This is a genomic window from Rhodococcus sp. BP-160 (genome assembly GCF_019836205.1).
GTDB lineage: Bacteria > Actinomycetota > Actinomycetes > Mycobacteriales > Mycobacteriaceae > Rhodococcoides.
Genome location: NZ_JABUEK010000003.1, coordinates 560,279 through 789,620, shown reverse-complemented (window position 1 = coordinate 789,620; position 229,342 = coordinate 560,279). Strand labels below are relative to the sequence as shown.

General features: G+C 68.5%; 216 protein-coding genes and 1 pseudogene (2 of these 217 cut by a window edge). 95 read left to right on the top strand and 122 right to left on the bottom strand.

The window, feature by feature from the left end:
• The 3 genes in view from HQ306_RS15620 to HQ306_RS15610 are tightly spaced (at most 45 nt apart) and all read left to right on the top strand, a layout consistent with a single transcriptional unit that may run on beyond the window.
• Window positions 1-398: the 3' portion of a VOC family protein gene (locus HQ306_RS15620; protein WP_027505987.1), read on the top strand. The gene continues 109 nt to the left of window position 1, outside the view; 398 of the gene's 507 nt are visible here — the last part of the coding sequence; its start codon lies off the left edge, out of view; its stop codon occupies window positions 396-398.
• 45 nt (window positions 399-443) lie between these two features.
• Complete coding sequence (gene wrbA, locus HQ306_RS15615) at window positions 444-1,043, top strand: NAD(P)H:quinone oxidoreductase (protein WP_027505988.1); 600 nt, start codon at window positions 444-446, stop codon at window positions 1,041-1,043.
• A gap of 30 nt (window positions 1,044-1,073) precedes the next feature.
• On the top strand, window positions 1,074-1,856 hold the full coding sequence (locus tag HQ306_RS15610) for a pirin-like bicupin family protein (protein ID WP_027505989.1): 783 nt from the start codon (window positions 1,074-1,076) through the stop codon (window positions 1,854-1,856).
• A gap of 14 nt (window positions 1,857-1,870) precedes the next feature.
• Here HQ306_RS15610 and HQ306_RS15605 read toward each other — a convergent pair whose 3' ends face one another.
• Together HQ306_RS15605 and HQ306_RS15600 are read right to left on the bottom strand one after the other, a co-directional pair.
• Entirely contained in the window at window positions 1,871-3,301 is a 1,431-nt protein-coding gene (locus tag HQ306_RS15605; RefSeq protein WP_222632441.1) for an amino acid permease, read from the bottom strand.
• A 23-nt stretch (window positions 3,302-3,324) separates the two neighbouring features.
• Window positions 3,325-4,266 carry a universal stress protein gene (locus HQ306_RS15600; RefSeq protein WP_222632439.1) on the bottom strand — a complete coding sequence of 314 codons (942 nt, stop codon included), beginning with the start codon at window positions 4,264-4,266 and terminating at the stop codon, window positions 3,325-3,327.
• Between the two features lie 133 nt (window positions 4,267-4,399).
• On the opposite strand from HQ306_RS15600, the gene HQ306_RS15595 reads away from it, so the two are divergent.
• Complete coding sequence (locus HQ306_RS15595) at window positions 4,400-5,737, top strand: amylo-alpha-1,6-glucosidase (RefSeq protein ID WP_056442140.1); 1,338 nt, start codon at window positions 4,400-4,402, stop codon at window positions 5,735-5,737.
• Window positions 5,738-5,764: 27 nt separating this feature from the next.
• On the opposite strand, the gene HQ306_RS15590 is transcribed toward HQ306_RS15595, so the two are convergent.
• Complete coding sequence (locus HQ306_RS15590; RefSeq protein WP_222632436.1) at window positions 5,765-7,819, bottom strand: PhoX family phosphatase; 2,055 nt, start codon at window positions 7,817-7,819, stop codon at window positions 5,765-5,767.
• Window positions 7,820-7,972: 153 nt separating this feature from the next.
• Here HQ306_RS15590 and HQ306_RS15585 point away from each other — a divergent pair, with 153 nt between their 5' ends.
• Window positions 7,973-8,803: an alpha/beta fold hydrolase gene (locus HQ306_RS15585; protein WP_222632434.1), complete on the top strand. Its 831-nt coding sequence runs from the start codon at window positions 7,973-7,975 to the stop codon at window positions 8,801-8,803.
• Between the two features lie 46 nt (window positions 8,804-8,849).
• Here HQ306_RS15585 and fdhA read toward each other — a convergent pair whose 3' ends face one another.
• The 3 genes from fdhA to HQ306_RS15570 form a co-directional block, all read right to left on the bottom strand.
• Window positions 8,850-10,070, bottom strand: a complete 1,221-nt coding sequence (gene fdhA, locus HQ306_RS15580; RefSeq protein WP_056440903.1) for a formaldehyde dehydrogenase, glutathione-independent — start codon at window positions 10,068-10,070, stop codon at window positions 8,850-8,852.
• Window positions 10,071-10,182: 112 nt separating this feature from the next.
• Window positions 10,183-10,938, bottom strand: coding sequence for an amino acid ABC transporter ATP-binding protein (locus tag HQ306_RS15575; RefSeq protein ID WP_056440906.1), 756 nt, complete (start codon window positions 10,936-10,938; stop codon window positions 10,183-10,185).
• Window positions 10,939-10,941: 3 nt separating this feature from the next.
• Complete coding sequence (locus tag HQ306_RS15570; RefSeq protein WP_222632432.1) at window positions 10,942-12,765, bottom strand: ABC transporter substrate-binding protein/permease; 1,824 nt, start codon at window positions 12,763-12,765, stop codon at window positions 10,942-10,944.
• Between the two features lie 190 nt (window positions 12,766-12,955).
• Between HQ306_RS15570 and HQ306_RS15565 the strand changes: the two are divergent.
• Window positions 12,956-14,319 (top strand): annotated as a pseudogene (locus HQ306_RS15565) (ammonium transporter).
• A gap of 3 nt (window positions 14,320-14,322) precedes the next feature.
• On the opposite strand, the gene HQ306_RS15560 reads toward HQ306_RS15565, so the two are convergent.
• The 4 genes from HQ306_RS15560 to HQ306_RS15545 form a co-directional block, all read right to left on the bottom strand.
• Window positions 14,323-15,090, bottom strand: coding sequence for an LLM class F420-dependent oxidoreductase (locus tag HQ306_RS15560; RefSeq protein WP_027505998.1), 768 nt, complete (start codon window positions 15,088-15,090; stop codon window positions 14,323-14,325).
• Window positions 15,091-15,142: 52 nt separating this feature from the next.
• Window positions 15,143-15,661 carry a TIGR04338 family metallohydrolase gene (locus tag HQ306_RS15555; RefSeq protein WP_222632430.1) on the bottom strand — a complete coding sequence of 173 codons (519 nt, stop codon included), beginning with the start codon at window positions 15,659-15,661 and terminating at the stop codon, window positions 15,143-15,145.
• Window positions 15,658-16,473, bottom strand: a complete 816-nt coding sequence (locus HQ306_RS15550) for a DUF2786 domain-containing protein (protein WP_056440912.1) — start codon at window positions 16,471-16,473, stop codon at window positions 15,658-15,660. The genes HQ306_RS15555 and HQ306_RS15550 overlap by 4 nt, the downstream gene beginning before the upstream one ends.
• A 113-nt stretch (window positions 16,474-16,586) precedes the next feature.
• Window positions 16,587-20,036 (bottom strand): BREX system ATP-binding domain-containing protein, encoded by a 3,450-nt coding sequence (locus HQ306_RS15545; RefSeq protein WP_222632428.1) that lies wholly within the window; start codon window positions 20,034-20,036, stop codon window positions 16,587-16,589.
• Between the two features lie 134 nt (window positions 20,037-20,170).
• Here HQ306_RS15545 and HQ306_RS15540 point away from each other — a divergent pair, with 134 nt between their 5' ends.
• A complete protein-coding gene (locus HQ306_RS15540) occupies window positions 20,171-20,713 on the top strand; it encodes a hypothetical protein (protein ID WP_056440918.1) in 543 nt (180 codons plus the stop codon).
• A 67-nt stretch (window positions 20,714-20,780) separates the two neighbouring features.
• Here HQ306_RS15540 and HQ306_RS15535 read toward each other — a convergent pair whose 3' ends face one another.
• The 4 genes from HQ306_RS15535 to HQ306_RS15520 all read right to left on the bottom strand — a co-directional run bounded on the left by HQ306_RS15535 (window position 20,781) and on the right by HQ306_RS15520 (window position 24,276).
• A complete protein-coding gene (locus HQ306_RS15535; RefSeq protein ID WP_027506003.1) occupies window positions 20,781-21,872 on the bottom strand; it encodes an inositol-3-phosphate synthase in 1,092 nt (363 codons plus the stop codon).
• On the bottom strand, window positions 21,865-22,503 hold the full coding sequence (locus HQ306_RS15530) for a PadR family transcriptional regulator (protein ID WP_027506004.1): 639 nt from the start codon (window positions 22,501-22,503) through the stop codon (window positions 21,865-21,867). Before HQ306_RS15530 ends, HQ306_RS15535 begins: the two co-directional genes overlap by 8 nt.
• Window positions 22,504-22,629: 126 nt before the next feature.
• On the bottom strand, window positions 22,630-23,469 hold the full coding sequence (locus tag HQ306_RS15525; protein ID WP_222632426.1) for a DUF1707 domain-containing protein: 840 nt from the start codon (window positions 23,467-23,469) through the stop codon (window positions 22,630-22,632).
• Window positions 23,470-23,478: 9 nt separating this feature from the next.
• Window positions 23,479-24,276: a DUF1707 domain-containing protein gene (locus HQ306_RS15520; protein WP_222632424.1), complete on the bottom strand. Its 798-nt coding sequence runs from the start codon at window positions 24,274-24,276 to the stop codon at window positions 23,479-23,481.
• A 138-nt stretch (window positions 24,277-24,414) separates the two neighbouring features.
• On the opposite strand from HQ306_RS15520, the gene HQ306_RS15515 reads away from it, so the two are divergent.
• From HQ306_RS15515 to HQ306_RS15505, 3 genes are all read left to right on the top strand, one after another.
• Window positions 24,415-24,834, top strand: coding sequence for a DUF5318 domain-containing protein (locus tag HQ306_RS15515; protein WP_056695695.1), 420 nt, complete (start codon window positions 24,415-24,417; stop codon window positions 24,832-24,834).
• A gap of 655 nt (window positions 24,835-25,489) precedes the next feature.
• Entirely contained in the window at window positions 25,490-27,580 is a 2,091-nt protein-coding gene (locus tag HQ306_RS15510) for a transglycosylase domain-containing protein (protein WP_222632686.1), read from the top strand.
• 125 nt (window positions 27,581-27,705) lie between these two features.
• Window positions 27,706-29,223 carry a glycosyltransferase family 87 protein gene (locus tag HQ306_RS15505; RefSeq protein WP_222632688.1) on the top strand — a complete coding sequence of 506 codons (1,518 nt, stop codon included), beginning with the start codon at window positions 27,706-27,708 and terminating at the stop codon, window positions 29,221-29,223.
• Here HQ306_RS15505 and HQ306_RS15500 read toward each other — a convergent pair.
• The 7 genes from HQ306_RS15500 to HQ306_RS15470 are packed head-to-tail and all read right to left on the bottom strand — an operon-like array spanning window position 29,186 to window position 36,686.
• A complete protein-coding gene (locus HQ306_RS15500) occupies window positions 29,186-29,653 on the bottom strand; it encodes a universal stress protein (RefSeq protein ID WP_027506008.1) in 468 nt (155 codons plus the stop codon). The genes HQ306_RS15505 and HQ306_RS15500 overlap by 38 nt on opposite strands.
• A gap of 22 nt (window positions 29,654-29,675) precedes the next feature.
• Window positions 29,676-30,905, bottom strand: coding sequence for a TerD family protein (locus HQ306_RS15495; protein ID WP_231476359.1), 1,230 nt, complete (start codon window positions 30,903-30,905; stop codon window positions 29,676-29,678).
• Between the two features lie 38 nt (window positions 30,906-30,943).
• Complete coding sequence (locus HQ306_RS15490) at window positions 30,944-31,771, bottom strand: HAD family hydrolase (protein ID WP_222632684.1); 828 nt, start codon at window positions 31,769-31,771, stop codon at window positions 30,944-30,946.
• Window positions 31,772-31,815: 44 nt separating this feature from the next.
• Window positions 31,816-32,925, bottom strand: coding sequence for a cysteine protease StiP family protein (locus tag HQ306_RS15485; protein WP_222632413.1), 1,110 nt, complete (start codon window positions 32,923-32,925; stop codon window positions 31,816-31,818).
• Window positions 32,922-34,184 (bottom strand): phosphoribosyltransferase family protein, encoded by a 1,263-nt coding sequence (locus HQ306_RS15480; protein WP_261769907.1) that lies wholly within the window; start codon window positions 34,182-34,184, stop codon window positions 32,922-32,924. Before HQ306_RS15480 ends, HQ306_RS15485 begins: the two co-directional genes overlap by 4 nt.
• 8 nt (window positions 34,185-34,192) lie before the next feature.
• Window positions 34,193-35,377, bottom strand: coding sequence for an HpcH/HpaI aldolase/citrate lyase family protein (locus HQ306_RS15475; protein ID WP_222632408.1), 1,185 nt, complete (start codon window positions 35,375-35,377; stop codon window positions 34,193-34,195).
• A gap of 16 nt (window positions 35,378-35,393) precedes the next feature.
• Entirely contained in the window at window positions 35,394-36,686 is a 1,293-nt protein-coding gene (locus tag HQ306_RS15470) for a hypothetical protein (RefSeq protein ID WP_056440935.1), read from the bottom strand.
• Window positions 36,687-36,763: 77 nt separating this feature from the next.
• Between HQ306_RS15470 and HQ306_RS15465 the strand changes: the two genes are divergently transcribed.
• On the top strand, window positions 36,764-37,339 hold the full coding sequence (locus HQ306_RS15465) for a TerD family protein (protein ID WP_027506015.1): 576 nt from the start codon (window positions 36,764-36,766) through the stop codon (window positions 37,337-37,339).
• Window positions 37,340-37,510: 171 nt separating this feature from the next.
• Entirely contained in the window at window positions 37,511-38,626 is a 1,116-nt protein-coding gene (locus tag HQ306_RS15460; RefSeq protein ID WP_027506016.1) for a DUF475 domain-containing protein, read from the top strand.
• A gap of 10 nt (window positions 38,627-38,636) precedes the next feature.
• Here HQ306_RS15460 and HQ306_RS15455 read toward each other — a convergent pair whose 3' ends face one another.
• The 3 genes from HQ306_RS15455 to HQ306_RS15445 all read right to left on the bottom strand — a co-directional run bounded on the left by HQ306_RS15455 (window position 38,637) and on the right by HQ306_RS15445 (window position 41,103).
• Window positions 38,637-38,948 (bottom strand): LuxR C-terminal-related transcriptional regulator, encoded by a 312-nt coding sequence (locus HQ306_RS15455; RefSeq protein WP_081821310.1) that lies wholly within the window; start codon window positions 38,946-38,948, stop codon window positions 38,637-38,639.
• Between the two features lie 167 nt (window positions 38,949-39,115).
• A complete protein-coding gene (locus tag HQ306_RS15450; protein WP_222632406.1) occupies window positions 39,116-39,697 on the bottom strand; it encodes a GNAT family N-acetyltransferase in 582 nt (193 codons plus the stop codon).
• Window positions 39,694-41,103: a glycosyltransferase 87 family protein gene (locus HQ306_RS15445; protein ID WP_056440943.1), complete on the bottom strand. Its 1,410-nt coding sequence runs from the start codon at window positions 41,101-41,103 to the stop codon at window positions 39,694-39,696. Before HQ306_RS15445 ends, HQ306_RS15450 begins: the two co-directional genes overlap by 4 nt.
• A gap of 171 nt (window positions 41,104-41,274) precedes the next feature.
• On the opposite strand from HQ306_RS15445, the gene rpsF reads away from it, so the two are divergent.
• The 6 genes from rpsF to dnaB all read left to right on the top strand — a co-directional run bounded on the left by rpsF (window position 41,275) and on the right by dnaB (window position 48,771).
• The gene (rpsF, locus tag HQ306_RS15440; protein WP_027506019.1) at window positions 41,275-41,562 is read left to right on the top strand and encodes a 30S ribosomal protein S6; all 288 of its coding nucleotides are present in this window, start codon (window positions 41,275-41,277) and stop codon (window positions 41,560-41,562) included.
• Window positions 41,563-41,641: 79 nt separating this feature from the next.
• The gene (locus HQ306_RS15435) at window positions 41,642-42,193 is read left to right on the top strand and encodes a single-stranded DNA-binding protein (protein WP_027506020.1); all 552 of its coding nucleotides are present in this window, start codon (window positions 41,642-41,644) and stop codon (window positions 42,191-42,193) included.
• Between the two features lie 47 nt (window positions 42,194-42,240).
• On the top strand, window positions 42,241-42,483 hold the full coding sequence (gene rpsR / locus HQ306_RS15430; protein WP_027506021.1) for a 30S ribosomal protein S18: 243 nt from the start codon (window positions 42,241-42,243) through the stop codon (window positions 42,481-42,483).
• 14 nt (window positions 42,484-42,497) lie between these two features.
• Entirely contained in the window at window positions 42,498-42,950 is a 453-nt protein-coding gene (gene rplI / locus HQ306_RS15425; protein ID WP_222632404.1) for a 50S ribosomal protein L9, read from the top strand.
• 338 nt (window positions 42,951-43,288) lie between these two features.
• On the top strand, window positions 43,289-45,562 hold the full coding sequence (locus HQ306_RS15420) for a SulP family inorganic anion transporter (protein ID WP_374197745.1): 2,274 nt from the start codon (window positions 43,289-43,291) through the stop codon (window positions 45,560-45,562).
• Window positions 45,563-46,131: 569 nt separating this feature from the next.
• Window positions 46,132-48,771, top strand: a complete 2,640-nt coding sequence (dnaB, locus tag HQ306_RS15415; protein ID WP_222632399.1) for a replicative DNA helicase — start codon at window positions 46,132-46,134, stop codon at window positions 48,769-48,771.
• Here dnaB and HQ306_RS15410 read toward each other — a convergent pair.
• The gene (locus tag HQ306_RS15410) at window positions 48,768-49,328 is read right to left on the bottom strand and encodes a YceI family protein (RefSeq protein WP_222632397.1); all 561 of its coding nucleotides are present in this window, start codon (window positions 49,326-49,328) and stop codon (window positions 48,768-48,770) included. The genes dnaB and HQ306_RS15410 overlap by 4 nt on opposite strands.
• A gap of 41 nt (window positions 49,329-49,369) precedes the next feature.
• Here HQ306_RS15410 and HQ306_RS15405 point away from each other — a divergent pair, with 41 nt between their 5' ends.
• A complete protein-coding gene (locus tag HQ306_RS15405) occupies window positions 49,370-50,077 on the top strand; it encodes a YoaK family protein (protein WP_222632395.1) in 708 nt (235 codons plus the stop codon).
• A gap of 135 nt (window positions 50,078-50,212) precedes the next feature.
• The gene (locus HQ306_RS15400; RefSeq protein ID WP_222632393.1) at window positions 50,213-51,871 is read left to right on the top strand and encodes an alpha/beta hydrolase family protein; all 1,659 of its coding nucleotides are present in this window, start codon (window positions 50,213-50,215) and stop codon (window positions 51,869-51,871) included.
• On the opposite strand, the gene HQ306_RS15395 is transcribed toward HQ306_RS15400, so the two are convergent.
• The gene (locus HQ306_RS15395) at window positions 51,868-53,283 is read right to left on the bottom strand and encodes a diguanylate cyclase (RefSeq protein WP_222632391.1); all 1,416 of its coding nucleotides are present in this window, start codon (window positions 53,281-53,283) and stop codon (window positions 51,868-51,870) included. The two genes, HQ306_RS15400 and HQ306_RS15395, sit on opposite strands and share 4 nt — an antisense overlap.
• A gap of 242 nt (window positions 53,284-53,525) precedes the next feature.
• On the opposite strand from HQ306_RS15395, the gene HQ306_RS15390 reads away from it, so the two are divergent.
• Window positions 53,526-54,236, top strand: a complete 711-nt coding sequence (locus HQ306_RS15390) for a YitT family protein (RefSeq protein ID WP_222632382.1) — start codon at window positions 53,526-53,528, stop codon at window positions 54,234-54,236.
• Here the strand turns inward: HQ306_RS15390 and HQ306_RS15385 are convergent.
• Window positions 54,179-54,571 (bottom strand): hypothetical protein, encoded by a 393-nt coding sequence (locus tag HQ306_RS15385; RefSeq protein ID WP_222632380.1) that lies wholly within the window; start codon window positions 54,569-54,571, stop codon window positions 54,179-54,181. The two genes, HQ306_RS15390 and HQ306_RS15385, sit on opposite strands and share 58 nt — an antisense overlap.
• 135 nt (window positions 54,572-54,706) lie before the next feature.
• On the opposite strand from HQ306_RS15385, the gene HQ306_RS15380 reads away from it, so the two are divergent.
• Window positions 54,707-55,408 carry a type 1 glutamine amidotransferase domain-containing protein gene (locus HQ306_RS15380; RefSeq protein WP_222632378.1) on the top strand — a complete coding sequence of 234 codons (702 nt, stop codon included), beginning with the start codon at window positions 54,707-54,709 and terminating at the stop codon, window positions 55,406-55,408.
• 122 nt (window positions 55,409-55,530) lie between these two features.
• Here the strand turns inward: HQ306_RS15380 and nuoN are convergent, their stop codons facing one another.
• The 17 genes from nuoN to HQ306_RS15295 form a co-directional block, all read right to left on the bottom strand.
• On the bottom strand, window positions 55,531-57,060 hold the full coding sequence (gene nuoN / locus HQ306_RS15375; RefSeq protein ID WP_222632376.1) for an NADH-quinone oxidoreductase subunit NuoN: 1,530 nt from the start codon (window positions 57,058-57,060) through the stop codon (window positions 55,531-55,533).
• Window positions 57,057-58,604, bottom strand: a complete 1,548-nt coding sequence (locus tag HQ306_RS15370; RefSeq protein WP_222632374.1) for an NADH-quinone oxidoreductase subunit M — start codon at window positions 58,602-58,604, stop codon at window positions 57,057-57,059. Before HQ306_RS15370 ends, nuoN begins: the two co-directional genes overlap by 4 nt.
• Complete coding sequence (gene nuoL, locus HQ306_RS15365; protein ID WP_222632372.1) at window positions 58,601-60,487, bottom strand: NADH-quinone oxidoreductase subunit L; 1,887 nt, start codon at window positions 60,485-60,487, stop codon at window positions 58,601-58,603. Before nuoL ends, HQ306_RS15370 begins: the two co-directional genes overlap by 4 nt.
• A gap of 1 nt (window position 60,488) precedes the next feature.
• Window positions 60,489-60,788, bottom strand: a complete 300-nt coding sequence (nuoK, locus tag HQ306_RS15360) for an NADH-quinone oxidoreductase subunit NuoK (RefSeq protein ID WP_056440973.1) — start codon at window positions 60,786-60,788, stop codon at window positions 60,489-60,491.
• A complete protein-coding gene (locus tag HQ306_RS15355) occupies window positions 60,785-61,483 on the bottom strand; it encodes an NADH-quinone oxidoreductase subunit J (protein WP_051613412.1) in 699 nt (232 codons plus the stop codon). The genes nuoK and HQ306_RS15355 overlap by 4 nt, the downstream gene beginning before the upstream one ends.
• Entirely contained in the window at window positions 61,480-62,004 is a 525-nt protein-coding gene (gene nuoI / locus HQ306_RS15350) for an NADH-quinone oxidoreductase subunit NuoI (RefSeq protein ID WP_222632364.1), read from the bottom strand. The genes HQ306_RS15355 and nuoI overlap by 4 nt, the downstream gene beginning before the upstream one ends.
• Complete coding sequence (nuoH, locus tag HQ306_RS15345) at window positions 61,997-63,271, bottom strand: NADH-quinone oxidoreductase subunit NuoH (protein ID WP_222632363.1); 1,275 nt, start codon at window positions 63,269-63,271, stop codon at window positions 61,997-61,999. Before nuoH ends, nuoI begins: the two co-directional genes overlap by 8 nt.
• The gene (locus tag HQ306_RS15340) at window positions 63,268-65,643 is read right to left on the bottom strand and encodes an NADH-quinone oxidoreductase subunit G (RefSeq protein ID WP_222632361.1); all 2,376 of its coding nucleotides are present in this window, start codon (window positions 65,641-65,643) and stop codon (window positions 63,268-63,270) included. The genes nuoH and HQ306_RS15340 overlap by 4 nt, the downstream gene beginning before the upstream one ends.
• Entirely contained in the window at window positions 65,640-66,956 is a 1,317-nt protein-coding gene (gene nuoF, locus HQ306_RS15335; protein ID WP_222632359.1) for an NADH-quinone oxidoreductase subunit NuoF, read from the bottom strand. Before nuoF ends, HQ306_RS15340 begins: the two co-directional genes overlap by 4 nt.
• Entirely contained in the window at window positions 66,953-67,801 is an 849-nt protein-coding gene (gene nuoE / locus HQ306_RS15330; RefSeq protein WP_222632357.1) for an NADH-quinone oxidoreductase subunit NuoE, read from the bottom strand. Before nuoE ends, nuoF begins: the two co-directional genes overlap by 4 nt.
• A complete protein-coding gene (gene nuoD / locus HQ306_RS15325; protein WP_056440985.1) occupies window positions 67,798-69,108 on the bottom strand; it encodes an NADH dehydrogenase (quinone) subunit D in 1,311 nt (436 codons plus the stop codon). Before nuoD ends, nuoE begins: the two co-directional genes overlap by 4 nt.
• The gene (locus tag HQ306_RS15320) at window positions 69,108-69,755 is read right to left on the bottom strand and encodes an NADH-quinone oxidoreductase subunit C (RefSeq protein ID WP_222632355.1); all 648 of its coding nucleotides are present in this window, start codon (window positions 69,753-69,755) and stop codon (window positions 69,108-69,110) included. Before HQ306_RS15320 ends, nuoD begins: the two co-directional genes overlap by 1 nt.
• Window positions 69,752-70,306, bottom strand: coding sequence for an NADH-quinone oxidoreductase subunit B family protein (locus HQ306_RS15315; RefSeq protein ID WP_027506037.1), 555 nt, complete (start codon window positions 70,304-70,306; stop codon window positions 69,752-69,754). Before HQ306_RS15315 ends, HQ306_RS15320 begins: the two co-directional genes overlap by 4 nt.
• A 27-nt stretch (window positions 70,307-70,333) precedes the next feature.
• Window positions 70,334-70,693, bottom strand: coding sequence for an NADH-quinone oxidoreductase subunit A (locus HQ306_RS15310; RefSeq protein ID WP_027506038.1), 360 nt, complete (start codon window positions 70,691-70,693; stop codon window positions 70,334-70,336).
• 202 nt (window positions 70,694-70,895) lie between these two features.
• Entirely contained in the window at window positions 70,896-71,288 is a 393-nt protein-coding gene (locus HQ306_RS15305; protein ID WP_056440992.1) for a response regulator transcription factor, read from the bottom strand.
• 87 nt (window positions 71,289-71,375) lie between these two features.
• Complete coding sequence (locus HQ306_RS15300; RefSeq protein WP_027506040.1) at window positions 71,376-72,005, bottom strand: MSMEG_1061 family FMN-dependent PPOX-type flavoprotein; 630 nt, start codon at window positions 72,003-72,005, stop codon at window positions 71,376-71,378.
• The gene (locus HQ306_RS15295; protein ID WP_222632352.1) at window positions 72,002-72,952 is read right to left on the bottom strand and encodes a ring-cleaving dioxygenase; all 951 of its coding nucleotides are present in this window, start codon (window positions 72,950-72,952) and stop codon (window positions 72,002-72,004) included. The genes HQ306_RS15300 and HQ306_RS15295 overlap by 4 nt, the downstream gene beginning before the upstream one ends.
• Before the next feature lie 48 nt (window positions 72,953-73,000).
• Here HQ306_RS15295 and HQ306_RS15290 point away from each other — a divergent pair, with 48 nt between their 5' ends.
• A complete protein-coding gene (locus HQ306_RS15290; protein WP_222632350.1) occupies window positions 73,001-73,915 on the top strand; it encodes a DUF5996 family protein in 915 nt (304 codons plus the stop codon).
• On the opposite strand, the gene HQ306_RS15285 is transcribed toward HQ306_RS15290, so the two are convergent.
• From HQ306_RS15285 to HQ306_RS15260, 6 genes are all read right to left on the bottom strand, one after another.
• Window positions 73,891-74,685, bottom strand: coding sequence for an SDR family NAD(P)-dependent oxidoreductase (locus HQ306_RS15285; protein WP_027506043.1), 795 nt, complete (start codon window positions 74,683-74,685; stop codon window positions 73,891-73,893). The two genes, HQ306_RS15290 and HQ306_RS15285, sit on opposite strands and share 25 nt — an antisense overlap.
• Before the next feature lie 14 nt (window positions 74,686-74,699).
• A complete protein-coding gene (locus tag HQ306_RS15280) occupies window positions 74,700-75,137 on the bottom strand; it encodes a GNAT family N-acetyltransferase (RefSeq protein WP_027506044.1) in 438 nt (145 codons plus the stop codon).
• A gap of 7 nt (window positions 75,138-75,144) precedes the next feature.
• Window positions 75,145-76,386 carry a dihydrolipoamide acetyltransferase family protein gene (locus HQ306_RS15275; RefSeq protein ID WP_222632348.1) on the bottom strand — a complete coding sequence of 414 codons (1,242 nt, stop codon included), beginning with the start codon at window positions 76,384-76,386 and terminating at the stop codon, window positions 75,145-75,147.
• A gap of 148 nt (window positions 76,387-76,534) precedes the next feature.
• Window positions 76,535-77,377 (bottom strand): SGNH/GDSL hydrolase family protein, encoded by an 843-nt coding sequence (locus tag HQ306_RS15270; protein ID WP_222632346.1) that lies wholly within the window; start codon window positions 77,375-77,377, stop codon window positions 76,535-76,537.
• A 10-nt stretch (window positions 77,378-77,387) separates the two neighbouring features.
• A complete protein-coding gene (locus HQ306_RS15265; RefSeq protein ID WP_222632705.1) occupies window positions 77,388-78,191 on the bottom strand; it encodes a hypothetical protein in 804 nt (267 codons plus the stop codon).
• Window positions 78,188-79,273 carry a PLP-dependent cysteine synthase family protein gene (locus HQ306_RS15260; protein ID WP_222632344.1) on the bottom strand — a complete coding sequence of 362 codons (1,086 nt, stop codon included), beginning with the start codon at window positions 79,271-79,273 and terminating at the stop codon, window positions 78,188-78,190. The genes HQ306_RS15265 and HQ306_RS15260 overlap by 4 nt, the downstream gene beginning before the upstream one ends.
• Window positions 79,274-79,363: 90 nt before the next feature.
• On the opposite strand from HQ306_RS15260, the gene HQ306_RS15255 reads away from it, so the two are divergent.
• Window positions 79,364-80,404 carry a type III polyketide synthase gene (locus HQ306_RS15255; RefSeq protein ID WP_222632342.1) on the top strand — a complete coding sequence of 347 codons (1,041 nt, stop codon included), beginning with the start codon at window positions 79,364-79,366 and terminating at the stop codon, window positions 80,402-80,404.
• A 34-nt stretch (window positions 80,405-80,438) separates the two neighbouring features.
• Here the strand turns inward: HQ306_RS15255 and HQ306_RS15250 are convergent, their stop codons facing one another.
• Complete coding sequence (locus tag HQ306_RS15250; protein ID WP_261769905.1) at window positions 80,439-82,058, bottom strand: AMP-binding protein; 1,620 nt, start codon at window positions 82,056-82,058, stop codon at window positions 80,439-80,441.
• 147 nt (window positions 82,059-82,205) lie between these two features.
• Between HQ306_RS15250 and HQ306_RS15245 the strand changes: the two genes are divergently transcribed.
• A complete protein-coding gene (locus HQ306_RS15245) occupies window positions 82,206-83,444 on the top strand; it encodes an APC family permease (RefSeq protein WP_308115521.1) in 1,239 nt (412 codons plus the stop codon).
• A gap of 19 nt (window positions 83,445-83,463) precedes the next feature.
• Here HQ306_RS15245 and HQ306_RS15240 read toward each other — a convergent pair whose 3' ends face one another.
• Window positions 83,464-83,832, bottom strand: a complete 369-nt coding sequence (locus HQ306_RS15240) for an Lsr2 family protein (RefSeq protein ID WP_222632680.1) — start codon at window positions 83,830-83,832, stop codon at window positions 83,464-83,466.
• A 292-nt stretch (window positions 83,833-84,124) separates the two neighbouring features.
• Between HQ306_RS15240 and HQ306_RS15235 the strand changes: the two genes are divergently transcribed.
• Both HQ306_RS15235 and HQ306_RS15230 read left to right on the top strand, forming a co-directional pair.
• Window positions 84,125-85,117: an LLM class flavin-dependent oxidoreductase gene (locus HQ306_RS15235; protein WP_222632338.1), complete on the top strand. Its 993-nt coding sequence runs from the start codon at window positions 84,125-84,127 to the stop codon at window positions 85,115-85,117.
• 107 nt (window positions 85,118-85,224) lie between these two features.
• Window positions 85,225-85,650, top strand: a complete 426-nt coding sequence (locus HQ306_RS15230; RefSeq protein ID WP_027506052.1) for a VOC family protein — start codon at window positions 85,225-85,227, stop codon at window positions 85,648-85,650.
• A gap of 21 nt (window positions 85,651-85,671) precedes the next feature.
• Here HQ306_RS15230 and HQ306_RS15225 read toward each other — a convergent pair whose 3' ends face one another.
• On the bottom strand, window positions 85,672-86,652 hold the full coding sequence (locus HQ306_RS15225) for a sigma-70 family RNA polymerase sigma factor (RefSeq protein ID WP_056441007.1): 981 nt from the start codon (window positions 86,650-86,652) through the stop codon (window positions 85,672-85,674).
• Window positions 86,653-86,743: 91 nt separating this feature from the next.
• Between HQ306_RS15225 and HQ306_RS15220 the strand changes: the two genes are divergently transcribed.
• Window positions 86,744-87,154: a DoxX family protein gene (locus tag HQ306_RS15220; RefSeq protein WP_222632335.1), complete on the top strand. Its 411-nt coding sequence runs from the start codon at window positions 86,744-86,746 to the stop codon at window positions 87,152-87,154.
• 1 nt (window position 87,155) lies between these two features.
• Here the strand turns inward: HQ306_RS15220 and HQ306_RS15215 are convergent, their stop codons facing one another.
• Both HQ306_RS15215 and HQ306_RS15210 read right to left on the bottom strand, forming a co-directional pair.
• Window positions 87,156-89,390: a heavy metal translocating P-type ATPase gene (locus tag HQ306_RS15215; RefSeq protein ID WP_308115520.1), complete on the bottom strand. Its 2,235-nt coding sequence runs from the start codon at window positions 89,388-89,390 to the stop codon at window positions 87,156-87,158.
• The gene (locus HQ306_RS15210) at window positions 89,387-89,596 is read right to left on the bottom strand and encodes a heavy-metal-associated domain-containing protein (protein WP_222632333.1); all 210 of its coding nucleotides are present in this window, start codon (window positions 89,594-89,596) and stop codon (window positions 89,387-89,389) included. Before HQ306_RS15210 ends, HQ306_RS15215 begins: the two co-directional genes overlap by 4 nt.
• Window positions 89,597-89,744: 148 nt before the next feature.
• Here HQ306_RS15210 and HQ306_RS15205 point away from each other — a divergent pair, with 148 nt between their 5' ends.
• Entirely contained in the window at window positions 89,745-90,668 is a 924-nt protein-coding gene (locus HQ306_RS15205; protein WP_027506057.1) for a phosphodiesterase, read from the top strand.
• 35 nt (window positions 90,669-90,703) lie between these two features.
• Here the strand turns inward: HQ306_RS15205 and HQ306_RS15200 are convergent, their stop codons facing one another.
• Together HQ306_RS15200 and HQ306_RS15195 are read right to left on the bottom strand one after the other, a co-directional pair.
• A complete protein-coding gene (locus HQ306_RS15200; RefSeq protein WP_373425307.1) occupies window positions 90,704-92,137 on the bottom strand; it encodes a stealth family protein in 1,434 nt (477 codons plus the stop codon).
• A 286-nt stretch (window positions 92,138-92,423) separates the two neighbouring features.
• Window positions 92,424-93,122, bottom strand: coding sequence for a FadR/GntR family transcriptional regulator (locus HQ306_RS15195; protein WP_056441016.1), 699 nt, complete (start codon window positions 93,120-93,122; stop codon window positions 92,424-92,426).
• A 188-nt stretch (window positions 93,123-93,310) separates the two neighbouring features.
• On the opposite strand from HQ306_RS15195, the gene HQ306_RS15190 reads away from it, so the two are divergent.
• On the top strand, window positions 93,311-94,300 hold the full coding sequence (locus HQ306_RS15190) for a malate dehydrogenase (RefSeq protein WP_027506060.1): 990 nt from the start codon (window positions 93,311-93,313) through the stop codon (window positions 94,298-94,300).
• Here the strand turns inward: HQ306_RS15190 and HQ306_RS15185 are convergent.
• Window positions 94,272-94,847 carry a hypothetical protein gene (locus HQ306_RS15185; RefSeq protein WP_027506061.1) on the bottom strand — a complete coding sequence of 192 codons (576 nt, stop codon included), beginning with the start codon at window positions 94,845-94,847 and terminating at the stop codon, window positions 94,272-94,274. The two genes, HQ306_RS15190 and HQ306_RS15185, sit on opposite strands and share 29 nt — an antisense overlap.
• A 63-nt stretch (window positions 94,848-94,910) precedes the next feature.
• Between HQ306_RS15185 and HQ306_RS15180 the strand changes: the two genes are divergently transcribed.
• Both HQ306_RS15180 and HQ306_RS15175 read left to right on the top strand, forming a co-directional pair.
• Window positions 94,911-95,510 carry a TetR/AcrR family transcriptional regulator gene (locus HQ306_RS15180; protein WP_027506062.1) on the top strand — a complete coding sequence of 200 codons (600 nt, stop codon included), beginning with the start codon at window positions 94,911-94,913 and terminating at the stop codon, window positions 95,508-95,510.
• 11 nt (window positions 95,511-95,521) lie between these two features.
• Window positions 95,522-95,902: a YchJ family metal-binding protein gene (locus HQ306_RS15175; protein WP_027506063.1), complete on the top strand. Its 381-nt coding sequence runs from the start codon at window positions 95,522-95,524 to the stop codon at window positions 95,900-95,902.
• Here the strand turns inward: HQ306_RS15175 and HQ306_RS15170 are convergent.
• From HQ306_RS15170 to HQ306_RS15160, 3 genes are read right to left on the bottom strand one after another with little or no spacing between them, the layout of a single operon-like run.
• Window positions 95,884-96,810, bottom strand: a complete 927-nt coding sequence (locus HQ306_RS15170; RefSeq protein ID WP_056442165.1) for an alpha/beta fold hydrolase — start codon at window positions 96,808-96,810, stop codon at window positions 95,884-95,886. The genes HQ306_RS15175 and HQ306_RS15170 overlap by 19 nt on opposite strands.
• 41 nt (window positions 96,811-96,851) lie before the next feature.
• Window positions 96,852-97,928 (bottom strand): PDR/VanB family oxidoreductase, encoded by a 1,077-nt coding sequence (locus HQ306_RS15165; protein WP_056441022.1) that lies wholly within the window; start codon window positions 97,926-97,928, stop codon window positions 96,852-96,854.
• Entirely contained in the window at window positions 97,925-98,806 is an 882-nt protein-coding gene (locus tag HQ306_RS15160; RefSeq protein WP_027506066.1) for a metal-dependent hydrolase, read from the bottom strand. Before HQ306_RS15160 ends, HQ306_RS15165 begins: the two co-directional genes overlap by 4 nt.
• A gap of 215 nt (window positions 98,807-99,021) precedes the next feature.
• On the opposite strand from HQ306_RS15160, the gene HQ306_RS15155 reads away from it, so the two are divergent.
• Window positions 99,022-99,618 carry a hypothetical protein gene (locus tag HQ306_RS15155; RefSeq protein WP_222632323.1) on the top strand — a complete coding sequence of 199 codons (597 nt, stop codon included), beginning with the start codon at window positions 99,022-99,024 and terminating at the stop codon, window positions 99,616-99,618.
• A 23-nt stretch (window positions 99,619-99,641) separates the two neighbouring features.
• Here the strand turns inward: HQ306_RS15155 and HQ306_RS15150 are convergent, their stop codons facing one another.
• Window positions 99,642-100,517, bottom strand: coding sequence for an alpha/beta fold hydrolase (locus HQ306_RS15150; RefSeq protein WP_027506068.1), 876 nt, complete (start codon window positions 100,515-100,517; stop codon window positions 99,642-99,644).
• On the opposite strand from HQ306_RS15150, the gene HQ306_RS15145 reads away from it, so the two are divergent.
• A complete protein-coding gene (locus HQ306_RS15145) occupies window positions 100,516-100,902 on the top strand; it encodes a MarR family winged helix-turn-helix transcriptional regulator (protein ID WP_222632321.1) in 387 nt (128 codons plus the stop codon). The two genes, HQ306_RS15150 and HQ306_RS15145, sit on opposite strands and share 2 nt — an antisense overlap.
• Before the next feature lie 18 nt (window positions 100,903-100,920).
• On the opposite strand, the gene HQ306_RS15140 is transcribed toward HQ306_RS15145, so the two are convergent.
• Window positions 100,921-101,397, bottom strand: coding sequence for an alpha-isopropylmalate synthase regulatory domain-containing protein (locus tag HQ306_RS15140; RefSeq protein WP_222632312.1), 477 nt, complete (start codon window positions 101,395-101,397; stop codon window positions 100,921-100,923).
• A 239-nt stretch (window positions 101,398-101,636) separates the two neighbouring features.
• On the opposite strand from HQ306_RS15140, the gene HQ306_RS15135 reads away from it, so the two are divergent.
• A complete protein-coding gene (locus HQ306_RS15135; protein WP_027506071.1) occupies window positions 101,637-102,824 on the top strand; it encodes an AAA family ATPase in 1,188 nt (395 codons plus the stop codon).
• Between the two features lie 82 nt (window positions 102,825-102,906).
• Here the strand turns inward: HQ306_RS15135 and HQ306_RS15130 are convergent, their stop codons facing one another.
• Together HQ306_RS15130 and HQ306_RS15125 are read right to left on the bottom strand one after the other, a co-directional pair.
• Window positions 102,907-104,115, bottom strand: coding sequence for an acetyl-CoA C-acetyltransferase (locus tag HQ306_RS15130; RefSeq protein ID WP_222632311.1), 1,209 nt, complete (start codon window positions 104,113-104,115; stop codon window positions 102,907-102,909).
• Window positions 104,112-104,717, bottom strand: a complete 606-nt coding sequence (locus tag HQ306_RS15125) for a TetR/AcrR family transcriptional regulator (protein WP_051613430.1) — start codon at window positions 104,715-104,717, stop codon at window positions 104,112-104,114. The genes HQ306_RS15130 and HQ306_RS15125 overlap by 4 nt, the downstream gene beginning before the upstream one ends.
• Window positions 104,718-104,940: 223 nt before the next feature.
• Between HQ306_RS15125 and HQ306_RS15120 the strand changes: the two genes are divergently transcribed.
• The 4 genes from HQ306_RS15120 (at window position 104,941) to HQ306_RS15105 (ending at window position 109,420) form a co-directional block, all read left to right on the top strand.
• A complete protein-coding gene (locus HQ306_RS15120) occupies window positions 104,941-107,187 on the top strand; it encodes a bifunctional diguanylate cyclase/phosphodiesterase (protein WP_222632309.1) in 2,247 nt (748 codons plus the stop codon).
• A 92-nt stretch (window positions 107,188-107,279) separates the two neighbouring features.
• Window positions 107,280-108,263, top strand: coding sequence for an NADPH:quinone oxidoreductase family protein (locus tag HQ306_RS15115; protein ID WP_027506074.1), 984 nt, complete (start codon window positions 107,280-107,282; stop codon window positions 108,261-108,263).
• A 41-nt stretch (window positions 108,264-108,304) separates the two neighbouring features.
• On the top strand, window positions 108,305-108,646 hold the full coding sequence (locus tag HQ306_RS15110; protein ID WP_051613431.1) for a carboxymuconolactone decarboxylase family protein: 342 nt from the start codon (window positions 108,305-108,307) through the stop codon (window positions 108,644-108,646).
• Window positions 108,647-108,655: 9 nt separating this feature from the next.
• On the top strand, window positions 108,656-109,420 hold the full coding sequence (locus HQ306_RS15105; protein WP_222632307.1) for a deoxyribonuclease IV: 765 nt from the start codon (window positions 108,656-108,658) through the stop codon (window positions 109,418-109,420).
• A gap of 1 nt (window position 109,421) precedes the next feature.
• Here HQ306_RS15105 and HQ306_RS15100 read toward each other — a convergent pair whose 3' ends face one another.
• From HQ306_RS15100 to HQ306_RS15075, 6 genes are all read right to left on the bottom strand, one after another.
• The gene (locus tag HQ306_RS15100) at window positions 109,422-110,684 is read right to left on the bottom strand and encodes a multidrug effflux MFS transporter (RefSeq protein WP_222632305.1); all 1,263 of its coding nucleotides are present in this window, start codon (window positions 110,682-110,684) and stop codon (window positions 109,422-109,424) included.
• Between the two features lie 50 nt (window positions 110,685-110,734).
• Window positions 110,735-111,220 carry a DUF309 domain-containing protein gene (locus HQ306_RS15095; RefSeq protein WP_222632303.1) on the bottom strand — a complete coding sequence of 162 codons (486 nt, stop codon included), beginning with the start codon at window positions 111,218-111,220 and terminating at the stop codon, window positions 110,735-110,737.
• Window positions 111,221-111,230: 10 nt separating this feature from the next.
• Window positions 111,231-112,178 carry an aldo/keto reductase gene (locus HQ306_RS15090; protein WP_222632301.1) on the bottom strand — a complete coding sequence of 316 codons (948 nt, stop codon included), beginning with the start codon at window positions 112,176-112,178 and terminating at the stop codon, window positions 111,231-111,233.
• Window positions 112,179-112,239: 61 nt separating this feature from the next.
• Window positions 112,240-112,758 (bottom strand): VOC family protein, encoded by a 519-nt coding sequence (locus HQ306_RS15085; RefSeq protein WP_027506079.1) that lies wholly within the window; start codon window positions 112,756-112,758, stop codon window positions 112,240-112,242.
• A 165-nt stretch (window positions 112,759-112,923) separates the two neighbouring features.
• Window positions 112,924-113,865 carry a DNA-3-methyladenine glycosylase gene (locus HQ306_RS15080; RefSeq protein ID WP_051613416.1) on the bottom strand — a complete coding sequence of 314 codons (942 nt, stop codon included), beginning with the start codon at window positions 113,863-113,865 and terminating at the stop codon, window positions 112,924-112,926.
• 10 nt (window positions 113,866-113,875) lie between these two features.
• A complete protein-coding gene (locus HQ306_RS15075) occupies window positions 113,876-114,907 on the bottom strand; it encodes an oxidoreductase (RefSeq protein WP_308115519.1) in 1,032 nt (343 codons plus the stop codon).
• Window positions 114,908-115,043: 136 nt separating this feature from the next.
• Between HQ306_RS15075 and HQ306_RS15070 the strand changes: the two genes are divergently transcribed.
• Window positions 115,044-115,529: a ribonuclease H gene (locus tag HQ306_RS15070; RefSeq protein WP_027506082.1), complete on the top strand. Its 486-nt coding sequence runs from the start codon at window positions 115,044-115,046 to the stop codon at window positions 115,527-115,529.
• A 9-nt stretch (window positions 115,530-115,538) separates the two neighbouring features.
• Here HQ306_RS15070 and HQ306_RS15065 read toward each other — a convergent pair whose 3' ends face one another.
• Together HQ306_RS15065 and HQ306_RS22640 are read right to left on the bottom strand one after the other, a co-directional pair.
• The gene (locus HQ306_RS15065; protein ID WP_056695702.1) at window positions 115,539-115,805 is read right to left on the bottom strand and encodes a hypothetical protein; all 267 of its coding nucleotides are present in this window, start codon (window positions 115,803-115,805) and stop codon (window positions 115,539-115,541) included.
• A 48-nt stretch (window positions 115,806-115,853) separates the two neighbouring features.
• Window positions 115,854-116,411 (bottom strand): DUF4190 domain-containing protein, encoded by a 558-nt coding sequence (locus tag HQ306_RS22640; protein WP_235578862.1) that lies wholly within the window; start codon window positions 116,409-116,411, stop codon window positions 115,854-115,856.
• Between the two features lie 118 nt (window positions 116,412-116,529).
• Between HQ306_RS22640 and HQ306_RS15055 the strand changes: the two genes are divergently transcribed.
• Window positions 116,530-117,345: an alpha/beta fold hydrolase gene (locus HQ306_RS15055; protein WP_222632297.1), complete on the top strand. Its 816-nt coding sequence runs from the start codon at window positions 116,530-116,532 to the stop codon at window positions 117,343-117,345.
• A gap of 43 nt (window positions 117,346-117,388) precedes the next feature.
• On the top strand, window positions 117,389-117,784 hold the full coding sequence (locus HQ306_RS15050; RefSeq protein WP_222632294.1) for an OsmC family protein: 396 nt from the start codon (window positions 117,389-117,391) through the stop codon (window positions 117,782-117,784).
• A gap of 12 nt (window positions 117,785-117,796) precedes the next feature.
• Here HQ306_RS15050 and HQ306_RS15045 read toward each other — a convergent pair whose 3' ends face one another.
• Window positions 117,797-119,059: a GNAT family N-acetyltransferase gene (locus HQ306_RS15045; protein WP_222632288.1), complete on the bottom strand. Its 1,263-nt coding sequence runs from the start codon at window positions 119,057-119,059 to the stop codon at window positions 117,797-117,799.
• Between the two features lie 166 nt (window positions 119,060-119,225).
• On the opposite strand from HQ306_RS15045, the gene lon reads away from it, so the two are divergent.
• Window positions 119,226-121,544 (top strand): endopeptidase La, encoded by a 2,319-nt coding sequence (lon, locus tag HQ306_RS15040; RefSeq protein WP_222632286.1) that lies wholly within the window; start codon window positions 119,226-119,228, stop codon window positions 121,542-121,544.
• 100 nt (window positions 121,545-121,644) lie between these two features.
• Complete coding sequence (locus tag HQ306_RS15035) at window positions 121,645-123,519, top strand: ABC transporter ATP-binding protein (protein ID WP_222632284.1); 1,875 nt, start codon at window positions 121,645-121,647, stop codon at window positions 123,517-123,519.
• A gap of 8 nt (window positions 123,520-123,527) precedes the next feature.
• Here the strand turns inward: HQ306_RS15035 and HQ306_RS15030 are convergent, their stop codons facing one another.
• Both HQ306_RS15030 and HQ306_RS15025 read right to left on the bottom strand, forming a co-directional pair.
• Complete coding sequence (locus HQ306_RS15030; RefSeq protein ID WP_027506087.1) at window positions 123,528-124,736, bottom strand: lipase family protein; 1,209 nt, start codon at window positions 124,734-124,736, stop codon at window positions 123,528-123,530.
• A gap of 193 nt (window positions 124,737-124,929) precedes the next feature.
• Window positions 124,930-127,203: an ATP-dependent DNA ligase gene (locus tag HQ306_RS15025; RefSeq protein WP_222632282.1), complete on the bottom strand. Its 2,274-nt coding sequence runs from the start codon at window positions 127,201-127,203 to the stop codon at window positions 124,930-124,932.
• 109 nt (window positions 127,204-127,312) lie between these two features.
• Between HQ306_RS15025 and HQ306_RS15020 the strand changes: the two genes are divergently transcribed.
• Window positions 127,313-127,741 carry an SRPBCC family protein gene (locus HQ306_RS15020; RefSeq protein WP_056442173.1) on the top strand — a complete coding sequence of 143 codons (429 nt, stop codon included), beginning with the start codon at window positions 127,313-127,315 and terminating at the stop codon, window positions 127,739-127,741.
• Between the two features lie 3 nt (window positions 127,742-127,744).
• Window positions 127,745-128,116 carry an SdpI family protein gene (locus HQ306_RS15015; protein ID WP_222632280.1) on the top strand — a complete coding sequence of 124 codons (372 nt, stop codon included), beginning with the start codon at window positions 127,745-127,747 and terminating at the stop codon, window positions 128,114-128,116.
• Window positions 128,117-128,165: 49 nt separating this feature from the next.
• Here HQ306_RS15015 and HQ306_RS15010 read toward each other — a convergent pair whose 3' ends face one another.
• From HQ306_RS15010 to HQ306_RS15000, 3 genes are read right to left on the bottom strand one after another with little or no spacing between them, the layout of a single operon-like run.
• Window positions 128,166-128,597: a hypothetical protein gene (locus HQ306_RS15010; protein ID WP_027506090.1), complete on the bottom strand. Its 432-nt coding sequence runs from the start codon at window positions 128,595-128,597 to the stop codon at window positions 128,166-128,168.
• Window positions 128,590-128,970 (bottom strand): hypothetical protein, encoded by a 381-nt coding sequence (locus tag HQ306_RS15005; protein ID WP_027506091.1) that lies wholly within the window; start codon window positions 128,968-128,970, stop codon window positions 128,590-128,592. Before HQ306_RS15005 ends, HQ306_RS15010 begins: the two co-directional genes overlap by 8 nt.
• A gap of 12 nt (window positions 128,971-128,982) precedes the next feature.
• The gene (locus HQ306_RS15000) at window positions 128,983-129,879 is read right to left on the bottom strand and encodes a DUF3626 domain-containing protein (protein WP_308115518.1); all 897 of its coding nucleotides are present in this window, start codon (window positions 129,877-129,879) and stop codon (window positions 128,983-128,985) included.
• 170 nt (window positions 129,880-130,049) lie between these two features.
• Here HQ306_RS15000 and HQ306_RS14995 point away from each other — a divergent pair, with 170 nt between their 5' ends.
• From HQ306_RS14995 to HQ306_RS14960, 8 genes are read left to right on the top strand one after another with little or no spacing between them, the layout of a single operon-like run.
• Window positions 130,050-130,574, top strand: coding sequence for an MSMEG_0572/Sll0783 family nitrogen starvation response protein (locus tag HQ306_RS14995; RefSeq protein WP_027506093.1), 525 nt, complete (start codon window positions 130,050-130,052; stop codon window positions 130,572-130,574).
• A 12-nt stretch (window positions 130,575-130,586) separates the two neighbouring features.
• Window positions 130,587-131,660: an MSMEG_0568 family radical SAM protein gene (locus tag HQ306_RS14990; RefSeq protein ID WP_222632278.1), complete on the top strand. Its 1,074-nt coding sequence runs from the start codon at window positions 130,587-130,589 to the stop codon at window positions 131,658-131,660.
• Between the two features lies 1 nt (window position 131,661).
• A complete protein-coding gene (locus tag HQ306_RS14985) occupies window positions 131,662-133,059 on the top strand; it encodes an MSMEG_0567/sll0787 family protein (RefSeq protein WP_222632276.1) in 1,398 nt (465 codons plus the stop codon).
• Window positions 133,056-133,964, top strand: a complete 909-nt coding sequence (locus HQ306_RS14980; RefSeq protein WP_222632274.1) for a carbon-nitrogen hydrolase family protein — start codon at window positions 133,056-133,058, stop codon at window positions 133,962-133,964. The genes HQ306_RS14985 and HQ306_RS14980 overlap by 4 nt, the downstream gene beginning before the upstream one ends.
• Window positions 133,957-134,241 carry an MSMEG_0570 family nitrogen starvation response protein gene (locus tag HQ306_RS14975; RefSeq protein ID WP_056441075.1) on the top strand — a complete coding sequence of 95 codons (285 nt, stop codon included), beginning with the start codon at window positions 133,957-133,959 and terminating at the stop codon, window positions 134,239-134,241. The genes HQ306_RS14980 and HQ306_RS14975 overlap by 8 nt, the downstream gene beginning before the upstream one ends.
• The gene (locus HQ306_RS14970) at window positions 134,238-135,491 is read left to right on the top strand and encodes an MSMEG_0569 family flavin-dependent oxidoreductase (RefSeq protein ID WP_037185980.1); all 1,254 of its coding nucleotides are present in this window, start codon (window positions 134,238-134,240) and stop codon (window positions 135,489-135,491) included. The genes HQ306_RS14975 and HQ306_RS14970 overlap by 4 nt, the downstream gene beginning before the upstream one ends.
• 7 nt (window positions 135,492-135,498) lie before the next feature.
• Entirely contained in the window at window positions 135,499-136,362 is an 864-nt protein-coding gene (locus HQ306_RS14965; RefSeq protein WP_056441078.1) for a carbon-nitrogen hydrolase family protein, read from the top strand.
• Entirely contained in the window at window positions 136,344-137,447 is a 1,104-nt protein-coding gene (locus HQ306_RS14960; RefSeq protein ID WP_027506097.1) for an MSMEG_0565 family glycosyltransferase, read from the top strand. Before HQ306_RS14965 ends, HQ306_RS14960 begins: the two co-directional genes overlap by 19 nt.
• Here HQ306_RS14960 and HQ306_RS14955 read toward each other — a convergent pair whose 3' ends face one another.
• A complete protein-coding gene (locus HQ306_RS14955) occupies window positions 137,448-137,597 on the bottom strand; it encodes a hypothetical protein (RefSeq protein ID WP_222632272.1) in 150 nt (49 codons plus the stop codon). It abuts the gene before it with no gap.
• Between the two features lie 199 nt (window positions 137,598-137,796).
• Here HQ306_RS14955 and HQ306_RS14950 point away from each other — a divergent pair, with 199 nt between their 5' ends.
• Window positions 137,797-139,212 carry a sugar porter family MFS transporter gene (locus HQ306_RS14950; RefSeq protein ID WP_056441079.1) on the top strand — a complete coding sequence of 472 codons (1,416 nt, stop codon included), beginning with the start codon at window positions 137,797-137,799 and terminating at the stop codon, window positions 139,210-139,212.
• A gap of 37 nt (window positions 139,213-139,249) precedes the next feature.
• Window positions 139,250-139,606 (top strand): universal stress protein, encoded by a 357-nt coding sequence (locus HQ306_RS14945; protein WP_027506099.1) that lies wholly within the window; start codon window positions 139,250-139,252, stop codon window positions 139,604-139,606.
• 25 nt (window positions 139,607-139,631) lie between these two features.
• Here HQ306_RS14945 and HQ306_RS14940 read toward each other — a convergent pair whose 3' ends face one another.
• Window positions 139,632-140,237 carry a lipocalin family protein gene (locus tag HQ306_RS14940; protein WP_222632270.1) on the bottom strand — a complete coding sequence of 202 codons (606 nt, stop codon included), beginning with the start codon at window positions 140,235-140,237 and terminating at the stop codon, window positions 139,632-139,634.
• A complete protein-coding gene (locus HQ306_RS14935; protein ID WP_308115517.1) occupies window positions 140,234-142,366 on the bottom strand; it encodes an MMPL family transporter in 2,133 nt (710 codons plus the stop codon). The genes HQ306_RS14940 and HQ306_RS14935 overlap by 4 nt, the downstream gene beginning before the upstream one ends.
• A 183-nt stretch (window positions 142,367-142,549) precedes the next feature.
• Here HQ306_RS14935 and HQ306_RS14930 point away from each other — a divergent pair, with 183 nt between their 5' ends.
• The gene (locus HQ306_RS14930) at window positions 142,550-142,981 is read left to right on the top strand and encodes a MarR family winged helix-turn-helix transcriptional regulator (protein WP_051613432.1); all 432 of its coding nucleotides are present in this window, start codon (window positions 142,550-142,552) and stop codon (window positions 142,979-142,981) included.
• Here HQ306_RS14930 and HQ306_RS14925 read toward each other — a convergent pair whose 3' ends face one another.
• The 10 genes from HQ306_RS14925 to HQ306_RS14885 all read right to left on the bottom strand — a co-directional run bounded on the left by HQ306_RS14925 (window position 142,982) and on the right by HQ306_RS14885 (window position 153,214).
• Window positions 142,982-143,416, bottom strand: a complete 435-nt coding sequence (locus HQ306_RS14925; RefSeq protein ID WP_222632268.1) for a VOC family protein — start codon at window positions 143,414-143,416, stop codon at window positions 142,982-142,984.
• A gap of 9 nt (window positions 143,417-143,425) precedes the next feature.
• On the bottom strand, window positions 143,426-144,871 hold the full coding sequence (gene thrC / locus HQ306_RS14920) for a threonine synthase (RefSeq protein ID WP_222632266.1): 1,446 nt from the start codon (window positions 144,869-144,871) through the stop codon (window positions 143,426-143,428).
• Between the two features lie 110 nt (window positions 144,872-144,981).
• Complete coding sequence (locus tag HQ306_RS14915) at window positions 144,982-145,557, bottom strand: DUF559 domain-containing protein (RefSeq protein WP_308115516.1); 576 nt, start codon at window positions 145,555-145,557, stop codon at window positions 144,982-144,984.
• The gene (locus tag HQ306_RS22635) at window positions 145,554-145,826 is read right to left on the bottom strand and encodes a type IV toxin-antitoxin system AbiEi family antitoxin domain-containing protein (protein ID WP_308115515.1); all 273 of its coding nucleotides are present in this window, start codon (window positions 145,824-145,826) and stop codon (window positions 145,554-145,556) included. The genes HQ306_RS14915 and HQ306_RS22635 overlap by 4 nt, the downstream gene beginning before the upstream one ends.
• 88 nt (window positions 145,827-145,914) lie before the next feature.
• The gene (locus HQ306_RS22630) at window positions 145,915-146,718 is read right to left on the bottom strand and encodes a DNA-formamidopyrimidine glycosylase family protein (protein ID WP_222632264.1); all 804 of its coding nucleotides are present in this window, start codon (window positions 146,716-146,718) and stop codon (window positions 145,915-145,917) included.
• Window position 146,719: 1 nt separating this feature from the next.
• A complete protein-coding gene (locus tag HQ306_RS14905; RefSeq protein ID WP_222632262.1) occupies window positions 146,720-147,811 on the bottom strand; it encodes a spore photoproduct lyase family protein in 1,092 nt (363 codons plus the stop codon).
• Window positions 147,812-147,820: 9 nt separating this feature from the next.
• A complete protein-coding gene (locus tag HQ306_RS14900) occupies window positions 147,821-148,870 on the bottom strand; it encodes an adenylate/guanylate cyclase domain-containing protein (protein WP_051613418.1) in 1,050 nt (349 codons plus the stop codon).
• On the bottom strand, window positions 148,863-150,311 hold the full coding sequence (locus HQ306_RS14895) for an HAD-IB family hydrolase (RefSeq protein WP_056441091.1): 1,449 nt from the start codon (window positions 150,309-150,311) through the stop codon (window positions 148,863-148,865). The genes HQ306_RS14900 and HQ306_RS14895 overlap by 8 nt, the downstream gene beginning before the upstream one ends.
• Window positions 150,308-152,581 (bottom strand): glycerol-3-phosphate 1-O-acyltransferase, encoded by a 2,274-nt coding sequence (locus tag HQ306_RS14890; protein ID WP_027506109.1) that lies wholly within the window; start codon window positions 152,579-152,581, stop codon window positions 150,308-150,310. Before HQ306_RS14890 ends, HQ306_RS14895 begins: the two co-directional genes overlap by 4 nt.
• 138 nt (window positions 152,582-152,719) lie before the next feature.
• Window positions 152,720-153,214, bottom strand: coding sequence for a pyridoxamine 5'-phosphate oxidase family protein (locus tag HQ306_RS14885; RefSeq protein ID WP_027506110.1), 495 nt, complete (start codon window positions 153,212-153,214; stop codon window positions 152,720-152,722).
• Between the two features lie 170 nt (window positions 153,215-153,384).
• On the opposite strand from HQ306_RS14885, the gene HQ306_RS14880 reads away from it, so the two are divergent.
• Window positions 153,385-154,146 carry a DUF6319 family protein gene (locus tag HQ306_RS14880; RefSeq protein ID WP_222632260.1) on the top strand — a complete coding sequence of 254 codons (762 nt, stop codon included), beginning with the start codon at window positions 153,385-153,387 and terminating at the stop codon, window positions 154,144-154,146.
• Window positions 154,147-154,205: 59 nt separating this feature from the next.
• Window positions 154,206-154,877 (top strand): S1 family peptidase, encoded by a 672-nt coding sequence (locus tag HQ306_RS14875; protein ID WP_027506112.1) that lies wholly within the window; start codon window positions 154,206-154,208, stop codon window positions 154,875-154,877.
• 86 nt (window positions 154,878-154,963) lie between these two features.
• Here the strand turns inward: HQ306_RS14875 and HQ306_RS14870 are convergent, their stop codons facing one another.
• On the bottom strand, window positions 154,964-155,431 hold the full coding sequence (locus HQ306_RS14870; protein WP_037185983.1) for a DUF6764 family protein: 468 nt from the start codon (window positions 155,429-155,431) through the stop codon (window positions 154,964-154,966).
• Window positions 155,432-155,569: 138 nt separating this feature from the next.
• Complete coding sequence (gene ilvD / locus HQ306_RS14865; RefSeq protein ID WP_027506114.1) at window positions 155,570-157,303, bottom strand: dihydroxy-acid dehydratase; 1,734 nt, start codon at window positions 157,301-157,303, stop codon at window positions 155,570-155,572.
• Window positions 157,304-157,534: 231 nt separating this feature from the next.
• On the opposite strand from ilvD, the gene HQ306_RS14860 reads away from it, so the two are divergent.
• Window positions 157,535-158,113, top strand: a complete 579-nt coding sequence (locus HQ306_RS14860) for a sigma-70 family RNA polymerase sigma factor (protein WP_308115366.1) — start codon at window positions 157,535-157,537, stop codon at window positions 158,111-158,113.
• 3 nt (window positions 158,114-158,116) lie between these two features.
• Here HQ306_RS14860 and HQ306_RS14855 read toward each other — a convergent pair whose 3' ends face one another.
• Both HQ306_RS14855 and HQ306_RS14850 read right to left on the bottom strand, forming a co-directional pair.
• Complete coding sequence (locus HQ306_RS14855; RefSeq protein ID WP_222632256.1) at window positions 158,117-159,607, bottom strand: MFS transporter; 1,491 nt, start codon at window positions 159,605-159,607, stop codon at window positions 158,117-158,119.
• On the bottom strand, window positions 159,541-160,152 hold the full coding sequence (locus HQ306_RS14850; RefSeq protein ID WP_222629718.1) for a hypothetical protein: 612 nt from the start codon (window positions 160,150-160,152) through the stop codon (window positions 159,541-159,543). Before HQ306_RS14850 ends, HQ306_RS14855 begins: the two co-directional genes overlap by 67 nt.
• A 53-nt stretch (window positions 160,153-160,205) precedes the next feature.
• On the opposite strand from HQ306_RS14850, the gene HQ306_RS14845 reads away from it, so the two are divergent.
• Window positions 160,206-161,258 (top strand): ATP-dependent DNA ligase, encoded by a 1,053-nt coding sequence (locus HQ306_RS14845; RefSeq protein ID WP_222632253.1) that lies wholly within the window; start codon window positions 160,206-160,208, stop codon window positions 161,256-161,258.
• A gap of 2 nt (window positions 161,259-161,260) precedes the next feature.
• On the top strand, window positions 161,261-162,346 hold the full coding sequence (locus HQ306_RS14840; protein ID WP_027506119.1) for a DNA polymerase domain-containing protein: 1,086 nt from the start codon (window positions 161,261-161,263) through the stop codon (window positions 162,344-162,346).
• Window positions 162,347-162,352: 6 nt separating this feature from the next.
• Here the strand turns inward: HQ306_RS14840 and nhaA are convergent, their stop codons facing one another.
• A complete protein-coding gene (gene nhaA, locus HQ306_RS14835; RefSeq protein WP_222632673.1) occupies window positions 162,353-164,227 on the bottom strand; it encodes a Na+/H+ antiporter NhaA in 1,875 nt (624 codons plus the stop codon).
• 85 nt (window positions 164,228-164,312) lie between these two features.
• Complete coding sequence (locus HQ306_RS14830; RefSeq protein WP_056441116.1) at window positions 164,313-164,873, bottom strand: Dps family protein; 561 nt, start codon at window positions 164,871-164,873, stop codon at window positions 164,313-164,315.
• Window positions 164,874-165,025: 152 nt separating this feature from the next.
• Here HQ306_RS14830 and HQ306_RS14825 point away from each other — a divergent pair, with 152 nt between their 5' ends.
• On the top strand, window positions 165,026-166,036 hold the full coding sequence (locus HQ306_RS14825) for a putative zinc-binding metallopeptidase (protein WP_027506122.1): 1,011 nt from the start codon (window positions 165,026-165,028) through the stop codon (window positions 166,034-166,036).
• 11 nt (window positions 166,037-166,047) lie between these two features.
• On the opposite strand, the gene HQ306_RS14820 is transcribed toward HQ306_RS14825, so the two are convergent.
• Complete coding sequence (locus HQ306_RS14820; protein WP_235578864.1) at window positions 166,048-167,349, bottom strand: EAL domain-containing protein; 1,302 nt, start codon at window positions 167,347-167,349, stop codon at window positions 166,048-166,050.
• Between the two features lie 219 nt (window positions 167,350-167,568).
• Here HQ306_RS14820 and HQ306_RS14815 point away from each other — a divergent pair, with 219 nt between their 5' ends.
• The 5 genes from HQ306_RS14815 (at window position 167,569) to HQ306_RS14795 (ending at window position 172,876) form a co-directional block, all read left to right on the top strand.
• Window positions 167,569-168,501, top strand: coding sequence for a L,D-transpeptidase (locus HQ306_RS14815; protein ID WP_222632251.1), 933 nt, complete (start codon window positions 167,569-167,571; stop codon window positions 168,499-168,501).
• A 76-nt stretch (window positions 168,502-168,577) separates the two neighbouring features.
• Window positions 168,578-169,537 (top strand): carbohydrate ABC transporter permease, encoded by a 960-nt coding sequence (locus HQ306_RS14810; protein ID WP_051613419.1) that lies wholly within the window; start codon window positions 168,578-168,580, stop codon window positions 169,535-169,537.
• A complete protein-coding gene (locus tag HQ306_RS14805) occupies window positions 169,534-170,427 on the top strand; it encodes a carbohydrate ABC transporter permease (protein WP_222632249.1) in 894 nt (297 codons plus the stop codon). The genes HQ306_RS14810 and HQ306_RS14805 overlap by 4 nt, the downstream gene beginning before the upstream one ends.
• A 25-nt stretch (window positions 170,428-170,452) precedes the next feature.
• Window positions 170,453-171,775 (top strand): ABC transporter substrate-binding protein, encoded by a 1,323-nt coding sequence (locus tag HQ306_RS14800; protein ID WP_222632671.1) that lies wholly within the window; start codon window positions 170,453-170,455, stop codon window positions 171,773-171,775.
• A gap of 18 nt (window positions 171,776-171,793) precedes the next feature.
• Window positions 171,794-172,876: an ABC transporter ATP-binding protein gene (locus HQ306_RS14795; protein ID WP_056441124.1), complete on the top strand. Its 1,083-nt coding sequence runs from the start codon at window positions 171,794-171,796 to the stop codon at window positions 172,874-172,876.
• 1 nt (window position 172,877) lies between these two features.
• Here HQ306_RS14795 and HQ306_RS14790 read toward each other — a convergent pair whose 3' ends face one another.
• Entirely contained in the window at window positions 172,878-174,851 is a 1,974-nt protein-coding gene (locus tag HQ306_RS14790; protein ID WP_222632247.1) for a M13 family metallopeptidase, read from the bottom strand.
• A gap of 106 nt (window positions 174,852-174,957) precedes the next feature.
• Between HQ306_RS14790 and HQ306_RS14785 the strand changes: the two genes are divergently transcribed.
• The gene (locus HQ306_RS14785) at window positions 174,958-176,346 is read left to right on the top strand and encodes a phosphotransferase (protein ID WP_222632245.1); all 1,389 of its coding nucleotides are present in this window, start codon (window positions 174,958-174,960) and stop codon (window positions 176,344-176,346) included.
• Window positions 176,343-177,110: a putative protein N(5)-glutamine methyltransferase gene (locus HQ306_RS14780; RefSeq protein ID WP_222632243.1), complete on the top strand. Its 768-nt coding sequence runs from the start codon at window positions 176,343-176,345 to the stop codon at window positions 177,108-177,110. Before HQ306_RS14785 ends, HQ306_RS14780 begins: the two co-directional genes overlap by 4 nt.
• Here HQ306_RS14780 and HQ306_RS14775 read toward each other — a convergent pair.
• Both HQ306_RS14775 and HQ306_RS14770 read right to left on the bottom strand, forming a co-directional pair.
• On the bottom strand, window positions 177,101-178,030 hold the full coding sequence (locus tag HQ306_RS14775; RefSeq protein ID WP_222632241.1) for a pirin family protein: 930 nt from the start codon (window positions 178,028-178,030) through the stop codon (window positions 177,101-177,103). The genes HQ306_RS14780 and HQ306_RS14775 overlap by 10 nt on opposite strands.
• A gap of 45 nt (window positions 178,031-178,075) precedes the next feature.
• The gene (locus HQ306_RS14770) at window positions 178,076-178,786 is read right to left on the bottom strand and encodes a dienelactone hydrolase family protein (protein ID WP_222632239.1); all 711 of its coding nucleotides are present in this window, start codon (window positions 178,784-178,786) and stop codon (window positions 178,076-178,078) included.
• An 89-nt stretch (window positions 178,787-178,875) separates the two neighbouring features.
• On the opposite strand from HQ306_RS14770, the gene HQ306_RS14765 reads away from it, so the two are divergent.
• A complete protein-coding gene (locus tag HQ306_RS14765) occupies window positions 178,876-179,202 on the top strand; it encodes a hypothetical protein (RefSeq protein WP_222632237.1) in 327 nt (108 codons plus the stop codon).
• Here the strand turns inward: HQ306_RS14765 and HQ306_RS14760 are convergent.
• Both HQ306_RS14760 and HQ306_RS14755 read right to left on the bottom strand, forming a co-directional pair.
• Entirely contained in the window at window positions 179,185-180,006 is an 822-nt protein-coding gene (locus HQ306_RS14760; protein ID WP_037186078.1) for a UbiA family prenyltransferase, read from the bottom strand. The two genes, HQ306_RS14765 and HQ306_RS14760, sit on opposite strands and share 18 nt — an antisense overlap.
• Before the next feature lie 15 nt (window positions 180,007-180,021).
• Entirely contained in the window at window positions 180,022-181,419 is a 1,398-nt protein-coding gene (locus tag HQ306_RS14755) for an NAD(P)/FAD-dependent oxidoreductase (protein ID WP_027506135.1), read from the bottom strand.
• Between the two features lie 141 nt (window positions 181,420-181,560).
• Between HQ306_RS14755 and HQ306_RS14750 the strand changes: the two genes are divergently transcribed.
• Window positions 181,561-182,340 (top strand): 1-acyl-sn-glycerol-3-phosphate acyltransferase, encoded by a 780-nt coding sequence (locus HQ306_RS14750; RefSeq protein ID WP_027506136.1) that lies wholly within the window; start codon window positions 181,561-181,563, stop codon window positions 182,338-182,340.
• Window positions 182,341-182,460: 120 nt separating this feature from the next.
• Window positions 182,461-184,179: a metallophosphoesterase gene (locus HQ306_RS14745; RefSeq protein ID WP_222632235.1), complete on the top strand. Its 1,719-nt coding sequence runs from the start codon at window positions 182,461-182,463 to the stop codon at window positions 184,177-184,179.
• Between the two features lie 25 nt (window positions 184,180-184,204).
• On the opposite strand, the gene HQ306_RS14740 is transcribed toward HQ306_RS14745, so the two are convergent.
• Window positions 184,205-184,609: a VOC family protein gene (locus HQ306_RS14740; RefSeq protein ID WP_056441148.1), complete on the bottom strand. Its 405-nt coding sequence runs from the start codon at window positions 184,607-184,609 to the stop codon at window positions 184,205-184,207.
• Between the two features lie 104 nt (window positions 184,610-184,713).
• Between HQ306_RS14740 and HQ306_RS14735 the strand changes: the two genes are divergently transcribed.
• From HQ306_RS14735 to HQ306_RS14725, 3 genes are read left to right on the top strand one after another with little or no spacing between them, the layout of a single operon-like run.
• Entirely contained in the window at window positions 184,714-185,472 is a 759-nt protein-coding gene (locus HQ306_RS14735; RefSeq protein ID WP_027506139.1) for an SDR family oxidoreductase, read from the top strand.
• A gap of 1 nt (window position 185,473) precedes the next feature.
• Window positions 185,474-185,965 (top strand): metallophosphoesterase, encoded by a 492-nt coding sequence (locus HQ306_RS14730; protein WP_056441151.1) that lies wholly within the window; start codon window positions 185,474-185,476, stop codon window positions 185,963-185,965.
• Window positions 185,962-186,330, top strand: coding sequence for an RNA-binding S4 domain-containing protein (locus HQ306_RS14725; protein WP_027506141.1), 369 nt, complete (start codon window positions 185,962-185,964; stop codon window positions 186,328-186,330). Before HQ306_RS14730 ends, HQ306_RS14725 begins: the two co-directional genes overlap by 4 nt.
• A 24-nt stretch (window positions 186,331-186,354) precedes the next feature.
• Here HQ306_RS14725 and HQ306_RS14720 read toward each other — a convergent pair whose 3' ends face one another.
• On the bottom strand, window positions 186,355-187,512 hold the full coding sequence (locus tag HQ306_RS14720; protein ID WP_056441154.1) for an acyl-CoA dehydrogenase: 1,158 nt from the start codon (window positions 187,510-187,512) through the stop codon (window positions 186,355-186,357).
• Window positions 187,513-187,677: 165 nt separating this feature from the next.
• On the opposite strand from HQ306_RS14720, the gene HQ306_RS14715 reads away from it, so the two are divergent.
• The gene (locus tag HQ306_RS14715) at window positions 187,678-189,735 is read left to right on the top strand and encodes an acyltransferase family protein (protein WP_222632233.1); all 2,058 of its coding nucleotides are present in this window, start codon (window positions 187,678-187,680) and stop codon (window positions 189,733-189,735) included.
• Here HQ306_RS14715 and HQ306_RS14710 read toward each other — a convergent pair.
• Window positions 189,719-190,411 (bottom strand): TetR family transcriptional regulator, encoded by a 693-nt coding sequence (locus HQ306_RS14710; RefSeq protein WP_027506144.1) that lies wholly within the window; start codon window positions 190,409-190,411, stop codon window positions 189,719-189,721. The two genes, HQ306_RS14715 and HQ306_RS14710, sit on opposite strands and share 17 nt — an antisense overlap.
• Window positions 190,412-190,483: 72 nt before the next feature.
• On the opposite strand from HQ306_RS14710, the gene HQ306_RS14705 reads away from it, so the two are divergent.
• Entirely contained in the window at window positions 190,484-191,878 is a 1,395-nt protein-coding gene (locus HQ306_RS14705) for a xylulokinase (protein ID WP_222632231.1), read from the top strand.
• Between the two features lies 1 nt (window position 191,879).
• Here HQ306_RS14705 and HQ306_RS14700 read toward each other — a convergent pair whose 3' ends face one another.
• Window positions 191,880-193,451 (bottom strand): ABC transporter substrate-binding protein, encoded by a 1,572-nt coding sequence (locus tag HQ306_RS14700; protein ID WP_222632229.1) that lies wholly within the window; start codon window positions 193,449-193,451, stop codon window positions 191,880-191,882.
• A 416-nt stretch (window positions 193,452-193,867) separates the two neighbouring features.
• Here HQ306_RS14700 and HQ306_RS14695 point away from each other — a divergent pair, with 416 nt between their 5' ends.
• The 5 genes from HQ306_RS14695 (at window position 193,868) to HQ306_RS14675 (ending at window position 199,630) form a co-directional block, all read left to right on the top strand.
• The gene (locus HQ306_RS14695; protein ID WP_307108118.1) at window positions 193,868-195,091 is read left to right on the top strand and encodes a mandelate racemase/muconate lactonizing enzyme family protein; all 1,224 of its coding nucleotides are present in this window, start codon (window positions 193,868-193,870) and stop codon (window positions 195,089-195,091) included.
• A gap of 96 nt (window positions 195,092-195,187) precedes the next feature.
• Window positions 195,188-196,306, top strand: coding sequence for a sugar ABC transporter substrate-binding protein (locus HQ306_RS14690; protein ID WP_222632227.1), 1,119 nt, complete (start codon window positions 195,188-195,190; stop codon window positions 196,304-196,306).
• 5 nt (window positions 196,307-196,311) lie between these two features.
• Window positions 196,312-197,100 carry an ATP-binding cassette domain-containing protein gene (locus tag HQ306_RS14685; protein WP_222632225.1) on the top strand — a complete coding sequence of 263 codons (789 nt, stop codon included), beginning with the start codon at window positions 196,312-196,314 and terminating at the stop codon, window positions 197,098-197,100.
• Window positions 197,097-198,509 (top strand): sugar ABC transporter permease, encoded by a 1,413-nt coding sequence (locus tag HQ306_RS14680; RefSeq protein ID WP_027506150.1) that lies wholly within the window; start codon window positions 197,097-197,099, stop codon window positions 198,507-198,509. Before HQ306_RS14685 ends, HQ306_RS14680 begins: the two co-directional genes overlap by 4 nt.
• The gene (locus HQ306_RS14675) at window positions 198,506-199,630 is read left to right on the top strand and encodes an ROK family transcriptional regulator (RefSeq protein WP_222632222.1); all 1,125 of its coding nucleotides are present in this window, start codon (window positions 198,506-198,508) and stop codon (window positions 199,628-199,630) included. The genes HQ306_RS14680 and HQ306_RS14675 overlap by 4 nt, the downstream gene beginning before the upstream one ends.
• 61 nt (window positions 199,631-199,691) lie before the next feature.
• Here the strand turns inward: HQ306_RS14675 and HQ306_RS14670 are convergent, their stop codons facing one another.
• Together HQ306_RS14670 and HQ306_RS14665 are read right to left on the bottom strand one after the other, a co-directional pair.
• Entirely contained in the window at window positions 199,692-201,167 is a 1,476-nt protein-coding gene (locus tag HQ306_RS14670; protein WP_222632220.1) for a mannitol dehydrogenase family protein, read from the bottom strand.
• Window positions 201,164-202,186, bottom strand: a complete 1,023-nt coding sequence (locus tag HQ306_RS14665; RefSeq protein ID WP_222632218.1) for an NAD(P)-dependent alcohol dehydrogenase — start codon at window positions 202,184-202,186, stop codon at window positions 201,164-201,166. Before HQ306_RS14665 ends, HQ306_RS14670 begins: the two co-directional genes overlap by 4 nt.
• A gap of 69 nt (window positions 202,187-202,255) precedes the next feature.
• On the opposite strand from HQ306_RS14665, the gene HQ306_RS14660 reads away from it, so the two are divergent.
• From HQ306_RS14660 to HQ306_RS14630, 7 genes are all read left to right on the top strand, one after another.
• On the top strand, window positions 202,256-203,278 hold the full coding sequence (locus tag HQ306_RS14660; RefSeq protein ID WP_222632216.1) for a sugar-binding transcriptional regulator: 1,023 nt from the start codon (window positions 202,256-202,258) through the stop codon (window positions 203,276-203,278).
• A gap of 7 nt (window positions 203,279-203,285) precedes the next feature.
• Window positions 203,286-204,635, top strand: coding sequence for a sugar ABC transporter substrate-binding protein (locus HQ306_RS14655; RefSeq protein WP_222632214.1), 1,350 nt, complete (start codon window positions 203,286-203,288; stop codon window positions 204,633-204,635).
• On the top strand, window positions 204,635-205,582 hold the full coding sequence (locus HQ306_RS14650; RefSeq protein ID WP_027506156.1) for a carbohydrate ABC transporter permease: 948 nt from the start codon (window positions 204,635-204,637) through the stop codon (window positions 205,580-205,582). Before HQ306_RS14655 ends, HQ306_RS14650 begins: the two co-directional genes overlap by 1 nt.
• Window positions 205,582-206,463 (top strand): carbohydrate ABC transporter permease, encoded by an 882-nt coding sequence (locus HQ306_RS14645; RefSeq protein WP_027506157.1) that lies wholly within the window; start codon window positions 205,582-205,584, stop codon window positions 206,461-206,463. Before HQ306_RS14650 ends, HQ306_RS14645 begins: the two co-directional genes overlap by 1 nt.
• A gap of 11 nt (window positions 206,464-206,474) precedes the next feature.
• Window positions 206,475-207,587: an ABC transporter ATP-binding protein gene (locus tag HQ306_RS14640; protein ID WP_027506158.1), complete on the top strand. Its 1,113-nt coding sequence runs from the start codon at window positions 206,475-206,477 to the stop codon at window positions 207,585-207,587.
• Between the two features lie 364 nt (window positions 207,588-207,951).
• Entirely contained in the window at window positions 207,952-208,500 is a 549-nt protein-coding gene (locus HQ306_RS14635; RefSeq protein ID WP_222632212.1) for a hypothetical protein, read from the top strand.
• Window positions 208,501-208,552: 52 nt separating this feature from the next.
• On the top strand, window positions 208,553-209,767 hold the full coding sequence (locus tag HQ306_RS14630; RefSeq protein WP_308115365.1) for a low temperature requirement protein A: 1,215 nt from the start codon (window positions 208,553-208,555) through the stop codon (window positions 209,765-209,767).
• An 8-nt stretch (window positions 209,768-209,775) separates the two neighbouring features.
• Here the strand turns inward: HQ306_RS14630 and HQ306_RS14625 are convergent, their stop codons facing one another.
• From HQ306_RS14625 to HQ306_RS22625, 5 genes are all read right to left on the bottom strand, one after another.
• Window positions 209,776-210,633: an alpha/beta fold hydrolase gene (locus HQ306_RS14625; protein WP_222632210.1), complete on the bottom strand. Its 858-nt coding sequence runs from the start codon at window positions 210,631-210,633 to the stop codon at window positions 209,776-209,778.
• On the bottom strand, window positions 210,630-211,235 hold the full coding sequence (locus tag HQ306_RS14620; RefSeq protein WP_222632208.1) for a TetR/AcrR family transcriptional regulator: 606 nt from the start codon (window positions 211,233-211,235) through the stop codon (window positions 210,630-210,632). Before HQ306_RS14620 ends, HQ306_RS14625 begins: the two co-directional genes overlap by 4 nt.
• A complete protein-coding gene (locus tag HQ306_RS14615; RefSeq protein ID WP_027506161.1) occupies window positions 211,232-213,007 on the bottom strand; it encodes an amidohydrolase family protein in 1,776 nt (591 codons plus the stop codon). Before HQ306_RS14615 ends, HQ306_RS14620 begins: the two co-directional genes overlap by 4 nt.
• A gap of 131 nt (window positions 213,008-213,138) precedes the next feature.
• Window positions 213,139-215,361 (bottom strand): accessory Sec system translocase SecA2, encoded by a 2,223-nt coding sequence (secA2, locus tag HQ306_RS14610; protein WP_222632206.1) that lies wholly within the window; start codon window positions 215,359-215,361, stop codon window positions 213,139-213,141.
• 289 nt (window positions 215,362-215,650) lie between these two features.
• Entirely contained in the window at window positions 215,651-216,109 is a 459-nt protein-coding gene (locus HQ306_RS22625; RefSeq protein WP_222632204.1) for an Lrp/AsnC family transcriptional regulator, read from the bottom strand.
• A 93-nt stretch (window positions 216,110-216,202) separates the two neighbouring features.
• On the opposite strand from HQ306_RS22625, the gene HQ306_RS14600 reads away from it, so the two are divergent.
• The gene (locus HQ306_RS14600; protein ID WP_222632202.1) at window positions 216,203-216,622 is read left to right on the top strand and encodes a rhodanese-like domain-containing protein; all 420 of its coding nucleotides are present in this window, start codon (window positions 216,203-216,205) and stop codon (window positions 216,620-216,622) included.
• Here the strand turns inward: HQ306_RS14600 and HQ306_RS14595 are convergent.
• The 3 genes from HQ306_RS14595 to HQ306_RS14585 all read right to left on the bottom strand — a co-directional run bounded on the left by HQ306_RS14595 (window position 216,603) and on the right by HQ306_RS14585 (window position 219,879).
• The gene (locus HQ306_RS14595) at window positions 216,603-217,409 is read right to left on the bottom strand and encodes an alpha/beta hydrolase (RefSeq protein ID WP_308115364.1); all 807 of its coding nucleotides are present in this window, start codon (window positions 217,407-217,409) and stop codon (window positions 216,603-216,605) included. The genes HQ306_RS14600 and HQ306_RS14595 overlap by 20 nt on opposite strands.
• A 26-nt stretch (window positions 217,410-217,435) precedes the next feature.
• A complete protein-coding gene (locus HQ306_RS14590; RefSeq protein ID WP_222632200.1) occupies window positions 217,436-219,052 on the bottom strand; it encodes an ABC-F family ATP-binding cassette domain-containing protein in 1,617 nt (538 codons plus the stop codon).
• Window positions 219,053-219,216: 164 nt separating this feature from the next.
• The gene (locus HQ306_RS14585) at window positions 219,217-219,879 is read right to left on the bottom strand and encodes a hypothetical protein (protein WP_261769902.1); all 663 of its coding nucleotides are present in this window, start codon (window positions 219,877-219,879) and stop codon (window positions 219,217-219,219) included.
• Between the two features lie 132 nt (window positions 219,880-220,011).
• Between HQ306_RS14585 and HQ306_RS14580 the strand changes: the two genes are divergently transcribed.
• From HQ306_RS14580 to HQ306_RS14570, 3 genes are all read left to right on the top strand, one after another.
• On the top strand, window positions 220,012-221,913 hold the full coding sequence (locus tag HQ306_RS14580; RefSeq protein WP_308115363.1) for a penicillin-binding transpeptidase domain-containing protein: 1,902 nt from the start codon (window positions 220,012-220,014) through the stop codon (window positions 221,911-221,913).
• Window positions 221,914-222,043: 130 nt separating this feature from the next.
• A complete protein-coding gene (locus HQ306_RS14575) occupies window positions 222,044-223,684 on the top strand; it encodes a penicillin-binding protein (RefSeq protein ID WP_222632198.1) in 1,641 nt (546 codons plus the stop codon).
• A gap of 25 nt (window positions 223,685-223,709) precedes the next feature.
• Complete coding sequence (locus tag HQ306_RS14570) at window positions 223,710-224,447, top strand: sulfite exporter TauE/SafE family protein (protein ID WP_027506168.1); 738 nt, start codon at window positions 223,710-223,712, stop codon at window positions 224,445-224,447.
• Window positions 224,448-224,460: 13 nt separating this feature from the next.
• Here HQ306_RS14570 and HQ306_RS14565 read toward each other — a convergent pair whose 3' ends face one another.
• From HQ306_RS14565 to HQ306_RS14550, 4 genes are all read right to left on the bottom strand, one after another.
• Window positions 224,461-224,859 carry a DUF3054 domain-containing protein gene (locus HQ306_RS14565; protein ID WP_222632196.1) on the bottom strand — a complete coding sequence of 133 codons (399 nt, stop codon included), beginning with the start codon at window positions 224,857-224,859 and terminating at the stop codon, window positions 224,461-224,463.
• Window positions 224,860-224,946: 87 nt separating this feature from the next.
• The gene (locus HQ306_RS14560; protein ID WP_027506170.1) at window positions 224,947-225,498 is read right to left on the bottom strand and encodes a YceI family protein; all 552 of its coding nucleotides are present in this window, start codon (window positions 225,496-225,498) and stop codon (window positions 224,947-224,949) included.
• A 63-nt stretch (window positions 225,499-225,561) separates the two neighbouring features.
• A complete protein-coding gene (locus tag HQ306_RS14555; protein ID WP_222632194.1) occupies window positions 225,562-226,707 on the bottom strand; it encodes a YbhN family protein in 1,146 nt (381 codons plus the stop codon).
• 30 nt (window positions 226,708-226,737) lie between these two features.
• Window positions 226,738-228,186, bottom strand: coding sequence for an adenylate/guanylate cyclase domain-containing protein (locus tag HQ306_RS14550; RefSeq protein WP_037186160.1), 1,449 nt, complete (start codon window positions 228,184-228,186; stop codon window positions 226,738-226,740).
• Between the two features lie 103 nt (window positions 228,187-228,289).
• Here HQ306_RS14550 and HQ306_RS14545 point away from each other — a divergent pair, with 103 nt between their 5' ends.
• Window positions 228,290-229,342 carry the 5' portion of an AI-2E family transporter gene (locus HQ306_RS14545; protein WP_308115362.1) on the top strand. Its footprint extends 126 nt past the window's final position, so the window shows 1,053 of its 1,179 coding nt (coding positions 1-1,053); the start codon lies at window positions 228,290-228,292; the stop codon falls past the right edge of the window.

Genomic DNA, 229,342 nt, shown 5'->3' with positions numbered 1-229,342 from the left:
GACTGCACCACACCGCGCTGATCAGCAGCGACGTCGAGCAGACCATCCTGTTCTACCAGGGTGTGCTCGAGTTCCCGCTGACCGAGTTGATCGAGAACCGCGACTACCCCGGCTCGTCGCACTTCTTCTTCGACATCGGGAACAGCAACCTCCTCGCCTTCTTCGACTTCCCCGGCCTCGACGTCGGCCCCTACGAGGAGGTGCTCGGCGGACTGCATCACGTGGCCATCAGCGTGGAACCCGACCGCTGGGAACACCTGCGCACCAAGCTGACGGATGCGGGCGTCGAGCTCACGGAGCACAGTGGAGTCTCGATCTACTTCCGTGATCCCGACGGTGCACGCCTCGAACTCATCGCCGACCCGCTCGGCGAGATGTACGGCCACCACGTTCTCTGAGTCCGAATCACCCCCGAACCACGTCCCTCTTCCGAAAGGTCACTCATGACGAAGCTCGCGATCCTCTACTACTCCTCCACCGGCCACGGCACCACGATGGCGGCCGAGCTCGAGAAGGCCGCTCAGGCGGCCGGCGCCGAGGTGCGCGTCCGGCACATCGCCGAGACCCGTGACCCGGCCACCTTTGCCGAGAACCCCGCCTGGACTGCCAACTACGAGGCCACCAAGGATCTGCCGGCCGCCACCGGTGACGACATCGTGTGGGCCGACGGCGTCATCTTCGGCTCGCCGACCCGTTTCGGCAGCGTCGCGTCCCCGTTCCAGACCTTCTTCGACACGCTCGGTGGCCTGTGGGCCCAGGGCAAGCTCGCTGACAAGGCCTACGCCGCGTTCACCTCGAGCCAGACGGCCCACGGCGGCCAGGAGACGACCATCGTCAACCTGTACACCTCGCTCATGCACTTCGGCGGCATCCTCGTTCCCCCCGGCTACACCGACGGACTGAAGTTCGCCGACGGCAACCCCTACGGCGTCGGCCACGTCACCGGACCCGACAACCAGAACGAACTGGACGACGCGACCCGCGCCGCCCTCGGACATCTCGCCACCCGCGTCGTCACCATCGCGGGCAAGCTCGCTCGGTAGTCTCATTTCCCATCCCGAGAAGGGACCCCCATGACGACCTCCACCGCACCCGAACTCGACGTCCGTCGCGCCGACGACCGGCCGGCCACGAACATCGGCTGGCTCGACTCGCACCATTCGTTCTCGTTCGGACATCACTACGATCCCGACAACACCCACCACGGGGTGCTGATGGTGAACAACGACGACATCGTGGACGCGGGTACCGGTTTCGACACGCACCCGCACCGGGACATGGAGATCGTCACGTGGGTCCTGCAGGGATCCCTCGTGCACCAGGACTCCATCGGGCACAACGGGCTCATCTACCCGGGGCTCGCCCAGCGGATGAGCGCCGGCACGGGAATCCTGCACTCGGAGAAGAACGACTCGTGGCGTCTCGCGTCGACGGAGAACCCGTCGCAGAAGCATCGGGACCCGGTGCACTTCGTGCAGATGTGGGTCGTGCCCGACGAGGCCGGCATCACCCCCGGGTACGAGCAGCTCGAGATCGACGACGAACTGCTCTCGGGCGGGCTGGTTCCGGTCGCGTCGGGAATGGACGCCTACAAGGACCACTCGGCGATCCGCATCAAGAACAAGTACGCCGCGATGCACGTCGCACGGTTGCGTTCCGACACCCCGGCTCAGGACCTTCCGGATGCTCCGTTCCTGCACGTCTTCGTCGCCCGCGGCGAGGCCTCGCTCGAGGGCGTGGGCCTGCTGCGCGAGGGTGACGCGGTCCGCATCAAGGGCGGTGGCGGACAGACACTGTCGACGACGTCCGCAGCCGAGGTCATCGTCTGGGAGATGCACGCCACCATCGGTCGCTGACCGTCACGGTTCGATCAGCCCTGGAGCCTGTTCGGCTCCAGGGCCGATCGCCGTCGCGAGTAGGTGAAGTAGAGCACCGACGTGGCCGCCAGCCAGACCGCGAAAAGGATCCACGTCTGGATGTGCAGGGTGCTGATGAGGTACAGGCATGCGCAGATCGACAGGATCGGGAGCACCGGGTACAGCGGAACCTTGAAGCCGCGCTCGATGTTCGGCTCGCGGCGGCGCAGGATGATCACTCCGGCGGAGACGACGATGAAGGCCACGAGCGTGCCCATCGACACCAGGTCCGCCAGGAAGTCCAGCGGCAGGAAACCCGCGAGCAGGGACACGAAGAACGCCACGATGATCGTGTTCTTCACCGGTGCGAGGCTGCGAGGGTTCACCTGCGAGAACACCTTGGGGATCAGACCGTCGCGGCTCATCGCGAACAGGATCCGAGTCTGCCCGTAGAGGGTGACCAGCGTGACCGAGAAGATCGAGACGACGGCGCCCGCCGACAGCACGATCGACGGCCAGCTCGATCCTGTGACGTACTGCAGGATCTCGGCGAGACCGGCCTCCTGGCCCTCGAACTCGGTGTACTTCTGCGCGCCGATCGCCGACATCGTCACCAACAGGTAGATCAGCGTGACCACCACCAGCGCGCTGATGAGCGCGATGGGCAGCGTGCGCTTGGGATTGTGCACCTCCTCGCCGGCCGTCGACACCGCGTCGAGTCCGATGAACGAGAAGAAGATCAGGCCGGACGCCGCACCGACACCGGCGACTCCGAACGGGGCGAACGGTTCCAGATTCTCGAGACTGAATCCGGTGAAACCGACGATGGCGAACATCGCGAGGATGCCGATCTTGATGACGACCATGACGGCGTTCGCACGAGCGGACTCGCTCGTTCCGCGGATCAGCAACACGGCGCACAGCGCGACGAGAACGATGGCGGGCAGGTTGACGCCGAAGCCGGCGCCGTCCCCGGGTGCATGCGACAGCACGTCCGGAATGCGTAGTCCGACAGTACGATCCAACAGGTCGTTGAGATACTGGGACCACAGCACCGACACCGCGGCCGTCGACACGCCGTACTCGAGGATGAGGCAGGCGCCGACGAGGATCGCGACGAACTCGCCGATGGTGGTGTACGTGTAGGTGTAGGTCGACCCGGAGGCCGGGATCGACGACGCCAGCTCGGCGTAGCAGAGCGCCGTCAGGCCGGCCGTGACGGCGGCGATGACGAACGAGAAGATGACGGCGGGCCCCGCCACCGGGACGGCGGACGAGAAGATGAAGAAGATGCCGGTGCCCACGGTCGAGCCGACGCCGATGCACGTCAGCTGGAACGTGGTGATCGACCGCTTCAGCCGACCTTCGCCCGTCGCCTCCAGGGCTGCGATGTCGCTGATCGACTTGCGTCGCAGCAGTCCCGAACCGTTGCTCGGATCGCTCATGTTTCCTCCACTATCGGCGCGGTTCACCGAGCGAATCGGCTTCCACGGGGAACGACCAGAATCGGAACAGGGCTGTGCCGCAGAATCTTCGACGCGGTGGAGCCGAGGAACACCCGGGCGAGAGGTCCGAGGCGGGACGAACCGAGCACCAGCAGGTCCTCGGGCCCCAGCTCGACCGAGTCCACCACGTGCTGCCAGTCCCCGCCGGAACCCACCGCGCACGTAGGGGACAGGGCCGGGTAGGCGGACGTGACGTCCGACGCCGCGGAGTGCAGCATCTCGGTGGCCTGCTCACGCCACTGCGACGTCACCAGATCCTCCGCGTCGTAGCCACCGAAGGGGGGATACGTCGTCGAGCGTCGTGGTGCGAACGCCACCAGGCGCAGCGCGATGTTCCAGCGCACCGCGAGAGCCGCTGCGGAATACAGCGCATCCTTGGCTTCCGGGGTCCCGGTGTAGGCGCAGGAGATGCGGGAGACGGCGTCGGTGCGGCGGCGTGCTCCGCGCGGCGCCAGTGCCAGCGGAACAGCCGACGAGTGCAGCAGCGTCTCGCCCGTGCTCCCCGGCGTGAAGCGATCGTCGGGACCGTCGGAGCTCCCCAGCACCACCAGGTCGGCATGGTGAGTGGCCGCCGCCGCGGTGAGTGCGGCCGACTCGGCGGCGTTCTCGGCGAAGAAGGCGGAGGGCGATCCCAGATCGGCCGGAGTGAGCAGGTCCGCCATCGCCGCATCGGCCCGAGCGGCCGCATCCGTGCCGCGCTCCTCGAGCCAGCGTCGGTACTCCGCGTCCACGTGCGCCATCGACGGGAACGGCCACGTCCGCGGCAGGACGGTGCACGTGCGGACCGTCATCGCGCCGCCCGCGGCCCGAGCGGTGGTCGCCATGCGCGCGGCCAGACCCAGAGCATCGTGACCGGAGTCGTCCGGCAGCCACCCGACCAGCGCGGACATCGACGCGGTCGACACACCCACCACCCCCGACCAATTGCCCCGGCGCGTTCGACGCCGATGGCTCAGTATGCGACCGACGCGCCGGGCCCGCACCCCGACTCACCGGCGCGTCCTGCAGGATCGCGCCGTCCGACGGATGATGTCTCCCATGGCCGCCCCCGGATTCACCCCGACTCAGCTCGCGGCACGGGCCGCCTATCTCCTGCGCGGCAACGATCTGGGCACCATGACCAGCGCGGCTCCGCGTCTGTACCCGCACATGTGGAGCTGGGACGCCGCCTTCGTGTCGGTCGGGCTCGCCCCGTTGAGTGTCGAGCGGGCCGTCGTCGAGCTCGACACCCTGTTGTCCGCGCAGTGGTCCAACGGCATGATCCCGCACATCGTCTTCGCCAGCGGTGTCGACGGATACTTTCCCGGGCCCGCCCGCTGGCAGGTGAACGAACTCGCCGCGCACGCACCCGTCGGCGTCCACACCTCGGGCATCACGCAGCCCCCCGTGCACGCGATCGCCGTGCAGCGCATTCTCGATCACGCCCGTCGACGTGGGCGGACCACGCGGCAGGTCGCCGGTGAGTTCCTCGATCGGCGATGGCCGGATCTGGTGCGGTGGCACCGCTGGCTGGCACACGCACGCGATCAGAACCACACGGGGCGCATCACGCTGTACCACGGGTGGGAATCGGGCATGGACAACTCGCCGCGCTGGGACGCGGCGTACGGGAAGGTGATTCCGGGGGCGGTGCCGCCGTACATCCGGGAGGACACGTCCATCGTCACCGACTCGTCGCAGCGCCCGAGCAACATCGAGTACGACCGCTATCTCTGGCTGCTCGAGGAGATGAAGCTCGCCCGGTACGACGATCTCGCGCTGAACAGTGCCATGAGCTTCGCGGTGGAGGACGTGTTCGTCAGCGCGATCTTCGCCGTCGCCTGTGACGTGCTGGCCACCATCGGCGAGGACCATTCCCGGCCTCATGCGGACGTGCGGGACCTGCGCGCCTGGGCCGACCGGTTCCGGAGCGGCGTCGTCGCCACCACCGACGCGCGTTCCGGCGCGGCTCGGGATCGCGACGTGCGGTCCGGGGAGTGGATCAAGACCGACACGATGGCGATGTTCGCGCCGCTGCTGTGCGGTGGGTTGCCTCGTGACACCGAGCGGGCGCTGCTGCGACTCTTCGAGGGTCCGCGCTTCTGCGGGCACCCGGACTTCAAGTACGCCGTTCCCCCGTCGACGTCGCCGATCTCGCGGGACTTCCGACCTCGCGAGTACTGGCGCGGTCCCGTGTGGCCGGTGGTGACGTGGCTGTTCTCGTGGGCCTTCGCTCGACGCGGGTGGTCGGAGCGGTCGGCGATGTTGCGCGAGGAGGGGCTGCGGCAGGCCAGCGACGGCAGCTTCGCCGAATACTACGAGCCGTTCACCGGAGAGCCGTTGGGAAGCATGCAGCAATCGTGGACCGCGGCCAGCGTGCTCGACTGGCTGGGCTGACCGCGGTCCACGACGGCAGGGAGAAGGTCAGACCTTCCACACCGCGACGACCGACGGGCGGGGCTGCGAGTCGCCACCGTCGGGCCAGTGCGAGGCGGGGGCGTCGGCACTGGCGTCGTCCTCCTCGCCCGGGTGCTGCACGCTCACGACGACACGCTGCTCCTGCACGATCGGACCGCAGGTCTCGGCGCCCTTCGGCACGGTGAGGAACTGCTTCGTCTGGCCGCGGCGGTCACCGTCGAGAACCACCGAGAACAGGCCGTCGTTGGAGTCGAGGGCGTTGCCGTCCGTCGACACCCACAGGTTGCCGTCGGCGTCGAACGCCAGGTTGTCCGGGCACGAGATCGGGCTGACCTGCGACTTGTCGAAGCCACCGAAGTAGGTGTCGGCGGCTGCGGGATCGCCACAGACGAGCAGAAGGTTCCACGTGAAACTGGTCCCGGCGTGGTCGTCGTCGAGCTCGAGGACCTGGCCGTTCTTGTTCTTGTCCCGCGGATTCGCCTCGTCGGCGGCGGCCTTGCCCTCGGTGCCTCGGTTCGAGTTGTTGGTCAGCGCCACGTACACCTTGCCGGTGACGGGGTTCGGCTCGAAGTCCTCCGGCCGGTCCATCTTGGTGGCGCCGACCTTGTCACCGGCGAGGCGCGTGAAGACGGCGACCTCCTCGGCGGACATGCCGTCGACCAGGGACTCGCCGCGGCCGTCCTCGCCGGTACGCAACAACGGGATCCATTCGCCCTTGCCGGCGAACTGTCCCGTCGTCGGGAGCTTTCCGGAGCCGTCGATCTGGTCGGGCGCGTCACCGGACAGCGTCGCGACGTAGAGGGTTCCGGCGTCGAGAAGCGTCACGTTGGACCGCAGTGCCGCAGCGCCGGTGCCCTGCATCATCTTCCGGCTGGAGACGAACTTGTACATGTAGTCGAAACGCTCGTCGTCACCGCTGTAGGCGACCACGGTGCCGTCGTCGGTCACGTGGATGGTCGCGGCCTCGTGCTTGAACCGGCCGAGTGCCGTGTGCTTGATCGGCGCTGCGGTGGGATCCCACGGGTTCACCTCGACGACCCAGCCGAAGCGATTCACCTCGTTCGGCTCCTGCGCCAGATCGAAGCGCTTGTCGAATCGCTCCCATTTGCGCTCGGACGCAGCACCTTCCACGCCGTAGCGCGCCAGACGCTCGGCGACCACGGGGTCGGTCACACTCTCGGCGTTGGCGAAGTACTGGTTGATGTTCTCCTCGCCGGACAACACGGTGCCCCACGGGGTGACGCCACCGGAGCAGTTGTTGAACGTGCCGAACACCCTGGTGCCGGTGGGATCGGCGGAGGTCTTGAGGAAGTCACTGCCGGCCGCGGGTCCGGTGAGGACGAACTCGGTCGATCCGGTGATGCGACGGTTGTAGCGGCCCATCTGCGGGGTGAGCTTGCCCGAGCCGTTCTCACCGGCCACCTGGACCACCGAGAGACCATGGGCGGCAAGGCCGATGGCGACCTGCTCCGCGGTGGGGTTCTCCGCGTCGTACCCCTTGAAGAGGAACGGTTCCGTCGTGTACTCGTGGTTGACCACCAGCAGGTACTCGGTGGACGACCCGTCGATCGGCAGCAGACCCGCGAAGTCGTTGTTGAATCCGAACTGCTTCTCCTGGGCCGCCGAGGTCTGGTTGTCGAAGTCGAAGGCAGGCGCACCCTCGACCACCGGGTCGCCCCACCGGATGACGACGGCCTGCTCGTACCCCTCCGGGACGACGACCGCGTCCTCGGTGTTGGGCGCGACGGCGACGAAGTCGAGTCCACGCGGCTCCGGGGTCGGGGTGGCCGACGCGGTGGTGGCCGTGCCCGAGTCCTCTGTGCCGCACGCGGCGAGGGCGCTGGTGGCGCCGACGGCCAGCACGGCCATCGCACTACCGCGCAGGATGCCGCGGCGCGTCATCGCCGTCTTGACGATGTCGCCGAAGTACTCGCTCGACGACGTGTTGGGCACCTCGTGGAAGCAGGCGTCGCCGCACTTGTACTTGCACGTCAGCGACGACCGCGAGGAGCTGCCGTCGTGCTGATGGGAGACGATCAGGGGAAGCGGAATCGTGGTCACCGGTAGACCGTAGAAGTGCCGGGCAAAAGGCAAAGGGAAGGTAAGCAACTCCCCGGGTGCAGGAAGGTGAACGGTGGGCGAACGTGTGTCGTCGGGGCATGCTCCGGGTAGACCGAGAGCGACGCGGAGACACCGCGACGAAGGAGGCACGACATGCCGATGCTCTCGGTGGGAGTCGAGAACGACGCCCCGATCGACCTGCACTACCAGGACCGAGGCGAGGGCGCGCCGGTGGTGTTGATCCACGGCTGGCCGCTCAACGAGCGGTCGTGGGAGCCCCAGATCGTCGCACTGCTCGACGCGGGCCACCGCGTCGTCACGTACGACCGGCGTGGATTCGGCAGCTCGTCGCAGCCCGAGTCCGGTTACGACTACGACACGTTCGCCGCGGACCTGTCGGTCCTGCTGGAGACGCTCGACCTGCGGGACGTGACGCTGGTGGGTTTCTCCATGGGCGGCGGCGAGGTGGTGCGCTACCTCGCGAAGTACGGCAGCGACCGCATCGCGAAGGCGGTTCTCGCCGGTGCTGTTCCCCCGTACCTCTACAAGTCCGAGGACAACCCCGACGGCGGCCTCGACGACGAGACGATCGCGGGGTTCGAGAACGGCGTCGAGGAGGACCGCAACGCCTTCCTCGACGGCTTCGCCACCAACTTCTTCAGCGCGAACGGCGAGCTGAAGGTCTCGGAGGAGGATCGTCAGTACGCGGTGGACATGGCGGCCGAAGCGTCGACACCGGCGATCCTCGGGTGCATCGAGGCGTTCGCGCGCACCGACTTCCGTGAGGACATGCCGAAGATCGACGTCCCCACCCTCGTCATCCACGGCGACGCGGACGCCATCGTTCCGTTCGAGGTGAGCGGCAAGCGCTCACACGAGGCGATCGCGAACAGCACCCTGGTACTCGTCGAGGGCGGCCCGCACGGGTTCAACACCTCGCACCCGGATCAGTTCAACCAGGAACTGCTCGCGTTCCTGGGCTGACGCGCACTCGCGAGGTGGGCGCCACAGCCCACCTCGCGAGAGTCGGTCAGGCCGCGCCGAGGAGCCCGTGGGGGTCGAGCACGAACTTCGTGGCCTCACCGGAGTCGAAGTCGGCGTAGCCCTGCGGAGCCTGCTCGAGCGAGATGGCGCGTGCGTTGACGGCCTTCGCGATCTGCACGCGATCGTGCAGGATCGCCATCATCAGCCCGCGGTGGTACTGCATCGTCGGGCACTGTCCGGTGGCGAAGGACAACGACTTGGCCCACCCGGTGCCGAGGCTCAGCGACAACGCGCCGACCTTGGCGGCTTCGTCGGATGCGCCGGGATCGCCGGTGACGTACAACCCCGGAATTCCGAGCGAACCACCCGCCGTCGTGATGTCCATCAGCGAATTCAGCACGGTGGCCGGCGCTTCCGTCGCCGACCCGTCACCGTGACCGCGTGCCTCGAAACCGACGGCGTCGACGCCGCAGTCGACTTCCGGTACCCCGAGCAGCTGCTCGATCTGATCCTTCGGATCGCCCTTGCTGACGTCGACGGTCTCGCAACCGAAGCTTCGGGCCTGCGCGAGCCGGCTCTCGTTGAGGTCGCCCACGATGACGACGGCGGCGCCGAGCAGTTGCGCGCTGGCCGCCGCGGCGAGTCCGACGGGTCCGGCGCCGGCGATGTAGACCGTCGACCCGACTCCCACTCCGGCGGTGACGCAGCCGTGGAAACCGGTGGGGAAGATGTCCGACAGCATCGTCAGGTCGAGGATCTTCTCCATGGCCTGGTCTCGGTTCGGGAACTTCAACAGGTTCCAGTCCGCGTACGGCACCATGACGTATTCGGCCTGGCCGCCGACCCAGCCGCCCATGTCGACGTAGCCGTAGGCGGCGCCGGGACGATCAGGATTGACGTTCAGGCAGATGCCGGTCTTGCGTTCCTTGCAGTTCTTGCAGCGACCGCACGCGATGTTGAACGGCACCGAGCACAGATCACCCTGCTTGATGAACTCCACGTCGCGGCCCACCTCGATGACCTCGCCCGTGATCTCGTGCCCGAGCACCAGGCCCTCGGGTGCCGTCGTGCGGCCGCGAACCATGTGCTGATCGCTGCCGCAGATGTTGGTGGACACCACCTTCAGGATCACTCCGTGCGGACACTCGCGGCCCACACTCGCCGGGTTCACGCCGGGCCCGTCTTGCAAGGTGAAGCTGGGGAAGTCGATGTCGACGACCTCGACCTTCCCGGCTCCGGCGTAGGCGACGGCTCTGTTGTCGGCCATGTTTTCAGCTCCCGTTCGAGGTAGAGCGCCGACATTCTCGAGTGCGAATGTCGGCATCTCTCTCGACCGTACGCGAGATGCTGTGCGCCGCGTCACATTCGCGGCTCGGGGATCAGAGCACTTCGGACAGGAACCTCTGCAGTCGCTCAGTCTGCGGGTCGTCGAACAGCGCTGCGGGCGGGCCCACCTCGACGGCGCTGCCGTGGTCCATGAACAGCACGCGGTCGGACACCGAGCGGGCGAAGCCCATCTCGTGCGTGACGACGACCATCGTCATGCCGCCGGTCGCGAGGTCCGCCATGAGGGCGAGCACGCCCTTGACGAGCTCCGGGTCGAGGGCGGACGTGGCCTCGTCGAAGAACATCACCTGCGGTTCCATGGCGAGTGCTCGCGCGATGGCCACGCGCTGCTGCTGACCGCCGGAGAGGTTGCCGGGGCGCGAGCCCGCTTTCTCCTTCAGGCCCACCTTGTCGAGCTGGGCGAGCGCGGCGGCGTGTGCGTCGTCCTTGCTCAGTCCCTTCAACTTCCACGGACCGAGCGCGACGTTGTCGAGGACGGTCCGGTGCGGGAACAGGTTGAATTGCTGGAACACCATGCCGATGCGCTGGCGCAGCGCGTCTGGATCGTCCTTCAGCACCGAGCGTCCGTCGAGCAGGATGTCGCCCTGCTCGGGCTCGTGCAGTCGGTTGAGCACGCGCAGGAGCGTGGACTTGCCCGACCCGGACGGTCCGATGACCGTGGTGGTGGCTCCTGCGGCGACGTCGATGTCGACGCCGCGCAGGACCTTGTTGGTGCCGAAGGACAGGTGCAGGTCACGGCCGGCGAGTGAGACGCCGGTCAACGGCTCGGTCGAGGGTGCGGTGGTCATGTGTCAGCCTCTTTCCACGACGATGGCCTGCTCGACCGGGTCGAGTGTCTGCTCGGCCTTGCCGACGCGCAGACGCTTGTCGATGTAGTTGACCAGGTGGGTCAGCGGGACGGTCATCGCGAGATAGACGAGTCCGGCCGCCACCAGGGGTGACAGGTTTCCGGTCTGCGCGTTGAGGTCTCGGCCGACGGCGAACAGTTCGCGCTGCGTCGCCAGCAGACCCAGGAAGTAGATCAGCGACGAGTCCTTGATCAGCGAGATGAACTGGTTGACGAGTGCGGGAAGCACGCGCCGGACACCCTGCGGCACCACGACCAGGCGCATCGAGCGTCGGTAGCTGAACCCGAGAGCACGCGCTGCCTCGATCTGCCCCTTCTCGACGCTCTGGATGCCGGATCGGAAGATCTCGCCGATGTACGCGGCCGCGAGCAGCGACAACGCCACCGCACCGAGCCAGTACGGGTTGTTGCCGGTGATGCCGCTGACCACCGGTCCGATGCCGAGACCGATGACGAGGATGATCACGACGGCGGGCAGTCCGCGGAAGATGTCGGTGTAGACGCGTGCCGGCCAGCGCAGCCAGCGGGTGCGGGACAGGCCCGCCAGTGCGAGAAGCATGCCGAGAACCGTGCCGATGATGCCCGATGCCAGCGCGAGGATCAGCGTGTTCGGCAGGCCGGTCTTCAGCAGGTCCGGCAGCGCCTGCTTGTAGAGGTTCCAGTCGAAGAACGTGTCGCCGAGCTGCTCGAACGTCGACTTCGGTGCGACGGCCTGCGCGGCCGGGGCATTCGCGTCGTTCTCGGCGGCGATGGCCGCGAAGTCGGGAAGCTCGGGCTGCGGCGCTGCCTTGCTACCGGGCTTGAATCCTTCCGGGAGTTCGCGCGGCACCCAGTCGGAGTACAGCTGGGCCCAGGTCCCGTCCTCGATGATCGCGTCGAGGCCGGAGTTCAACGCGTCGATCAGCGGCTGGTTGTCCCGCGCGACGGCCCACCCGACGAAGTTGTTGAGGCTGAACGTGTTCTGCGTGATCGCGGTGCCGTCCTCCGGCTTCACCAGGCCCTCGGCCTGCTGCGACGGTGCGACCCAGGCGTCGATCTGTCCGGTGCGGAGATTTGCGTACGCGGTGTTGTAGTCGGGGAACTTCACCGGGTCCAGGCCCAGGGTGTTGACGACGTAGTCGTCCTGCACCGTTCCCTGCACGACGCCGATACGGGTGTCCGGCCCCAGGTTCTCGAAGGCGGTGATCGGTCCGCCGGCCTTCGCGACCAGGGAGAAGTAGCCGAAATCGTAGCCGTTGGTGAAGCCGACCGTGTTGCGCCGCTCGTCCGTGGTGGTGATGGACGACGACCCGACGTCGAAGCGTCGGCCGGCGACCTGCGCGAGCAGACCCGAGAACTCGGTGCCCGAGAAGTTGATCTGCAGGCCGAGCTTCGCGGCGACGGCCTTCAGCAGCTCGTTGTCGTAGCCGGTGTAGGTGCCGGAGCCGTCGACGCAGATGCTCGGCGGCGCGTCGGAGAGCGTGCCGACGGTGAGCTGGCCGGGCGTGATCAGTCCGAGCTGCGAGGTGTCGATGCGATCGAGCGGCGTGACCGACGGCGTCGTGTACCGATCCTCGGTCGCGGCGGCGGCCGCGGCGTCGAAGTTGGTCGGCGTGGACGACGCGCTGTCCACACCGGGAGGTGAGCACAGTTCGGTCGGTGCCGCGGCAGCGGACGAGGAGCCGTCCGACGAGCCGCCGTCCGAGGTGCCGCAGGACGCGAGGAGGACGGCGAGGAGAAGTGTGGAGACGAGGACGATGAGTTTCCGTCCCACGCGGTGCGCAAGCATGGGATGAACACTAGGGCTCACGTGCCGGGATCACCGAAACGTCGAACGCGCAATGGTTGTGCTCAGTGATCTGTTGCCGGTGATCGCCGTGGAGACCGCTCCGACCAGGGGTCTAGTCTCCGTCGGGGCGCACGTCACCGACTATCCAGGACGCCTGGAGGGTGTGCGCCGGGGGACAGAAGGTGTTCGTATGTACTCCAGTCTCGAGTACCCGCTGACGGGCGCTCCGGATGCCGGCAACACGGCGTGGGTTCTGGCCAGTGCCGCGATGGTGCTGTTGATGACTCCGGGGCTCGCGTTCTTCTACGGCGGCATGGTGCGCGTGAAGAGCGTGCTGAACATGATGATGATGAGCCTCTCGGCCATCGGGGTCGTGTGGGTGCTGTGGGTCCTGTTCGGATACTCGATGGTGTTCGGCGACGACAGCGTCGGTGGGTGGATCGGGGACCCGACGCAGTTCGCCGGCCTCACCTCGTTGATCGGCGGCAGCTTCGGAGCCGGGGGCGGCGCGGTCGAGATCCCGCTGGTGGGAACCGTTCCGGCGCTCGCCTTCGTGGCCTTCCAGGCAGGCTTCGCGATGGTCACCGTGGCGCTCGTGTCCGGCGCCGTCGCCGACCGGATGCGTTTCATGCCGTGGGTGATCTTCGCCGGCCTCTGGGCGACACTCGTCTACTTCCCCGTCGCTCACTGGGTGTTCGCGTTCGACGGTGTCACCGCGGAGACCGGGGCTGGATCGCCAACCAGCTGAAGGCCATCGACTTCGCCGGGGGCACCGCGGTGGAGATCAATGCCGGCGCGGCCGGACTGGCGCTCGCCCTGGTCGTCGGCAAGCGTCGTGGGTGGCCCCGCGAGGCGATGCGGCCGCACAACCTGCCCGCCGTCATGGTGGGTGCCGGGCTGCTGTGGTTCGGCTGGTTCGGCTTCAACGCCGGATCGTCGCTCGCGGCGGACGGCGTCGCCGCGGTCGCGTTGGTCAACACGATGGGCGCGGGCGCGATGTCGATGGTGGCGTGGCTGGTGGTCGAGAAGATCCGCGACGGGAAGGCCACATCCTTCGGCGCGGCGTCGGGTGTCGTCGCCGGTCTGGTGGCCATCACGCCGTCGTGCACGGCCGTCACCCCGATCGGCGCTCTGGGCGTCGGCGCTGCCGCCGGTGTCGCCTGCGCCCTGGCGATCGGCCTCAAGTACCGCTTCCGGTACGACGACTCGCTCGACGTGGTCGGAGTGCACCTGGTGGGTGGCATCGTCGGCACGCTGATGATCGGCCTCCTCGCGAGCAGCGACATGCCGCCCGGTGTCGACGGCCTGTTCTACGGCGGTGGCGTCACGCAACTCGGTCGACAGGCCGTCGCCGTCGTCGTCGTTCTCGCCTATGCGTTCCTGGTCACCGCGGCCATCGCCACGGTGCTGAAGCTGACCATCGGGATCAGAGCGGATCCGCAGCACGAGACGGACGGCATCGACGAGCACGAGCATGCCGAGTCCGCGTACGAGTTCGCCTCCTCGCACGGCGGACACGGCAGCTCGGGCCTGTTCGGAAAACAGTCCGGCTGACCGTCAGCCCTGGTGGGACCGCGCCCAGGAGATCGCACCGGTCAGCTCGGTGAGGTCGTAGTCGGGGCCGTTGACGCCGACGGTGAAGAGGGTGGCTCCGGCGTCGACGAAGGCCTGCGCGTCGTCCGCGCCCGGCCACGCCACCGATCGCTCGATCTGCGACACGTCGCGGCCGACGGTCTCACCGTGTCCGGCCAGGACCTCGGACTTGTGCTTCAGCGCGTCCAGGTCGGCGAAGCTGTGCCAGACGTCGGCGTAGCGGGCGACCATCTTGAGCGTCTTCTTCTCACCGCCACCGCCGATGAGAATCGGGATGTGGCGAGTGGGCGCCGGATTGCCGACGGCGAGACGCGAGGTGATACGGGCGAGACTCTCGTCGAGCAGTGCCAGGCGTGAGCCGGCGGTGCCGAAGTCGTAGCCGAAGTTGTCGTAGTCCTTCTGGTTCCACCCGGCGCCGATGCCCAGGATCAGCCGTCCTCCACTGATGTGGTCCACGGTGCGCGCCATGTCGGCCAGCAGGTCGGGATTGCGGTAGCCGCCGCCGGTGACGAGCGCGCCGATCTCGACGTTCGAGGTCTGCTCGGCCCAGGCGCCCAGCATCGTCCAGCACTCGAAGTGGGCGCCGTCGAGGTCGCCGTACAACGGGTAGAAATGATCCCAGTTGAAGACGATGTCCACGCCGGCGTCCTCGGACCGCAACACCGCGTCGCGGATGAGGCCGTAATCGGGGGCGTGTTGGGGCTGAAGCTGAACTCCGATGCGAACGGACATGTGTGATCCTTCGGTGAGTGCGCTGGCTGTCGCTTCCATGGTGCCCGGCCTGTCAACCGATGCGCACTCCACACGCGTGCATCGTCGCGCGGAGGACGAAACCTGCCTCGGCGCCGATGATCTCCGAGACCAGGGTGAGATAGCGATCGACGAACGCGCCGCCGTGGGCCGGTTCGCGGTGGTCGTCCGGATCGCCGGGTTCGAGATGGTGCGCGATCTCGTGCAGCACCACCATCTCGCGCAGGGCCCAGGCGCGTCCCCGTACGTGGAGTGGAACAGCGATGGTGGCGGTGTCGACCTCGTAGTGCGCGGCGCCCGCGCCCGAGCGGGCCCGGACCCGTACCGGGACGGCCGCGCGGGGCCACTCGCTGCGCACCCAGTCCAGAGCGGTGACGCCGTCGACGTAGGTCTGGACCGAGTCGAGCGAGGCGAAGCGCCGCTCGATCGGCAGGGTGACCGTGGACCCGAGGAGCTCGACGGTGCGCAGGCCCCGTTCGTCCGCGCGGTCGAACATGGTGCGGACCTGATGCTCGGCGTCGTAGACGCGGGAGCGCTGGCTGTCGCGGGTCACCGTTCGAGTTGTCCTCGGGGGCCGCCGATCTCGCTCTGATTGCCCAGGCGTGCACGTCGACCGGCGTGGTCTCCGGCTCGCCGAGCCTCCGACGAGTACGAGCGACCCGAGCTGCCGCGCCAGGTACCCCGGGCGGTGGAAGCGGACCGGTAGAAGTCGCGCAGCTCGATCTCCTTGTCACGCAACACCAGTGCGGTGCCGGCCTCGGGAGCTTCCGTGGCGACCGCCTCGGCCTCGGCCTCCTTCTTGACGGCGGCCAGGCGCTCGCCGACCCGGTGCGCGAACGCGGTCTGGAACTCGATCCTGGCAGTGACGCCGGCGAGCGGCGCCCGCTCGACCGTGCGATAGCGCCGGCGTCCTCGGACGACGGTGACCTCACGGTCCACGGTGGCGTCCCGGTACGCACCCGACGAGATGTACGTGTCGCTCGCGCGCACCATCTGCACGAGCAGGCTCGCGTACAGGGCCTCGCACGTGTCGATGTCGCTCTCGAACCCGTACGCGAAGACCTGCGTCGACGACTGCGCCACGTCGCACTGCACGTCGTTCGCGCGGGCGATGGCCACGAACAGCAGGACGTAGGTGCGCAGGCCCTTCTTGCCGTGCTCCCCGATGTGGACGACGCGCTGCACCGGCGTCGCCCGCTTCTCGCGCGAGGCGGTGTGCGAGCGTGCCACGGCCAGATCGACCGAGGCGGCGGTCGCGAGACGCTGCGCGGCCTCCATGAACGCCTCGGCCTCGTGGGGATTGTCCGTGGACTCGGCCTGACGCAGAAGCCCACCGATGCGGGCCACCATCCTGTCTGAACTCACGGGCCGAGAGTACGCCCGGACCAGCCGTGAGCCGGGCCCACCGAGCGTCCCCGGGGACGGCCGTCCACAGGCGCTCGCAGGGTCTTGCGGACGGCCGCGTCCGCGAGTAGCAGTCAGCGCTCGGAGTTCTCCACCAAGGCCGCGACGGCGTCGATGCGCCGCCGGACCGCCGAGGCTCCGATGACGTCCGCACGGGTGCGGGCCGACGCCAGAGCGCGGGCCGCGAGCCGTCCGGTGCGGGCGTGCTCGATGCGGAGACCGAGATACGCGTCCTCCGCGCTCCATCCCTCGAAGCCGCGGGCGACGTGCAGGCGCCGCGCGGCGTGCAGATGGCGACCCGCTCGCTCGACGTGACCGGTGGCCAGGGACGCGTCGGCCAGGTGGTGGTGCACCACGCCGAAGACGCTCGGGGCGACCGACACGGTCTGCTCCGCGTAGGGCAGCAACCGTTCGTACACGTCGGTGCACACCAGTGTGTTGCCCACCGTGGCACCGGCACGGGCGATGAAGGTCATCGACATCAGCCAGAGCATGTCCGGGGCGATCGCCGCGAGCCGTTGCTCGTCGTACCAGTCCATCAGCTCGCGCGCCTCGTCCATGCGTCCGACGTCGGCGAGCGAGGACGCCACGACCGGGCGGAACGCGGGGATCAGGTCGAACATCGTGGCCATCTCGTCGCGCCGATCCGCGAAGTGCCGGAGATCTCCGCGCATCGTCCGGAGGGTGAGGATCGACGTGTGTTCGCGGCCGTAGGTGTGGCTGCCGAGCGCGGCGTCGGGCGTCTCGCAGATCCGTGCCAGCACGGTCTCCGCGCGCACCAGTCGTCCTGCCGACACGTCCACGCCGAACTTGGAACACACCATGGCCCAGGTCATCTCGGGGTCGCCCGCGAGATCGGCCCGGGTCACCGCCGCGAGTGTCGAGTCGGCGCCGCCGAGGTCGCCGAACGCCTGCTGGGTCCTGGCCAGGATGGTGGCGGCGGACGGATCGCGATGCCGCCGAGACGATGTCGACTCCAGCTCGACGAGGCGCGTCATCGCCTCTTGGCGCAGATCCCAGCACTGGGGCACCAGGAGGCACCACAGCATCGCGCGCAGCGCCGACTCGAGGGCACTGCGGTCTCCCACCGAATGCGCCAGCGTCACAGCCTGTTCGAGAAGGTCTCGGCGTTCCTTCCAGTCATCGGTCCAGCTCAGCTCCATGGCCAGCAGTACCAGGACCTTGGCCGTGGCGGCGCTGTTCGAGCGGCCGGAGTCCTCGAGGACGTGCAGTGCGTCGTGCAGGCTGTCGAGTCGTTCCGGCAACGGGTCGAACATCTGGAACAGGCCCGCACCACTGATCGTGTCCGCCAGCGTCGCGTCGACCTGTAGGTCGACGTCGCCCAGTCTCCGCGCCATGGCGATCGCGTCGAAGAGAGTGGCCCGGTAGGACCGGTCGATGCACTTACGCTGCGCCCGGCCGAGGTCGATCAGCAGTCGGCACCGCTCTCGGGAGTCGCCGTGCGGCACCATCTTCCGAAGGGCGGTCCGGTACCCCACCACCGCGTCCTCGTACGCGGACACCGCGTAGGCGGCGTCGCCGGCACGCCGCGCGTAGAGCGCGGCCTCGGAGCGGTCGGAGTCCAGCGCCCTGCCGAAGTGGTACGCGATGCGCGCGAGTTCGTCGGCGGTGGTGTCGGCACCGACATCGACCAGGGCCCGAGCCACGTCGGAGTGCATCTGCGCTCGCCGCGCCCCGGGTATCGCGTCGTACAGAGTCGACTGCACGAGAGCGTGTCTCATCACCAGCTCGTCGTCGGTGTCGCCGGCGACCAGGAAGTTCACGGCCAGCAGTTCGTCGAGGGTCTCGGCGAAACGGAGATCGGACGGGATCGTCGAGGCGGCCCGCAGCAGCGGGCGCGAGACCGTCACCCCGGTCACCGCGCACAGTTCGAGCAGAGTGACTGCGTCACAGCTGAGTTCGCGACTCGCGAGACGCACCGCGTCCGTGACCGTGAAGGGGAGCGAGCCGCCGGGTTCGCGCTCGTGTGCCGCGATGACGGCTGCGACCAGCAGGGCGGAGCCACCCGTCCGTGCCACGATGGCCTCGGGGTCGAGGGTCGAGTTCTGCTCGCGGAGGAGGTCGTGCACCGCGGCCAGAGACAGTCCGCCCAGGGTGATCTCGCGGAACCCCGCCGACAACCGGGTGACGTCGAGGGTCGCCTGGAGTTCCGGGGACACGAGGTTCTCGTCCCGCACGGTGGCGAGGATGCAGAGTCGGTCGTTCTGCGTCGACCGCGCGAGATGGCGGACCAGGGCGGCCGTCGTGCCGGAGGCCCACTGCAGGTCGTCGATCACGAGCAGGGTCGGGGCCTGTCGAGCGGGCCCGACGAGCCACCGCTGCACCGCGTCGGACGCCCCTGTGCGGTCGTCGTCCACGTGCGGGGGGATGAGGTCCCCGAATCGACGTGCGGCCCCGGGGATGATGCCGAGGATGTCGGCGCCGTTGGTCCGCAGCCACTGACGCGCTCCGATGACGCCGCGCGAGTCGAGGTCGCGGGTGACCGCCTCCACGAACGGTTCGTACGGGATGGTGGAGTGTTCGCTGCAGCGACCCGACACGACGTCCGTCCCGGCGGCGCGGGCACGCTGCATCACGGCGCGGGCGAGTGACGTCTTTCCTGCCCCCGGCGGACCCGAGACCAGGAGAAACCGTCCATGACCGGCAGCGGCCGCCTCGAGGTCCTCGACGATGCGGCTCATCTCGACATCGCGTCCGACGAAGGCGGATCCCACCGGTGGCTCCTCGCGCTGCGGTGGGGTGGTCTCGGTGTCGTCCTCCAACAACTCCAGGTACAGCGACTGGGTCTCGCGTGAGGGGCTCACCCCGAGCCGGTCCGCCAGCACCGCTCGGCATCGCGCCGCCGCCCCGAGAGCCTGTCCGCGGTCGCCCAGTGCCACGTATCCACGCATGGCGATGCGGTACGCGCTCTCGCGCAGGGGGTCGGCTGCCAGCAGGGACTCCGCGGAGGACACGGCATTCTCGAACGCACCGAGATCCATCGACGCGGTGGCGTCCGCTTCGAGGGCCGTGAGCCGCAGGTCGTCGAACTCTCGCCGGACGTCGTCCGCCCACGCGCCGTGGGCTCCGACGAGCACGGGTTCGGCGAGCAGACGCAACGCCGTCCGGGCATCGCGGGCGCGGTCCGCGGGTGATCCCTCCGTGCGCCGGCACGCGTCCCGGATCTCCTCGAGATCGACCGTGGTGTCCGGCGGAAGAGTCAGACGCACCATGCCGGTACGGGACACGATCGACGTACCCGCGATGTCCGCGGCGTCGAGAACGTCCCGCACCTTCGAGATCACCCCACGCAGCACAGAATTCCAGGTGCGAGGCCGCTTCTCGGGCCAGAGCAGGTCCGCCAACTCGTCGTGCGAGACCTCTCGATGGCGATTGAGCGTCAGATACGACAGCAGTTCGACGCAGCGCGGCCCACCGATGATGCGGGGATCGACCACCCGAGAGCCACGCTCGACGGTGACGGCACCGACGAGTCGGACGGAAGCGGGTGAGTCACTCGTCACCTGACAAGTCTAGTCAGCTGTGCGTATTCGCGCCGCACGCAGGCACTTTTGCACTTCTTGTGCACGCGTCGGGCACGGTGAGTACAGGAGAATCCGGCCGACCCGGCCGGCGCACGACCCTCAGGAGCGACCCCATGCCTCGAACCTCCGTCACGGCCTGTCTGCTGGCGGGGTCCGTCGCCTCTCCCCTGTGCCCACAGCGGAGCCACCGACTGGGTTCCGGCCCGTCCTGCGGTACTGCGGACGTCGCGTCCGACGGGATGTTCACCTACTCGCGTACGGCGTCCGTGGACCGGTGGGAGGACGACCCGTCGTCCTTCGGCTCCGATCGCTTCACCATCGTCGTCACCGACGGCGACCACGAGGTGGGGGAGATCGTGATCACGCCGGTGTTGTCCACGAGTGCGACGGAACCGATCACGGCCGTCGGCGTGGTCACCACCGAGGGCACCGTCGTGACGTACGAGCACGACGCGGCGGCGTCCGCACGTCGCCGACCGCTCACGGAATCGTCTCCTCCGCGGGGGCCGCGCGTGACGGGTGCGCATCATCGACTCGCCGTCGTCCGCTTCGGTACCGAGACCTGCGATCAGACGTTCCAGGTGTTCGTGTCCGACGGTGTCCGCGGCACCACGTCGTACCTGCTCGGCGTCCCCGACGGCCCGCTCGACCGGTGAGACGTCGACGGGGTCGCCGCGGCCGAGTGATCGACCGTGACGACCCCGTCGGGACGTTCGCGAGTGGCTACTGCTCGTCGGAGCCGATGATGAACGCCTCGAGCTGCTGACGAGCGATGTCGTCGGCGAGCTGCTTCGGCGGGCTCTTCATCAGGTACGCGGACGCGGGCACGACAGGTCCACCGATTCCGCGGTCCTGAGCGATCTTCGCGGCGCGCACGGCATCGATGATGACGCCGGCGGAGTTCGGGGAGTCCCAGACCTCGAGCTTGTACTCGAGGTTCAGCGGGACGTCACCGAACGCGCGACCCTCGAGGCGGACGTAGGCCCACTTGCGGTCGTCGAGCCAGCCGACGTGATCGGACGGGCCGATGTGCACGTCCTTCGCATTGAACTCACGCTGCAGGTTGGACGTGACGGCTTGCGTCTTCGAGATCTTCTTCGACTCGAGGCGCGTGCGCTCGAGCATGTTGAGGAAGTCCATGTTGCCGCCGACGTTCAGCTGCATCGTGCGATCGAGCTGGACGCCGCGATCCTCGAACAGCTTGGCCATGACGCGGTGGGTGATGGTGGCACCGACCTGGCTCTTGATGTCGTCGCCGACGATGGGCACACCGGCGTCGGTGAACTTCTTGGCCCAGACCGGATCGGACGCGATGAAGACGGGCAGCGCGTTGACGAACGCGACTTTCGCGTCGATGCAGGCCTGCGCGTAGAACTTGTCGGCTTCTTCGGATCCGACGGGCAGGTAGGAGACGAGCACGTCGACCTTCGCGTCACGCAGTGCCTGCGCCACGTCGACCGGCTCCGCGTCGGAGATCTCGATGGTCTCCGAGTAGTACTTGCCGATGCCGTCGAGTGTCGGGCCGCGCTGGACGCTGACGTCGCTCGGGGGCACGTCGGCGATCTTGATGGTGTTGTTTTCGCTGTTGAAGATGGCTTCGGACAGATCGAAGCCGACCTTCTTGGCGTCCACGTCGAACGCGGCGACGAACTCGACGTCGCGGACGTGGTACTTGCCGAACTTCACGTGCATGAGGCCGGGAACGGTGGTGTTCTCGTCGGCGTCCTTGTAGTACTGCACGCCCTGAACCAGGGACGACGCGCAGTTACCCACGCCCACAATGGCCACGCGCACCGCAGTGCTGTTGTCACTCATGGTCGGGTTCTCCTTCTTTTCCGTATCGGGTGGCCGGAGCCGACGTGCTCTCCGGGTGTGCCACGGCCGAGGTGTCGGTCGTGGGTGCGGGCGGTGGACTCTCCGAAGTGATCGCCATTGCCTCGGCAGCGATCAATTCGTTGAGCCACCGCACTTCGCGCTCGCTCGACTCGAGGCCGAGCTGATGCAATCCGCGCGTGTACCTGTCCAACGACCCACTTGCTCGGCCGATGGCGTCGCGGAGCCCCTCACGGCGCTCCTCGACCTGGCGACGCCGACCTTCGAGTATCCGCATCCGCGCCTCAGCGGGGGTGCGCCCGAAAAAGGCCAGGTGTACGCCGAATCCATCATCTGTGTAGTTCTGCGGACCCGTGTCCGCGACCAGCTCGGTGAACCGAGCTCGGCCGGCCGGCGTGAGTTCGTAGACACGACGTGCCCGACGCTTGACGGCGCCTTGGACTCCGGGGTTCTCGACGATGAGCCCGTCCGCCTGCATACGACGCAAGGTGGGGTAGAGCGAACCGTACGAGAAGGCCCGGAAGGCACCGAGAAGTCCGGTGAGTCGCTTACGAAGCTCGTAACCGTGCATGGGTGTCTCCAGGAGCAGGCCGAGGATCGCCAGTTCGAGCATGTGCGGTCCCTTCCTGTTCCGACCCGAGTCCGCGTCGAGATGACGCTCGCTCACTATAACCGCCACATGTATCGGGCCGATATATGGGGGTACATGTAACTGTCGAGAACATGAACACGGGCCCCGTCAGGGACGGTGGGGGCTGACCCGCGTGACCTCACCGGCCAGGGTGGCCTGCAGGTATCCACCGCGGCCGTCCGCATCCGCGGCGTAGACCAGTACCTCCGGCACTCCCTCGTTGCGCACGATCACGTGGGTGACCGACGCGTCCGGTACCTCGACGAACGACGCGGACCCCGCCATCAGGCCCGCCAGTGCCGCGACGTCGAGCGCGGTGAGGTCGAAGGGCAGCTCGTCCGTCTCCCTCGGGCTCGTGGCGGTGGACTCCTCGAAGCCGCCGCGGACCGACACGTCGCGCACGCGGTCGCTCTCGGCGAGGCGCGTCAGAGAGGCGCGATCGTCCGACGGGTACAGCACCAACTCGGTGACCTCGGGGTCGCCGAATCGTGTGATCCACCGGTCGCGGAAGTCGGCCAGGCCCTCCGGGGTGTCGAACACGAAGGGTCGCGCGACGATCGGCGTCGCGGTGCCCGCGGCCGTCGCTCCCGGGCCGACGGACGACGACGGAGCCGCGACGCTCGGCGACGACGGTGCATCGGATCCGCGGACCGCCAAGACGACGGCGACTCCGAGGACGAGGACCACCACGAGCAGACCCACGATCACCGGGCGCCGGGACGGTCCGGGTGCGGGCCGTACCGCCTCGGGCAGCGGTACGGCCGCCTGCAGATCGGCGGCCAACGCGTGGAGATCGCCCAGTGTCGTCGCCGTTCTCGCCGCCGCCACCCGTGACCGGTGCTCGTCGAACGTCAGCTGCCCGTCCGCGTACGCGGTGTCGAGAGCGGTCGCGACCACGGCGCGATCGATGTCACGGGCACGCAGTCGTCGATCCTGTCCGGTCGCCATCGTCGTCTCCTACTCGGTCGGATCGAACGGGGTGACGCTGAGGAAGTCGCCCGACAGGGACGCCTCGAGGTATCCGTCCTCGTTCGCGGCCTCGTTGCTCGCGTGCAGGCTGATCGCGGGGCCGGCGCCGGTGTCACGGACGAACAGGTACAGCGAGTCGATCTCGGCGATGTTCAGGCTCGCGCCGGCGCCCAGAACCAACCCGCCGAGCACGCCGGGGCCCAGGTCGGCGAGGTCGACGGTCGCCGTCTCACGGTCCCTGTCCGCGTCGTCCGACTGTCTCCACTCGCCGTCGCGGTACTGATAACGCCTCTCCCGGCCCGGATCGTCGGGACTCGGCGCCCTCAGCAGCGCGTACTCGGAGTAGAACATCAGCTCGTCGACGACGGTGGTTCCCAGCAGCATGCCCGTCGACGCCACGATGTCGTCCATCGCGCACGGTTCGAGATAGCCGGCCGAGCCGTAGGTGCCGGTCGCGCTGTCGTCGGACGCACAGGCGCGGACACCGAAGAACAGGAGTGCGGCGACGACCAGGAGAACAGCCCACCGGATCACCGCGCTCAGCACGCTCGGCCGACCCCGACGGGAGAGCCCCGCGGCTGCCGTCCCGGGCGACGCCATCGGAGCCAAATCGGACTCGCCCTGCAGATCGCCGATCAGATCGTGGAGGTCCTCGAGCGCACGTGCATCGGTGGCGAGGGCGATACGGGTGGCGTGCTCCTCGGCGTTGATCTGGCCGTCCGCGAGCGCACGGTCCAGCGCGGCGCACGCGTGCACTCTGTCCTGGTCACGCGCTCTGACACCCACAGATCGGACCGTCGGCATCGCCAGATGGTAGGCCCGTGGACCGGGTCCCTCAAGTGCTCCGGCTCCACGGCTCCGCTCCAGCGCACGGGACGGGGTCGAGCACCACCCCACCTCGACGGCGCACGTACTCTGGTCACCGTGAGATCACAGCGGCAGGTGGTGGACTACGCGTTGCAGCGCAAGTCGCTGCTCGCCGAGGTCTACTCCGGACGAACGGCGATGGCCCAGGTCTGCGACGCCGATCCCTACCTCCTCCGAGCGGCGAAGTTCCACGGTCGGCCGTCCACCGTGGCGTGCCCCATCTGCCGGAAGGAGCAGCTCACGCTGGTCTCCTGGGTGTTCGGAGAGAAGCTCGGGACGATGAACGGCTCGGCCCGGACCGCGGACGAGCTCACCCGCCTCGCCGGCACGCAGGAGGAGTTCTCCGTGCACGTCGTCGAGGTCTGCCGAACCTGCAGTTGGAACCACCTCGTGCAGTCGTACGTCCTGGGTGCCGTTCCGGCGCCCAAGAGCCCCCGCACACGCTCCGCCTCCCGCCGACGCACGGCCAGTGAGTGACGGACGCAGGTCGTCGGCGGTACCGTCCGTCGGTGGTCCCCCGCGCAACCGAGTCGAACGAGCCCGACGCACACGTGACCGTCGCCACCTGGTCACACGTGCGTCCTGACAGTGGAGTACGTGAGTGAGTTCCCCCTACGACAGTTCCGGTGACGATCGCGGGCGTCCGTCCGGCCGCCACGGTCGACCCGACGGGCCCGGGGAACCACCGCGTCACGGGCGCCCGAGCCACGAGCCGGTCCGCGATCCCCAGCAGCGGCCGTCGGGCCCACCCCCACCGCGTGCGCCTCGCCGGGACGGCCCCGGTGGTCCCCCGCCGAGCTGGCCGCCGGCCGATCACCCGCGGCGCCCGGCCTACGGTCCGCCGTCCTACGACGATCGTGGACCGGACACCACCCAGATTCCCCCGACCGCGCCCCCGCCGCGGTCGCAGGCGTTCTCGCAGCCGCGCCCGTACTCGGACGATCCACGGGCGACCGACGTTCCACCCTCCCGGCCCGTGACGTCCCACTCGCGTGGCGACGCCGACGGTGACCGGGACCGGTTCGGTGGAGGACCCACCGAACCGCCATCAGGAGGTACTGCCACGAAGACGAAGAAGAAGTCGAAGTGGAAGGTCCTGCGGCGCACGCTGTACGGCTTGATCGCGCTGGGCATGGTCGTTCCGGTCCTGGTGTTCATGGTCGCGTACGTCGTCGAGGACGTTCCGCGGCCCGGTGACATCAAGACCAACCAGGTCGCCACCGTCCTCGCGTCGGACGGAACGTCCGTCCTCGGCACGGTGGTCCCTCCCGAGGGCAACCGCACCGACGTCGAGATCGGACAGATCCCCGAGCACGTCCGCAACGCGGTGTTGTCGGCCGAGGATCGCGACTTCTACTCCAACCCCGGATTCTCGGTCACCGGCTTCGCACGCGCCGCTCGCGACAACGTGCTCGGGCGCGACAGCGCCGGTGGTGGATCCACCATCACGCAGCAGTACGTGAAGAACGCGCTCGTGGGGTCCGAGCGGACGCTCACCCGCAAGATGCGCGAGCTGGTCATCTCCTCGAAGATGGCGCGTCAGTGGACCAAGGACGACATCCTCGCCGCGTACCTCAACACCATCTACTTCGGCCGCGGCGCGTACGGCATCGCGGCGGCGTCGAAGGCGTACTTCGACAAGCCCGTCGAGCAGTTGAGCGTCGAGGAGGGTGCCGTGCTCGCGGCCACCATCCAGCAGCCCTCCGGACTCGATCCGGAGAACAACCCGACGGGTGCGCAGAGCCGCTGGAACTACGTCCTCGACGGCATGGTCACGATGGGTGCGCTCGATCAGACCCAGCGTCAGGCGATGCAGTACCCGCAGTGGCGACCGCTCGCCTCGGTGGACAGCGGCGACGCCGCCGACGCCGGCCCGAACGGACTGATCAAGAACCAGGTGCTCAAGGAGCTCACCGCGTCGGGCATCAGTGAGCAGGACCTGAACACCGCCGGACTGCAGATCACCACGACGATCGATCCGCAGGATCAGCAGGCCGCCATCGACGCCGTGAACTCCAACATGGAGGGCGAACCGTCCGAGCTGCGCACGGCGTCGGTGTCGATCGACCCCCGCAGCGGTGCGGTGCGCTCGTACTACGGCGGTGTCGACGGCCGCGGCTTCGACTTCGCGCAGTCCGGCCTGCAGACCGGTTCGTCGTTCAAGGTCTTCGGCCTGGCGGCGGCTCTGGATCAGGGCATCCCGCTGTCGCAGATGTACGACAGCTCGCCGCTGACGGTCAACGGCATCTCCATCGGCAACGTCGAGGGCGAGTCCTGCGGCACCTGCACCATTGCCGAGGCTCTCAAGCGGTCGCTCAACACGAGCTTCTACCGGTTGCAGCTCAGCCTCGACGGCGGCCCGCAGGCAGTGGCCGACATGGCGCACCGCCTCGGTATCCCGACCGAGGTCGAGGGCATCGGCGAGACCCTGACCGAGCCGAACGGCGCCGGCCCCAACAACGGCATCGTGCTCGGGCAGTACCAGTCCCGTGTCATCGACATGGCCAGCGCGTACGCGACGCTCGCCGCATCGGGTACCTACCACGCACCGCACTTCGTGCAGAAGGTCGTGACGGCCGACGGCACCGTGTTGCTCGATCGTGGAGCGGACCCCGGCGAGCAGCGGGTCGACCCCGCCGTCGCGGACAACGTCACGGCGGCCATGCGTCCCATCGCGGGCTACTCGAACGGCCACAATCTGGCCGAGGGACGCGCCTCCGCCGCGAAGACCGGCACCGCGCAGCTCGGTGACACCGGCGAGAACAAGGACGCCTGGATGGTCGGGTACACGCCGTCTCTGGCGACGGCCGTCTGGGTCGGTACCGAGCAGGGCCTCCCGCTGGAGAACAGCTACGGCGGACCCATCTACGGCTCCGGACTTCCGTCGGACATCTGGAAGGACACGCTCGACGCGTCCCTCGAGGGCTCGCCCGTCGAGTCGTTCCCCGCACCGGGTGCGATCGCCGGCCAGGCCGGTGTGCCGCAGTACTCGGCACCCGCGCCGACACGGACCGCGGCGCCGCCCACATCCTCTTCCGCAGCGCCGGAGCCCACGACGCCGGAGCCCGTCGCTCCGCCGGTCGTCGTCCCGTCGCAGGTCGAGATCCTGCCGGGCATCACCATTCCGGTTCCCGGTCTGGCCCCGGCGCCGGCGGAACCTTCCGCCGTCACACCGCCCGACGACGGGGCGGCTCCGGAGCCGGCCACGCCGCCCGGCGGCTAGGGGTGACGGGCAGGCCGGAGGCCGGTCGGGACCATTCGTCCGACGAGTTGTTGGCGAGTCCGGGTGAGTTGGCGACGGATCGACGCTCCGCTCGTCGGCGCGATCGGCCGAGTCTGACCGACCCCATGGTCGCGGAGTTGTCGACGGTGGTCGGCGGCCCCGTGGGCAAGCACGCATTGGTGGGGCGGCAGCGCCACATCACGCCACTGCGCGTGATCTTCGCGTTCACTGTCGTGTTTCTCGCGCTGGGTTGGTTCGGGAAGGCCGCGTGCATCCAGCAGGCCCCGAACGGCCCCGGCGGCGAGCTGGGACTCGACTGGAGCGGGAGCCGTCAGTACGTCGCGATGTGTTACTCCGACGTGGTCCCCCTCTACGGCGCGGAGCGCCTCGATCAGGGCGCGTTCCCGTACAAGAAGTCGTGGGAGGAAACGGGTTCCGACGGTTCCACGATCACCCGGTACATGGAGTATCCGGTGGTGGCGGGGCTGTACCAGTACGTGTCGATGCAGGTGGCCCACGCGTGGTCTGCGGTCCCGTGGTTGCCGCAGGCGCTCACGGTCGCGCTGTATTTCAACGTGGTGGCGTTCGGCTCCGCCCTCGCCTGGCTCGTGACGATCTGGGCGACCACGATGTTGGCGGGACGTCGGGTGTGGGACGCCGCGCTGGCCGCGTGTTCTCCTCTGGTGATCGTGCACGTCTTCACCAACTTCGACGCACTCGCAACGGCATTCGCCTCCGGTGGGTTGCTGGCGTGGGCGCGACGTAGGCCGGTGCTGGCCGGAGTCCTGCTCGGCATCGGGGGCGCGACGAAGCTCTACCCGCTGTTCCTGCTCGGTCCGCTCCTCGTGCTGTGCATCCGCACGGGGAACATCAGGGACTGGTCGCGGACCACGGCGGCGGCGCTCTCGGCGTGGGTTCTGGTCAATCTGCCCATCGCACTGCTGTTTCCGCGTGGCTGGTCGGAGTTCTTCCGACTGAACTCCGACCGCGGCGCCGATCCGGACTCGCTCTACAACGTGGCCCGGTCGTTCACCGGCTGGGCCGGATTCGACGGCCCGCTCGGTCCCGGCGAGAAGCCGGTGATCCTCAATCTCGTGACGGCGCTGCTCTTCGTGGTCGTGTGCCTCGCCATCGGCTGGGTGGCGCTGACGGCTCCGCGGCGTCCTCGCCTGATGCAGCTGTGTTTCCTCGTGGTCGCCGGTTTCCTGCTGACGAACAAGGTGTGGAGTCCGCAGTACTCCTTGTGGCTGGTGCCGCTCGCGGTCCTGGCTCTGCCGCACCGGCGAATCCTGTTGGCGTGGATGACCATCGACGCACTCGTCTGGGTTCCGCGGATGATGTACTACCTGGGCGTGGCCGACAAGGGTCTGCCCGAGCAGTACTTCACGGCGACCGTCCTGGTGCGCGATCTCGCCGTCGTCGGATTGTGTGTCCTGGTGGTGCGGCAGATCTACCGGCCGGTGGACGATCTGGTGCGTCGCAGCGGCGACGACGATCCGGCCGGTGGTGTGCTCGACGGAGCACCCGACGCGTACCCGTCGTGGGTGCCGGCGATGGTGCGTCCGCGGCCCGTCGAGGTTCCGATCGCGGATGCGGCGCCACCGCCTAGGGCACCACGGTCACCGGCCACCGACCCAGCTTGACCAGTCGGACGGCGACGGAGCCGAAGATGCGGTGCCCGGCAGACTCTGACGTGCCCACGACGATCGCGTCGGCACGCAGTTCGTCGCCGACGGCGGCGAGTCCCATCGCCGGGTCGCCGCGGAACGTCCGGAACTCCCAGTTCACGTGCTGGTGCTCGCCGAAACGCACCACGTGGTCGCGGATCTCGGTGAGCAGCTGGTCCGCCACCTGGCTCCCCGAGTCGTAGACCACGCCGCTCGCCTGCGCGAAGGCGCCGGCCGCCAGCGTCTGCACGTAGACCAGCACGAGCTTGGAGTGCTGCCGGCGCGCCAGTCCGGCGGCGTAGGCGGCCGCCCGCCAGGAGGAGTCGGAGCCGTCGAGGCCCACGACGATCAGCTTGGGGCCGTCCACTCCGTACTCGAAGACGGAGGGATCGTTCGACGAGGTCACGACCCGAGCCTACGACTCCTCGTCAGGAGAGGTACGGACGGAGCTGCGGCAACGCTTCGCCCGCGTGCTTGGCGTTGATGCCGTCGCCGATCGCCTGCAGCTTCCACTCGCTCCCGGCTCGGTACACCTTGGCCATGACCAGCCCGGTGAACGGCATGCCGCCCTGCAGCGTGAAGCGTGCCAGCTCGGTGTTGATCGTGTTGTCGACCAGGCGGGTGAAGGCGTTCGCCACCTGCTCGAACGTCTGCCCGCGGTACGAGGTCACGATGAAGACGATCGAGCTCACATGGGCGGGCACCCGCGTCAGGTCCACCGTGATCACCTCGTCGTCGCCCTCGCCCTCGCCGGTGAGGTTGTCGCCCTGGTGGACGATCGACCCGTCCTTCGACCGCAGCTGGCCGAAGTAGACGACGTCGGCGTGCTTGTCGCCGGAGAACATCAGCGCCGAGGCGTCGAGATCGACGTCCGCGCTGCGCCCGCCTCCGAAGAAGCCGGCCTTCTTGATGGGGTCCCAACCGAGGCCCATGCGGATGGTGGTCAGTGCGACGCCACCGTCCTTCTTCAGCGTCACCTTCTGACCCTTGGTGAGGCTGACGGGCCGAGCCTTCGTCAGGCTCACCTCGGCGGGGGCCGCGGGCGCAGAAGGTGCCGGAGGTGCCGCGGGCGGCGGCGTGGGGGCCGGCGGAGGTGTGGGAGCGGCAGGCGGAGGTGTGGGTGCAGCAGGCGCAGGCGCCGCTGCGGGAGCGTCGTCCACCGAGACCCCGTGGTCACCGACGAGAGCGGCGAACCCGCCCGCGTAACCCTGGCCCACGGCACGGACCTTCCAGCCGTCGCCGCGCCGGTACAGCTCGAGCGCGATGACGATGGACTCCGTCGTGAGGCCGTCCACGGTGTACGAGTAGAGCGTCGCACCGGTGCCGCCGTCGATCACGTGGGCGGTGGGCGCGGAGACGCGTCCGAAGCTGCTCGACGAGTCGTCGAGCGTGACGACGACTCGGATCTGCGTGATGTCGGCCGGGACCGCGGCGAGGGTCACGGCGACTTCCTGCGGCCCACCCTGGCCCGGAACCAGCTGCACACCGGGGCCGGAGGGCTGGTTGAAGAAGACGAAGTCGGCGTCGGAGCGAACCTTGCCGCTGTCGGTGACGAGCAGGGCGGAGATGTCCGCCGGTGCGGTCAGCTCGAGACCGATGCGAACGGTGGCGGTGGACAGAGGAGCATTCTGTCCCTTGGTCAACGGCTGTGCAGCCACGTCTCGTCCTCTTCCGGGGTGGTCGGGTACGTCCGAATTCAGCCTACGTGTGTCGGCGGGGCAGCGGCGGAGCCCGACGTGCCGGCCGTTGCCCGGAACCAGTGCAGGATCTCCTCGCTCGCAGCACCGCCGGACCGTTCGGTGACCACGAGCCCGGGGGCGTCCCACTGCAGCAGTTCCAGTTCACCGTGCCGCGGACGGATGGCGGCGGTCGCGGCACGAAGCATCTCCGCGTCGAGGGCGCCGTCCCCGGCGGCGAGCACCGGGGCGTCGGCCTCCAGAGTTCCCGCGTTCACGCACCGTCGGCGCACCTCGGCGACGGCATGCGACTTGCACACCGCGTCGGGCATCGCATAGACCTTGCGGCCCTGCCGGGACACGCCCCAGCCGCGCTCGGTGCACCAGTGTGCGAACTCGTCGACGAAATCCTCGGGCATCGTCTCCACGTTCACGACGAGGTAGCAGAACAGATCGTCCGCCGTCCGCTGCGTGAGCACCCACGAGTCGTCGCCCCGCCGTGTCATCTCCGCGGTCACCTCCGCGAGCGGCACCGCGGATCCGGCGACGGCGTCCTCGACGGCGCGGCGCCAGTCGAGATCCGGCTCACCGTCGACGAGGATGGTGGCCCCGTTGGTCGTGATCGCGTGCCGCCAGGGTGCTCCCGGCAGGGCGATGCGTCGGAACTGCTCGACGGTGCGCGTCGTGGTCGGCACCACCACCACCTCGGACGCGAGGCTGGTGAGCAGGTCCGCGGCGCGTGCGGTCATGTACGACAGCGGCGCACCCTCGTAGTACTCGACGCAGCGCACGTCGTCGTCGTGTCCGTCCGTGCGACCCTCCGCCAAGGCGGCGGCGCTGTAGATCATCGTGCGGTCGAGATCGGTCGCGACCAGTGCGGTCCTCGCCTCGGTCACGAGACGTCCCGGACGAGACCCATGCAGGAGTAGGCGAGATCGGGAACGACGTCCACGGGCACGCCCCTCGCCTCGGCGAGCATCCGGATGTGGCGGTGCTCCGGCGCCTGCGCGTCGCGCACGAGAACGCGCCACGGGACCCGGCGGAGCAGCACGCGGGTGGTCTCTCCCACTCCGGGTTTGACGAAGTTGACCGTGCTGATGCCGTACTCCTCCCGTACACGCTCGACCGAGGCCCAGCCACTCCACGTCGGTGTCCGGTCGGCGGACCGTACCGTCGACAGTCCCTCTGCCACGGCGTCCGCGACATCGTCGAATCTGGCGGACACGCTGTCCAGCAACAGGTTCGACACATCCACCGCGGCGAGGTCGGCGTAGAACTTGGCGCCGTGGAACTCACCGGGCCCGATGAGCGTGTCGTTGAGCACGGTGCGGGAGATCAGGCCCGACACCGTCGAGTTGAGGCATGCCGACGCGATGAGGAAGTCGTCGCGGGTGCCGTAGGTGGTCACACAGTGCCCGGGGTCCGCCAGTACCGCGAGCCGGTCGTCGAAGCGGGGGCCTCCCGCCCGGTGCACCGCGTCGAGGGCGGCGGTCAATTCCCGAGTGATGGCGCCCTTGCCGGTCCACCCGTCCACGAAGACGACGTCGGCCGGGTCGTGGTGACGGGCGAGATGATCCAGTGCGGCCGAGTCGATTCCGCGATCGCGCACGATGGACACGGCGTAGTGCGGCCACGTCAGACCGCGCACGTCCCGCGCCCAGCGGCGCATCAGGATGCCGATGGGGGTGCCGGCGCGGGCGAGAGAGGCGAGCACCAGGTTCTCACCGCGCTCGGCGATCACCAGATCGGTGACGATGCCGACCGCGGTGGCGAGGCGCGTCGCGCTCTCCTCCAGGACGGTGGCGAACAGGTCGCGGTAGGCGGCATCGGGTTGATACTCGACGGGCAGGCTCTCGGCATAGTGCGCTGCGCCCGACTGGATCTGCTGCTCCCGCGACGCGGTGTCCGCCTCCAGCGAGACGTGCGAGAGATCCTTCAGGAGCCAGGACACCTCGTCCGCCGCGTAGGACCCGAACGCCGGACCGTGCAGCGGTGCCGTCATCGAGACTCCGTCCGCAGCGAGTGCGGATCCGCCGCCACCACGGCGACGGTGACGTCGATACCGGTGCGGGTGAGGGCGTCCACGAGACCGTCCGGACCCGTCAACGCCTCGGTGTCCGCGGGCGGATCCACGACGAGAAGAACGGGGCTCGGCGCCGCCTCGTCCGGTACCCGAGCGTTGTAGAGATGACGTCGGCCACCAGCCGCGGGTTCCGGTGCGACGAACGAGAAGCCCCGTCGCAGCGGGTATCCCGGCTCGTCGAGCACATGAGCGGGTGAGCGGGTGGTGGTCTGGAACAGTGTCGGCGTTCCGCGGTCCGACAGTGCGCGGGCGATGCGGAGCGGGAGGTACATCAGTTCCTCGTGCCCGATCACGACGGTGGTGCCCGAGCCGAGGTGCGGTCGCAGCAGATCGGCCGACTCCTCGACCGCGGCGTCGAAGGCGGCGACGTCCTCGGCCCGAAAACCGTGGCGACCGCCGTCGGGCACTCCGGCCGGCCAGGGCACGTCGACCCTGGTGACGGTCCCTCGGTGGGGAGCATCCACCGGTGCAGACGCAGCGGGTAGCGCTTCCACGACGGCGATGATGTCGTCGGGCAGATGCACGGTGCCTGTCGCGAGCGACACCGAGTCGATGACCACCCCGAGTTCCGCAGCGACGCGGTCGGTCTCGCGGCGCTGATCCGCCGAGCGCATGTCGACGAGCGAGGCGATCACGTAGCGCGCCCGCGGCGCGAGTGCGTGCACCGCGCGAATGGCACCGAGGGCCGTCGTTCCCGTGGAGATCTCGTCGTCGACCAGGACCATCGGGAGGTAAGAGGGCAGGTCGCGCTCCGGATCGGTGGGTAGGAGGCGATGATCCGTCGCGTGCGAGTGGCCCTCCTCGAACTCACCGTGCACGGCGAATCCCTCGACGGGTCGACGGGTCGAGTGGATGTAGGACCGTGCGCCGAGGCGCGTCGCCACGCAGTGGCCGAGTCCCGTCGCGGTCTCGGCGAATCCGAGTACCACCACGCCGTCGTCGTGCCCGGCGAGCACGTCGGCGCACAGGGAGCCCAGGAGCTCACCTGCTCGGATCACCTCGGCCGGGTCCTGCGGGATGTGTTTGCCCAGAACGGTCGACACCAGCAGGTGTGCCCGGCGCGGGTTGCGCCGCAGCCCCGGCTGCACCAGGTCGCCCACCCGCCGGCCCACCGACGAGGTGCCGTGCTCGAGGACGAGCCCCAGTTCCGCTGTCGCCCAGGGCAGTCGACGGTCCATCGCGCGGCTCATCGTGCAGTGCCGGTCGTGAACGCGGGACGCCTGGCCAGTGCCTGCATCACGTCGACGAACGACACACCCTCGGCGGTGACGCCGAAGACGGCGGCCCGGCGCAGCGTCTGCTCGGCCCACGGCCGGTGCGGGCCGAGTTCGTTCATCTTGTTGCCGTAGCCGGAGGCGAGGACGCCGCCTCCGCCGGAGGACGACGCAATGGCCTGTGCATCCTGATACTCCTCGTGGGTGACCACCGACAGCGAGTGCACGGCGGCGACGTGGGACGGGTGGATGACGGTCTTGCCGTGCAGCCCGTTGGCACGGTCGAGCGCGACCTCACGGAGCAGACCGTCGATGTCGCGGCTGACCAGCTGCTGGCGGAAGCGGACGGCGTCGTGCTCGGCGAAGGGCGTGGCTCGCAGCATCGGGCGGAACAGCCGCTCGTGGTCGGCGAAGTACTCCCAGACCGGGCCGGTGACGACGAAACCCGTTCCGTCACTGCGCCCGAGGTGGTTGACGATGGCGCCGATGGTGTCCGCGACCACCCGCACGTCGTAGATCGTCAGGTCGCGGTCACGTCGGATCCCGAAGGCGCCGCTCATGTCGGTGGCACCGACTCGCACCGCCAGGACGCTGTCGCGGTATCGGTCGAGCACGTCACGTGCACCGGCCAACTCGTCGTCACGGGTCTCCCGGTAGACCATCTCGCGGGACTCCATCACGGGCATGACCACCAGGTGTCTGCCCGCGGCGGCCGACCGAGCGGCCACCTCCTCGAGAAACTTCTCGCCGCTCTCCGGCCGGAACTTGGGAAGAACGAAGCCGTGCAGGACGTCGATGCCGGTGGTGAGACGGTCGCAGACGTGGTGCATGTCCTCCGCCGTGCGGACGCGGACGAAGACGGCGGCCTCGGGCGGATCGACGGCGAGTGCGTCCAGCGCGGCGACGACGTGTCCGCGCGCCGCTTCGAGGTCGGCGTCGGCAACGGCGTCCTCGAGATCGAGCACGACGGACCGGGAGCCCTCGGCCGCGCGCTTGCGTACCGTCTCCACCAGGTTCGCCCTGGTGGCCGGGACGTAGAGCGTGGCGCCCAGGGCGAGCGCCCGCGTCGTGAGGTCGCTCTCCGCGGTCACGGCGACGGGCGGGCGGTGGAACAGGTACTCGAGTGTGGCGGGTTCCAGGTGAGAGAAGTGCTGCACTGCAACCCCTTTCGTATCAGGTCCGACTCTGTCGGCCGCGGATGCGGTCGACCACACCGGAGATGAAGTCCTCGACGGAATCGAGTTCGCGCAGGTACGCCCAGTAGTCGGGTCGGCCCGTTCCGAGTGCCGCGGCGGCCCTCTCGATCCGTGCGAGCTGAGCATCCAACACCGAGCCCCATTCGGCAACCAGTCCCCGGTCGACGGCCAGCAGCTGCGCGTCGCGCAGCCGGAACCGGACGCGGCGATCCACGGCCCCGGGGTCGTCCCGCACCTCGCGCAGGCGTGCCAGGCGTCCGGTGACGGCCTCGATGTCCGCCTCCGCGTCGGCCAGATGCTGCCGTGCGGCGGTGATCCGGTCGAGTGCCTCCTCCGGATCGCCTCGGTCGCGTGCGGTCGCCGCGTCGTCGATGTCGCGGGCCGCCTCGACCATGTGGGTCTCGCAGTTCTCCCGAGCTCGGGAGAGATCGTCCGAGCTGGCGGCCACGAACTCGCGCAGCAGGGCGGAGTAGGCGGGCGCGATGTACTCGGCCTTGGTGCCGACCGCCTGGAGCCGAGTGCGGACCGATGCCAGGGCGGTGGACGCCGATCCGGCGCGGCCGGGTGCCTCGGCGAGTGCCTGGCGGAGATCGTCCGCGGCGGAGCGCACCTGCGCTGCGCGGCCGGTGACCGCGGTGCCGCTGCCCCCGGATTCCGCCGCCGCGAGACCGTCCAGTGCACGGTGTACCGCGGCGACGGCGTCACGCACGGAGCGATAGGAGTGGTGCGGTTCCGATCCGGTGACGGTCGCCAGCACCGAGGTCGCCGCGGTGCGTGCGTCGTTCGCCAGGCGCGGGACCGCGGCGTACTCGAGCGTCGCGTGCTCGAGCCGTGCCCGGTGCGCCTCGTAGAACTGGTCGACCGCGGCGCTGGCGGCGGAGAGGTGGGCGATGGCGGTGGCGAAGGCGTCGTACGCCTCCTCGCTCGCGTCGGACTCGGGGCGCTCCGTGGCCGCCAGATACGAGGCACCCGCTGCGAAGCACTGCTCCTCCACCGGCCGCCAGCGCGCTCGCAGACTGTCGTCCGACCTGCCCAGTCGTTCCAGCGCGTCGACCCCCGCGGACGCGATCGACTGACGCTTGTCCATGTCGAGGAAGGTCCGGACCGTGTCGGCCCGGATGGCGGCGACCGCCTCGGTGCGCGCCCGGCCGCGGCTCAGGCGCCCGGGCCAGCGGTGTGTCACCCGCCCGATGGTACTGGCGGCGCCGTTCTCGGACGCGCCGGCGATCTCGAGTCGCACCGGCTCGCGGGAACGCTGGTGCGATGCCACACGTTGAGGGTAAGAACGCGAGTGGACCGCAGTTTCCATTACGCAACCGGTAGCACGCAACCGAAAGGACTCGAGCCATGGGCGTCAGCCTGACCAAGGGTGGCAATGTCTCCCTCACGAAAGCCGCACCGAACCTCACGGCCGTCTCGGTGGGTCTCGGATGGGACATCCGCACGACCACCGGCACCGACTTCGACCTCGATGCCAGCGCCATCGCGCTCGGTACGGACAAGAAGGTGGTCAGCGACCAGCACTTCGTGTTCTTCAACAACCTGAAGAGCCCCGACGGGTCGATCGAACACACCGGTGACAACACCACCGGTGAGGGCGACGGCGACGACGAGGTCATCAACGTCGAGCTCTCCGCCGTGCCGCCGAACATCGACACCATCAACTTCCCGGTGTCCATCTACGAGGCCGACGCACGCTCGCAGTCGTTCGGCCAGGTCCGCAACGCCTACATCCGCGTCGTCGACAAGTCCAACGGCACCGAACTCGCCCGCTACGACCTCAGCGAGGACGCCTCGACGGAGACCGCCATGGTGTTCGGCGAGCTCTACCGCAACGGTGCGGAGTGGAAGTTCCGCGCCGTGGGCCAGGGCTACGCCTCCGGTCTGGCCGGCATCGCCCGCGACTTCGGAGTGAACGTCTGACCCCTGTGAAGGAGTAATGTCCCGCTCGACGGGGCATTCGGTCCGAGTACCGGAGAGTGTTGCGCGTCGTCCTCGTCGGACGGCGCTGCGACACTCTCCGTTGCATGTCGGGGCAACGACGCCCCGTTGCCGGAGCCCGCAGGGATCGACACCAGAGAAAGGCCACCACCCGTGGTTCTACGCATCTTCGGATGGTCGTTCGCGATCACCGCGCTCGCCATCGTGGTGGCCTTCATCTACGGGAGCTGGCAGGCCGTCGCTCTCGTCGTGATCCTCGGCATCCTCGAGGTGTCGCTGTCCTTCGACAACGCGGTCATCAACGCGACGGTCCTGCGCCGGATGAGCGAGTTCTGGCAGAAGATCTTCCTCACCATCGGCATCATCATCGCCGTCTTCGGTATGCGGCTGGTCTTCCCGCTGGTCATCGTCTGGGCCGCGTCCGGCCTGGGCCCCGTGGCGGCGCTCCGTCTCGCGCTCAACCCGCCCGCGGACGACGCCGCCTACTTCCCCGACGGCAGCCCGTCGTACGAGACGCTGATCACCGACGCGCATCCGCAGATCGCCGCGTTCGGTGGCATGTTCCTGCTCATGCTGTTCCTCGGCTTCATCTTCGAGGAGCGCGAGCACACCTGGCTCTCGTGGATCGAGAAGCCGCTGGCCAAGGCCGGCAAGCTCGACATGATGTCCGTGATCGTCGCCGGCATCCTGCTGGTTCTCGCGGCCGAGTTCATGGCGGAGGACGACAAGATCTCCACGGTCATGGTGTCCGGCGTGCTGGGCATGGTCACCTACATCGCGGTGAACGGCCTCGGCAATCTGTTCCACGTCCCCGGTGAAGACGAGGAGGAGGAGACCTCCGGCGGGCCGTCGGACCTCGCGAAGGCGACCGGCAAGGCCGGCTTCTTCCTGTTCCTCTACCTCGAGGTCCTCGACGCGTCCTTCAGCTTCGACGGCGTCATCGGCGCGTTCGCCATCACCGCCGACCCCATCATCATCGCCCTGGGCCTCGGCTTCATCGGTGCGATGTTCGTGCGGTCGCTCACGGTCTATCTGGTGCGCAAGGGCACGCTCGACGACTACGTGTACCTCGAGCACGGCGCCCACTGGGCCATCGGCGCACTGTCGATCATCCTGCTGGTCTCGATCGGCGTGCACATCAACGAGATCATCACCGGACTCGTCGGTGTGGTCCTCATCGGACTGTCGTTCCTGTCCAGCGTGCGCCGTAACCGGCGCCTCGCGGCCGAGGGGCATGCCGACGACGCCAAGGTGCACATCCAGGAATGACGGGCGGACCTCAGAGTTCGTCGATGTCGATCAGGCCGTCCTGCAGGGCCCGCGCGACCAGGGATGCCTTGGTCGGTGCGGGCCGGCCGACGGCCGCGTACTTCTGACGGATCCGCGTCAGGTGGGTGTTCACCGTTCCGAGCGAGAGGAACATGCTGGCCGCGACGGCCGGCTTGGAATCGCAGCGGAACCAGCTGATGAGCACCTCGATCTCACGAACCGTGAGGTTGGGGCGCTGGTAGGTGGTGCTGTCGGTGTGGCCATGCGTGCGAACGGTGGCCGAGCCGTCCTGATCCGGACGGCGCCATGTCGTGGTCGTCACTGGTGTGCCTTTGTTTCTCGTGTCCCTGGTTTCGGTCGAACTGCCGGTTTCTTCAGCAGTCTCTCACCGAACAGTCGGTTTTGTCATCGTTCCCCGGAGAATGACTCGTCACGAACTCTGCCGGACGAGTGCACACATTCTGTAAAAGGCGCAGGTCGACGGACGGCTCAGCTGTCGATGCGGCTGCGCAGAACGTCCCGGGCCGCCGGCCATTCGTCGTCGGTCATCGAGAACAGCGCCGTGGTGCGCCACGTTCCGTCGACGCGGCGACGATGCTTGCGCAGCAATCCCTCGAAGTGTGCGCCGAGCTTGCCGATCGCCGCGCGGGACTGCTCGTTCAGTGCGTCGGTGTGCCACTCCACGCGCACCACGTCGGCGGAGCCGAAGGCGTGCTCGAGCAGAAGGAACTTCGATTCGGGGTTGATCCTGGTTCCCTGGGCCGAGCGCGAGAGCCAGGTGTATCCGATGGCGACGCTCCGGTTCGAGGCGTCGATCTGGTAGTAGGACGTCGTGCCGACCGCGACGCCGGTACGCGCGTCCCGCTGCAGGAACGCCCGCCGCGCCGTGTCCGCGAGGGCGGTGTCGATGTACGCGCGGGCGGTCGTGTCGTCGGACACGACGGATCCGGTCCAGCGGAAGATCGCGGGGTCGTCCGCGGCCGCCGCGAGCGCGCCCGCGTGATCGGGCGTCAGCGGCTCGAGGTGCACGTGCTCGCCGAGCAGGGGGACGGGATCGAACGGCGTGCTCACACGGGTACCTCCGCTTCGGCGTCGGTCCGGCGGCGCGGGGACCGGGTGGGACGGGCGTCGAGAGTGCGGCGACGGGACCGTGCGAACAGGACGACGAGAACGACCAGCAGCACGGCGCGCACCCACACCCCGAACACCACGACGTTCTCCTCGGTGGTCGCGTCACTGCCACTCGACAACGCGGCGAAGTACCGGAAGACGCCGACACCGAGTACGACGTCGGTGATCAGGTAAGCCGTCACCACGTGCCAGGGAACGTGCAGCAGGACGAAGAACGGGACGAGCCACAGCGTGTACTGCGGTGAGTGCACCTTGTGGAACAGAAGGAACGCCACGAGCATCACCGCGCTGGTCTGCACCCAGGGGTAGGTGCCCTCCGCGAGACGTCGACGCCAGCCGAACCACAGCGCGGCGGCGAACGACACCAGCACCAGCAACGGCGAGAGCACCGAGACCAGGCTCTGGTACGCCTGGTCGTTGGCGGCGCTCATGTCCGGCGTCGCCGACGGCACGTCGTAGAGGATCCGCAGTCCCCAGTACCAGATCGAGTTGGTCGTGATGTCGGCCTGCCGCATGCCCTGGAAGGCGAACGACGCCCGCCATCCGTCGTAGCCGAGGATCGCGAAGGGCAGGTTGACGGCGGCCACCACGGCAGCGGCGACGGCGATCACTCCGGCTGCCCCGCGCACGTCGAGTCGGCGCGGCGACCGGCGTGCGGACACGGGGGACTCCACCCCGCCCACGCCCCCGGCCAGGACGTACGACGCGAGCGGGAGAACGAAGGCGCCCGGATAGAGCTTGAGGCAGAAGCCCACCGCCAGGAGTGCCGACGCAAGATACGCCCGACGTCGGAGCGGCATGCGGGTGGACATCACGTACACGGCGCCGACGGTCGTCGCCACCACGGGGAGTTCCCAGTTGTGGAACGCGTAGAGAACCAGCGCGGGGCCGGCCGACCAGAGCAGCGCGACGCGGCCGCCGAGGCGTCCGAGCATCCAGGCGGTCACCGCGCCGAACGGTGCGAGCAGGAGCGCCGAGTAGAGGAGGAACTGGGCGTCGGTGTGGCTCGCCAGACCGCCGACCCACATGAGAAGTCCGCTGAGCACCGGGTACTCGACGGTTCCGCCGGTGAGTGTGCCGTCGGCGGAGATACCGCCGGTCAGGTAGGGGAACAGGTGCTGATCGATGCCGCGGTCGAGCCACAGGAACTGGATGTCGGAGTAGCAGACGGACGAGTCCTTGATGCGGTCGAACGCCAGACTGCGTCCGGTCTCGTCGAAGGGTGCTCCCGCGCACCGCGCCTTGTTGACGTAGCCGAGCACCATCGTGATCACCGAGATCGCGGTGACGGCGGCCGCCGTGGCGACCCCGGCGCGGCCGGAGATCGTCGCGCGGCCGGTGGTCATGAGGACAAGAGTAGGTGCCCCGGACCTCGCGCCGTGCTGTCCGCACCGTCGATCCGCCGATTTCGTGGTGAGCCGCGGTCCAGGTACCCTGGACCGGTTGCTGACGCAACGACCCTCCTGTCACGGATCGTCCGTGACCGTTTCACAGTCCATAGGAGGTGATGAGGTCTTATGCGTCATTACGAACTGATGGTCATCCTCGACCCCAATCTCGACGAGCGCACGGTCGCCCCGTCGCTGGATACGTTCCTGAACGTCATCCGCAAGGACGGCGGCAAGGTCGACAAGGTCGACGTGTGGGGAAAGCGCCGTCTCGCCTACGAGATCGAGAAGCACGCCGAAGGCATCTACGCGGTGATCGACATCAACGCGGAGCCCGCCACGGTGTCGGAGCTCGATCGCCAGCTCGGCCTGAACGAATCGGTGCTGCGCACCAAGGTTCTGCGCCGCGGCAAGTGATCCCTCGTGTCACCGTCTCGCCCTAGGCTGACGGCAACCGAGAAGATCATGCGCTGACAAGGCACGAGAAAGAGGAATCATGGCAGGCGAAACCGTCATCACCGTCGTCGGGAACCTGACGGCCGATCCCGAACTCCGATTCACCCCCGCAGGTGCAGCGGTCGCGAACTTCACCGTCGCGTCCACGCCCCGCACGTTCGATCGTCAGTCCAACGAATGGAAGGACGGCGACGCACTCTTCATGCGCTGCAACATCTGGCGCGAGGCTGCGGAGAACGTCGCGGAGTCGCTCACCCGCGGTGCGCGAGTCGTCGTGACGGGTCGGTTGCGGCAGCGTTCCTACGAGACGCGTGAAGGCGAGAAGCGCACTGTCGTCGAACTCGAGGTCGACGAGGTCGGTCCCTCCCTGCGGTACGCGACGGCCAAGGTCAACAAGGTCAGTCGTGGCAGCGGCGGAGGCGGCGGCAACAGCGGCGGCGGGTTCGGTGGTTCCTCCGGTGGATCGGGTGGCTCGTCGAGCCGTTCGTCCGGTGGCAGCTCGGGCGGTGACGATCCGTGGGGCAGTGCCCCGCAGGCATCGGGATCGTTCGGTGGCTCCCGTGGCGGCGGCGACGACGAACCGCCGTTCTGATCCGGTACGCACCACACATGCAGTGAATCAAGATTCGGAGATTGTCCATGCCTAAACCGCCGTTGCGCGACAAGGTGATCAAGAAGAAGGTCTGTGCCTTCTGCAAGGAAAAGAACACGTCCATCGACTACAAGGACACGACGTTGCTGCGTAAGTACGTCAGCGACCGCGGCAAGATCCGCGCTCGTCGTGTCACCGGCAACTGCGTCCAGCACCAGCGGGACATCGCCATCGCAGTCAAGAACTCGCGTGAGGTAGCACTGCTGCCCTACGCCGCGACTGCGCGATAAGGGGAAAGGTAACCATGAAGCTCATCCTCACCGCTGATGTCGACAACCTCGGCGCACCCGGAGACACCGTCGAGGTCAAGGACGGCTACGGACGTAACTTCCTGCTGCCCCGTGGACTGGCCATTGCGGCCACCCGCGGAGCACAGAAGCAGGTCGAGGGCATCCGTCGTGCCCAGGAAGCTCGCGCCGTGCGCGGGCTGGACCATGCCAACGAGCTCAAGCAGGCCATCGAGGGCCTGACGTCCGTGACGCTGTCGGTGCGAACCGGCGGCTCGGGCAAGCTCTTCGGTGCGGTCACCGCAGCCGACGTCGCCGCTGCCGTCAAGAGCGCCGGTGGCCCGGTGCTCGACAAGCGCAGCATCGAACTGCCGAAGTCGCACGTGAAGTCCACCGGAACGCACCGCATCACCGTGGCGCTGCACCCCGATGTGACGGCGTCGTTCGACCTCGAGGTCTCCGCCTCGTAAGCATCACCGACACGCAGTACCGAATGCCCCGGCCGATTCTCGGCCGGGGCATTCTGCGTTTGCGTTCGTTCTTTTCCTGCCTGTCTCGGCCGTCCTCCGGCGTGGGCGAGGTGGTGATTTTGTACGCGGTGAGTGTTTCCGGGTGGGTCCACTGGCACCGTCCCCAAACCTCGGAGCAGACGCGGCCCGAGCACCGTCCGACGCCGAGGGTGCGCCGAAACCTTTACGTACTCTTCGAGATGTCTTGACCAACGATGCGCCCCGAGGAGAGACCGGGCGTTCTGCACCGACGAAACCGCACAGACCCACACCATCCGTGTCCGCCTGGAGGCTTCACCGTGACTGCACAACTCGATCGCTCGTCCCCCGCCGAACCACCCGTACCCGCCCCGAGCCCCACACCGCGCGACCGGCTGGCGAGCGTCGCCCGGTACGACGTGCCCGCGTCTCTCGTGGTGTTCCTGGTGGCGGTACCGCTCTCCATCGGAATCGCGGTGGCCTCCGGCGCTCCCGTCATGGCGGGCCTCATCGCGGCCGTCATCGGCGGCATCCTCGCCGGTGCGCTGGGTGGGTCCCCGCTGCAGGTGAGCGGGCCGGCCGCCGGCCTGACCGTGGTGGTGGCCGAGTTGGTGAACCAGTTCGGTTGGCGCATCACGTGTCTCATCACGGTGTTCGCCGGTGTGCTGCAGGTGGTGCTGGGTCTGAGCCGTATCGCCCGCCAGGCGCTCGCCATCTCGCCGGTGGTGGTGCACGCGATGCTGGCCGGTATCGGTATCACCATCGCGCTGCAGCAGATCCACGTGCTGCTCGGTGGGGAGAGCCGGAGTTCCGCCGTCGCCAACATCACGTCTCTGCCTTCGTCGATCCTGAACGCCGAGGCGGCGCCGGTCGCCATCGGCGGCGTGGTCGTTGCGCTGATGCTGCTGTGGCCGCGCATCACCGGCCCACTCGGTAAGGTCCCCGGCCCGCTGGTGGCCGTGGTCGCGGGAACCGGTCTCTCACTGGCCTTCTCGATGAACGTCGAACGAATCGATCTGCCCGGCAACCTGATCGAGGCCGTGGAATTGCCCGCATTCCCGGAAGGGCAGTGGGCAGCGTTCGCGACCGGTGTGCTGACCATCGCGTTGATAGCGAGCGTCGAGAGTCTGCTCTCCGCCGTCGCCATCGACAAGATGCACTCGGGCAGACGCACCAACTTCGATCGCGAACTCATGGGTCAGGGCGCCGCCAACATGGTGTCCGGTGTCGCCGGCGGACTGCCCGTCACCGGCGTCATCGTGCGCAGCGCCACCAACGTCCGATCCGGCGCCCGATCCCCCGCTTCGGCTGTGCTGCACGGTGTCTGGGTTCTCATCTTCTCGGTCCTGTTCATCGGTGTGGTCGAGCTGGTCCCCTACGCCGCACTGGCAGGTCTGCTCGTCATGATCGGTGTGCAGCTGGTCAAGCTCGCGGACATCCGCTCGGCGACGAAGACCGGCGACGTGGTGGTGTACGCGGCGACGGTCGTCGGTGTCGTCACCCTCAATCTGCTCGAGGGTGTGCTGATCGGGCTCGCCATCTCCGTCCTGCTGGTGTTGCGCCGCGTGCTGTGGGCACGGGTGCGTGCCGAGCAGCTCACCGAGGACTCCTGGCGCGTCGTGGTGGAGGGATCGCTCAGCTTCCTGTCGCTTCCTCGCGTCACGCGGGTGCTGCAGTCCGTTCCTGCCGGCCGATCCGTGACGATCGAGCTGACCGTCGACTTCCTCGACCACGCGGTGTACGACGCGCTGCACGAGTGGACGAAGCAGTACGAGGCGACGGGCGGCACCGTCGTCGTCGACGAGGTCGGAGCCGTGGACATGGCGTCGGCCACGGCCGGGCCACCGAGACGCATGCCCCACATGCTGTCCGCGCGCACGTTCATGCCGTGGTCGCAGTGGCAGACCGTCGACAGCCACTCCGGGCCGTTCACCGCCGATGCCGTCACCCCGGCGGCGCTCCGGCCGGTCCTGGCCGGTGTCGAGGAATACCATCGTCGCAGCGCGTCGTCCATGCGCCCGCACCTCGAGAAGCTGAGCGAGTTCCAGGACCCGGACACGTTCTTCCTGAGTTGTGTCGACTCGCGCGTGCTGCCGAACACGATCACCAGCGCCGGACCCGGAGACCTCTTCACCGTCCGCAACATGGGCAATCTGATCCCGGTCGGTGATCCGGACACGTCGCTCGAGGCCGCTCTGGAGTACGGCGTGAACACGCTCGCCATCAGTTCCGTCGTGGTCTGCGGCCACTCCGGCTGTGGAGCCATGCGGGGGCTGCTCGCGGACGCCCACGACGCCGACGGGGTGGTGGGTGAGTGGCTCTCGCACGGCCGGGCGAGCCTCAGTGCGTTCCGGAGTGGCCACCCCGTCGCGCGGGATGCCGCGGAGCTGGGGTTCTCCGAGATCGACCAGCTCGCCATGGTGAACGTGGCAGTACAACTGCAGACCCTGTCGCGTCACGCCGTGGTGGGCAAGGCGGTCGCCGAGGGGAGGCTCAAGGTGGTCGGACTCTTCTTCGACATTCCCACGGCGCGGGTCGTGCTCGTCGACGCGGCCTCGGTCACCGAGCTCGATCAGGAGCCTGCGCAGAACTGACCAGGGCTCCACGGGGCGCCGCGATGCACTACATCGCGGCGCCCCGTCGCGTGTCCGGCGGCTGTTATCCGGACCGGATCAGAATCACTCGGCGGTTTCACCGGCGGGACCGACATGTGACCCAGGTCATGTTGATAACTCCAGCCACGGAGACCTGACACGCCCGACATGTCAAGTCGGCAGGACACGCCGAGTGCGGATTCATCCACAGAGAGAAAAATTGAGAAATCGCCCTGACGTGCACTGATGGGCTGTGTGATCTTGTTGCTGCACAGGTTCTGCACAGGTGGTCAACACGACTCGCCTGCGTTGTCCACACCCCGTCCACAGATTGCTCAACAGGCCCGTTTGGTGCTGGCGGACCGAGCACCTAACGTCCCTCCGGCACACCATCGACGGGCCTCGTCGACCGCCGGACAGCCGCTCGCGCACGCGCGTGCAGTCACGTGTTCGGACCGTGTCGGGGGCCGGGGGTACAACGTGGTGAGCACGGACTCGGCCGACACGGCCGAGGACGGACGAGATCTCCGGGGGCGAGCTTCGGTCGAGCGAGAGGGCGGCGAACTTCTGTGGCAGTCGTGGACGATCGGGGAACGAACGACTACCAGGGGCCGTCCGAGGCGCCCGGTGAGGACTTCGGTCGTCAGCCCCCTCAGGACATGGCTGCCGAGCAGTCCGTTCTGGGCGGCATGCTGCTCAGCAAGGACGCCATCGCGGACGTCCTGGAGGTTCTGCGTCCCGGCGACTTCTACCGCCCGGCCCACCAGATGGTCTACGACGCCATCCTCGATCTGTACGGCCGCGGCGACCCCGCCGACCCGGTCACCGTCTCCGCGGAGCTCGAACGGCGCGGCGAGCTCAAGCGCATCGGCGGCCCGCCCTACCTCGTCACGCTGACGCAGACGGTCCCCACGGCGGCCAACGCGTCGTTCTACGCCGAGATCGTCGTCGAGAAGGCGATCCTGCGTCGCCTCGTCGAGGCCGGTACGCGCATCGTCCAGTTCGGCTACGCGGGCGCGGACGGTCAGGACGTGTCCGAAGTCGTCGACCGGGCTCAGGCCGAGGTGTACGAGGTCACCGAGCGTCGTACCGCGGAGGACTTCGTCCAACTCGAAGAGCTGCTGCAGCCCACGATGGACGAGATCGACTCCATCGCCAGCCGCGGCGGCATGTCGAACGGTGTCCCCACCGGCTTCACCGAGCTCGACGAGGTGACCAACGGTCTGCATCCGGGCCAGATGATCATCGTCGCGGCGAGGCCTGGTGTGGGCAAGGCGCTCGCCCTCGACACGCCGTTGGCGACGCCCACTGGGTGGACGACGATGGGTGAAGTCGAGGTCGGGGACCATCTCATCGATGCGTCCGGATCTGCGACTCGGGTCGTCGCTGCGACCGACGTGATGGTCGGTAGGCCGTGTTACGAGGTCGAGTTCTCCGACGGCACGGTCATCGTGGCCGACGCGGAGCATCAGTGGCTCACGGATACCCGCGCATCGCGAAAGTCGGCGCAGGCTGCGGCTGCTCGATACAACAGGACCAAGAACCAAGGAACGTTCGCCGAGGTGCGAACCACCGAGCAGATCGCCGGTTCGGTCAGGTGCGCGACCAAGGACGCTCGACTGAATCACTCGGTGACCAACGCGAAGCCGATCCAGCGTCCGGACGCGGTCCTTTCCGTCCCTCCCTACACGCTGGGCGCGTGGTTGGGGGACGGCACCAGCGCTTGCGCGCAGATCACCTCCGACGATCCCGAGATCATTGCTCGGATCGAAGGTGAGGGGTTGGTGGCCGTTCGATCCGCAGCAGCTGAGTTGCGATACTCGATTCAGCTTCCCGCACCCGAACCTGTACCGGCCAAGTTCTGTACGGTGTGCGGAAAACGCTTCGTGCCGTTCTCTTCTCAGGTGCGTACCTGCGGCCGTTCATGCGGTGGCCGGGCTCGTTTCCAGGATGACGTGGTGGATCAGCCGCTGTGCCCGCTCTGCGGTGAGCTGTGCACCGGACTTCGGATGTGCCAGAAGTGCCGAAACGCCACGGGGACGGTGCAAGCTCGCCTCCGAACACTCGGTGTGTTGAACAACAAGCACATTCCCATGGAGTACCTCAGGTCGTCGGAGTCGCAGCGGCGAGCTGTACTCGCCGGCCTGCTGGACACCGACGGGACCGTCACGGCAGGCGGATCCGCGCAGTTCAGTGTCACCAATGAGCGACTGGCACTCGACGTCGAGGAACTCATCGTCAGTCTGGGGTACCGAGTACATCGATCGACGAAGAGGGTGGCAGGACGCACCGAGGCGTCGTCGACGGCGTTCACACTCACCTTCTCGACCGATGATGTGGTCTTCGGTCTGCATCGAAAGCAGTTGCTGCACAAAGAGCGTCGTGCCTCGTCGAATGTGTCCAGGTCTTCGAGTCGCTTCATCGTCGACGTTCGTCGCGTCGACTCGGTGCCGGTCAGATGTGTCGAGGTCGATAACAAGGACCACCTCTATCTCGCCGGTCGTTCGATGGTGCCGACACACAACTCCACTCTCGGAATGGATTTCATGCGCTCGTGCTCCATCAAGCACGGCATGGCCAGCGTCATGTTCTCGCTCGAGATGAGCCGCACCGAGATCGTCATGCGTCTCCTCTCCGCCGAGGCCAAGATCAAGCTCGGCGACATGCGCTCGGGAAAGATGACGGACGACGACTGGACCCGCCTCGCCCGCAGGATGAGCGAGATCAGCGAGGCACCACTCTTCGTCGACGACTCCCCCAACCTCACCATGATGGAGATCCGCGCCAAGGCGCGGCGACTCAAGCAGCGACACGATCTCAAGCTCATCGTCATCGACTACCTGCAGCTGATGTCGTCCGGCAAGAAGGTGGAGTCGCGTCAGCAGGAGGTCTCGGACTTCTCGCGATCGCTGAAGCTGTTGGCCAAGGAGCTCATGGTTCCGGTTGTCGCCATCTGTCAGCTCAACCGTGGTCCCGAGCAGCGCACGGACAAGAAGCCGATGGTCTCGGACCTTCGTGAGTCCGGCTCGCTCGAGCAGGACGCCGACATGGTCATCCTGCTCTACCGTCCGGATGCGACCGAGCGCGACGATCCCCGCGGCGGCGAAGCCGACCTGATCCTCGGCAAGCACCGCAACGGACCCACGGCCACCATCACTGTGGCGCACCAGCTGCACCTGTCGCGCTTCGTCGACATGGCGCGCGGCTAGTCCGCCGAGGCCGGCTGGGAGATCGAGGCGGAGAAGGACACGTCGACGTCGTCGACGACCTTCATCGATCCGAGCAGCTGGGAGTAGGGCTTCACGCCGAAGTCCGTATGCGTCACCACCGCGTCGAAGGCGACGTGCGTCGTCCCGTCGGAGGTGGAGACCGAAAGGTCGACGGTGTGCTCGCGTGTCACGCCGTGGATCGTCAGCGTGCCGTCGAGACGGTAGCCGTCCTTCGTCGACTCGACGGTGGTCGCGTCGTAGCGGATTTCGGGATGGTCCGACGCGTCCAGCGTGCCGAGGGCGTTGGACCGCGCGAGCATCTTCTCGGGGCCGAACATCGGTGTGACGCCGCCCTCGCCACTGACGACCTCCATGGAGTCGACGCGGACCCGAACCGTGACGGCCGTCGGAGCGCCGTCCGACTCGTCGACGGTGACGCTCCAGTCGCGGAACGCGATGGTCAGCCGGTGCCCCATCTTCGACGCTCGACCGGTCACCCCGGTGTGGACGTTCAGCGTGCCGTCCGCCGCGGTCAGGGTCCTGCTCGAGGTGGTCATCACCCGACTGTATCCGCGCTGCTGGGGCAGAATGCGTGGCCGTGACCACACATGGCTTCTCGGACTACGTCGCGCATCCCCGCCACGGGCCGCTACCGATGATCCTGCTGGCCGTCACGGTCGTCACCGGTGCGATCGACGCGCTCAGCCTGCTGGCTCTCGGTCGAGTGTTCGTGGCCAACATGACGGGCAACGTCGTGTTCATCGGTTTCGCACTGGGCGGGGCGCCCGGTTTCTCGTTGTGGGGCTCGGTGCTCGCCCTGGTCGGATTCCTGGTGGGCGCGATGGTCGGTGGGACACTGATCACGCGGGCCGGTGGTCGACGAGATCATTTGCTGCGCAACGCACTCGGGGTCGAGCTCGTCCTCGCGCTCGCGTCGCTGATCGCCGCGATCCTCATTATGGACGGTCCCGGCCGCGGATACGTCATCGTCGTGCTGCTCGCGCTGGGCCTGGGGCTGCAGAATGCGGCGGTGCGGCATCTCGCCGTCCCGGACATGACCACCACCGTGCTGACGATGGCCCTCACCGGCATCGGGTCCGATCTCCGGAAACGGGACGGTGCGGCTGTACTGCGTCGGCTCTCCTCCGTCGTCGCCATGTTCCTCGGTGCGATCCTGGGCACCGTGGTGGTGTTGCATTCGGGTGTGGTGGCGACGCTGGTGCTCGTGGCCGCGCTGTTCGCGGCGATCCTCGTGGTCGTGTGGGCGGTGGGGCGCCGCGAGCGACCATGGCAGGTCGTGGCCTGAGCCCGACCTTGCCTCAGGTCGCGGACCGGCCCATCTCAGGGGTCGGTCGAGCGGATGAATTTCCGGACAGAACAGGCATGTCCCCCAAATTCTGTGTGCATACTGTGTCGCACAGTCTGCTTCCGGAGGTTTGTCGTGATTGCCCTTTTCCCTGCTGCGGTTTCCACGTCGACGACGGGCCGATGGTTCGGACCGGCGGGCGACACATCCTTCGGATGGCTGACCCGCTCCTCGTCGCCCAGCCGCTGTGGCGTCGTCATCGTGCCGCCCTTCGGTTACGAGTACTGGACCTCGCATCGGGCACTCCGCGTACTCGCCGAATCATTGGCCGCGCAGGGTTTTCTGGTGCTTCGGCTGGATCTCCGCGGGACCGGTGACGCCCGCGGTGATCTGTGGAGTGGCGCCGTCATGTCGACGTGGCACGACGACATCGCCGAGGCGGTGGCCGAGGTCCGTCGGGCCGGCGCCGATTCGGTGTCGCTCGTCGGGCTACGACTCGGCGGACTGCTGGCGTTGTCCTCCGCGTCCGCGCTCTCCGTGGACCGCGTGATCGCGTGGGCCGCGGTCACGGACGGGAAGCGGTACGCGAGGGAGCTGTCGATGTTGTCGACGCAGGTGCCCGACGACGAGAACGTCTACGGACACGCTTCGGCGCGGACGCTCGCGGGAACGGTTCTCACAGACACCTTTCTCGCAGACGTGGCATCCGCGTCGTCGAGGACTCTGGGGAAGCCGGCGCGCGAGGTGCTCGTGTTGGACCGAGACGACCGTCCTGCCTCGTCGGCATTGGTGCAGCGTCTCCGCGACAACGCGGTGGAGGTCGAGCACCAAGTGTGCGGCGGGGCCGGATCGATGCTCGACGTGCCCACGGAGGAGGCCACGGTGCCCGTTGGGCACGTCGCTCGGATCGTCGAGTATCTGGCCCCGATCGCTGCCACCGCTGACGAGGTCGAGACCGACGACTCTCACCGCAGTGGTGTGGTTCTCGGCGAGCACGGAATCAGCGAGGCGGTGACGACGCTCGGCCCTCATCGACTCGCCGCGGTGATCTCTTCCCCAGTCCCCTCCCGGTCGACAGGAGTGACCGTGGTGTTCCTCAACACCGGCTCAGAATCCCATGTAGGGTCCGGCCGGGTGTGGGTCGAATTCTCACGTGCCCTGGCGGCCGAGGGTACGACAGCCGTACGGCTGGATTTCCTCGGCTGGGGCGAGAGTCCGGACGAGGGCCATGCACCCGGTCGGCCGTACGACGGTCACACGGTGCACGACGTGGTGGACGCGGTGACGGCACTGCGCCAGTCCGGCCACGAGCGCATCGTGCTCGTGGGTATCTGTGCAGGTGCCTGGATCGGTCTGCGTGCCGCCCGATCGTCGGCAGTGGACGGGGTCGTCGCATTCAACCCTCAGTTGTACTGGCAGGAGGGCGATCCGGTGGAAGCCCTGATGTCGGACACTCGCAAGCGCCGAGCCGACGAGATCGCCGCGATCGCTGCGGGAGCAGTCTCCGGAGAGTGGGATCGTCTCGAGGCGGGAGCGCCGCTGTGCGCCCCCGGTCGGTGGCTCGAGGAGCTCGCGACGTCGGCGTTCCCGGTCGTGCTCGCGTTCTCTCCGAACGACGACGGGCTCGAGTATCTCGAGAACCGCTTCGGTGCCAGGCTGCATCGAGCGCAGTCGAGATCGGGCTCGCCGCTGTCCGTCGTGAGGATGGCATCGCTCGATCACCCGATGCATGCGCACCATCGGCGACACGAGGGACTGAACATCATTCGGTCCTTGGTGCAGGATCTGGCCTAGTCGAGGCTGACCGCGACCACCGTGTTCCGGCCGCGTCGCTTCGCGTCGTACAGCGCATGATCCGCGGACACGAGCAGCGGCGAGACGGACTGCGGGGCGTAGCTCGTCCAGGCCAACCCTATGCTCACCGTCGCCGTGCGGGACGAGAGTACGTGCAGCCGTTCGTGATCGCGGCGGATCGAGTCGGCGATGGAGGCGGCGTCCTCCTGATCCGCGTGCGGGAGGAGGATCGCGAACTCCTCACCGCCCATGCGCCCGGCGATCGCGTCGTCCGGTAGGGCACCGAGGATGCAGGCGGCACTGCGGACCAACGCGATGTCGCCCACGGCGTGGCCGAGCGTGTCGTTGATGGACTTGAAGTGGTCGAGGTCGAGCATGAGCAGCGCGACCGGCCGCGAGTCGGTGATGAGAGTGTCGAGGCGCTGCTGGCTCCGTCGCAGGAAGGCGGCGCGGGAGAGGACGCCGGTGAGACTGTCGTACTCGAGGGCCTCACGGAGCTTGTTCTGCACGGCCATCCGGTCCAGCGACACGGCGGCGACCAGCAGCGGTCCGAGTGCGACCAACGCGACGGACAGCACCGCGGAGGCGCCGTCCTGGCCGTCCGCGCCCAGCAGCCCACCGGTCTGGAGTTCCCCGCGTCCGAGGAAGAGCAGCGTCCACGCGGACCACAGCGCGGTGAGCAGCGCGGTGCCGAAGATGGGGATGCGGGTTGCGCACCAGAGCAGCGCGGGCAGCGGCAGCGCGAGCAGCAACGGGCCCTGGACGATGAGACCGGCCAGCATCAGCAGGACGGTCAGCGCGATCGGTGCCGTCTCACCCGTGATCAGACGCCGAAGCGAGGCGGGGCCGGTGCGGCGGCGCGGCGTCGACGCGCGGAAGGACAGTAGGACGGGGACGATCAGCAGGTAGCTCGTGAGCTCGGATCCGAACCAGCTCAGAGCCTCGACGGCGGGTGCGTGCGGTCCCAGCCGGCTGCTCGAGAGGGTGGCGACGGTCGTCGACAGGAGAGCGGCGACGACGATGCCGAGGCACATTCTGGCGAAGTCCGCGGATCCCGCGAGGGTCATCGGCTCGGGGTGCCGCCGCCGGATTACCAGCGTGCCTCCGAGGACCCCGACGATGTTCGCGACATTGAACGCGACCGCAGCGTAGACGTCGGTACCCGAGACGAGGTCCGCGGTGACGAGGGCGAGCAGCGTTGCGACGGCAGCCGGCGCGGAGAAGGTGCGGGGCCAGCGAACGAAGACGCTCAGCGCCACCGCGTTGGCCACCCACACCGAGGCGAGAAGTCCCGGTGGCCGCGAATGGATTCCGATGATCGCCGCGATGAAGACGGCGGCGGTCAGGAGGGCGATGTCGGTCGCGGCGCGCGCGGCCGGACTGCGCATGTCCGGCTCGGGTGTCGCAGGCAAGGTCGTCCTTCGCATGGACGGGAACCCCCTGTGACATCTCAGTCGTCCCCAACGGCTTCGTTGTTATCGAGTGCAGTATCTACTACCGCAACCGCACGTGGCGACCGATGCGACAGACTGCTCACTCGCGCTGAGGCGCCGCGCTCGCCCACATCTCCGATTCCGGCACGGGGACCGATATTCAGTCCACTGCCGGTCGGTGGACTGGACTCGAGCAGCGGACGGACGGACAGACTCGAGACATGAACGCCCGCGACCTCGCACTCCGGACCACCCTGCTCGTGGGTGGCCTCACGCTCTACGGCACGTCGATGGCCATGATGATCACCGGTGGTCTCGGGCTCAACCCGTGGGACGTGTTCCACCAGGGGCTGGCCGCACGGCTCCCGATCAGTTTCGGGGCGATCACGGCGGTGACCGGCGTGATGGTGCTGCTGCTGTGGATCCCGTTGCGTCAGCGGCCGGGCATCGGAACCGTCGCGAACATCGTCATCATCGCGGTGAGCGTCGACCTCGCGCTGGACTGGCTACCCGAAGTCGCCTCGATCCCGTCACGCGCAGCGCTGCTCACCGGAGGGATCGTCCTCAACGGTCTCGCCACGGCGGCCTACATCTCGGCCGGCCTGGGCGCGGGTCCGCGCGACGGCCTGATGACAGGACTCGTCGCGCGGACCGGACTGTCCGTGCGTCTGGTGCGCACGGCCATCGAACTCGGGGTGCTGGGAACCGGATGGCTCCTCGGCGGCACGGCCGGTGTGGGGACGGTGCTGTACGCGCTCGCGATCGGGCCGCTGGTGCACTTCTTCCTCGGCGTGATGCCCCAGAAGTTCACGGCCCAGAAGTTCACGGCCCAGAAGTTCACGGCCCGGAAGTGCACGGTGCGAGCAGGAGGGGGTCACTCCTCGGTGGAGAGCTCCGCACCGGCCGACAGGATCCCGACCGAGACACCGTAGGGAAGGAAGCGGACCTTGCGATTCGGATCCACGTTGTCCCGGTGGGCACGCAGAGCATCGAGTTCGGTCGCGAAGACCTGATCGACGCTCGCCGACCCGTCGGAGTCGACGGAGTAGACGGCCCACACCCCGTCGCCCTTCTGACCCGTGGTCTCCGGCTCCGGGGTGGACTTGGTCGCGGCGGGCGTGAACATGCCGACCCACGGAGCGCCTCCGCCCGACTGATCGGCCATCTTCATGGCCTGGCCCAGCATGTCCCGCAGGCCCTCGCCCGCTTCGCGAGCGACGCGCTCGAAGTCCTCGGGATCGAAACCGAACTGTCCTTTACCGCTCATGGTGTACCTCGCAGAGTGTGGTGTGACGGGCTTTACTCCCCCAACGACCGATGAGCTTCATCCGTTCCCGGGTCAGTACGGCGCGGACGGGTACACCATGACGGCAAGTATCCCTCGACGAACGGACATCACCGCATGACGAAGCTTCTGTACGTGGTCACCGGATCGGATCACTGGACGCTGAAGGACGGAACCGCGCACCCCACCGGGTACTGGGCGGAGGAGCTCGTCGAGTCGCACCGGACCTTCACCGAGGCCGGCTGGGACATCGTCGTCGCTACGCCCGGTGGTGTGACCCCGACCGTCGACGAGGGATCGCTGGCCGTCGAGGCGAACGGCGGCGACGAGGCCAAGGTCGCCGACCTGAAGTCGTACCTGGAGTCGGTGAAGGACGTGCTCGCGTCACCCGCGCGCCTCGAGGACCAGACGGCGTCGTCCTTCGACGCGGTCTTCGTCCCCGGTGGCCACGGTCCGATGGAAGACCTCGCGGTGTCGGACGACTTCGGCGCCCTGGTCACCGAGTTCCTCGACTCGGGCAAGATCGTGTCGGCCGTGTGCCACGCACCCGCCGCGCTGCTGTCGGCGAAGCGCGACGACGGCAGCTGGCCCTTCTCCGGCTACCAGCTCACGGGCTTCACCAACCAGGAGGAGGAGCAGGCCGGACTGGCCGACAAGGCGCCCTGGCTGCTCGAGACCCGTCTGCGTGACGGTGGAGCGAGCTTCTCGGCGGCGGATGCCTGGTCGCCCCACGTCATCGTCGATCGCACCGTCTACACCGGCCAGAACCCGGCATCGACCAAGGCATTGGCGGATCGTCTCGTCTCTGCTCTGAGCTGACGGCACCCCGGCTGACTCCCGGCGCCCGCTGACCCCCCGCGAGTACGTCCACACTGTCGCGATTCCCCGCCGATTCACGACGCTTCGGACGTACTCGCCGGGAGCGGGCGGGGGGAAGGGGGTCAGACCATCGCGGCTGCAGCCCGCTCGGCGAGGTCGAGCAACGGTTGCGGGAAGACCCCGAGCACCACGGTGGCGACGGCCGAGACGGCGACGGCCACGGTCGCGCCCGTTCCGTGGGTGATCGTCGCCGAGGGTCCCTCCGGTTCGGTGAAGAACAGCACCACGATGACGCGGATGTAGAACGACGCGGCGATGGCACTGCTGACGACGCCGACGATCACCAGCACGGCACCGCCGTCCTCGAGTGCGGGCTGGAAGACGGCGAACTTGCTCGTGAAGCCGCTCGTCAGCGGGATGCCGGCGAAGGCGAGCAGGAACAGCGCGAAGGCCGCCGCGGTCAGGGGCGACGATCGTCCGAGGCCCGCCCACCGGGACAGTTCGGTGACCTCGCCGCCCTGATCCCGCACGAGGGACACCACGGCGAAGGCGCCGAGTGTGCTGAAGGCGTAGGCCGCGAGATAGAACAGCGTGGCGGACACGCCCGCCGCTCCCGCGGAGACACCCGTGAGGATGAAGCCCGCGTGGGCGATCGACGAGTACGCCAGCATCCGCGTGACGTCGGTCTGCGTCACCGCGATCACGGCTCCCACGAGCATGGTGACGATGGCGACGGCCCACAGCATCGGCCGCCACGCGTCCTGGAGATCGGGCACGCCCACGACGAGAATGCGCAGCAGCGCGCCGAAGGCCGCCACCTTCGTGGCCGAGGCCATGAACGCGGTCACGGGCGTGGGTGCGCCCTGGTACACGTCGGGGATCCACGAATGGAACGGCACCGCACCGACTTTGAACAGCAGGCCGACGGCCACGAGACCGACCCCCAGCACGCCGAGAACCTGGTCCCCGTCGGCCACGTCGGCGATGTCGTCGAGTCGGACGCTGCCCGCGTAGCCGTAGAGCAGCGCCGTGCCGAACAGGAAGAAGGCCGACGAGAACGCTCCGAGGAGGAAGTACTTGAGCGACGCCTCCTGGGACAGCAGACGCCGACGACGCGCGAGACCGCACAGCAGGTACAGCGGGAGCGAGAGCACCTCCAGCGCGACGAACATGCTCAGCAGATCGTTCGAGGCCGGCAACACCATCATGCCGCCGACGGCGAACAGGGTGAGCGGGTAGATCTCGGTACGGGTGACCCGGGCAGTGACGGCACGGGCCTCGGCGACCGTGCCCGGCACCGTGGACGCCGCGGGCGTGAAGGCATCGACCGCAGCCACTTCGGGATGGTCGGACGAGCGATGCGCCATCAGTACGACCGACGCCGCGGACACCGCGACGATGACCCCCTGCAGGAACAGTGTGGGCCCGTCCACGGCCACCGACCCCACCGCGGCGACGGTGCTGGTTCCGGCCAGCGCGACGACGGCGGCGAACGCTGCCGCGAGTGCGCCGAGGGCGAGCACGAGGTGGGTGACGCGGCGCCGATCGGCGGGAACGAAGGCCTCGACCAGGACGCCGATCACCGCGGCCGCCAGCACGATGATCATGGGCGACAGCAGGCTGTACTCGAGGGACGGGGTGTCGATGGTCATGGCGCGGCCACTCCTGTCTCGAGTTGCTCGACCGATGTGCGTTCGACGGCCGGCGTGAGGATGTCCAGCGCGGGTCTCGGGTACACGCCCAGCGCGATGACGAGCACGAGAAGTGGAGCGACGACGGCGATCTCGCGCGGCACGAGATCGCGGATCCGTTCCGAGCCGGCGGCGACGGGCCCGGTCATCACCCGTTGATACAGCCACAGCACGTAGATCGCCGAGAGCACCAGCGCCGACGCCGCGATCACCGCCGCGACGCCGTAGCGCGGGAACGTTCCCACGAGGACCAGGAATTCGCTGACGAACGGGGCGAGTCCGGGAAGCGACAGAGTGGCCAGTCCGGCGACGAGGAACGTGCCGGCGAGCACGGGCGCCACCTTCTGCACACCCCCGTGGTCGGCGATGAGCGCGCTCCCGCGCCGGGTGACGAGGAACCCTGCAACGAGGAACAGTGCGGCCGTGGCGATCCCGTGGTTCACCATGTACAGCGCGGACCCCGCCTGCGACTGGCTCGTCATGGCGAAGATGCCGAGGATGATGAACCCGAAGTGCGAGATGGAGGTGTACGCGATGAGGCGCATGATGTCGGTCGCGCCGATCGCCAGCACCGCGCCGTAGACGATCCCGACGACGGCGAGCGTGATCACCGCCGGCGCGAAGGTCGCCGACGACTCCGGGAACAGCTGCAGGCAGTACCGCAGCATCCCGAAGGTGCCCACCTTGTCGACGACGGCCATCATCAGCACCGCGGTCGCCGGGGTGCTCTCGGTCGCCGCGCCGGGCAACCAGGTGTGCAGCGGCCACAGCGGCGCCTTCACGGCGAAGGCCACGAGGAATCCCAGGAACAGCGCGTTCAGCACGCCGGGAGAGGCGCCGAGTTCGCCGGCCGCCGCGGCGTCCGCGATGGCGCGCAGGTCGAACGTGCCCGCCGAGAAGGGACTCGCATCCGAGGCGGTGACGACGTACAGGCCGATGACGGCCGCCAGCATGACGAGCCCGCCCGCGAGGTTGTAGAGCAGGAAGGTCACCGCGGCGGAACGCGCTCGTCCGGCATCACGGCCGAAGCCGCCGATGAGGAAGTACATCGGCACGAGCATGGCCTCGAAGAAGAGGTAGAAGAGCAGGATGTCGAGGGAGACGAACGAGACCATGACCATCGACTCGACGACGAGGATCAACGCGACGTAGGTGTGGGTGCGGCGTGAGCGCGACGCGGGCGGGGTGTCGTTCCATCCGGCCAGCAGGAGGATCGGGACCAGGACAGCGGTCAGCAGTACGAGAGTCAGTGCGATGCCGTCGATCCCGAGTGTGTAGCCCGCACCGAAGCTCGGGATCCACTCGTGCTCCTCCACGAACTGGTATCCCGGCGCGCCCGCCTCGAATCCGATCGCACACAGCACGGCGAGGATCAGCACGACGCACGATGTCGTGAGCCCCACCGCGCGGGCGGCCGCAGACCGGGTGGGCGGCACGGCGATCACTGCCAGCACTCCGATCAGCGGGAGGAGCCAGAGCGCGCTCAGCACGGGAAGGTCGGTCATCGCGTCACTCCCAGTGCCACGGTCAGGGTGACGACCACCAGGACGGCCCCGGCGAACATCGAGAGGGCGTACGACCGGACGAACCCGTTCTGCCACCGGCGCAGTCGTGTGGAGGACTCCCGGACCGCGGTGGCGACGGCACTCACCACTCCCTCGACGCCGACGCGGTCGGCGGTGACCACCGCGGCGGTCGCCCGCTGACCCGGCCGCATGAAGACGGCCTCGTTCACCGCGTCCCCGTACAGATCTCGGCGAGCGGCCGCGGTGAGGACCGACCCCGTGGGTGCGGTCACCGGGACCGCCGATCGGCCGTACATGCGCACGGCCACGCCCACCCCCGAGGCGACGGTCACGAGCACCGCGAGGGTGACGGCCCACGCGGGTACGAGGTGTGCGGGGTCGTGTTCACCGACGACCGGGGCGAGCCATCCCTCCAATCGGGTGCCGATCGCGAGAAGCGCACCGGCACCGACGGATCCGACGGCCAGCACGATCATCGGGCCGGTCATGCTCGCGGGTGCCTCGTGCGGGTGGACTCCGCTCCGCCACCGCCGCTCGCCGAAGAACGTGAGGATCATGACCCGCGTCATGTAGAAGGCGGTCAGTCCCGCGCCGACCAGGGTGGCTGCGCCGAGCGCCGCACCCTTCGCACCGCCGGCGTCGATCGCGGCCTCGATGATGCCGTCCTTCGAGAAGAACCCCGAGAACGGTGGGACACCGATGATGGCGAGATAGGCCAGCCCGAACGTCACGTAGGTGATGGGCAGAACGGTGCGCAGTCCGCCGTACCGCCGCATGTCCGTCTCGTCGTTCGTCGCGTGCATCACGGACCCGGCGCCGAGGAACAGGCCGGCCTTGAAGAATCCGTGCGTGAGCAGGTGCAGGATCGCGACCGCGTACCCGGCGGGGCCGAGACCGGCCGCGAGCACCATGTACCCGATCTGGCTCATCGTCGACGCGGCCAGAGCCTTCTTGATGTCGTCCTTCGCGCAGCCGATGACGGCCCCGAAGAGCAGCGTCACGGCGCCGACCAGCACGACGACGTTCTGGGCGGCCGGGGACGCTTCGAAGACGGGCCCGGACCGGACGATGAGGTACACACCGGCGGTGACCATCGTCGCGGCGTGGATGAGCGCCGAGACGGGCGTCGGGCCCTCCATCGCGTCACCCAGCCACGATTGCAGCGGCACCTGCGCCGACTTGCCGCACGCGGCGAGCAGGAGGACGAGGCCGAGGGCGGTCGCGGTGCCATCGCCCATGCCGTCGACCCCGGCGAACACGTCGTCGTACGAGACGGATCCGACGGACGAGATCATGATCATCAGCGCGACGGCCAGTCCGATGTCGCCGACACGATTGACGACGAACGCCTTGCGTGCGGCCGAGGCTGCCGACGGCCGGGTGGACCAGAACCCGATCAACAGGTACGACGCGAGGCCCACGCCCTCCCATCCGACGTACAGGCCGAGGAAGTTGTCCGCCATGACCAGCAGCAGCATCGCGGCCACGAAAAGATTGAGGTACGCGAAGAATCGGCGGCGCGCGGGATCGTCCCGCATGTACCCGATCGAGTACACGTGGATGAGGGTTCCGACGCCGGTGATGAGCAGGACGAAGCACACCGACAGCTGGTCGAGGCGGAGACCGAACTCGATCTGCAGCGACTCGACCGGAACGTAGGTGAAGACCGTCTGCGAGAGCGCGCGGTCCTCCGCTGCCCGCCCGGCCATGTCGACGAAGGCGACGACGGCCAGCGCGAACGACGCGAGCATCGCCGCGCACGCGAGGAGGTGGCCCCACGCATCGCTCCGGCGTCCACCCAGCAGCAGCACGACGGCTCCGGTGAGGGGAATGAGCGGCAGCAGAACCAGAGTCGTCGCCATGTCAGTACTTCAACAGACTGTCGTCGTCGACCGAGACGGATCGACGAGAGCGGAAGATCGCCATGATGACGGCCAGACCCACCACCACCTCGGCGGCGGCGACAACCATCGTGAAGAACGCGAAGACCTGTCCGTCCAGTCCGCCGTGCATCCGCGAGAACGTCACGAAGGCCAGGTTCGCGGCGTTGAGCATCAGCTCGATGCACATGAAGACGACGATGGCGTTGCGGCGCAGGAGGACACCGGCGGCGCCGATGGTGAACAGGGCCGCGGACAGGTACAGGTAGTACTCCGGGTTCATCGGCTCGGCCCGTCGCGGAACTGCCGACTGACCGACGACTCGGCGTCGCTGCCGTCGGGGAGACGAGCGGGCCGGTCCACACCGTTGTGGCGTGCGTAGACACCCGGGCTCGGCAGCGGTGTCACGCGGTCTCCGAAGCGGAACCTGTCCTGCGACAGCTCCTTCTGGGTTCTGGTCCGGCCGACGGCGTCCCGGTGGGTCAGCACCATGGCACCGATCGTGGCAGTGATGAGCAGCGCTCCGGTGAGCTCGAAGGCCCACACGTAGCGCACGAACACCAGCTCGGCGAGCCCCTCGACGTTCGCCGGCGACTGCGCGGTGAAGCCGCGGAAGTCGCTCAGCGCGGCATTGCCGAGCCCCCCGATCAGCAGGACACCGAATCCGAGACCCACGACGATGGCCGCGATGCGGTGCCCCCGTAGCGATTCGACGAGCGAGTCCGACGAGTCCACCCCCACGAGCATGAGTACGAAGAGGAAGAGCATCATCACGGCGCCGGTGTAGACCACGATCTGGACGACACCGAGGAAGACGGCACCCTGGACGATGTAGAAGATCGCGAGCACCACCATCGTCGATGCCAGGAACAGAGCCGAGTACACGGCTTTCGCCGACGCCACGACGCCCAGCGCGCCGATGAGAGCGAGCGGGGCGAGGATCCAGAAGGCGATGGCCTCGGAGGTCGAGACGATCATCGGTCCGCCTCCCGCCGGGCGATGAAGGCCCCGCGGTAGTAGTCCTCGTCGGTGGCGCCGTCGGCCATGGCGTGCGGGGGCGCGTCCATCCCCTCGGCGAGCGAGGCCAACAGATCGGTCTTCTCGTAGATCAGATCGGCGCGGTTGTCGTCGGCCATCTCGTACTCGTTGGTCATGGTCAGGGCGCGGGTGGGGCACGCCTCGATGCACAGACCGCACCCGATGCACCGCAGGTAGTTGATCTGGTAGACGCGCCCGTACCGTTCGCCGGGCGAGTACCGCTCGGTCTCCGTGTTGTCGGCGCCCTCGACGTAGATGGCGTCGGCGGGGCACGCCCACGCGCACAGTTCGCAGCCGATGCACTTCTCCAGGCCGTCCGCGTAGCGATTGAGCTGGTGACGGCCGTGGTACCGCGTCGCCGTCGGTACCTTCTCCTCCGGATACGACTCGGTCTCCGGCTTCTTGAACATGGTGGCGAAGGTGACGCCGAAACCCGCCACAGGTCCCAGGAATTCAGGCATCGGTCGTCTCCTTGGTGATGGGTCGAGGGCGTGCCGGACCGGGTGAGCGGTCCGGCATCGGAGGCACGGGGAACCCGCCCGCCGCGGCATCGACCCCCTGCTGGTCCGCCGTCGCACCGGAGTGGGTCCGTTCCAGGCGCCCACGCCGTAGCGTCCGGGCGAGCACGGCGATCAGGGCGGCGGTGTAGACCAGTGACACCACCACGGTGACCGGCCGGACGTGCGGGGAGTCGAGGAGGAGGACGCGCACGGCCGCGATGACCATGATCCACAGCAGCGCAGCGGGAATGAGCACCTTCCACCCGAAGTTCATGAACTGGTCGTAGCGCAGGCGTGGCAGGGTGCTGCGGAGCCAGACGAAGACGAACAGGAAGCCCCACACCTTGATCGTGAACCAGAGAACGGGCCACCAGCCCTGATTGGCGCCGTCCCACAGGCTGATCGGGAAGGGGGCGCGCCAGCCGCCGAGAAAAAGCGTGGTCGCGAGCGCCGAGACGGTGACCATGTTGACGTACTCCGCGAGCATGAACATGGCGAACCGGAGCGAGGAGTACTCGGTGTGGAATCCGCCGACCAGTTCGCCCTCCGCCTCGGGGAGGTCGAACGGCGCACGGTTGGTCTCGCCCACCATCGAGGTGATGTAGACGAGGAACGACGGCAGCAGCATCACGACGAACCACAGGCGCTCCTGCGAGGCGACGATGCCGGACGTCGACATGGTGCCCGCGTAGAGGAACACGGCCGCGAAGCTCAGGCCCATGGCCACCTCGTACGAGATCACCTGCGCGGTCGAGCGCAGTGCTCCCAGAAGCGGATACGTGGAACCGGACGACCACCCGGCCAGGACGATGCCGTACACACCGATCGAGGTCACGGCCAGGATGTAGAGCACCGCGACGGGCATGTCGGTCAGCTGGAGCGGGGTGATGTGCCCGAACACCGACACGGTGGGGCCGAACGGGATCACGGCGAAGGCCATGAAGGCGGGGACGACCGAGATGATCGGTGCCAGCGGGTAGATCGGACGGTCCACGCCCCTCGGGACGATCCCCTCCTTCAGGGCGAGCTTCACACCGTCGGCGAGGCTCTGCAGGATGCCCCACGGCCCGACCCTGTTGGGGCCGATGCGCATCTGCATCCAGGCCATGACCTTGCGCTCGGCGTAGATCGCGATGAGCGGTGTGAGCACAAGGAAGCCGAAGACGGCGAGCGCCTTGGCGACGACGAGCCACAGTGGGTCGATCCCGAAGACGGAGAGGTCGGTCATGACGGTGCTCCTGCCGAGAGACGCACGGCGGCACCGGGTGCGACGTGGAGGGTCGCACTGACGCGGGACGGTGCCGAGTTCCACGGCAGCCACACCACGTGGTCCGGCATGGCGGTGACGCGGAGCGGCAGCGTGATCGACCCCGAGTCGGTGGAGACGGTCAGTGGCTCACCGTCGGACACCCCGGTGTCGGCCGCGGTCGCGGTCGACAGCCGGGCGACGGGGGTCCGCGCCGTGCCGGCGAGATCGGTCTCCCCGTCCTGCATCCGCCCGGCGTCGAGCAGCATCCGCCAGCCGGCCAGTACGGCGGTTCCTGCGCCGAGGGCGGTCGGTGCCGCGCTGCCGCGGTCCGGAACGTCGGAGGATCCGGGTGCCGACCCGGCCGCGTCGAGTTCGCGGCGTGCCGCGTCGGCGTCCGGCAGTCCGAGGCGGTGACCCATCTCGGTGGCGATCGCGTCGAGGACCCGCAGGTCGGCCATCATGGACGGCGTCGGGAGTGCTGCTCCGAACGTGCGCCGGCGGCCTTCCCAGGTGGTGAACGATCCGGCCTTCTGCGCGACGGCGGCGACCGGGAACACGACGTCGGCCCGGTCGGTCACCTCGCTGCTGCGCAGGTCCAGTGCGACGACGAAGGGGACTCGGTCGAGCGCGGCGCGGGCCGCCTCGGGATCGGGGAGGTCGTCGAGCTCGACACCGGCCACGACGAGCGCGCGGAGGTCGGCGCCGAGGATGCCGACCGTGTCCCGGCCCGGTGTCGCCGGCAGATCGTCGACACCCCACGCCGCGGCCACCGTGCGCCGAGCCGCGGGGTCGTCCACCCGGCGACCTCCGTGCAGGAGTGTGGGGAACGCACCCGAGTCGAGGGCGCCGCGGTCACCGGCACGGCGGGGGATCCACGCGACGTGGGCGCCGGTGGTGTCGGCGGTGCGCGCGACCGCGGCGAGGGTGCCGGGGCTCGACGCCGCGCGCTCGCCGACGAGGATCACCGCGCCCGGCACGCGCAGCTGGTCGAGCACGTTCGGGTCCGCCAGCCCCGCGGCCTCCGTCCCCGGCACCGTGGGACGCACGTCGGCTCTCAGCTTCGTGCTGCCGGGCGACGCGAAGGGCGCCAGTGTCAGTACGCGAGTGTGTCCCCCGCGCAGTGCCTTCCGCAAGCGGAGGAAGACGATGGGGCACTCCTCCTCCGGTTCGAAGGACACGAGGACGACGATCGGCGCGGCCTCGAGTGCGGCGTACGTGACGTCGATCCCGCGGCCGGCCACCCGAGCGGACAGGAAGTCGGTCTCCTCCTCGGACGTCGGGCGGGCCCGGAAGTCGATGTCGTTGGTACCCAGCGCGATCCGCGCGAACTTGCTGTAGGCGTATGCGTCCTCGACGGTGAGACGGCCACCGGTGAGCACGCCGGCGTGTCCGCGAGCCTCCGCCAGACCGCGGGCGGCCACCGCCAGGGCCTCCGACCACGACGCGGGCTCGAGGGTGGTTCCGCGTCGGACCAGCGGGGTGTCGAGGCGATCGGGCAGCGTGCCGTACGCGAACGCCCAGCGGCCCTTGTCGCAGCTCCATTCCTCGTTGACCTCGGGATCGTCGCCGGCCAACCGACGCAACACCTTTCCGCGGCGATGGTCCGTGCGCTGGGCGCACCCACTGGAGCAGTGCTCGCAGACGCTGGGAGTCGACACCAGGTCGAAGGGCCGCGCGCGGAATCGGTAGGCGGTGTTGGTGAGTGCACCCACCGGGCAGATCTGCACGGTGTTGCCGGAGAAGTACGACTCGAACGGCTCGGCGCCGTAGATGCCGACCTGTTGCAGCGCACCGCGTTCGAGCAGATCGATGAACGGGTCACCGGCGATCTGCTCGGAGAAGCGCGTGCACCGGGCGCAGAGGACGCACCGCTCCCGGTCGAGCAGGACCTCGGTCGACAGGGGGATCGGCTTGGGATACGTGCGTTTGGTCTCTGTGAAGCGCGACTCGGTGCGGCCGGTGGACATGGCCTGGTTCTGCAGCGGGCACTCGCCACCCTTGTCGCACACCGGGCAGTCCAGCGGATGGTTGATCAGGAGCAGTTCCATCACTCCGCGCTGCGCCTTCTCGGCGATCTCCGAGCTGTGCTGCGTCCGGATCACCATGCCGTCGGACACCGTCGTGGTGCACGACGCCAAGGGCTTGCGTTGGCCCTCGACGTCGACCAGGCACTGCCGGCACGCGCCGACCGGGTCGAGCAGCGGGTGGTCGCAGAACCGCGGGATCTGCACACCGAGCATCTCGGCCGCCCGGATGACCAGGGTGCCTTTCGGGACCGACATCGGGACGCCGTCGAGGGTGATGTCCACCGTCGTCTCGGCGCGCGCGCCGTCGTTCTGCACCGCGGTCATGTCAGTTGTCCTGCCATCAGGGTGGAGAGGTGCGGATCGAAGGGGCATCCACCCTGCTCCACGTGCGCCACGTACTCGTCCCGGAAGTGGGCGATCGACGAGACGATGGGGCTGGCCGCCCCGTCTCCCAACGCGCAGAACGACTTTCCCAGGATGCTGTCGGCGACGTCGAGCAGCTTCTGCAGGTCACCCTCCGATCCGGTGCCGTTCTCGAGGCGCGCGAGTATCTGCACCAGCCAGTAGGTGCCCTCGCGGCAGGGGGTGCACTTCCCACACGATTCGTGCGCGTAGAACTCGCTCCAGCGACGGACCGCGCGGACCACGCAGGTCGTCTCGTCGAAGATCTGGAGTGCTTTCGTGCCGAGCATCGATCCCGCGGCGCTCACACCCTCGTAGTCGAGCGGGACGTCGAGGTGCTCGGCCGTGAAGATCGGGGTGGAGGATCCGCCGGGTGTCCAGAACTTCAGCGTGTGCCCGGCGCGGACACCGCCCGCGTGCTCGAGCAACTCGCGCAGCGTGATGCCGAGCGGCGCCTCGTACTGTCCGGGGCGGGTGACGTGGCCGGAGAGCGAGTACAGCGTGAAGCCGGGTGACTTCTCACTGCCCATCGAGCGGAACCATTGCGTCCCGCGCGCCAGGACCGTCGGCACACTCGCGATGGACTCGACGTTGTTGACGACGGTGGGGCTCGCGTAGAGGCCCGCCACGGCGGGGAACGGTGGCCGCAGCCGGGGCTGACCGCGGCGCCCCTCGAGGGAGTCGAGCAGTGCGGTTTCCTCGCCGCAGATGTAGGCGCCCGCCCCCGCATGGACGACGAGGTCCAGATCCAACCCGGAGCCCTGGATGTCCGTGCCCAGATACCCCGCGGCGTAGGCCTCGGCGACCGCGGCCTGCAGCCGCCGCAGTACCGGCACCACCTCACCGCGGAGGTAGACGAACGCGTGCGACGAGCGGATGGCGTACGCCGCGATCACGATGCCCTCGACCAGCGCGTGGGGTGTGGCCATCAGCAGCGGCATGTCCTTGCACGTGCCCGGCTCCGACTCGTCGGCGTTCACCACCAGGTAGTGCGGCACGGTCTGGTCCGCGGGTGTCGGGCCGTCCTGGGGGATGAAACTCCACTTCGTGCCGGTGGGGAAGCCGGCGCCGCCGCGACCACGCAGGCCGGAGTCCTTGACCGTGCCGATCACCTCGTCGGGTGTCATCGCCAGGGCTGCGGCGAGACCGTCGTACCCGCCGTGGCGGCGGTAGGTGTCCAGAGTCCAGGACTCGGGCTCGTCCCAGTAGCGGCTCAGAACCGGGGTGAGTGTCACGGCCGGGCCTCCTTCGCTGCAGTGCCGTCCGGGCGGGGCACATCGGCCGACGGGGCGGGCGCGGGCTTGTCCGGGGTGGAGTCCGTCGGCGGCTCGGCTACCGCCGCCGCGTCGGGTTCCGCGTGATCGGGGGCGCGCATGTCCTTCTCCCGCGCGACACGCAGGCCTGCCAGCGTCGCCTCGCCGGCGGTCGGTGCGTCGAGCGCGCCGGGCCGGGTGTCGGGAAAGCCCGCCAGGATGCGCGAGGTCTCGCGGAAGGTGCACAGGGTCGCGCCGCGCGTCGGGGTGACCGGGCGCCCGGCGCGGAGTTCGTCGACCAGCGTGCGTGCCGACTCGGGAGTCTGGTTGTCGAAGAACTCCCAGTTCACCATCACCACCGGTGCGTAGTCGCAGGCGGCGTTGCACTCGATGTGTTCGAGCGTCACGGTGCCGTCCGTGACGCCGTCGAGGTGGTCGACGAGGGCCTCGTGAATGGCGTCCCCGCCCATCACGGCGCAGAGGGTGTTGGTGCACACGCCGACGAGGTAGTCGCCTGTCGGCTCGCGGCGGTACATCGAGTAGAACGTCGCCACCGCCGCGACCTCGGCACCCGTGAGGTCGAGTGTGTGCGAACAGAAGTCGACCGCGGCGGGGGTGAGGTACCCGTCCTCGGCCTGGAGCAGATGAAGGATCGGGATGATCGCGGACCGGGCGCGCGGGTAGCGGGCGACGATGGTGGCGGCGTCCGCCTCGAGGCGGGCCAGCACGTCCTCGGGGTAGGTACGCCGGGCGCCGGGTCGCACGAGTTGGACGCGTTCCTCCGGACGGGGTCCGAAGGGTATCGCCACCGGTTCCCGTGTGCTCATCGGTCCACCCCACCCATCACGGGATCGATGCTCGCCACGGACGCGATCACGTCGGACACCATGCCGCCCTCGCACATCGCCGCGACGGCCTGCAGATTGGTGAACGACGGGTCCCGGAAGTGCACACGGTAGGGCCGGGATCCACCGTCGGAGACCATGTGCACACCCAGCTCGCCGCGGGGTGACTCCACCGCGACGTAGACCTGTCCCTCGGGCACGCGGATGCCCTCGGTGACGAGCTTGAAATGGTGGATCAGCGATTCCATCGATCCGTCCATGATCTTCTGCACGTGCTCGCGCGAGTTGCCCAGTCCGTCGGGGCCCGAGACCAGGTCCGCAGGCCACGCGATCTTCTTGTCCGACACCATCACGGGCCCCGGTGCCAGTCGGTCGAGGCACTGTTCGACGATCTTCAGCGACTCGCTCATCTCGTCGACACGGATGAGATACCGCGCGTAGCAGTCACTCTCCTGTTCGGTGATCACGTCGAACTCGTAGGTCTCGTAGCCGCAGTAGGGCTCCGCGCGACGGAGATCGTGGGGCAAGCCCGTGGCACGCAGCACCGGACCGGTGATCCCGAGTGCCATGCACCCGGTGAGATCGAGGTACCCGATGCCGCGGGTCCGACCCTTCCAGATGGGGTTGTCGTCCAGCATCGCGCTCATGTCGCGCAGGCGGATCGGCAACAGGTGCAGCAGGTCCCGGATCTTCGGCACGGCGTCGTCGGGCAGGTCCATCGCCAGCCCGCCCGGCCGGACGAACGCGTGATTCATCCGCAGGCCCGTGATCGTCTCGAAGATGTCGAGGATCAGTTCACGTTCCCGGAATCCGAAGAGCATGGCGGTGACCGCGCCGAGCTCCATGCCGCCGGTGGCCAGAGCGACCAGGTGCGAGGAGATGCGGTTGAGTTCCATCAGCAACACCCGGATCACGGTCGCGCGTTCCGGCACGTCGTCGGTGATGCCGAGCAGCTTCTCCACGCCGAGGCAGTACGCCGTCTCGTTGAAGAAGGGCGACAGGTAGTCCATCCGCGTCACGTAGGTGACGCCCTGCGTCCAGTTCCGGTACTCGAGGTTCTTCTCGATACCGGTGTGCAGGTAGCCGATTCCGCATCGCGCCTCGGTGACGGTCTCCCCCTCGATCTCGAGGATGAGGCGGAGGACCCCGTGCGTGGAGGGGTGCTGCGGTCCCATGTTGACGACGATGCGCTCCTCACCGGCGGTGCCGGCCAGGTCGACGATCTCGTCCCAGTCCTGGCCCGACGCGGTGTAGACGGTCGGCGTGGTGTGATCCTTCTCGAGTGTCATCAGTTGTACGACCTGCGCTGATCGGGGGGCGCGATCCGCGCGCCCTTGAACTCCACCGGGATGCCGCCCAGCGGGTAGTCCTTGCGTTGCGGGTGCCCCACCCAGTCGTCGGGCATCTCGATGCGTGTCAGGGACGGGTGTCCGTCGAACTCGATGCCGAAGAAGTCGTACGTCTCGCGCTCGTGCCAGTCGGTGGTGGGGTAGATGCCGCACAGCGACGGAATGTGCGGGTCGGACTCCGGCACTGACACTTCGAGACGCAACCGACGACCGTGCGTGATGGACTGCAGATGGTAGACGGCGTGCAGCTCGCGTCCGGTCTCGCCGGGCTGGTGGACGCCACTGACGCCGAGACACAGTTCGAAGCGGAGTGCCTCGTCGTCGCGTAGCGCGGACGCGACAGCGGGCAGGTGCGTACGCGCGATGTGCAGAGTCAGCTCACCGCGGTGGAGCACGGCACGCTCGACGGCGTCGTCCCAACGTTCGTCCCGAGCCGCGAGCGCCGACTCCAGTGCGTCCGCCACGACGTCGTGGTCCCCACCGAACGGTCGACTCGCGTTGTCGTGTCGGGGTTTCGGCGGCGCCAGACGGCCGTAACCCGACGTGTCGCCCGAACCGCGCACTCCGAACATGCCCCGCGCTCTCATCGCAGCAGCGTCTTCGCGTCGATGACGGACGGAGAACTCAGCGCGGCCTTCTCGGTCTCGGCGATGGCCCTCTCGCGGTCGACGCCCAGCGGCATCGCCTGGATCGACGCGTGCAACTGCAGGATGGCGTTGATCAGCATCTCGGGCCGCGGCGGACAACCGGGCAGATAGATGTCGACCGGTACCACGTGGTCGACGCCCTGCACGATGGCGTAGTTGTTGAACATTCCTCCCGAGGACGCGCAGACACCCATCGCCAGAACCCATTTCGGCTCGGCCATCTGGTCGTACACCTGCCGGAGCACCGGTGCCATCTTCTGGCTCACCCGTCCCGCGACGATCATGAGATCAGCCTGGCGGGGGGAGGCGCGGAAGGCTTCCATACCGAACCGGGCGAGATCGAACCGGCCGGATGTCGTCGACATCATCTCGATCGCACAGCACGCCAGTCCGAAGGTCGCGGGCCACAGAGACCCCTTGCGGGCGAAGCCGGCGAGGCCTTCGACAGTGGTCAGCAGGAAGCCGCTCGGCAGCTTCTCTTCCAATCCCATGCGATCACTTCTTCCACGGCGAGTGGATCAGTCCCAGCTGAGACCTCCACGACGCCACTCGTATGCGTAGGCGACGGAAACGTTGACGATGAACAGGGCCATCGCGGCGAGACCGAACACACCCAGTGCCTCGAAGTGCACAGCCCACGGGTACAGGAACACGATCTCGATGTCGAAGATGATGAAAAGCATTGCGGTGAGGTAGAACTTGACCGGAAAGCGACCGCCGCCGATGTGCTGCGGGGTGGGCTCGACGCCACATTCGTACGCGTCGAGCTTGGCCCGGTTGTATCGCTTCGGTCCCACTTCCGATGCCACGAGGACCGAGAACAGCGCGAAGGCGACCGCGATCGCGCCGAGAACGAGGACCGGCACATATGCGTTCATGCCACTCGAACTCCTGCCCGTGTCGTGGGTTCCGACCGGAACCGCCCTACGCCTCGAGGTGATCTGTGCCACACAGTAGGACTTTTTCGTCGCGATGGGTCCGGTTTGGTGACTCGGGCTCACAATCGTCGCGAATCGGTGATCCCCCGGCGTCGTCACAGATCAGAGATCCGGCGTCACAGATCGGAGATCCGGCGGGGCCTCAGGCAGGGTCGCGGAGCAGTCCCACCACGGCGCGGCCGAGTTCGAGTGGGTCGATGGGGTGCGACACCGACGCGTCGGCACGCGACCAGGTGGCCAACCACGCGTCGTCGGGGCGGCCGGTGAGCACGAGAAGTGGTGGACACGGGTCGATCTCGTCGCGCAGTTGCTTCGCGAGGCCCATCCCGCCGACGGGAGCGCTCTCACCGTCGAGGATCACGAGATCGACACCGCCGCGATCCAGGTGCTCGATCACGACGGGCGCCGTCGCCACGTCGAGATACTCGATCTCGGGCAGGTCGGGGTGCGGGCGACGGCCCAGCGCCTGGTGGACGAGCGCCCGCGTGGACGCGTGGCTGCTGTAGATCAGCACCGACAACGTTGCGTCCGCCACGGGTGGGACGTTACCCAGTGCGCTTCGCGCCCGTGCGCCTTTTGCGTATGCCTGGATGCGCAAGAGGCGCACAGGCGCGGAGCGCATCTACGACCGGTACAGCGACTCCTCGTATGCCGGCCCGTAGTACGCCCGCAGTTCCTCGAGCGATTCCGGCGAGTCGGGGATCAGCGTCTTGGAGATTTCTGCGACCGTCGGCAGCACCGACGGATTCCAGGTGTCCGGCTCCCACAGCCGTGACCGCAGGAACGCCTTGGCGCAGTGATGGAAGACCTGCTCGATGTCGACGACGAGCGCGAGGATCGGGCGGTGTCCCTTGACCACGAGGTCGTCGAAGAACGGCGCGTCGGAGATCAACCGCGCGCGGCCGTTGATGCGCAGCGTGTCCCCGCGTCCGGGGACCAGGAAGTCGAGCCCCACGAACGGGTTGCTCAGCACGTTGCGGTACCCGTCCATCCGCTTGTTGCCGGGCCGTTCCGCCAGCGCGATGGTGGCGTCGTCGAGGACGTGCACCAGCGAGCCGGGCGGGTCTCCCTTCGGCGAGACGTCGCACCGTCCGGTCTCGTCGGCGGTGGCCACCAGGCAGAACGGCGAGGCCGCGAGGAAGTCGCGGTCGAGCGGATGCAGCCGGGGGCGATCCTTGTGGGCGGCGCGGAAGCTCGGCGTGCCGAACATCGCCGTCAGCGTCTCGCCGTCGGTCACCTGTGTCCACGTCACGACGCGTCACCCACCGGGAGTGCCGGGAGATTCTGCTCGATCTGCTCCCGCGTCGGCTCGAGCCACGGCGGCAGCTTCAACGAGCGCCCGAGTTCGAGCAGTGGCTCGTCGACGTCGAATCCCGGCGCCTCGGTCGCGATCTCGAACAGCACGCCGCCCGGCTCCCGGAAGTAGATCGACTGGAAGTACTGCCGGTCCAGGATCTCGGTGACGTGCGCGCCGCTGTCGACCAGCTCGGTGCGCCAGGCGGTGAGCGTCTCGTGGTCGGGCGCACGGAAGGCGACGTGGTGGACGGTGCCGCCTGCCTGCAGACCACGGTCGCTGCGGTCGGTGACGATGTCGACCAGCGCGCCCGCGCCGCCCGCGGCCATGGCGAACCGCGCGCTCGCGGCACCGTCCGCCGCGACGGTCATGCTCATCCGGTCGGTGAGCAGCTCGGCTGTCGCGCCGAGTGTCGTCTCGGTGAGGGTGACCGAGTGCAGTCCGCGCACTGCGTGTTCGGTGGGCACCGATGCCACGCCGTCCCAGCCGGAGCGGGTGTCCCCGTCGGAGGCGATCAGGTCGAGGACCATGCCGTCGTGGTCGTACAGGCGCAGGACCTCGTCGTCGCCGCGGGTCACCGGCGCCTCGACGCGCACGTTCAGCTCCCGGAGCCGGTCGTGCCAGAAGGACAGCGACGAGCCCGGAACGCTGAACGCCGTCGACGTCACGAGACCGGTTCCCTGTCGTCCGCGTTCGACGTCCTTCCACGGGAAGAAGGTGATGAGCGACGACGGGCTCCCGTGCTCGTCTCCGTAGTACAGGTGGTAGGTGCCGGGGTCGTCGAAGTTGACGGTCTGCTTCACCAACCGCAGGCCGAGCACGCGCGTGTAGAACTCCACGTTCCGGCCGGGGTCCGACGCGATGGCGGTGACGTGGTGAAGACCGAGAGGGGCGAGTGTCGTCATGGGACCATCGTCCTACGTGTGCGCCGATATCTCCGTGAAAGGGATGCAGTGACCGAAACGAACGATGCCTGGCCGGAACTCCTCGTGGACTCGTGGCAGGACACCCGCGACACCGTGCACATGTGGACGCAGATCGTCGGCAAGGTGCGCATGGCTCTGGCTCCGCCGCTCAACCACTGGTGGGGCGTGACGTCCTACGTCGATGCGTCCGGACTCACCACCTCGCTCATGCCGTACCGCGGCGGCGGAGTCGAGATCCGCTTCGACTTCCTCCGACACCGGCTGACCATCGAGACCACGTGGGGCGACGCACGCGAGATGGAGTTGCGGCCGCGCACGGTCGCGGACTTCCACGACGAGTTCTTCGCCCACCTCGAGGCGCTCGGGGTCCACGTCTCGATCATGGGCTCTCCCGTCGAGGTCGACCCCGCCATCCCGTTCGCCCGGGACACCGTGCATGCCAGCTACGACGCCGAGGCGATGACGCGATACTGGCGCTCGCTGGTGTCGGCGCATCGGGTGTTCTCCGCGTTCCGCGGCGAATTCCGCGGGAAGTCCAGTCCGTCCCACTTCTTCTGGGGGGCCTTCGACCTGGCGGTGACCCGGTTCTCGGGTCGCCCGGCGGCGCAGCATCCGGGCGGGGTGCCCAACTGCCCCGACTGGGTGATGCACGAGGCCTACAACGAGGAGGTGTCGAGCGCCGGGTACTGGCCCGGCGGGGCGTCGGAGGGCATCTTCTACTCGTACGCCTACCCGCAACCCGACGGCTTCGACACCGCGGCCGTCGAGCCGGCGCAGGCGTACTTCGATCGCGATCTCGGCGAGTTCGTGCTCCCCTACTCGGCGGTGCGGGAGGCCGAGGACGGCGACGCCCTGCTGCGGGAGTTCCTCGAGAGCACTGCACGCATCGCCGCGGACCTCGCGGAGTGGCCCGACGGTCAGGGCAGGATCGAGTCCACGTAGCCGCCGTCGACTCGCAGTGCGCCGCCCGTGGTGGCCGACGCGAGAGGTGAACTGAGGTAGACCACCATGTTGGCGATCTCCTCGGGCTCGATGAGTCGCTGGATCAGGCTCTGCGGGCGGTACTTCACCATGAACTCGTGCTGCGCCTCGTCCCACGGCAACTCGTCGCCCACCAGATCGCGGACGAAGGTCTCGACACCTCCCGTGTGTGTCGGTCCGGCGATGACGGAGTTGACGGTCACGCCCGAGCCGGCCGCCTCCTTCGCGAAGCCGCGCGACACCGCGAGCAGCGCGGTCTTGGACATGCCGTAGTGGATCATCTCGGCCGGAATCACGACGGCCGAGTCGCTGGCGATCGACAGGACCCGTCCCCAGCCCCGGTCCTTCATACCCGGAAGGTAGGCGCGGATCAGACGCACGGCGGCGAGGACGTTGACCTCGAAATAGCGGCGCCACTCGTCGTCGTCGATCTCCAGAGCCGGTGTGGCGCCGAAGATTCCGAGATTGTTCACCAGGACGTCGACATCGGGGTGTGCCTGCACCAGGGCGCGTGTGCCGTCCTCCGTGCTGACGTCCGCCGGGGCCGCGACGACCGTCGCGTCGGGTACCTCCGCGGTGAGACGGTCGAGTGCCGCACCGACGGACGCGTCGGACCGGCCGTTGATCAGCACGGTCGCTCCCGCTCGGGCGAGGCCGACGGCGATGGCGTAGCCGATGCCCTGCGTGGAACCCGTGACGAGGGCTGTCCGGCCGCTCAGATCGATCTGCATGTGTCCTCCTGGTGTCAGGTACGGGTCAGCAGCATCGGCAGGTGGTCTATTCCTGCCTCCAGATAGTTCGGCCCGGTGCGCACGAAGCCGAGGCGCACGTACCACTCCTCCAGGTAGGCCTGGGCGGAGATCGCGACGTCGGTGCCCGCGAACTCGATCGCCGCCCGCACCAGGTCGGCGGCCAGCCCGCGTCCGCGTGCCGCCGACGCCGTGGCGACGCGGCCGATGTGGGCCGGCACCTCGTCCTGCAACACCCGCAGTGTCGCGAGCACGTCGCCGTTCGGCTCCTCCGACCAGAACAAGGTGGTCGTGGGTTCGAGATCGCGCCCGTCGATCTCCTGCTCGCCGACGATGCCCTGCTCGTGAATGAACACCTCGGTGCGCAACTGCAGGACGCGGTACAGCGCAACGGGATCGACGTCTCGAACGGTGGCGTGATGGATGCTGGTCACCGCACCACTATCCCAGGGCCGCGAACCCCACCGGATCCGAGAGCAGGGTCGCGACGGTGGACAGGAACTTGGAGCCCTGTTCGCCGTCGACGAGCCGGTGGTCGAACGACAGACTGAGGGTCGTGACGTGTCGCAGCGCGATCTCCCCGCGGTACTCCCACGGCTGACGCCGGACGGCCCCGAAGCACAGGATGGCGGCCTCGCCGGGCGTGAGGATCGGGGTGCCCGAATCGATGCCGAACACGCCGATGTTGGTGATCGTGATGGTCCCGTCGGCGAGCTCCGCCGGACCGGTCTTCCCCTCCTTGGCGACGGCGGTGAGCGCGGACAGTGACGAGCACAGGTCGCGGAATCCGAGGGTCTGCGCGTTCTTGATGTTGGGAACCATCAGCCCGCGCGGTGTCGCCGCGGCGATACCGAGGTTCACGTACTTCTTGGTGACGATCTCGTTCGCCGCCTCGTCCCACGACGAGTTGAGGCTCGGGTGCTCCCGGACGGCGATGAGCAGGGCCTTCGCGACGAGAGCGAGCGGCGTCACGCGGACGCCGGCCAGCAGTGGGCTCGCCTTCAGCTCGTCGAGCAACTCCATCATCGGTGTGACGTCGACGGTGACGAACTCGGTGACGTGCGGCGCGGTGAACGCGCTGCGCACCATGGCCTCGGCGGTGTGCTTGCGGACGCCCTTGATCGGCGTGCGCTCCTCGTCCGCGTGCGGCGCGGAGGAGACGGCCAGGTCGTCGCGGGTCACGTTGCCGTGCGGTCCCGTCGGGGCCACGGTCGCGAGGTCGATACCGCGCTCACGCGCTTCCTTGCGTACCGGCGGCGCGGCCAGGGGCCGACGACTCGATGTCTCCTCCGCGACGCCGTAGCCGACGAGGACTGGCGTCCGCGTCGGCGCGGCCCCGACCGTCTCGGACTCCGCCTTCTCGACCGACGGCTCGGGACGCGCGTCGGCTGCCGCCTCGTCGGCGGTGTCGGGCGAGGCCGGACCGGTCGTCGCCGGACCCGCCACCTCGATGTCGAGGAACGGTGCGCCCACGTCGATGGTGGTGCCCTCCTCGGCGTGCCGCGCCACGACCACGCCGGCATAGGGAGACGGCAGTTCGACGGACGCCTTCGCGGTCTCGACCTCGGCGATGGTCTGGTTGAGCGTGATGGTGTCGCCGACGTCGACCGACCAGGTGAGCAGCTCGGCGTCGGCGAGCCCCTCGCCGAGGTCCGGCAGCAGGAATGTCTTGACCGTGGACATGGCGGATGCTCCTCGTGAGTGCACTCGTGAACGCTGTGTGTCAGGTCACACAATCACCACGCCGCACAGTGCGCAAGAGACGGTCGACCGAGTGAGCACGATGACCAACGGCGGCGGTCGAGCGAGGCAGTCGGTCGTGCACCGTGCGTCAGCGCAGTGCAGCCACGATCTCGCGCGCGGTGTTCTGGTGACTCGCCGCCGTGGGGTGCAGCGGCACCACCGCGTCCGGAGACGTCGGCACCGCGCCGACCATCCAGCTGTCGGCGGCGCACACGTCGTGGTCACGGGTGGTCGGCGCGAGGTCGACGAACGTGGCGTCGTGCGCGGCGGCGGCGCGACTCATCACCGAGTTGAGCTGATCGATGCGGGCCTGTAGGTAGGTCGCGTCCGCGGGCCGCACGGGCTGCGAGTCGAGGCAGCCGCCGGGCCGGATGCCGGTGGGATACCCGACCATCACCACCTGCGCGGCCGGCGCCCGGCGGGCGATCTCGTCGAGGATCGTGTCGTACGTCGCGGCGAACGCGTCGATACGGTCGCTGTAGGTGTCCGGACGATCGGAGCACGATGGCGTCAGAGGAGCCGGGAGCACGCTGATACAGCCCGCCGCGAGCTGAACCAACTGGATGTCGTTGCCGCCGATTCCCAGGGTGACGAGCGTGGTGTCCGGACCGAGCGCGTCGAACTGCGGTGCGGCGACTCCGCCGCCGAGCCCGGTCTGCGGTCCCGCGAGGTTCTCGCTCTCCGCGGCGCCGCACGTCACGTCGCGCACCGTGTCGATGCCGAGTTCGCGAGCGACGAGCGTGGGGTAGTTCACCGCGGACCGGCCGCAGATCCCAGACGGTGTCTGCGGTGCGATTCCGCTGCCGGCGGAGAACGAATCACCCAGTGCGACATACGCACCGGGTGCCGGCGCGGCGGCCGCGGGAGCGGCGGACAGAGTGATCGCGGCGGCGGCAGCCGCCACTGCGACGACGAGTCGGCGTGTCGACATGCGCGCAGTCCTAGTCGGCGTCGTTCGGTGCTTCCGACTCCGCGACGTCGGGTGCGTTCTCCCGCGTCGCCATACCGCCGGCGCCGCCCTGATCGGCGGGTCCGGGTCGGCCGCCCTTGGGCTCGTCGGTGGAGTCGTTCGTCGTCGTCTTCTCGGCCATGGACTCAGCGTAAACGGCCGTGGCGCCGTCGGACCTCGAAAGGTCGGGACCGGGTGCGCGCATCCCCACCGCCGCCAGTTCGAGCGCCGCGAGCGAGCGGACCACGTCGGGGTCGCCCGCGCGCCAGGCGCCGGCAGGATCGGGATGGATGTGCGTCAGTTCCGTCAGCGGTCGCCGTGCGAGAGCACGCAGCGCGAAGAGGTCGAGGTCGGCGCCGGACCGGAGAAGCGCCGCCGCGGCGGTGGCCTGCCGGGCGAAGCGGATCCGCCGCGGGAGCCACAGGAGCAGCAGCGCGACGATGGGGAGCAGGGCGACGGTGACACCGAGGAACGACGCCAGCGCCTCGACCGCCGCGACCTGCGCCTCACCTGCGCCGCGCAGTGCGGCGCCGGCGTCCCCGGCCCGGTCGAACGGTGTGCGGACGTCGTCACCGATGAGTGGGACGGAGGACACCCGTTCGCCCGCGGACCGGAGGTTGTTCTCCAGTCCGCTTCCGGCGTCGGCGATCCCGCGTCCGGGCGCCGCCAACGCCATCACCGCGTCGTGCAGCGCCAGGCCCACCCGGATCCAGACCACGGTCCACACCGCGACCACCACGTCGGCGACCACCTGGCGGGTCCGGCGGGCGGGCAGCTCCGAGTAGAGGGTCATCACACGGATTCCGACCAGACGCCTGTCGCGAGGAAGTGGTCGATGCAGGCGCGGTGTGCGTCGAGGTTCATGCCGTGGCTTCTCACCCAGGCGTCGTCGTAGTAGGTGCCCTCGTAGCGCTCTCCCCCGTCGCACAGCAGCGTGACGATGCTCCCCTGCTCTCCGCGAGCCTTCATGTCCGCTGCCAACCGGAACGCGCCGACGAGGTTGGTCCCGGTCGATCCACCGGCGTGCAGGCCCGTCACCTGGTCGAGCATGCGGACGGCCGCCACCGAGGCGGCGTCGGGGATCTGCACCATGTGCTCGATGACGGCGGGGACGAACGACGGCTCGACGCGGGGCCGACCGATTCCCTCGATGCGCGATCCGGTGCCGACGGCGTCGCGGGTGTCGTCGCGCCACGCCTCGAAGAACGCGGATCCCTCGGGGTCGACGACGCACACCCGGGTGGGCACGCGCCGGTAGCGGCAGTACCGGCCGATGGTCGCGCTGGTGCCACCGGTGCCGGCGCCGACCACCACCCAGGTGGGGACGGGGAACCGTTCGAGGGCCATCTGATCGAAGATGGAGGCGGCGATGCTGTTGTTGCCGCGCCAGTCGGTGACCACCGACGCATTGGTGAACTGGTCGAGATACAGCCAGTCCTTCTGCGCACCCAGTTCCTCCGCGACGTCGTACACGGCACCCGAGTGCTCGACGAGGCGACAGATGCCGCCGTAGCGCTCGATCAGCGCGATCTTCGTCGGGCTGGTGGTGGCCGGCATGACCGCGACGAACTCGAGGCCGATGAGCCGGGCGAAGTACGCCTCCGACACGGCGGTCGACCCGGACGACGCCTCGACGAGCGTGGTGCGGGGCCCGATGTCCCCGTTGGCCAGGCCGAAGAGGAAGAGCGACCGCGCGAGCCGATGCTTGAGCGATCCGGTGGGGTGGACCGACTCGTCCTTGAGGTAGAGATCGATGCCCCACTCGGCCGGCAGTGGGAAGGGATGCAGATGAGTGTCCGCGCTGCGGTTCGCGTCGGCCTCGACGATGCGCAGCGCGTTCTCCACCCAGGAACGGTCCTCGATTCTCATGACGGTCATTCTGTCCGACGCGCGGCCCCGCTCGGTGGTTGACTGCGGTGGTCAGGGGGAACTCGACCTGTCGAGCCCCCACCTTCACGAGAGGCACCTGTGACGACCGCATACATCAATGCCATCTCGACCGCCGTTCCCGAGCACGACGTCCACGACGACTTCGTCGCCTACGCCGACAGCACGTTCACGCTGCGACGTAAGCAATTGCTGTTCCGCCGCATGGCGGATCGCGCGCAGATCTCGCACCGGTGGTCCGCGTTCCCGTCCATCGCCAGTTTCTACGGCGACGATCCCAACGCCGTCGACACGCAGGCGCGGATGCAGGAGTTCGAGCGCACCGCTCCCGGACTCGCCGTTCGTGCCGTCGACGGGCTCGGACTCGGCGACGCGGCAGGGGACATCACCCATCTCATCGTCCTGACATGTACCGGGTTCTACACTCCGGGAATCGATTTCGAGATCATGAAGCAGTGCGGCGTGCCCACCACGGCAGAGCGCACCCAGGTCGGTTTCATGGGCTGCTTCGCCGGCATCAACGGTCTCAAGCTCGCCCACCACATCGTGCGCTCCGAGCCCGCCGCGAAGGTGCTCGTGGTCAGCGTCGAACTGTGCTCGCTGCACATGCAGCAGACCGACGATCTCGAGACGATGCTGTCGTTCCTGGTGTTCGGCGACGGCGCCGCGGCCGTGCTGGTCACTGCCGAGTCCACCGGTCTGGCCATGGACTCCTTCCAGGCCCTCATGATCGAGGACTCCCGCGACCTCATCACCTGGCGCATCGGCGGCATGGGGTTCGACATGGTGCTCTCCGGCAAGGTGCCGGGCTCGTTGTCACGCGCGTTGGACGAGACCACTATGAAGACGGTGCTCTCGGGGGCGGAGACGTCGTCGATCGACCTGTGGGCCGTGCATCCCGGTGGTCGCTCGATCCTCGACGCGGTGGAGGGCGCGCTGCACCTCGACGCAGACGCTCTGACGTCGTCGCGCCGCGTGCTCGAGAACTACGGCAACATGTCGTCGGCCACCGTGCTGTTCGTGCTCGCGGACATGCTCGAGCGGGGTGACACCGGGTCGGGATGCGCGATGGCGTTCGGCCCCGGACTCACCGCCGAGACCATGCTGTTCCACGCAGCCTGATCACCCCAGCCGTTCGATCGACCCAGCCGTTCCGTCAATCCAGCAGGCGCGTGGCTTCCTCGCGTAGTTCGATCTTGCGGATCTTGCCGGTCACGGTCATGGGGAAGGCATCCATGACGCGCAGGTAGCGCGGGATCTTGTATCGCGCGATGCGGCCGTCGCAGTAGGCCCGGAGATCGTCGACGGTCATGGCCGCCGCGCCCTCACGCAGACGGACGCAGGCCATCAGTTCCTCGCCGTACTTGTCGTCGGGCACACCGATGACCTGGGCGTCCAGGATGTCGGGGTGGGAGTACAGGAACTCCTCGATCTCACGGGGGTAGATGTTCTCGCCGCCGCGGATCACCATGTCCTTGATGCGCCCGGTGATGGCGACGTAGCCGTCGTCGTCCATGGTGCCGATGTCGCCCGTGTGCATCCAGTGCTCGGAATCGAGTGCCTCGGCGGTCTTCTCGGGGTCGTCCCAGTAACCGAGCATCACGGAGTACCCCCGTGTGCACAGTTCACCGGGCTCTCCGCGGGGAACCGTCTCCCCGGTGACGGGGTCGACGATCTTCACCTCGAGATGCGGTCCGACTCGTCCGACCGTGGACACGCGCTGCTCGATCGTGTCGTCGGAGCGGGTCTGCAGTGACACCGGGGACGTCTCGGTCATCCCGTAACAGATGGAGACCTCCGCCATTCCCATGACGTCGATGACCTGCTTCATCACCTCGGTGGGACAGGGTGATCCGGCCATGATGCCCGTGCGCAGCGACCGAAGATCGTGCTCCGCCAGGTCGGGAACGGCCAGTTCCGCGATGAACATGGTGGGAACTCCGTAGAGCGAGGTGCACCGCTCGGCGGAGACCGCGGCCAGTGTCGCTGCCGGATCGAACGACGGCCCCGGGATCACCATGGTCGAACCGTGCGAGGTGCAGGCGAGGTTTCCCATCACCATCCCGAAGCAGTGATAGAACGGCACGGGAATGCAGACACTGTCCGCCTCGGTGTAATGGCAGAGCTCGCCGACGAAGTAGCCGTTGTTCAGGATGTTGCGGTGGCTCAGCGTCGCGCCCTTGGGGAATCCCGTGGTGCCGGAGGTGTACTGGATGTTGATGGCGTCGTCGGGACCGAGTTCGGCACTGCGCCGGTCGAGTTCGTCCACATCGACGGACTCACCGTCGGTGACGAGGTCGCTCCAGTCGTCGGTGCCGAGGTACACGACGTGGGCCAGATCGGTGCACTCGCCGCGCACGGCGTCGATCATCGAGGCGTAGTCCGAGGTGCCGTGCGCCCGGACCGCCACCAGCATGGTGGCGCCGGACTGGTCGAGCACGTACTGCAGCTCGTGCGCACGGTAGGCAGGGTTGATGGTCACCAGCACCGCGCCGATCTTCGCGGTGGCGTACTGGACGATGGTCCACTCCGGGCAGTTCGGTGCCCAGATCCCCACGCGATCCCCGCGACGGATTCCGCGCGCGAGCAGGCCGCGGGCGAGATCGTCGACGTCGGATCGCAACTCGTCGTACGTCCACCGGCGACCGGACGCGACGTCCACGAGAGCGTCCGACGAGCCCACCCGCGCGGCGGTGCGATCGAAGTTCCGTCCGATCGTCTCGTCGAGCAGCGGCGTGTCGGTCGGGCCGGACGAGTAGGAAGTCTGCGGTGACAAAGTCGCTCCTCGAGGCTCGGGTACCTCCGCGACGCTAATCCATGGGACGGCCGCCCGTCTGCGGTTTCCCCGATTTCGGTTAATCATGATTCATCGAAGTGGCGGTGGTTTCGTTCGGCGTTCACCGGGGGTCCCTATGCTTCGTCGGTGCCGCTGCAACGACGACTGACCACGCGCGACGCCGTCGTCATCGGCGTGGGGTCGATGGTCGGCGCCGGGGTGTTCTCCGCCTTCGGCCCGGCCGCGGGGGCCGCGGGTGGCGGGCTGCTGGTCGGGCTCGCCGTCGCCGCCGTCGTGGCGTTCTGCAACGCGACGTCGACTGCCCAGCTCGCCGCGGTGCACCCCACGTCCGGCGGCGCCTACGCCTACGGGCGAGCGCGACTCGGTGACCGGTGGGGCTTCCTGGCGGGCTGGAGCTTCGTGGTCGGCAAGACCGCGAGTTGTGCCGCTATGGCCCTGACGTTCGGCGCGTACGCGTGGCCCGAGCACGCACGGGCGCTCGCCGTGATCGCGGTGGTGGCGCTGGCGGCGGTCAACTGCCTGGGCATCACCCGCACCGCGTCGGTCACGCGCGTGCTCGTGGCGGTGGTGCTCGTCGTGCTCGTCGCGGCACTGATCGTCGGTGCGACCGGCTCGTCCACCGTGACGGGCGCCGGGTTCTCGGCGACCTCGGGTCCGGTGGGCGTTCTGCAGTCCGCGGGGATCCTGTTCTTCGCCTTCGCTGGGTACGCGCGCATCGCGACGCTCGGAGAGGAGGTGCGGGACCCGGCGCGCACCATCCCGCGCGCCGTGGTCGGCGCCCTCGCGTGCGCGGTCGTGATCTACGCGGCCGTCGCAGTGATGCTGCTGCACGTTCTCGGGGCGGACGCACTCGCGCGCTCGACGGCTCCGGTGGCCGCGGCGATGGACGCGGTCGGGGCACACTGGGCGGGCCCGGTGGTGCGCGTCGGGGCATCGGCCGCGGCTCTCGGAGCCCTGCTGGGACTGATCGCGGGGATCGGCCGCACCACGATGGCGATGGCGCGGGAAGGGGACATGCCGCGATACCTCGCGCACGTCGACGAGCGCCGCTCGGTTCCGCGCGCCGCGGAGATCACCGTGGCCGCCGTGGTGGTCGTCGTGGTTCTCACGCTCGACGTGCGGAACGCGATCGGATTCTCGTCGTTCGGAGTTCTCGTCTATTACGCCGTGGCCAATGCCGCGGCATTCACGCAGACCGGTTCCGATCGCCGGTGGCCGCGGGCACTGCAGATGCTCGGGCTCTGCGGCTGCGTCCTGCTGGCGGTCACACTGCCCGCGGCGGCGGTGGTGGTCGGAATCGGGGTTCTGTCGGCAGGGTCGGCCGGACGGTGGATGCTGCAGCGCCGGCGCGCACTGCGGTCATGACATCACTACTGCCCTGACGTCACTGGGCAGAGTTGTACGCCTCTTCGACCTCGGCCGGAATACGTCCGCGGCTCGAGACCGTGTACCCGTTCTGATTCGCCCACTCGCGAATGGCTTTGGTCTGCAGAGGATCTCGCGGAGACGAGCCGACCTGCGTCGCCGTTCCGGTCGCCTTCTTCGCCGTGGCCTTCTTGCCACGTGACGACACCTTCGTGGCGTGCTCGGCCCAGTAATCGAGTTGCTTGCGGAACTCCTTGGCATTCTTCACACCGAGGTCGATCTCGTACTCCACACCGTCGACCGAGAAACCGATGGTCTCCCCTTTACCCGATTTGATGGGTGCGCCGTCGATATCGTCGACCAATTCCACGAAGACCTGTTTCGCCATGACGCTGTGGTTCCTTTCGATGATGAGTTCCCCGACCGAACCGGACATGGATTCATCGAGCCGTCGTCGACTCGTGGGTCCGACCACCATCGCGGTTCTTCCGCCAGAGTTTATCCATCTCGAAGCCCGATTAGCGAGTCACCGCCAATTCCGGTTCGATGTCGTGTACTCGTGCCGGTCCTTCGATACCGCACGGTTCGGTCGTTCGAGGTCACGCGGCTCGGGAAATATTCTCCGCCGGGCGGGCGTTCGCACCTGAGAAGTCTTCTTTTTCTCGAAAGGGTGAACGCACGTGGCCGTACCACTGTCCGTACTCGATCTCGCACAGGTCGGCGAGGGTGAAACTCCTCGAAACAGTTTCGATGCCAGTGTCGCGTTGGCCCGCCTCGCGGAGGAGAGCGGATATCGGCGAGTCTGGTACGCGGAGCACCACAACATGCCCTCCATCGCGTCCTCGGCGACGTCGGTCCTCATCGCACACGTGGCCGCGCACACCTCGTCCATTCGCCTCGGATCGGGTGGAGTGATGTTGCCGAACCATTCTCCGCTGACCATTGCCGAGCAATTCGGAACGCTGGCCACACTCCATCCGGACCGTATCGATCTCGGTCTCGGCAGAGCGCCGGGATCCGATCAGACCACCATGCGTGCGCTGCGCCGTGACCCGTCGTCGGCCGATTCCTTCCCGCAGGACGTTCTCGAACTCCAGGGCTACCTGTCGGGTTCGAGTCGGGTTCCGGGAGTACAGGCAGTGCCGGGCGCGGGAACCGATGTGCCGCTCTACATTCTGGGATCCTCGCTCTTCGGTGCTCAGCTCGCAGCACATCTCGGCCTTCCGTATGCCAACGCGTCGCACTTCTCTCCCGACTCGCTCGAGGAGGCCGTGGCCGTCTATCGGGACACGTTCCAGCCGTCCGCACAGCTCGCCGAGCCCTACGTCATCGCCGCCGTCAACGCGACGGTCGCACCGACGTCCGCTCGCGCGCACGAGCTGTTCACGGCCGGTCTGCGGCGCCGGGTGGTGCAGATGGTGGGACGTGGCCGTTCCTTCTCCGAGGAGGAGGTCGACATGATCATGGACTCTCCCGCGGGCCGACAGATTCAGGGAATGGTGAAGTACTCGGCCGTCGGAACGCCGGCGGAGGCCTCGGACTACATCGATCGTTTCGCCGCGCACGCCCGAGCGGACGAGGTCATCGTCGCCAGCGGTATCGACGACACCGACGAGCGACTGCTCTCCTACCGCCTGCTCGCCGAGCAGCACTTGCACGCCACCGCGGCCTGACGCCGCACGACCGACACCGCCCGCGCGATGACTTTTCCGCCCGGGCGGTGTCGGTAGTGGTGAGTGGCCCTGACGCCGGGGCCGACGACACCACACCAGGAGACACCATGTCCGGCATGATCTTCGTCAACACCTTCGTCCAGGACGTCGCCGCGAGCCGCGCGTTCTTCACGTCGCTGGGATTCTCTTTCAACGACACCTTCAGCGACGAGAACACCGCGTGCCTGATCGTCAACGAGCAGGCCGTCGTGATGCTGCTGAACGTCCCGCGCTTCAAGGATTTCATCCGCGACGACGTCGCGGACCTCTCCACCTCGCGCGAGATGCTGCTGGCCGTGTCGGCCGACAGCAAGGAGGCCGTCGACGCCATGGCCGACGCGGCGCTCGCCGCGGGCGGCAGTGACTGGATGGATCCGCAGGACCACGGCTTCATGTACGGGCGGTCGTTCCGCGACCTCGACGGTCACGTGTGGGAAGTGACCTGGATGGACCCGGCCGTCGCCTCGGGCGAGGCCACGCCTCCCGACATGTGAGCCGCGGCAGGTGACCCGGGCTCAGCCCGGGTACACCGGTGGCAGTCCGAACCGATCGAACAGCGTGAGATCGAAGAAGCACGCCACATGCGCGACGCGGGCGTCGATGATCTCGAGGACGTGCAGCTGGAACGGACGGTGCACCCCGTCCTCTCCGAGCATGTAGAGGCCGAAGGCCGGCTGCCCGTTGGCGGTGGTCGCCATCATCCGCATCGACTCGGGGCCGGTCGCGGGGCACTTCGTCGAGATGAGGGCGCCGATGTCGGCCGGGCCGCGGTACCACCCGGTGAACGGCGGCATCTCCCAGACGGCCTCTGCGGCGAAGAGTTTCACGATGCCGTCGATGTCGTACGTCTCGAATCCCTCGACGTAGCGTCGCAGCAACTCTCGCGTCTCCGGCGACTCCGGCTCGGACACGGAGTTCTCGTCGGGCATGATCGCCTCGATCTGGCCGCGCGCACGTTGCAGCAGGCTGTTGACTGCAGCAGTGGAGGTGCCGAGCAGTTCGGCCACCTCGGACGCCTTCCACTGCAACACCTCTCGGAGTACGAGGACGGCTCGCTGCCGCGCGGACAGATGTTGCAACGCGGCCACGAACGCGAGCCGCACCGATTCACGCGAGCCGATCAGCGATGCCGGGTCGTCGTCCACCGGATCGCCGAACGGCGGCGCCGGCTCGAGCCACGCGATCTCGTGGCGCTCGACCAGCTCGTCCGACGGATCGGACGACGGCGTACCCAGCCCCGACGGCATCGGTCGGCGCTTGCGGCCCTCGAGCGAGGTGAGACAGGTGTTCGTGGCGATGCGGTAGAGCCACGTGCGCAGCGACGAGTCGCCCTTGAAGTTCGCGTACCCCTTCCACCCTCGGACCAGGGTGTCCTGCACCAGATCCTCCGCGTCGTGGATGGATCCGGTCATGCGGTAACAGTGCGCGAGGAGCTCGCGGCGGTACGGTTCCGCGAGAGTCATGAAGTCGTTGCCGAGCTCCTGCGTCGCAGTCATGCGAGGAGGATAGTCCTCGCAGGGACGACTCGCCGAGGAAAATTTCGGGGCTTCGTGATGAGTTTCCGTGGCGCACGAGGTCGACAGTCACATGACCACACACCTCACCCGCGCCACCACCACCGCACCGGCCCGCGGAGCCGTTCGAGCAGGATGGATCGTCAGCGCGCTGGTGGTCGTCTTCATGCTGTTCGACGCCGTGATCCATCTGCTGAACCTCGACGTGGTGAAGGACGCGTCCGCCGAACTCGGACTCCCCGTCGACATGGCCCCGAAGATCGGCGTCGTCTGCCTCGTGATCATGACCCTGTACGTGATTCCGCGGACCGCGCCGCTGGGTGCCGTCCTGTTGACCGGCTACCTCGGTGGAGCGGTGATCACGAACTGGCGCACCGACCAGCCACTCGTCAGCACGGTGTTCTTCGCGATCTACGTCGGCATCGCCGCGTGGCTCGGACTCTGGCTGCGTGACGGCCGAGTCCGAGCCTTGCTCGCAGGCTGAGTCACACCACCGAGGACCGGAAGGATCGGAGCCGCAGGCTGTTGGTGACGACGAAGACCGACGACAGCGCCATCGCGGCACCGGCCAGCATGGGGTTGAGCAGTCCGGCGGCCGCGAGCGGGATCGCCGCGACGTTGTAGGCGAAGGCCCAGAAGAGATTGACCTTGATGGTGTGGAGGGTCGCGCGCGAGAGGCGCACCGCGTCGACCGCGACGCGCAGATCTCCCCGCACCAGCGTGAGGTCGCCGGCCTCGATCGCGACGTCGGTGCCCGTGCCCATCGAGAGTCCGAGGTCCGACGTCGCCAGTGCCGCAGCATCGTTGACGCCGTCACCGACCATGGCGACGACCTTGCCCGACGCCTGCAGCTCGCGGATCGCCTCCACCTTCTGCTCCGGCAGCACACCGGCGATGACGGTGTCGATACCGACCGAGGCGGCCACCGTGCGGGCTGCGGACTCGTTGTCACCGGTGAGCATGATCGGGTCGAGACCCAGTGCGCGGAGCTCCGAGACCGCCTGCGCGGACGTCTCCTTCACGGTGTCGGAGACCGCGATGACGGCGCGGGCCTCGTCGTCCCACCCGACGACCACCGCGGTGGCCCCGGTGGCCTCGGCGTCCTCGAAGGCCGTCTGCAGAGCACTGGGCAGTGCGCCGCCCACCAGGCCGGGGCGTCCGACGACCACGCGGTGGCCGTCGACCGTCGCGGTGACACCGCGTCCCGCCGTGGTGGTGAAGTCGGTGGCGGCGACGGGCTCTCCGTGCGCGGTCCGGTACGCGTCGACGATCGCGCGGGCGACCGGGTGCTCGGAACCGGACTCCGCCGCCGCGGCGAACCGCAGCGCGTCGTCGCGAGCGTCTCCCACGACGGACTGCACGCTCATGACACCGCTGGTGATGGTGCCCGTCTTGTCCAGCACGATGGTGTTCACGCGGCGGGTGCGCTCGAGCACCTCGGGTCCCTTGATGAGGACGCCGAGTTGGGCGCCGCGTCCGGTGCCCACCATCAGGGCTGTCGGAGTGGCCAGGCCCAGCGCGCACGGGCACGCGATGATGAGGACCGCGACGGATGCGGTGAACGCGGCGGACCAGCTGCCGCTGACGAGGACCCAGCCCAGCAGGGTGGCCAGGGCGAGACCGATCACGACGGGGACGAAGACGCCCGAGATGCGGTCGGCCAGGCGCTGCGCCTCGGCCTTGCCGTTCTGCGCGTCCTCCACGATGCGGGCCATGCGCGCGAGCTGCGTGTCCGCGCCCACGCGGTCGGCGACGACGGTGAGCGCGCCACCCACGTTGACGGTCCCGCCCGTGACCGTGGCGCCCGGACCGACCTCCACGGGGATGGACTCACCGGAGATCATCGAGGCGTCGACGGCGGACGTGCCGCTTTCGACGGTGCCGTCGGCGGCGATCTTCTCGCCCGGTCGGACGACGATGCGGTCTCCGACCACGAGCTCGTCGGCGGGCACGCTGACCTCACTGCCGTTGCGCAGCACGGTCGCGTTCCGGGAGCCGACCTCGAGCAACGCACGCAGGGCGGCGCCGGCGCTGCGCTTGGACCGCGCTTCCAGATACCGACCGGCGAGCAGGAACGTCGTGACGCCGGCCGCCGCCTCGAGATAGATGTTCGCGCTGCCGTCGCCACGCGAGACGGTGAACTCGAAGGCGTGGCGCATGCCGGGCATGCCCGCGTGGCCGAAGAAGAGCGCGTACAGCGACCAGCCGAAGGCGGCCAGCGTGCCCACCGACACGAGCGTGTCCATGGTGGTCGCGCCGTGCCGCGCGGTGGTGACGGCGGCGCGGTGGAACGGCAGCCCGCCCCACACGACGACGGGCGCGGCGAGGGTGAGCGAGAGCCACTGCCAGTTGTCGAACTGCAGCGGCGGAATCATCGCCATCGCGATGACGGGAACGGACAGCAGCGTCGACACGAGCAGACGCGTGCGCAGGGGATCGGACTCGGCTGCGGCGACATCGGACTCGGCTGCGGGAGGGCCGGCCGGTCGGTGGGGTTCGTGCACGGTCGCGGTGTAGCCGGCCTTCTCGACGGTGCCGATGAGGTCCCCGGTCTCGACGGTCGCGTCCGTGGCGATGCTCGCCTTCTCGGTGGCGTAGTTGACCGTCGCGGTCACACCGTCGAGGCGGTTGAGCTTCTTCTCGATGCGGTTGGCGCACGACGCACAGGTCATGCCGCCGATGTCGAGCTGGATGTTCGCGGCCTTCTCCCCGGTGGTCACGGCTGAGCCAGCTCGTACCCGGCCTCGTCCACCGCGGTTGCGAGGGCAGCGTCGTCGACGGGTGTGTCGGACTCGACATCGACGCGTCCGGACTCGAGGTCGACGTGGACCGAGGTGACTCCCTGCAGGGCGCTCACCTCCTCCGTCACCGCTGCGACGCAGTGCTGGCAGGTCATTCCGGCGACGGTGACAGTCTTCGTGGTCATGAGAACTACCATACCCCCCTACGGTATGCCGTCAACCCCGTGTCGCCCGGCGTTCGGCGGCTCGACACCTCCTGTGGTTAGGGTGGACGAGCCCGGTACACACAGGGTGACCGAGCTCCGATCCGGGAGCACTGGGAAGCGAGAACTCATGGAGCCAGTCGAGCAGACCTGGCGCACCGCCGAGCATCCACGGCCGGACCATTTCCTCCTGCACATCAGTGACACGCACCTGGTCGGCGCCGGCGAGTTGTACGACGCGGTCGACAGCGAGGCGCGTCTTCGCCAGATCTTCGCGGAGCTCGAGGCGACGGGTGCCCGGCCGGAGGCTCTGGTGTTCACGGGTGATCTCGCGGACAAGGGCGAGCCCGACGCGTACGACTCGTTGCGCGCACTGGTCGATCCGGTCGCCGCAGCCCTGGGGTCCGAGGTGATCTGGGCGATGGGCAACCACGACGACCGAGCGGCGTTCCGTCGCGGCCTGCTCGACGAGCGCGGATCGACCGAGCCCGTGGACAGGGTCTACGACATCGGTGGGCTGCGAGTCATCACGTTGGACTCGACCGTCCCCGGCCACCACTACGGCCAGATCTCCGCGGAACAGTTGCGGTGGCTCGCAGCAGAACTGGCGATGCCGGCGCCGGACGGCACAGTGCTCGCGCTGCACCATCCGCCGGTTCCCTGCGTGCAAGATCTCGCGGTGTTGGTGGAACTCCGCGACCAGGACTCGCTCGCGGAGGTGCTCGCGGGCAGCGACGTGCGGGCGATCCTCGCGGGCCACCTGCACTACTCCACGTCCGCGACCTTCGCCGGAATCCCGGTGTCGGTGGCGTCGGCAACCTGCTACACCCAGGACCTCAACGTCCCGGTGGGTGCGCAACGCGGGCGCGACGGGGCGCAGGCCTACAACCTGGTGCATCTGTACCAGGACACGGTGGTCCACTCGGTGGTGCCCATCGGGACGGGCGACACCGTCGGCACCTACGTGTCGGCCGACGAGGCCGCCCAGCGCCTGCACGATGCCGGCGTCGTCATCGCCGACGCTCCCCAGAAGGCGATCAGCCGGCAGTCGTAGCTGTGGCGATCAGCCGGCCGTCGTAGCTGTGGCGATCAGCCGACCGGCGTGACGGCGTGTTCCCAGGGCGCCGGCACCGGGAAGTAGGTGCTCAGGAACGTCGTCACCGCCGCTGCGCGCTCGTCGGCGTCGATCTCGGGGAAGCTGCCGTCGTTGAGGCAGAAGAAGTCCATCGACCGCTTCGCGAGCAGGCGGTCCATGTCCCGCAGTCCACTGCGCATCGTCGTGTCGACGTACTTGACCGAGGCCTGCGTCTGCACCACGGCGCGGCCGGTGAGCAGGGCGTAGTAGTGGTACAGCGAGTTGGTCACCGAGATGTTGGAGCTCGCGCGGAATCGACTGGCTGCCGTGGCCGCGAACTCGTCGGGGAACTCCTTCTCGAGCTCGAACATCACACTGCGCCGGAGCGGCACGGGAGCGTGCTCGAGGTGGCGCGTGGTGATGCGACCGAATCGGTCGTGGAGCAGGCGACGGTTGACCCGCGCGGCGTTCTCGAATCCGCTGCGCTGCTCGTCGTTGGCGCCCAGTCCGATCCGGGTTCCCGCCTCGACGAACATGCTGATGCCGCCGGGTGAGAAGAACATCTGGGGACCGACCGGGCGGCCGAAGAACATGTCGTCGTTCGAGTACAGGAAGTGCTCGGCGAGACCGTCGATGTGGTGGAGCTGGCATTCCACGGCCTGCGAGTTGTAGGTGGGCAGCACGGAGGTGTCGGTGAAGAACTCCTCGCTGCGCACGAACGTGACGTCGGGATGATCGTCAAGCCACCCCGGCTTCGGTGAGTCGGTGACGACGAAGATGCGCCGGATCCACGGCGCGTACAGGTGTACCGAGCGCAGGGCGTACTTGAGTTCGTCGATCTGGCGGAAGCGGGCCTCGTGATCGTCGCCCTCGCCCACGACGACCTCACGCAGCATCGCCGCGCGTTCCGCCTGCCACTCCACGTCGGTGCCGTCGACCCAGGAGAAGATCAGGTCGATGTCGAAGTCGATGTCCGACGCGTGGTCGGCGAACATGTTCTCGATGGTCGGCCAGTGTCGGCCGAAGCGCTCGACCGTGCCACGCACCGCCTCGTCCTGACGGATGGTGCGTCGGGTCAGCGAGTTCTCGACGGGGAGAACGATCGTGTCGTCCGAGAACTCCCACAGTTCGATCTGGATGCCCTTGCCGGATCCGTAGAAGAGCCCGCTCGGGCGGTGCGCACGAGGGCGGAACAACCGGAAGATCCGCGCCTGCGTGGCCGACGCCAGGAGTCCGTCCGCGATGAGCAGGGCCGGGGATCCCTTGACGTCCATCGGCTTGGAGTAGAACGGCTCGTCCGCGCAGGCCGCGACCAGGGCGTCGCGCAACGTCGGCCTGTCGTGCCTGTCGATGGCGATGACGGGCCGCTCGTCGTTGCCGCGGACGAGCAGGTACTCGATCGCGGTCGCGTCCAGCACATCGCGGACGAACAGGAGGTCCTCCACCATCGCCTCGTGGGGCGTCGTGGTGGTGATGGACAGTGTGAACTTGTCCTTGACCCACACGATGTCGGAGCGCTCGGTCAACCGATGTCGGGACGCCGCGGACGCGACGCGCGCCCGCTCTATCTCGCCGCTGTCGGGCGGGACGAGGTAGACATCGGGCGTCTCGACGTTCTGCAGGGCTGGCGGCTGTGTGATGGTGGACCTTCCCGACGTGCTGGTGGGCGAGCCTGTACGGCGCTGTGACCTGCTCATTCTAAGTGATGCCGAGGGTGGGTCCGGACCACGGGAGTCATCGGCCGCGAAGCTGGCCGAGTGCGTCCTGCACGTGCGTCAGGTGTCGGCTCATCGCCTCGGACGCGGCCTCGCCGGACCCCGAGTCGATGGCGTCGACGATGCTCTCGTGCTCGACGTTGGACCGGTGCCGACGGTCGGGCAGCAGGTTCACCATCTCGGACTGCTGCGACAGGGCCTCGCGGATCTCGGTGATGACGGCGGCGAAGACGTCGTTGCCGCTCGCGGTCGCGATGAGCAGATGGAACTCCGCGTCGAGACGGACCCACTCCTTGGGATCGTTCTCGGCGATCATCCGATTCAACAGGCTGCGGATCGCGTCCATCTGCTCCGGTGTCCGCCGTTCGGCAGCGAGTGCGGCGGCAGGAATCTCGATGTGCGGGCGGGCCTCGCGCAGGGAATCGACGGAATGGTTGCCGAAGACTCTGTCGGTCTCGACGGTCTTCGCCAGGACGAACGTTCCCTTGCCGGTGTGCGTCTCCGTCAGTCCGAGAGCCGTGGTCGAGCGCAGTGCCTCGCGAACCACCGACCGGCTCACGCCGAAGCGCGTCGCGAGAGCGGCCTCGGACGGGAGCTTGGTGCCGACCTCGAGTTCGCCGCTCTCGATCGCCGAACGCAGCTCGCGCAGGACGGCCTCGGCCGCCCCCACGCGCGTCACCGTGGCCTGTTTGCTGGCCCAACTGTCCGACAGGGTCATGGCGTCACTGTGAACGAGGAATGGTGGTCAGGCAAATCGGACGTGCACAGGACGATATTCATGTATCTAGTCGCAGTGCTAGAGAGCGAGAGAGATCCCGATGGAACGGTGATCGGGTGCTGTCCGACACACATCCGTGCACTCGGTCGACTGCCGGATCTACGGTCGAGGGGAACGAAGGAGTTCACATGGCTCACAGCATCGTCACCGTCACAGGCGCGGCCGGCAGCATCGGCTACGCGGCACTGTTCCGCATCGCATCGGGTGCGATGCTCGGTCCGGACACGTCCGTCACGTTGCGGCTTCTGGAGATCCCGCCGGCACTGCGCGCAGCCGAGGGCACGGCCATGGAACTGCACGACAGTGCGTTCCCCCTGCTGCGGTCGGTGGAGATCCACGACGATCCGGTCGACGCCTTCGACGGCGCGAACGTCGCGCTGCTGATCGGCGCTCGCCCTCGTACCGCGGGGATGGAGCGCGCCGACCTGCTCGAGGCCAACGGGTCGATCTTCGGGCCGCAGGGCGCCGCTCTCGAGGCGGGCGCCGCGTCCGACATCCGGGTGGTCGTCGTGGGCAATCCCGCCAACACCAACGCGGCCATCGCCGCGGCGCACGCACCCAGCATTCCCGCAGACAGGTTCACCGCGCTGACCCGGCTCGATCACAACCGCGCCGTCGCGCAACTGTCCGCTCGTGCGGACGTCCCGGTGGGTGAGATCTCGCGGGTCAGCATCTGGGGCAACCATTCCGCCACGCAGTACCCGGACATCTTCCACGCGCGGGTCGGTGACCGGTCGGGCGCCGAGTTCGCCGCGGACACCACCTGGCTCGAGGACGTCTTCGTGCCGACGGTGGCGCGCCGCGGTACCGCGATCATCGAGGCGCGCGGTGCGTCGTCCGCTGCCTCCGCGGCGAACGCCACCATCGATCATGTGCGCGACTGGGTCCTGGGCACTCCCGCCGACGACTGGACATCCGTCGCACTCCCGTCGACGGGTGCGTACGGCGTGCCCGAGGGACTGGTGTCCTCGTTCCCCGTGCGGTCCTCCGGCGGCGCCTGGCAGATCGTGGAGGGCCTCGAGATCGGCGAGTTCTCCCGGCGCCGTATCGACGCATCCGTCGCGGAACTGCAGGCCGAGCGCGAGGCTGTCACGAGACTCGGGATGCTGCCGAACTGACTCGACCGTCCATGTCCCGCCGTCGAGGCTGTCGTGGCCACACCGTGTAGGTGATCGCGGCGACGACGTCGACGGCGAGCACGACGAGGGGCACGGGCATGAAGGCCGTCAGCGCCTCGGTTCGCTCGGGAGACCCGACCAGCGCGACGAGGCCGGCGAGCAGCCCGACGGTGACGGCCACGGCGATCAGGGTTCTGACCACGTCCGCCCAGCACGCTCTCGCATAGGCAGCGCCGTGGAGACGAACCGGCGCGGGCCCGCCGCGGAAGTGGTGGGCCACTCGCACGTCTGCCCAGCGAATCATGCGGTGTCCGTACGCGATCGAGAAGCCGATGTAGGCAGCGGCCAGCGCGTGATGCCACGTGGCGGTACTGCCCGACCGCAGGTCGATGACGGTGGCGCAGAGCAGGACGAGATCGACGACCGGGGCGCAGGCCAGAACCACGGCACCGGCACGAGGTCGCCGTGCGCCGTACCGGAGCGTGAGGCCGGCGGCGATGGCCACCCAGAATCCGATCTCGCACGCGACGATGACTGCCAGAACCATGAGCGCTCCTTGTTGGTACGATCGTGTTCACAACAAAGTAGCACAACTGTGTACATTCAGGGAGTGCCGAAACTGATCGATCACGACCAGCGGCGACGCGACGTCGCCGACGCCGCCTGGCGCATCATCGGTCGAGACGGCCTGCTCGATCTGTCGGTGCGCAACGTGGCCGAGGAGGCCGGGCTGGCGACGGCCTCCCTCCGTCGCTCCTTTCCCACTCAGGACGACCTGCGAGCGTTCTGCCTCGAACACGCAGCCGAACGCGTCGTCGAACGCCTGGAGCGCATCGACCCGCAGCTGTCACCCCGCGAGTACTGCGAGGCGAGCCTGCGAGAGTTGTTGCCGCTCACCGACGAGAGTCGCCTCGAGATGGAGGTGCAGATGTCGCTGGGCGCTCTCGCCTTCACGAACGCCGCGATGCGCGTCGCCTACGACCGGGCGCACCAGTACCTGGCCGCGGGGTGCAGGCGACTGGTGAACCTACTCGCCGAGAACGACACCGACTACGCGTCACTGTCCGACCGGGTACCCGACGAGGCGCGTCGACTTCATGCATTCCTGGACGGACTCGCGCTGCACCTGGTCCACGCGCCACACGACGAGAACCGCGCGTGGGCCGAGGCGGAGCTGGCGGCACATCTCGACTCGCTGCGAGGGCCGTAGGGTCTACAGCCATGCCCGACACCTGCCCGTGCGGCACTCCCCTACCGATGTCCGAGTGCTGTGGACCCTTGCTCGAGGGACGGATCGGTGCGCCGACCGCCGAGCGGCTCATGCGCTCCCGGTACACCGCCTTCACGGTGCTCGACGCCGAGTATCTGCTGCGCACATGGCATCCCGATACTCGACCGTCGGCGCTCGACCTCGACGACCGCCGCCGGTGGACCGGGCTCGAGATCCTGGGCACCACCGGAGGCGGCATGCTGCACACCACGGGCACGGTCGAGTTCGTGGCTCACTTCCGTGACGCGGGTGCCCGGCGACCGGGTTCGCAGCGGGAGAACAGCACGTTCTCCCGCTGCGATGGAGCCTGGGTCTACGTCGACGCGGTCTGACGCCGCGACTCGATGCCGTCGACGAACTCGGACGTGATGCGCGCGATGTCCCACGGATGCGACAGCGGCGACCAGTGTCCTGCATCGAGATCGGTTCGCGACAGGTCGGCCACCCAGCGCGGCGTGTCCTCGTAGTGGAACGGACGCACCGCCGCGTCACGGGTGTTGACGATCAGATGCACGGGCACGGTGACGTACCGACGCCGCGGAGAGGTGAAGCGCGGCAGAAGATTTGCTCGATAGATGCGCAGGCCGTTCCACGCGTCGTCGAGAAGTGTCGGTGACTCCTCCACCATCGCGGCGGGGACGTCGGAGAACTCGCCGATGAACTGGGTCCAGCCCTTGCGCTTCATGCGGTACATCCGCACCCGAGCCAACGGCGGGACGTGGAAGGTGACCGTGTACCAGGACGCTCTCGTCTGGGCGAACACCTGTGCCAGGTTGCGCGGTGTGGGCCTGCGTAGTCGCGAGCGGGCCCACAGTGCGAGGTGGTCGAGGTTGGGTCCCGACACGGACGTGTAGGACGAGATGCGGAGCGGCGCATCGGCTTCGGCGACGAGCTCCCAGGCCTCCACCGCGCCCCAGTCGTGACCGAGCACGTGGACCGGGGCGTCGGGACTGACCGCGTCGATCACCGCTCGCAGATCGGAGGCCATCGCGTCGAGTCGGTACCCGCGGGTCCGTGCGGGGACCGTGGAGTCACCGGCGCCGCGTGAGTCGTAGGTGACGACGCGGTAGCGGTCGGCGAGCAGTCCAACGACGTGGTTCCAGAGGGTGTGGTTGTCCGGCCACCCGTGCACCAGCACGAGAGTGGGGCCGTCGGACACGCCGGCGGTGTACACGGCGAGCTCGACGTCACCGTTCCGCACGGTGGAGCGCTCGGACTCGAACGGGCGGGTGACGGTCATGGACGCTCCGGAATCGGTGGACGTGGGGTGTGCAGGGGACATCAGACGTCGAGCGTGAGGTGGTCGGAGTCTGCCCGAGACACGCACGGCAGCATGTGTTCCTGCTGCTCGGTGGGACTCAGTCGAGTCTCGCGGTGCTCGGGCGTCCCCGCGAGAACACGCACCTTGCAGGTGCCGCAGAAGCCTTGGCGACACGAGTACGCGACTGTCGGGTCCTCGTCCACGATGACGGACAGTGCAGACCTGTCGGCGGGAACTGTCAGCGTGCGACCGCTTCTCGCGAGTGTGACCGTGAACGGCCGACCGCCCACCACGGGTGGGGCCCCGAAACGTTCGAAGTGCAGAGCAGACGCGCCGCAGCCCGCGAACGACGTGCGCACGGTGTTCAGCATCGGCGTCGGTCCACAGCAGTACACCGCGCCGCCACGGGCGGCCGGACCCAGAAGGTCCGTGACAGTGGGCAGTCCGTCCTCGACGTCGGTGCGGACGGCGACACGCGGCGAATTCCAGCTCTCGATCTCGTCGAGAAAGGGCATGCTCTCGCGGGAGCGTCCGCAGTAGACGAAGGTCCAGTCCAGGCCGAGATCGCGAGCGGCGCGGACCATCGGCAGGATCGGGGTGATGCCGATGCCGCCGGCGACGAAGTGCACCGAGCGTTCCTGCGCGAACAGGAAGGCGTTGCGGGGACCGCGCACCGTCACCGTGTCGCCGGGGCGCAGGGCGTGCATCCGCTCCGAGACGGTGCCGATGCGTCGGACGGCGATGCGGTACCGCGTCGTGTCGGCGGGGTCGCCGCACAGCGAGTACTGCCGCCGGAGCGGTCCCGACGTCGCGTCACCCTCCAGGTGCACGTCGATGTGGCAGCCCGGCTGCCAGGCCGGCAGGGACGATCCGCCCGCGTCGACGAGATCGATCTGCGCGACATCGCCGTCGCTGGTCACCGGCGTGACACTCGCGACCGTCAGTGTGGCCGCGGTGTCCGGGGGACGCAGGGCCACCCGAGGGTCGTAGGGGACACGCGACATCGCACCGAGGTAGTTGCCGACGACCAGGCCGATCAGGCCGAGGGCCCGGTCGCCCCGAGGTCGTCCGCGGAGGTCGCGTGGTGCGTCGATCATCGCGACGCTGCCCGCGCCGCGGGCGAGGAGGCCAGATAGGCGACGGCTTGCGCCGTCGAGCCCTCCTGGCTGGGGTGGTAGCTGCGACGGAAGTAGCGCGAGAGCCGCAGGCCGAGATCGACAGGCCCCGGCACGGTGCCCTTCTTCGCCGCGCGGCGCCAGGCGAGTGGCGTGGGACGGCGCCGGGACGCCGGCCCGTCGGCGAGAAGCGGATCGTTCTGCATGAGGAAGCGGGTTCCGCGGATCCACAGGTAGACCAGCAGCGGTGCCGCGAGTGCCTGGGTGCGAAGGCGTCGGACCTCGCGGCGATCGAAGTAGCGCATCGTCTCGTAGGCGACAGAGCGGTGCTCGACCTCCTCGGACCCGTGCCATCTCAGCAGGTCGAGCATGGTCGGGTGGATGTTGGCCCGGTCGAGCCCCTCGGCGTTCAGCACCCAGTCGCCGAGAAACGCGGTGATGTGCTCGATGGCCGCGATGATCGCCAGGCGCTCGACGAGGTAGTTCTTCTCGCGGCTGCTGGTGATGGGTCGAGGCCCGATGACCTTGCCGAAGACCCAGTTCATCTGGTCGGTGAACGGCGTCGGATCGAGTCCGCTGCGCTGCAGGTGCTCGAGGACACCGGAGTGCGCCGACGAGTGCATGGCCTCCTGGCCGATGAACCCGATGACGTCCTCGCGGAGCTTCTCGTCCTCGATGAACGGGAGCGCCTGTCGGAACGTCTCGACGAACCATTCCTCCCCGGCGGGGAGGAGCAGGTGCAGCACGTTGAGCGCGTGTGTGGAGAACGGCTCACCCGGGATCCAGTGCATCGGCAGGTCGTCCCAGTCGAAGTGCACGTCGCGCGCCTGCAACACGAGATTGTCGGCATCGGCGGTCATGTCGGGTCCTTCCGGTGTGGCTTCGTTCACACAAATCTTAGTATGACAACTGGTAACAGTAAAGCACCTCGGGTAAGCGAGAACACATGTGACGTGACGCGAACGACCTTGCCGAGGTCACACGCTGCGCGGACGCTGGACGGAAGGTCGGACACGCAGGACACCCGCCGCCGTCACGGCGCACGGGGTCCGTGACGCAGGCAGGACACGAGACGATGGCGGACAATTCCAAGAGGGCGGAGCGCGGGACCGACGACACTCGGCGGCCCGTGGCGCGCACACCGCGCAATCCGCTCGTTCGAGGCGTCGACCGCGCGGAGGCTCGACTGCACCGTCTTCTCGTGACGCTGTTCCTGCTCGCCGTCCCGTTCGTCGCCGTGATGGGCGTCAGCCTCTACCACGATCAGCAGACCATGGCGGCCGACGCCGTGACGTCGTCCTCGTCGGTGCTCGCCACGACCACCGCGGACGCCGTGGCGCCGGTGGCGTCGGACGAATTCGCGGCGGTCACTCCCACCGTGTTGGCTCCCGCGACCTGGTCCTCCGACGGCGTGAAGCACGTCGGGTCGGTTCCTGTTGCGGCGCAGAGTCCGTCGGGTACCGAGGTGACCATCACCGTCGACGGGGACGGTCGTCGCATCGCACCCCCGCCCACCGGGGTCGACGTCGTGGTGGTCAGCATCTTCGGCGCCGCAGCGCTTCTCGCGCTCGTGGCGATCGTGCTCGTGATCGTGCGCAGCGTCTTCGCCCGCGTCTACGACCGTCGTCGGGACCGGGAGTGGGACGACGCGATCGCGCGATTCCTGTCCTGACGGACGTGTGCAGACGGCTGTCGCTACCTCGTCAGAGCGTCGTGAATCGCGACGCCGAGTTCTGCTCTCGGTGAGTCCGGGAACGTGTGATGGGTGGCGCCGTCGAGGATTCGGGTACTGATCGACGGCCAGTTCTTCTGGATGCGATCTCGCACCGCAGCACTGTCGTGAATCCGGCTGGACCCGGCGAGAACGACCGTCGTGGTCGCCTGGAGCGAGTGCAGCGCCGAAGAACTCGGCCGCCTCGGAACGATGGGCCGACGACGAGGGTGATGGGCTGTTCCGAGTTCGGACAGTCGGGACAGGTCGGCGTCGAGAACTGCGTCGCCCGTCTCCCACGCCGTGAATCGTCTCTGTCGCTCTTCCGACGGTCGCAGCAGGAGCGGTAACGCATGAGCCAGGTAGGCGGCGCGCATGCCGGCGAAGCACGAATTCGGATCGAGCAGGACGAGGCGGTCGACGTCGGCCGGCCGACGGAGCGCGAACGCCAGAGCGATCATCGCGCCGTACGAGTGAGCGAGAATCGACGGTCGCCGCAGTGCCGACCCGGCGAACACATCGTCCAACCACAGCATGAGGTCGTCGACGTTCCTCGCGGGTTCACCCGCCGGAACCGATCGCCCCACGTCACCGAGAATGTCCACCGCGACCACTCGGTGGCGACGACTCAGTTCGGTCGCCTGGCCGGTCCAGGCCATCGAGGTAGCCCCGGATCCGGGGAGCAGTACGACAGGGCGACCGTCGGTGGGACCGGCCGAGGTGACATGGGTGTCGCCGAATCGTGTCGGCACCATCGTCGTGGTCGTTTCCGCCGGCCACGTCCCGAGTACGCGGTCGTAGGCCGCAGCGAACTCCCGCCCCTCGGGCGATCGATGGAACGTCTGCATCGCGTCTGTCATGCGGCACCCCGTTGTCTCGATGGTCGTGCACAGCACCGACGTGCGGGCATTGATCGTTCTTCTCGATGCTGCTCGTGCCGGTCGAACGGCTACTCCGTCCTGGCTGCGGACGCAGCTGGGAATCACCTCGGCGACCGCGACGGCACTCGTCGACAGGCTCGAACTCGCCGGCCACGTCGAACGGCAGTCGGTCGTCGGTGACCGCCGCAAGGTGGCCCTGCGGGTCACCGACAAGGCAGAGCGACTGGGCACAGAATTCTTCGGCCCGCTGATCCTCAGGGCGGCCACGCAACTCTCCGAGTTGTCGGACGACGACCGAGCAACCATCCGTCGGTATCAGTCCGCGATGCTGGCAGCCGTCAGATCGACTGCGCCGGGCTCGTGAGAGCGGTGTGATCGCCGACTACTGGTTCTGCATCCGATTAGCCGCAGCGACAAGGGCTTTGGCGGTCGACTCTGTCGAATCCGAGCCCGTTCCCATGGCCCACGCGGTGCGGTGATCCTGCTGTCCGCGGATGTAGGTGACGTATCCCGTCTCGGTGATCTGCTGGTGGAACGACAAGATCTCGAGGTTGACGCCGGCGTCGTAGAGCATCGACGTCATGGCCTCGGCGGGCCCGTGGCAGACGATCGACGAACTGCGGATGGTGTCGCCGATGGCGAGGGTGGCCGTGAACTCGAACCTGCCCGCACCCTTCGGCGCGCACTCTGCGGAACCGAGCCGGATGGGGCCGGAGGTGGGCGAGTAGGTGTGGACGAACTCCGCGAAGGACATGCCGTCAGCCTCCGCGCGCAACCCGTGCGGCAGAGCCGACGAGGCGTGAATGGCAGCGGAACTGTGTGAGAAGTGTCCGGTGAGGGAATGTGCGCTGGTGCTCATGTCGCTGGGGTCTTTCCGGTGAGAGGAAGGACCGACGGGCGCTCGTTCGACCCGCAGCGGGGGGTCGGTCCGAGATCAGACCCCGCTGCGGTGAACTACGAGAATGCGCGACACGGCCCCAGAGTAGCTGCGTCGCGGCGTCACAGGCAAGGGTCCGGTTCTCGATTGCTCTCTGTTCGGTTCTAGGACACGCGCTAGAGAAGGGCAGAGAACGCTACCGACGTTGCTACCGTCACGCCATGGACCCCGTTCGCAATCCGTACGCACCCGGCGCCGGCCAGCGGCCACCCGAGCTCGCCGGCAGGTCCAAGCAACTCGACGCGTTCGACGTGGTGCTCGAGCGCATCGCGCGCGGTCGGCCCGAACGCAGTGTCGTGCTCACCGGGTTGCGCGGCGTCGGCAAGACGGTGCTGCTGAACCACCTGCGATCAGCGGCGATCTCGCGGAAGTGGGGAACCGGGAAGATCGAGGCCCGCCCCGACCAGGACCTGCGGCGACCGCTGTCGTCGGCGCTGCACATGGCAGTGCGGGAAATCGCGGTGGCGCATCGCGATCCCGAACGCGTGGACCAGTTCCTCGGTGTGCTGAAGTCCTTCGCTCTTCGTGCGTCCGCAGACAAGGGCATGCGGGACAAGTGGCAGCCCGGCATCGACGCGCCCGCTCTCAAGGGGCGCGCGGACACCGGTGACATCGAGATCGACCTGGTCGAACTGCTGCTCGACGCCGCGTCGCTGGCTCGGGACGTCGGCGTCGGTATCGCCATCTTCATCGACGAGATGCAGGATCTCGCGGCGGAGGACATCTCCGCGATCTGCGGCGCGTGCCACGAACTGAGCCAGGACGCGGCGCCGCTGATCGTCGTCGGCGCCGGTCTTCCCCACCTGCCTGCGGTGCTGTCCGCGTCGAAGAGCTACTCCGAGCGACTGTTCAGCTACCACCGCATCGACCGCCTGGACCGCGCTTCGGCGGACCGCGCCCTCATCGCACCGGCCGAGCGGGAGGACGTCGAGTACACGAGCGAGGCACTCGACGCGCTGTACGAGGCCGCGGACGGGTACCCCTACTTCGTTCAGGCGTACGGCAAGGCGACGTGGGATCTGGCCGCGGACAGCCCGATCACGGTCCACGACGTGCGGGTCGCAGCACCGACGGCCGAGGACGAGCTGGCCGTCGGGTTCTTCGGATCCCGTTACGAGAGAGCAACTCCCGCCGAACGCGAGTACATGCGAGCGATGGCCGACCTGTCCGGCGACGACGGTCCCGTCTCCACGTCGAAGATCGCCGTGGAACTCGGCCGGAAACCGGCGTCGCTGTCCCCCGCACGCGACGGGTTGATCAAGAAGGGACTGATCTACTCCGCCGAGCGCGGGTCGATCGGCTTCACCGTCCCCCACTTCGGGCGGTACCTGAGGGCGCAGGCCGACTAGCGCCGACCTGCACGCTTTCGATGTGTCGACACCCCTTGCAGCAGGCCGCTCGGGGTGTGGGTGGCTGGAAGGTGTGCGCCGGCTACTCGGCTGCGGGGACCCGCAGGATGAGGGCGTCGCCCTGTCCACCGCCACCGCACAGTGCTGCGGCGCCGACTCCGCCGCCGCGTCGCTGCAGCTCCAGTGCGAGGTGCAGGGCGATGCGGGCGCCGGAGGCGCCGAGGGGGTGACCGATGGCGATGGCGCCGCCGTTGACGTTGACCTTCTCGGGGTCGATGCCCAGTTCGCGGGTGGAGACGATGCCGACGGCGGCGAACGCCTCGTTGATCTCGACGAGGTCGAGGTCGGTCGGGGCGATGCCCTCCTTGGCGCAGGCGGTGGTGATGGCGTTGGCGGGCTGGGACTGGAGCGAGGAGTCGGGTCCGGCGACGACGCCGTGGGCGCCGATCTCGGCGAGCCAGGTCAGTCCGAGTTCCTCGGCCTTGGCGCGGCTCATGACGACGACGGCGGCGGCGCCGTCGGAGATCTGCGAGGCGGAGCCGGCGGTGATGGTGCCGTTCCTGTCGAACGACGGGCGGAGCTTGGCGAGGCTCTCGGTGGTGGTGTCGGCGCGGATGCCCTCGTCGCTGGTGACGACGACTGGGTCACCTTTGCGCTGCGGGATGCTGACGGGAACGACCTCGTCGTCGAAGACGCCGTTCTTCCAGGCTGCGGCGGCGCGCTGGTGCGACGCGGCGGCGAAGGCGTCCTGCTCCTCGCGGGTGACGAAGCGGGTGTCGGCGTTGCGGTCCTCGGTGAGGGCGCCCATGGCCTGGTCGGTGAAGATGTCGTACAGGCCGTCGTAGGCCATGTGGTCCTTCATGGTGACGTCGCCGTACTTGAATCCGCTGCGGCTCTTCTCGAGCATGTGCGGGGCGAGGGACATCGATTCCTGGCCGCCGGCGACGACGATGTCGAACTCTCCGGCGCGGATCATCTGGTCGGCGAGGGCGATGGCGTCGACACCGGACAGGCACACCTTGTTGATGGTCAGGGCGGGAACGCTGAGGGGGATGCCGCCGGCGTGGGCGGCCTGGCGTGCGGGAATCTGGCCCGCGCCGGCGGTGAGGACCTGGCCCATGATGACGTACTGGACCTGGTCACCGCTGATACCGGCCTTCTCGAGGGCGCCGGCGATGGCGACGCCGCCGAGGTCCGAGCCGGAGAGGGTCGACAGCGATCCGAGCAGACGGCCGATGGGAGTGCGGGCGCCGGCCACGATGACGGACGTGGTGCCGGAAGGTGCGGTCATGCTGTTTCCTCACTGGTGGGGGCAGATGTGATGGTGGATGCGGCGGGGTCGATCCCCAGAGCGGTCAGAGCCATGGTGGACAAACGGTGTCGGAGCAGCGACGCGGGCACGCGGCCCATCGACTGCGGAGTGGAGTTGAGCAGACCGAACGCCGCGTGAGCCTGGACGCGAGCGTCGTCCTCGGAGCAGTCCGAGTCCAGTTCCCGCAGGGTGCGGACCCAGATCTCGACGTAGCGGCGCTGCAGCGAGCGCACCGAACGCTGGGCGTCGGTCGGCAGGTTCGCGAGATCGCGGAACTGGATCTCGATGAGGCGCGGCGAGGTCATGGCGAAGTCGAGGTGGAACGCGACCAGTTCGTGCAGCGTCGGCAGCGGTGCCGACCGTCGCGCCAGGACCTCTTCCCCACCGGCGTGAAGGTACTCGGAGATTCCCACCAGCAGTTCGACGAGGACGGCTTCCTTGTTCGGAAAGTGGCGATATACGGCGGGACCGCTGATCCCCACCGCGGCGCCGAGGTCCTCGAGTCGTAGACCGTGGTACCCGCGCTCCGCGACGAGGACGGCGGCGGCGTCGACCAGTGCGCTGCGGCGCTCGGCCTTCATCCGTGAACGTTCGGTGGACGCGGAGCCCGCCGCGATACGGTTCACCACCCGGGCCTCCCACCTGTCGTCGGTCGCGAGCAGCCAGTTTACCGTATTCGGTTAGTGACCATTCACTTGGTGACCGCGCTCTCTTCGCGGGATTTCCGCGATGCGCGCCCGTCGGCGGCGGTACATTCATTCCGTCCATGTCGGTCGGGGTCACGAGAGAGGCAGCATGGTCTCGATGCCCTCGCCGACCCGTTTTCTCGTGGTCGGTGCGCTCGCGATCGCCGTGTACGCGACGCTTCCGCCCGGCGTGGTGTCCAGCGTGCTGTACTGCGTCATCGCCGTGGGTGCGGTGGCGTCCATTCCTGTCGGCATCCGCGCACACCGCAAGGTGAGCACCCATTCGTGGTGGATCGTCGCGTCGGCGCTGTCGTTCTGGGTCGTCGGCGACATCGCGATCGCGGTGATGGAGAACTCGGGCGGCGGCGTACCTCTCCCGTCGGTGGCGGACGCCGCCTACGTCCTGGGGTACCTCCTCATCGTCGTGGCCCTGCTGTCGGTCCGCAGTTCGGGGACCCCGATGCTGAGTCCGGCGGACGGACTCGAAGCCGCGATCATGACCGCGGGGGTGGGTCTCGCGTCCTGGGTCGTGGTGTCCGGTCCCCGAGGCGAGCGCGTGCCCGACGCCGGAACGTGGCTCGGCATCTTCTACACCGAGATCGACGTCTTCCTGCTGGTACTGCTCGTCTTCGTCGTGCTGAAGCGACGCGCGGGCTCCACCACCCACTGGCTGCTGGGTGCGGCCACGGCACTGATGGTGGTCGCCGACTACACCTCGTACGTGGTGGTCGCGGACGGTCCCGCCGAGAGCACGATCCTCAACGTCTGCTGGCTCGCGTCCTACGTGCTCTTCGGTGCGGCGGCGTTGCGACACGACGAGCGTCCGCGTGTCAGCACCATCAGTCGTGCGCAGACGGGGATGGCTCGACTGATCCTGCTGACCTCGGCCGTGGCGATGACGCCGGTCGTCATGAGCATCGAACTGATGCGCGGCACTCCGGTCACTCGCTGGGGGCCCGCGGTGGTGATCGCCGCCTCGATCATCGTCGTCCTCGGCGCCGTGCGGATGACCTCGTTCCTGACACTGCTGCAACGACAGTCGCGGGCACTGCGCCTTGCGGCCGACACCGATTCCGTCACGGGACTGGCGAACCGCGGCCGGCTCGGGCGCCGGCTGCACGAGATCCTCGGTCCGGAGGGCCGCGACGGAGTGGCCCTGGTGCTGGTGGATCTCAACCGGTTCTCCGACATCAACCAGACCTTCGGCTACGCGGTGGGAGATCAGGTGCTCACCGAGATCGGTCGCCGACTCGTCGACACGGTGGACTCGTCGGCGACGGTGGGACGTCTCGGGGGTGACGAGTTCGCCCTCGTCCTGCCGGGCCCCGTCGACAGGCACGACGCCGTGGCGGTCGCGATCGCTGCGCAACGCGCGGTCGGGGCCCCGCTCGAGGTGCGGGACATGAAGCTGACGCTGGAAAGCAGTGTGGCCGTGGCACTGTCGACCGACACGCCGCACCCACGATCCGAGGAGCTGGTGCAGCGGGCGTACGCCGCCGTGGTGGCCGCGAAGTCCCGGCAACCGCGACTGGCCGTCTACGACCACACGATGGACATCGACAGGATCGATCAGCTCCGGAGGATGGGCGAGTTGGAGGACGCCATCACGGGAGGTGAGCTCGAGGTGTTCTTCCAGCCCCGCCTCGACCTGCGCACCGGAGCCGTGTCGGGAATGGAAGCCCTTCTGCGGTGGCGACATCCGCGCGAGGGGCTGCTGCTGCCGGCCGCGTTCCTGCCGAGTGCGGAGCAGACCGGCATGCTCCCGGCCGTCACCTCGTTCGTCATCGACACGGCGATGGCCGCGTGCCGACGCTGGCGGCTGGCGGGACTGGACATCGACGTGGCCGTCAATCTCTCCGTCCGGGATCTCGTGGACTCCTCCCTGGCGTCCCGAGTGCGAACGGCTCTGGACGACCACGGCCTTCCCGGGCACGCCGTCGTCTTCGAGGTCACCGAGTCGTCCGCGATGACCGATCCCGAACGATCCATCGACACGCTCGAAGCGCTTCGCGCGCAGGGAGTCTCACTCTCCATCGACGACTTCGGCACGGGGTACAGCTCCTTGACGTACCTGGCGTCGCTTCCGGTGCAGCAGCTGAAGATGGACCGGTCCTTCGTCACCTCGCTCGCGTCGGACTCCGCCAACCTCGCGATCGTCCGATCCACCATCGCTCTCGCGCACAGCATGGGTCTGCACATCGTGGCCGAGGGCGTCGAGGACGAACACACCCTCGACGTGCTGCGCGGACTCGGATGCGACGCGGTGCAGGGCTTCCACATCGCGCGGCCGGTTCCCGCGGGCGACGTCGTGCGCACGGTGAAGGCCGTGAACTCTGCAGTGGGCGCCGCTCGTACTGCTGTGTGACCCAGCGCACCGGCGACGGCGGGTTCTTTGTAACCTGAGGCCCGAGTCGACTCGCACCACCCCTCGACCGTCGACCGGCGAAAGGACAGTCCGTGCGCGCAGTGCAGGTGACCACCCTCGAAGGCCCCGAAGCCCTCACCCTCACCGATCTCGACGAGCCCACCGGCGACGGCGTGGTGATCGACGTGCGTGCGGCCGGCGTGGCCTTCCCCGACGCACTGCTCAGTCGTGGGCTCTACCAGTACAAGCCGGACCTGCCGTTCGTGCCCGGAAGCGAGGTCGCCGGTGTCGTGCGGTCCGCGCCCGAGGGCTCGGGATTCGCGCCCGGTGACCGAGTGGCGGCGCTGACCGGATTCGGCGGCGGTATGGCCGAGGTGGCGGTGGCGACCCCCGACCTCGTCTTCGCGCTGCCCGACGCCGTCTCGTTCGAGGCCGGTGCGGGACTGCTCTTCAACGATCTGACGGTGCACTTCGCCCTCCGCGAGCGCGGACGTCTGGCCGAGGGCGAGACCGTCCTGGTCCACGGCGCCGGTGGCGGCATCGGGACATCGACGCTGCGACTCGCCCCGGTACTGGGAGCGTCACGCACCATCGCTGTGGTGAGCAGCGAGGCCAAGGCCGAGGTCGCTCGCGCCGCGGGCGCCACCGATGTGGTGATGCTGCAGGGCCCGAACGGCGAGGGCTGGAAGGACACGGTCAAGGAACTCACCGGTGGCCGCGGAGTCGACATCGTCATCGACCCCGTCGGCGGGGATCGCTTCACCGACAGCATCCGATCGCTGGCGCCTGCGGGTCGACTCGTGGTCATCGGCTTCACCGGTGGCGACATCCCGACGGTCAAGGTCAACCGACTGCTGCTGAGCAACGTCGAGGTCGTCGGCGCCGGATGGGGTGCGTGGTGGATGAGCCGGCCCGGTTACACGACGACGCAGTGGGCCGAGCTCGAGCCGCTGTTCGCCTCGGGCGCGCTGGTGGCGCCGGAGCCGGTGGTGTACCCGCTCGACAAGGCCGGCGAGGCCATCGCATCCCTCGAGAACCGGACCGCCACAGGCAAAGTCGTGGTGACGCTGCAGTGAGTGATGCCTATCGGGACGGTCTCGCGGTCCGCCGCGAGGTGATGGGCGATACCTTCGTCGCGGCCGCCCTCGAGAACAGCACGGGCACCGACTCGGAAGCGTTGCAACGCCACGTCACCGAGCACGTGTGGGACGCCGTGTGGAACAGGCCGGGCCTCGACCGACGGAGTCGGAGCCTGCTGAACATCGGCATGCTGATCGCCCTCCGGGCCGAGCAGGAGCTCGGCGGGCACATCCGGGGCGCACTCACCAACGGTCTGACCCGCGAGGAGATCGTGGAGTCCGTGGTCCACGCCAGTGGCTACTGCGGCGCGCCGGCGGCGCTCGCAGCGATGCGGGTGGTGCAGCGAGTACTCGACGAGGAGCTGGGTCCGCTCGAGTAAGGTCGGGACATGCGTATCGGTGCACACGTCCGCAACTCGGAGAACCCGCTCGGCGAGGCCGAGGATCTCGACGTCGACCTGGTGCAACTGTTCCTCACGGACCCGCAGAAGTGGAACAAGCCCGTCGTCGGTTCGGGGTTGGAGGCGGTCCGGGACAGTGCGGTCGACATCGTCGTCCACTCGTCCTACGTCATCAACGTCGCGAGCCTGAACAACCGCATCCGCATCCCGTCCCGCAAGGCCGTCGCGCAGCAGGCCGACGTGGCCGCAGAGATCGGTGCTCTCGGGTTGGTGGTCCACGGTGGACACGTTCGCGACGGGGAGGATCCCGCCGAGGGAGTGGCCAACTGGCGCAAGCTGTTCGAACGGCAGGCGGAGTCCGGTGGATTCGCGGTTCCGATCTGGATCGAGAACACCGCCGGCGGCGACTTCGCGATGGCGCGGCGCTTCGACGCCATCGCTCGCCTCTGGGACGCCGTCGGGGAGTTCGGAGCAGGGTTCTGCCTCGACACGTGCCACGCCTGGGCCGGCGGCGAGGACCTCGTGGACGCCGTGGAGCGCGTCAGGGCGATCACCGGACGCATCGACCTGGTGCACCTGAACAACTCTCGCGACGAGTTCGATTCGGCTCGCGACCGTCACGCCAATCTCGAGAGCGGCGAGATCGAGGCCGAGGTGCTGGCCGCCGTCGCCGCCGCGGCGGACGCTCCGGTGATGCTGGAGACGCCCGCCGACGGCATGAAGGACGACGTCGCGTACCTCCGCTCGGTCTGAGTCAGACCGCGTCGGCGAGTACCGGCTTCTCGGACCGGACGCTCGCGAGAGCGAGCAGCGCGATGGTCGCGCCACCGGTCATCGCGATGGCCATGGCCGGGCCGTCGTTGCCGAGGACGCCCACCAGGGGCGCGATGAGCGCACCGATGCCGAACTGCGCGGCACCCAGCAGAGCGGCGGCGGTGCCGGCGGCCTCACCGTGGCGTGACAGGGCGAGCGCCGGGGAGTTGGGCATGACGAAACCTGCCGACGCCAGCACGAACAGCACGGGCACCATGAATCCGACGATGCCGCCGAATCCGGTGGTCGTGGTGACGATGAGGGCGGCGCCGGACGCTGCCATCGCGACCAGTGCCACGGTGACGATCCGCTGCGGGGTGAAGCGCTGCAGCGCCAGGACGTTGAGTTGCGACGCGCTGATCAGTGCGACGGCGCCGATGCCGAACACCAGGGCGAACTGCTGCTCGCCGAGTCCGTAGCCGTCCTGCAGCACGAACGAGCTGCCGGAGATGTAGGCGAACAGCGCGGACATACCGAGGCCGGCCACGAGAACGAGAACCACGAACCGTCGGTCGCCGAGCAACGATCCGTAGGTGCGCAGGACGGGCAGGAACTCGTTGGGTCGACGACGCTCCTCGGGGAGCGTCTCCTTCAGCAGGAACATCGCCACGAGCATGAGGGCGGCACCCACGACCGCGAGCCCGGCGAACACGCCGCGCCACGACCCGTGGATGAGGACGAGGCTGCCGAGGCTGGGTGCCACGATCGGCGCGACGCCCATGACCAGGACCAGACGCGACATCACGGTGGCGGCGGCCCTGCCGTCGAACAGGTCGCGGACGATGGCGATCGCGATGACCATGGCGGCGGCGGCACCGAAGCCCTGCAGGGCTCGGGTCACACCCAGGACGCCGACGGTCGGAGCGATCATGCACAGGAGCGACGCGACGATGTGGATCATCGTTCCGGCGATGAGGGGCCGTCGACGTCCCAGGGAGTCCGAGAGCGGCCCGATCACCAGCTGTCCCACGGCCAGTCCGATGAGGGTGCCGGTGAGGGTGAACTGCACCGCGGCATCCGTGGACCCGAGGTCCTCGGTGATCGCGGGCAGCGCCGGGAGGTAGACGTCGATCGTGAGCGGCCCCAGCGCGACGAGGGCGCCGAGAACCAGGATGGTGCGAAGCCTGGAGGGTGCGGCCGGCTGGTCGGAGGTACCGACTGCCGTGCCGGGAGTCGCCGAGGTGGTGCGGGAGTCTGTCGTCACCCGGGGTGCAGCACCGTGCGGCCGCGATGTGTTCCCGATCCGTGTGACGGTCAGGTGAACTGTCGGCGATGCGTGAGGTGCGGGACTGTCGGAACGGGGGACTCCCCGCGGTCCAGCGCAGCCACCAGAAGGTCGGCCCACCGCATCAGGCCCGCGATGTCGATGTCGTGGGGTGCGTCGGCGTACGTCCCGATGCGATCACGTCCCTGCGTCAAAAGCGAGGTGGCTCCCACGCTATTCCCCCGCAGCAGGTGGGTGAGACCGACGGCGAGCTGGGCCAGGCCCTGCCACAGTGCACGTTCCCCTGGCGTACTGATCTTCCACGTGCCTTCGAGGATCTCGTGCGCGTGGAAGGGCATGCCGTCGTCGAGGAGTTGCTGGGCACGGACCAGGGACTCGACCGGCGGGAGCTGGACGTCGTCCGGAATGCGCTCGACGCCCTCGGCTCCGCGGGGCAGGGGACGTCCGAGCCCGTCGCGGGGCCGGCCGTTCTGCGGCCGGCCCTCGGGGTTGCGCTCTCGTCTCGGCGTGACCACCGAGACGACGCTACTCGCCGACCTTGTCCGACAATGCGGTCAGACGGTCGAGCTCGTCGGCGGTCAGCGACAACGTCGGGGCGTCCGTCAGGGACGCGAGCTGTTCGAGACGGCTCGCGCTGGCGATGGGTGCCACGATGCCGTTGCGGGAGAGCAGCCACGCCAGTGCCACGGTGGGGATCGCGGAGCCGTGAGCGTCCGCGATGTCGGCGAGCGCCCCGACGACCTCGAGGCCGGCGTCACTGAAGTAGCCGGACGTCATCGCTGCACGGGGTGTGCCCTCGATGTCCTCGCGCGTGCGGTACTTGCCCGTCAGGAAGCCCGAGGCGAGCGCGAAGTACGGGAAGACGCCCAACTGATTCTTCTCGGCGACCTCCATCAGCTCCGGCTCGTAGCTGCGGCGATGCACCAGGTTGTAGTGCGGCTGCAGCGCCACGGGTGCGTCGAACCCCTCGCGCTGTGCGATGTCGATCCACTGCCGCGCGCGCTCCGCCGTGTAGTTGGAGACACCGACGTACCGCACTTTGCCGGCCTTCACGAGTGCGTCGAAGGCGGCCACCGTCTCCTCGAGCGGGGTGTCCGCGTCATCGAAGTGTGCGTAGTAGAGGTCGATGCGATCGGTCTGCAGGCGCTGCAACGACGCGTCGGCCGCGGCAGCGATCGTGCCCGCGGCCAGACCCTTGAACTGCGGGTGCTGGCTCACCTTGGTGGCCAGGACGACGTCGTCGCGCCGGCCCGTCGAGGTGAACCAGTCCCCGATCACCGTCTCCGACTCGCCGCCCGAGTTGCCGGGGGCGAAGGCGGAGTACGAGTCCGCGGTGTCGATCAGCGAACCACCGGCTCCGAGGAAGGCCTCGATGATGCGGTGCGAGTCCGGCTCGTCGCTCGTCCATCCGAAGGTGTTGGCACCGAGTGCGAGCGGGAAGACGTCCAGGTCCGAGGTTCCGATACGAGTCATGTTCGGTGCAACACCTGTGAGCCGTCGCTATTTCCGCCCGGCACCGGGTGAGAGGCGTCCGTCAGGACAGCGCCGCCGTGCTGACGCCGATGCCGCCCGTGGTGTCGGCGCCGTATCGAGCGATCTCCGCGTCGAGGTCCAGCGGAGCGATGCTGGAACGACCGTGGAGGACGGCGTCGTCGATGCGGTCCGCGGGAACGAGCCAGGCGATCTCGAACTCGATGCCGTCGGGATCCTGGCCGTAGAGACTCTTCGACGTCGAGTGATCGGATGCGCCGACCAGTGCGCCCGCGGTGGCCAGCTTCTCCCGCAGGTCGACGAGATCGGACAGCGTCTGCACCTCCCAGGCCAGGTGGTAGAGCCCGACGGTGCTGCGGCCGGCCGGGGACGCGCCCGCTCCGTCGCCGACGGAGAACAGGCCGAGGTCGTGGTCGTTCGTGCTGTCCGGCGCCTGCACGAACACGGCGCGATCGCCCATGGACATGACGACGCGGAAACCGAGCACGTCCGAGTAGAAGCGTGCGCTGCGCTGGGCGTCGCGCACGTAGAGCACGGCGTGGTTCAGACGGGAGATGGCCATCGGATGTCCTTCGGGTCGGGTTGACTTGAAGCTTCAACTTAAAGTCTACGCCACGTGTTCCCGCAGCTGTGTGAACACAGCCTGCGTGAACCGAACACCCGCTCCTGCGTGCGGGAGATCGTGTGGGCTCACCAGTACCTGTGTGCACACACCTCGCAGCGTCCGTCAGTGATGGCGGTGGTCGGTGACCACGGTGCGCGGACCGAACTTCGGGCGCAGGGCCGTTCCGCTGACCTCGAGCAGACGTACCGCGCGATAGCGGTGCGGCCGGATCGGCGCCAGGTACTCGAGCATCTCGTCGTCCGTCATCGGTGCCCCCGTCAACGTCCATCCGATCACCGACGCCAGGTGGTAGTCGCCGACGGACAGAGCGTCCGCATCTCCCAGCGCCCGTTGCATCACCTCGGCCGCGGTCCACACGCCGATTCCGGGAACGTGGCGCAACCGGCGCTCGGCATCCTCCCTCGTCATGGACACGATCGGTTCGAGCTTGTCGGCCAGGGCGGCGCTCCGCACGATCGTCTTGGAGCGCTTCGGATCCACGTTCGCCCGGTGGAACTCCCAGGACGGCACCCGCCGCCAGACCTCGGCGGGCGGCGGTACCCGCATTCCCGCGGGCGCCGGTCCCGGTGCCGGCTCGCCGAACTTCGAGAGCAGGTAGCGCCATGCCGCGAAGGCGGCGACCCCGTGCACCTTCTGCTCCAGAACGGCCGGGACCAGCGCCTCCATGACCTGCCCGGTGCGGCCGATGCGCAGATGGGGAAATCGACGATGCGCCTCCGCGAGGATGCGGTGCTCGGGCGCGAATCCGTCGGCGTCGTCCTCCATGCCCACGAGCCCCGGAAGAGAGTCGAGGAACTCCGCGGAGCCGGCGCCCCAGGCCTCGCAGGTCACCTCGAACCGGTCCACCTGGCGCAGGCGATACGTCACCGGCCCCGTGCGAAACCGTGAGGTGCGCCAGATGGATCCGTCGGCCTCCACCCGATGGGCGGGATCGCCCGCTCCGCGGCGGTGTGGCGACAACGAATACCGCAGGGCGAGTGGGCGATCCGAGGTGAGCGTGATCTCCACCGCGCCGCCGCGGGAAGTGTGTCCGGGGTCGAGCACGGGAAACGAGCTAGCCGACACGGACGAGGGTGCGACCGATGGTGGCCCCGTCGCGCAGGGAGTCGAGCACTCCCGCCACCTCGTCGAGAGTCACCTCGGTGGTGACCTCGGCGAGCCGACTCGGGCGCAGGGAACCGGCCAGGTCGATCCACAGGGTGCGTCGGGCCTCGATGGGCAACTGCACCGAGTCGATGCCCAGCAGGGCCACTCCCCGGAGAATGAAGGGCAACACCGTGGTCGAGAGCCCGGCTCCCCCGGTGAGCCCGCTGGCGGCGACCGCGCCGCCGTACCTCGTGGTGCTGAGTACGTGCGCGAGGGTCTTGCCGCCGACACAGTCGACCGCGGCGGCCCAGTGCGCCTTCCCGAGGGGACGCGGCGCCGCGTCGGGGTCCTCGGGGAGGCGGCCGATGATCGAGGACGCGCCGAGTGTAGTCAGCAGGTCGTGTGCCGACTCCTTGCCGGTGGAGGCGACCACCTCGAACCCGGCCTGCGACAACAGGTCCACGCTGACACTGCCGACCCCGCCGCTCGCTCCGGTGACCAGTACCGGACCGTCGGACGGGGTGAGGCCACGCGCCAGCAGGGCCTGCACGCTGAGTGCGGCGGTGAAGCCCGCGGTGCCGATGGTGGCGGCGTCGGCCGTCGACAGTCCCTCCGCGAGCGGCACGACCCACTCGGCCGGAACGCGCGCGTACTCGGCGTAGCCGCCGTGACGTCCGGTGCCGATCTCGTAGCCGTGTGCCACGACGCGGTCACCGACCGACAGCCCGTCGGACGTCGAGGAGACCACCACACCGGCGAGGTCGATGCCGGGGACGATGGGGTACTCCCGCACCACTCCGCCCTTCGGGGTGACGGCCAGGGCGTCCTTGTAGTTGGCGCCCGAGTACTCGACGCGGACGACCACCTCGCCCTCCGGCAGGAACGACAGGTCGACCGTCTCGGACGTCAGATCCACACCGTCGTCGGTCTGCCGGGCGACCAGGGCGCGGAAGTTCTCCGGGATCTCGGTGGCGGATCGATCGTCGGTCGGCGAGGTCACGTGGCGTCTCCCTGTGTCGGTCCAGATCGAGGTCTGGGCTGATGGTTCACGTTCGAGAGTAGGCCGAGCCGTGGACAGGGTGTGCGCTCGGCGCGGGACCACGGAATTGTCGGTCCTCGGCCGTACTGTCTCGAGGGTGATCATCGTGAGTACCGACGGTTCGTGCCTGAAGAACCCCGGCGGGGCCATCGGCTGGGCCTGGGTCGACCACACCGGCCCGTCCGCCTCCGGCGGAGAAGCGTCCGGCACGAATCAGATCGCCGAGCTCAGGGCGTTGTACGAGGCCGTGGCCGCGCATCCGGGTCCGGAGCCGATGCTCATCGAGTCGGACAGTCAGTACGCCATCAAGTGTGCGTCGGAGTGGCTCGCCGGATGGAAGCGCAAGGGCTGGCGAACGTCCACGGGTGGGCCGGTGCGCAATCTGGAACTGGTCCGCGCGATCGACCGTGCCATCACCGAGCGCGAGGGTCCGGTGCGGTTCCGCTGGGTCCGCGGACACGTGGGCAACCAGTTCAACGAGATGGCGGACGAGCTGGCAGGAATCGCTGCACGGGCGATCCGAGACGGTTCGCTGACGCCGTGCGAGCCGGTCGGCGCACAGGAACCCGTCACGCTCTTCTAGAGCAGAGGCTCATTCCTGGCGAGCGGTCTGCTTGTCGTCCTTGTCGCCGGCGGTCACGTCGCGCGGACTCGGGGCGGGCAGATCCTTGCCCTCGTCCACGGCGGCTTCACTCCGATCGAGGGTCGGCGCCGGCTCGGCCTCGGCATGGTTGTCGAACTCGCGCACGGCCTCGTCACGTTCGTCCGGACTCTGTGCAGTGTCCGCACCCGTGCCCTTGGATTCCTCGCGCGGGTCGATGGATGCGGTGTCGACGGGCTCGTTCACGGAATCACTCATGAGCACCGGTGTGCCCGATCCACCGCGCGGTCAACCCTTCCGCACCTGTCACGGCGTCGGAGCGGGCGTCAGGGTCACCGAGAACTGGTTCTCCAGATTGTCCGTGAACTGCTGCTGGCACTGCTCGACCCGTGTCGCGTCGCCACCGGCGTCGCTGAGGCAGGTCGCGAGGTCGCCGACTCCCACCTCGTTGAACACCCACACGGTCAGGGCGATGAACACCGCGCCTCCGATGATGCCGAGGACACCCAGCACCAGTCCCGTCGTGGCGACGCCGCCGTTCGTGGCTTCGCGGCGCTTGACTCGGCCGCGGCCGAGCACGCCGAGAACCACGGCGATGATGCCCAGGAAGATGCCGAATCCGAAGGTCCAGAAGGCCAGGATCGACAGGATGCCGAGAATGAGCGCCGCGATTCCCACGCCGTTCTTCGGGCTGACCGGGGGCTGGCCGTAGCCGCCGTCGTAGCCGCCGGGTGGTGGGTACTGCCCGCCCGAACCGGGCTGCTGACCGTACTGAGGCTGCTGACCGTACTGAGGCTGCTGGCCGTACGGCGGTTGCCCGCCGTACTCGGGCTGCTGGCCGTACTCGGGCGTGGGACCGCTCACTGGTCTCTCCTGACGGGCGACTCGGCTGGTGTCTCGCACTGTAGCGCCGGACGGCACCTTCGGCGTGGGTGCGTGATCGCACCGTTACCGCAGGTGTCCGGTGGGGTATCTCAGCAGGATGAGTACGTGGACCGTCAGCGACGGCACAGTCCTGCACTACACCGACCAGGGAACGGGACGGCCGCTCGTGATGCTGCACGGGTGGGGATTCAGCGGCCGTTTCTTCGACGGCAGTGTCGATCGGCTCGCCGAGCATGCCCGTGTGATCACCGTCGATCTGCGCGCTCACGGTGATTCGGAGGATCCGGGCCACGGTTACCGGGTGTCGAGGTTGGCCAAGGATCTCCGCGATCTGCTCGTGGGGCTGGAGCTGACGGACGTCACCGTTCTGGGGTGGTCGCTGGGTTGTCCGGTGATCTGGAGTTATCAGGAGCTGTTCGGCACCGACCTGTTGGCGCAGGCGATCTATGTCGCGCAGACTCCGCGGCAGTACCGGACGCCCGAGTGGACTCTGGCGCACACCAGCATCTTCGACGACGCGTCGCTGGCCGCGGTGCAGGGCCGTGTGACGTACGACCGCGAGAACTTCGACCGCGAACAGCTCGACGAGATCACCGCCACCGACCTCCCCGCCGAGCGTGTCGAGGTCCTCCTCGCGGAGATGGCGAAGATGTCCTCGGAGGCGCGCAACGCGGTGATGGCGGACCACACCCACCACGACTGGCGCGATCTGCTGCCGGCACTCGAGCTGCCGTCACTGGTCATGGTGGGCAAGCACGACAAGGCGTTTCCGTGGGAAGCGGCACAGTACGTGGGTGACACGATTCCCGGCGCGCGCACCGTCGTGTTCGAGAACAGCAGTCACGCACTGTTTCTCGACGAGCCGCGGAAGTTCGAGGACGAGGTGCTCGGTTTCCTCGCCGAGCACTCCTGACCTCGGTGGTTTGCGGACAGCGGTTCGCGGACACCCGGCAGACATGAGCCAAGACCTGTACACCGCCACTGTCACCGCCACCGACGGATCGATCTCCTCGAGCGACGACGTGCTCTCCCTCGATGTCCACGAGCCCTCCGACCTCGGGGGTCCGGGTGGGGCGACCAACCCCGAACAGTTGATGGCCGCTGCGCTGAGCTCTTGCCTGCTCGAGTCGCTGCGCATCGCAGTCGGTACCGCGGGTGGATCCCTCGAGGGTGCATCGGTGGAGGGACAGGTGACGCTGTCCTCCGCGGACGGCGCGGGCTACGACGCGGCCTACCGCCTCGGCGTGACACTGCCGGGCGTCGACAACCCGGGCGACGTGCTGGAGCAGGCCCGCTCGATCTGCCCGTTCCTCAAGACCGTCACGGGTGTGGACGTGACGCTGAGCGAGTGACGAAGTGAATCGTCAGAACGGCGTGATCAGGGCAGGCGCGGTACGACACACCATGAGAGCCGCGAGGTCCGCGGTGCCCGGACCGCGAATGTGCCCGGCCGCCGCCACCGTGGACACACTCACGCCGCCGAGCAGGACGGAGCCCAGCGCGGCGACGTCCAGGAGTACGTCTGAGTCCAACTCTTCTGCGACATTCGATGTTCGGTGCACGGTGCCTTCGCCGTGGACGACGGTGAGCCGGTAGGTGCCGGTGGCGAAGCCCATGTCGTCGGTGACAGCCAGTGTGACCGTGCCGTCGACGAGATACGTCCGAGCCTCGAGCACAGCCGAGACGTCGAGTACTCGCAACCACAGGAAGTCGCTACGGCCTTCCACCGTGTAGACATCCGGTTCGAGCAGTGCGTAGGGCAGGGCGTCGTCCACTCGCGCTCGTCGCTGTGTGACCGTGGTGACGAGGTCGTGGCGTCCGAGGAAGTCCCACAACATGATTCCGACTGCGGGATCCGGCACGATCAGGTCACGGATCACCAGGGCGTTGTCGTCCTCGATCTTCCACGCCACCGCACCGTCGCACTGTCCGTCGTCGTCGAGATGCAGTGCGTATCGGAACGTGTGCTGCAATTTCCCGGTCTGGAGGTCGGTACCGCTCAGGGCGTCCGAGCCCGACGGGTGACGAGCCACCGAACCAGAGGTGCGACTGTGGAACACGGCGAAGAGGGCCTCCACATGCTCGAGGTAGACGTCGCGGTCGACCAACTCGACCCGACCCGTGATCGTCGATGTGATGCCGAACGACGCGTCGGTCCGGACCTTCACGGCGTTGGCCTGCACGGCCGGGCCGAAGCCGAACCGGCGGTAGATCCCGGACTCGCTGACGGTCAGAGCGGCCAGCGGCAGCCCCCGGTCGGCGGCGTCCGTCAGGTCTGCGGTCATCAACCTCCGCAGAATGCCGCGCCGCCGATGTGACGCTCTGGTCGTCACGTCGCTGATCGCGTTGGCGGGCAGGAGCGAGCCGCCGATGTTCACGGTCGTGTCCCAGCTACCGAGGGTGCCCACGGGCTGGTCCGGATCACGCAGTCCCGCCGTGTCGAGATCGTGGACTCCTCGCATACGCACGGACATCGCGACGACGGTGCGTAGCCACAGTGCCAACGCCTCGTCGGTGTAGGTGGGCTCGTGGAACCCGAATGTGACGGCTCGAATCCACGTCGCCGCCGCAGGTTCGTCGGCGAGCGAGGTGGACCGGGCGTGGTGAGTTCGAAGCTCCAGTTCCATGTCCGTCACGGTATGCATCAGCGGAATCGAGTGCCAACGCATGTGCGGTCGCGTGTCGTCAGGGCACGCGACCGCACATGTCCGCCTCCAGCGAACGCCCTCATCCGCGGGAACACCGGTGACCGCCGCCAAGTTGAGCTGATCACGCGCAACCTTGGAGGACCCCATGAGCGAATCGACTCGCTTGCCCGTTCTGTTCCTGACCGACCCCGTCGTCCTGCCCGGCATGGTCGTGCCGGTCGAACTGGACGACGCTGCCCGCGCTGCGGTCGACGCCGCGCGGACCAGCGCCGACGGCACTCTGCTGATCGCCCCACGACTGGACGACCGCTACCCCGCCTACGGTGTCGTGGCGACGATCGTGCAGGTCGGCCGTCTCGCCACCGGTGAGCCGGCTGCGGTGCTGAAGGCGGAGAAGCGTGCGCACATCGGCACCGGAGTCAGTGGTCCCGGCGCCGCTCTGTGGGTGGAGGCCGAGCCGGTGTCCGAGCCGGAGCCGACGGACGCCGTACGGACTCTCGCCGCGGAGTACAAGAAGCTCGTTCTGGCCATGTTGCAGCGCCGCGAGGCATGGCAGGCCATCGACTCGGTGAACAAGCTCTCGGACCCGTCCGCGCTGGCCGACACCGCCGGCTACGCGTCGTGGCTCACCGATGTCCAGAAGCGGCAGTTGCTCGAGACCCCGGACGTGGCAGCACGATTGACGGTGCTGACCGAGTGGACCACCGACCACCTCGCCGAGGTAGAGGTGACGGACAAGATCGCCGGCGACGTCCGCGACGGCATGGAGAAGACGCAGAAGGAATTCCTGCTGCGCCAGCAACTCGCCGCCATCCGCAAGGAGCTGGGCGAGGGCGAGCCCGACGGTGCCGACGACTACCGCGGACGCGTCGAGTCCGCAGACCTGCCCGACTCGGTTCGTGAGGCGGCGCTGCGCGAGGTGGGCCGGCTGGAGCGCTCGAGCGATCAGAGTCCCGAGAGTGGTTGGATCCGAACGTGGTTGGACACGGTCCTGGAATTGCCGTGGACGGTGACGACCGACGACAGCACGGACATCGTGGCAGCGCGCGCCGTTCTCGATGCCGACCACCACGGACTCGACGACGTGAAGGACCGCATCACCGAGTACCTGGCCGTCCGGTCGAGGCGCGCTTCACGCGGTCTGACGGTGGTGGGCGGACGTGGATCCGGTGCCGTCATGGTGCTGGCCGGTCCTCCCGGCGTCGGCAAGACCTCGCTGGGCGAGTCGGTGGCGAAGGCTTTGGGCCGCAAGTTCGTTCGCGTCGCCCTCGGTGGCGTGCGCGACGAGGCAGAGATTCGCGGACACCGGCGTACGTACGTCGGAGCCCTGCCGGGCCGGATCGTGCGTGCGATCGCCGAGGCAGGCTCGATGAATCCCGTCGTCCTGCTGGACGAGATCGACAAGATCGGATCGGACTTCCGCGGTGACCCCGCGGCGGCGCTGCTCGAGGTCCTCGATCCGGCTCAGAATCACACGTTCCGTGACCATTACCTGGACCTCGATCTCGACCTGTCGGACGTGGTGTTCCTGGCGACCGCCAACGTGATCGACCAGATTCCGACAGCGCTGCTGGACCGTATGGAACTGGTGACCATCGACGGCTACACCGAGGACGACAAGGTCGTCATCGCACGGAACCACCTGCTCCCGCGGCAGGTCGACCGCGCTGCACTGACCGATGCCGAGGTGACCGTCACGGACGCTGCACTCCGCACGATCGCCGCCGCCTACACCCGTGAGCCCGGTGTCCGTCAGTTCGAGCGACTGCTGGCAAAGGCGTTGCGCAAGGTGGCGACCGTGCTGGCGCAAGACGAGCGGCCCATCACCGTGGACGAGCCCGATCTGGTCACCTACCTCGGACGGCCCCGCTTCACCCCCGAGGCACACGAACGCACCGAGGTCCCCGGTGTCGCGACGGGCCTGGCCGTGACCGGTCTGGGCGGCGACGTCCTGTTCATCGAGGCGAGCTCGACGGGTGACACCGCCGGCCTCACCCTCACCGGTCAGCTCGGCGATGTCATGAAGGAGTCGGCGCAGATCGCGCTCTCCTACGTACGGTCGCACGCGGCGGAACTCGGGGTGGACCCCACGGCGCTGGACAAGGCGATCCACATCCACGTGCCGGCAGGCGCCGTACCGAAGGACGGCCCGTCCGCGGGCGTCACGATGGTCACCGCGCTGGTGTCGATGGCGACGGGCCGTCCCGTGCGGTCCGACGTCGGCATGACGGGCGAGGTCTCCCTGAACGGTCGGGTACTCCCGATCGGTGGGGTGAAGCAGAAATTGCTCGCCGCTCAGCGCGCCGGACTCACCACCGTGTTCGTTCCCGCGCGAAACGAGCCCGATCTCGACGACGTGCCGGCCGAGGTACGGGCTGCCGTCGACGTCCGGCCCATGTCGGACGTCGCCGATATCGTCGCCCAAGCCCTCGAACCTGCGCGGGAGCAGGTCGCCGCGGCCTGACCACGGAATGAGCGGGGCAGCGCGGGGGTTGCCCTCAGTGCAGGTGAACGGGCCGCGCCGTGGGTGTGCAGAGATCGTGACGAGTAACAGGAGGTTCCACATGAGTATGGAAATGACCGCGTGGAACCAGATGTACCGATCGATGCACACCAACGGCGACGATCACCGACCGTTCTCCCGGGTGACCGTGCGGCGGATCATGGTGTTCGCGCGACCCCTGCGCTCCCTGCTCGTCGGGTTCCTGATCCTCAGCGTCGTCGCGGCGGTCCTGGCCGTCGCGACGCCCGTGCTGGCCGGCCGTGTCGTGGACGCGATCGTGCAGGGCAGCGCGTACGGGACGGTCCTCGTACTGGCCGTCATCATCGCGGTCGTGGCGTTGCTCGATGCCGGTACGGGGCTGGTGAACCGGTGGCTCTCGGCGCGAATCGGCGAGAACCTCATCCTCGACCTCCGTACTCGCGTGTTCGACCACGTGCAGAAGATGCCCATCGCCTTCTTCACACGCACGCGCACCGGTGCCCTGGTCTCGCGGCTGAACAACGACGTCATCGGGGCGCAGCGCGCCTTCAGCGGCACGCTGTCGGGTGTCGTCAGCAACCTCGTGACGTTGCTGCTCACCCTCGTCGTCATGCTCGGGATCTCCTGGCAGATCACCCTGCTGGCACTGTTGCTGTTGCCTATCTTCGTGCTCCCGGCCCGCAGGATGGGCACTCGGCTCGCCCGCCTGCAGCGTGAGGCCGCCGCGCACAACGCGGCCATGTCGACGCAGATGACGGAGCGTTTCTCCGCTCCCGGCGCGACACTGATCAAGCTGTTCGGACGCCCGGACCACGAGTCGGCCGAGTTCGCGCTGCGGGCGGGCCGCGTCCGCGACATCGGCGTGCGGTCGGCCATGGTCCAGACCGTCTTCGTGACGGCGCTGACCCTCGTGTCCGCGCTGGCACTCGCGCTCGTCTACGGCCTCGGTGGCTTCTACGCGCTGCGGGGGCAGCTCGACGCAGGGTCGGTCGTGACTCTCGCGCTGCTTCTGACCAGGCTGTACGCGCCGCTCACCGCACTGGCGAGCGCCCGCGTCGACATCATGAGCGCCGTGGTGAGCTTCGAGCGGGTCTTCGAGATCCTCGACCTCGATCCGCTCATCACCGACAAACCCGATGCCCGGGCGGTTCCGGAGGGCCCGGTCACCGTCGATTTCGACGACGTCCGCTTCGCCTATCCGTCGGCCGACAAGGTGTCACTGGCGTCTCTGGAGGACGTGTCCGTCCTGGATGCTCGCGGCGGCGAGGAGGTGCTCCACGGGGTGTCCTTCCGCGCCGAGCCCGGACACATGGTGGCCCTGGTCGGCTCGTCCGGTGCAGGAAAGTCGACCATCGCGCAGCTCGTCTCGCGGCTGTACGACGTGGATTCCGGTGCCGTGCGCATCGGTGACGTCGACGTGCGGGATCTGACGGCCGAATCGATCCGGCGCACCGTCGGCATGGTGACGCAGGACGGCCACCTGTTCCACGAGACGTTGCGCTCCAATCTCACCCTGGCGCGCCCGGATGCGACGGAGGAGGAGATCTGGTCCGCGCTGCGGCGTGCGCGTCTCGAGGAGTTGGTGCTGTCGCTGCCGGACGGCCTGGACACCGTGGTCGGCGAGCGCGGCTATCGCTTCTCCGGTGGTGAGCGTCAACGCGTCACCATCGCCCGCCTGCTGCTGGCGCGTCCCACCGTCGTGGTGTTGGACGAGGCCACCGCGTCACTGGACTCCACGTCCGAGGCCGCGGTGCAGGAGGCACTCGCCGAGGCACTGGAGGGACGGACGTCCATCGTCATCGCGCACCGGCTCTCCACCATCCGGGCGGCCGATCTCATCCTGGTCATCGAGAACGGCCGCGTCGTCGAGCGCGGTACGCACACCGAACTGCTGGCGAACTCGGGTCGTTACTCCGAGCTCTACCGCACGCAGTTCGACGAACCGGTCCGCGCCTGACCCTCCGATCAGCAGGTGCTGGGTGCAGGCAGGCCGGCGAAGCGATCGTTCAGCCACTGCAGTGCGGACGGCAGCCCGAGCAACGCGCCACTGAGGTGGTCGGGTGTCGGGGTGAGCAGCGTCTGCACTCGAGCGCCGGCGCTGCAGTACCGGGCGGTGGTGCTGTCGATGGCGTCGACGGGGATGAGCCCGTCGGTCGGGCTGTGCCACTCGAAGATCGGTGCGCGCGGAACGCCGGGGTAGAGCTCGACACTGTTCTCTTCCACGACAGCACGGCCCTGCGGATCTGCGAACACCGACTTGTTCGCGGTGATCTCCGCGGCGCTGTGGTTGGCGCCCACGGCCAGGATGTCGTTGGTGCAGGAGTCGGCGATCTGATTCATCATCGACGTGCCCTGGGGAGTCAGGTTCTGCGACACGGGCATCCGGTCCGGGTACTCGCGACCGAGACCGATCGCCGCGGCCAGTGCCAGCCCGAACACGGGGTGCGGTGTGTTCTCGCCGAGCATGTAGGCCATCTTCAACAGGTTCATCGGAACGCCACCCTGGGCGCTGCCCACGATGTTCAACTCGGGTGCGTACGAGGGTGCCAACGCGGCTGCCCAGGCAGTGGCCATGCCGCCGCCGGAGTAGCCGCCCATGCCGACGGGGCTGTTGCGCAGCTGCAGAGGATCGAAGTTCTTGGCAGCGCGGATACCGTCCAGCGTGATCTGACCGCCCAGCTTGGCGGCACCGTAGGCACTGTTGGGGCCGAGGTGGTCCGGCATCGAGACCGACCAGCCGCGGGTGAACACCGCGTTCAAGGCGGCGGCGTCGCGGATGACGACGTTCGGGTCGGTCGACCACAACGCCTGCGAGGGCGCGCACTTCAGGCCGAGAGCATTGACGATCTGCTGGTAGGAGAGCAGCGGGCCGTCGGGCGCCTTCCCCAGTGGGACGAAGACGGTGGTGACACCGACGATGGGGTTGCCCTCGCTGCCGGTGCTGCGGAACGCCAGTTGCCACGTCGACACGCCGATGAAGTTGGGCGGGTTGGGCATCGGACGGCTGGCGAGGATCGTGCCCGGTGCGAGCCCGGAGATGTCGCCCGGAGCGGAGTAGAACGGGTCGGCACTGGGGGTCGGGTACTGGGCGTCTGCGGCTGCGGTCCCCGGAAGGGCGGCAGCGACGACGGCTGCGGTGACCGCGGCGAGCACGAGGCGACGAATGGATCTCACTGGAACACTCCTACGAACCGACTGTGCGGTTATCGAACGACAGCCACATTGAACACTGCCCGAGCGCTCGGTTCCACTCGGGAAACGGCGCCCCGGCCCCGTGATCGAACCGTAAGCAAGCGACACGACGGCGACAACCGTATTCGAGGGTTCTTGTGTAAGGTCCAAACTTTGCCCACTCGAGTGGGAGCGCTCAGTCCTCGCGGTGAACGTCCTCGACGGTCTTGTCCTCACGCAGGCCCCGCCAGCTCGGATGGCGCAACGAGCCGCCGTCCGTCCACTCGAAGAACCGCACCTCGCCGACGACGGTGGGGGCCACCCACGTCGCATCGCGGCGGTCGGCGGTGGGGAGAGGTTCGTCGAACGGTGACTCGTCGACGACGGCCGGACGCAAAAGCGTCAACAGGTCCGCACGCTGTCGCTCGGTGAATCCGGTGCCGACGCGCCCGACGTAGTGCAGTCCGTTCTTCGACGGGATGCCGAGCAGGAGCGACCCGATGCTCCCGGTGCGGGAACCCTTGCCGGCGCGCCATCCGCCGATGACCACCTCCTGCGTCCGCCAGTTCTTCACCTTGATCCACGAGGTGCTGCGTCGGCCCACCTCGTAGGTCGAGTCCCTCCGCTTCGCGACGATGCCCTCCCACCCGCGGCGTTCGCTCTCGGACAGTGCTCCCGCCGCTGTGCCGGGCAGGAGCGGCGAGACGGTCGCCGTCTCGAGGCCGGTCAGGAGCAGCTCGAGGATCTTGCGCCGGTCGGTGAACTTCTTGCCCGTCAGATCCGTGCCGTCGAGGTGGAGGATGTCGAAGCAGATGAACTGCACGTCGTCGGGATGCGCGTCCTGCAGTGCCTGGAAGCTGGTGACTCCGTCCGCGCGGTAGACCACGGCCTCACCGTCCAGTACGACCGCATGGTCGGACAGATCCGCGGCGAGCGCCGTGATCCCCGCGTAGCGGCGCGTGAGGTCCTGTCCGGTCCGACTCTCGAGCACGACGTCCCCGTGGTCGAGGGTCGCGACGATGCGGACGCCGTCCCACTTCCCCTCGAACGACCACTCGTCGGCTTCGAGTCCGGACAGCGTTCCGGCGGACGCCAGCATCGGCCGCAGGTGTCGGGGCAGTTCCGTGCGTGTCGGCTGGGGGCGCGATGTCATCCGGTGCACGAGCCACTGGTCCCGGTCGGTCCGGATCAGTGCGTACCGGCCCGCGACGCGCTCACCCGCGAGTTCGACGATGACCTCGTCGTCCCGCCACTTCTCGGTGATGAAGGTGCCGTGATCCCAGACGCTCACCTCGCCGCCGCCGTACTCGCCCTGCGGGATGGTCCCCTCGAAGGATGCGTAGTCCATCGGATGGTCCTCGGTGTGCACGGCGAGATGGTTCTTCTTCTCGTCCGTCGGCAGATTCTTCGGGACCGCCCACGAGACCAGCACGCCGTCGCGCTCGAGTCGGAAGTCGTAGTGGAGTCGACGTGCGTGGTGTTCCTGGATGACGAAGATCGGGTCCGCGGATTCCCGAGTCGTCGATGTCGTCGGGACGGGTTCCGGTGTGCGCGAGGCAGTCCGCTTGCCGCGGTACGGACCGAGGCTGTCGGTGATCGTCGACGCCTCCGGCTCCGGATCGAGGCCGGCGAGCAGATCGCCGTCCCGGTGGAAGCGAGCGAGCACCTCCTCGAAGCTCAGTTGGGCGAGACCGCCGCCGGAGAGCTCGTCCCACGTCCGCGGAGCCGCGACGGTAGGGCGGTCGCGTCCGCGCAGCGAGTACGGCGCGATGGTGGTCTTCTTGCCGTTGTTCTGACTCCAGTCCAGGAAGATCTTCCCGGGCCGCAGAGCCTTCGACATCGATGCGGTGACCAGATCGGGCATCTTCTCCTCGAGAAGCGTCGCAACGCGTTTCGCGACGGTCGAGGCACCGGACGACGAGACCGGCTTCTCCAGCGGGACGTACAGGTGTATGCCTTTGCTACCACTGGTGAGGGGGTGGGCGGTGAGCCCGATGTCGGTGATCATCGCCCGTACCTCACAGGCCACGGTCGCGCAGGTGTCGAGGTCGACGCCCTCGCCCGGATCGAGATCGAAGACGATGCGGGTGGCTTTGCCCTGCTCGTCGCCGTCGAAAGTCCATTGCGGCACATGGGCTTCCAGCGCAGCCTGCTGTCCCAGCCACGCGAGATCGGCGGCGGTGTGGAAGACGGGGTAGACCACGACGCGGTCGGAGTGGTGCAGACGTCGTCGATCGAGCCAGTCCGGGGCCGACGCGGCGAGGTTCTTCTCGAAGAACGAGCCTGCCTGGACCCCGTTCGGCCATCGCTTCCGCGTGACCGGGCGTCCGAGAAGGTGGGGGAGCATCGCGGGCGCGATGTCGACGTAGTAGTCGATCACCTCGCCCTTGGTGGTGCCCGTCTCCGGCCACAGCACCTTGTCGACGTTGGTCAAGGCGATCTGTCGCCCCGCGACCTCCAGCGATGCCATGGGTCCAGGATAGATTGCGTGCTTCGCGAGCTGGGTATGTTCGAGAGCGGTGCCACGCTCGGTGGCAGGACCCGCGCGCGGGACCGACGAGGCAGGAAGCGAGGGCCGCGTGGCCGGAGTGAACGTGACGGTGGATTCGACGATGACACCGGACGAGGCGTGGGCCAGGGCGTCCGATCTGTCCAGCTTCCAGGAGTGGATGACCATCTTCGGTGGATGGCGCAGTCCCGTGCCGGACACGTTGAAGGAAGGCGTCACCATCGATTCGCTGATCAAGGTCAAGGGTTTCCGCAACGTGATCACCTGGACGATCACCGAGTACGACAAGCCCTACGAGATCGCGCTGCTCGGCAAAGGCAAGGGCGGCATCAAGATCGATCTGAAGATGTCCGTCGCGCCGAAGGGCGCCGGATCGGAGTTCACCCTCGACGCGAACTTCCGCGGCGGGTTGCTGTCCGGCCCGATCGGCGGGGTCGTCGCGAAGGTGCTGGAGTCGGACGTGCGCACGAGTGTGACCAACCTGGCGAAGCTGGGGTAGTTCGTGGAACCTGCTCCGGTGCTGTCACTTCTCGTCGGGGTGGTTCTCCTCGGGTCCGTGTCGCTCGTGATGCGGAGGCCGGGCACGAACGTGGACGTGAATTCGGCCGTGGGATTGCGCACGAAGGCGACGACGGCGTCCCGCGATGCCTGGCGAGCCGGTCATCGAGCTGCCGCGGCGCACTTTCTCGCCGTCGGTGTCATCGCTGTCGTGGTCGTCGTTCTGACGAGCACGCTCTGGCTGATCGCGTCGATCACCGAGGCCGACATCGGGCCCGCGGTGGTTTCGGTTCCCGCCGCAGGTCTCGCGGTGCAAGCTGTGATCCTGGTGGCCGCCACCGTGCGTGCGGACCGGGTGGCCAAACGTCACGCGTGATCCCACCCACTGCTAGGTGGCTCGTTCGTGTGGCCGCAGCGCGGACGAATCAGCCCTTCCCCGCCCTACCGGTGTCCGTCCGGCGCAGCCACCACAGCGCCGCGATCGGCAGGATCACCGGGATGAACAGGTAGCCCGATCCGAAGTGCGACCACACCGTGGGCTCCGGGAACTCCTGCGGCACGGCGTAACTGGCGATCGAGACAGCGAGCACACCGACTATCTCGACGACGCACGAGATGGTCGCGATGCGGCGCGACACCACGGAGGCTCGTGCGAGACACACGGTGCCGACGATGTAGACCAGGGCGGCGAACGCGGACAGCAGGTACGCGACCGGTGCGTCGTCGAACCGGGTCCCGATCTGCACCGCCGAGCGCGACGCGGCGGCGACGGAGAACAGGGCGTAGAGGGCGATGAGGACGCGCCCGATGCCGGACCGGGTGGCCGTCTGCAGGTCCGTGCGTGCGGTGTCAGGCATGGCCGGCCCAGATCTGGTTCAGACGCAGCACCATCACCGCGAGGGTGAGGGTGACGACGATCAGGACGGCGGTGCCGCCGCGACTGCGGTCCCCGAGAGACCACCACACACCGATGGGCAGCAGCAGTGCGAGACCGATGAGGTACGCGCCGAAGGTGACGGTGTGCACATCGCGGTCGGTGGTGGCCAGGGCGACGAAACCGACCACGGCCTGCGCGAGCACGAGCAGCTCGATGCCGACGAGAAACCGGAAGAACACGCGGTCTCCGCGGTTCGCGAGGAGCAGCGCCTGATTGCGGATCAGCTTCACCAGTGCCCAGACCGCGGCGACGAGTGGCAGCACGTAGAGGGCGACCGTGATGGGTGTGAGCATGGTGAGCCCAGTTTATCCCCGTCCGATTCGTCCCTCGGCAGGTGAGGTTGCGGCCCCCGGACGGTCGGACCAGTCGTGTCCGAAGCGCGCGACGCAGTGCCAGAGCTGTTTGACGTGCTGATCGTCGTGCTCACCGGTGTTCGCGGCCTGACCGACGATGTACGCGGTGAGACGCCCGTCTCTCGCCACGGACCGTGCGAGGTCGGCGATGCGTGGTCCGCGGTAGTCGGCGCAGTGATCGAACCGACTCGATGTCAGCTCGAACCCGTGGTGCCACCGCACCGGAACTGGTGCCCGGCGTGCGATCGCGTCCAGCTCGGTCCCGCGGAACGACGGGTCGAGAACGAGTGCCTCGACATCGGTGTCGAGTCGTAGCGGTCCGTGGACATGGGCCTCGATGTAGTCGTCGAGCACGTCGACGTCGTGGTGGGAGAGTGCCGTCTCGACGAGTGGCATGCGCTCACCGGTGCCGAAGGCTGTCGGCTCGTGGACGGAATCGGGGTAGCAGAAGGTCGTCCGGGGGAGCACGTCTCGGCGGAGCACCAGGTGGGAGGAGCCGAAGCGCACCGATCCGCCCGCAGGCTCCAGGCGGTGATTCAGCGAGCCGTAGATCGGGCGCTCCGATGCCGGGCCGTGGTCGTACACCCCACCGAACATCCGGGACTCCCATGCGTGGCGACGACCGCCGGGCGCAGGATCGAACCCGCCGTTGCTCGTGCCGGTGACGAACTGCGATCGGTACAGGTTCTCCTCGATCAGCACCTCGAGCAACGGTCGGCCGGCCACGAGCCGATCGGGATGGAAGTGCACGGTCACTCTCGTCGCCGGCGGCACGGGTGGGCCTGCCTCGACTCGCGACGCGACGTGCGCGAGTGCGAGGAGGCGCCGGGCACCCGAGGCGTCGACCACACTCCGACGGTAACGCGGCGGTGTGTCGCCGGGGTTACGCGAGTGAGCAGGACGAAACAGGGCGTTGTTCCGCGGGTGACCATCCGGACATCGAGCGGGCCTGTACTGGTGTCAGCGGGACGGACGTCTCCGCACCCGAGTACTCGCTCACTCATCTTCCGGAGGTTCCCGTGGCCGCGTTCGATCAGACCATCCTCGACAACATGTCCGCCTCACTCGCCGAGATCCCGCACCCGTCACTCCCCAAGGGCAGCAACATCTACGGCGGAACCAAGATCTTCCCGGACTACAAGGCGGAGGACGGCGAGTCGTACTTCACCCTCGTGCACGGCATCGCCCACGAGTCGTCGGTGAGCTTCGTCGCCGTGCTGCAGGCGACGCGCGCTCTGCGCAAGGGCTACGAGTCGGCGATGTACTTCTACGGTCCCGGTGCCATCAACTGCCTGGCGACCCGCGGCTTCCCCACCACCGGAGACTCCGGTTTCCCCGGCGAGCAGAACATCAACGACGCTCTCGCGACGTTCATCTCGGAGGGCGGCACCGTGTTCTGTTGCCGATTCGGGCTCGCGCTGCACGGCGGCCGCGAGGAAGACCTCATCGAGGGCGTCGTGCCCGCGCACCCGCTGGACGTGCAGGACGCGTTGATCCACTACGCCCGCAAGGGCGCGATCATCAACTCCACGTACATGGTCTGAGGTGAGACGGCGATGTCCGACGTTCGACTGAAGACCAGGAACCACCGGGTCGATCTGGCCCTGCTCGGCATCCGTGGGACCCCACCGGTGCGCCGCACCGCGGGTGCGGGACCGAGCGACGACGGCCACGTGAGCATCGACGGACTCGGTGCAGCGCTGCCCCGCAATCCGTCGAGCCCCTACGTCCTGGACGGCGATCGGGTGCTGTTCGACGGGGACGACATCGGACTGGACATCGCCGCCATCGCCCGGCCGGCCTTCTACGACCTCACCACCGACGACGGTGTGCCCTACGAGAAGCTCGCCAAGCTCCACGGCAAGGGGGTGCTGGCCACGACCGTGGTCCAGACCTGCATTCGCTACGACGAGTCGCAACGGTGTCGGTTCTGCTCCATCGAGGAGTCGTTGCGCAGCGGCGCCACCGTGGCGGTGAAGAAGCCCGCCGATCTCGCCGCCGTGGCCGAGGCGGCGGTGCGACTCGACGGCATCACCCAGATGGTCATGACGACCGGGACCTCGGCGGGCCGAGATCGCGGGGCGTTGCACCTGGCACGCTGCGTCCGCGCGGTGCGCGCCGTGCTCCCCGACCTGCCGATCCAGGTGCAGTGCGAACCGCCCGGTGATCTCGCGACCCTCACCGAGTTGTACGACGCCGGCGCACGGTCCATCGGTATCCACGTCGAGTCCCTGGACGAGGACGTGCGGCGCCGCTGGATGCCGGGCAAGGCGTCGGTCTCGCTCGACGAGTACCGCGCGGCATGGGTGGAGGCGGTGCGTGTCTTCGGACGCAACCAGGTGTCGACGTATCTGCTGGTCGGGCTCGGCGAGGACCCGGACGAGGTGGTTCGCGGCGCCACCGAGCTGATCGCGATGGGGGTCTATCCCTTCGTCGTCCCGTTCCGGCCACACCCGGGGACCCTCGCGGTGGACGTCGACGGGGCCGGGGCGCCGTCCGCCGAGCTGTTGACGGACGTGAGCACTCGGGTGGCCGCGGCACTGGTGGACGCGGAGATGCTGGGGACCGACCAGAAGGCCGGGTGCGCAGCGTGTGGTGCGTGCAGCGTCCTGCAGACGATGGGTGGCTGACATGAGCACCGAACTGTCGATCCTCACCGGGGCACCCACCGTCGGCGCTGCCCCGTTCCTCGTCCGGCCGGCCGAGTCGGCGGCCGATCTCGCCGCCTATCACCGTCTTCGACGCGAGTCGTTCGTCGTCGAGCAGGGCTTGTTCTCGGGTACCGACCGGGACGGCGTCGACGACGATCCGCGCGCGGTCGTCCTTCTCGCGACCGCCCCCGACGGCACCGTCCTCGGCGGGGTCCGGGTGGCTCCCTGCACGGACGTCGACCTGGGATGGTGGTCGGGCAGCCGCCTCGTCGTCGCGCGGGAGAAGCGTAGTCGCGCAGTGGGACCCGCTCTGATCCGAGCCGCCTGCGCTCATGTGGAGACGGCCGGGGTGGTGCGGTTCGACGCCACCGTGCAGTCTCGCCACGTCCCGATGTTCACGGCGCTCGGGTGGACCGCCACCGGCCCCACCGTGCTGGCCGGCGCCCCGCACGAGACGATGCGCTGGACCATCGACACGGTGGCACGTCTCGTCCGGTCGACCAAGGCCGTGCTCGCAGGTGTGCTGGCGCCCCTGGCCACTGCGCCACTGGGGTTGGGGGCGAGTGGTTTCCGAGGCGACGACGGAGTGCCGGTGCCCGGCTCCGACATCATCGCCGCGTGCGACGCCATCGTGCCGTCCATGGTCGAGCGCGACCCGGAGTGGGCCGGATGGTGTGCCGCCCTGGTGAATCTGAACGATCTGTCCGCCATGGGTGCGACCCCGGTGGGCATGCTGGACGCCGTCGGCGCTCCGACGACGTCGCTCCTCACCCGCGTGATCCGGGGCCTCGCCCGCGCCGGTGACGCGTGGGGGGTTCCCGTGCTCGGCGGCCACACCCAGGTGGGTGTGCCGGCGGCGCTGTCGGTCACGGCACTCGGACGGACGTCGTCGCCGGTGCGTGCGGGCGGCGGTGAGGTCGGTGACGAGCTGAGTCTCACCGCCGACCTCGGGGGCGGCTGGCGACCCGGTTACCACGGCCTGCAGTGGGACTCGACCTCCGCACGCTCCGGGTCGGACCTCCGCGAGATGGGCTCGTTCGTGGCCCGGGCAGCTCCTCGTGCGGCGAAGGACGTCAGCATGGCGGGGCTCGCGGGCACCGTCGGCATGCTGGCCGAGGCATCAGGTACGGGCGCCGAGATCGACGTCGCCCGCATACCCCGACCCGGCGGTGCCGACCTCGGCCGATGGATCACGTGCTTCCCCGGGTTCGCGATGATCACCGCGGACCGCCCCGGACGTCGGCTCCCGCCGGCCGGTCCGGCGACATCGGCCGCCTGCGGCCGCCTCACCTCGGAGCCGGGAGTCACCTTGCGGTGGCCCGACGGCGCCACCACCTCGGCGGTCTCCGCCGCAGTCACAGGATTGGGACCAGCATGAACGACGCAACTCTCTCGGTGGCGTCCGAGCGCTTCGGCCGCGACATGGACGAGTCGTACGCCACCATCGAGCGCACCATCGCGGAAGCACGGCGACGCGGCAGCGCGCTGCTGGTCCTGCCGGAGGCGTGCCTCGGGGGCTACCTCCCGAGTCTGGGAGGCGGAGACGAGTCGGAGGAGAAGCGCCGCACCCGGCTGCAGAACCTGCCGCCGGCCCTCGAGCTGGACGGTCCGGAGATCGCGCGAGTGTCGGCGATGGCCGGGGACATGGTGGTGACCTTCGGGTTCTGTGAGGCGGACGGTCTCACGCGGTACAACGCCGCGGTGACGGTGCACGGTGACGGGGTGCTGGGCTCGTACCGCAAGGTGCACCAGCCGCTGGGCGAGAACCTCTGCTACTCGGCGGGTTCCGAGTACCGCGCCTTCGACACCCCGGTCGGCCGGATGGGCATGCAGATCTGTTACGACAAAGCGTTCCCCGAGGCGGCGCGGGAGATCGCACTCGACGGCGCCGAGATCATCACCTCGCTGTCGGCATGGCCGACCTCGCGAACGGGTCGTGCTCCGAACATGGCCGACGATCGATGGAAGCTGCGCTTCGACATCTACGACCAGGCGCGAGCACTGGAGAACCAGGTCGTGTGGATCGCGTCCAATCAGGCGGGGTCCTTCGGGTCGCTGGACTTCGTGTGCAGCGCCAAGATCGTCGGTCCGGGAGGGGAGATCCTCGCCGGCACGGGCGTCGAACCCGGCCTGGCGACAGCGACTCTCGATGTGCAGAAGGCGATCGCGGCGGCTCGCGGAGGTGGCATGTACAACCTGCGGGACCGCCGTCCGTCCGTGTATGGGACCCTCGTCGACGGCGACAGCATGTCACGGGTGGACCGGGTGATGAGCCGTGCCTGAGATGACCTTCACCGTCCAGTGGCCCAACGGGTGCCGCCAACAGTGCTACTCACCGTCACTCGTCGTCCGTGACCATCTCACGGTCGGGACGCGCTACGAGATCGCCGACTTCGTGCAGCGCAGTCGACTCGCGCTCACCGAGGCCAGTGACCGGGTGCGGGCCAAGTACGGCTTCGCGTGTACCTCGGCAGCGGCGACTCTGCGCGAGATCGAGACCACCGCAGCGGCGTTCGACCGCGGCACCGTGCACGTGCTCGACCTGGGAGGAGCGCGATGACCGAGCATCACACCGTGATCGTGATCGGCGCGGGCCAGGCGGGGCTGTCCATGAGCTGGCACCTGACCCGACGCGGTGTCGACCATGTCGTCCTCGAACGGGACACCATCGCCCACGAGTGGCTGGACGGGCGGTGGGACAACTTCACCCTGGTGACACCGAACTGGCAGTGCGTCTTGCCCGGGTACGCCTACGACGGCGACGATCCCGACGGATTCATGACCCGAGACCTGGTGTACGACTTCGTGCGGCGCTACGCCGACTCGTTCGGCGCTCCGGTCCGCGAACACGTCGCGGTGCTGTCGGTGCAGCAGGCACCCGGCGGCGGCCACGTCGTGTCGACCTCCGCCGGGTCGATGACCGCGGATCAGGTCGTGGTGGCCGTCGGTGGCTACCACGTCCCGTCGATTCCACGCCTCGCCGAGCGAGTGCCGGAGACGATCACGCAGATCCACTCGTCGGGGTACCGCAGCGCGGCGGCGCTTCCTCCGGGTGGGGTCCTGGTGGTCGGTACCGGGCAGTCCGGCGCGCAGATCGCCGAGGATCTGCACCTCGAGGGCAGGCAGGTGCACCTCGTCGCGGGGTCCGCGCCTCGTGTCGCCCGCTTCTACCGCGGACGGGACTGCGTCGCGTGGCTGCAGGACATGGGGGTGTACGACGTGTCGATCTCCGAACACGCCGGCGGACTCTCCAAGCGGGAGAGCACGAACCACTACGTGACCGGGCGGGACGGCGGACGCGACATCGACCTGCGTGCCTTCGCGCTGGACGGGATGCGGCTGTACGGGCGGTTGACCGACGTCGGTTCGGACGGTGTCCTGCGTTTCGCGCCGACTCTCGAGCAGTCACTCGACGCGGCGGACGCGGTGTCGGAGGGCATCAAGAACGACATCGACGCCTACATCACCAGGGCGGGACTCGACGCTCCCGTCGAGGAGCGATACACACCGGTCTGGCGGCCCGAGTCGGAACCCACCGAGCTCGATCTCGAGGCGGCGGGCGTCACGTCCGTCGTGTGGGCCGTCGGCTTCCGCCGGGACTACCGCTGGCTGAAGGTCGGGGTGTTCGACGGTGAGGGCCACCCGGCTCACACCCGCGGTGTGACCGCGGCGGAGGGCCTGTACTTCCTGGGTCTGCCATGGCAGAACACCTGGGGCTCGGGCCGATTCGCGGCGGTGGCACGGGATGCGGAGTACCTCGCGGAGCAGATGTCCCCGGCGGTCGGCGCCCGCGTGCCCGCGGCGGTCTGACCGCGAGATGGCGCCGATCCGGGCGGCGGCGCTCGCGGGACACTTCGGCCGTGACGTCGAGCGGTCCGTCGAGAAGATCGTGGGCATCATCGAGCAGGGCCATCAGCGGGGCATCGACCTGTTGGTCCTGCCCGACGCCTGCCTCGGCGGTTACCTCGGTGATCTCGCGCGGCCCGATCTCGAGGAGCTGCCGCCGGCGCTCGACGAGGACGGACCCGAGCTCGCGGTGATCGCTGCTGCGGCCGGTGCGATGACCGTGTGCGTGGGCTACACCGAGAGGGCGGCCCTGGTCCGTTACAACGCCGCCGTGTGCCTCACGGGCGACGGTGTGTTGGGTCGTCATCGAAAGGTGCACCAACCGGCGGGGGAGTCGTTGGCCTATGCGGCGGGAGATCGGTTCTCGGCGTTCGACACGCCGGTGGGCAGGATGGGCATGCTGATCGATTACGACAAGACATTCCCCGAGGCGGCGCGCACCTTGGCTCTGGACGGTGCGCGCATCATCGCGGCGCTGTCGGCGTGGCCGGCCAGTGTGACGGACAGGGCGTCGAAGTTGGCCAACGACAGACAGTCTCGCCTGTTCGACCTCTACGACGCCGCCCGGGCAGCCGAGAATCAGGTGGTGCTGCTGTCGTCCAATCACACGGGGGTGACGGGATCTCTGCGCTTCCTCGGGCAGGCGAAGATCGTCGGTCCCGGCGGCGAGGTCCTGTGCCGGACGCGAGACAAGGGTGGCCTGGCGTGCTGCGACATCGACGTGGACGCGGAGGTGGACCGGGCCCGTCGGGTGCTGCGTCACCTCGACGAACGACGACCGGACACCTACCACTCACAGGCATCGAAGGAGACCACGTGCGTGTCGCCCTCCTGACCTACTCGACGAAACCGCGAGGGGGAGTGGTCCACACCGTCGAACTGGCGGAAGCACTGGCGCGCGCGGGAGCGGACGTGACGGTGTGGTCCCTGGCGCGCGGCGGCGACGAGGGCTTCTACCGTGCGATCGATCCCGCGGTGACGGTTCGTCTCGTTCCGTTCCCGGCGCGCGAGGACGAGTCGGTGGGCGATCGCATCCTGCGGTCGATAGCACTGATGCGCAGTGCATTCGACCCGGGTGACGCCGACGTCGTGCATGCCCAGGACTGCATCACCGCGAACGCCGTCGGACGCTGTGTCCGCACGATCCACCACCTCGAGGAGTTCACGACACCGGAACTCGCCGCCTGCCACGAGCGCGCGGTCGTCGAGCCCCTCGCCCGCATCTGTGTCTCGCGCGCCGTGGCCGACGAGGTGCGTGCGGGATGGGGGCTGTCGCCGACGGTCATCCCCAACGGGGTCGACCATGCTCGGTTCGCGGCGGCACGCGGCGACGAGTGGCGCACCCGTCTCGGCCGATACGTCCTCGCGGTCGGTGGCATCGAGCCGCGCAAGGGGAGCATCGACCTGCTCGAGGCCCACGCCGCGCTTCGAGAGCGGTGTCCGGACGTGGGTCTGGTGTTCGCCGGCGGTGAGACGTTGTTCGACTACCGGGGGTACCGGGCGGAGTTCGACACCCGACTCGCGGAACTGGCGGGCAGGCCGGAGGCCGGTCGGTCGACAGGCGACGAGGGGCCCGTACCGCGGGTGCTCGGCACCGTCGACCACGACGTGCTCCCGTCTCTCGTCGCGGGCGCGTCGGCATTCGCGTTCCTCTCCACCAAGGAAGGCTTCGGGCTGGCCGCGATGGAGGCTCTCGCCGCCTCGGTTCCCGTCGTGGTGCGGGATCTCCCCGTGTTCCGCGAGGTGTTCGGGGACGCGGTGCGCTACGGCGGCGACGCGGAGGGGACGGCTGCCGCACTCGAGGACGCTCTGACGTCGGACGACCGTGCCGCTGCCGGGCGCGCACTGGCTGCCCGCACGAGTTGGGACGACGCCGCGGCCGCTCATCTCGCGTTCTACGCAGGGCTCGCGCATCGCTGATCAGCGCAGGGGCGATGTGCCCGCGTCGTCCGGTCCGTCGTCGGGGAGGTGTCCCGGCGACGTGGTGTCGACCGTCGCGTCGAAGAACAACTGGACGAACGACAACGGAGACGCGCGTTGCTCGCTGTCTCGCTCGGGCACGTCGGACATGGTGGCACTCCCTTCTCGACGTGGATCGCCGGACCGATCATCTCAGATTCTGAATAGTTGAACAACTGAGAGATATACCGGCGTCGAGGGGAAAATGATGTGATCCACTTCTCAGGGCGTGGAAACTATGTTAAGACATACAGACATGGTTCGAGCGTCGCTGGGCGGCTCGGACCCGCCACGCCGACGATGGGATGTCATGTCTTCGCAAGTCAGCACCACGGGAAGTGCACTACCGCCGGACGCACCCGGTCCCCACTCGCGTCGCCTCGGCGTCATCGCCGTGGTGGCGACCTTCGGTGGCCTGCTGTTCGGATACGACACGGGCGTCATCAACGGCGCGCTGGAGCCGCTGAAGGAGGACCTGTCGCTCACGGCCTTCACCGAGGGCTTCGTCGTCAGCATCCTCATCTTCGGGGCGGCCATCGGCGCACTGGTCGGGGGCCGACTGTCGGACAAGTACGGCCGTCGGCACAACATCCTGATGCTGGCCGGCATCTTCGTCCTCGGCACTCTGGGCTGCGTTCTCGCCCCGTCGTGGGAGGTGCTGGCGGTGTTCCGCTTCATCCTCGGCCTCGCGGTCGGCGGAGCGTCCGCGACCGTGCCGGTGTACCTCTCGGAGGTCTCACCGTTCGAGCGCCGCGGTTCCCTGGTGACGCGCAACGAGGTCATGATCGTCAGCGGCCAGTTCGCGGCCTTCGTGATCAACGCCCTCATCTTCAACATCTGGGGCGAGCACGACTCCGTCTGGCGCTACATGCTGCTGGTCGCCGTGTTGCCCGCGTTCGCACTGTTCTTCGGCATGCTGCGGATGCCCGAGAGTCCGCGCTGGCTCGTCTCGCAGGGCCGGGACGACGACGCCCTGGCGGTGCTGAAGCAGGTGCGGTCCCCCGAACGTGCGGAGGCCGAGATGGCCGAGGTGCACGCGCTGGCCGAGGAGGAGAAGCTTTCGCAGACCGGCGGCGCGGCCGACCTGTCGGTGCGGTGGATCCGACGGTTGATCTACATCGGTGTGGGACTCGGTGTGTTCCAACAGTTCACGGGCATCAACTCGGTGATGTACTACGGCACCCAGCTCCTCGGCGACGCCGGATTCTCGAGCAGCTCCGCCATCATCGCGAACACGCTCAACGGCCTCTTCAGCGTCCTCGGCATCACGGTCGGCCTGCTCATCATGAATCGGATCGATCGCCGAACGATGCTGATCGCGGGCTTCTCACTGACGACGCTCTTCCATCTCCTGGTCGGACTGTCCGCACTGCTGCTGCCGGACGGCACCGCCAAGGCATACTTCATCCTCGTCTTCGTCGTGCTCTTCGTCTTCTGCATGCAGGGCACGATCGGGCCGCTGGTCTGGCTGATGCTCGCAGAGATCTTCCCGCTCAAGATTCGCAGCTTCGCCATCGGTGTCTGCGTGTTCATGCTGTGGATCGCCAATGCTGCCGTCGCACTGGCCTTCCCGCCGGTGGTCGACGCGCTCGGCATCGCGCCGACGTTCTTCATCTTCGTCGGACTGGGCATACTGGCCCTGGTCTTCATCATCACGCAGGTGCCGGAGACCCGCGGTCAGAGCCTGGAGGAACTCGAGGCCCGGTTCCGCCGCGAGTACTCCTGACACGATCACCCCACTTCGAGAAGGACGGCGAGACATCATGGCAGTACTGGTGGCAGTGACCGACAGCGACGAGGGCCGACACGCACTGTCGGAGGCGGTGTCGGAGGCGCGCATGCTCGAGACCGACGTGATCGCGGTGAACCTGACCCTCGGCGCGCTCGACACGAGCGACGTGGGCGGTGACGTGGCGGTGCGAGTGATCGACCGGGCGGGGCGCGAGGACCGCGACCCGGTGATCGCGGTGATCGACGAGATCGAGGCGCACCCGGAGGTGACGCGACTCGTGATCGGGATCAAGAAGCGCAGTCGGGTGGGAAAGGCGTTGCTGGGCAGCGTCAGTCAGCGTCTGCTGATGACGTCACCGGTGCCGGTGCTCACCGTTCGACCCAGCTGAGCCGAACGGTGAGCGGTGGCAGAGGTCAGACGGTGCAGAGCGGGCGGATCTCGTTGCTGCCCTGAGTGGTCGGCGACGTCAACAGCAGGCAGGCGTTGTAGCCGCGGCTCTCGACGACGCTCCGGATCTGCTTCCACTGATCGGCACTCACCTGCGGCGACCTCGACAGGACGAAGCCGGACGTGCGGAACGGGTCGCCCACCAGCGCCCACGAGTAGTCGTCGGCGATGTAGGTGACGATGTAGTTGGTGGGTCCCTCGGGATTGTCCTGGGTGGGCACGCCGGGGAAGCTCACGTGCAGCTGCGCCTGCGTGACCGGATCGTTCACCCGGGCGTTGCCGATGATCTCGTTGGCTCCGCCGTCCCAGCGGGTGCAGTTGTTCTGCACGCGCACGTTGCTGGGGTCGAGCACCTGGTAGTTGGCCCGGGTGTCCTTGGCGCAGTTCAGGTTGAACGGCTGCGGGACGGCCGCGATCTGCCACCAGTCACCCGCGTAGCGCTGGACGTCCAGCTGAGCGATGGGCTGCAGCGGCTCGAACAGAGGCAGCGCTGACGCGGCGCTGCCGCCGGCGAGCAGAGCTCCGGTGACCAACGCTCCGGCGACTGCCGTGCGGATGATGCTGCGGATCATGAGGTGACTCCTTCTTTCGTGGCGTTCGGACTGTCTTCGGAGTGCGGGTCGAGTTCGGTCGGCCACCAGATGCGGGGACCGATCAGGGTGAACAGGGCCGGAATCACGATCGTGCGGACCACGAAGGTGTCGAGCAGGATGCCGAGGCCCACGACGATCCCGAGCTGCGTGAGCAGAATGAGTGGCAGGACGCCCAGCACGGTGAACACCGCGGCGAGCACGATGCCCGCACTGGTGATGACCGCGCCCGTCGACGCGACGGCGCGCACGATGCCCGTCCGCGTCCCGTACGACGGTGTCTCCTCGCGTGCCCGGGTGACGAGGAAGATCGTGTAGTCCACACCCAGGGCCACGAGGAACAGGAACCCGAACAGCGGCACGTTGTCGCCGAGGGCGGGGAAGCCGAAGATGTTCTCGCTGGCCCAGCTGCCGATGCCCAGAGCCGCCAGCGTGCTGAGCACCGTCGTGGCCACGAGCACCAGGGGTGCGAGGGCCGACCGGAGCAGAACGAACAGCACCAGCAGTACCACCAGCAGGATCACCGGGATGATCACCAGGCGGTCGCGAGCTGCGGCATCGGACGTGTCCAGCGCCTGCGCATCGCTGCCGCCCACCAGAGCGTCGGCACCCGTGATCGGAGCGACAGATGCACGCAGGTTCTCGACCGCGGCGAACGCGCCGTCGGAGGACGGTTCCGCGTCGAGCACGACGGACCACTCGGTGAGACCGGTGTCGGAGGTGGCGGGCTGGGAGTCCGCAGTTCGGGACACCGACACCACGCCGTCGGTGTCCTGCAGCGCTGCCTCGACCTCCGAGGCCGCCGCGGTCCGGGCGACGACGACGGTCGGATCTGACTGCCCCGCCGGGAAGTGCTCGGCGAGCGTGTCGATGCCGGTGACGGATTCGGCGGTGACGCGGAACTGCTCGGTCTGCGACAGGCCCACGTTCGTTCCGACGAGGCCGAGAATGCAGACGGCCAGCGCGACCAGCGACACCGCCGCGGCGCGGCCGGGTCGACGACCGACGGCGTTGGCGACGCGGAAGAACACGCCCTTGTCCGTCGGCTCGGGATCGCCCACGCGAGGAACGAACGGCCAGAACAGCTTCCGACCGAACAGCGAGAGCAGTGGCGGAAGAACGAAGAGCACGAAGACGGCGGCGACCACGAGACCGGCCGCGGCCAGACCGCCCAGGCTGCGCGTACTCGGCAGAGTGCCCAGCAGCAGCGTCAGGAGCGCGAGCACCACCGTCGCGTTGCTCGCCACGATGGCCGGGCCGGCGCGTCGCACGGCATGGTGGAGGGCGACCCGGTGGTCGCTCTCGCGGCGCAGTTCCTCGCGGTACCGGGAGATGAGCAGCAGCGCATAGTTGGTCCCGGCGCCGAACACCAGGACGCTGGTGATGCCCGAGGTGCTGCCGTCGAACGAGAGCCCGGTGAGCCCGGACACTGCGGTGCCGACCGTCGAGGCGACCCGGTCACCGAAGCCCACGACGGCGAGCGGCACGAGCCAGAGAACCGGTGACCGGTACGTGGCGATCAGCAGCAGGGCCACCACCAGCGCGGTGACGCCGAGCAGCGTGACATTGGCCCCGGAGAAGGAGTCGGCGATGTCGGCGGCGAACGCGGGACCGCCCGTGACCTGCGCCGTCAACCCGTCGGGGAGGCCGTCGGTGGCAGCGGTGCGCAGCTCGGTGACCAGATCGGCCAGTCCCGTTCCGGACTCCGACGTCGACACCTGGACGGGGGCGATGGCCGCCTCGCCGTCGGGTGCGGGAACGACCGGGGCGTCGGGCGCACCCGCGTCCACCCCGCGCTCGACACCGTTCATCCGCATCCTCGCGGCAGCGACGTCGGCGAGGTCCTGTTCGGACAGGGCGCCGCCGTCGGCGCGCGTCACCACGAGGATCACCGGCGAGAGGTCGGAGTCGGGGAATTCCTCGAGCAGGGCGTCGACCCGTGCCGATTCCGCGTCCGAGGGGAGCGATGTCGGCGAACTCTCGGCGGCGGAGTTGCTCCCGACGCCGCCGATGAGCGCGCCGGCGGCAAGGACGACGAGCAGGGCGACGATCCAGGACCGAGGCCCCGAGACGAGGCCGGCCACGCGGTTCCACACAGAGTTGTCGCTCACCGGAAAAGTGTCTCAGTTAGTTGATCGTTAAGCAACTGAGACATTGCTCGGAGGTCCGGCGAGTACGCTGACACCCGAGTTTTCGAAGGAGAATCTGTGTCAGCACACGAACGGTCGGAGCGGTCCGACGCGACCGACGCCGACGGTGCCCGGCGCGATCTCGAATCCACGATCGCCGCCGACATGCGCGCCATGACAGCCGAGTCGGATCAGCTCGGCCGTGTGTTCGGCTCTCGACACCACCTCAGCGCGAACGACTTCCGAGCCCTGCTGCACATCATGGTCGCCGATGTCGGTGGACGTCCGGTGTCGCCGGGCGAGCTCGGCTCTCTCCTCGGACTCTCCTCCGCCGCCATGACGTATCTGGTGGAGCGGATGATCGCGTCGGGTCACATCCGCCGCGAACCCGACACGCGGGACCGACGGCGGGTCATCCTCCGCTACGACGAGCCGGGAATGGACGTCGCACGGCAGTTCTTCGGCCCGCTCGGACAGCACGTCCACGAGTCGCTGTCCGCGCTGCCGGACACGGATCTCGCTGCGGCGCACCGTGTGTTCGGAGCTCTCACCGACGCCATGCAGACCTACCACCAGGAGATCAAGAGCACCGGGTGATCAGGCCCCGAGCTTCTGAGCGAACATGACGATGATGCCGCTGGGTCCGCGCACGTAGGTCAATACATAGACACCCTCGTAGTTCGCGACACCGCGCAACGGGTGGCAGCCGTGCCGAGCGGCCACTGCCAGAGCCTGCTCGAGGTCGTCGACCTCGAAGGCGATGCGGTGCATGCCGATCTGATGCGGGAGCGTCGGTTCCGTTTCGATCATGGTGGGATGGCGGTTCTGGAACAGCTCGATGCGGCCCGCCCCGTCCGGCGTCTGCAGCATCGCGATGTCGGCGTGATTGCCGTCCAGACCCACCGCCGTGTCGGCCCACTCGCCCTGGACCGTGTCACGGCCGAGGAGTGTCAGACCCAGATCGGTGAAGAACGCGATGGCCTCGTCGAGGTCGCGTACCGCGATCCCGACGTTCTCGAGTCGTATCGACATCGCTCGACTCTAACGACCGGTGTGCTCCACGATGACGTCCTTCACGCGATCGACGTCCGCGGGGACGACGTCGAAGCGCTGCGGCAGGTCCTCGATGCCCTCGAACGCCGGCGGACGCTCGGGTTCGGTTCCCAGTGCCTCCCGCACGATGTCCGCGAACTTCGCGGGCAACGCGGTCTCGAGCACGATCATGGGCACGCCCTCGCGCAGGTTCCGGCGGGCGACACTCACGCCGTCGGCGGTGTGCGGGTCGATGGTCACGCCGTAGCGCTCGGCCACGTCGCGGATGGTCTCGACGCGGTTCGCGTGCGTGCTGCGGCCGGACACGAAGCCGAACTCCTGGATGCGATCGAACTCGGGAGTACCGGAGAAGTCGAAGCCGCCGTCGGTGTCGAGCGCGCGGAACAGCTCACCGAGCCGGACCGCGTCCTGATCGACGAGGTCGTAGAGGAAGCGCTCGAAGTTGGACGCCTTGGAGATGTCCATGCTGGGGCTCGAGGTGTGGTGGGTCTCGGCGGCCGCGCGGGGACGGTAGACACCCGTGCGGAAGAACTCGTCGAGGACGTCGTTCTCGTTGGTCGCGACGACGAGCTGGTCGATCGGCAGGCCCATGCACCGGGCGATGTGTCCGGCGCACACGTTGCCGAAGTTGCCGGACGGCACCGAGAACGACACGCGCCGGCCCGGCCCGTCCGTCGCGAGGAGCCACCCGTGCACGTAGTAGACGACCTGCGCGACGACTCGACCCCAGTTGATCGAGTTGACGGTGCCGATGGCGTGGTGCGCCTTGAACTCGGCGTCCTTGGAGACGGCCTTGACGATGTCCTGGCAGTCGTCGAAATTCCCCTCGACCGCGAGGTTCACGATGTTCTCGTCCTGCAGGCTGAACATCTGGGCCCGCTGGAAACTGCTCATCCGGCCGTGCGGGCTCAGCATGACGACGCGGATGTTCTTCTTGCCGCGCATCGCGTGCTCGGCGGCGCTGCCGGTGTCACCCGATGTGGCGCCCAGGATGTTGAGCTCCTCGCCGCTGCCCGCGAGGGAGTACTCGAACAGGTTGCCCAACAACTGCATCGCCATGTCCTTGAATGCCAGCGTCGGGCCGTTGGACAGCCCCAGGAGATGGAGCGAGGTGCCCTGCTCCTCGCCGAGTGGACGCAGCGGGGTGATGAGTGACGTGTCGTCGCCGGGTCGGCCGTTCGAGTAGACCTCGGCGGTGTACGTCCGGCGCGTGATGTCGCGGAGGTCCTCCGCGGGAATGTCGTCGGCGAACTTCGAGAGCACCTCGAAGGCGAGGTCGGCGTAGGACAGTGAGCGGAACGACTCGAGCTCGTCGGCGGTCAGCTGCGGGTACTCGGCCGGCAGGTAGAGACCACCGTCGGGGGCCAGGCCGCCGAGGAGGATGTCCGAGAAGTGCTGGGGCAGGTTGTGACCCCGCGTCGACTGATACTGCATCTTCGTCTCTCTCGTCCGGTGGCGCGCCCGGCTGACAACTGTGCCACATCCGCCGGTCCGGACCGGATCTGGTGCAGTGAACCGTGGAGAGCACGGGTAGCTGCACCGGATCATCCGGTGACGAAGCGTCGCACCTCGGCAGCCACCTCGTCGGGCCGTTCGACGAGGTCCCGCCACGTGTACCGCAACACCGTCCACTCCCTGCTGAGGACGTTCTGCCGGATCCGGTCGCGGTGGAACGCGGCGCTGTCCGAGTGGAAGGCCCACCCGTCGATCTCCACGCAGACCCTGGCGTGCGGGAACGCGAAGTCGAGGATGTAGCCCGCGTACGGCAGGTTCACCCGCAGTCCGGTGATGTGTGCGGATCTCATGATCCTGCGGAACAGCCGTTCGGCGTCGGACCGGGCACCGCCCTCGGCGGCGCGCAGGAGCTGCTCCGCTCGCGCGTACCCGCGACGTCCGGGGTTGCGAGCGTGCGCTCGTCGGAGATGGTCGAGGGTCATCGTCTTCTGCAGGGCGCGATCCATGACCTCGGGGCCCAGCACCGTGGACGCCTCCAGAACGGTCAGCGGCGTCCTCGTCACGAGGACACGGCGCACGATCACGACGTCGATGCTCGGCAGGTCGCGCCGGCGCACCCGGACGCCGGTGATTCCGCGACCGGAGCCTGTCCGGGGTACGGTCACCTCGATCGTCTCCGGGCCCGCGGAAGCATGCGATACCAGTACGCGGCTGCAGGACCGGACAGCGCGCCCGTACTCGTGGACCACACCGCGCACCGGATCCGCGCGTCGTCGGTGAACGGTCGGTCGACGGCGAAGAACACTCCGCGACTCGTGCGCCGCCAGCGGCCGGTGTGGACGCGCCACTCGATGGCCTCGGGGGTGAGTCCGGCGGTGCGGGCCTGCGCGGTGGTCACCACCCCGTCCTGCTCGGCCAGCAGTCTCTCGATCATCTCGCACTGGACGCGCGCGCCTCCGCGGCAGTTCCGTGGATCGGATCCGGTGCAGTGAACCGGGTACAGCACGGTCGGCTGCACCGGATCACGGCCGCTCCGGCCCCGGCTGGCAGTGCGGGCACCACCAGGTCCGCCGTCGTTCCGGATCTCCCGGCACCTCGGCGACCACGCGGACGGTGGTGCCGCATCGCAGGCACGGCTTGCCCGCGCGACCCGCCACCCAGTGCTGCCGACCTGGCCGGGTGTCTCCGGTGGTCACCTGCATGGCCCGCGGGGTGGACACCGAGTGGCGCATCGCCTTGCGAGTGAGGGCGACCAGTCGAGTGGCATCCACGTCGCACGCCGGCACCCACGGCCCGAGACCACGAAGGAAACACAGTTCGTTGGCCCACAGGTTGCCCGGACCGGCCATGACGCGCTGATCGAGCAGTACCGCGACGATCGGGCGCGGGTCCCGCGCGATGTTCGCCGCCGCCTGCGCGGCGTCGAAGTCGTCGTGCAGCGGATCGGGGCCGAGATACGACAGCGCCGCGTCGACGTCGCGAGTGGTGGAGAACTCGACCACCGGGAGCAGCAGCCCGTACGCGGTGGGCCCGTCGCGCACGGCCAGCCGCACGCGCACGTCGGGATCGAGGCGACGGGGCAGTCGTCGGCCGGGCGCGGTGACGGTCCACGACCCCGTCATCCTCAGATGCGTGTGGAGCGTCAGGTCGCCGTCGAGATCGGTGAGCAGGTGTTTGCCGTGCGTCCGGTGCCGTTGGATCGTGCGTCCCGCGAGGTTCTCCGTCGCATGTGCGGGGACGTTCAGCCGGCCCTCGGCCAGTTCCCGGCCGTCCAGCGCCGCCCGCAGACGTGCCGCGAGCGCGTGGACCGTGTCCCCCTCCGGCACGTCAGGTCCAGTACAGGAGCTGCGCCGCGGGCAGGACGTCCCGTAGTTCCTCGGTGAACCAGCTCTTCATCTCCGCCATGGTGTCCTTCGGGTAGACGTACTTGACGCCCCCGAACTTCGAGCGCTTGGCCGAGCGCGAGTCCTCGTCCATCTCGAGCTTCGTGGCCGGGTACCAGCTCAGCAGCACGTCCTTGCTCGACGGAGTGAACCGGTGCGTGATGATCTCTGCGGTGAGGTCGACGTCCGGGACGTCGGCCAGCGCCGCCGCGATGTCGGCGAGGAGCTCGCCGTACTGCTCGCGCCAGCCGGGCACGGGCATGATCGGAGCGATGGTCACGCCCACCGGGTACCCCGCCTGTGCGAGCGCACGCAGCGCCGCGATGCGCGCGGGCATCCGAGCCGTGCCGCCCTCGAAACGGTTCCCGATGTCGCGGGCGTTGACCGACAGTCGAACCCGGGTACGCCCGCCGTGGTCGAGGCCGACCAACTCGGTGACATCGTCGAACTTGGTGGTGAAGCGGAGGGAGGCGCCGGGTCCGAACTCGCCGGCACCGACCCGCGAGATAGCGGCGGCCAGTGATCCGGTGACGTGCTCGATGCCGAGAGGGTCGGTGTAGCAGGACATCTCGAAGGTGGTGCCCTCGTGTCCACGCTCGGCGGTGCCGCTGGTGATGGTGCCGCGGCCGACATGCGTCGCGATCGGGGCCAGGACGTCGTCGAGATTGGCGTACACCCGAGTGACAGGTGGGCCCGACAGCGAGCCGGCGAGGTAGCAGTACTGGCAGTGCGCCGGGCAGCCCTTCGCCAGGTCGATGCGCCAGTCGGCGCTGGGTGGGATGGGTTGCGGCTTCAGTGCACTGGGCGGAGCGACCACGACCGCGAGCGTCGACTTCGCCCGCGCGTAGGTCTCCCGCTCGGACTCGCCGCGCAGCCCCGTGAGGCGATCCGCCGGGAGGACGTCGATCTCCGACACACCCGCCGCCTCGCACCGCCGCACGATCTCGGCGGTGTGTGGCAGTTCGGCGGCCGACTTGGTGATCATCACCCGCCGGGGTGTCCACAGGCGGGTCGGAGTGAGCAGTGCATCCGTCATCACCTCAGGTCAACGCTCGGTGTCGCGCGATCCTTCCCGCTGGTGATCGCGATTGCGACGCAGCGCGTAGGTCCGTAGCTTGCTGAAACCGCGCACCCGCAGGGGGCGTAGCGACTTGAGGTAGAACTCGTCCTCGCCCGACAGCGCGTCGGCCGTCTCGCTGTCCACCAGCACCGTGCCGGGGTGCGCGTTGCTGGTCAGGCGGGCGGCCATGTTGACCACGGACCCGTACAGGTCGCCGAAGCGGGCGAGCACCGGACCCACGGCGATGCCGACGCGCAGCGCGGGAACGTCGTCCCGGTCGGCGAAGGCGTCGTGCAGCTCCAGGGCGATCCGTGCCGCGTCCCGGGGGTCGGTGGTCTGGAACATCACCTCGTCGCCGACGTTCTTCACCACCGATCCGTGGCCGCGGGCGATGATCGTCGTGGCCACCGACTCGAACTCCTCGAGCAGCGAGGTCAGCTCGGAGACATCGAGTCGACGGGTGAGCGAGGTGTAGCCGACCATGTCCGCGAAGCCGACCGCGAGCACCGTGTCGGTCTCCCCGCTCGACTCGACGGACAGTGCGCGCCCGGCCACCGCGGCGAGATGGCGCCGCCACACGTAGTTCTGCAGTTTCTCCATGGTGGGCACCGTGTCCGCGGCGGTGACCCGGGACTCCGATCGAATGGCGTCCGGATCGGCGGCGTCGGCAGCGATGCGCGAGCGGATGTAGGAGTTGACGACGCCCACCTGCCACTCGGCCAGCCGTGACATCGACTGCCCCAGCGTCCGCGCGACCGCCACCTCCATCGACTTCTCGACGACGTTCTCGTCGACGAGTGTCGTGAGCAGGCGCAGCGCCTCGATGTCGGCATCGGTGAACATGACGGCGTCCGGATCCGGGCTGACCGGGAAGCCCATGGCGATCCACAGTTGTTGCGCGCGTTCGAGATCCACGTTCGCCAGCTCCGCGACCTGATCGCGGGTGTACGTGGGTTCCTCTCCCAGCAGAGTCTGTTCGACCTCGTTCTGCCGGAAGGTGGGCCGGCCGGCGTCCGGTGGGCCCTGGTCAGGCATGGTCGAGAGTCCGCTCGTAGACCGCCCGGACCTCCGCGATGTGCTCGTCCAGTGTCTCCGCCGTCCAGTCCGTCGTCGGGATCGGTTCTCCCACAGTGACGGTGACGGTGCCGGAGTGCGCAGTGAACGAGGACTTCCACATCACGTCGCCCGCTCCCTGGAGGATCAGGGGAACCACCGGGACCCCGGCCGCCATGGCCAGATGGAACCCGCCCTTCTTGAAGCGCCCCAACCGCTCCGTCGGCATGCGGGTGCCCTCCGGGGCCACGGCCACCGACACGCCGCTGTGGAGCTTGTCGATGGCCGGCTTCATCGCTTCGCGCGCCGCGGCGTTGTTCGATCGGTCGACGTAGGCCACGTCGAAGAGAGCCCCGAGGGGGGCGAACCGGGGGTCGCGGCTCAGTTCCTTCTTCGCGACGGCCGTGATGTCCCGACGCAGGACACGGGCGACGACGATCATGTCCATCGTGGACTGATGGTTGAACAGGAACACCGCCGGTCGGTGGCTCCAGGCGTTCTCCTCGTTCACCACGTTCACCGTGATGCCGGTGAGGGCCAGAGCGACCTCCGGTGCGACGGCGTTGGTGACGTTGGCGCCCACTCGGCGGCTGCCGCTGAGCACGCCCAGGGTCGCACCCAGTCCGGCACTCGCCAGGACCGAGCCGAGGGCGGCGACGCTGCGCACGGTGGACGTCAGATCGGCTCCGCGCGTGGGCCTGCGCAGCTGGACACGGGACCAGCCGCGGTCACGCGCCGTGCGGTCGAGTTCGGGGTCCGGGTTGAGCGCGACGGGACGACCGACGGTCTCGAGCATCGGGACGTCCTCGATGCCGTTGGAGTAGCCGAAACACACGGAGGTGTCGACGCCCTCGGCCGTCGCCCAGTCCTCGATCCCCTCGGCCTTGCGCGGACCCCACAGCGACCGGCCGTCGAGGAGGCCGGTGAGGACGCCGTCCGGCCCGATCTCGGGGTGGGTGCAGATCAGGTCGTCGAAGCGGAGGTCGTCGACCACGGGCTGAGCCTGGTACGGGGTCGCGGACGTCGACATCACGACGCGGTGACCGGCCCGGCGATGCGCGGCGACGAGGGTGCGGACCTGAGGAAAGATCTGCGAGGCGATCTCGGAGCGGAAGAGCCGCTGCGCCTGCTCCATCAACTCGTCGTGCGTCTTGCCGGCCAACGCGTGCACGGCCTTGTCCATCAGGTTGTCGACGGTGGTCCCGCGCACCCGCATCTCCACGACGGCGCTGCTGATCTCCCACAGCTCGAACAGGTCGACGTCGAAGCGGCGAAGACGTTCCTTGAACACGGCGGTCGCGGAGTAACCGTCGATCACGGTGCCGTCGAAATCGAAGAACGCCACCACGTCCGGACCCTTCGGAGCCTGTGCGACCTCGTCGAGCAGATCCTGGAACGTGTGTGCTGGGTGAGTGCTGGTCACCGGTGCCCTCCGGAAGCGTTGTCTGGTCGATCGGGTGCGTCCGCACCGTCGACGGAGTCGAGGGCCACGTGCACCATCGTGCGGATACGTCTGCTCACACGTCCCCACGCCGCGATGTCCGCAGCGAATTCCTGACGGCGGGAAGCGATGTCGTCGTCCTCGGTGGACAGGAGACCACGATTGTCGGCCAACTGCAGGGCGGTGTCGAAGAGCTCGTTCGAGATGGCCTCGCTGTGCTCGAGCTGCTGTCGGAGTCGCCGCGACTGCGCGACGCCCAGGCAGTCGTCGAGGAACGACACCTTGTCGAACTTCGCACCCGGTGTGAGGGTGAGCAGCTGGTCGGCCACCACCTGATACGCCTCGAAGATCGGCTGCAGTACCCGGTGCGCCAGATGAAAAGGCTGCGACTGCAACGACTTCAGCGCGTATCCGGGTCGATCGAGACCGGTGCGCCAGTGCGGATCGATGAGATCGACCTCGGCTTCGAGGCGCTCCCCGAACTCACGCTTCTCGCCGAAGAAGAACTCGAACTTCAGCATGTCCCGCAGTTCCAGCGCGGACTTCCACAGATCGTCGGCGGCCACCTCGCCCGTGGGGCAGTCCTCGGTGCGCAACACCACCAACTCGCCGATCGCCCGCATCACGAAGAAGTGAATGGCGTTGTTGCGGAAGAACGACGCGACGAGATGCTTGTCCTGCGCGAGCAGGAACAACGGCTCCGGGCCGTCGTCGAAGCGCCGCACCACACCGGCCGCGACCTGCGCGCGCACAGCGGCCGTCATGACGTCGATGTCGGTCAGATCCACCCCACCCGCCGTCGGGAGACCACGCTGCTGGATGTACGACGCCAACGGCTCGATGATCGACCACATCTCACGCTTGTTCAGCGCGCGGTCCTCGATACCGAGCATCGCCATCGCCACCAGCGCCGCCGGCGTCACCGGAGTGGACTCGTTGATGGCGTGCGACACCGCCAGCGCCGCACGCTGCACCGCGACCCGCTTGTCGTCGTACTCGTCGAGGAACTGCCGTGCCGACATCGGAGTCCCGAACCGCAGGTAGACGGTTCCGCGTAACTGGCCCTGGGCGCGGACGTACCCGATGGCCATCCGGATTCCCTCGGCCTGCTTCGTCGCACCGTGCGACTCCTTCGCCATCTCGCCGACCTCGTGCAACCGGTCGTAGGTGATGGACGTCGGGACGAGGTACGCATCGGCCGCCGTGCTGTTCTCGAGCGCGTCGAAGAGGTAGGTGAGCAGGCCGAAGCGCGGAGGCCGGAGCTTGCCGGTGCGAGACCTGCCACCCTCGATGTACCACTCGAGGTTGAACTTCTTGCTCAACAGGAAGCTCATGTACTGGCGCAGGGTCCACTTGTAGACCGCGTCGGAGAACTTGCGCTGGATCAACACCACACCGCTGCGCTTCGCGAGCGGGCCGATGGGCCAGAACCCGACGTTGATGCCGCCCATGACGTGATTGAGCGGGAAGCCCTGCTCGAGCAGGGCGGGGCGCAGAACCAGCGGGTCGAGGTAGGAGCGGTGGTTCGGAAGGAAGACCAGGGGGAACGACTTGTCGAGATCGCGCAACTCGGCGAGCTTCTCGGTGTCCACCTCCACGCGGTAGGCCCGCGAGAAGAAGGCACCGAGCTGGCCCCAGAGTTCGACCGCACCCTTGTTCTCGGTGGCCACCATCTCGTCGAGGATCTCGTGGACCCGAGCATTGACCGCCGACACCGGGGTGTCCACCGAGGCCGCCAACTCCGCAAGATCGGCGCGGAACTGCGAGCGCTCCGTCATCTCCTCGACGACGAAGCGCGGCACCTTGTACTCGCTGCCGATGACCTCACGCTCGGCCTTGTCCAGCGTGAGGCTGGCCTGCCGCGCGATGTAGGACGACAGGGAGCGGCCGGCCGTCGCCTCGAACCGCTCACGAAGCGCCGACAACGAGGCGGGCTCACCCTCGATGATGCGCGGCTCACCGCGGCGTGCCCGGCCCACCCGGAGACCGAATCCCTTACGCGGAGCCTTGGTCCAGCTCACCCGCAACGGAGTGATGAGTGGATCGGCGCCACCGGCCCGCTCGGTGAGTTCGTCGAGGGCCTTGCCCGTCATGACGACCGACTCCGGACGGCCGTCACCGTGGTGGCGGTCGATCCAGTCGTCGGCCGCGTGGACGTCGACGTCGGAGACCGCGTCGATGAGGAAGACCTGATCGTCGGAGGACGAGGATCTCCCCGTCAGCGGATGCTCGGTCGAATCCAGTTGAGACATGTCCGCTCGCCTTCCCCCTCCGATGCGCCACCGGTGGTGGGCCGTGCACGTGATGGTCCGCAACGCTACGCCCGGGACAGGTACCCCGGTGCCACTTTCACGAGCCGCCCCGGCCGCGGAACCGAAGTGGTGCATCCGTCACGACATGTCGACCTTCTCGTTGTCACCCACGTCCGGCTTGTCGCCCGTGATGCGCGACTTGGCGTACGCGATGAGCGTCGAAACCTTGGACCCCGGCGCCGACCAGAACTCGGCTCCCTCCGACTCCACCCGGATGAGGACGACCTCGTCGGACTCGGGACCGTTCTCGAACCACGCGGCGACGCCCTGGCTCCAGAGATCCTTCTTCTTCGCGTCGTCCAGCACCACGCTCGCGCGCCCCGACAGCGAGACCCACGACGTGCCCGACTGGAACGACACGTTGACCGACGGATCGGAACGGATGTCGGCCACCTTCCTCGAGTCGTTCGCGGCGAAGAACCACAGATCGCCGTCGAACTCCGTCTCCTGCAGGGCCATCGGCCTCGCCTTCAGGTGGCCGTCGGTGCCGTGGGTGGTGAACATGCAGAGCTTCGCGTCGGACAGCAGTTCGGCGACGCGGGCGGTGCCTTCGGTTCTCTCGTCAGTAGTCATGGGGCACGGCTACCCGCGGTGGTGGTGGCGCAACCGGGCGTGCAGGACTCGGTGCGTCGAACGGTGTCGGAGGGTCGTGCAAAACTTCTGTCGCGTCCGTTCTGCCCCACGCCCGGACTCGCCGATCCCCAGCCACGACCCGCTCCACTCACGACGAGAGGCACCCGATCATGAGCGCTCCCGCCCGGCGCCGCGCCCCCCGACCCGGCGAGGCGCTGTCCGCCGAGGACCTCTCGACTCTCGAGGCGGGGCTCGCGGCCGGTCGCCGCGTCACCGTCTACCTGCGGGAGGCGACGCCGTCCCTCGGCCTCGAGGCGGGCGCCTCGGCGCGGGTGATCTCGGTCGACGGCACCACGGTGACGGTGAGCCCCAAGGGCATCGACGACCAGCTGCCGTACGAGGCGGACGAGTTGCGTCTGAGCAAGGACGCGCCGGCGCCGGCGCGCAAAGCCACGAAGGTCGCTCCGCGCACGACGGCGGCGCGCCCGACAACCCGCCCCGCCGTGGTCCCACCCCCCGTCGTCCCACATGCAGCGACGCCCCGATCGGAGACTCCCGTGCCTGTAAAAGCAGCACCCGAGAAGTCGGTGGCCACGCCGGCTCTCGCGCCGGAGACGTCGGTGAAGCCCGCGGCTCGGCCGGCTCGGCGCACGAAGGCGCAGCCCGCGCCGGTGTCGGTGACCGTGACGTCGGGGCCCGACGATCAGTGGACCGTCACCGTGTCGCACGGTGCGAAGAAGCTGGCCAAGCCGTCGGACGTGACGGCAGACCGGGTCCTCCGCGCGATCCGCGAACTGGGCGACGACGTGGCTTCCGCTGCCGTCGAGGACAAGATCGAGGCGGCTCGGGCTGCCGCGCTCGAGCGGGTCGAGGCCCTGAGTCGGGAACTCGACGAGGCACGCCGCGCGCTCGATCGACTGAAGAACGAGTAGAAGCGTCGCGTTCCGGGTCCCGCGTATTGCTACGGTGTGCGTGACCTCGGAGGGGATACATGCTCAAGAAACTCGTGCTCGTTGCCACCACAGCGCTGGCGCTCGCCGGCGGGATCGGCGCCGGAACCGCGTCGGCCGCACCCGTCGCCGTGCTCGGTGGCGGATCCGGAGTGCTCGTCGCAGACAGCACCGGCAAGGGCAAGTTCGACTGCACACTGACCACCATCGGCAACGACGCCGCCGGTCGACTCGTCGGCATCACCGCAGGTCACTGCGGCGTTCCCGGTGATCTCATCGGCGCCGAGTACCTGCCCGACGCGGGCGCCGTCGGCCGCATCGTGAGCTCGGTCCCCGGCCTCGACTACGCCGTCATCGAGTTCGATCGGGGCCGCGTCGCACCGACCAACCGCGTCGGCAACGTGACCATCACGGGCGTGGGGGCGCCCGCGACCTTCCCCGGCATCATGTGCAAGGAGGGCCGCACCACCGGTAACACGTGCGGCATCACCTACGGGGAGCTCTTCCAGAACGACCGCACCTACACGCAGATCTGCGTCCAGCAGGGTGACTCGGGCGGCCCGGTCGTCGCCGGCACCACGTTGGTGGGCATGGTCAACGCGTACCTGGGCATCCCGTGCATCGGTCCCGAGGTGGGCACCAACATCCAGACGGTGCTCGACGACATCAACCGCGGCGGCGGCGTCGGTACCGGGTTCACCGTCACGGGCTGATCGCCGGACCCCAGCCACACGACGAAGGCCGTGACTCCCGAGAGGGGGTCACGGCCTTCGTCGTGTCGGCTGGGTGGAGCTGTGGATCAGTTGACGCGCAGGCACGCCTTCAGCGTGGTGAGGTCGCCGGCGAATCCGGGGCCGTCGCAGGTGACGCCGCCGAGGGAGTCGACCGTGACGGTCGAGCCCGGTGCCGCGATGGCGATGGACAGACCCGGGTTCAGGCCGAGTGCCTCAGCGACGGAACCCGGTCCGAACGCGATCGCGGCCGGTGCCGCGTAACCGACGGCCGAGCTGCTGGCGATGCCGCCGTTGAGGCCGAGTGCCAGGGCGAGGGCGTTGCGGCTGGCGTCGGCGGACGCGTCACCGTAAGCGGCAGCGGCGCTGGAGGCGTCGCTGGTCGCCGAGCACAGGCCGCCGGCGGGCACGGCGTCCGCACCGAACGGTGCCTGGCATGCCGTGACCGGTGCGGCCGAGGCGGTGGCGGGCAGGAATGCGGCGACACCGAGTGCGACGGTGAACGCTCCGGCGATGGTTCTCTTGACGACTGACATGACGTGGGTTGCCCTCTCCCGAAAACGATCGACGGCAACGATCGTTGCCGCGCCTTGTCCTCGAAGGATGCCCCCGCCCGGTATCAGCCAACTCCGCCGATGGTCACGGTCAGGTCACGGTCTTGTCACCGCACGGTCTCAGCTGCAGACGGCGCCCTGCGACGCGGACCCCACGAGCTTGGAGTACTTGGCCAGCACGCCACGGGTGTAGCGAGGCGGAAGCGGTGCCCACTCCGCCTTGCGTGACTCGAGCTCGGCGTCCTCGACCAGCAGGTCGAGCGTGCCGTTCGCGACGTCCAGGCGGATGCGGTCGCCGTCGCGGACGAACGCGATCGGTCCGCCGTCGACGGCCTCGGGAGCGATGTGCCCGACACACAGGCCCGTCGTGCCACCCGAGAACCGACCGTCGGTCATCAGCAGGACGTCCTTGCCGAGGCCCGCGCCCTTGATGGCTCCGGTGATCGCCAGCATCTCGCGCATGCCCGGGCCGCCCTTGGGGCCCTCGTACCGGATGACGACGACGTCGCCGGACGTGATGGTGCCGTCCTCGAGAGCGTCCATCGCGGCGCGCTCACGCTCGAAGACGCGGGCGGTGCCCTCGAAGACGTCGGAGTCGAAGCCTGCCGACTTCACGACGGCGCCGCCGGGAGCCAGCGAGCCCTTCAGGATCGTGATGCCGCCGGTCGGGTGGATCGGCTCGCTCATCGCGCGCAGCACCAGACCGTCGGGATCCGGCGGGGCGATGTCGGCGAGGTTCTCCGCCACCGTCTTGCCGGTGACCGTGAGGCAGTCGCCGTGCAGCAGGCCGGCGTCGAGCAAGGCCTTCATGACGACGGGAACGCCGCCGATGCGATCGACGTCGGTCATGACGTGGCGGCCGAACGGCTTCACGTCGGCGAGGTGCGGCACCTTGGCGCCGACGCGGACGAAATCGTCGAGGGTGAGTTCGACACCTGCCTCGTACGCGATCGCGAGCAGATGCAGCACGGCGTTCGTGGAACCGCCGAAGGCCATGACGACGGCGATGGCGTTCTCGAACGCTTCCTTCGTCATGATGTCGCGCGTGGTGATGCCGCGACGCAGCAGTTCGACGACGGCCTCGCCGCTGGCACGAGCGAATCCGTCGCGACGCTTGTCGGGAGCGGGCGGGGCGGCGCTGCCGGGGAGCGACATGCCCATGGCCTCGGCCGCGCTGGCCATCGTGTTGGCGGTGTACATACCGCCACAGGCGCCCTCGCCGGGGCAGATCGCGCGTTCGATGGTGTCGACGTCCTCACGCGACATCAGGCCGCGCGAGCAGGCGCCGACGGCCTCGAACGCGTCGATGATGGTGACCTGGTGCTCGCTGCCGTCCGAGAGCGTCGCGAAACCGGGAAGAGTGGAGCCCGCGTAGAGGAAGACGCTCGCGAGGTCGAGGCGCGCGGCCGCCATGAGCATTCCGGGCAGCGACTTGTCGCAGCCGGCCAGCAGCACGGAGCCGTCGAGGCGCTCGGCGCTGATCACGGTCTCGACCGAGTCGGCGATGACCTCACGGGAGACCAGCGAGAAGTGCATGCCCTCGTGGCCCATGGAGATGCCGTCGGACACGGAGATGGTGCCGAACTCGAGGGGATAGCCGCCGCCCGTGTGCACACCCTCCTTGACCGCCTTCGCCAGGCGATCGAGCGAGAGGTTGCACGGGGTGATCTCGTTCCACGACGACGCGACGCCGATCTGGGACTTGCCCCAGTCCGCGTCGCCCATGCCGACCGCGCGCAGCATGCCGCGCGCTGCGGTCTTCTCGAGACCGTCGGTGACGTCGCGGCTGCGGGGCTTGACGTCGGCCGTGTCGGCACTGGTGGAGGTGGTGGCGTCTGCGGGGGTGCTGCTCATGGCAAAAACCCTAGACCGCACCGGAATCACCGATCATCGGGCACCGCACTCGACCTCGGCCACCGTGACCGTTCCGTTATCAACCAGTGACCCGATCGCGACACTCGCGATGCGCTACCGCGTGGTAGCGCTGGCATCGTCATGCCTATCGAGAGCACGTCCCGCGTTCGACGGATCGAGGTGAAGACCGTGAATACACTTGTTGCACAGCCGCTTACGGATGATTCGGCGGTGTCTCCCGCGCCTCGGCCCGCGGCTCGCTCGACGGCGGAACTGTCGGCTCTGCTCCAGGCCGTCGGCTGTGGTGACCGTGAGGCGTTCGCCCGGTTCTACGACGCGACGTCCTCCCGCGTCTACGGAGCCGTGCTCCGGGTGCTCCGCGATCGTGGATTCTCCGAGGAGTGCGTCCAGGACGTCTACCTCGAGGTGTGGCAGAAGGCCCCCACGTTCTCGCCCGAACAGGGGTCGCCGGCGGCGTGGTTGGTGACCATGGCGCACCGGCGAGCCATCGACCGCGTGCGGTCCGAGCAGTCGCGGACCGATCGCGAGTCGAAGTACGCGATGCTCGACGCCGCCGTGGGGATTCATGACACGTCGGACCGCTTCCTCGACCGCCGTCCGGTGCTCGACGCGATGCAGGAACTGAGTGGCCGGCAGCGGGAATGCCTGTTCATGGCGTTCTTCGAAGGTCTCACGTATGCGGAGGCCGCCGATCGTATGGGCGTGCCGGTGTCGACGATGAAGTCGCGGATCCGCAGCGCACTCGCGAAGATGCGCGTCGATCCCCGCGTGGCCTGCCTGGCGGAGTGACCGTCAGCGGCCGTCCGTCACGGGCGGTCCGGACACGTCGCAGTGCATCGGTGTGCGACCCGTCGGGCGAGGTGTGCGGATCGAGACGGCGGCGAGTGCCCCGGCGAGAGTCAGCATGGCCGCACAGATGAGCATCGCGGCGCGGAATCCCGAGGAGAACTGCGCGGGATCCAGCTGCCCGGAGATGCCGACGATGCCGGGAATCGCGGCGACCGAGAGCAGTTGAGCCGTGCGCGCGACCGCGTTGTTCACCGCGGACGCGGTACCCGCGTGCGATGCCGGTGCCGCACCGATGACGGCCGCGGTGAGTGGCGCCACGAGCAGGGAGAGCCCCACGCCGAACACGACGACGGCCGGCAGCACGGCACCGAGGTAGGTCGATCCCGGATCGATGCGGACCATGAGTACCAGCCCGACCGCGGCCACCAGTGGTCCCACCGTCATGGGCAGACGAGGTCCGATGCGGCCGGCCAGCGCGCCGGCGCGCGCCGACAGCAGGAGGAGCGCCGCGGTGATCGGCAGTGTCGCCGTGCCGGCGGCGAGGGCCGAGTAGCCGAGCGCGACCTGCAGTTGCAGCAGCAGCAGGAAGAACACGCCGCCGAGCGCGGCGTAGGCCGCGAAGGTCACGATGTTCGCCGCGACGAAGACCCTGGACGAGAAGAGCGACGGCGGCACCAGAGGGTGGGCCGTCCGGCGCTCGACGACCACGAACACGGCCATGCCGACCAGGCCGATCGCGATGATCGGCCACCGTCCGTCGATCGCCCCGTAGGTCAGTGCCGCGAGAGCGAGGGCGACGACGGCAGCTCCGGGGACGTCGAGTCGGCCGGAGGTCTCGGGGTCTCGCGTCTCGGGCACGTGGCGCAACGCGACGACGACGACCGCGACGGCGAGCGGCACGTTGAGCAGAAAGATGGATCGCCACCCGGCGATCTCCACGAGCCAGCCGCCCAGCAGCGGGCCCACCGCGGACCCGATGCCACCGAAGCCCGACCACAGGCCGATGGCCGCACCCCGATCCTTCGGGTCGATCGAGGCCGACAGGATCGCCAGCGAACCCGGCGTCACCAACGCCGCGCCGATGCCCTGCACGACACGAGCGAGCACGAGGAACTCGACGTTCGGCGCCAGACCGCACGCGACCGACGCGACCGCGAACCAGATCGTGCCCAGGACGAAGATGCGCCGCCGTCCGACACGGTCGCCGAGCGAGCCGCCCAGCAGCACGAACGCGGCAAGCGTCAGGGTGTAGCCGGTGACCGTCCACTGCAGCCCGCTGACGTCGGCGCCCAGTTCGGTCCCGATGTCGGGGAGGGCGATGGTGACCACGGTTCCGTCGAGCAGCGACAGGGTCGATCCCAGCACCGTGGCCAGCACGATCCACCGGCCGCGCGCCGACGACAGGGGGACGGTCGGCGGGGGCGAGGTCACTGGTCGTCGAGACAGACGACGAAGGCGCGCTCGTCGTAGACGTAACTGCGTGACGACGGGCATTCCGACGCGTCGGTCGTGCCCTGCAGGACGTCGACGACCCGGACACCGCCGATCATCGGGGCGTCGCAGTCCGAGCGCTCCGGGTCGGGCGTGCCCAGATCCATGCATCCCCCGACCACGAAGTCGATGTCGAGGCACAGCGCGCCCTGTTCGATGCCGGCGAGCGTCTCGTAGTACGTCTGGTCGACGTCACCGGGACAGAAGTCGGTGGAGACCTCGGCAGACACCACGCGGTAGTTCGATTCGGGAGACCCGCACGCGGCCTCCTCGATGGTGGCCTCGTCGACCGTGCCGCCGAGACGCACGCAGTCACCCGCCTGCGCGTCGATGGAGACGTCGCCGCCGGTGCCGGACGGAGTGGTGGGGACCGGCGGGAGGATCGAATCGTTCGGCAACTCGGGCACCTCGGACGCGGGTACGGAGCCCTGCTGAGCGACGGGGGTACCGGTGATCGTCGACGAGCATCCTGCCAGCAGAGCGACCGCCGTCAGCACGAGGAGAACGGCCGGAGCGCGCCGCGTTCCCGGTCGCCGAGAAATCGTCATGGACGACACTGTAAGCCCGTTGCACCGTTTGTCCGACGTGTAAGTATTGAGCGGTGGACCTCCCCGTTTCACCCCCGTTGCAGCCCATGCTCGCCAAGGCCTCCAAGACGGTCCCCGACCAGCCCGACTCGGGGGATCCGGCGTGGTCCTACGAGCCGAAGTGGGACGGCTTCCGCACGATCGTCTTCCGTGACGGGGACGAGGTGGTGCTCGGGTCACGCGGTGGTAAGGACCTGGCCCGGTACTTCCCGGAGATGGTCGACGCCGTGCGCGAGGAACTGCCCGAACGATGTGTCGTCGACGGCGAGCTGGTGGTCGCTCTCGAGACCGACGGATCGTGGCGGCTCGACTGGGACTCGCTGTCCGAGCGGATCCATCCCGCCGACAGTCGCGTGCGGATGCTGGCCGAGAAGACCCCCGCGCAGTTCATCGGATTCGATCTCCTGGCTCTCGGTGACGAGGACCTGACCGGTCTTCCCTTCGCCGAGAGGCGTGCCCGCCTGGAGACGATCCTCGACACGGGTCGGACCGAGCCGCGGTGCCACGTGACGCGCGTGACCGCGGACGCCGCTCTGGCCACCGACTGGTTCGACCGGTTCGAGGGAGCGGGACTGGACGGGGTCGTGGCCAAGCGGCTCGACGGCGTGTACGTGCCGAACAAGCGCGAGATGATCAAGGTCAAGCACGCCCGCACGGCTGACTGCGTTCTCATCGGGTACCGCATTCACAAGAGCGGCAACGGTATCGGGTCGATGCTGCTGGGTCTCTACAACGGTGACCAGCTCCAGATGATCGGCGGCGCGTCCGCGTTCACGGACGCGAAGCGGTTGTCCTACCTCGAGGAACTGGAACCCTTGCGGCTCGGTGACGACATCGTCTCCGACGGCGAGCAGACCCGCTGGCGCTCCGGCATGGACCGTACGTGGATCCCGGTGCGGCCCGAGCGGGTTCTCGAGGTGGCCTACGACCAGATGGAGAAGTCCAGGCTGCGCCACGCCGCGCGCTTCGTCCGCTGGCGCCCGGACCGGGATCCGCTGAGCTGCACGTACGACCAGCTCGACGTGCCCGCGGACTACGACGTCTCCGACATCCTCGAGAGGTCCTGACCGTGGCCGCGAAGTCGACGCCCGTGATGCTGCAGGTCGGCGAGCGTGAGGTGAAGGTCTCGAGTCCGGACCGCATCATCTACGAGGCCACGGACCGCACACCGGACATCACCAAACTGCAGGTGTGCGAGTACTTCTCGACGGTGGGCGAGCCGTTGATGCGCGCCCTGGGGGACCGTCCCACCGCGATGGAGCGCTGGCCCGACGGGTATCGCGACGGGATGCGCCTGGCCACCGGCCCGCAGGACAAGGGTGGCGACGGCTTCTATCAGAAGCGATTGCCCAGAGGTGCACCCGATTTCGTCGAGACCGTCGAGATCACGTTCCCGAGCCGGAGGCGCGCAGAGGAACTGTGTCCCACCGAGCCGGCGTCGCTGGTGTGGGCCGCCCAGATGGGCACCCTGACCTTCCACCCGTGGCCGGTCCGTCGGCCCGAGGTCGACCGTCCCGACGAGTTGCGCATCGACATCGATCCCCAGCCGGGAACCTCGTTCACCGACGCCCGCCGCGTCGCTCTGGTGACGCGAGAACTGTTGGAGGAACTGGGTCTTCGTGGCTACCCGAAGACCAGTGGTAACCGCGGCATCCACGTGTACGTGCGGATCCGGCCGGAGTGGACGTTCGAGGATGTGCGTCACGCCGCGATCGGCCTGGGCCGTGAACTCGAACGCCGCGACGACGGCGTGACCACGGCCTGGTGGAAGGAGGAGCGCGGTGCGCGCCTCTTCATCGACTACAACCAGAACAACAGGGACCGCACCATCGCGAGTGCGTGGAGTCTGCGGGCGCGTCCCGGCGCCCCGGTGTCGACGCCGCTGACCTGGGAGCGCCTCGCCGAGACCAGCGACCCCCGCGAGTACTCCCTGGTCACCGTCCCCGACTACCTGCAGGACGGCGATCCCTGGGCGTCGATGGACGACGAGGCGTACTCGTTGGCTCCGCTGCTCGATCTGTGGGAGACGCTGCCCGGCGGCGAGCTCAACTTCCCCCCGGACTACCCCAAGATGCCCGGTGAGCCGCCCCGCGTCCAGCCGTCGAAGAAGGTGGCCGCCCATTGGGACGAGGACGGCAACCGGGCGCAGGAGTAGGCGACGTCAGTCGGCGACAGGCCGGCGGGCGGCTGCGCGCATCGCCTCGAGCTCGCGGATGATGGTCGCGGCGTCGTGGGGGCCGCTGTGGCGCTGCGGAACCCGGCCCTCGACGCCGAGATAGAACGTCGGCGTTCCCGGTAGCTCGCTGGTGAGCGCGTCGAGTTCGTCGTCCTCGACGCGGGTGACGAAGTCGCCGGTCCGGAGGTCGTCCTCGAAGCGATCCATGTCGAGCCCGAGGTCCGCGGCGTAGCGGTCGATGTCGTCGCGCTCGAGGGCGTCGCTGTGCAGGAACAGCGCGTCGTGCATCTCCCAGAACTTGCCCTGTGCCGCAGCGGCTTCCGACGCCTCGGACGCGTACCGGGCATGCGGGTGGTAGTCGTCGAGCGGGTAGTGGCGGAAGATGTAGCGCACCTGGTCTCCGAAGTGTTCCCGCACCTCGCGCGTGCTTCCGGTCGCCTTGCTGCAGAACGGGCACTCGAAATCGCCGTACTCCACGATGGTGAGCGGCGCGTCCACCGGTCCGCGGATGTGGTCCCGCTTCGGGCTCACGCGGCGGAGGAGGTCCAGTGACGGTTCCGCGGGCGGCGGCGCGAATCGGTTGCCGAGCGAGAACACCAGCCAGCCGAGCAGCGCGGCGATCACGGAGGCACTGAGCACGCCGACGCGGGCTTGATCTGCGAGAGCCGGGTCGTCCAGCGCGAGATCGACGATGAACAGCGAGATGGTGAATCCCACACCGGAGAGCGCGGCGCCGCCGGCGATCTGCGGGAAGGTGAGCCCCGGCGTCATGGATCCCGGCCGGAGCTTCGCGAACACCGCGCTCGCCGTCGTGATGCCGACGAACTTGCCGAGCACCAGGCCGACGACGATGCCCCAGGTCAGCGACGACGTGGCGGCGGCGCGCAGCGTCTCCGAGCTCAGGACCACACCCGCGTTCGCGAGGGCGAAGATCGGCACGATGATGAAGGCCGTGTACGGCTGGTAGAGCCGCATCAGCCGCTCGTTCACCGAGACGGCGCGCTCGAGTCCGAGCCGCGCGGCGCGGGCGTACTCCGGATTGGGGGACTGTCGGAACGCGCGGGTCAGCGCGGCGGCATGTTCCACCTCACGCCGCCGCGGCGGGTAGACGGGCAGGATCAGGGCGATCATGACGCCCGCGAGAGTGGGGTGGACGCCGGACTCGTACATGGCGACCCAGGTGACCACCGAGACGAGTCCGTAGCCCGCGCCGCGCCACACCCGCAGGCCGCGCAGCGACGCGATCAGAGCGAGGCCCGCCACGGACACGAGCAGGGGCCCTATCCGCAGTTCGTCGGTGTAGAACACCGCGATGATGGCGAGGGCGCCGACGTCGTCGGCGACGGCGAGGGTCAGCAGGAAGATGCGCAGACGCACGGCTCGGGCGGGTCCGACGACCGCGAGGAGCCCGACCACGAACGCGGTGTCGGTCGAGATCACGACACCCCACGCCGCGGCCTCGGGCCCGGTGGGATTGAGGAGAAGGAACAACGCCGCGGGCAGTGCGAGCCCGGCGATCGCCGCCACGATGGGAACGGCGGCGCGGGACCGGTCGCGGAGCTCGCCCATGGCGAACTCCCGCTTGACCTCGAGCCCGACGACGAAGAAGAACAGAGCCATCAGACCGTCGTTGACCCAATGCTGCAGGTCGAGCTCGATGCCCTGATCACCCAGCGTGATCGACAGCGGGGTGTGCCAGAACAACTGGTAGGTCTCACCCCACGGCGAGTTCGCCCAGATCAGCGCCACCACGGTGGCGACGAGGAGGAACGCGGCAGCGACGGTCTCGCTGCTGTCTCCCCGACGCGCGTCGGCGATCTTGTCGACCAGGCCTCTGAACCGCGTCCGATGCGCGGTGATCGACTCCGTCACCGCACGAAACTACAGCAGCGCCGCACCCCTCGCGGGGTGCGGCGCTGTGAGCTCGTGCGGTGGAGACGGAGTGTCAGCTCGCGTCGCGTGCCGCTTCCTTCTCGGAACCGGCGCCGGCCGTCGAGAGCTGGCCACCCGCGTTCTCGAGGTGCGCACGCACGAACCAGTGGAACAGCTCCAGCTGGCCGCTGTGTCCGATGAGCAGGTCCTCGGTGACGGGGTCGACCTTGCCGACCTCCTCGATCGCCGCGCGGTAGTCCGAGATCACGCCGGTGTAGACGAGGTCGAGCGCGCCGAGGTGCTCGATGGCCGGCGCGCGGCCGATGCTGTAGTCGTCCCACTTGCGCTGCGAGACGATGGTGCCGGGGGTGCCGAGTGCGGACGAGCCCAGCGTCGCGATGCGCTCCGCGACGTCGTCGGCGAAGCCGCGCACGGCCTCGACCTGGGGATCCAGCATCTCGTGGACGGAGATGAAGTTGGGTCCGACGACGTTCCAGTGCACGTGCTTGAGCGTCAGATGCAGGTCGTTCAGGGCGTTGAGGCGGTCCTGGAGGACCTCCGCCACATGGGCACCGTCGGCGACGTCCATGCCGGGAACGGTGTACGAGGCCGTCTTCTGCGTCGTGTCAGTCATGCACCGTGGATTCACCGTCGGCCCCTCGTTCAAACCCCCCGGCGTCGCAGGTCACACCGGCTCGGGGGCATGGTCTCGGTGTGGTCCGGAGCGACCCCGCATCTGCGTAGGCTGAGCGTCGTAGCGTTGTCGAGAAGGGTGTTCCACGAGTCATGCGAGTCTTCTTCTGCCGCAAGTGCGGTCAACAGCTGTCGTTCGAGAACTCCATCTGCCTGAGCTGTGACAGCAGGCTGGGATTCCACCTGCCGAGTCGCAGCATGCAGGTGCTCGACGACGATCTGTCCGTGGTCGTGGACGGCACCACCTGGCGACGCTGCGCCAACATCAAGTTGGCGCAGTGCAACTGGTTGGTCGACGCGACGGACGGGGACACGCTGTGCCTGTCCTGCGCCCTCACCCGCACGCGGCCCGCCGACTCCGACCAGGAGGCCATCGCCGAGTTCGCGTCCGCGGAGACGGCGAAGCGCCGGGTGGTGCTCGAGCTCGACGAGTTGCACCTGCCGATCATCGGGCGGGACGAGAACCCCGAGGGTGGTCTCGCTTTCGACCTGCTCTCGAGCGCCAACCGCAACGTCATCACCGGTCATGCCAACGGTCTGATCACGCTGGACCTCGCCGAGAGCGACGACGTGCACCGCGAGCAGCTGCGGGTGTCGATGGACGAGCCCTATCGCACGCTCGTCGGCCACTTCCGGCACGAGATCGGCCACTTCTATCAGATGGTGCTGATCGGCAGCGGTGAGCATCGCGCGCGGTTCGAGGAACTCTTCGGCAACCCGGACGACGACTACCAGGCGGCACTGGATCGGCACTACAGCGAGGGTGCACCGGACGGCTGGAAGAAGAACTACGTGTCGTCCTACGCGACGATGCATCCGGCCGAGGACTGGGCGGAGACGTTCGCCCACTACCTGCACATTCGGGACACCCTGGACACCGCTGCGGCCTACGCCTTCGCGCCCGCCGGATCCACCTTCGAGGCGCCACTGGCCGGAGACGTCGGTTTCAGCCGGATCATCGACTGGTGGCTACCGCTGACGTGGGCACTCAACCAGCTGAACAGGTCCATGGGACACCAGGACCTCTACCCCTTCGTCCTGCCGGCGAAGGTGCTGGAGAAGATGCGCTTCGTCCACTCCGTCATCGTCCCCGACGAGGTCTGAGCAGGCGCCTTCTACCAGGAACCGCTTCGTTCGGGAGGCAGCCGGGCGATGAGGGACCGCGCGCACTCGATGGTCAGCGTCGTGTCGTGGGACAGCACGTAGTCGTACCGACGTTCCATGTCGGGTCCGGTGTCGCCGAGGTCGCGGGCAGCGAGCACCGCGGAGAAGTGGGGCGTCAGCACGACGACGTCCCATTCCTCGCGCAACGCGTCCGACGCGGCGAGGTTGGCTCCGCGGATCTTCGGGGCAGGCTCGGTTCCGATGTTCTCCGCGAGCGCGCCGACGAGCGTCGCGTTCATGGCCATCAGCTCCCACCGTCGTCCGGTGATGGGCGTGAAGTGCTTGACGTGCTGGAACGCTCCGAGCATCAGCGCGGTCTGCTGGCTGTCGGTCGCCATCGCCTCGAGGTTCTTGCTGATCTCGATGAGCAGACGCTTGCTCGCGCGGCGTACGTCGCGACCGCCGGCAGCCAGGTTGTACGGCGTCGACATCGGGGTGAAGCCGCGATCGCGCGCGATCTCGAACTCGAGGGGTGATCCCACGGGACTGTCGACGGAGAGGTCGGTGGTCGATCCGTAGAGGGAGCCCTCGCCGACACGCGCTCCCATGGCCTGCGCCGTGAGCGCTGCTCGTGGGGTGTCGATGCCCTCGGCCATGACCACGGCGCCGGTGCGCTCCACCTGGGCCGCCACGGCGTTGACCACGCGGGCCGTGAAGCGATTGGGGCGCGTGGCCAGGAGGGTCCGGTCCAGCTTGATCACGTCCGGCTCGAGCAGCGGGAGCAGAGCGAGGGACTCGGGCCGTACTCCCACGTGGTCGACGGCGATGGCCCAGCCGAGTCGTCGGACCTCGGCGACCACCTGCATCAGGTGCGCCGGTCGTCGGATGAGCGCGGTCTCGTCGAACTGCAGCACCGCGCCGCCCATGTCGTGGTCCCGCAGGTCGGGCAGTTCCGTGAGGGAGTCGGGGTCGACCGCGATGAACAGGGGCAGTTCACGAGGAAGCTCGGCGCGCGCGGCCTCGCTGAGCGCTCCGTTCCACCGCGCGGCGTCGAGGTCGGGTGTCATGCCCATCGACTTCGCGGCCGACGCGAGTGACACGGGGTCGGCGAACGACGAGTCGGCGGGACCCAGAACGACCGCCTCGTACCCGACGATGGCATCGGTCTGCAGATCGATGATGCGCTGGAACGACGTGCGGAGGCTCTCGGGACCGAGCAGATCGCTGAGTCCGCCCCCGTCCCGGTCGCCGGAGAACAGCACGGGACGGGCCGGCCTGCTTCCGGCTGTGTTGGTTCGGTCGTCGATCACCACGGCGTGTGCCCTTCCGTCATGTCGGCGCGTTCGCGAGGAACGTGCTCGACCCTCGACCGCCGCCGTGGTTTGACAGGAGTCCTACGTCATCCCGACACGGCGCAGTCAGCGCCCTCCCGGGTGTCTCACCACATTACCCGATTGGCGATGGGGACCACCCGTATGTGTTAATTGCGGTGCGATCAGGTACAGCGACTTCGCTAGGGATGGTTCACAAGCATGGGTGCTCGACGTTCGGCTCGTTTCCTCGCTCGTACGGCTGCAGGCGTCCTCGCCGCGGCCGCCGTCACCGTCGGGGTGGCCGTGCCCGCCTCCGCGGCGCCGCTGTGGCCCGGTGGCCCGGACATCTCGCTCCCTCCGATCCCCGGCATCACCGCCCCCGCGCCCGGTGTCCCGACACCGCCGGTCGCCCCGCCCGCACCCGTCGAGGCGCCGCGTGGTCCCGCGAACTTCTCCGCTCCCGCACTGAACCCGTCCGCGGGCGAGGTCGTCGGTGTCGCGCAGCCGATCATCGTCCGGTTCGCCGCCCCGATCGACGACCGCGCGGTCGCCGAGCGGGCGATCGACGTGACCACGTCCGCCGGTGACGTCGCCGGCCGCTTCTTCTGGTTCTCCGACAGCCAGGTCCGCTGGCGACCCGACGTCTTCTGGCCGGCGAACACGACCGTGACGGTGACCGCGGGAGACGCGTCGTCCACCTTCACCGTCGGCGACGCGATCGTCACGACGGCCGACGACGACACCAAGACCATCACGGTGACGCGCAACGGCGAGGTGGTGCGCACGATGCCCACCTCGATGGGCAAGGTCGGCCACGAGACGCCCAACGGCACCTATATCGTCGGCGAGCGTTTCCGCGACATGTACATGGACTCGTCCACCTACGGCGTGCCGGTCGATGCGCCCGAGGGCTACCGGACCTACGTGGAGTACGCCACCCGCATGTCGAACAGCGGCATCTTCGTCCACGCCGCGCCGTGGTCGGTGGACAGTCAGGGTGTCGAGAACGTCAGCCACGGCTGCCTCAACGTCAGCACCGAGGACGCGAAATGGTTCTTCGAGACGGCCCAGAAGGGTGATCCCGTGGTGGTGCAGAACACCGACGGCGGCATTCTGAACGGCCGCGACGGCCTCGGCGACTGGCAACTCTGAACGATCACATCTCGGACCGATACTGATCGGTCCATGTTCACCATTCGTTCGCTTTACCTACGCTAATGTCCCACCGGTGAGAGCAAGCCCGCCGCGATCGCGGCCGGTGGTCCAGCGCACCTTGCCGGAACTGCCACCCGCACAACGATCTTTCCTCCGTCGACCGTGGCGCGACTACGCGCTGTTCCTGGTGTTGGTCGGGCCGAACCTGGTCCTGCTGGGCGTGTTCACCTACCGGCCGCTGCTGGACAACATCAGGCTCTCGTTCTTCGACTGGAACATCTCGTCGCCGACGTCGACCTTCATCGGTCTCTCGAACTATCGCGAATGGTGGGGGCGCAGCGACACGTGGCAGATCGTGTCGAACACCGTCATCTTCACCATCGCGGCGGTGGCGGGCAGCATGCTCCTCGGACTCGTCCTGGCGATGCTCCTCGATCGCAAGCTGCGCGGCCGCAACATCGTCCGCTCGGCCGTCTTCGCTCCGTTCGTCATCTCCGGCGCGGCCATCGGTGTGGCGTTCCAGTTCGTGTTCGATCCGAACTTCGGCCTGATCCAGGACGTCATGCGGCGGTTCGGCTTCGAGGGAGTGCCGGACTTCTACCAGAGCCCCGGGTGGGCGCTGTTCATGATCACCGTGACGTACCTGTGGAAGAACCTGGGCTACGCCTTCGTCATCTATCTCGCAGCGCTGCAGGGTCTTCGGCAGGATCTGACCGAAGCCGCGCAGATCGACGGCGCGAGTCGGTGGACGACGTTCCGCAAGGTGACGCTTCCTCAGCTGCGTCCCACGACGTTCTTCCTGTCCATCACGGTCATGCTCAACTCGTTGCAGGTCTTCGACATCATCAACGTGATGACGCGGGGCGGTCCGCTGGGTACCGGCACCACCACGATGGTCTATCAGGTGTACGAGGAGTCGTTCCGCAACTTCCGGGCCGGCTACGGCGCGACCGTCGCCACGATCATGTTCCTGGTGCTGCTGATCATCACCGTCCTGCAGGTGCGAGTCATGGATCGAGGTGATGCGCGATGAGCGTGATCGACAGGGCACCGGCCGCCGCCACTGCCGACGATGCCCGCCCGGCGCGGGACGCCGCCCGGCGTCGTCGACTCTCCACACTCTTCGGCTACGCAGCGATGGTCGTGGTCATCGTCATCATCGGGTTGCCGCTCTTCTGGATCGTCGTCACCTCGTTCAAGGAGCGCGGTGACATCTACGTGCAGCCGTCGGTCTGGTGGCCCGCGGTGTTCCGCCCGGAGAACTACGACGAGGCGACGACCACCGTTCCGTTCTGGACGTTCCTGAAGAACTCCCTGATCATCACCAGCATCCTGGCCGTCGTGAAGTTCGCGCTGGGCGTGCTCAGCGCCTACGGCCTCGTCTTCCTGCGCTTTCCGGGCAAGACGATCGTCTTCCTCGTGATCATCGCCGCACTGATGGTGCCGAACCAGATCACGGTGATCTCCAACTACGCGCTGGTGGCGCAGTTGGGGTGGCGCAACACCTTCCAGGGCATCATCGTGCCGCTGGCGGGCGTGGCATTCGGAACGTTCCTCATGCGCAACCACTTCCTGTCGATACCGCAGGAGATCATCGAGGCCGCCCGCATGGACGCCGCCGGCCCGGTCCGCCTGCTGTTCCGGGTGGTCCTGCCGTTGTCGGGCCCGACCATGGTCGCGTTCGCCACCATCACCGTGGTGAACGAGTGGAACGAGTACCTCTGGCCGTTCCTGATGTCGGACGACTCGTCCGTCGCGCCGCTGCCGGTGGGCCTGACCCAGTTGCAGAACAACGACGGCGTCACCAACTGGGGGCCCGTCATGGCCGGCACGGTGCTCACCATGCTGCCCATCCTCGTCGTCTTCCTCGCACTGCAACGCCACATGATCAAGGGACTCACCTCCGGCGCCGTCAAGGGCTGACCAACCTATGAACAAGGAGCACATGATGCAGCCATTCTCTCGCCGCGGATTCCTCGGACTGTCCGGTGCCGTCGCCGCGGGCGCCGCTCTCACCGCCTGTGCCGGAACGAGTTCGACGAGCAGCTCGTCGGCGTCCGGTGGTGGCGATGCCAGTACGATCACGTTCTGGTCGTCCCACCCGGGTAGCTCGAAGGACATCGAGAACGAGCTCATCTCGCGCTTCCAGACGGCCAATCCCGACCTGACGGTGCAGATGGTCGACGGCGGCAAGAACTACGAGGAGATCGCGCAGAAGTTCAACGCGGCGCTGTCGGGCGGGTCGCTGCCGGACGTCGTGCTGCTCTCGGACGTGTGGTGGTTCAACTTCGCGTTGCTCGGCGCGATCTCGCCGCTGGACGACCTGTTCTCGCAGGCGGGCGTGAACACGAGCGACTACGTCGACTCGCTCGTCGCCGATTACAACTGGAACGACAAGACGTGGGCGCTGCCCTACGCCCGCTCCACCCCGCTGTTCTACTACAACCGCGAGGTGTGGACTGCTGCCGGACTCCCGGATCGCGGGCCGGCCACGTGGCAGGAGTTCGACCAGTGGGGCCCGGAGATCCAGCGCGCCATCGGATCCGGCAAGCTCGCGCACGGCTGGGGCAACGCGGAGGACTACCTGGGGTGGACCTTCGAGGGCCCGATCTGGACGTTCGGCGGCAGCTACTCCGACGAGTTCGATCTGAAGTTCACCGACGAGCGCACCATCGAGGCCGGCAACTTCCTCAAGGACATGATCCACACGAAGAAGTACGCGGCCGTGTCCAACGACATCGCCAACGACTTCTCCGCGGGCCTGCTCGGCTCGACCATCGCGTCGACCGGCGACCTGTCGGGCATCACGAAGAACGCGAAGTTCGACTTCGGCACGGCGTTCCTCCCCGCCGAGGCGGGCACTCCCGGGTGCCCGACGGGTGGCGCCGGACTGGCCATCCCGGCGAACATCCCGGACGAGCGGAAGATCAACGCGCTCAAGTTCATCGAGTTCGTGACCAACACCGAGAACACGGCGTACTTCTCGCAGAACGTCGGCTACATGCCGGTGCGCAAGTCGTCCGCCACCGACGCCTCCGAGGTCGCGTTCCTCGAGCAGAACCCCCGCTCGCGGACCGCGGTGGACCAGCTCGCGCGGACCCGGTCGCAGGACTACGCCCGCGTGTTCGTGCCCGGCGGCGATCAGATCATCGGTGCGGGTCTCGAGCAGATCGCCCTGCAGAACGCCGATGTCGCGTCGACGTTCTCGGGTGTGCAGGATCAGTTGCAGCAGATCATCGATCGCCAGATCACTCCCAAGCTGCCCAAGTAGAAGCGGACCACCTCTGTCATGGCCTCGGTACATTTCGTGGAGACGACCCACCGCTACGCGGGAGCACCGACTCCCTCGGTGGACGCGCTCAGTCTGGACATCGCGGACGGCGAGTTCCTCGTGCTCGTCGGACCGTCGGGATGCGGCAAGTCGACGAGCCTGCGCATGCTCGCCGGGCTCGAGGCGATCGAGAGCGGGCGCATCGAGATCGGCGGCAAGGACGTCAGCGGGTTCGCACCCAAGGAACGTGACGTCGCGATGGTGTTCCAGAACTACGCGCTGTATCCGAACATGACGGTGGCGGAGAACATGGGATTCGCGCTGCGCAACGCGGGAATGTCGAAGGCGGACACGGCCGTCCGCGTCGAGGAGGCGGCTCGGATGCTCGAGCTCGAGCCCCTCCTCGGCCGGCGTCCGGGCAAGCTGTCCGGCGGCCAACGTCAGCGCGTGGCGATGGGGCGCGCGATCGTGCGTCGCCCCGAGGTGTTCTGCATGGACGAGCCGCTCTCCAACCTGGACGCGAAGCTCCGGGTGAGCACGAGGTCGCAGATCGCGTCGTTGCAGCGCCGGCTCGGCACGACGACGGTGTACGTGACACACGATCAGGTCGAGGCCATGACGATGGGGGACCGGGTCGCGGTCCTGAAGAGCGGACTCCTGCAGCAGGTCGCGAGTCCGCGTGAGCTGTACGCGAATCCGGTCAACGACTTCGTCGCGTCGTTCATCGGCTCGCCCGCGATGAATCTGCTCGAGACGGACGTGGTGGACGGCCACGCCGTCCTGGGTGGCGCGCGCATCCCGGTGCCCGCCGCACACAAGGGGAGGATCGTCGTCGGGGTCCGCCCCGAGTCGTGGGAACTGGTGGGCGAGTCCGACACCGAGGCGGTCGAGCTGACCACCGAGCTGGTCGAGGAACTGGGGGCGGAGTCGTTCGCCTACTCGGTCGGACCGGCGGACGCCGGCTGGACGGCCCGCGGTGGCCGCGTGGTGGTGCGGGTGGATCGTCGTGTCGTGGTCGGTGCGGGCGAGCGCCTGCGCGTCCGGCCGGACGCGGGTGAGGTGTACTTCTTCGATCCCGAGTCCGGCCTGCGCCTGCGCTAGATCACCAGATGCGGACGCGCTGCTGCGGATCGAGGTAGAGCGCGTCCTGCTCTGTCACCTCGAAGGCCTCGTGGAAGCTGTCGAGGTTGCGGACCACGCCGTTGCATCGGAACTCGGGCGGCGAGTGGGGATCGATGGACAGGCGGCGCAGCGCCTCCGCGTCCCGCGCCTTGGTGCGCCACACCTGCGCCCAACCGAAGAAGACACGTTGGAGCCCTGTCAGGCCGTCGATCTCCGGGGCCGCGGAGCCGTTCAGTGAGATCTTGTACGCCTCGACGGCGATCGACAGACCACCGAGGTCGCCGATGTTCTCGCCGATCGTGAACTTCCCATTGACGTGGTGTCCGGGAAGGGCTTTCGGCTCGAACGAGTCGTACTGCTCGATCAGCGCGGTGGTGCGCTTGCCGAACTCGCTGCGATCACTGTCGGTCCACCAGTCGACGAGGTTGCCGTCACCGTCGTACTTGGCTCCCTGGTCGTCGAATCCGTGGCCGATCTCGTGTCCGATGACCGCACCGATTCCGCCGTAGTTCGCGGCGTCGTCGGCGTCCGGGTCGAAGAACGGGGGCTGCAAGATCGCGGCGGGGAACACGATCTCGTTCATGCCCGGGTTGTAGTAGGCGTTGACGGTCTGCGGGGTCATGAACCACTCGCCGCGGTCCACCGGACCACCGAGCTTGTCCAGATCGCGCTGGTACTCGGCCTCGTAGCCGCGGCGGTAGTTGCCCACCACGTCCGCCGGATCGATCAGCAGCGAGGAGTAGTCCCGCCAGGTGTCCGGGTAGCCGATCTTCGGGGTGAACTTGTCGAGCTTCGCCAGCGCGGCCGTCCGCGTCTCCGGGCTCATCCACTCGAGGTCGGAGATGTTGCGCCGGTACGCCTCGACGAGGTTGGCCACCAGTTCCTGCATGCGCGTCCGCGAATCGGCCGGGAAGTGCTTCTGTACGTACAGCTTTCCCACCGCCTCGCCCATCAGATCCTGTACGAGGGAGACGCCGCGCTTCCAGCGCTCGCGGTTGGTCTCGGTTCCCGTCAGCGTGCGGCCGTAGAAGGCGAAGTTCTCGTCGACGATCGCGGACGTCAGGTACGGCGCGCGGGAGTGGAGGATGCGCCAGGTGGCCCAGGCCTTCCAGTCGTCGAGGCTGCGCGTCGACCACAGCTCCGCGAACGTGGTGAGGAACTCGGGCTGGCGGACGACGATCTCGGCGAAGTGACGGTCCGCGTCGGCGCCGAGGCCCTCGATCCAGGCGCCCCACTCGAAGCCGGGCGCGTCCGCTCGCAGCGACGCGAGCGTCGTCAGGTTGTAGGAGAGATCGGCGTCGCGGCGCTTCACCACGTCCCAGTGGCCCGCCGCCAGGGCGGTCTCGAGATCGAGGACGCTCGCTGCGGAACGGGTCACGCCCGCGAGGGCGAACATGGCGCCGATGTGCTCGGCGTACTGCTCGCGAACCTGTGCGTGCTCGTCCTCCCGGTAGTACGACTCGTCGGGGAGGCCGAGGCCGGACTGCGAGAAGTGGACGAGGTAGCGGTCCGATTTCTTCGAGTCGGTGTCGACGTAGTGCGCGACCGCGCCGCCGACACCGGTGCGCTGCAGAGTGCCGAGTACGCGGGCGAGCGCCTCGCTGTCGGTGGCGTCGGCCACCGCCGCGAGCTCGTCGGCGATCGGCGCGGTGCCGGCCGCCTCGATGGCGTCGGCGTCCAGGAAGCTGCTGTAGAGGTCACCGATCTTCGCGGCGTCCGAGCCGGGCGCCGGACTGGAGTCCGCCGCGACCTGGATGATGTCGCGGACGTGCTCCTCGGCCCGGTCGTACAGTGTCCGGAACGCGCCGTCGACGGCGCGGTCGGCCGGGATGTCGTACTCGGCCAGCCAGCGGCCGTTGACGTGCTCGAAGAGATCGTCCTGCGCTCTGGTGGCGGCGTCGACGAACTTCAGGTCCAGGCCCGAGGGCCGTGCGAGTGATGCGTCCGAGGTCATGCCTCCATCCTGACAGGCCGGACGAGATGCGCGGGGTCGACGGGGCATTACGCTGGTCCGCGCAGGGTCACGTTGTCGACGAGAGAATTCGGGGTAACCGAGGCTCATGTCCACGGAACAGCACAGCATCGACGAGCCCGTCGCGCCGCCACCCCTCGACGAGGGCGCCCTCCTCGGCGCACTCGCCGCCTGGCTGCCGGAACAGCGGTGGTTCTCCGCCAAGGGTCACACCGTCACCGGAGTGCATCTGCTCACGCGGGAGACGCTGGCCACCACGTCCGAGCTCGTGGTCGAGCACGTACTCGTGCGGGTGGACCTCGAGGGCACCGAGCCCCAGATCTTCCAGGTGCCCCTCGGTGTCCGAGCCTCGGTGGACGAGGACCTCGACCCGTGGGTCGTCACTCGGGACGGCGGCGCGGTGGTGTTCGACGCCCTGCGTGATCCCGATGCCATCTCGGTCTACTCCGACCTCCTGGCCACCGGCGGGACCGGCGAGGTGCGCTTCCTGGCGATGCCGGGCAGCGACCTGCAGACCGGCCTGCGCGGAAAGGTGCTGGGCGCCGAACAGTCGAACACGTCGGTCATCCTGGGCGACCACCATCTGCTGAAGATCTTCCGGCGCGTCACGATCGGCATCAATCCCGACGTGGAGCTGCACCGGGCGTTGGGCCAGGCGGGGTGCGAGAACGTCGCGCCGCTGCGCGGATGGATGGAAGCGGACATCGACCACACCGAGACGACCCTCGCCATGGCGCAGGACTTCGTGGCGGGATCCACCGAGGGGTGGACCACCGCGCAGGCCAGCGTGCGGGACGTCCTGGCCAGCGGTGACGTGACGACGTCCGACTTCACGAGCGAGGCCCGCGAGCTGGGCCGCGCCGTCGCCTCCGTGCACGCCGATCTCGCGTCGGTGCTGGGCACGTCCCTGGCGCCGGCGGCCGGTACGGCGGCCGACATCTCCGCTCGCGTGGAGACGGCACTGCCGGTGATCGCCGACCTGGAGCAGTACCTCCCGCGCATCCGGGCCCTGATCGACCAGGCAGCGGGCACGGGCGGCATCGACACCCAGCGCATCCACGGTGACCTGCATCTGGGGCAGGTGCTCCGCACGTCGGAGCGGTGGGTCCTCATCGACTTCGAGGGCGAACCGTCGAAGACGTTCGAGGAGCGGCGCACTCCGGACAGCACGCTGCGCGACGTGGCAGGGATGATCCGCTCTTTCGACTACGCCGCCATGAGCCACGTCGTCGAGATCGAGGATTCGCAGGAACGGGCGCGACTCGAGCCCGTGGCGCGGGAGTGGGTGGAGCGCAACGTGTCCGCATTCTGCGACGGCTACACCGAGGTGGCGGGACACGACCCGCGCATCTCGTGGGCGCTGCTGCGAGCGTACGAGATGGACAAGGCCGTGTACGAGGCCGTCTACGAGGCGCGCAACCGCCCGACCTGGCTCTCGATCCCCCTGCACGCCATCGAGCGGCTCGTCGCGGAGTGACCTCGCGGACGGTCGCCGTGCTGAGGGCGGCCGGATGCGTGTTCGCCGAGGACGAGGCAGCTCTGCTGATCGGCGAGGCTCCGGACGAGAGCACGCTGGCCGACTGGATCGCGCGCCGTGTCGCCGGGGAGCCGCTCGAGTACATCGTGGGGTGGGCGCAGTTCCACGGGGGCCGCGTGCTCGTCGAGCCCGGCGTCTTCGTGCCGCGCCGACGGACCGAGGCCATGGTGGACGCGGCGCTCGGCCGACTCGGCGGCGGCGTGCTGCTCGATCTGTGCTGCGGCTCGGGTGCCGTGGCCGCCGCGGTGGTGCGCTCGGCGCCGGGGTCCACGGTGTACGCCTCCGACATCGACCCGGTGGCGGTGGCGTGCGCTCGTCGAAATCTGCCGGGCTGCACGGTCTTCGAGAGCGACACCTTCGCCGCGATACCGACGCACCTGCGCCACGGGATCGCCGTCGTCACCGCCAACACGCCGTACGTTCCCTCGTCGGCCATCGAGACCATGCCGCCCGAGGCGCGGGATCACGAACCCCGCGTCACCCTCGACGGTGGACCGGACGGACTGGACGTCCAGCGCCGCGTGGCCGCACAGGCACGCGACTGGCTGGCACCCGGCGGATCACTGATCGTGGAGGCGTCCGCGGCCCAGGCCGACACGGTGCGACAGATCTTCGCTGCCGCCGGTCTGGAGCCGACGGTGGTACACGACGAGGACCGGGACGCCACCATGGTGATCGGGCGAGGGACGCTCGATCAGGGCTGACCGAACCGCCCGGACTGGAAGTCCTCGAACGCCTGGAGCACCTCGGCCTTGGTGTTCATGACGAACGGCCCGGCCATCGCGACGGGCTCGCGGATCGGCTCGCCTCCGAGAACGAACATCTCCATCGACTCGGTGCCCTCGGCGGCGGCGAAGGTCAGGGTGTCGCCCGAGCCGTAGACCGTGGTCTGACCTGTGCGTACGGGCCGCCGCTCGGTGCCGACGGTGCCGGATCCGCCCAGCACGTAGGCGATGGCGTTGTAGCGCGCGTTCCAGGGCAGGGTCACCGAGGCACCCGGGGCGACGGTGACATGGGACAGCGTGATCGGCGTGTAGGTCGATCCCGGTCCCTGGTGGCCGTCCATCTCGCCGGCGATGACGCGCACCAGCGCGCCGCCGTCCGGGCTCGAGAGGAGAGCGACCTCGCGGCCGGTGATGTCCTGGTACCGCGGCGCCGCCATCTTGTTGCTGCGCGGGAGGTTGACCCACAGCTGCACGCCGTGGAACAGCCCGCCCGAGACGACGAGGTGCTCCGGCGGGGCCTCGATGTGCAGGATGCCGCTGCCCGCGGTCATCCACTGGGTGTCGCCGCCGGTGATGGAACCGCCACCGCCGTGCGAGTCCTGGTGATCCATGATCCCGTCGATCATGTAGGTGACCGTCTCGAAGCCGCGGTGCGGGTGCCACGGTGTGCCCTTGGGCTCGCCCGGCGCGTAGTTCACCTCGCCCATCTGGTCCATGTGGATGAAGGGGTCGAGGTACTTCATGTCGACGCCCGCGAAGGCACGTCGGACCGGGAACCCCTCGCCCTCGTAGCCGGTGGGGGCGGTGGTGACGGCGCGGACCGGCCGGTTCACCGAGCCGGGCTGCGGCGTGGAGATGCGGGGGAGCGCGAGAACGTTGTCGACGGTCACTGCGGGCATGTCGGCCTCCTGGGATAAAGTTGACGAATCAACTACTTGCCCGGCTCAACCGCGAGGGGCCCGTCCTTGTTCCCCGGCCGGATCCACGTGCAGATCGAACCAGTCGAGGGTGCGCGACCACGCGTCGTACGCGGCCCGTTCGTTGTAGACGGCGGGTCGATCGTTGCAGTGGAAGCCGTGCTCGGCGTCGGGATAGCGGGCGATGCGAGTGTCCACCTGCGCGTCGGTGACGGCGGCGTTCAGCGAATCGACGTCGTCGACCGGGATCCCGGTGTCGAGGTCGCCGAAGAACCCGTGCCACGGCGTTCGCAGTGCCGTGGCGCCGTCGAGCAGCGGCGGGTAGCCGAAGCGACCCTCGCGGATGCCGCCGCCGTAGAACGTGGCCGCGGCACCGAGTGGGCGCCGCACCGCCGTCTCGAAGGCGACGGTGCCGCCCATGCAGAACCCGACGATCGCGCACCCGCTCGGTCCGTAGCCGTACCCGGCCAACTCGTCGAACGCGGCATCGACGTCCTGGTCGATCTCCTCGGCCTTCAGTGCGCCGATGAGGTCCATCGCGGTGCTCATGTCGTCGTACGACACCACCGGATCACCGGCCCGGTGGAAGAGATGCGGGGCCACGGCGATCCATCCTGCCGAGGCGAAGCGGCCGCAGACCTCCGCGATGTGGTCGGTCACGCCGAACGCCTCCTGGACGACGACGACACCGCCTCGTATCGGACTTTCCGGGACGCGTGTGGTGAAAGTGATGGCCATCCCACCATCAGATCACGAGAATCTCGGTGTTCCATGTGTGAACTGTGTGAAACGGGGAAACCGCGCCGAGGAACCAGCAGGAGGCTGCCATGACATCGACCCTGAACAACCCCGGAGCAGCGACGCCGCAGGAGCCGACCGGGCCGCCGCCGACGTTCGAGGTCGGTGCGCGGGTACGCACCCGGCACTCGATCGACCGCGACTCGGATCCGACGACGTGGCCTCTCGAGACGGGATCGATCGTCGAGGACTTCGCCGACTTCGTGGACTCGTCGTCCGTGGGTCGGGACTGGGCCGTGGCGCACCGGTGGGCGGTGGCCCTGGACAACGGGTGCCTGGTGTTCCGCGACACCGACGACCTCGAGGCCGCCGGCGACCTGACCCCTGCCGCCGAGACGTCAGCGCGGAAGCAGTAGCACCAGCACGGTCACGCCGGCGATGACGATGGCCGCGCGGAACGGCGTCCGCCCGCTGCTCGTCGACGCGATCCATGCGGCGACGACCACGACGGCCAGAGCGGCTCCGCCCGCTGCGGTCGACACCCCGGTGCGCCCGAGAGCCCCGCTCCCCACGACCCCCACGATCGATGCGGTGACGAGCACCCCCGCGGCGAGTGGAGCGACCACGCGAGCAGGGAGTCGGTGTGCCAGCCCGCGGACTCCCGTCGCCGTGTCGTCGGCGATGTCGGGCAGCACGTTGACCAGGTGGGCGCCGAAGCCGAGCAGCGCCCCTACCGTGATCATCCACCACGGCGGCATCGCGTCGGCCACGGTGAGCGAGACGACCACGGGCGCCGATCCGAACGCGACGGTGTACGGCAGCCACGACACGACGGTGGATTTCAGACCCACGTTGTAGGCGAGGGCCGACCCGACTCCCAGCACGAGGTGCACCGCACCCGGGACGACGCCGCACAGCATCGAGAACACCACGCAGACCACCGCCGCGACCGCGACGCTCACCCGCACGGTGGCGGGGTCGAGGCGGCCGACGGCGAGCGGTTTGTCCGTGCGGCCGACCGCGGTGTCCCGCGGGGCGTCGATCAGATCGTTGGTCCAACCGACGATCAGTTGCCCGCTCAGCACCGCCACGACCACGACGACGAGGAGCCCCGCCGAGGGTGGGCCGATGCTGACCGACAGCAGTGCGACGAACGTCGTGACCGCGGCGGCGGGGCCGGGGTGGGAGGCGACGAGGAGAGCGGAGAGTCGACTGCCCATGTACCGGAACAGTACTCAGCTGGCGCGAGCGTCCTCGCGTGCCGGGGCTCCCGCGTCCCGCTCCCGGCGGGCGTCCTCGAGCACGACGAGCCTGCCGAGTGCCGTGCGCGCGTGCATCTGCTGCTGCGTGACGGTCAGCTGGGTGCGCGCTCGGCCGAGGAACGTCCACGTCCAGTTGAAGACGGTGGTGAGTCGGCTCTTGAATCCGACGATGTAGACGAGGTGCACCGCGAGCCACATCAGCCATGCCAGGAAGCCGGTGATCTTGACGGGTCCCACCTGCGCCACGGCCGAGAATCGCGTCACGGTCGCCATGCTGCCCTTGTCCCGGTAGCGGAACGGGGTGCGCTCGGGGCGCGGTGTGTCGGTGGCAGCGGCGCGGACGTCGGCAGTGATGCACCGCGCGGCGTAGCGGCCGCCCTGGATCGCCACCTGGGCGACGCCGGGGAGCTTGTCGCGCGCCATCATGTCGCCGACCACGAAGACCTCGGGGTGGCCCGGCAGTGTCAGATCGGCCTCGACGAGCACGCGGCCCGCGCGGTCCACCTCGGCCCCGGACTTCGCCGCGAGCTGTGCCGCGAGCGGGCTCGCGGAGACACCGGCCGACCAGACCTTGCAGGAGGACTCGATGCGGCGCTCGGTGCCGTCGCTGTCGCGGACCGATAGTCCGTCGGCGTCGACGTCGGTGACCGCGGCGCCCAGCTCGACCTCGACGCCGACCTTCTCGAGACGTCGTCGAGCATTCTCGCCCAGCGAGTCGGCGAAGGGCGGCAACACCTTCGGGGCCGCGTCGAGCAGAATCACGCGGGCGTCGCGGCTGTCGATCGTGCGGAACGTTCCGGCGAGGGTGCGGCGTGAGAGCTCGGCGATCTGGCCCGCCATCTCGACACCCGTGGGGCCGGCGCCGACGACGACGAACGTGAGCAGCCGTGCGCGCTCGACGGGGTCGGTGGTGAGTTCGGCGGCGTCGAACGCGTTCATGATGCGCCCGCGCAGCTCGAGGGCGTCGTCGAGCGTCTTCATGCCGGGGGCGAACTCGGCGAAGTGATCGTTGCCGAAGTAGGACTGGCCGGCGCCCGCGGCGACGACGAGGCTGTCGTACGGAGTGACGGTGACGCGGCCACGGCTGACCGAGACGACGGTGCGCGCCTCGAGGTCCACTTCCGTGACGTCGCCGAGCACGACGGCGGCATTCGCCTGGTTCTTGAGGATGAGACGGGTGGAGGGCGCGATCTCGCCCTCGGAGAGGATGCCGGTGGCCACCTGGTAGAGCAACGGCTGGAAGAGGTGGTGCGCGGTGCGCGCCACGATCGTCACGTCGACGTCGCTGCGACGCAGGGCCTTGGTCGCGAACAGGCCGCCGAATCCGGAGCCGACGACGACGACGCGGTGCGGGGCTGTGGTGGTGGTCACGGTGCCCGTTCCTCTCACTTCACGTGGCCGACCTGCGGGTCCGCCTCCGACGGGGTTTCCGTCTGTGACCCAGACCATACACGGCGCGCTCGATTTGTCAGAACAAATAGGTGGAACAGGGCGAACGCCTACGATTCGAGCATGGATCGCCCCGTGGTCGCCCTCGAGAACGCCGACGCCGTGTACGAGTACTACCGGGAGCATCAGCAGAATCGACGCGTCACGCGGCTCGCCTACGGGGCTCTCGCCGGACGGTTCCGACCCCGCGTCCGGTACGGCGACGGTGCTCGCGAACGCCTCCGCGCCCTCATCTACGACGACACGCGGTTCATCCTGGCCGTGAACCACGTCAGCGAGACCGACCCGTACACGGTCGCCGCCGCCGCGTGGTCCAGCGCGCTGCGACCCGTCATCGGCCGCACCCGCGTCCTGGCCAAGGACGAGCTGTTCGTCGAGACCGAACCGAACCGCCCGCGGACCCGCCGCATCGCCGAGCGGACGTCGCAACGACGTCGCATCGAGATGATGGGCGGCATCCCGGTGTTCCGCAGCCGCGACCACGGTCTGCGCGCCGTGTCTCGGGCCGGCAATCTCATGATGGACGTGTGTGCCGAAAGGCTCTCTCGTGGTGACGATCTCGCGATCTTCCCGGAGGGCACGTGCAACGACGGTGATCCGACGGTGCTCCAGCACGTCGGGAGCGGGATCGGGCACATCGTCGCGCGCGCACGGACTCGCGGCGTCGAACCGAGGCTCGTGGTGATGGGGCTGCACTACGGACCGCCGCCCGGCAGGTACCGCTCGGCGAGCGTGCACATCGACGTGCCGGACATCGTGCTCCCCGACAAGCCGGTCTCCATCGCGCGCACCGTCGCCGAGTACCTTCAGGTGGCCGTGGAGTTGTCGGTCCGCCAGTACTGACTGGTGGTTTTGTCCGGTCGGACCGAAATGTCATGTGCTGCATCGTTGTTCACATTCGGTTCGGCTCCTGCTCGCCTGCCATGCGCCTGACGTCGAGGTGACGGGAGCAGCGTCGTCTCCATGGTGGAGAACGCACTGAATCCGGCCGGGGAGATCGTCGACACAGGAGTCCCCGCCCACATCGCGGCGAACGCTTCCATCGCCGAGCAGCACGACTGGCACCTGAGCAATCTCCGTCGCCATCGGGTGTCCCGTCGCAACTTCCTCGTGGGTGCTGCCGCCGTCGCCGCGGCGGCCGGGGTGGGAAACCCCGGATGGAATCGCGTCGCCTACGCGCAGGACGCGCCGCTGACCGTCGGAGGACGGCATCTCTCCTTCGGCTCCGACGCCGCGACGCAGCTCCGGTTCTCGGCGCAGCTCTCCCGCAATCCCGGACTCACCGGGGTGTTTCTCGACCACGGTCCGACCCCGGCACTGGGCGCCACGACGTCGGCCGAGGTGCGCAACCTGGTGAGCCAGGTACCGCGGTCCGACGGCGGCATCCTGGCGGCCGAGCAGTTCTACGTGCACGTTCCGGTGGACGGGCTCACTCCGCGTCTTCCGCACTACTACCGGTGGCGCACCGCCGACGGCTACGTCAGCGATGTCCGCAGTGCCGCACCGGCTCTGCCGCCGGGCCGGCTCGCGCCGTTCCGGTTCACGATGATGGGAGATCAAGGCGTCGACGAGACGCCGACCCAGCCTCCCGGCCTGAAGCCCGGTGACTACGACGATCTGTACTACAAGCCCGACAACGAGCCGTCGGCCAAGCACGCGGCCAACATCGTGCGCCAGATCGCCGACTCGCGGCCCGACTTCCACATTCTCGCGGGCGACATCGCGTACGCGGACCCGTCGGGACAGGGCCGCACTCCTCGCTTCGTACCCAGTGGCGGCACCGTCGACAAGGCCTTCGACAAGTTCAACCCGTACGTCTGGGACGGCTACCTCGCGGCGATCGAGCAGAGCGCGGCGTCGACGCCCTGGCTCTTCGCGACCGGAAATCACGACATGGAGGCGCTGTACGGGCCGAACGGATACGGCGGCCACGCAGCACGATTGGACCAGCCGGACAACGGCCCCGCCGGGTGCCCGTCGGTCTACTCGTTCGTCCACGGCAACGTCGCCGTGCTCTCGCTCGACGCCAACGACGTCTCGAACGAGATCCGCGCGAACACGGGCTACAGCGGCGGACGTCAGACGGGATGGGTGGAGTCGACCCTGGCGCGCTACCGGGCCGATCCGGCCGTCGACTTCATCGTCTGCTTCTTCCACCACTGCGCGTACTCGACGACGAAGGACCACGCGAGCGACGGCGGCGTCCGCAGTGCGTGGGCGGGGCTCTTCGACCGGTACCACGTCGATGTGGTGCTGCAGGCGCACAACCACGTGTTCGAGCGGTCCGATCCGATCCGCGGCGGCTCGCCGACCCGCGTCGCCGGTGACCGGTCGGAGGTCACCTCCGTCTCGGACGCCACCGTCTACTACACGGTGGGCGGCGGTGGGCGCCCGCGTTACGGGTTCCAGGACGGCGAACCCGAGAGCTACCGCGGCAACGAGGTGGCCGACACGTCGGTGCCGAACAGCTACGTCGTCGCCGCGGACGGCTCGAAGGTGCCCGAGTCGCTCACCTGGTCACGGGTGCGATTCCGCAACTACTCGTTCGTCCGCGCGGACGTGACGCCCGGGATCCCCGGCATCACACCGAGTCGGATGCGCATCTCCGCGGTCGACGAGTACGGGCGGGAGTTCGACGAGGTCACCTTCCGTCGCGAGCTGCCGCTCGCGTTCGGCAGCTAGCTGCCGGCGATGTGACCGTCGGCAGCTAGCTGCCGGCGATGTTCACCATCCAGCCGATCCCGAACCGGTCGGTGAGCATCCCGAAGGTGTCGCCCCACGGGGCCGTCTCGAGCGGGACGCCGAGGGTGCCGCCCGCGGCGAGCGCGTCCCAGTAGCCGCGCAGTTCTGGCTCGTCGTCGCCGCTCAGGGACACCGTGCCGTTGGTGCTCACCTCCATCGACGACGGAGTGTCGGCGCCCATCAGCGTGAAGCCGCTCAGGGTGTCGAGCTGACCGTGCATGACGTTGCCCGACTCGGACTCCTCGACGGGCATGCCCGAGTCACCGAACGTCGACAGCGTGAGTTCTCCGCCGAACACGGTGCGATAGAACTCCATCGCCTCCCGCGCCGTGTCCCGGAACGACAGGTACGGATTGAGTCGGGTCGTCATGGTGAGCCTCTTTCTCGAGCAGGGGTGGTCCGCCGACTCCTGTGACTTGATAGAAAGAGTGGGAGCCGCGGGGTTTCGGGGCCGAGATGAGAAAGAGGGTAGTCGTGAGCGAGCAGGTCAGGACAGCAATCGTCACGGGAAGTGCGCGAGGAATCGGTGCCGCCGTCGCCCGACGTCTCGCCGCGGACGGCTTCGGTGTCGCCGTCGTCGATCTCGACGAGGCGGCGTGTGCCGGCACGGTCGACGCGATCACCGCAGCCGGTGGTCAGGCCATCGCCGTCGGCGCGAACGTCGCGGACGAGCAGTCGGTCGTCTCTGCGGTCGAGCGCATCGCCACCGACTTCGGGGCGCCCACGGTGCTGGTGAACAACGCCGGCATCCTGCGCGACAATCTTCTCTTCAAGATGTCGGTCGACGACTGGGACGCCGTGCTCGGCGTGCATCTGCGCGGATCGTTCCTCATGTCCCGCGAGGTGCAGAAGCATCAGGTCGAGGCCAAGTGGGGACGCATCGTCAACCTGTCGTCCACCTCGGCGCTGGGCAACCGCGGTCAGGCCAACTACGCGGCCGCCAAGGCCGGCATGCAGGGCTTCACCAAGACCCTCGCCATCGAGCTGGGCCGCTACAACGTCACCGTCAACGCGATCGCACCCGGCTTCATCGAGACGGAGATGACGGCGGCGACGGCCGAGCGCGTCGGCGTGCCGTTCGAGGACTTCAAGAAGGGTGCCGCGTCGCAGATCCCGGTCAACCGCATCGGTCAGCCCGAGGACATCGCCCACACGGCATCCTTCTTCTGCAGTGAGGGTGCAGGATTCGTGTCCGGCCAGGTCGTGTACGTCGCGGGCGGGCCGAAAGACTGACGTGAAGTTGCTGCTGCTCGCCGACACCCACGTCCCCACCCGCGCGCGGGATCTGCCCGCCGCGGTGTGGGACGCGGTGGACGCGGCCGACCTGGTGGTGCACGCGGGTGACTGGATGGCGCCGTCGTTGCTGGACGCGCTCGAGGAGCGGTCGACCGATCTGCTCGCCTGCTGGGGCAACAACGACGGTGACGATCTCCGTGCGCGGTTGCCGGAGGTCGCACGGCGGACGGTCGAGGGCGTACGCATGGTGGTGACGCACGAGACCGGGGCGAAGGGGGGACGGGAGAAGCGGATGGACGCGCAGTTCCCGGACACCGACCTGCTCGTGTTCGGGCACAGCCACATTCCGTGGGACACGCTGTCCGACAACGGGATGCGCCTGCTCAACCCGGGTTCGCCGACCGACCGTCGGCGGCAACCGCACTGCACCTACATGACGCTGACCCTGAGCGGCGGTGCCGTCTCGGACGTCGTGGTGCACGAGCTGTGACGCGCATCGACGCCTGGACGTGGTCGGTGCGGCTGTTCAAGACGCGCTCCGCCGCCGCGTCGGCGTGCCGCGGCGGACACGTGAAGATCAACGGCAGCGCCGCCAAGCCGGCGCAGCACGTGGTGCCCGGTGACGAGGTACGCATCCGCGCAGGGGGATTCGAGAAGATCGTCGAGGTCACTCAGCTCGTGAACAAGCGAGTGGGAGCCCCGGCCGCGGTGGCGTGCTACATCGACCGGAGCCCGCCCCCACCGCCACGGGAACTGTTCGCCGCGGTGCCCGTTCGCGATCGCGGAGCCGGGAGGCCGACGAAGCGGGACCGGCGCGAGATCGACCGGTTGCGGGCGGCACCGCCGAGCGAGTGACGCGCGGCGGTCCCGCCACCGGCGTCAGCGCAGCAGTGCGCGCGACATGACGACGCGCTGAATCTGGTTGGTGCCTTCGTAGATCTGCGTGATCTTGGCGTCACGCATCATGCGCTCGACAGGGAAGTCGCGCGTGTAGCCGGCGCCACCGAAGAGCTGCACCGCGTCGGTGGTCACCTTCATGGCGACGTCCGAGGCGAAGCACTTGGAGGCGGCGGAGATGAAGCCGAGGTTCTTCTCGCCGCGCTCGGCGCGAGCGGCTGCCGAGTACACCATGAGGCGGGCCGCCTCGATCTCCATCGCCATGTCGGCGAGCATGAACTCGACGCCCTGGAACGTGCTGATGGCCTTGCCGAACTGCTTGCGGTCCTTGGTGTACGCGATGGCCGCGTCGAGAGCGCCCTGCGCGATGCCGACGGCCTGCGCGCCGATGGTGGGACGGGTGTGGTCGAGCGTCGCGAGTGCCGTCTTGAAGCCGGTGCCGGGCTCACCGATGATGCGGTCTCCGGGGATGCGGCAGTTCTCGAAGTACAGCTCGCGGGTGGGGCTGCCCTTGATGCCGAGCTTGCGCTCCTTCTCGCCGACCGAGAAGCCCTCGTCGTCCTTGTGCACCATGAACGCCGAGATGCCGTTGGCCTTCTTCTCGGGATCGGTGACGGCCATGACGGTGTACCAGGTCGACTTGCCGGCGTTGGTGATCCACGCCTTCGAGCCGTTCAGGATCCAGTCGTCGCCGTCCGCCTTGGCGCGGGTCTTCATGCCGGCGGCGTCGGAGCCCGCCTCACGCTCGGACAGTCCGTAGGAGGCCATCTCGCCCTCGGCGATGGAGGGCAGCACCTTCTGCTTGAGCTCCTCGTTGCCGCTGAGGATGAGGCCCATGGTGCCGAGCTTGTTCACGGCGGGGATCAGGGAGGAGGAACCGCACACGCGGGCGACCTCCTCGATCACCATGCAGGCCGCGACGGAGTCGGCGCCCTGGCCGCCGTACTCCTCGGGAATGTGCACCGCGTTGAAGCCGGAGGCGTTGAGGGCCTTCAGTGCCTCCTCGGGGAAGCGCTCCTGCTCGTCGACCTCGGTGGCGTACGGCGCGATCTCCTTCTCGGAGAGTGCGCGGATGGCCTCGCGGAGCTCGTTGTGCTCGTCGGCGAGCTGGAAGAGGTCGAAGCTGGGGTTGCCGGCCATGGGATGTCCGTTCGTCGTGGTGAGAGGGTCGTGGCACTCGGTGTCACGGAATGTGGCCAGCGTACCGGACCGACCGGCCGGTGACCATGGCTGCGTGGCACTTGGTGTCACTGGTCACGTGTGGGTGCTCCGGACCCGTACCGTCCGTCCCTTATTCTGGTGGTCGTGCACCACCAGGCGACGACCCGTGCGCCGGGTGCCCGGGCAGTCGGCGCGCGCAGGCCGGGCCACCGCGTCGATCTGGACGGTCTCCGCGGGCTGGCGATCGCCCTCGTGGTCGTCTTCCACATCTGGTTCGGCAGGGTCTCGGGCGGTGTCGACGTCTTCCTCGTCCTGTCCGGCTTCTTCTTCACGTCGATGGTGCTGCGCCGCGTCGAGCGAGCCGACGGTCCGGTCCTGCGGCCCCTCGTCGTCCGCACCGCCCGACGCCTGTACCCCGCGGCGGTGGTGGTGTTCGGCGCGGTGGCCCTCTGGACCGTGTGGGACAGACCCTTCACGATGTGGGACGCGACGACGCGGCAGCTCCTCGCGTCGCTGGCGTACGTCCAGAACTGGGAGCTCGCGCGGACCGCGTCCGACTACGCGGCGGCCGATCTGTCGGTCAGTCCGCTCCAGCACCTGTGGTCGATGTCCGTGCAGGTGCAGTTCTACGTCGGTGTCACGGCCGTGGTGTTCCTCGTCGCCGCGGCGTGCCGTCGGTGTGGTCGTCGGGACCTGACCACACCGGTGCTGGTGTCGGTGCTCGCGGTCACCGCCGCGGTGTCGTTCACCTATGCGGCCGACATCGGCCGCACCCACCAGGGGTGGGCCTACTACGACACCGGGGCGCGGACGTGGGAACTCGCTGTCGGCGCGATCGCCGGGCTGGTGATCGGTCGAGTGGTGCTGCCGGCCGCGCTACGGGCCGCGGCCGCCGTCGTCGGACTCGCCGCACTGGTGGGCTGTGGGTTCCTCGTCGACGGTGCGGCGCAGTTCCCCGGTCCTGCCGCGCTGGTGCCGGTCGGGGCCGCGATGCTGCTGGTGCTTGCCGGTGCGGGTGCTCCCGAGTCACGAGCACCGGCCGTGACCCGTGCTCTCGAGTCCCGCCCACTGCAGTTCCTCGGCTCCATCGCCTACCCGCTGTACCTGTGGCACTGGCCGATCCTCATCGCGGTGCTCGGAACCGGGCACTCGGTGACCGTGGTGACGGGATCCGCCGTGGTGGTCGTCTCGATCGCCCTGGCCGTCGCCACACGCTCGTGGGTGGAGGAGCCGGTGCACCGTCGGGGCGCGGGCCGCGGCGTCCTCACCGCCCTGGTGACCGTCGGAGCGATCGGCCTCGCCGCGGCGAGCGCGACCTGGCAGGGCTACCTCGATCGAGCGACGGCCCAGCCGACCGCCGACGTGAGCTCCGACGATCGCTACCCGGGGGCGCTCGCGCTCGTCGACGGTGTTCCCGTGCCGGACGCTCCGATGCGACCCACCGTGCTCGATGCGGACCTGGACCTGCCGCAGTCGACGCTGGACGGCTGCATCGCGGACATGACGCAGCGCGAGGTGATCTCGTGCGTGTACGGCGATCCCGACGCGACGCGCACCCTTGCCCTGGCCGGGGGATCGCATGCCGAGCACTGGCTCCCCGCACTCGACCGGATCGGCCGGGATCGCGGGTTCGCCGTGGTGACCTACCTCAAGATGGGGTGCCCGCTCGACATCGGCGAGCCGCTCCTGGTGGATCTGCCCTACCCGGACTGCCGGGACTGGTCCTCGGACGTGCTCGACATCCTCGCGTCGGACCGCCCCGACTGGGTGTTCACCACCTCGACGCGGCCGAGCCCCACGGAGTTCGGCGACGTCACACCCGACGCGTACCTCGACGTCTGGGCACGCTTCTCCGCGCTCGCTCTTCCCGTCGTGGCCGTGCGGGACACTCCGTGGCTCAGCCGGGAGGGCGTCCCGTATCGCGCCGCGGACTGCCTTGCCGACGGCGGCGACAGCGAGTCGTGCGGACTGCCGCGCAGCGAGGTCCTGTCCGAGATCGATCCGGCCCGCGCCGCGTCGCTGCCGTTCCCCTCGGTGGTTCCCGTCGACTTCTCCGATGCGGTCTGCGGTCCCGACGTGTGTCGCGTCGTCGAAGGAAACGTGCTGGTCTACCACGATTCCCACCACCTGTCGGCGACGTACGTCCGGTCGCTCGTGCCGGTGGTCGACAGCACGCTCGGCGAGGTCACGGGGTGGTGGTGAGACCGTCCCCGAAGTGCTGTGCGAGCAGGGTCGTGACGTCGGCGACCGACGTCCCCGGCGGCAACACGAGTGCGGTGGGCCGGTCTCCCGCGGTGTCGGTGACGAACCGCCGCTTCACCGCCCCGAGGGCGCGCCGGACGTCCTCGACCTCCACTCGGGCCCCGTCGCGAAGCCACGTGCGCAGCAGGTAGTTGTGCGTCGCCGTGACCGCGGCGGCGAACTGCACCAGGGAGAGCGGCTCCTGCGTCGGGGCGCCGCGGCGCAGGGTGTCGACGAAGACGCGCTCGTACCGCAGCACCATCACCAGTTCGCGCTCGCGCAGGGCGGGCACCGTCTGCAGGACGCGGTAGCGGCGACGGGTGGTGTCCGGCGTGCCGGAGAACCGGGCGAACACGCGCGCGGCGGCCTCGCACACGGCGTCGTACGGGTCGAGGTCGGTCGTTCCCAGGAAGTCCTGCACATGGGCGAGGGTGGCGTCGTGGTCGAGGAAGACCACGTCCTCCTTGGACCGGAACTGCCGGAAGAACGTGCGGCGCGACAGCCCCGCGCTCTCTGCGATCTGGTCGACCGTGGTGGCCTCGTACCCCTTGCTCTCGAAGAGCTCCAGCGCCGCACCCATGACCTCGAGGCGAAACCGGGCGTCCTCGGTTTCTCGCGGTTCGTCGTGGGCGGCCATGGCTTCACGGTAGCGTGAACTGCTCGGACCGGTGAGCTGCCGGAACGCACGTGACGGTGAAGGGGCGAGGTCGTGGCGTTGGTGATGGGTGTCGATTCGTCCACCCAGTCGTGCAAAATCGTTGTTCGGGACGCGGATTCCGGTGAGCTGGTCCGCCACGGTCGGGCCGGCCATCCCGACGGCACCGAGATCGACCCGGCCCGGTGGCACGAGGCTCTCGAGACCGCTCTCGCGGACGCCGGTGGAATGGACGGCGTCGACGCGGTCTCCGTCGGAGCGCAGCAGCACGGCATGGTGTGTCTCGACGAGGCGGGCGAGACCGTCCGACCGGCGTTGCTGTGGAACGACACTCGCTCCGCCGAGTCGGCGCGCGACCTGGTGACCGAGCTGGGTGGAGGCCAGGAGTGGGCCGACGCCGTGGGCGTGGTGCCGGTCGCGTCCATCACCGCGGCAAAGCTGCGGTGGCTCGCGGATCACGAGCCGGAGAACGCCGATCGCACTGCGGCAGTCTGTCTTCCGCACGACTGGCTGTCCTGGCGCCTCGGCGGTGCTCGCGGACTCGACGCCCTGGCCACGGATCGGGGTGACGCCAGCGGCACGGGATACTTCTCGGCGGCCACGAACGAGTACCGCGTCGATCTGCTCGGTCTCGCGCTACGCGGGCGCACCCCGCACGTGCCCACCGTGGCGGCGCCCTCGACACGGATCGGCACGACTTCCGGAGGCGCGGCCATCGGGCCCGGAACCGGTGACAATGCCGCTGCGGCACTGGCTCTGGGTGCCGGCGAGGGTGACCTGGTGGTCTCCATCGGCACGTCCGGCGTCGTCTCGGCCGTGTCCGCCGTGGCTCCTCGCGACCCGTCGGGACTGGTGGCCGGCTTCGCCGACGCCACCGGTCGTCAACTGCCTCTCGTCTGCACGCTGAACGCCGCGCGCGTGCTCGATGCGACCGCGCGCCTGCTCGGCGTCGACCACGACGAGCTGTCGCGGCTCGCGCTGTCCACGGAGAGCCGGGGACTGGTCATGGTGCCGTACCTCGAGGGGGAGCGCACACCGAACAGGCCCGGCGCGACCGGCGCGATTCATGGCCTGCGCCTGGGTAATTCGACCCCGGCGCACCTCGCGCGCGCCGCGATCGAGGGTCTGCTGTGCAGTCTCGCCGACGGGATCGACCACCTGGTGGCGCAGGGTGCGACCGTGTCGCGAGTGCTGCTCGTCGGCGGGGGCGCGAAATCCGAGGCGGTGCGCGTCCTCGCGCCGGGAGTCTTCGGCATGCCCGTCGACGTCCCGCCGCCCGGTGAGTACGTGGCCGACGGGGCCGCGCGCCAGGCGGCCTGGGTGCTGTCCGGCGGGGCCGAACCGCCCACCTGGGCCGCGGCGGACATTCCCCGGTACGAGGCGGAACCGACCCCGGCGGTGCGCGAACGGTACGCCGAGGTGCGGGACCTGACGGAGGGTGCCGGGTAGGTCAGCGCCCCGTGGCGTTCGACTCGTCGTCGGCGTGGGTCATGGCAGCGAGGTGCATCTCGTCGACGGTGGCCGAGTCGGGTGTGTAGTCGACTCTGTCCGACTTCGCCAGCACGCCCTCCATGTGCGCGATGTAGGCCATCTGCATGATCTTCGTCGGCTCCTCCTCGAAGAGGCGGGCGTACGCATCCTGCCGGGCGTCACCCGTGAGCTGGCCGGCCGCGGCGATCTCCGCGTCGAACTCCGGTGTTCCGTAGGCACTCTGGAATCCGTCACTCGTGAAGTACTGGTCGACGGTGAAGGCCGAGTCACCCGCCTGATTGCCGTGCTGGATGACCAGGAGGTACGGGCCGGCGTCGGCGGGGAAGGGGCGCTCCTGGTACTGCGACGTACCGGCCGAGTCCATCATCTCGATCGAGATGTTCATGCCCAGTTCGGACAGTGCGTTCTGGACGACCTCGAGGGTCTCGTTGACCTTCGGGAACTGACCGGTACGGCCGATCAGTCGGATCTTCGCATCGACCGGCACGCCGTCCGCTCGTGCCTCGTCGAGCAGTGCTCGCGCCTTCTCCGTGTCGTACGGCCACGCCTCGAGATCGTCGTCGTACCCGACGACTCCCGGCGAGACCAACTGGGCCGCCGGGCGTCCCAGATCGCGAAAGAGGGCGTGCACGATGCCGTTCCGGTTGATGGAATAGTTGATCGCCTGCCGCACCCGGATGTCGTCCAGGGGTGGCTCCCCCACCTGGATCCGAACCGCGGTGGTCTCGTTGTTCGGGTAGGCCACACCCAGGTCCCCGGCACCGTCCTCCGGTCCGATACCGGTCGCGATGTCGGCCTCGTCTCCCGAGACCATCGACGCGCGGATGCTGCCTTCGCTGCGCCACTGGTAGACGGCACGGGCGAACTCCGGCCGAGGCCCCCAGTACCGATCGTTGCGCACCAGGGTCAGCCGCTGGCCGTAGTCCCAGGTGTCGAGAGCGAACGGTCCGGTGCCGACCGGTTCCCGCTCGCGTTCCGTGATGCTGGCGGTGCGTGGGACCATCTCCACGAACGAGATCCGCAGCGGGAGGATGGGATCCGGGTTCGGCGCTGCCACCGTCAGGGTCAGCGGATCGACGACGGCCACGGTCAGATCGGCGTCGCCGAACACGTATCCCTCGACGTTGCATCCGATGTCGGAGTTCACGGTGCGCTCGATGGAGTGCGCGGCGTCCGCGGCCTCGAACGGTCGACCGTCGCTGAAGGTGACTCCGGGGTGCAGACGGAACGTCCACTGGCGGTCGGAGTTCTGTTCCCAGGAGTCGGCAAGCTTGGGTTCGAGATCACCGGTGGTGGGGTTCCGCTCCATGAGAGGTTCGGTGATGTTCGACCGCGTGACGACGCCGATCGAGGTCTGCGAGACGTCGCACGCCTCGAGCGTCGGGGGTTCCTGACTCAGGACGATGCGCAGGGTGTCCGGATCGGTGACCGAGCTGCGGTCCGTGTTGGCCACGGAGCACGCCGAGGCGGTGAGCGCGAGGACGAGCACGCCTGCGAGCGTCCCGGATCGGTGTCGCGGTGCAGGGCTCATGTCGACCTCCGGGTATGACGTCCGAGTGGACGGGGGATTCGAGTGACACCGGACAGGTGGGCTGTGGTGATCGGATCCTGTGACGGTGGACACAACGTAGGAGCGGTTGTCGAGGTCGTCAACGGCGTCGAGCCGTCGTCGAGACCGTCCGCGTCACCATCGAGGCGACGACGCCGACGCCGCTCGAGTCACCCACCTGCGGCAATACGTGGTCAGAGATCGACCGGTCCGGATCGTGAACCGACACATGCGATTTCCGCATCGTTCGATGCCGATGTGGTGCGACCGGAGCGCCACTCGTCGGGACATGCAGTGATGCTCGGTCGGCATCGACCGATGCGACATCAGTGTTGGACGCGCATCAGTGCGGCTTCTAGCGTGTGAGCTGGACCACGTACCCGATGGAGGAGCCGACTGTGACCGACACGCGAGAGACCCCCGAGCGCAGCACCACCCGGCCGACCAGCGGGCTCACCGCGCCCGACGCGGCCGTTCGTGCGCTCGCGCCCGGGGCCGCCACGATCGATCGCATCGCGGACGTCACCCTGCGCTCCGTCGTTCTCCCTCTGGCCACACCGATCAGCGACGCGAAAGTGCTGACCGGACGGCAGAAGCCGATGACGGAGGTGGTGTTCCTCTTCGTCGAGATACGCACCGAGCAGGGGCACGAGGGCATCGGGTTCAGCTACTCCAAACGTGCCGGCGGCCCTGCGCAGTTCGCCCACGCGCGAGAGATCGCGCCTGTGCTGATCGGTCAGGATCCCAGTGACATCGGTAAGATCTGGAGCTCTCTCGTCTGGGCCGGTGCCTCCGTCGGTCGCAGCGGCGTCGCCACCCAGGCGATCGCGGCCGTCGACATCGCACTGTGGGACCTGAAGGCGAAGCGCGCCGGGCTCCCGCTCGCGAAACTCATCGGCTCCACCCGTGATGCCGTGCAGACGTACAACACGTCCGGCGGCTTCCTGCACACCCCGATCGAGGAGGTGCTGGAGAACGCGACCGCGTCTCTCGCGGCCGGCATCGGCGGTATCAAACTGAAGGTGGGACAGCCGGACTGGCGCCAGGACATCGCTCGGGTGACCGCAGTGCGCGAGCACCTGGGTGACGACGTGCCCCTGATGGTCGACGCGAACCAGCAGTGGGACCGACCGACGGCGACCCGGATGTGCCGCATTCTCGAACAGTTCGATCTGGTGTGGATCGAGGAACCACTCGACGCCTACGACGCCGAGGGCCACGCCATGCTCGCGCGGACCTTCGACACGTCCATCGCGACCGGTGAGATGCTGGCCAGTGTCGGCGAGCACGTGCGCCTGATCGAGGCCGGGTCCGTCGACATCATCCAGCCCGACGCGCCGCGCATCGGTGGGATCACGCAGTTCCTGAAGCTCGCAGGACTCGCCGAGCATCACGGCCTGCAGATGGCGCCGCACTTCGCGATGGAGATCCACCTGCATCTCGCGGCTGCCTATCCTCTGCAGACCTGGGTGGAGCACTTCGACTGGTTGGATCCGCTGTTCGAGGAGCACCTGGAGACGCGGGACGGGCGGATGCACCTGTCCGAACGTCCTGGCCTCGGCTTCACCCTGAGCGAGCAGGCGCACGCGTGGACCGTGGCGGAGGTGCACGTCGATCGCTGAAGAGTGACCGGCGTCACCTTGTCGGACAGCCTATTGCCCAGATCACACCTGAAGGAATATGTTGTGCTCCGCAACATACAACCGAAGGGACGATCGATGCAGAACACAAGGCTCGCCCTCACCGCGGCGGGTATCGGTCTGGTCATGGCACTCACCGCGTGTGGCAGCAACTCCAGCAGCGACAGCGGCAGCGGAGACTCCGGCGGATCCGGCAACGGCGGCACCAAGGTCGGCGTCATCCTGCCCGACACCAAGTCGTCCGCACGCTACGAGTCGCAGGACCGACCGCTCCTGCAGAAGGCGCTGAGCGACGCGGGTCTCGATCCGATCATCCAGAACGCGGAGGGCGACACCACCAAGTTCTCGTCCATCGCCGACTCGATGATCAGCCAGGGTGCGAAGGTCATCCTGATGAGCAATCTCTCGTCCGAGTCCGGTGCCGCCGTGCAGAAGAAGGCTACCGAAGCGGGCGTCGCCACCATCGACTACGACCGACTCACCCTCGGCGGCTCGGCCGACTACTACGTCTCCTTCGACAGCACCACCGTCGGCAACCTGCAGGGTCAGGGCCTGGTGGACTGCGTGGGCGCGAAGCCCGGCGCGCAGATCATCCAGATCAACGGCTCGCCGACCGACAACAACGCCACGCTGTTCAAGGCCGGCGCGCTCGAGGTGCTGCAGCCGAAGTACGACTCCGGCGACCTGCGCCTCGCGGGCGACCAGGCCATCCCCGAGTGGGACAACCAGGTCGGCGGCACCACCTTCGAGCAGCTGCTCACCGCCAACGGCGGCAAGGTCGACGGCGTTCTCGCCGCCAACGACGGACTCGCGGGCGCCGTCATCACGGTCCTGCAGAAGAACGGCCTGAACGGCACCGTGCCGGTCACCGGTCAGGACGCCACCGAGGACGGACTGAAGGCAGTGCTCCGCGGCGACCAGTGCATGACCGTCTACAAGGACGTCGCGAAGGAGGCGGCCGCTGCCGCCGAGCTCGCCATCGACCTCGCCAAGGGTGACACCGCCGCTGCCGACGCCAAGGCGACGGCGACGTCGGAGGACCCCGAGGGCAACCGTCAGGTGAAGTCGGTCTTGCTGGACCCGGTCACCATCACGCGCGACAACGTCAAGGTCGCCGTCGACGGCGGCGCCGTCTCGGCGGACGCGTTGTGCAGTGGCGACGTGGCTCAGGCCTGCGCGGACGCGGGAATCTCCTGACCACCATGACCGCCGCGGGAGAGCCCGTCCTGCAGTTGCAGGGCATCAACAAGAGTTTCGGTCCGGTGCACGTCCTGCACGACGTCGATCTGACGATCAGGGCAGGAGAGGTCACTGCACTGGTCGGTGACAACGGCGCGGGCAAGTCCACGCTGATCAAGTGCATCGCAGGAATTCACGGCACCGACTCCGGCGAGGTCCGCTTCGGCGGCGAGCCGGTGTCGGTGTCGAATCCGAAAGAGGCTGCGGCGCTGGGTATCGAGGTCGTGTACCAGGACCTCGCCCTGTGCGGCAACCTCGACATCGTGCAGAACATGTTCCTCGGCCGTGAGCGTACGGCCAAGGGTCTGCTCGACGAGGCATCGATGGAACAGGCGGCGCGCGACACCCTCGCGTCGCTGTCGGTGCGCACCGTCAAGTCGGTGCGCACCCCGGTCGCGTCGCTGTCCGGTGGACAGCGGCAGACCGTCGCCATTGCCAAGTCGGTGCTCTGGGAGTCGAAGGTGGTGCTGCTCGACGAGCCCACGGCCGCACTGGGAGTCGCGCAGACGCGACAGGTCCTCGACCTCGTTCGCCGCCTCGCGGACTCGGGTGTGGGAGTGCTGCTCATCAGCCACAACATGAACGACGTCGTCGAGGTGTCCGACTCCGTCGCCGCCCTGTTCCTGGGGCGGATGGCGGCGCAGGTGCGCACGGCGGACGTGTCCGTCGGACGCATCGTCGAGCTCATCACGACCGGCCGCAGCGGTGACCTCGGTCTTCCGTCGGCCGAGGCGAAGGCGGTGACGATATGACCGCCGCACCCGAACAGGACCGCGCCCGGTCCGACTTCTCGATGGACACCGATCGGCGATCGTTCGGCGACGCCGGACGCGACTACGTGGCACGACTGCGCGGCGGCGAGCTGGGGGCACTGCCCGCACTCGCCGGGCTGGTCGTCCTGCTCGTCGTGTTCTCGTCGCTGTCGGGGCAGTTCCTCACCCTCAACAACGTGGCCAATCTGCTCACCCAGGGAGCGGCCACCGCGTTGATCGGCATGGGGCTGGTGTTCGTGCTCCTCCTCGGTGAGATCGACCTCTCCGCCGGCACCGGCTCCGGTGTGGCGGCGGCGATTCTCGCCCTGCACTACACGGAGGGGGGAAACCTGCTCGGCGGCATGGGAACCGGTGTGTTCCTGACGTTCTGCGCCGTTCTGGTGGTGGCCGGAGTGCTCGCGGCGATCACGCGACTGTGGGCGGCCATCGTGCCGGCCGCGATCGCACTCGCCATCGCGCTGCTCGGGGTGCCCGCGAATCCGTGGATCGAGATCGTGCTGGCGATCTGCGTCGGTGCCTCGATCGGCTGCCTCACCGGGTTCCTCGTCTCCCGCGTCGGCATCCCGTCGTTCGTGGTCACGCTGGCACTGTTCCTCGCCTGGGGCGGTGTGGTGCTGCAGCTGATCGGTGAGGGCGGCACCCTCGGAATCTCCGACAACACCGTGCTCTTCGCGGTGGCCAACCGGTCGCTCCCGGTGTGGGCGAGTTGGGTGCTGTTCGCGGTGGTCGTCGGCGGATTCGCGGCGATCAACCTCTCGCGCCAGCGCACTCGGCTGAAGCAGGGACTGACGGCTCCCCCGACGTCGCTGTTGCTGGTCAAGATCGCGGCACTGACGGTGTTCGCCGCCCTCGCCACGTGGGCGATGACGGTGAACCGCAGCCCCAACCCGGCGGTGCTCTCCATCGCCGGTGTGCCGTACGTCGTTCCGATCGTGCTCTTCGTGTTGGTGCTCGCCACGTTCGTCCTCGACCGGACGTCCTACGGTCGGCACGTCTACGCGGTGGGTGGCAACGCGGAGGCGTCGCGGCGAGCGGGTATCGACGTCCGGCGCATCCGCATGAGTGTCTTCGTGGTCAGCTCGACCATCGCGGCACTCGGCGCCATCGTGGCAGCGTCCAAGGTCGGATCCGTGGATCCGCAGGCGGGTGGCGGCAACACGCTGCTGTTCGCCGTCGGCGCCGCCGTCATCGGTGGAACGTCGCTCTTCGGTGGACGTGGTCGCGTGCGGGACGCGGTGATCGGTGCTGCCGTCATCGCGGTGATCGACAACGGACTGCGCCTGCAGGGGCAGTCCGCGGCGGTGGTCTCCATCGTCACCGGTCTCGTGCTGTTGCTCGCGGCCAGTGTCGACGCACTGTCGCGTCGACGAGCTCCGACTGGTCGGTGACAGGCCGACCGGCTCGTTCCGCCCTCGTCCGTAGTGTCCACCTCGGTGGGGCTCGGACGAGGGCGGAACTCGCGGAGGACCTCTCGCTGAACCGGAGCACCGTCAAGACTCTCGTCGACGACCTCGTCGCCGACGGCCTGGTCTCCGAACATCCGTCGTCCGGTGGCGGGGCCGGCCGGCCGTCGCTGGTGGTCGACCCCATCCCGTCCGCCGCCTGGGTACTCGCGGTCGACGCGGCCGTCGACTGGCTGTCCGTCTCCGCGATCGGCTGGGGCGCAGCGGTTCTGGCGGATCTCGACTACGAGGCGGGAGCGGGCCCGGACCCGGCGGACCTGGTGCGCCGCATCGCCGATGCCGCGACCGAGCTCACCCATCGGGTGGGATCGGCCCCGCGTGCAGTGTGTGTCGCCGTACCCGGTCTCGTGCGATCGGCCGACGGTCTCGTGCGCGTCGCACCCAACCTCGGCTGGACCGACGTTCCGCTCGGTCGTCTGATCGGTGAGGCGGTCGGGGTGCGGTGCATCGTCGCCAACGAGTCCGATCTGGGAGTGGTCGCGGAACACACCCGCGGATGCGCCCGCGGCGTGGACGACGTGGTCTACCTCTTCGCGGAGTTCGGTGTGGGTGCCGGAATACTCAGCGCCGGATCACTTCTCGGCGGTTCCGGTGGCTACGCCGGCGAGGTGGGACACATGCGGACCGCCGCCGGCGGGGGCCTCTGCAGCTGCGGAAGCAACGGGTGCTGGGAGCTGTCCGTCGGGCAGGGCGCACTGCGCCGGGCACTCGCGATGCCGGAACCCGCGACGCCGTCCGCGATCGGGCGCGCACTGGCCGACGTCGCCGCCGCCGGGGGTGCCCTGCCGGAGAGCTACATCGAGGCACTGGAGACGGGCGTCTGCACCATCGTCACGATGGTGGACCCCCGCGTCGTCGTGTTCGGCGGCCTCTTCGCCGACGTTCTCCGGGTGCCCTCGGCGATGGCACGCATCACCGAGGGCGTGGGGGAGTGCCTGGTCGGACGCCAGCACGGGGTGGAACTGCACGTCTCGGGCCTGGGTCGGCGGATCTCGGTGATCGGTGCCGCCGAGCTGGCCTTCGCCGAGGTGCTGCAGCGGCTGTAGTGGGCCTTCGGCCCCCGTGAGCCTTGTGCGTGTCCAGGGATGCGCACAAGGCTCACGGGCGTCAGCGCACCGACGACTCCACGGTGGCGCGGGCTCCGCGAGTGTGCAGGGAGTCGAGAGCCGACGTGTAGGCGTCGACGAAGCGCGGATCGTCCACCAGATCCCCGAACAACTCCCGGTTCCGCACGAACGCGAGGGGGTCGTCGCGCTGCTGCCGAGCCAGCGGGGTCAGCGTGTCCTTCAGACGGTCGACGATCTCGATGGGCTCACCCTGCTCGTCGACACCCTCGGCGTAGCGCGCCCAGCTCGCGATCACCGTGGCGGACAGTGCGACCGGCCCTCCGGACTCGAGGTTCGTGCGTACCACCGGGACCAGCCACTTCGGGATCCGGTCCGACGACTCGGCGCAGAGCCGGGCCACGGTGTCCCGGATCTCCGGATTGGAGAAGCGCTCGATCAGCGTCTTCTTGTACTCGGCCAGGTCGATTCCGGGAACCGGTTGCAGCGTGGGAGTGGCTTCCTCGTCCATGTAGCGCAACAGGAACTCGGCGAACAGTGCGTCCTGCGTGACGTCGTGCACGAGCCGGTAGCCACTGAGGTATCCGACGTAGCAGAGGGCCTGATGGCTCGCGTTGAGCAGGCGCAGCTTCATCAGCTCGTACGGTGTGACGTCGTCGACGACCTGCACGCCCACGTCCTCGAACGGCGGCCGGCCGAGGGTGAAGTGATCCTCCAGCGCCCACTGGGTGAACGGCTCCGCGGCCACGGGCCACTGGTCCGCGAGGTCGTACCGTGAGGCGAGCTGGTCGACGACGTCGGGTGTGGTGACGGGCGTGATGCGGTCGACCATGGAGTTGGGGAACTGCGCGGTGTCCGTGATCCACTGTGCCAGTGCGGGATCCTTCAGGCGGGCGAACGCGGTGAAGGTCGATCGGGCGATGTGTCCGTTGCCCTCGATGTTGTCGCACGACATGATGGTGAACGGCGCGAGCCCGCGATCCTTCCGGCGGGACAACGCCTCGCACACCAGTCCGAAGGTCGTGCCCGGTACCGCATCGGGTGCCAGATCCGCTCGCACAGCCGGGTTCTCGGCGTCGAACTCGCCCGTGGTGGCCGAGAAGTTGTAGCCGCCCTCGGTGACGGTGAGAGAGACGATGCGGGTGTCGGCGTGGGCGAGCTTCTCGATCACCGCCTCGGGATCGTCCGGCGCGAAGAGGTACTCGGTGATGGATCCGATGACCGAGGTGTCCCACGAGCCGTCGGAGTGCCGCAGTGCCAGGGTATAGAGACAGTCCTGGGCGTCCATGACGTCCTTCATACGGCGATCACCCGGCAGCACGCCCACGCCGCAGATGCCCCAGCTCGACGCGGACTCGAAGTCGGTGCGGAGCAGCCGGTCCACGTACATCGCCTGGTGCGCACGGTGGAAGCCGCCGACGCCGAAGTGGACGATCCCGGTGGTGATCGCCGAGCGGTCGTACCGTGGCACGTCCACGTCGTCGGGAAGCTGGGCGAGGGTGGCGGCGGACAGCTTCACGAGAGGGTCTCCTGACTGGGTGTCACGGTGACGACAGCCTTGATGCTGCCGTCGGTGCGGTCGTGATTCAGTGCGTCCTCGACATGATCCAGGTCGAACCGACCCGTCACCATGCTGTCGAGCTCGACTCGTCCGGTGCGGACGAGTTCCAGTGCGGTGGGCCAGGTGTCGGCATAGCGGAAGACGCCGGTGACCCACAGTTCCCGGTTCTGGATCACCGACACGGGTATCGGGTACGCGTCTCCGCCCATGCCCACGAGCACCACTCTGCCCGCAGGGCGCACGGCGCGCATCCCGTCCTGCACTGCGCGGGGTGCGCCCGACGCGTCGACGAACGCGTCGACGTCGAGGTCGTGCACCGACTCGTCCGCCGGGTCGATCACGCGGGTCGCCCCGTACCGGGTGGCGTTGGCGCGGCGGTCGGCCGAGATGTCCGACACGACGATCTCCGTGGCGCCGAAGGCGCGTGCGACCTGCGCCGTGAGCACTCCGACCGGCCCGGCGCCCGCGATCAACACTCGCGAGCCGCCGGTGATCCCGGCCTTGCGTGCGGTCGCGATGGCCACCGACAGGGGCTCGAAGAGGGCCGCGGCGTCGTCGGACACGGCGTCGGGTACGTCGTGCGCGAACGTGGATCCGATAGTCACGTACTCACAGAGGGCACCGTCCACGGGAGGGGTCGCATAGAACTCCATGTGGGGGCACAGGTTGTAGTGGCCCGATCGGGTCTCGCGACTGTCGGGATCGGGTCGTTGCGGCTCGATGGACACTCGCGACCCGACTCGCCGAGGGGAGACGCCGTCACCGACGGCGACGATCACACCCGACGCCTCGTGGCCCAGAACGAGCGGCGACTCGACGACGAAGTCGCCGATGCGACCCTCGCGGTAGTAGTGCGCATCCGATCCGCAGACCCCGACGGATGCCACCCGGACGAGGACGTCACCTGCCTTCGGCGTCGGCACAGGTCGCGTCTGCGTCTCGATGTGTCCCGGTTCGGTGAGAACTGCGGCACGCATGGAATCGACTGTTGTGTGGATCACACCTGGATGTTAGCTTAAGTGAGCAGATGAACACCAGGTGAGCAGATGCTCACCTCGACGACCGGGAGCGACATCGTGACGACGCCGAGTTCGAGCGACGAGCTGAGGCTCGCGCTGCGTGCGGCGACGATGTACCACGTCGAGGGCGCGACCCAGGCGGAGATCGCCACCAAGCTCGGTGTCTCCCGTCCCACGGCAGGTCGACTCGTCGCTCGGGCTCGGGCGAACGGGCTCGTGCGCATCGAGATCCACGTGCCCGAGGAGATCAGCGGATCGGTGCACACCGATCTCGAACGTCGACTCGAGGAGCGGTACGGCCTGGACGAGGCGCTGGTGGTCACGTCGACCATCGACGACGCCGGCGGTCGGTACGACGCGGTGGGGCGCGCCGCGTCGGGCATCCTCACCCGGCGCGTGCAGCCTGCTCACACACTCGGTTTCACGTGGGGGCCGGAGACGGTCGCGGTGGCGCAGTCGCTCCAGGGACGCGGCAGCCGCTGCGCCCGCGTGGTGCAGCTGGACGGATCCATGAGCACCGCGGACTACCAGACCGGTGTCGACTTCGTCCTCACCCGCTGCGCCGAGCAACTGCAGGCGACGCCGATGCGGCTCAACGCCCCTCTCTACGCCGACCCGGCGACAGTCGTCGCGCTGCAACAGGACTCGCTGATGTCCAAGGCGCTCGACGCCGGACGCACCGCGGACCTCATGTTCTTCGGACTGGGCCCGGTGTCGACGTCGACGACGCTGTTCGAGGGAAGCTTCCTCGACGCCGACCTCCTGTCCGAACTCGATCGACTCGGTGCGGTCGGTGAGATCGGCGGTCGGTTCTTCGACTCCGACGGCGCCGACGTCGGCAGCTCACTGACCGACCGCACGGTCTCGGTGCCGCTGGACGACATCCGGAACTGCGCCACCACGCTCCTCATCTCCGGCGGTGCGCGCAAGCACGCCGCGATCCGGGCCGCTCTGCGCGGCCGTCTCGCCACCGTCCTGGTGACCGATATCGCCTGTGCTCTGGACCTTCTCGACGAGCACGGCAGCAACCCCATGAAGGAATCGAGGTAGTACCGACGTGACATCACGATTCGTCCCACTCGCCGCCCTCGCCGCAGCCACCGTGCTGACGGCGAGCGGCTGCGCGGGCGCGGGATCGTTCGGAGGTGACGGTGGCGGCACGACCATCACCGTGGCCATCGTCTCCAACTCGCAGATGTCCGACGCGATCTCGCTCGCACCGGAGTTCGAGGCCGAGAACCCGGGTGTGAACCTGAAGTTCGTCTCGCTGTCCGAGAACGAGGCGCGCGCGAAGATCACGGCGTCGGTGGCCACGGGCGGTGGTGAGTTCGACGTGGTGATGATCAGCAACTACGAGACGCCGCAATGGGCCGAGAACGGGTGGCTCACCAATCTGTCCGAGTACGCGCAGGCCACACCGGGATACGACGAGGACGATTTCATCCCGTCGCTCAAGGAGTCGCTGTCCTACGAGGGAAGCATGTACTCGGTGCCGTTCTACGGTGAGTCGTCCTTCCTCATGTACCGCAAGGACCTGATGGAGGAAGCAGGCATCACGATGCCGGCCGAGCCCACCTGGGACCAGGTGGCCGAGGCCGCCGCGACACTCGACCGTCCGGGCATGTCCGGCATCTGCCTGCGTGGCAAGCCCGGCTGGGGCGAGGTGCTCGCGCCCCTCGACACCGTCATCAACGCCTTCGGCGGCCGGTGGTACGACGAGAACTGGAACGCGCAACTCGACAGTCCGCAGGTCGAGGAAGCCGTGCAGTTCTACGTCGACCTGGTCCGGTCGCACGGACAGGCCGGCGCGGCGACGAGCGGCTTCAGCGAGTGCGGAACGCAACTCGCACAGGGCAACACGGCCATGTGGTACGACGCCACCTCGGCGGTGTCGGTGCTCGAGGACCCCACGTCGAGCAACGTCGTCGGTAAGATCGGGTACGCCAAGGCCCCGTCGGCGGCCAAGGGCGACAACGGGTGGCTGTACTCCTGGTCGCTCGGCATCCCGAGGACGTCGGAGAGCCCGGACGACGCCTGGAAATTCGTGTCGTGGATGACGAACAAGGAGTACCTGAAGAAGGTCGGCACCGAGCTCGGCTGGGAGCGGGTGCCACCGGGAAGCCGGTTGTCCACCTACGAGATCCCGGAGTACAAGGAGGCGTCGGACGCCTTCGGTCAGGTCACACTCGACTCGATAAACAATGCCGATCCGCTGAACCCGACGGTCGATCCGGTGCCGTACACCGGCGTCCAGTTCCTCACCATCCCCGAGTTCCAGGATCTCGGCACCCGGGTCAGTCAGCAGATCAGCGCCGCCGTGGCAGGACAGATCAGCGTCCAGGACGCGCTCGCTCAAGCGCAGCAGTACGCCGAGGTGGTCGGCAAGACGTATCAGGAGGATCAGTGATGACCACGACCGAAGTCGGCTCGGCGAGATCCGAGACGCCGTTCGTTCCTCGCGAACGGGTGATCTCGAAGGCGGAGGGGTGGCGGCGCCGCGGTCCCCTGCTGCCGGCCATGGTCTTCGCGATCGTCGTCACGCAGATCCCGTTCCTGTTCACGCTGTACTACTCGACGCAGTCGTGGAACCTGGTGCGCCCCGGATCGCGGGAGTTCAACGGTCTGAACAACTACGTGGACGTGTTCCGGGACAGCCAGTTCCGCTCGGTCGCGTTCAACACGGTGATCATGATCGTGGGCACGGTGATCATCTCGGTGGCGCTGGGCCTGGTGCTCGCACTGCTGCTGGACCGTAAGTTCATCGGCCGCAGTCTGATCCGCACCCTGCTGATCACTCCGTTCCTCATCACCCCGGTCGCCGGTGCACTGATCTGGAAGACCACCATGTTCGACCCGGTGTTCGGCCTCATCAATTTCGTGCTCAGCCCGTTCGGGGTCGACCAGATCGACTGGGTCTCGCGGTTCCCGCTCGCCGCGGTCATGACCAACCTCGTCTGGCAGTGGACCCCCTTCATGATGCTGCTCATCCTGGCGGGACTGCAGTCGATGCCGAAGGACATCGCGGAGGCGGCGCGGGTGGACGGCGCCGGGCCCGTCGCACTGTTCCGCGAGTTGACGTTGCCGCATCTGCGACGCTTCATCGAGCTCGGAGCGGTCCTCGGCGCCATCTACCTCATCAACACCTTCGACGCCGTCTACATGATGACGTCCGGCGGCCCGGGTGTGGCGTCGTCGAACCTGCCGTTCTACATCTATCAACGAGCGTTCCTCGGCTTCGACATCGGCCAGGCCGCGGCCATGGGCGTCGTCACCGTGGTGGCCACCATCGTCGTCAGCACACTGGCGCTGCGACTGATCTTCACGAGCTTCAGCGGGAAAGAGGAGGCTGCCTGATGAGTACCACCACCGAGCGGAGCGCCGGCAGCGGAACTCCGAGCGTCACCGCGCCGATCACACGCAAGAAGCGATGGGGGCCCGGATCGATCTGGTCCTTCGTCGCCTGGGTCGCCGGCATCGCCTTCTTCTTCCCGGTCCTGTGGATGGTCATCACCGGGTTCAAGCAGGAAGCCGATGCGTACACCGCGACGCCGAAGATCTTCTTCACCCCGACCCTCGACCAGTACCGCGGCGTTCTCGAGAGCGGCATCGGCACCACGCTGCTCAACTCGGCCTTCGCGACCGTCGTGTCCACGATTCTCGTTCTGCTGCTGGGTGTCCCGGCTGCATTCGCCCTGTCGCTGCGTCCCGTGAAGAAGACGCAGGACGTGCTCTTCTTCTTCATCTCGACGAAGATGCTGCCGGTCGTGGCGGCCATCGTGCCGCTGTACGTCATCGTCGGCGACATCGGTCTGCTCGACAACATCTGGGCGCTCATCATCCTGTACACGGCGATGAATCTGCCGATCGCGGTGTGGATGATGCGGTCGTTCTTCCTCGAGGTCCCGAGCGAGTTGCTCGAGGCCGCGAGCATGGACGGGGCCTCGCTGTGGACATCGGTGCGGGAGGTCATCCTGCCGCTGGTCTCGCCCGGCATCGCGGCCACGTCGCTGATCTGTGTGATCTTCTCGTGGAACGAGTTCTTCTTCGCCGTCAACCTCACCGCCGTTCAGGCACAGACGATTCCGGTCTACCTCGTCGGCTTCATCACCGGGCAGGGCCTGTACTGGGCCCAGCTCTCCGCCGCTGCGACGTTCGCAGCCCTCCCCGTCGTCCTCGCCGGATGGTTCGCGCAGAACAAGCTCGTGCGCGGCCTGTCCTTCGGCGCCATCAAGTAGGAGAAAGAACCATGGCTGCAATCTCGTACAAGCAAGCGTCCTGCATCTACGACGGCGCCGACAAGCTGGCGGTGGACTCGCTCGACCTCGACATCCAGGACGGCGAGTTCGTCGTCCTGGTCGGACCGTCGGGCTCCGGGAAGTCCACCGCGCTGCGGATGCTCGCCGGTCTCGAGGAGATCGACGGCGGTGCCATCGAGATCGGCGGGAAGAACATGGTCGGTGTGCCGTCCAAGGACCGCGACATCGCGATGGTGTTCCAGAACTACGCGCTCTACCCCAACAAGACCGTCGGCGAGAACATGGGCTTCGCGCTCAAGATGCGCGGGGTCAGCCTCGAGAAGCGTCAGGCTCGCGTCGCCGAGGCGGCCCGACTCCTCGACCTCACCGAGTACCTGGATCGCAAGCCCGGCAAGCTCTCCGGCGGTCAGCGGCAGCGTGTCGCCATGGGCCGCGCGATCGTCCGTGAGCCCCAGGTGTTCTGCATGGACGAGCCGCTGTCGAACCTCGACGCCAAACTGCGGGTGCAGACACGCACGCAGATCGCCGCGCTGCAGCGTCGGCTGGGGACGACCACCGTGTACGTCACCCACGACCAGGTCGAGGCCATGACGATGGGCGACCGCGTCGCGATCCTCAAGGACGGCAAGCTGCAGCAGTTCGCCGCGCCGACCGAGCTCTACGACCACCCGGTCAACGCCTTCGTGGCCGGATTCATCGGCTCGCCGGCGATGAACCTGTTCACGGTGCCCGTCGTGTCCGGCGGACTGAAGGTCGGTGAGCGCACCGTCCCCCTCGAGCGCGACCAGCTCACCGCCATCGCCGCCGCGGGACTCGACGAGGTGACCCTCGGCCTGCGTCCAGAACAGCTAGCGATCGGCTCCGCGGACGACGACGGACTGCTGGTCACCGTCGACCTCGTGGAGGAACTGGGCAACGAGAGCTACCTCTACGCCAGCTTCGACGACACCCGGATCCGCGCCTCGGACGGCACACCGGCCACGATCGTGGCACGCTCTCCCAGGAGGGCACCCGCGCGGATCGGCGAGAAGGTCACGCTGACCAAGCAGGAGGGCACCGCGTACCTGTTCCACCCGACCTCGGGGGAGCGGATCGGGGCCTGAGCCGCAGGGGGCAAGACTCGGGTGTGGGAACGTGCCGGGAAGACCGTTCCCACACCCGTCCACCGTCGCGGGACCTCGCATGTGAGCGTGCGGCCACAGGATCGCCGGTGATTCTGCGGATCGGCAGAGTGTTCGTCGATCGTGTGTACTCACACTCGCCTGCGGGCTGTCGGTTCCTGTGGGCGTGGTCGAGCAGCACGTCCGCCGCGTCTCGCGGGTGACTCCAGGGCCACCAGTGCTTCGTGTCGACCTCCGGGACGGTCAGGTCCGGCACCCGGCGGTCGACGTCCTGGACCGGTCGACACGTTTCAGCGCACGGCACGAGGGTAGTTCGAGGCACTCGCTCTCGACACAGGAGATTCTCATGGCCCGTGCCACCCTTGCCCACCTGCTCCACGATGTCGGACTCGCGGCCTGGTTCGGCGGAACCCTCGCCAATGCCGTCGCACTGAACGAGGCGTCGTCGAACGCCGACACCGCCGCCTCCACCGGGGCTGTCACCAACGAGGGATGGGATCGGTGGACGCCGGTCAACGCCGCGGCCATCGGTGTCCATCTCGCCGGTGCGACAGCACTGCTGAAGAACGACTACGGACGTCTGAAGGCGCAGGACGGCGTCGCCTCGATGGCCGTCGCCAAGACCGCGCTCACGGCGGCAGCACTGGCGGTCACCGCGTACAGCCGCGTTCTGGGACAGACGGTCTCGAAGGAAGGTGCGGTACCCGCCTCTGACGGGACTACGCCCACCGCGTCCACGCCACCGCACGTGGCGGCCGCGCAGAAGAAACTCCAGGCACTGCAGTGGGTCGTCCCCGCGTTGGCCGGCGGAGTGGTCGCCATCTCCGCGTACGCGAGCGAGCAGTTCCGTCCCGAGGAAGTGGCGCGGGGCGTAGTGTCGCGCATCATCGGCTGACCGTCCGATCCGCGAGGTCTGTCCGATTCGCAACCTGCAGGGTGGTGATGACGTGACGGCGCATTCGGACGGCGACACCGATGCGGGAGCCGACCAGCGCACTCCGCTGGTGCAACCGCCGAAGCTGCGGACCGAGGCCGATCGCGGCGCGACCCGGTTGGAGCTGTTCTTCGACCTCGCCTACGTGCTGGTCGTGCACCAACTCGCACTCGCACTGAAGGACGACCTTCGCTGGCAGGGCATCGCCGAGTTCGCGGGAATCTTCGCCGTCACGTGGTGGTCCTGGGTGACCACCACGTTGTACGCCAACAGGTTCGACACGAACGACGTCCTGTACCGATTGCTGAAACTCGCCGCCACCTTCGCCGTGGCGGTGATGGCCGCCAGTGCCGCGACGGCGGTGGGCGGCGACGGCACCGTCGCCTTCGGAGCCGGGTACATCGCGACGCGGGTGATTCTCGCCGGTCTGTATCTTCGCGCACGGCGGCACATCCCCGACGTCCGCGTCACGATCGATCTGTACCTCGCGGCCACCGGCGTCAGTGTCGTGATCTGGACGGTCTCGCTGCTCACCCCGTCACCGATCACCTACGTGCTGTGGGCGGTGGGAATCATGGTGGAGGCCGCGGCGCCGTTCGCCGCGACCCACTGGGGACCGGATGTTCCGCTGCACCTCGAGCATCTGCCGGAGAGGTTCGGGCTCTTCGTCATTCTCGTTCTCGGTGAGTCGATCTCGGCTGTGGTGCTCGGGATGCACGACACCCACTGGATGTTCTCGTCCGTCGCCGTCGCGGCACTCGGATTCACGATCGCTGCAGCCGTGTGGTGGATGTACTTCGACATCGGCGGCGCGGAGGCCAAGACGGAGATCCAGGACGACGAGCGGGTGGTGGGCAGTGGCCGTGCCGACGGGTACGTCTACGGGCACCTCCCTCTCACCCTGGGTGTCGCTCTCCTCGGCGTCGGGATCCAGCAGTACGTCCTGCATCCCGTCGGCGAACTGACCGATGCCGGGCGCTGGGCCCTGTCCGGTGGGGTGGCGCTGTTCGTCGTCGGGATCTGCGCCGTTCTCGGCTGGAGTTCCGGCGACTGGAGAACGGTGTTCCCGTGGCCGGCGCTGGCCATTCCCGTCGTCGTCGTGCTGGGTCTCGTCGACACCAGGCTCCCGTTCGCCTCGGCCATCGTCCTCGCTGTTGGCGCGATCACGGCCGTCGTAACCGGGGTGATCCGTCGGCGCCGCAGTCCGGTCGACACGACCGAGACCTGACGCCGGGGCTATCGGTCCCGGCCGGCGTGGTCGAGCAGCACGTCCGCCGCGTCTCCCGGGTGACTCCAGGGCCACCAGTGCTTCGCGTCGACCTCCAGGACGGTCAGGTCGGGGACCCAGCGGTCGACGTCCTGGACCAGATCGGGGGAGAGGAAGCGATCCTTCAGCGGAACCACGACGAGTGTGGGTACGTCGCACCGCGGTGGTGGCCCGGACAGCATGCGCCGAATGATGTTGGCGCGGTAGAGCTCGACACCGCGCTGCATGTTCAGCGGATCCGCGGCGGGAGCGGGGTCCGCGGGACCGGCCTGGACGAACAGAGTCGGAACGTACTTCCCCAGGACCGGCACGTGGAAGCCCCAGATGTACCAGGACCGGGCGAGCTGACCGAGCACCGACGGCCACTGGGTGGGCCGCAGTCCGCGCCGACGCGACGTCTCGCGGAGGTGGTCGATGCTGGGACCGGAGACGGAGGTGAACGATCCGAACACCTCGGCGGCGCGGGGATCGCGCATCGGCTCCCACATCTGCACCGAACCCCAGTCGTGGGCGAAGGCGTGGACCGCTCCGCGGAGATCGGGGATCGACTCGACCACCGCATAGGTGTCGTCGGCCAGGCGTTCGATGGCGAACGACTCGGACCGTTCCGGGTGCTCGACGACGGTGCGGCCACCACCGCGCGTGTCGTAGGCGATGACGCGGGCGCGATCACCGATGGCGTCGATCATCGGGTGAAACATGGTGTGGTCGTCCGGATACCCGTGCACGAGCAGCACCGTCGTGTCCGACTCCGGATCGCCGTACTCGAACACGGCCAGTGCGGCACCCGTCGAGTGAGCGGTCCACCTGCTGTGCGGCTCGGTCATCCTGCCTCGCTCCTTCTGTACAGCGACTCTCCTCGGAGCAGTCGCGCGACGAGGTGCAGCCGCACCTCGTCCTGCTCGGGCTGCGGATGCACCACGGCGGAGAGGGCTTCCCCGTCGAGGAGGTGTACCACCGTGAAGAGCACCGTATCGAGTTCCGCCGCGGGAATCGTGCCCGCGATCGGCAGCGAGCGTCCGAGGTCGGTGATCTCCTGGTGGTAGCGCACGGTGAACGGAACGAGACGCTCCCGCAGTGCATCGTCACTCCGGGCGGCGATGAGCAGCTCGTACCAGGCACCGTTGATCGGCGCCCGGCACGCGGCGCGCAGCAACGTCAGGCAGTGCTCGACGGACGCCGAGCCGAAGCCGGACAGCCCGGCGCGGAACTCCTCGAACTGGCGCCTCCGGACCTCGTCCGCCGCGGCCACGACGAGATCGAGACGGGTGGCGAAGTGCCGGAAGAGCGCACCCGACGACACTTCCGCGCGGGTCACCACCTCGTTGACCGTCGTGGCGGCGTAACCCTTCTCGCACAGCGACGCGATGGTCGCGTCGAGGAGTCGCGCGATGGTGTCGGTGCGGCGCTCTTCCTGCGTTCGTCTCACACGGACACGGTAGTGGCCGCAGGTGTCCTCACGCCCGCTCGCAGGAATCGGCCCGCCCGCTCGGACACCCCGAACCAGGAGGCGAATCGGCCCTCGCGATACGCGACTCGTCCGCCGACGAGCGTCGCGGTGACCGCGGTGTCGTTACGGTTGACCATGCGGCTGAGACCCCCGAATTCCGGCATCGTCTCCTCGTTGTACGCGTCGACCTCGTCCGTCAGGCCGGCGGGATTCACCACGACGATGTCGGCGCGATCGCCGAGACGCAGGTGGCCGGCGTCGACGCCGTAGAAGTCGGCGAGCTCGCCGCTGAGCTTGTGAGCCGCCTGGCCGACCGTCAGGAACGACTCGCGGGCGTCGTTCACGCGCCGCAGCAGGCGGATGCCGAAGTTGTAGAACGCCATGTTGCGCAGGTGCGCCCCGGCATCGGAGAACCCCACCGTCACACCGGGCTTCGTGATCAGCTTGTCCATCTGCTTCTGGCGATGATTGGCGATGGTGGTGTGCCAGCGTAGTTTCCGGCCGTGCTCGACCACCAGGTCGAGGAAGGCGTCGACGACGTGGATCCCCTGCTCCCGTGCCAACTCTGCGATGTTCTTGCCGATGACGGACGAGTCGGGGCATTCGGTGATGATGACGTCGCCGAAGTCTCGGTGCCACACACGGGAGGAGAACTTCTTCTCGAAGTCGGCGCGGAACCAGCGTCGATACGCCTCGTCCTTCAGCAGTTCGTTGCGGCCGAGCTCCTCACGAAGGTGCAGAGCTGCTCTGCCGGAACCGAATTCCTCGAACACGACCAGGTCGATTCCGTCGGAGTAGACGTCGAACGTCGTGGGCAGGTGCTGCCAGCGGAACTGCCCCTTGCCCGGTCCGTTCACCGCAGCGGCCAGCGGACCGAAGATGTGGTGGATCCACGGCGAGGCCTTGGCGTCGGCGGCGGCCAGCAGCGAGACCTTCAGTGCGCGTCGGCCGATGCCCGTCGCGGCGCCGAGGAAGAACACCATGTCGTACTTGGTGTTCAGGTTCGGAATGCTCTGCAGCAGACGGCCGCGGCGACGCAGGATCTTGTGCAGACGCCGGAACTCCGACCACGACGCGTAGGACGACGGCAGCGAGCGCGAGCGGTATCGATCCCCGTCCAGCTTGTCCCAGGGATTGGTCATCGTGGACATGCCGAGCATGCCCGCGTCGAGTGCCTTCTCGAGAGCGTCCGCCATCTGCGCCGTCTCCTCGCGCGTCGGTCGCTGGGAGCGGTCGGTCGACCGGTCGAGTCCCATGACGTGGGCGCGCAGGTCCGAGTGCCCCACCAGCGCAGCGATGTTCGGTCCGAGCGGGAGGCGCTCGAGCGCGGCGATGTACTCCTCCGGGCCCGACCAGGTCTTGTGCGTGTCGACGGCCTTGAGCACGTGATCGCGGGGGAGGGCCTCGACGCGGCTGAAGAGGTCGGCGATGTCGACGGGAGTGGAGTACAGGGTGGAGAGCGAACAGTTGCCGAGCAGCACCGTCGTCACGCCGTGGCGCACCGACTCGCTCAGGCCCGGCCCCACCAGGACCTCCGCGTCGTAATGAGTGTGCACGTCGACGAATCCCGGCATGACCCACTGGCCGGTGGCGTCGATGACCTCGGTGTCCGGTCCGACGTCGAGCGCGTCCGAGGACACGGCACGGACCACGCCGTCGACGATGCCGACATCGCGGCGAACTCCCGGCCCACCATCTCCGTCGAAGACGGTCCCGCCGCTGATCACCACATCGAAGTGCGACTCGTTCATGTGACCTCCATCACTGTGCGATGGGCTCACCGTAACTTAGAGAGTGATCACTCGCAATAGTGGGACTTCGTCCCCCGTGCGCCTTTTGCGCATCTCCGGATACGCAAAGGGCGCACGGGGTCGAAGGCCACTCAGAACGCGAGTGGACGGTGCGACTCGCGCACATAGGTCCAGGTCGAAGACGGACGCACCAGCCCCGCCGACTCGAGGTCCACGCCGTCGTCGTCGATCGTCGAGGTCAGGAAGGTGCGGTCGGACTCCTCGAGGGCACGGGACTGCACCTCGGCGAACGCCTCGATCGCGATGCGGTGGTACTCGTCGAGCGGGTTCTGTCGGCCGAGTGCCCGGAGATGAATGCTCTCGCGGACATCGCCGAGGTGCGCCAGGTAGTCGGACCACGCGCGGTCGAGATGGTGGAGGACGATGCGCCGGGCGGCGCGTACGCGGGCGTCGGAGTCGACGGCCTCCAGTTCCGCGGCACGCTCGGGATTACGGGTGGTCAGCAGGTCCCACGCTTCGTCGGTGCCGAGCAGCGCGGCCCGACGCGTGTCGAGAATGTCGCGGTGCTGGGCGGTCAGCTGGTTGTACCGCCACGTGGACGCGTGGGTGTCGAGCATCGCGCCCTCCGCGACGCGCTGCGCGTGGTCGATGCGCTTGGCCGCGACCTCCGACTCGAGGAAGCCCGTGTCGTCGGGGTGGCCGGGTCGATCGCTCTTCTCCAGGTAGCGCGTCACCAGCGAGTCGTCCCAGCTGGCGAAGAACACGGAGCGGCCCGGATCACCCTGTCGCCCTGCGCGTCCCCGTAGCTGGTTGTCGAGTCGCTCGGTGACGTACCGCGCGGTGCCGATCACGAGTAGGCCGCCGAGGTCGGTCACGCCGTCCCCGAGCCTGATGTCGGTGCCGCGGCCGGCGATCTGCGTCGAGACGGTCACCGCATCGCGCAGTCCGGCCCGCGCGATGATCTCGGCCTCCTCCGCGTCGTTCTTCGCGTTGAGGGCGACCACCGGCACTCCGGCGTCCTCGAGGCGGGCGGCCAGAGACTCGGACTCCTCGACGTCGTGCGTCCCCACGAGCACGGGCTGCCCCGTGGCGTGGGCTTCCAGCACTGCAGCGACGACGGCCGCGTTCTTCTCGGGAGCGGTGGCGTACACGCGGTCGACCTCGTCGACGCGGACGAGCGGCTCGTTCGGCTCGACCACCGACACCCCGAGGCCGTAGAACGTCCGAAGCTGTTCTCCTGCTGCGAGAGCCGTTCCGGTCATTCCGCACACGCGGCGGTACCGACCCATCAGGGCCTGCACGGTGATGGTGTCGAGGACCTGCCCAGTCTCCGTGCGCGCCAGGCCTTCCTTCGCTTCGACCGCGGCCTGGAGACCGTCCGGCCAACGCTGCAGCTCCGCGACACGGCCGCGGGAGGCGTTGACCAGCTGTACCCGACCGTCCCGCACGATGTAGTCGACGTCCCTGCGTACCAACACCTCTGCGTGCAGGGTGAGATTGACGCGCACCAACGTGGTGCCGACGTGCTCCTCGCTGTACAGATCGATCCCTCCCAGTGCGTCCTCGAGCTTCTCGGCCCCGGCATCGGTCAGGAACACGTTGCGACGCTCGGCGTCGACCTCCCAGTCGGTGTCCGCGTCGAGGGATCGCACAGCGTCGAGCACGTCGTCGGCCGACACGTCCTGATCGATCGAGCCGGCGAGAACCAAGGGCACCAGAGCTTCGTCGACGAGCACCGAGTCGGCCTCGTCGACGACGGCGACGTCCGCGGTGGGGGAGACCAGCGTGTCGACGTCGTCGACGAGATGGTCGCGCAGTACGTCGAAGCCCACCTCGTTGACCGAGGCGTAGGTGACGTCGCACCCGTAGGCAGCGCGCCGCTCGTCCGCCGTCGACTCCGCCGTGATCCACCCGACCGTGACTCCGAGCGCGTCGTAGAACGGGCGCATCCACTCGGCGTCGCGTCGAGCGAGGAAGTCGTTGACCGACACCACGTGCACGTCCCTGCCCTGCAGCACGTAGGCGGCGGCCGCGACGGCGCCGGAGAGCGTCTTTCCTTCGCCCGTCGCCATCTCGATCACGTCGCCCTCCAGCAGCCGTACGGCTCCGTAGAGCTGAGTGTCGAAGGGGCGCAGGGACAACGCACGATCGGACGCCTCGCGCGCGAGCGCGAGGAACGCGGGCACGTCGAAGGAGCCGGCTCCGCGCAGACCGTCGGCCGCGGCACGCAGACCGTCCGCGTCGAGGTCGCGGTAGCGGTCCTCGAGCGCTCGGGCGGCATCCACGGCACCTCGCGACCGCGCATGCCCCTTCGCGACCGAACGACCGAGCAGGGACCAGAACCGTGACGCCATGTTCGCCAGGCTACCGACGGGCCCGTAGGTGCGGCCGCAAGCCGTGTGCACACCCCCAGCGGTGAGCGCACACGGTCTGCGGCCGGTGGGGAGGGGTGTGCGGTCACTAGAAGGGGTGCGCACACCCGTTGTCGCAGCGCGTCCGACGCGGGAACCGCCTCATCTGAGACGGTCGCGGCCGGACGGCGTCGAGAGGACGACGTTCACCGTGGTCACTGTTCTCGGCACCGTGGGCATCGCATGGCTGCGCGACGTGCGTTGTTCGAAGGTTTAGGCCACCGACGGGCCGTCACGCAGGAGTGATGCGCCGACTCGGGAGAGGGCTCGAGTACACGACGTTAGTGGTGATGGAGCCGAGGGTGGCGAGCCGGCCGGTGACACGTTCGAGATCCCGCATCGAGCGGGCGAGGACCTTGATGATGAAGCAGTCGTCACCCGTGACGTGATGCGCCTCGATGATCTCCGGGGTGGACGCCACCAGTGCGTCGAACGGACCGTAGTTGCCCGACGGGTACGCCAGGCGCACGAACGCAGAGACCGTGTAGCCGAGCGCCTCGGTATCGACAGTGACGGAGTAGCCGGTGATCACGCCGATGTCGGTCAGGCGGCGGACGCGGTCGGCCGTCGCGCTCGACGACAGGTTCACCACTCGGGCCAGATGTGCAACGGTCGCGCGCCCGTCACTCTGCAGCTCGTCCAGCAGTCGCCGGTCGATCTCGTCGACTTCGGGGTGTGGATTACGCGGCACAATGGAAACGATACCGGCCGATCGATGCCGTTTAGTGCGATCAGCCGGTGATCGCCACTTCTCCCAGTCGCCCGAACAGGATTGGCTGAGGTCATGGAAAAGACACCGTCCGCCGCCGACTTCTTCGCCGCGAAACTGAGGTTCGAGACTGATCCCGCCGATGTTGCCGCCGAGCGATCCCGCGGTGCGGGGCCGCTGCTCATAGACGTTCGTTCGGACGCGTCCTGGAGTGCTGGGCGCATTCCGGGAGCGGTGCACATCGTCGGGGCCGATCTGGGCATGCGCATCGCCGAGGTGGAGCCGGATCGCGACGCCGACATCGTCGTCTACTGCTGGGGACCGGGATGCAACGGCAGCACCCGAGCGGCCCTGACGCTCACTCGCCTCGGCTACCCCCGCGTGCGGGAGCTGATCGGGGGATTCGAGTACTGGGCACGGGAAGGTTTCGCCGTCGTGTCCGACACCGGACGTACACGGCGAGCGCCCGATCCGCTCACCGCTCCGACGACGTGACCTCACTCAGCCACCTGGACACGAGCTCGACGGCCTCCGGCGCGGCCACGGCCGTCGCGTGGTCGTACCCGCGGAGTTCCGCGTACTCGGAGCCGGCGATCAACGATGCGGTGCGACGGGTGTCGTCGATACGCTGGACGTCGCGGGAGCCGACGTAGAACAGTGTCGGCGCCGTGATGGCGCGGACGGCGTCGTCGGCGATACCGGGATCGTCGTCCGATGCCCGGAAGTAGGCGGCCAACGCTTCGGAGTCGTTGCGCAGGAACGCGGCTCGGGTGCCGGAGTCGACCGGGAAGCCGCGGCGGTTCGCCCACTCGTCGACGAACCCGTCCATTCCCCGTTCGGCGAGGACGTCGGCGCTGCCGTCGAAGAACAGGCTGTCCAGCGCGCCCTTCTGCGGCCCCGATCCGGCTCCGCCCACGACGAGTGATGCGACACGCTGGGGAGTGCGGGTGACCAGATTGAGGCCGGACCGACCGCCGAACGAGTAGCCGACGTAGTGCGCGGCGGACACGTCCGCCGCGTCCAGGACGGCGACCAGATCCTCGCTGACACGGTCCATCGAGTAGGCCTCGACGTCGCGAGGAGCCTCGCTCCGGCCATGTCCACGCTGGTCCACGAGGATCAGGCGGTACCGGTCGCGCAGCGCACGGACGTAGCCGAAGGTGCGCCAGATCTGGTGCGACAACAGGCTGCCGTGCACCAGCATCACCGGCGGGCCGGTGGGGTCACCCGTCACCGACCAGGCGATGCGGGTGCCGTCCACCGGGTTCGTCGCGAAGTCCACGGTGCCATGGTCGCAGGTGGGCGATCTCAGGTGGACGTCGAGGTGAGCCCGTCGGCGGTCAGATCGACCCGCCGCGTGATGCCCAGCGCATCGAGGAACGCCTCGTCGTGGCTGACCACGATCAGGGCTCCCTGATACGACGACAGCGCCGTGCTGAGGTGCGTCCTGGACGCGACGTCGAGATTGTTCGTGGGTTCGTCGAGAATCAGCAACTGCGGTGCCGGATCGGCCAGCAGCAGCATCGCGAGGGCCGCGCGCACCCGTTCCCCGCCCGACAGGGTGTGCACCACCGCGTCGGCCCGCCGACCGCGGAAGAGGAAGCGAGCGAGTCGAGTTCGGACGTCGGTGATCGACGTGTCCGGTGCCGCGCGGCGGACGTTCTCCACCACGGACGCATCGTCGTCGAACACGTCGAGGGATTGCGGCAGCACCGCGGTCGGCACCGACGGCGCCAGAGATCGCAGGAGAGTCGTCTTGCCGACTCCGTTGTCCCCGACGAGCGCGATGCGTTCCGGGCCCATGATCGTGAGTTCGACCGTCCTGTCCGGGTACCGACCGTCCAGATCGAGCAGCATCTCGCCCGTCGACGCCACCGACTTCGACGCGTGCACCGCCGTCTCGGGCAGATCCACCACGATCTCGGTGTCGTCACGAATCATCTCGTGCGCCTCGTCGGCGCGGGCGCGGGCATCCGCCACGCGGTCCTCGTGTCCGATGCGGTACTTGGCAGCCGACTCCTGTGCGGCGCTGCGCCGGTTGTGGGCGACGATCTTCGGTACCCGCTTCTCGCGAGATGCCTTCTCTCCCATCCGTCGCCGGTGGGCCACGGTGGTCTGCGCCTCGACCAGATCCCGCTTCTGCCGGCGCAGATCCTGATCGGCCGACCGCGCCGCGGCCCGCGCCGCCTCCTGCTCGCCCTCCACGACGCTCCGGTAGTGCGTCCAGTTGCCGCCGAACATCCGGAGCGACGCGGGCGACGACCGTACCGAGTGGAGTTCGGCGATGTCGTCCATGGTGTCGAGCAGGCCCTGGTCGTGACTCGCGACGACGACGGCGCCGGAGAACTCGTCGAGTACTCGTCCCAGAGCGGAGCGAGCTCGTCGATCCAGGTTGTTCGTCGGTTCGTCGAGAAGCAGGACGGAGGGCCGCCGGATCACCTGACCGACGAGTGCGACGATCGTCGACTCGCCCCCCGACAGGGTTCTCATCGGTCGATCGAGATCTGCTGCCATGCCCAGACTCTCGCCGAGGCCGGCCGAGTCGAGCAACGCGAGAGTGCGCTCCTCGACGTCCCAGTCCGTACCGACGACGGTGAAGTCGTCGGGATCGGTGCTGCCGTGCTCGATGCGTGCCAGGGCCTGTCGGACGTCTCCGATGCCGAGGAGATCGGCGACGGTGTCCGAGACGTTCGTGACCACTTGCTGGGGAAGATGGCCGACGGTGCCGGTGACGCGTACGGACCCGCGCTGCGGTCGATACCGCCCGGTGATCAGGTGCAGCAGAGTGGATTTGCCCGCTCCGTTGGTGCCGACGAGGCCGGTCCGGCGCGGCATGAACGAGGCGTCCAGGCCGTCGAGGACAGGCCGGCCGTCGGGCCAGGAGAAGGTGAGATCGGAGAGAACGACGGAGGGTGATATTGACATGGAGCACCTCGAGAGGAGTGTCGTGCCACCGCGACGTGCGCGTCGGTGGGATCCGCACTACTTACGAGAGGAGCAACTGCCTGTCCGTTCGTCGGGGGACTCGAGGATCCCCACTGTAGGACGATCTGCCCGCGGGGTCAAAGACTATTCGAACAGACTGTCACTCAGTCGTTGTCGGATCCCTCGACAGTGGGTCCCTGGGCCCGCAGGTCGTCCACCTTCGCCATGGCCTCGCGCAGTTCTGCGAGCCACGGGTCGATGTGGTCTCCGGTCAGGCGTACGGCCCAGGCGAGCGCGTCGGCGCGCGAGCGTGCGACGCCGGCGTCGACGAGAGTGTCGAGCACCTTGCGTTCGGGCTGACGCAGTCGAGTCATGACCGGCACCGCGAGGTGGGTGAAGAGGGTGGTGTCGCCGTCGATGGTGACACCCCAGGCGACCTTGCGGCCGTAGCGTGCCTCGGCCTCGTCGGCGATACGCATGCGATCGTCGCGGGTGGACTCACGGAATCGAGCGATGCGGCCCTCGACGCCGGCATCGGACTCGGGGGCGTTCAGTTCGCCGATCACGACGATCTCTTCACGGTCGACCTCGACCGTGGCGGTGCCGTCGAACCAGTCGTCGGGCAAGCGGCCGAGGAACCACTGTTCCGCATCGCCTGCGTCGGGTACGTCTTTCTGCTGCCATCCGCCGGGCCGGCCGACGCGTTCGCCGCGCTTTGCGCCGCGACCGCGGCCGTGTCCGTGGGGTCCACCGCGCCGGGGTGCGTCACCTCGACCGAAGGGACTGGAGGGTCGTTCCCCGAAGGGGAAGGTGTCATGGGGATTCATGATGTTCTACTTTCTTCAGTGGCGCGATTACTTGATTACAACGCCCTTGATTACAAGATTACACACGTCGCGCCGAGCGTCAAGAGTTCGTCGCGTCGTGTGACCGACGGATCGGTGGGGCACTATCAGTGCGTGCCTTCGCTGATGTCTCGACCGTCCCGCCGATTCGGCCCTTCCACCAGCAGCGGACTCCGTCTCGCCGCCGCGACCATCGCGGTCGCGCTCGCCGCCACCGCGTGCAGTGCCGACGAGCCCCCGGCGTCCCGTGTGACGGCCGATCGGTTCGCCGAAGCGCTGAGCACACAGAACGTGGGCGCCGCGGCAGAGTTGACCTCGGATCCGGCGGCAGCGACCGCGGTGCTCACCCAGATGTACGACGGACTCGGCGGTGGCGGAACGGTCACGGCGACACCGCGGTTCACGGTGAGCCAGGCAGACGACGAGCAGCAGACGTTCACACTGTCCGCCTCCTGGTCCTTCGCACCGCCCGAGGAGGCGGAGGCTCCCGCGACCGGTACCGCATCCGCGACGGCGACCACCGCGGCAGCTCCCACCACGTCGGCCCCGGCGGACGCGGAACGCGTCTGGACCTACACGACGACCGGATCCGTCGCCGACGGTGGACAGGGGCTGAAGGTCACCTGGAACCCGGGTGTCGTCGTACCGGGCCTGACTCCGGAGACGACGGTTCGGTACACGCCCGTCACCGCGTCGACCGCGCCTCGCGTCGTCGACACCTCGGGAGCGCCACTCATGTCGCAGCAGGTGGTGACGCTGGTGAATCTCGACCAGACCGCCGATCCCGGCGCCGTCGCGGTACTGGTGTCGCCGTTCGCGCCGACGGTTACGGCGGAATCCCTTCGTGACGCGCAGTCGAGCGCTCCGTCGGTGACGGCCGTGAGCCTGCGGCAGGAGGATCTCGCCCCCATCGAGTCTCTGCTCTCCGCCTTGCCCGGCGTCACTCTGGCGCCGCAGACGCGGCTCCTGACCGAGAATCGCGCACTGTCCTCTCCCGCGCTGAACGACGTGGCGCAGCTGTGGCAGGAGCAGCAGGACGCCACCGCCGGGTGGGCCGTGCAGTTGGTGGCCGCCGACGGTTCCGTCGCCCAGCGGGTGACCGGCGTCGAGGCGACCGTCGGCCCGGACATCCAGGTCACGCTCGACACACTGTTGCAGCTCAAGGCGGAGAACGCTCTCGCGTCGACAGCGAACGCCGCGGCCGTCGTGGCGATCCGGCCCTCCACCGGAGACGTCGTGGCCGTCGCGCAGAACTCGGCCGCGGACGCGCAGGGCCCGATCGCCCTCACGGGCCTGTACCCGCCGGGCTCCACTTTCAAGACCGTCACCACCTCGGCGGCACTGCAGGCGGGCACCGTCACCCCCACGACCGTGGTGCCGTGCCCCGGATCCGCGAACATCGAGGGCCGGACCATCCCCAACGACGACAACTTCGACCTCGGATCGGTTCCGCTCCAGACGGCGTTCGCGCGTTCGTGCAACACCACCATGGGTCAGCTGGCCGTCGATCTGCCCGACGACGCGCTGCAGCAGGCGGCCCTGCAGTTCGGGCTCGGCGTCGACTACCTGACACCCGGGCTCACCACCGTGACCGGCAGCGTTCCGCCCGCGACGACGTCGGCCGAGCGCGTCGAGAGCGCGATCGGGCAGGGCACCGTCACCGCGTCCCCGTTCGGCATGGCCCTGGTCGCGGCGTCCATCGCGGACGGATCCACCCCGTCGCCGACCATGATCAGCGGACGACCCGGTACCGCGGATCGCACCGTCGCAGCCCCGCCGGCGGAGGTGACCGACCAGCTGCGCGCCATGATGCGGGAGACGGTCACCGCCGGTACGGCGACGCAGTTGCAGGACATCGACGGACTGCTCGGTAAGACCGGCACCGCCGAGGTCGCGAGCGGCCCGGCGCACGGCTGGTTCGTCGGCATCCGCGGTGACCTGGCGTTCGCCGTGTTCGTCGAGGGCGGCGACTCCTCCGCGCCGGCGCTGACGGTGGCGGGATCCTTCCTGCGCTGAGTGGCCTTCGGCCCTGTGCGCCTTTTGCGCACCCCTGGATACGCACAAGGCGCACGGGGTGACCGGATCGTGACCGGTCCGAGTGCTCACCGTGCTGTGTTACTGGTGTGACTCATGTGATTATTGGGGCATGGTTCTGCGTTCCAGGTACGTCGTCGCGCTGCTCGCAGTGTTCGTGTCGCTCGCGACTGTCGCCTCGTTCGTGGTGAACAAGCCTCGCAGTGAGGCGGCGGTGCTGGTGGACCGGTTCGTCGCCGCCCTCGATCAACGTGACGTGGCCGCGGCCGCCGCGCTGACCTCCTACCCCAATGCCGCGGCCCAAACGATCGGCGCCATGTTCGACTCGATGGGGCCCGGAGTCTCGACGAGCCGCATGTCGCAGTACATCGGCCTGGACGACGAGTCCGGCTTCTTCACCGTCGACTCCACCTGGTCGTTCGGCGAACCCCGCGGCCAGGACTCGCGCGAGTGGCGCGTCACCACCCAGGGGTCGACGCGCAAGCTCGGCGTCGGCTGGCGCATCTCGTGGGATCCGTCGATCCTCGCCCCGGAACTGCGTGCCGGTGGGTCCGTCCGCTACGCCCGGACCGATGCACCCGCACCGCGCGTGCTCGACGCCTCGGGCGCCGTGATGATGGCGGAACAGAACGTCGCCTCCGTGCGGCTCGATTCCTCCGCGACCTCCGACCTGGCCGACACGACGTCCCGCCTCGCCGACGTCATCGACGTCGTGGCGCCGCTGATCACGTCCGAGTCGCTCCAGGCCGACGTCGCGGCGGACCCCGGTGCCGTGATCACCGCCGTGAACCTGCGTGCCGACGACTACGCCGTGCTGGAGGACGACCTGCGTGCGATCCCCGGTGTGGTCCTCTACGCGGAACCCAAGCTCATCGCCGGTGACCGGCGGCTGACGTCGCCGGTGCTGGACTCGCTGCGGACCGTGTGGCAGGACTCCCGCGACGCCACCGCGGGCTGGGCTGTCGAGGTCGCGGACACCGACGGCGAGACCACCCGACTGGCAGGTTTCCAGGGTCCGGGATCACCCGACATCACGTCCACTCTCGACCCGGCCGTGCAGCTCGCTGCTGAGACCGCCGCCGTCAGCGTCGGGACCCCGGCCTCGATCGTGGTCATGAAGCCGTCCACCGGTGCCGTCGTCGCCACCGCGCAGAACAGTTACGCCAACGACGAGGGCACGCCGGCGTTCACCGGCCTCTATCCCGCCGGGACGCTCGTGGACGTGATCCAGGCGTCGGCCGATCGCCAGAAGATCGGATTCTCCGACGCCGCACGCCAGTTCGGCTTGGGTACCTCCTTCGACATCCCCGGTCTCGACGCGGTCACCGCCTCGCTCCCCGACGGCCAGTCGGCGGTGGACCAGTTCCGCGGTGTCAGCCGGACGTCGTCCGTGTCCGGCATGACGGTGACACCCTTCGGCCTCGCCGAGATGGCGGCGGCCGTCGCTCGCGGATCGGCACCGGCTCCGATGATCGTCGGCGGCGCACCGGCGACGGTGTCCGGTGCGGGCTCGCCCGTCGCCCCGGCCGTGCTGACCTCGCTGCGGAACACACTGCGTGACAACGCCCGCAGCGAAGGTGTCAGCGATCCGTCGGTCACCGGGCTCGCCGGGGACAACGGAGACGATCGCTGGTTCCTCGGCACCAAGGGCGATCTGGCCTTCGCGGTCTACATCGAGGACGCCGACGGAACCGATGCCGCGGCGCGCATGACGAACATGCTGATGCGCGAGATGGCCTCGCCGTCGGAGTGATCACCGGCTTGCTACGTTTCACCCCGTGACCGTCACCGAGTTCGTCCTGCTGATCGCGGCGGGCTTCGGTGCCGGAGTCATCGGCTACATCACCGGCCTGGCGTCGCTCGTGTCGTACCCCGCGCTGCTGGCGGTGGGGCTGCCACCGGTCGCGGCCAACGTGACCAACACCGTGGCGCTCGTCGGGGCCGGTGTGGGTGCCACCGCGTCGTCGGTCAAAGAGCTTGCCAAGAGCGGTCGTTCGCTGCTCTGGCTCACCCTGTGGGCCGCGCTGGGCGGCATCGCGGGAGCCGTCGTCCTGCTGCGCGCGCCGGGGGAGACGTTCGAGGCGGTCGTGCCGATCCTGGTCGTTCTCGCATCCGTCGCCATGCTGCTGCAGCCGCGGATCCGCGTCCTCGCCGGTGACCGGACGTTCCCGGTGCTGTATCCGAGCGCGATCTTCCTCGTCGCGATCTACGGCGGCTACTTCGGCGCGGGTGCGGGCGTCATCTTCATGGCCCTGACGCTGATCTGCACGGCCGAACCCGTCTGGCGCGCAACGCTCCTCAAGAGCTACCTGCTGGGTGTGGCCAACCTGGTCGCCGCGGTGATATTCGCGTTCTCCGGCCAGGTGAACTGGCTCGCCGCACTGGCGATGGGAATCGGCACCATCGCCGGGGGAACGCTCGGCCCGCGCATCGTGAGACACCTTCCGCCGAATCCGCTCCGGATCGCCGTGGCGCTGTGCGGGTTCGGCCTCGCAGCGTGGCTGTGGCTCGGCTGAGGAACTGTGTGGGTCAGGCGCGACGACGCTGCGCGAGGCGGGCGACGAGACGCCACCCGAGCAGGAACACCGCCAGCGTCACCGTCGCGACCACGATGAAGCTGAAGGCCGTTCCCTCGCCGGACACCTGCCGAAGCACCATGCCCACGACCACGGCGCCGATCCACGCGAGCACCCCGGTGGGGACCAGGGACACCGCGACGAACTTCTCGCGGTACAGCGCGTAGGTCACCGCCCATCCCACGGCGAGGCCGACGAGGAACGGCCAGGCCGTCGACAGTGTGCCCCCGACGGTCACGCCCTCCTCGTGGCTGCCTCGGCCGATGGCGCTGAAGACGAGGACGAGAACGACGTCGATCACCGCCGGCACTGCGAGGGCCGACAGGGCGGGAGTGCGGGTGCGCGCGGGCATGCCACCAGACTACGAGGCGCCGAGACGCGGAAAGACCCGCACCGGCGCCGGCTGTGCGGGCGTCGAGCGGGTCTTTCCGGGAGGAGATCAGGCCTGGTGGCCGGCCTCGATCTCGAGCAGCAGGCCGATCTTGTCGCCGACGACGGCGCCGCCACCCTCGAGGGGCATGTCGATGCTGATGCCGAAGTCCTTGCGGTTGATCGTGGTGGTGGCCTCGAAGCCGGCGACCGGTCCGTTGCCCATGCCGGCGTTGACACCGTTGAACTCGACGTTCAGATCGATGGACTTGGTCACGCCGTGCAGCGTGAAGTCACCGGTGAGCACGAAGTCGTCGCCCTTGGCCTTGACCGAGGTGGACCGGAAGGTGGCAGTGGGGAACTTCTCGACCTCGAAGAAGTCGGCGGTCTTGAGGTGGCCGTCGCGCTGCGCGTTGTCGGTGGTGATGGAGGCGACGTCGATCTCGGCGTCGATGGTGGGCGCGCCGTTCTCGTCGACCGTGATGGTGCCGGTGAAGGTCTGGAAACGGCCACGGACCTTGCTCACCATCAGGTGGCGGACGGTGAACCCGACGGTCGAGTGGGTGGCATCGATGGCCCACGTGCCGGCGGTGAGCTGGGGGACGGACACTGCTGCAGTCATGACGAACTCCTGTGTGGTTGAAGGTTCAAGCCTCACAGTACACAACCGGACCGCGGTCCGCATCTATTCCCGCGGAGGAGAATCCTTGCCGAGCGGGTGGGTGGCCGACGGCTGTTCCGTCCGCTCCCGAAGTTCCGTCCGCTCGCGCTGCTCGACGGCGAGATCGAAGTGCAGGTCCTCGTGCTGATGCTTGCGGAACAGGATCAGGAAGACGACCCAGCCGACGAGTGCCACCAGGATGAAGCTGACCAGGCGATACACCAGTGCGGACGCGACCGCTTGTGACGCGCTGATGCTGGCCGCGGTGGTGAGGGTCGCGATGAGAGTGGCGTCCACGATGACCAGACCACCGGGCGCACCGGGGATGGACCCCACCGTCTTGCTGGCCGAGAAGGCGATGAGGAGCCCGTAGATCTTCGGATCCGCGCCGATGGCGTAGCAGGCGAACCCGAGGCACGCGACGTCCGCGAGGCGGTGCACCGCGGAGAAGCCGAGCGACACCGTGCCGTCGCGGGCACCGAGGCGTACCGACTTCACCTGCTCGACGATCTCGTCCAGCCGGGCCATGCCCGTGTCGGGATCGTTGTTGCGCAGCGAGTTGTACTTCGACAGCCCCCACCGGCCGATGCTCACGATCGACTGGGGGTGGGAGCGGACGTAGCGCACGCCGGCGATGAGGGCGATCACGCCGGCGACGGGGACGATCAGTGCGAGGGTGTTGGCGCTGCCGCCGACGAGGAAGGCTCCCGTCACGCCCAGGACAGCCAGCCCGAGCGCGGCGATGACGCCGGAGATGGCGAGCTGCCACGACGCGACCACCGGGCTCGCGCCCCAGCGGCGTGTCTCGCGGTATGTGAACGCGGTGGAGAAGACCTGGCCGGCCGGCAGTGTCAACGCCATGGCGGTGCTGCCGTAGATGACGGAGAGCGAGCGTCGCTGCGATACGCGGACGCCGCCCGCGCGCAGCAACTGCTTCTGGACACGCGCGAACGCGGACAGCGAGATCGCTTGCATCACGACGCAGGCCGCGGCCCATCCCCAGTGGATCTCGGTGAGGGCGCGCCACGACTCGTGCAGGCGCGGCCACAGGTAGACACCCTCACCGACCAGCAACGCCACGAGGGCGACCGCGGCCACCCAGCGCAGCCATCGCCATCTGCCACCGGCGCGGGGCGACCCAGCGGATCGGCCCTGCTCCGGAACTACCACGGCACCGAGAGTAACGAACGGTGCCGACGATCAGCGCGGATAGTCGACCGGGGAGGCCAGGTGCGTCGCGCGCCGCCGTCCGCGCAGCTGCACCTTCTCGCCCAGTTCCCACTCGGACTGCTCGTCCTCGTCGGCGAAGTACAGTGCCGACGTCGACGCGAGAACCCGACTGGGAGTGAACTTCGCGAGTTCCGTCAGGCGCGACGCCTCGTTCACGGGATCACCGATGACGGTGTACTCGAAGCGTTCCTTGGCGCCGATGTTTCCCGCCACCGCCAGTCCGGCCGACACGCCGATGCCGATGTCGAGTCCGGCGATCTCGGTGAGCTCGCTGCGCAGTTCCCGCGCCGCGGACAGTGCCGCGGTGGGTGCGTCCGGGCGATCCAGGGGCGCGCCGAAGATGGCCAGCGCCGCGTCGCCCACGAACTTGTTGACGAAGCCGTGGTGCCGGTCGACCACGTCGACGACGACGCGGAAGAAGTCGTTGAGCAGGTCGACGACCTCGCCGGGCGGACGTTCGGAGGCGGCGGCCGTCGAGCCGACCATGTCGACGAACAGCACCGCGACGAATCGGGTCTCGCCGCCGAGCTCGGTGCCGAACTTGAGGGCGCGCCGCGCGACGTCCTCACCGACGTGCTGCCCGAACAGCTCGCGCAGGACTGCACGCTCCGACGCGTCGGCCATCATCCGGTTGAAGCCGACCTGCAGACGGCCGATCTCACTGCCGTCGAACACCTCGACCTGGACCTCGGTGTGGCCCTCCTGCACCTTCTCGATGGCGCGGCGCAGCTGACGGATGGGATCGGAGATCTGGCTGGCGGTGAGCATCGACAGACAGAACGCCTGAATGATCGCCAGCACGCAGAGCAGGCTGATGGCGATGGCCAGCGAGTCGGGGGAGAAGACCAGGTCGGTGGTCAGCTGGGTCGCGCACAGCAGCAGGATTCCGACGACGGGGATCAGTGTGCCCAGGCCCCACGTCATCGCCATGCGTGTACCCACACCGGGCGTCATCGTGCGGTCGAAACTGCCCTCGCTGAGCGCCTGCGCGGCGACGGGCCGGAGGATGCGTTCGCCCAGCATGTAGGTGAAGCCGAAGGTGATCGCCGCGGACATGGCGACCGTCACCGCGACGGCCACCGCGAGCGACGGCATCTCCGACGCGGTGAGCAGCATGAAGATGACGCCGCCCACGATCCAGAGCACCAGGTGCACGATGGCCTGGCGCAGCGGTGCGTGCAGGGCGGCCATCTGCTCGGATCGACTGGGCGGTCCACCGCGGATCTGCCACCGCATGACACTGCGCAGCATGACGGCGGCGGTCGCGAGGCTGACGACGGCCGCGAAGAGCAGGTACGCCCCGAAGATGAAGACATTGCGCACCCGATCGACGACGATCGACTCGTTCTCGGGAATGGGCAGCCCGTACCGGACGAAGGCGAACACCAGGATCGCGCCGAGCAGATTGGCCAGGAGCATCGACGCGAGGTACAGCGGCCAGCGACTTCTCAGGGTCAACGAGACCGCACGTAGAAGCGTCAGCACGAGGTCAACTTACCGGGTGCTCGGTTAGGCTTCCTCGGTGACGGACGATCCGGCGGAGTCGGTACACCCTGTGGTACGTGTCGGCGCTGCGTGGACGTGGCGTCTGTTGGTGTTGTTCGCCGGTCTCGTGGTGATCGGCATGATCGTGCACCGGCTCGAGAGCGTCGTCGTCCCGGTGGCACTCGCCCTGCTGGCGTCGGCGCTGCTCTCCCCGCTCGTCGACTGGATGCAGCGGCGCGGCATCCCGCGCGTCGTCGCGGTCATCGTCTCGATCCTCGGCAGTCTCGGGCTGCTGGTGGGCATCCTGACGTTCGTCGTCGAGCAGTTCATCGAGGGCGTACCCGCCCTCACGGATCAGTTCACCGGCAGCGTCACCCAGATCCAGGACTGGCTGACGCAGGGGCCCCTGCACTTCAGCGAGGACCAGATCCGCAGTGCCGGCGACTCGGTGGTCCGGTCGGTGCAGTCGAATCAGGAAGCTCTCACCAGTGGCGCGTTGACCACCGCCGCGGTGATCGGCGAGATGCTCACCGGGGCTCTGCTCGTGCTCTTCACCCTCATTTTCTTCCTCTACGGCGGACAGCAGATCTGGGACTTCGTGTCCCGGATCGTCCCGACGCGGGCGCGCCGCCGCGTCCGGTTGGCAGGCAGCCAGGCGTTCGGCTCGCTGGTGGGGTACGTGCGCGCCACCGTCGCGGTCGCCGCCGTGGACGCCATCGGTATCGGCACGGGACTGGCGATCCTCGGTGTCCCGCTGGCTCTTCCGCTGGCGTCACTGGTGTTCATCGGAGCGTTCATTCCCATCGTGGGTGCGGTGCTCACCGGCTTCGTCGCGGTGCTCGTCGCCCTGGTGACCAAGGGATTCATCACGGCGCTCATCGCACTCGCGATCGTCATCGCCGTGATGCAGGTCGAAGGCCATGTGCTGCAACCACTCCTGCTCGGTCGCGCAGTCCGTGTGCATCCCCTGGCCGTGGTGCTCGCCATCGCCACCGGCATCGTCATGGCGGGCATCATCGGTGGCCTGCTCTCGGTGCCGCTCGTCGCGATGGCCAATACCGCTATCCGCTCACTGCTCGCCGACGATCCC

Coding starts and splice junctions, on each gene's coding strand:
- HQ306_RS14945 (WP_027506099.1), top strand. CDS start 139,250: ATGGCAGTACTGGTGGCAGTGACCGACAGCGACGAGGGCCGACACGCA.
- HQ306_RS15150 (WP_027506068.1), bottom strand. CDS start 100,517: ATGACAGACGCGATGCAGACGTTCCATCGATCGCCCGAGGGGCGGGAG.
- HQ306_RS15205 (WP_027506057.1), top strand. CDS start 89,745: ATGGAGCCAGTCGAGCAGACCTGGCGCACCGCCGAGCATCCACGGCCG.
- HQ306_RS15240 (WP_222632680.1), bottom strand. CDS start 83,832: ATGGCGAAACAGGTCTTCGTGGAATTGGTCGACGATATCGACGGCGCA.
- lon (WP_222632286.1), top strand. CDS start 119,226: ATGAGCGAATCGACTCGCTTGCCCGTTCTGTTCCTGACCGACCCCGTC.
- HQ306_RS15125 (WP_051613430.1), bottom strand. CDS start 104,717: ATGAAGGCCGAGCGCCGCAGCGCACTGGTCGACGCCGCCGCCGTCCTC.
- HQ306_RS15225 (WP_056441007.1), bottom strand. CDS start 86,652: ATGACTGCGACGCAGGAGCTCGGCAACGACTTCATGACTCTCGCGGAA.
- HQ306_RS22635 (WP_308115515.1), bottom strand. CDS start 145,826: ATGATCGAGAGACTGCTGGCCGAGCAGGACGGGGTGGTGACCACCGCG.
- HQ306_RS15385 (WP_222632380.1), bottom strand. CDS start 54,571: ATGAGCGGTAAAGGACAGTTCGGTTTCGATCCCGAGGACTTCGAGCGC.
- HQ306_RS14830 (WP_056441116.1), bottom strand. CDS start 164,873: ATGACTGACACGACGCAGAAGACGGCCTCGTACACCGTTCCCGGCATG.
- nuoE (WP_222632357.1), bottom strand. CDS start 67,801: ATGAGCACACGGGAACCGGTGGCGATACCCTTCGGACCCCGTCCGGAG.
- HQ306_RS14905 (WP_222632262.1), bottom strand. CDS start 147,811: ATGACGGATGCACTGCTCACTCCGACCCGCCTGTGGACACCCCGGCGG.
- HQ306_RS14955 (WP_222632272.1), bottom strand. CDS start 137,597: ATGTCCGACGTGCCCGAGCGAGACAGCGAGCAACGCGCGTCTCCGTTG.
- HQ306_RS15050 (WP_222632294.1), top strand. CDS start 117,389: ATGAGCCAAGACCTGTACACCGCCACTGTCACCGCCACCGACGGATCG.
- HQ306_RS14745 (WP_222632235.1), top strand. CDS start 182,461: ATGGTGGAGAACGCACTGAATCCGGCCGGGGAGATCGTCGACACAGGA.
- HQ306_RS15085 (WP_027506079.1), bottom strand. CDS start 112,758: ATGGCCATCTCCCGTCTGAACCACGCCGTGCTCTACGTGCGCGACGCC.
- HQ306_RS15065 (WP_056695702.1), bottom strand. CDS start 115,805: ATGAGTGATTCCGTGAACGAGCCCGTCGACACCGCATCCATCGACCCG.
- HQ306_RS15535 (WP_027506003.1), bottom strand. CDS start 21,872: ATGAGTGACAACAGCACTGCGGTGCGCGTGGCCATTGTGGGCGTGGGT.
- HQ306_RS15140 (WP_222632312.1), bottom strand. CDS start 101,397: ATGAGCACCAGCGCACATTCCCTCACCGGACACTTCTCACACAGTTCC.
- HQ306_RS14750 (WP_027506136.1), top strand. CDS start 181,561: ATGGATCGCCCCGTGGTCGCCCTCGAGAACGCCGACGCCGTGTACGAG.
- HQ306_RS15160 (WP_027506066.1), bottom strand. CDS start 98,806: ATGACCGCCGATGCCGACAATCTCGTGTTGCAGGCGCGCGACGTGCAC.
- HQ306_RS15530 (WP_027506004.1), bottom strand. CDS start 22,503: ATGCTCGAACTGGCGATCCTCGGCCTGCTCCTGGAGACACCCATGCAC.
- HQ306_RS15340 (WP_222632361.1), bottom strand. CDS start 65,643: ATGACCGCGGTGCAGAACGACGGCGCGCGCGCCGAGACGACGGTGGAC.
- HQ306_RS14985 (WP_222632276.1), top strand. CDS start 131,662: ATGAGCACCGAACTGTCGATCCTCACCGGGGCACCCACCGTCGGCGCT.
- nuoD (WP_056440985.1), bottom strand. CDS start 69,108: ATGACACTCGAGAAGGATCACACCACGCCGACCGTCTACACCGCGTCG.
- HQ306_RS14685 (WP_222632225.1), top strand. CDS start 196,312: ATGACCGCCGCGGGAGAGCCCGTCCTGCAGTTGCAGGGCATCAACAAG.
- HQ306_RS14870 (WP_037185983.1), bottom strand. CDS start 155,431: ATGTCAGTCGTCAAGAGAACCATCGCCGGAGCGTTCACCGTCGCACTC.
- HQ306_RS14790 (WP_222632247.1), bottom strand. CDS start 174,851: ATGACCTCGGACGCATCACTCGCACGGCCCTCGGGCCTGGACCTGAAG.
- HQ306_RS15320 (WP_222632355.1), bottom strand. CDS start 69,755: ATGAGAGCGCGGGGCATGTTCGGAGTGCGCGGTTCGGGCGACACGTCG.
- HQ306_RS14980 (WP_222632274.1), top strand. CDS start 133,056: ATGAACGACGCAACTCTCTCGGTGGCGTCCGAGCGCTTCGGCCGCGAC.
- HQ306_RS15505 (WP_222632688.1), top strand. CDS start 27,706: ATGGTCGCGGAGTTGTCGACGGTGGTCGGCGGCCCCGTGGGCAAGCAC.
- wrbA (WP_027505988.1), top strand. CDS start 444: ATGACGAAGCTCGCGATCCTCTACTACTCCTCCACCGGCCACGGCACC.
- HQ306_RS15185 (WP_027506061.1), bottom strand. CDS start 94,847: ATGGTTCTGGCAGTCATCGTCGCGTGCGAGATCGGATTCTGGGTGGCC.
- HQ306_RS14900 (WP_051613418.1), bottom strand. CDS start 148,870: ATGCCTGACCAGGGCCCACCGGACGCCGGCCGGCCCACCTTCCGGCAG.
- HQ306_RS14880 (WP_222632260.1), top strand. CDS start 153,385: ATGAGCGCTCCCGCCCGGCGCCGCGCCCCCCGACCCGGCGAGGCGCTG.
- rpsR (WP_027506021.1), top strand. CDS start 42,241: ATGCCTAAACCGCCGTTGCGCGACAAGGTGATCAAGAAGAAGGTCTGT.
- HQ306_RS15465 (WP_027506015.1), top strand. CDS start 36,764: ATGGGCGTCAGCCTGACCAAGGGTGGCAATGTCTCCCTCACGAAAGCC.
- HQ306_RS14950 (WP_056441079.1), top strand. CDS start 137,797: ATGTCTTCGCAAGTCAGCACCACGGGAAGTGCACTACCGCCGGACGCA.
- rpsF (WP_027506019.1), top strand. CDS start 41,275: ATGCGTCATTACGAACTGATGGTCATCCTCGACCCCAATCTCGACGAG.
- HQ306_RS14930 (WP_051613432.1), top strand. CDS start 142,550: ATGCGCGCCATGACAGCCGAGTCGGATCAGCTCGGCCGTGTGTTCGGC.
- HQ306_RS15055 (WP_222632297.1), top strand. CDS start 116,530: ATGAGTACGTGGACCGTCAGCGACGGCACAGTCCTGCACTACACCGAC.
- HQ306_RS14815 (WP_222632251.1), top strand. CDS start 167,569: ATGGGTGCTCGACGTTCGGCTCGTTTCCTCGCTCGTACGGCTGCAGGC.
- HQ306_RS15595 (WP_056442140.1), top strand. CDS start 4,400: ATGGCCGCCCCCGGATTCACCCCGACTCAGCTCGCGGCACGGGCCGCC.
- nuoN (WP_222632376.1), bottom strand. CDS start 57,060: ATGACCATCGACACCCCGTCCCTCGAGTACAGCCTGCTGTCGCCCATG.
- HQ306_RS14875 (WP_027506112.1), top strand. CDS start 154,206: ATGCTCAAGAAACTCGTGCTCGTTGCCACCACAGCGCTGGCGCTCGCC.
- HQ306_RS14680 (WP_027506150.1), top strand. CDS start 197,097: ATGACCGCCGCACCCGAACAGGACCGCGCCCGGTCCGACTTCTCGATG.
- HQ306_RS14640 (WP_027506158.1), top strand. CDS start 206,475: ATGGCTGCAATCTCGTACAAGCAAGCGTCCTGCATCTACGACGGCGCC.
- HQ306_RS14925 (WP_222632268.1), bottom strand. CDS start 143,416: ATGTCGATACGACTCGAGAACGTCGGGATCGCGGTACGCGACCTCGAC.
- HQ306_RS15605 (WP_222632441.1), bottom strand. CDS start 3,301: ATGAGCGATCCGAGCAACGGTTCGGGACTGCTGCGACGCAAGTCGATC.
- HQ306_RS15025 (WP_222632282.1), bottom strand. CDS start 127,203: ATGGCATCGCTGGAGGTCGCGGGGCGACAGATCGCCTTGACCAACGTC.
- HQ306_RS15105 (WP_222632307.1), top strand. CDS start 108,656: ATGCGTATCGGTGCACACGTCCGCAACTCGGAGAACCCGCTCGGCGAG.
- HQ306_RS14885 (WP_027506110.1), bottom strand. CDS start 153,214: ATGACTACTGACGAGAGAACCGAAGGCACCGCCCGCGTCGCCGAACTG.
- HQ306_RS15540 (WP_056440918.1), top strand. CDS start 20,171: ATGCCTCGAACCTCCGTCACGGCCTGTCTGCTGGCGGGGTCCGTCGCC.
- HQ306_RS14970 (WP_037185980.1), top strand. CDS start 134,238: ATGACCGAGCATCACACCGTGATCGTGATCGGCGCGGGCCAGGCGGGG.
- thrC (WP_222632266.1), bottom strand. CDS start 144,871: ATGCAGTATCAGTCGACGCGGGGTCACAACCTGCCCCAGCACTTCTCG.
- HQ306_RS14765 (WP_222632237.1), top strand. CDS start 178,876: ATGACATCGACCCTGAACAACCCCGGAGCAGCGACGCCGCAGGAGCCG.
- HQ306_RS14940 (WP_222632270.1), bottom strand. CDS start 140,237: ATGATCCGCAGCATCATCCGCACGGCAGTCGCCGGAGCGTTGGTCACC.
- HQ306_RS15210 (WP_222632333.1), bottom strand. CDS start 89,596: ATGACCACGAAGACTGTCACCGTCGCCGGAATGACCTGCCAGCACTGC.
- HQ306_RS14890 (WP_027506109.1), bottom strand. CDS start 152,581: ATGTCTCAACTGGATTCGACCGAGCATCCGCTGACGGGGAGATCCTCG.
- HQ306_RS15390 (WP_222632382.1), top strand. CDS start 53,526: ATGAACGCCCGCGACCTCGCACTCCGGACCACCCTGCTCGTGGGTGGC.
- fdhA (WP_056440903.1), bottom strand. CDS start 10,070: ATGGCCGACAACAGAGCCGTCGCCTACGCCGGAGCCGGGAAGGTCGAG.
- HQ306_RS15445 (WP_056440943.1), bottom strand. CDS start 41,103: ATGACCACCGGCCGCGCGACGATCTCCGGCCGCGCCGGGGTCGCCACG.
- HQ306_RS15045 (WP_222632288.1), bottom strand. CDS start 119,059: ATGGAACTGGAGCTTCGAACTCACCACGCCCGGTCCACCTCGCTCGCC.
- HQ306_RS15610 (WP_027505989.1), top strand. CDS start 1,074: ATGACGACCTCCACCGCACCCGAACTCGACGTCCGTCGCGCCGACGAC.
- nuoH (WP_222632363.1), bottom strand. CDS start 63,271: ATGACCGACCTCTCCGTCTTCGGGATCGACCCACTGTGGCTCGTCGTC.
- HQ306_RS15310 (WP_027506038.1), bottom strand. CDS start 70,693: ATGAACGCATATGTGCCGGTCCTCGTTCTCGGCGCGATCGCGGTCGCC.
- HQ306_RS15090 (WP_222632301.1), bottom strand. CDS start 112,178: ATGACTCGTATCGGAACCTCGGACCTGGACGTCTTCCCGCTCGCACTC.
- HQ306_RS15355 (WP_051613412.1), bottom strand. CDS start 61,483: ATGATCGTCTCGACCTCCGAGGCCATCGCCTTCTGGATCCTCGCCCCG.
- HQ306_RS15165 (WP_056441022.1), bottom strand. CDS start 97,928: ATGATCGACGCACCACGCGACCTCCGCGGACGACCTCGGGGCGACCGG.
- HQ306_RS15110 (WP_051613431.1), top strand. CDS start 108,305: ATGGGCGATACCTTCGTCGCGGCCGCCCTCGAGAACAGCACGGGCACC.
- nuoI (WP_222632364.1), bottom strand. CDS start 62,004: ATGCCTGAATTCCTGGGACCTGTGGCGGGTTTCGGCGTCACCTTCGCC.
- HQ306_RS15190 (WP_027506060.1), top strand. CDS start 93,311: ATGGCTCACAGCATCGTCACCGTCACAGGCGCGGCCGGCAGCATCGGC.
- HQ306_RS15260 (WP_222632344.1), bottom strand. CDS start 79,273: ATGACCGTCATGAGAATCGAGGACCGTTCCTGGGTGGAGAACGCGCTG.
- HQ306_RS14760 (WP_037186078.1), bottom strand. CDS start 180,006: ATGGGCAGTCGACTCTCCGCTCTCCTCGTCGCCTCCCACCCCGGCCCC.
- ilvD (WP_027506114.1), bottom strand. CDS start 157,303: ATGAGCAGCACCCCCGCAGACGCCACCACCTCCACCAGTGCCGACACG.
- HQ306_RS14625 (WP_222632210.1), bottom strand. CDS start 210,633: ATGACCGAGCCGCACAGCAGGTGGACCGCTCACTCGACGGGTGCCGCA.
- HQ306_RS14855 (WP_222632256.1), bottom strand. CDS start 159,607: ATGCCCGTCGTCACGCAGTTACGTCTACGACGAGCGCGCCTTCGTCGT.
- HQ306_RS14575 (WP_222632198.1), top strand. CDS start 222,044: ATGGTTCTGCGTTCCAGGTACGTCGTCGCGCTGCTCGCAGTGTTCGTG.
- HQ306_RS15315 (WP_027506037.1), bottom strand. CDS start 70,306: ATGGGATTGGAAGAGAAGCTGCCGAGCGGCTTCCTGCTGACCACTGTC.
- HQ306_RS14590 (WP_222632200.1), bottom strand. CDS start 219,052: ATGTCAATATCACCCTCCGTCGTTCTCTCCGATCTCACCTTCTCCTGG.
- HQ306_RS15200 (WP_373425307.1), bottom strand. CDS start 92,137: ATGGTGGAGGACCTCCTGTTCGTCCGCGATGTGCTGGACGCGACCGCG.
- HQ306_RS15570 (WP_222632432.1), bottom strand. CDS start 12,765: ATGCTTGCGCACCGCGTGGGACGGAAACTCATCGTCCTCGTCTCCACA.
- HQ306_RS15170 (WP_056442165.1), bottom strand. CDS start 96,810: ATGACCGTCACCCGCCCGTTCGAGTCCGAGCGCTCCACCGTGCGGAAC.
- HQ306_RS14565 (WP_222632196.1), bottom strand. CDS start 224,859: ATGCCCGCGCGCACCCGCACTCCCGCCCTGTCGGCCCTCGCAGTGCCG.
- HQ306_RS14645 (WP_027506157.1), top strand. CDS start 205,582: ATGAGTACCACCACCGAGCGGAGCGCCGGCAGCGGAACTCCGAGCGTC.
- HQ306_RS15005 (WP_027506091.1), bottom strand. CDS start 128,970: ATGCTCACACCCATCACGGTCGCCCTCTACGTGCTGCCACTCGTCGCC.
- HQ306_RS14585 (WP_261769902.1), bottom strand. CDS start 219,879: ATGAATCCCCATGACACCTTCCCCTTCGGGGAACGACCCTCCAGTCCC.
- HQ306_RS15490 (WP_222632684.1), bottom strand. CDS start 31,771: ATGATCTACAGCGCCGCCGCCTTGGCGGAGGGTCGCACGGACGGACAC.
- HQ306_RS15035 (WP_222632284.1), top strand. CDS start 121,645: ATGAGTATGGAAATGACCGCGTGGAACCAGATGTACCGATCGATGCAC.
- HQ306_RS14600 (WP_222632202.1), top strand. CDS start 216,203: ATGGAAAAGACACCGTCCGCCGCCGACTTCTTCGCCGCGAAACTGAGG.
- HQ306_RS15010 (WP_027506090.1), bottom strand. CDS start 128,597: ATGCCTGACACCGCACGCACGGACCTGCAGACGGCCACCCGGTCCGGC.
- HQ306_RS14775 (WP_222632241.1), bottom strand. CDS start 178,030: ATGCCCGCAGTGACCGTCGACAACGTTCTCGCGCTCCCCCGCATCTCC.
- HQ306_RS14805 (WP_222632249.1), top strand. CDS start 169,534: ATGAGCGTGATCGACAGGGCACCGGCCGCCGCCACTGCCGACGATGCC.
- HQ306_RS14635 (WP_222632212.1), top strand. CDS start 207,952: ATGGCCCGTGCCACCCTTGCCCACCTGCTCCACGATGTCGGACTCGCG.
- HQ306_RS14665 (WP_222632218.1), bottom strand. CDS start 202,186: ATGCGTGCCGCAGTTCTCACCGAACCGGGACACATCGAGACGCAGACG.
- HQ306_RS14700 (WP_222632229.1), bottom strand. CDS start 193,451: ATGAGCCCTGCACCGCGACACCGATCCGGGACGCTCGCAGGCGTGCTC.
- HQ306_RS15485 (WP_222632413.1), bottom strand. CDS start 32,925: ATGACGGCACCGCTGCACGGTCCGGCGTTCGGGTCCTACGCGGCGGAC.
- HQ306_RS15230 (WP_027506052.1), top strand. CDS start 85,225: ATGTCCGGCATGATCTTCGTCAACACCTTCGTCCAGGACGTCGCCGCG.
- HQ306_RS15155 (WP_222632323.1), top strand. CDS start 99,022: ATGGCGGACAATTCCAAGAGGGCGGAGCGCGGGACCGACGACACTCGG.
- HQ306_RS14550 (WP_037186160.1), bottom strand. CDS start 228,186: ATGCTCCTGGCCAATCTGCTCGGCGCGATCCTGGTGTTCGCCTTCGTC.
- HQ306_RS15585 (WP_222632434.1), top strand. CDS start 7,973: ATGCCGATGCTCTCGGTGGGAGTCGAGAACGACGCCCCGATCGACCTG.
- HQ306_RS15525 (WP_222632426.1), bottom strand. CDS start 23,469: ATGGCGACCGGACAGGATCGACGACTGCGTGCCCGTGACATCGATCGC.
- HQ306_RS15295 (WP_222632352.1), bottom strand. CDS start 72,952: ATGACGACACTCGCCCCTCTCGGTCTTCACCACGTCACCGCCATCGCG.
- HQ306_RS14795 (WP_056441124.1), top strand. CDS start 171,794: ATGGCCTCGGTACATTTCGTGGAGACGACCCACCGCTACGCGGGAGCA.
- HQ306_RS15410 (WP_222632397.1), bottom strand. CDS start 49,328: ATGACCACCTCGAGCAGGACCCTGACCGCGGCGGACGGCACGCTGAAC.
- HQ306_RS14720 (WP_056441154.1), bottom strand. CDS start 187,512: ATGGCCGGCAACCCCAGCTTCGACCTCTTCCAGCTCGCCGACGAGCAC.
- rplI (WP_222632404.1), top strand. CDS start 42,498: ATGAAGCTCATCCTCACCGCTGATGTCGACAACCTCGGCGCACCCGGA.
- HQ306_RS15270 (WP_222632346.1), bottom strand. CDS start 77,377: ATGTCGACACGCCGACTCGTCGTCGCAGTGGCGGCTGCCGCCGCCGCG.
- HQ306_RS14850 (WP_222629718.1), bottom strand. CDS start 160,152: ATGACGATTTCTCGGCGACCGGGAACGCGGCGCGCTCCGGCCGTTCTC.
- HQ306_RS15510 (WP_222632686.1), top strand. CDS start 25,490: ATGGTCGTTCCGGTCCTGGTGTTCATGGTCGCGTACGTCGTCGAGGAC.
- HQ306_RS15120 (WP_222632309.1), top strand. CDS start 104,941: ATGCCCTCGCCGACCCGTTTTCTCGTGGTCGGTGCGCTCGCGATCGCC.
- HQ306_RS14560 (WP_027506170.1), bottom strand. CDS start 225,498: ATGACTGCAGCAGTGTCCGTCCCCCAGCTCACCGCCGGCACGTGGGCC.
- HQ306_RS14660 (WP_222632216.1), top strand. CDS start 202,256: ATGCTCACCTCGACGACCGGGAGCGACATCGTGACGACGCCGAGTTCG.
- HQ306_RS15195 (WP_056441016.1), bottom strand. CDS start 93,122: ATGACCCTGTCGGACAGTTGGGCCAGCAAACAGGCCACGGTGACGCGC.
- HQ306_RS14785 (WP_222632245.1), top strand. CDS start 174,958: ATGTCCACGGAACAGCACAGCATCGACGAGCCCGTCGCGCCGCCACCC.
- HQ306_RS14800 (WP_222632671.1), top strand. CDS start 170,453: ATGCAGCCATTCTCTCGCCGCGGATTCCTCGGACTGTCCGGTGCCGTC.
- nuoK (WP_056440973.1), bottom strand. CDS start 60,788: ATGAACCCGGAGTACTACCTGTACCTGTCCGCGGCCCTGTTCACCATC.
- HQ306_RS14690 (WP_222632227.1), top strand. CDS start 195,188: ATGCAGAACACAAGGCTCGCCCTCACCGCGGCGGGTATCGGTCTGGTC.
- HQ306_RS15370 (WP_222632374.1), bottom strand. CDS start 58,604: ATGACCGACCTTCCCGTGCTGAGCGCGCTCTGGCTCCTCCCGCTGATC.
- HQ306_RS15480 (WP_261769907.1), bottom strand. CDS start 34,184: ATGGACCGTCGACTGCCCTGGGCGACAGCGGAACTGGGGCTCGTCCTC.
- HQ306_RS14615 (WP_027506161.1), bottom strand. CDS start 213,007: ATGAACGAGTCGCACTTCGATGTGGTGATCAGCGGCGGGACCGTCTTC.
- HQ306_RS15135 (WP_027506071.1), top strand. CDS start 101,637: ATGGACCCCGTTCGCAATCCGTACGCACCCGGCGCCGGCCAGCGGCCA.
- secA2 (WP_222632206.1), bottom strand. CDS start 215,361: ATGGCGTCACGGTTCTGGTCCCTGCTCGGTCGTTCGGTCGCGAAGGGG.
- HQ306_RS14965 (WP_056441078.1), top strand. CDS start 135,499: ATGGCGCCGATCCGGGCGGCGGCGCTCGCGGGACACTTCGGCCGTGAC.
- HQ306_RS14650 (WP_027506156.1), top strand. CDS start 204,635: ATGACCACGACCGAAGTCGGCTCGGCGAGATCCGAGACGCCGTTCGTT.
- HQ306_RS14740 (WP_056441148.1), bottom strand. CDS start 184,609: ATGACGACCCGACTCAATCCGTACCTGTCGTTCCGGGACACGGCGCGG.
- HQ306_RS15145 (WP_222632321.1), top strand. CDS start 100,516: ATGCGGCACCCCGTTGTCTCGATGGTCGTGCACAGCACCGACGTGCGG.
- HQ306_RS15175 (WP_027506063.1), top strand. CDS start 95,522: ATGCCCGACACCTGCCCGTGCGGCACTCCCCTACCGATGTCCGAGTGC.
- HQ306_RS15130 (WP_222632311.1), bottom strand. CDS start 104,115: ATGACCGCACCTTCCGGCACCACGTCCGTCATCGTGGCCGGCGCCCGC.
- HQ306_RS15275 (WP_222632348.1), bottom strand. CDS start 76,386: ATGTCCACGGTCAAGACATTCCTGCTGCCGGACCTCGGCGAGGGGCTC.
- nuoL (WP_222632372.1), bottom strand. CDS start 60,487: ATGGCGACGACTCTGGTTCTGCTGCCGCTCATTCCCCTCACCGGAGCC.
- HQ306_RS14990 (WP_222632278.1), top strand. CDS start 130,587: ATGTCCGACGTTCGACTGAAGACCAGGAACCACCGGGTCGATCTGGCC.
- HQ306_RS14710 (WP_027506144.1), bottom strand. CDS start 190,411: ATGGCCGCCCACGACGAACCGCGAGAAACCGAGGACGCCCGGTTTCGC.
- HQ306_RS15285 (WP_027506043.1), bottom strand. CDS start 74,685: ATGCAGATCGATCTGAGCGGCCGGACAGCCCTCGTCACGGGTTCCACG.
- HQ306_RS14770 (WP_222632239.1), bottom strand. CDS start 178,786: ATGGCCATCACTTTCACCACACGCGTCCCGGAAAGTCCGATACGAGGC.
- HQ306_RS15220 (WP_222632335.1), top strand. CDS start 86,744: ATGACCACACACCTCACCCGCGCCACCACCACCGCACCGGCCCGCGGA.
- HQ306_RS14825 (WP_027506122.1), top strand. CDS start 165,026: ATGCGAGTCTTCTTCTGCCGCAAGTGCGGTCAACAGCTGTCGTTCGAG.
- HQ306_RS15575 (WP_056440906.1), bottom strand. CDS start 10,938: ATGACCACCGCACCCTCGACCGAGCCGTTGACCGGCGTCTCACTCGCC.
- HQ306_RS15380 (WP_222632378.1), top strand. CDS start 54,707: ATGACGAAGCTTCTGTACGTGGTCACCGGATCGGATCACTGGACGCTG.
- HQ306_RS15560 (WP_027505998.1), bottom strand. CDS start 15,090: ATGTCCGTTCGCATCGGAGTTCAGCTTCAGCCCCAACACGCCCCCGAT.
- HQ306_RS15435 (WP_027506020.1), top strand. CDS start 41,642: ATGGCAGGCGAAACCGTCATCACCGTCGTCGGGAACCTGACGGCCGAT.